This is a genomic window from Enterococcus sp. DIV0210g (genome assembly GCF_050559705.1).
In the GTDB taxonomy this organism is placed as follows: domain Bacteria; phylum Bacillota; class Bacilli; order Lactobacillales; family Enterococcaceae; genus Enterococcus_B; species Enterococcus_B faecalis_A.
In genome coordinates, this window is record NZ_CP187903.1 from 2074117 (window position 1) to 2282500 (window position 208384).

Genomic DNA, 208384 nt, shown 5'->3' on the forward strand with positions numbered 1-208384 from the left:
GAAAAATACTTATAATAAGGATTGAAGAAATGAAAGGACGTGAAAAAATGAAAGAACATACAACAAATCATTCGGAAATTTTCTGGCAAAATACAAAAAAAATCTTACCTGGTCTTGGTCTTGCTTTTGCTGTCGCAGCCGTCAGCCGCATTCTTGCATTGGCAGTTCCAAAACTTGGTGCAGCGACAATTGCCATTTTATTAGGAATTCTTTTGGGAAATACATTTTTTAAACAACCAACTCTAAGCGTTGGAACCAAATTTGCAGAAAGCAAATTGCTGGAATGCTCAGTGTTCTTACTTGGTGCTACCGTTACTGCCCAAACCATCACACAAATTGGAGGTAAAGGTATCTTATTTATTCTTATCCAAATGACTTTGACGATTTTCGGCGCTTATTTATTAGGAAAGAAATTACAATTCAGTGATGCTTCTTCTTTGATGATGGCTGGCGGAAACGCGGTCTGCGGATCTTCAGCTATTGCCTCTATTGCTCCTTCGATCCATGCCAAAGAAGAAGAAAAAGGACAGATCATTACATTGGTCAACCTTTTAGGAACTGTGATGATGCTGACATTACCATTTTTAGGCTTACAGCTTTTTGGTGATAATCTTTTGGAAAAAAGTGCGCTTTTAGGCGGAACATTGCAGTCAGTCGGACAAGTTGTCGCTGGTGCAAGTTTGCTTGACAGCTCAGTTGTGGAATTTTCGATGCTATTCAAAATCTTCCGGATTATGCTGTTAGTGGTGGTCGTTTACACCTTTGAAAAATTTATGCAGCGCAAACATCCTTCCATGAAACCAGCTGCTTTAGGTGAAAACAAGAAGAAAAAACTACCGCTTCCTTGGTACGTTCTCGGCTTCGTCCTTTTCTGTCTTGTAAATAGTGTGTTTTCTTTACCAGCGTTTATCGATGAGAGTGCTCATTTTATCAGCAACTGGTTTGAGATCACTGCTTTGGCTGCGATTGGATTGCGTTTAGACTTTGCAAAATTCTTGAAAGAAGGTCCTCGCTTCTTGCTTTACGGCTTAGCTGTTGGGGCTGGACAAACGATTTTGGCCGTTGTATTGATCCAATTGATCCATTTATAATCATTCCCGCAAAAAATGCAGAAACCATGACATGGTTTCTGCATTTTTTCTTTACTATTTTGCTTCTTATCCCCAAAGAGAGAGGCCTTCTAAGGCAAGTAATTGTTTCTTGATCTGCAATCCTTCTTCACCTTTTCCCATGTAGCCTGTCAACTTTCCATTCTTCCCAATGACACGATGACAAGGAATCACGATAGGCAAAGGATTCACACTGTTTGCTTGGCCAATCGCCCTGATAGCTTTCGGACGCTCGACAGAAACTGCGACTTCCTGGTAATTACGTGTTTCGCCATATGGTATCTTTTCTAGCGAATACCAAACACTTTGCTGAAAACTTGTACCGACTTGAATATCTAAAGGCAGCTGAAAATCTTTTCTTTTGCCTTCTAAATAATCAATCAATTGATGCTTTGCTTCATTCAAAATCTCTTGGCTGGCTTCAGGACTTTCATCAATAGGAGAAAAAGAAACACGTGTTAGACCTTTGTCGCTGGCATTGATCCATAGATCCCCGATAGTTGTTGTGATTTTCATATATTTTTTGCCTCCAGCTGAATGCTAAAGACAAATGCCCTCCTTTATATAAACTGGTGCTGCATAATAATATACGCAATCTCAGTGTTTTGGTTTTTGATTATACGATATCCAGCAAAAAATTTCAGCAATTTATTCGTTTCTGCTATACTCGGAGTGTATCATATTTAAAAGGAAATTAAAAAAGCAGATTGTTTAAAAAAAACATCTTTATTTTTTTATAAACTTCTAGTATGTTGGATACATAGACTATTGATGATAGAGGGAAAAATATGAAAATTTCAATTGTAGCGCCGTGTTTCAACGAGGAAAAAACGGTTCCTATTTTTTTTGAAGAAATGGAAAAAATAAAAGGAGCCTATACATTTGAATATGTATTTGTGAATGATGGTTCTAAAGATAACACTTTGAGCGTACTAAAAGAGTTATCTTCAAACTATCCATATGTGCACTTTATTTCTTTTTCCAGAAATTTTGGGAAAGAAGCAGCTTTATACGCCGGTCTTCAAGAATCGACGGGTGATTTGGTCACAGTTATGGACGTGGATTTGCAAGATCCCCCCGAATTGCTGCCGGAAATGATTGAACGGATCACAACTTCTGATGTAGACTGTATCGGAACAAGACGTGCAGATCGTACAGGCGAGCCGCCGATCCGCAGTTTCTTTGCGAAAACTTTTTACAAATTGATCAATAAAATCAGCTCGACAGAAATGGTCGATGGGGCTCGGGACTTTCGTCTGATGACCCGTCAAATGGTTGATTCTGTGTTGGAACTGACAGAATATAATCGTTTCTCAAAAGGCCTATTCAGTTGGGTAGGTTTCAAAACAGAATATATTTCTTTTGAAAACCGTGAACGCGTGGCTGGTGAGACTTCTTGGTCTTTCTGGAAATTATTCAGTTATTCGATCGATGGTATCGTCAATTTTTCTGACGCTCCCCTAACACTCGCTTCTCTGATTGGTGCTCTTTCATGTTTTGGTTCTGGTATTGCACTGATTTTTATTATTCTTAGAGCATTATTCTACGGAGACCCTACTGACGGCTGGCCTTCAATGGTTTCGATCATGCTGTTTATCGGTGGTATGCAGCTTTTATGTTTAGGGATCATCGGAAAATACATTGGCAAGATTTTCTTGGAAACAAAAAAACGTCCAATCTATATTGTCAAAGAACGTGATAAAAACAAACAAACAGATCAATAAAAAAGAGCGCAATGCGTCTCTTTTTTTGTTTATTGTTATTTTTTGTTCTTTTCCGAGTGATAATAGTTGTACTTTCCGCCCTCTCTTTCTATAATAAGTTATATTTTATAAAGGGGTCCTTAACATGTTAGAAATTTTTTTTAGTAAAAACGGTATTGACGAAGAACAAATCACTTATACTAAACCAGCTGATTTTTTAGCTGCACAATATTTGGAAGTACCACCTTTTGAAGACCATTACAAAGTGACTAAAGCGCTGATCGATGGTCAAGAAATCGAATTAGCGGATAAAACGATCTTAGGACTATTCAATTATCTAAATAAATAAGAAATTATTTTGCTTGTTTCCAATGGCCTCTTAAATAATGGATTTTTTGTCCATTTTTAAGAGGTCGTTTCTTTTATAGTCATCGTTCTTTTGTTATAATGAACGATCAAATCATACTTACAAGGAGCGGAATAAATTGGCAAATAAAGAGATTTTTGACCGTTTAGCAATGCAATATGATACTCCAGACCGAATCAAATTGGCCCAAACCATTACTGCTGAAATCAAGAAATATTTGGGAGATACTTCAGAAAAAACATTGATTGATTACGGCAGCGGAACTGGTTTAGTTAGCCTTCCTCTCAGTTCCAGCTTTCGCGACGTCTTTTTGATGGACGCTTCTCCTGTAATGATGGAAGCAGCAGAACAGAAAATCCAAGCAGCTGAGGTGACAAATGTCCATACGGTGACCGCTGATTTGTTAAAAGAGCAAATCGATGTCAAAGGTGATATTATCCTTGTTTCTCTCGTTCTTCTGCATATCCCAGAGACCGAAAAAATCTTGCGAGAACTTTTCCAGCACTTGAACCCTGGCGGCACGTTGATGATTGCAGATTTCGATAAGAATAAAAAAATCGATCATCCAAAAGTCCATAATGGGTTTGAGCAAGATGAATTACAAAAATTGCTTTTAAAAACTGGATTTTCTGAATCAGAAAGCCATACTTTTTATCACGGTGAAAAACTATTTATGCGTGAAGACGCTTCCTTATTCCTTTCGATTAGTATAAAATAAAGGTTACGCTAATAAAAAGGAGTGGAGTCGCATGTCATTGATGATTGAAAAAACAATTCCTATGCTGCCTGCAAAAGATTTCAAAGAGACCCTTCGATTTTATAAAAATCTGGGTTTTGTGAACGATTATGAAAATGAAAAACGTTCTGGCGGTTACGCTGTCCTTCGGTATGAAAGGTTTATTTTTCATTTATTCGCCTACAAAAAGCTTGAAATCCCTACCCCAGTGAATATGATCAGCGTCCAAGTCCAAAATTGTGATACTCTGTACGAAGCATTTCAGCAACAATTTTTAGAGAATACACAGACAAAACTCAAGCGTACCGGCTTGCCTAAAATTAGTTTGCCGCGCGATTTGAATTCAGATCGTCGATTTACCATAACTGACCCGAATGGCAATCATTTTTTCTTTTTTGAACCTTATTCTAAAAAAGAAGACCAATCAAAAAGCCGTTTAGAAAAACTTTACCGCGAAAGCAATACGCTTGCCTATTCCCACGAAAGTCCGATTGAAGCTATAAAAATGATGGAAAAAGGAATCGAAAAAAGCGATTTGACAAAAGAAGAACCTTTGACCGTCTTTCGCTCTTTCCTGCTTTTGGCCGATATGTACAATCTGCTTGACCAAACTGACTTAGCAGAAGAAAATTGGCAAAAAACAAAAGCTTGGTATGAAAAAGTTTCGCCTGACCAGCTTTCAAAGGATGATCATTTTTATTTCAATGTATTGATGACTAAATTCAGCGATTCAGCTCATTAAAAAAACTGGTACCAAAAATCAGAGAACGCTGATTTTTGGTACCAGTTTTTTATTTTTTATATTGTAGAGATTTCATTCAACGGCCAATAGCGGAAAACAACTTTTCCTTGGATCAGATCTTCGTCCACAAGACCGAAAATCCGGCTGTCTTTTGAAATCAGTCGGTTATCTCCTAAAACAAGATATTTCCCCTCTGGCACAGTATATTCAAAATCACTCGTAAATTCTGTTGAATTTTCCGCCTGTGTTTGGAATGCTGTGTTGTACGAATATTCACTCTGCAGTTTATCATCTGCAAATTTCTTTTTGAACTCATCTAAATAAGATTCGTCATATTTTTTTCCATTGATGATCAGCTGGTCGTTTTCCATTTTAACGGTATCGCCAGGCATCCCAATGATTCTTTTGACGATCATTCTTGACTCGTCTTCTGGTTCTTTGGTTGTGATGATATCAAACCGTTCGTACTTCGAGATTTTGGAAGAAATCAATCGTTGTCCATCATTCAACGTTGGGTCCATAGAATGACCATTTACAGTTACTGGTGTAAAGACGTAGACTCGTGCTAGCAAAATCGCTGCTAAGACAAGGATAAGGATTCCCCAATTTTTCAAAAAATCTTTCACTTCGTAGCCTCCAATTTTTAAACTATTATTATTTACAGATTTGAAATGTATGCTTATCCTTAATTTTACAGGTTTTAGCTCATAAAGAAAAGGAATTTAAATTTCCGTGAACGAGGAAATCTAAGAAAAAATTTCTGCTATAAAAAACTAGAGCCTTGGATTTCAAAAAACATGAAATCCAAAACTCTAGAATTTCCGCTTCACTTTTTCTAATAGTATAGCGCATCATTCTCTTAAAAGAAGCATTTATGCTCTTTTTCTTCTTTGGCTTCTGCTGTAGATTTCTGCTTCTGCCGCTGTGCTGGTTTCTCTTTTTGCTACAAATTTCAAACGATAAGGTTCGTGGTACCGAAGTCCATCTTTGACGAAATCCCCGCCCATGATGAACAATCCTACAGGTTCAAGCGGCCCTTCATTTTCTTTCAAAGTGATCACGCCGACTTCTTCTAAATCAGAATAACTACGTCCAATCTTCAAACGGTAATCTGTATCAGAGACTTTTTTCACGTAATAATACGGATATAACGTATTCCGATCAACCAAAAATCCATCCATCCGGCCTAGATTATTGACCTTGATTTGTCCTTCTTCAATCAGATAACGCATATTATCTGCTAATTTTAATTGGTAATCTTCATAATAATCGACATCGATTTCTTTCGTTGTTACTTTATCAAGACTTGCACCTGAATTGCGGTCTGCTTCTGTTTGGATGTTGAATGCTTCATCTGGAAGATATTTAACAAACAATTGTGTGACATCTGCTTTTGAATTCTTATCAAGAAAATAATAAAAGATATTCAATGCAGTAAAGTAAAGCAGAACTAGAAATACCAATCCGTACAAGAAAAATTGCAGATAATTGTGGTTTTGCCATAAGCCAAAAATGATCCTTAAAATATACAAGGTCGGAATGACACTTAAAACCGTGTATCCTCTGTTCAAATATTTAGGACTGATATCTAAATAGCCTAAAAATTTATGCACACCATTGATCAAATCTAATAAAAAGGTCATTCTGTATCACCTGCCTGCTGCTCATACTGTTGGTTATATTGCTGATTATTCGTTTGTGCATCTGCCGCGCCTTGATCCGCTTGTGAGGAAGGTTCTTGCGTACTAGATGTTGGCGAATCTTGCTGTGTATCGCCTGTTGTGTCAGCTGCATCATTTCCTGCAACAGTCGCTGCCGTACTTGTATCGGCTTCCTCTGTCGTTTCCTGTTGTGTTTCTGTATTTACTGTATATGTGTCTGAAGTGCCGGTATCTGTCGTCGGATCATACGTGTTTGATGTTACCGGGATCTCACTTGTTGTCTGTTCGGTCGTTTCCGTAATAGAGCTGGCTGGCTGTTCGCTTGTTGTTTGTTCAGTCGTTGCTTTCCCAGCATTTGGATTTCGATAACTAGAACTATTCACTACGCCAGTTGCAGTAGCAACAATTGTCGAAATCGTCAGTACAGCTATCGGTTTTAAAATTGGTGCTACTTTTCGCATGCTATCTCTTCCTTATCCTCATTTTTTGTTTCACTTAGTAACTTATATTTTTAACATAGTTTGTTTATTTTTTTCTTACATTTTTGTGAAGTTTTCTTAGCATTTTCTTTTTCCTATATTACATGCTGAATACTAACATCTTTTTTTCTTTTTGTTAAGGGGCAAAAGGATAGCGGAAATTCTATTTTTTCGCGTATACGCCAAAAAAGCATTTTTCTAAACCACTTTTTCCAAAATAAAAAAGTAATAGATCGCTAAAATTGGGGTTTGGGAACTGCAACTGTTATACTATTAGAAAGAATGTCTTACAGGAGGAGCATTTCGTGGAATTTCAATTTTTTTTCAGGCGAGCAAAGCGGCGTTTTCGGCGGTTCGTCACTAATCATTTTTCTTCTATACAAATCATTGTTTTTTATTATATATTCATGACGCTTGTTGCGTTAGGTCTTTTTTATATTCCATTTTTCAGAGTCCCAGGAAGTCATGCACCGTTTATCGATATGCTTTTTATGGCAATCAGTACCATTAGCGTGACGGGATTGACGACTTTTGATATCAACTCGATTTTCAATGACCATGGTGTCGTTTTGCTGGAGGTTTTGTTTCAGGTCGGCGGGTTAGGGATCATGATGATTTCTACTGCGTTCATCATTCTTTCAAAAAGGCGGATCACTTTGCGGCAGCGCCAATTGATTATGGCTGATATGAACCAGCCGCGCTTATCAGGTATCGTCCGGCTGATTCGTACGACTTTTGCGATTTTGATTTGGTTCCAAGTGATTTTCGGCAGCTTCTTTTCTATTTATTTTTATTATCGAGGCTATTTTGATAATTGGCGAGATTCGCTTTTTTATGGTTTTTATCAGGCTATTTCCGCCGTTACCAACTCCGGTTTTGATGTAACAGGCGAGTCGATCCAGCCTTTTGCCCATGACCATATTTTTCTTTTATCGATCATGTTTTTGATTTTTATCGGCGGGATAGGTTTTCCAGTCTTGATGGAATTTCGGGAATGGCTATTATATAAACGAAAAAAACAAAAGCTGCCTTTCCGCTTTTCTTTGTTCACAAAATTAGCGGTTTTGGCATTCGTTGTGTTATTTGTAGTTGGAACGCTCTTGATCTACTTTCTTGAAAAAGATCACCTTTTCCAATCATCGACGCCACTTGTCCAATGGATCGATTCTATGTTTTATTCGATCACGACAAGAAATGCCGGCTTGCAGATCCACGATTTGAACGAATTTCAAATCACTACTTTGATCGTTTTTTCTTTACTGATGTTTATTGGCTGCAGTCCTAGTTCCGTTGGCGGCGGTATCCGAACCACCACTGTTGCGATTATTGGGCTTTATCTGTATTCTTTTCTAAAAAGTGAAGATAATATCAACGTTTTCGGCCGTCGAATTGATCAGGATGATGTCAGAAAATCTGTAGTCGTCTTCATGCTTTCGTTAGGAATGTGCTTCTTCTGTATCGTCTTTTTAACAGCGACAGAAAATCAATCACTGATTTCGATCATCGTGGAAGTCACCTCCGCATTTGGAACGACAGGTTTGTCACTAGGAATCACAGCGGATTTATCAATAGTAGGAAAAATCACGATTGCTGCTTTGATGTTTATCGGTCGAATCGGCATGTTGTATACTTTGATGTTATTTGTACCAAAAGAAACACGAGATTTAGGTTACGAATATCCAACAGAAAAAATCATTATCGGGTAAAATACCGATTTCCTCGATTTAGAGTTTTTAGGACAAGTTTCCTTGTTCTAAAAGCTCTTTTTTTAATGCTCTTTTTTACTATTTCTTTAAAAAAGGAAAACCGATTTAACCTTTTTTTCAACATGTGGTATGATAAGTTGAATTTACTTGAGAATTTGTACGTCATTTTTGACGTTTTTGGAGGTTACATAATGGGAATACGCAGTCAATTCGCGATTGCAGTGGGTAAAACATCACAATGGGCATTAAAAACTTTTTTTAAAGGCGGATCAAGTCTGCCCGGAAAACTCGCTTTAAGAATCGATCCGCATATTTTAGACAGTTTGGCCAAAGACTATCAAGTCGTTGTCGTGACGGGAACCAATGGAAAAACATTGACGACCGCTTTAACTGTCAATATCTTGCGTCAGCAATTTGATGAAGTTTTGACGAATCCAACTGGTGCAAATATGGTGCAAGGAATCGTTTCAACTTTCTTACAAGCAAAACCTGCAAAAGGAAAGAAAAAATTTGCGGTACTTGAAATCGATGAAGCAAGTTTGAGCAAAGTAACAGAATATATCAAACCGGAGTTATTTTTGTTTACTAATATTTTCCGTGACCAAATGGATCGTTATGGCGAGATCTATACGACCTATCGAATGATTGTAGAAGGAGCAGCTAAATCTCCAGATGCACTGATCATCAGTAATGGTGATTCTCCTATTTTCAATTCTGTTGAAACAGTGAATCCCCGCAAATATTATGGGTTTGATCATCAAGAAGACGAAGAACAAATGGCACATTACAATACAGATGGTGTGTTATGTCCAAACTGTCACCATATCTTGCATTATAAAATGATCACGTATGCAAATCTTGGCAAATACTATTGTCCAAATTGCGGCTTCCATCGCCCAGAATTAGATTACCGTTTAACAGAAATCACACACATGGATAATGTTTCAGCTGATTTTGTTATTGACGGCAATGAATATGGGATTGAAGTCGGCGGAATGTACAATGTCTATAATGCATTAGCTGCTGCAGCTGTTGCTGAACACTACAACGTTCCTGCTGAAAAGATCCGCAAAGGTTTAGGATATGATGAAAAAGTCTTTGGTCGTCAAGAAGTGATTGAGATCGATGGTAAAAAATGTACGTTAGTCTTGGTAAAAAATCCAGTTGGTTTGAATCAAGTTATCGATATGATTGGTTTAGCACCTTATCCGTTCTCTCTTGTTTGCTTATTGAACGCCAATTATGCAGATGGTATCGATATCAGTTGGATCTGGGATGGTAATCACGAAGCATTTGCTGAAATGAATATCCCAGCAGTTATTGCTAGCGGTGAACGTCACGCAGATATGGCAACCCGTTTGAAAGTTGCTGGTATCCCTGAAGAAAAACTGAAAGAAACCAAAGAATTGACAGAAGTCATTGAAGATATCAAAAAACTGCCAACGGAGCATGTTTATATCCTTGCTACCTATACTGCTGTTCTGCAATTAAGAAAAGAATTAGCAAACCAAGGATACATCAAAGGAGGAATGGACCGTGGCTAATTATCAGCTGAATGTAGCGCATCTTTATGGAAATCTATTAAATACTTATGGCGATAACGGCAACCTTTTGATGCTGAAATATGTCGCAGAGAAATCAGGCATCGAGTTTCATTCCGAAATCGTCAGCATTCATGAACCTTTTGACCCTGAAAAATATGATTTAGTATTTTTCGGCGGCGGCCAGGATTTTGAACAAGTGATCGTTTCAAAAGACATCCAAAACAAAAAAGAAGCACTGACACAATATATTGAAAATGACGGCGTAATGCTGGCTATCTGCGGCGGCTTCCAATTGCTGGGCCACTATTACATGGGCGCTAATGGCGAAAAAATCCAAGGAATCAGCGCGTTGGATCATTACACACTGAGTCAAGAAAATAACCGATTTATCGGGGATATCGTGATTCACAACGAAGAATTCGGCGAAACTTACTATGGTTTTGAAAACCATAACGGCCGGACATTCTTAGGCGAAGGCGAACGACCTTTAGGAAAAGTGGTTCAAGGCGAAGGAAATAACGGAGAAGACCAATCAGAAGGCGTGATTTATAAAAATGTCTATGGCTCTTACTTCCACGGCCCTCTTCTTGCCCGCAATGAAAAATTAGCTTATCGTTTGATCCGTACCGCTTTAGAAAATCGTTACGGCAACGTTGAACTTCCAGAAGAATTTGGAACCCCTGCTTAAAACAACAGCAAAAAGAGAGCCTTTGATTAAAGGCTCTCTTTTTTATGATCAATATTCAGTTTCAAACTATCACAGAGCTGTTATCCAATTTAAACCTTACTGTCGAATAATAAATCACCTGAGATTTCGTCAATCACTTTCAGGCGCTGCGTATTTTTGATAAAGATGCTTTTATATTTTTTGGTTTGTTCTTCATCAAAAAGAAGAAGAACTCTTTTATTTTGGTTTTCAGACAGTGTTTTGACATTCAGATCATCCGCTCCATCTAAAACTTCCTTTAATTTCTGCGACTCTTCAAAACCAGATAATTGATCATCATCATTCTGAGACGTCTCTATTTTTTCTGGCTCTTTCAATGTATCCGATGTTTGTCTTTCGGAGGTCTCTTTTGAAACAACTGCTTTTGAAGAAGTATTTGTTTCAGAAAATGCAGTACTGCCCTTATCGCTCGCACTTTGTTTGCCGCAGCCAGCAAAAAGAAAACTTATAGCTATAAATGGTAAAACAACCCTTTTTTTCATAAATGGACTCAACCCCCTTGTATCTAAAGTACCATCAAGAGAAAATACAAGCAAATATAGAGGTTGTAAATGAACCGCTTAGCTCCGAGCATTAAAGAAGAATTTCGTAAAATAGCTTCTCATATTTTGCGAAATTTTGAGTTAATGTCGAAGGAGTTGGTTCATGAACACCGTGGATAGAGGTCGTGAAAAAGCTGTTAAGCTTCAAGAGCCAAATAGGTACTGTTCAACATCGAATCACTTCGTTCTCCGTGTTTCACAGCAATAAGACTCTTTTATCAGAGAAAATGGCTCTTCACATTTTTTCTGATAAAAGCTTAATGCTGAGAAACAGCTGAGGGAGAGAAGTCGCTAACTCAACGCTCTGCTTTGACCATCCAGTCCTTTCTTATCCCAACAAAAAAACACCAAGCTTCACGATGCGGAAGCTCGGTATTTTTTGTTTTTATTCTTATTTTTGGCCTGGTTCTGAAGCAATGATTGAAAGTTCTCCTTGGATCGTCCATTCTTGGATGTCATTTGGCAGAATGCAGCTTGCGCCTTTTTCCAATGGATAGGTTTTGCCATCTGCTACTAATTCGCCCGCTCCGTTGATCACTGTCATCAATGTGTAAGGTGCATGTTTCTTGAAGTCAAGTTTTCCTTTCACATCCCATTCGTAAACATTGAAGAATTCTGTCTCCAAATAAGTCACAACAGAAGAATTGCCTTTACGCATTTCTTTCACATGCAAATCTGGTGTTTTTGCCGGCACTGTTGTTACATCGATGGATTGCTGAATATGCAATTCACGCGTGTTTCCTTCTGCATCTTTGCGATCGTAATCGTAGACACGATAGGTCGTGTCTGAACTTTGTTGTGTTTCTAAAATCATGATCCCTTTGCCGATTGCATGGATCGTTCCACTTGGGACATAGAAGAAGTCGCCTTTTTTAACAGGTACTCTTTTCAATAAATCATCCCAGCGTGCATCTTTGATCATTTCAGCAAGCTCTTCACGTGTTTTTGCATGGTGCCCGTAAATGATTTCTGCGCCTGGCTCTGCATCAATAATATACCAGCATTCTGTTTTACCTAATTCGCCTTCGTGTTTCATCCCGTAAGCATCATCTGGATGGACTTGAACAGAAAGCTCATCTTCTGCATCCAAGATTTTGATCAGCAATGGAAAAACAGGCTCATCAGGGTTGCCGAAAAGCTCTTTATGCTCTGCCCATAGATCATCTAATTTTTGTCCTTTGAATTCGCCATTCTCAACGACACTAACACCGTGTGGATGTGCACTGATTGCCCAGTCTTCACCGATTTTATCATTAGGGATATCAAAACCGAATACAGTACGCAGACGATTTCCTCCCCAAATTTTTTCTTGGAAAACTGGTTTTAAAAACATAGGTTCTTGCATCTTTCATACTCCTCTCAAACATTCATTGACATTATACCACTATTTTTTTTATAACGCTTTCTCTTTCAAATAAGTCTCAATGATTTCATCGCGATTTTTAATGTATTCTTCTCTTTTATCTATTGGATGAACCCGATTTGAAAGAAAAACAAAGGCTTCTTGTTCTCGTACATCGATCAGATAAAACGTACCTGTATAACCGGTATGATAAAGGATTGGATGCTGGTCTTTTTTATCGAATTTCAAGTCCCAGCCTAACGAACGTTTGCCTTTTTTGTTCGGCGTGTGGTCCGTCAATAATGCTTCGATCGTTTTTGCGTCAAAATAAGTGCCTGATTCGATTTTCCCTTTATTCAAATACATATCGACAAACTTCAAGCTGTCTTCTAGATTAATAAATAATCCCGCGTTTCCTGCATGTTCTGCAAGTACTCTGGCTTTTGGATCATGTGTGATTCCTCGTAAAACTTCTCCCGACTCGAGTTGCTCAGTAGGAACGATCTTAATTGAAGGCTGCGGCAAAAACAAGCTGTTCATCATTCCTAAAGGCATCAGGACTTGCTCTTCGAAAAGAGTCACTGCATCTTCTTGATAGATTTCTTCCAGCATCAAGCCTAATAAAATAGTCCCAGCATCTGTATATTTGACTGTCTGGCCTAATTCTTCTCCCGGTTGCAGTTTCAAGTAGGCGCTGATTAGTTCTTGCTGGTTCAATTGGTCGCGGTTTGGGATCCATGTTTTGATATCTGATGTGTGTGTCAATAAATGACGCAGTGTGATCGTCTGATTCTCAAACTTAGGCAAATAATCATGCAACGGAGCATCTAAGTCGATTTTCCCATCTTCCCACAAACGCAAAACCAAGGTCGTTGTTGCTACGACTTTGGTCAATGAAGCCGCATCAAAAAGAAGATCTTCTGTCATCGGCTGCTGCTCTGGGACGACCTGTGCCTTGCCAGCAACTAGCTTTTCGACAGTGTTCTCTTTGACAAAAGCTGCTGCTACCCCAGGATAGATTCCCTCGTTCATTTTATCTAAAATCATTTTTTTCGTTTCCGAATACATCGTTTTCCCGCCTTTGTCTAAAAAAGATAATAAAAAGCCTGAAACATCAACCAAAATAGATAATGTTTCAGGCTTGCATTTAAATCAACAGGTTATGAGCTATTTTTTTGGATTGCTGACGAACCACCATTCTATGCCGATTTCATCATAAACAGTCAACACTGTTTTCTTCTTATCGACAAAGAAGTCTTTCTTCGCACTTTCCAAATGCTTGATCAAATCATCCATATTTTCTTGGCTGATAACAAATTTCAAAAAATCCAACCCGAGAACTTCATCTGTTGGTAATCCAATCGTCCCACCATGCGCTTCTTTCAATCCTACATGAAAATCTCCTTCATTTAATACATGAAGTCCATTTTTTTCATCTTGGATCTCCAGCCCTAAAATATCACTTAGGAAAGCATGTTCCTTTTCAAGATCATCAACATGCAGATGGATCTTTTCGAAAGATGCATCTTGGGTCAATTTCTTGAATTGCTGGGTCGATTTTTCAAGTAATGTTTCTTGATCCAACGCTTTTGGTTCTCCTGGATTTTCTTGTTTTTCACCATAATAGACTTCTAATTCGTTGCCTTCTGGATCAGTCAAAAGAATCCCGATTCTTCCTTGTTCTTCTAAAGCATCTTTGATTGGATATTGTGCTTTTCGAATACGGAATAAGATATCCGCCATCTCTCCTTCAGTCGAGATGATTAGCGAAAAACGATTTAATTTCTTGATTTCCCCAGTGTGGTCATTTGCGCGTGGACTTTCTTCCAACAGCAGCATCTCACTACTTGGTTCCTCAGTACCAAAAATAGCTAGTTCATTTTCTTCTCTTTTCAAGTCGAAGCCAACGATGTTCTTGTAAAAATCAATCATTTTATCTCTGTCTTTTACACGGATTGCTATACTTTTTAAATAAGTATCCGTCCCTAGTTTGAAATCGTTCATCTCTTGCTCTCCCCTCTATGTCAAAATACATTTTAACGATGGAAAGCACTTCTTTCAAGCAATAACTTCTTTTTATTTAAGAATTTTCATTTTTATCTTTAAATAACGAAAGTTTTTGACAATTAATGTCATTTAAAGGTCAATTATTGTTTACGCGGCATCTTCTGAGAACTGACTGTTGTACAAATCAGCATAGAATCCATTTTGTTCCATCAGTTCATCATGGGTGCCTGTTTCGACGATTGATCCTTGATTCATTACGATAATATTATCGGCGTCGCGAATCGTAGACAAACGGTGAGCAACAACGAAACTTGTTCTGTTTTCAAGCAGACGATTCATCGCTCTTTGGATCAATATTTCTGTCCGTGTATCGACACTTGATGTTGCTTCGTCAAGGATCAATACATCTGGATTAGCTAAGAATGCACGAGCAATCGTGATCAATTGGCGTTGTCCTTGAGAAATATTGCTTGCATCTTCATTTAATACCGTGTCGTATCCTTCAGGCAGTTTTCTTACAAAATCATCCACGTGAGCGGCTTTCGCAGCTGCAATGATATCTTCATTGCTTGCTTCTTCATTTCCGTACTTGATATTGTCATAAATACTTCCTGTAAACAACCAAGTATCTTGCAGTACCATTGAGAAATGTTGGCGCAATGCTTCACGTGAGATATCACGAGTGTCTTGTCCATCATAACGGATACTTCCGCCTGAAACGTCATAGAAACGTTCTAACAAATTGATCAATGTCGTTTTTCCGGCTCCAGTTGGTCCAACAATAGCGACCATCTCGCCTGGTTTGACATCTAAACTGAAATCAGTCATCAACAGTTTTTCTTCTGTATAGCCAAACTGAACATTTTCAAAGCGGACTTTGTATGGAGAATTTTCTTCTACAGGCAGTCCTGAAGTATCTTCCTTCATTTCTTCTTCATCTAACACTTCAAAAACACGTTCTGCTGAAGCAACGGTTGATTGGATCGTATTCATCAAACTAGCGATTTGGGTAATCGGTTGTGAGAATTGATTCGTATATTGCAAGAATGCTTGAACATCCCCAAGAGAGATATTCCCATTTGCTACTTTGATCCCGCCTAAAACAGCGATAAAGACATAACCCAAGTTTTTAACAAAGTTCATCAAAGGCATGATGATTGCTGAGATAAATTGGGCTTTCCAGCCAGCTGCGTAAAGATTTTGGTTTTCTTCTTCAAAAATCTCTTGATCGCTTTTTTCATGGTTGAATGTTTTGACTACTGTATGACCAGCATAGGTTTCTTCAACTTGGTTGTTTAATAATCCCAAACTTTTTTGTTGGTCTGCGAAAAAGACTTGAGATTTTGGTGCAACGATCATCACAACGATCAAACTTAACGGAATCATGATTAAAGCCACTAATGTCAATTGCCAGCTGATGGTCAGCATCATGACGATGACCCCAACAAGTGTGACTGTACTTGTCACAAATTGTGTTAAGTTTTGTTGTAATGTGCTGGCGATATTATCCATATCATTGATTGCACGTGACATGATATCGCCGTTGGTATGTGTATCATAGTAAGAAATTGGTACACGGTTCATTTTCTTTTCTAAATCATGACGCAATTCATAAACAGTACGTTGAGAAACACGTGTCATGATAAATTGTTGTAAAAAGTTGAATACTGCAGAAATCAAATACATAGCGATTACTGTAAAAATGATTTGTGCAATCTTATCAAAATCAATCGGGAAGCTAGTGATCTGCTGACCTTGCTGCATTTGAGCTGCGCCAGTCATTACGCCTTTGAAAATCTCTGTTGTTGCTTTCCCTAAAACTTTTGGTGTTTGTATTTGGAAGACGACAGCTGCGATTGCTAAAACAAAAACAGAGACGATCGCTACCATCCGTGTTGACATGTAGCCAAATAACCGACGAACAGTTTTCCAGAAATTTTTCGGCTTCTCGCCTTTTGCTCCGATGTTTCGTCCAGGGCCGCCGCCCATAGGTCCATGTCCCATGCCTTTTGCCGGTGCTTTTTTTGCTTCACTCATGCTAAGTCCTCCTCTCTCAGTTGTGAATGAACGATTTCTTGATACGTTTCATTTTCGGCTAATAATTCATCATGGGTTCCTTTACCCACTAATTTTCCTTCATCTAATACAAGGATCGTATCTGCATCCATTACCGTGCTTACTCGTTGTGCAACTAAAACAGTAATGCTGTCTTGCATATCTTTTTTCAATGCTGCGCGAAGTTTGGCATCTGTTTTGAAATCCAATGCAGAGAATGAATCATCAAACACATACACATCGGCAGGTTTCACTAAAGCACGGGCAATCGCTAAACGTTGTCTTTGTCCACCAGAGAAGTTGCTTCCGCCTTGTTCCACATGGCTGTCCAAGCCATCGTCCATTTTAGAAACAAACTCTTTTGCCTGTGCGATTTCTAAAGCTTTCCAGATTTCTTCATCTGAAGCATCTGGCGAACCGTATTTCATGTTTTCACGGATCGTACCAGAGAATAACACAGCTTTTTGCGGAACAAAACCAATCAACTCGCGTAGATCGTGTTGTGTGACTTCATCGATTCTTGTGCCGTTCAGTTTGATTGCGCCGCTTTCGATATCGTATAAACGAGGGACCAAATTGACTAGCGTTGTTTTACCTGAACCTGTTCCGCCGATGATTGCTACGATGTCACCAGATTTTGCAGAAAAATCGATATTTTCTAAGGCAAGTTTTTCAGCACCATGGTAACGGTAGTTTACATTTTCGAATGTCAATGTTGCATTTTTATTTGCACGTTTTAGCGGAACTGGGTTTTCTGGATCTTTGATTTCCACTTTTTCTGCCAATACTTCATTGATACGTTCTGCTGAAGCTTGCGCACGAGGAACCATAATAAAGATCATTGATAACATCATGAAACTGATCAGGATTTGCATAGCATATGTCATGAAAGCAATCAGATTTCCGACTTCTAAGGTCATATCTGCGATGTAATGTCCACCAAACCAAGTGATCGCTACGTTTGTCCCGCTCATGATCAATGTCATCAAAGGCATCATCAAGGCAACGATAGAGTTTACTTTGATTGCTGTGTTTGTGTAATCTTTATTCGCCATATCAAAGCGTTTTTCTTCAAAACCTGCTTTATTGAAGGCACGGATTACACGTACCCCTGTCAATCCTTCACGAAAAACAAGGTTCAAACGGTCTGTTTTTTTCTGCATGCTTTTGAATAGCGGTACGGCAAAATACATGATCCCGCCGACTAAAACAAGCATGATTGGTACAACGATCAAAAAGATCCGTGTCAATTCATGGTCTTTTTGATAAGCAAGAAAGCTGGCCCCAATCAATGTGATCGGTGCGTTAATCATCATACGTAAGAACATTTGCATCACTAATTGGATTTGAGTGACGTCATTAGTTGTACGTGTGATCAATGACGCTGTTCCATATTTATCAAAGCTGTCTTTTGACAAACTTTCTGCTTTTTTATAGACATCTGTCCGTAATTGTTTCCCTAATTTTTGGGATTCGCGCGTGGCGAAAAATGTATTTCCGATCGCAGCTGCGATACTGATCAGAGAAAATCCGATCATGATAAAACCTGTGTGCCAGATATAGTCGATATCTCCTTTTGCCACACCTTTATCGATGATATTCGATGTTAGAGTAGGCAAATACAGGTCTGCTAAAACTTGAACAACCATGAATGCAACAGCTGCAAAAGCTGAAACCAAGGAAATTCTTTTAACGATTTTCAGCATCCTTTTTCCTTCTTTCTGTTTTATTTATATGCGCCTTTTTTTAACCAAGAGAGTTTCAACTGGAATTCTTTGACTGCTTGATCAATAGAATAGTCGTTCGATGCCGCATGAGATTTATATGCGTGGGCAATTGTAGAGAAAACGATATTCATCAATACTTGGATCAGTAAATCCAATTCGTGATCATCTTTCACATCCAAGCATTCCTTGTTGATGACTTCGATCAAATCTTTGGCGTGTTTTTTATGATCGTGATGCGGCGATTGCTCGTGTTTTTCTTTTCTTGAAAGTTCAGGTGAAACTTTTTTTGAAGAACGATAATCCATATTCATAAAAAGGTTACGGTAAAACGCTGAATTTTCTCCTTCAAGTATCTCCCGTATCATCTTTGAAAAATAGACCTCAAAGCCAACAAATAAATCACCGTCAGCCTCCCTCATGATTTTCAGCATATCGCGGGAACTATCTTGCCTCAGTGTTTCAAAATAATAGAAATAAAGATCTTCTTTATCTTCAAAATATTGATAAAAACTGCCGCGCGGGATATCCGCTAACTTGACGATGTTCGCAATCGATGCTTCTTTCAATGGTACCCTAGAAAATTCTGTTTGAGCCGCTTTAAGCAAACGCCGCTGCTTTTCTTCTGGTAAATGAAAAAATGTCTGAGTGGGCATTTCAGCACTCCTTTCTTAAAAATGACACCTCGTCACATGACACCTTGTCATTATAACATCATTTATGTGTTTTGCAAGTATTTTTCACGGATGTTTTCATGAAAAGTTTTCTATCAAAATCCTAGCAGGAAATACTGTAAATAATAAAAAACCAGGACAGCTTGAAGCTGCCCTGATTTAGCAATTTATTCAAAAATATCCAGCTGTACACTGAATTTTTCTGCTGTACTTTTGATTACCACATCGATATTCCTGTAGCTGTTTGCTGTACTGTAAAGCGAAGATAAACCAAGTCCGCTATGTTTTCTTTTCGTTGAAAATCCTTTTTCTTTGATTGCGGCGATGCTTTTTTTCATTTTCGCTGGATTTTCTACTAAAACGGTATAGCCTGTTTCTTTTCTCATAAATTTACAGGTTATAATATAGGGTGTTTTTTCTGGAGGAAGCGTTTGGACTTCTTCCAATGCGTTATTCAAAATGATGGAGAGCATTCTTAAGAAATCAATCAAATTGATTTCATGAAAAAACCAATCTTTGATCGTTTTCAATTCAAAAATGACTCCTTGTTCTTTACAGCGCTGATAAAAGTCAAAAAGCAGGCCTTGCAGCGGTACACTGCTAAGTTGAGTAACGAGCAGATACATGTTCTCATCATATAGCGGTTCTGAATAATCAATGATTTGTTCCAGCATTTGTTTGGCCGCAGGAAGATCCTCTTTTCGAATATATTCCGACAACCCAATCAGCCAAGAACGATAATCATGACGAAAAGCAGAACTCCATTCATTCTTTTTCTGTTCTTCTTTGAAACTTGTCATCAAATGTGCTAATTCTTGTTCACTTTGGATACTGCGATTGTAGATGGAAATACCAATGATCAATCCCAGCATCAGTAAAATCAAATTGATATTCGTAAAAAAATAAAGAAGATAATTTGATAATCTGACTGCTTCTGCGTGAAAAAAAAGAAACAGCAGCAAAACGCTAAGACACAGCAGCGACAGCAGGCGAAACTTCTTCTTTATTCCTAATAAATTTCGGATCCATCCCTTTTTTTGTTCCCATTTTCTTAACCCATAATAACAAATCAATGTGACAGCTGCTTCGAAAAAAGCGAGCCAAATTGCTTCTCCCAGACCGAGTGTTCTTGAAGACAGTGTATGGAACCTCAGCCATCGCAGACCATCAAAAGCGACACTCCAAAAAATCATAATCGTCGTTATTTGAAAGACCAAAAGCAACGCTGGCAACAACCAAGTATGCAGCTTTTGTATCAGTACATACATTTTATAAACAAAAAACGGAAGCAAAAGGAACAACATTTCTGTCCAGCTGTTCATCTCTTGAGTAATGATTGAAAAGAGACTTAAATAGCCTAAAGAAATCAAGAACTCCTTCCGTGAGAACAACTTCAAATGAAAAAGCAATATTGAAACAGTAATCAAATAGACATCAATAATAATCACTTCTGGCAATAGTGTCATTTTTTATTATTCCTATCTTGAACAAATTTTTTTAATTTATCGATGCTTCGTTTTCCAAGTGTCAGCTGTCCTTTATTTTTAAATGTTACGATTTCTTCCGCACGATTGATTGACAAAATGTTATCTATATTTATTAGGTAGGCTTTCAAGTCTTTACAGAGACGTTCAGAACATAATGTTTCTTTGTATTTTTTGATTGTACCATTCACTAGCAGCTCTTCATCTTTTAGAACCAGCACAACCTTATTTTTGTAGCCAGGCGCACTTTCTAAATAAAGAATATCTTCATAGGAAATATAGTGATCGCTATTGCCGTAACGGACAACTGCCCAACTGTCTTTTTTGGGAGAACTGCTGACAGGGATTGCCCATTCTTTTTTTAAACGTAATAAAAAGGATTGGATTTCTTTCCTATTTTGCTCGTATGTCATTTGTTTTACAATAAATGCGTTTGGATAAACATGCTGATTGATTGCTGTGATTGCTTTGTCTGAATGAGAGGTCAGATAAACGATTTTACAGTCTTCACTTTTTTCCCGAATCTTTTCCCCTATATCAAGCCCATTGTAATGATAATTTAAATCGATATCCAAAAAAAAGAGATCATTTGATCGAATTTCGTTTGCGCGTACAAACTCCATAAATTGTGCTGGATTGAAATCATGGATGATCTCATATTCCATCGGTTTCCACAACGGTTTTGTCTCTTCTAAAATCTCACAAATCGTCTTTTCAAAAATCAAGCTGTCTTCCAAAATAAATATCCGTGTTGTCATAAAATCTCCTCCATTTTTTAGTCCAATCAAGCCTAGTGTCTGCATAAAATCTTCGAAAAAATCGAACTGCTGTTACATAAATCCTGCTAGCCAGCTCTCTTTTCATCATAGCCTTATTTGATTTCTCTCGCCTAATACATTGCTTCTTCTTATGCACACAGAAAACCGCGAGAAAATAGAAATTCTCACGGCTTTTGAGTAGTTTATAAGCGTGCGGAAAGTGTACGCAGATATGCTTTGAATGCTTCAGAAAATTCTGGATGTTTTAGACCATACTCCACATTTGCTTGCAGCATCCCTAATTTATCGCCCACATCATAACGTTTCCCTTTAAATCGATGTGCAAATACACGCTGCGTACTGTTTAATGTATTGATTGCATCTGTCAGCTGGATTTCGCCGCCGGCACCTGGTTCTTGCTTTTCTAAAATTGAAAAAATCTCTGGTGTCAGCAAATAACGTCCAATAATGGCTAAATTACTAGGTGCATCTGTTGGCGATGGCTTTTCAATAAATCCGTTGACATTGAAGAGATCTGCTTCAACTTCACTTTCTGGATCGATAATTCCGTATTTTTGGGTATCTTCTGGTAAGATTTCCATCACTGCAATCGTCGAAGCAGCTGTTTTCTGATAATTATCTATCAGCTGTTTTGTCAATGGCAATTGATCTTCCATAATGTCGTCTCCAAGCATAACGATAAACGGTTCATTTCCGATAAATGCTTTTGCTTGTAATACAGCATGCCCTAGTCCAAGCGGTCTGCTTTGACGGATAAAATGAAGATTGATATCGGTTGTTTCTTCTACTAATTTAAGCAACTCATCTTTCTGCTTTTGAATAAGATTATGTTCTAATTCAGCATTCGAGTCAAAATGATCTTCAATCGGACGTTTCCCTTTTCCTGTAACAACCAAAATATCTTCAATACCTGAAGCAATAGCTTCTTCAACAATAAACTGGATCGTTGGTTTATCGACGATTGGCAGCATCTCTTTCGCAATAGCTTTCGTAGCTGGTAAAAAACGTGTTCCTAACCCAGCTGCTGGTATGACAGCTTTTCTTACTTTTTTCATTTCTTTTCCTCATTTCTTCACGGCAATATCCCATTGTTCATATGGATCAGAGTTATTATTGCGGTAATAGATTTTGTTATATTTAACATTTTCTGTTTTATTTGCCTGGAGTTTTGCTTTATTGTCTGCACTGATTTCGTTATATACAGGTGCATAACTTTGTAATATTTCTGATACACTGTTTCCATAAACAAGCATATCGATTTTTGCAATATAATCAGCATTGGAAACTTCGTTATTTGTGATTACAGGATTTTTTACACCATTGATTTTAAACGCAATACTTTCAGAATTTATATCTGGGTGTTGCTCACCGATATTTTTGATTTTATTTTCTTCAATAACCGGAGACTCCCAATTCATGATCTTGATCGCATTATGCGTACAGTTTTCGATCAGATTAGATAAAATCTTGACATTCGTGTGAGGACTTTGCGGTGTATACATATGTGTTCCAATTGCGATACTTAAATTTTTAAAATGATTGTTTCTGATTGTAATATCGTTATTCTTCGTATTGTCTTGCGAACTATATGCTCCAGAAAATCCGCCAGTATTTGGATCAGGAACATCCAAATTGATTGCCTCTTTTCGGTCAGCTTGATAATGGGATTCCCATACATCATTAATAAATCCGCAGCCTTCGATCAATGTATTTTCAGAAGCATCAAGTTCAATAAAGTGATGCTTGACGTACATATTTTTAAAAGTAATGTTAGAAATAGCCACATTTTTTGTGTGTCCCATTTCCAGCACAACACCTGGTTTGCTTTGATTATCGATAATAACGTTGCTATTTTCTGGGGCTGTAATTGTAACATCATGAACACCTTCATAGCCATGGTATAATATTTTGTTTTTGATATCCGTATAATTTGCTAAAACAAATAGTCCAGAATTCTGACTAGTCTTTTTCATCAAAACGTTATCTTGGAACTCAATCGTTGTATTTGATGGTATATAAAGCACATTGCTGACATCATAATTACCAGATGAGATAGTGATTTTCCCGCCCCCATTTTCTTCAATCTGATCTAAGTATGAACGCAGCGTCCAATAAATACGAGTTTCTTCTGTATAAGAATATTTATTTCTGTAGGGTGTACTACTTTCTGTCAAAATAAAGTCCGTTTTCGTATCTTTAAAATAATTGATTTGATCTTTTTTATCCTCTGTATAATCAATAATAAAATAGTATTTATCAAGTGTCTTAACAGTATTGGTTTCTTTCATCTGCTGGATTTGCAAATCTGTCACCACTGGTTCTTTGATTGTTCCAGATTCGAAGGTATAAGAAGTAAGGTAAAATGCCCGAGAAACAGCATCAAACTGGTTTTTGATAATTGTACTGTTTTCTGCTCCTGACAAAACAATTGCATTTACTCCTCCCTTTGTAAAATCAACAGCGCCTGCACCGATCGATGTAAATTCAGAGTTTGAAATTACTGCATCCTTCCATACTTTCCCTTCAATAGCCGCTTTGCTTAATTTCACAAAGCGCGTTTGATCAATCAAAATATTGCTCTGCATTTCATTTTCTACAGGATTCATCGTTCGTATACCATATTGATAACCAGAAATCGTGTTGTTTTTTAACTGGATATTTTGACTGACTGTATTATCAGACTTGCTCCAAGCTGCTGGTTTAGGTGCTGTACCGGCTGCCGGATCAATCAAAATCGCTGTACTGGCTGAATTTGTTGATTGGATAGTACTATCGTTGATGTTGATATCTTTTGATCCGATTACTTTTATCCCATAAGAAGCTGTGCTATTCGCATTGATTTGCAAGTTTTCCAATTGAATATTTTGTGTGTGAGCTAAAAGAAAGAACGTACTTTTTTCCACTTCAGAATTGATTTGAACGAACCCTTCTCCAATGATCTTACTACCAGATACACCATCATAATTCCCAACAGAATCTGTTTTACTTGCACTATCACTCTCTGAAAATGAAAAAAGCACAGCAGACGGTTTGACTTCTGAATTTCCGACATCAGCAGACTGATTGATGACTGCTCCGTCTTTTAAACGTAACGTGATAGAAGATGGAATATTGATTGTATAAGGAATCGTATAGGTTCCTTTATCTAAAACCAACGTCCCTCCTCCAATAGAGTCCAAGTAATCAAGATAAGAACGAATCAAATAATAATTCTTTGTTGCATCGTTATAATATTTACTTCCTACCCAAGTGTTATTAAAAGGTAATGTATCTGGATTGATTTCTTCATAATCACTTTCATATTTTTTTACTTCAATGGATTTGCTGTTATTTCCATAAGTACTCCAAAGATATTTTGTACCAGTATAATTGCAGGCACTGACAGTATATTGATAGGTTCCTTCTGGCAATACTTCTTTATCTAACCAAGTTGTTTCTTTTGTGCTGGCGACTTTTTCCCAGTCACCTCCTTCTTTTTTTCTGTAAACCCAGTAGACAGTTGCTGTTCCTTTTGTATGCCAATCAAGCTGGACTGATCCGCCTTTGATTTGTTCCAAATGATCAATCACAGGTTCTTCTGGGGCAAAATTCGCTTGTTTAAGTGCATTATCAAAATTCACAAGAAATGCTGCATACATCTCTCTGGTACAAGGTTCATTCGGCATGAATTTTCCATCAGATCCAGAAATAACTCCTGCTTTTGCTAGTTCAGAAACAGCTGCTTTGGCATAACTGGGTATGTCCTCTTCATCACTGAATGACATAGAAGGTTTTTTTACAATTAATTCACTATTGCGATAGCGTACGTAGTTGGAAAAAAATACGGCAATCTGCGCGCGCGTCACTGTACCTTGAGGAGAAAATGTCGTATCTGATGTACCATTTGCAATCTTATTGGCTTCTGCCCATGACACATAAGGTGCGTAGCCCCAAGAATTGTAGTCAATATCTTGAAATGATGACTTTTGAAAGGCTGGATCTTTTGGATCAATTTTGGAATATCTGCCTAAGATCGTAATGAATTGCGCTCTTGTCAGCTTTCCTTTAGGAGAAAAAGTATCTGGACTTGTTCCAGAAATCCATCCATTTTCATAACTCTTTACGATACTGCTGTAAGCCCAACTTTTAGGGTCCACATCTGTAAAAGGTAATTGTTCCTTCTTTGTATCAGCAAAAATCATGAGCGGATAGAATAAAAGAATAGATACAAGAAAAAACAGAACGGTCTGTTTCAGTTGTTTTGATTTTTTCATTCGGTTCTCCTTTTTATTTATATCTATATAGTTGTTTTTTGAACTTATTTCACAAAAGCATTCTCAAGAATTCTGTTCCTTTTTCTTCTTAATATTTCAATCATAAATGCTGCTTTTCCTGAACAAATGGAAAAAACGCAGAAGTCTGTTACGGGTTCCTTTCCATTTGTTTTACAAACTCGTATTGAAGACATTACTTTTCATTACTTTCAACAGTAATACATATAAAATGACGCTTAGTGCACCATAGCTTCCTAATACAAAAAAAGGATTAGAAAAAAGAATGATTTTTTTCAATAAAAATAAAAGGATCATCACACCAAACATGGCAATTTCATTTTTAGCATACTCTTTCAATAAAAAGTTCCAAGAAATACCAACTTTGTAAATCGTGTCAAAACGATACATAATCATTATCAAAGAAAAAACAGAAGCAATCGTCGTCCCTAATAAAATCCCGATTACACCGTAAAAACGTGCAAGTATCAAGCTGACGATGATATTTGTCACACTGACGATTACACTGTTTGATAATGTTGATTTGGTATTTCCGTTTGCGTAGAAATAGCGATAGATCAAATCTCTGACAATGTTGAATTGTTGACCAAAAATCGATACCAGAATACATAAAAAGAGCAAATGCGTTTGGCTTGAACCAAATTTTCCCCCTTCAAAAATAAGTTTCAAAAATGTTTCTCCTACACAATAAAAACCTGCATAAATCAGACAGATAAATGCATGGAATAAAATCGTATAATTCCAAAAATATGTTTTTTCTTCTTTCGTTCCTAATTTAGCAACGATTTTTGGATAAGCGTACACAGTCAAATTTCCAATCAAAAGATTATTGACCATCAACAACACTTGATTAGAAAAAGATAAAATCGTCAGCATCCCGGTAGCTAAATTCGAAGCAATCAGCGAATCAACAAGTGTCTGTATTTTATAGACTCCGCTGCTGACTAGAGTAGGAAAAAAAATCACAAATAATTTTTTTACACCAGGTTCCTTGAGCGCTAAACTTGGACTATAGCGATAGCCTGTTTTCAGTGCAATCGAAAGATCAAATACCACATTGATCACTGAGCCGGCAAGCAAGATCAGCAAATAAAACTGCATGTTATGCAGATTAGTATAATAAAGTCCTAACGCCACTGCTGCATTGGCAAACAACATCGTATATTTGGGTATCAAATAACGATCAGTCACTTGGTAATAAGCATTTGTCACTCCTTGAAGCGCCAGTAATCCCTGAATCAGGAAGACGAGCAAAAGATAGTCAGCGACATGCTGCTGGAATAAGTTTTCTCTATTACTCAACAGTGCAATTAACGGAACTTTGACAGCTAAGATCGTAACTACTAAGAAGAAAACAACTGCATATATGACTGTAATAAATGTATTGATGACTTTTGCTGATTCTTTTTTGATATAAGCTGGAATAACTACTGTTGTTATCCCACTTGTTATAAATAAGAAAAGAAAGCTGGCAATATTAGTCGCAAAGTTATATGCATCCATTTGTGTGGAAGCACCAAACCGAGTGGCCGTATAACTTGATTTGTATAACGCGATGATTTGCGAGAATCCTGTCAAAAGAATCATCAGCAATAATTGGATCGCATCTTTTCGGTTCCCTTTTTTCATCATACTTCCTTTAATCTAAACTCTTTTTTCAAACGTAATTGAGTTGAACTGATATCTTTCGTATAAGGAAGAAAGACCACATCCACTCCCTGTTCATTTAATTCTTCTTTTGTTTTGATCCAGCGTGCATCCTGAGCCCAATCATCTCCTACAAAAATCGCGTCGTATGAAAATTCTTCCCATGAAGCTTTTTTATCTAAAGTCGTTGCAATCTCGGCTTGATCAACTGCTTTTATGTTTTGGACAATATTTCTGCGTTCCTCTTCATTGATAACTGGCTGTTTATTTTTATAATTTTTTACAAGTTCATCACTATTTACTGCTACAATCAAAAAATCACAGTATTCTTTCGCTTGATTGATCAAATTCAAATGTCCAATATGAAACATATCAAACACCCCTTGCGTATAACCGATTCTATATTTTTTCATGTTTCTCTCCTTTCAAAAATCCATCCAACTGATCAAATTGGTGCTGCGATTCATCAATCAGCGGGGCAAGCTGCAACTCGTATCGATTGGTTCGAACCGCTTCAAAATCTAGTGTATCCAACTGATCTGTCATCGTATATGCGCCTTGATAGCGGCTTGTTTTAATTGTATTCAACATTTTTTGATCATAGATGATAGGATAAACATTACTTTTACATAACCAACCAAGGATCATACCGTGAAAGCGCGTCGTCACAGTAAATTCTGAGCGATTAATCGTATCTATTACTGTATCCATGTTCCTACCGTCATATAACAAAACTTCACTTTCAAAATCAGGCGTACTTTTTTTGATCATCGTTTTGATTTCATTGATTGCCTGCTCATCCCCCTGTGCATTGCAAAAAGAAAGAAATTGGATACGATAGCCTTGCTCTGCTGCTTCTTTTCCGATTCTGCTGACTGCTTCAAGATAAGCTGATTTATATTGTTTTAAAGCTGGGCGATCAAATTCAATCGGGATGATCGTGACCTGCTTTTGTTTTTTCTTAGGCTTTAACGGATAACTGAACACAATATCGTTTGCTCCTCGAACTTGTTCCAAATGATTATACTTTTCCTTTGAATACTCATCTCGGAAACAGATATCGAAACATTTCGAAAAAAATTCTTCATAGGTTTGGTAAAACTTTAGGCTTTGAGATGGACCAAAGTTACTGCCTAAAACAAACAAAGGTTTTTCTTTTATCAAAAAATCCTGATAAGAAGACAGCGAATTTTCCCATTGCGGACGTTCTATAAACATCGATCCGCCGACAATAACTGATCCATCGACTTTCTTTTGAAAATAATTTTTTAACAGTTGACGTTTCAAGACGATTTGTGATAATCGGTTGATTCCTCTGTATAAAGTCCCTTCTTTGATTGGCTTTACATTTGGCAAATCTGAAAAACTATCAGCAAATCTTGGCTGCATAGGCAAGTAAAAAAGTGTCTGCGGATAACGTTTCGCTAAAATACGAACAAAAAGATCGTCTCCCAGATTTTGATAACAATATGCTTTTAGGAATACTTTTTTATTCATCATCTCACGTTCCTTTGATTGTTTTATAGAAATAAGGATGAACAGCATTTAAAATGATTCGGAATTTTCTTTTCCGCGGAAGATCTTTTGCGAACAAGGTTCGATAGGCATTTTTCCGCAAAAAAGTTTGCATTTCCTGATATTCCGGAAACTTTTCTTGCTGAAATTCGTACATCTGCTGTACTAATTTTTCTGCGATTCGTGTTTTCTTTATCCTTAATGCAGATTGGACTTGTTTCCAGTTATTTTCTTGACAAATTTTTTCTGCCGAACAAATCGCCTGCCATTCAGTAAGACGAGAAGGATTGAAAGCTGCTTCTTTTTTCATCATGGCACCTTGTTCATTCTCGTAATAAACATAAATCAATGGCGAACAAAGTCGTGCTCTGATGATGTTCGAAGCATAAGAAAACAAGAAAAGCATGTCTTCACCAATCGTTATTTTTGTGTCAAAACGGAGCTGATACTTTTGGATCAGTGTCAAATCAAACATTTTATTCCATAATGCTGTATTGACTTTTTGATAACGCAACGAGCTTTCAATGACTTCTTGGATCGTTGCTATTTTGCTAGGAAAAAATACATTTTTTTCTGTGTTTGCTTTCTTTACTTTATAACCGCCGATCGCTAAAGGATGATTTTTCATTCCTTCAAGCAGTACCTCACAATAATCGTTCGTTATCTCATCATCGCTATCGACAAAACAAACATATTTACCAGCTGCTAATGCTAATCCTTTGTTCCTTGCAGAAGAAACTCCGGCATTTTTTTGAGTAATGATACGAACTCTTGGATCTGCTACTTCTTGTAAAATCGTTCCTGTTTGGTCAGTAGAACCATCATTGATCAACAGGATCTCGATTTGTTTGTACGTTTGACCAAGAAGCTGTTCGATACACTTTCTGATATAATTCTCACCGTTATAAACTGGAACAATAATCGATACAAGTTCACTCATAATGACCCTCCGATAAAATGATAAGGCAATGTCTCACCTAAATTACGCATAATGATCAGTCGGTAAAAATAGGCTAGATATAGTAAAATCAGCACAATATAAAGAAGGAAACGCATCCGTGTGCTCTTCACTTTGCTCAATAAATAAGGCATATACAATGTTTGACCAATCGAAAACATAAAAATGATCCGAGTGCTGTTAGGGATGATCATCGTCAACGAACAAATAATGGTTGTGAAAAGCGCCAAATTATAAAAGAATGTACTGTAGATATTGATTTTCTCAGGTGAGATCCGGGTATACTTTTCAAAAGCTGCTAAATCATCTTCTGGGTAATAAGAATGAATCGCCACAGCAATCACCAAAAACGTCAAATTGAAAAAAATAAAATCCCATTGAGTGTTATTATTATCAAAAGCACTATTAAAATAATTCGTATACAAATTAAACGTGGTTGAAAGTCCGATCAGCATTTTGCGCAAAATACCAGAACCAAGATAGCTGACCACTACGATGATTGGCCCGTAGACAGGAGGAATCTTGATTTTTGGCAGAAAATACATTGGGATAAATGCAACAGCTGTCTTATGGAACAAAAAAGCAATAATCATCATACATAGATACTTCACTAATTTTCGTTCAATAATGTATTTAATAGCGAAAAGAAATACTGCTGTAGCAATGCTTTGCCGCATAATGTTCAAAGATGTATTGAACGACGCACCAAAAATAAACAAAAAAATACTGAAACGAAGGTCAAGCGAACTATTTCTAAATGCTTGCCAGATAAAAAACAGCAGGACGGCATGCGTTAAGACAAATACCCATTGGACATCCCCCATACTCATGCCGATTTTTATCAAGTACTGGTACAAATATTCGTTTTTCAATTTATAATCCACACCTCTAAGAAGCTCTGGAATCTGCAAGGTGGAATAGACCGTGTAATCTGTACCAACTTTGTAGCGAAGTGCTGCTACAAGAAATAAGGGTATGATCGCCAAAAATGTGAAAATTTGATACTGCAAACTTTTTACATGTACTTTTTTTTCTCCAATCAGTACGTTGATTTTTTCTATATTTTTTACGATGTACATTGCAATAAAAGCAAAGCATTCTGCTGCAAGAAACATAGTGATGTAAACAGCCATTTGTGTCCCCTTTTCTAATCCTCACTTATATAAAACTGTGTCAATTCATCAGCAACGTGCGTCAAAGAGAATCCTTTTTCTGCAATCTTTTCTGCGTATCGTTCTCGTGCTGATTTTTTTGCTGTTAAAACGTGGTTCAGTGCTTCTGACCATTCTGTTTCTGTACTTGTCAAATCAACAAAACGATTCATTCCATTAATCAAATCGATTTCCTGTGTGATAACAGAAGAAAAACAGCAAGGCAGGCCATTAGCTTGCGCTTCAACACCGACTACTGGCAATCCTTCATAATGAGAAGGCAGTAAAAACAAATCAGACGCACTCATCAATTGCGGAATATCTTTCCTGACACCTAAGAACCGCACATGTTCCATTATTCCTAATGCATTCACTTGTTTTTTGATTTCAGGTTCTAGCTCACCTTCTCCTACAAGAAGCAGTACAGCTTTTGGTTCTTTTTTCAAAAATCCGGCAAAGATTTTGATTAGCTGTTGATGGTTTTTTTGATGGACAAAACGTCCTACATGAAGAAGTGTTTTCTGATCTTTGGACAATTGTAATTCTGCTCTGATTTTTTGACGGTCAGAAGCATTAAAGCGAAATTTTTCAGTATCTACACCATTATTGATGATGCGATAATGAGAACTGTCAATTGTTTTTTTAGTAAACATAAATGAACCAGCTTTTCTAGCACATGCAAAATAATCAGTCGCTGTATAAGGAAAAAGCCATTTGACTAGATTGCCCATCCAGATTTTCCATTTTTTATCATTGCCTGCATTATGCGAATGGATAATGATTTTTTTTGCACCGCTTAGTTTACTGATAGCAGCTACTTGCAGATTGAAAAAAATAGAACCTGAATTACAGTGGATGATCTGATAATCTTCTTTTTTGATCAATTGATATAATTTTCTCCAAAATTCTATTTTTCGTTTCAAGAAAAAACCTTTTGTATTTAGTTCAATGATTTTGCCGCCACTGGACTCGATTTCTTGACGATACATAGCAAAAGACGATTTTCGCGGTGCCAAGAAATCAAATTGGATCACCTGATGATCGATTTCTCGATAAATATTCAGAAGCATAGAAGACACACCGCCGAATACTTGACCGATATTCAATTGAAGGACTCGCACTGGTTCTTTTTTCATCATCATTTCTCCTCTAATCCAAATTTATTTGTGCTAAGTCTAGTGCCCGTTGACAATTATTACCATCTTGGTATGCATTGACTCGATCATTGACTTCTTTTCTTCGTTCAACAAAATCATCTTTAGCCATTGAAATATCCTCAATAAAGTGATAAACATCTTCTGGTGTTTTTAGTCGTGCACCTGGACGGAACCAATCAGGATCATCAACAGCAAATCCTCTAGTATCTTGATATGATTCCATGTCGTCTTCTGTAAATCCAATCGGCCGATCTAATAATAGATAGTCATAAAAAACAGAGGAATAATCCGTCAGCAAAGCCGCAGAACCCGCAAGCCAAGTATATAAATCTAGATTTTCTGCTTTGAAACGCTCTTGATCATAGATTTTGATATGTTTGAATGATTTTTTCGTTAATTGGACAGCATCTTGCAAAGGGTGTAATTTAACCGCTAATTCTATACCCGTTTCTTCTAACTTCTGATCGAGTGCTTCCCAATCCGCTGTTTCTGAAAAAATAGGTAATGACGAACCAAGCTCGCTGTCAGAATACCCCGTAATCGATGATTGTCGGAAAGTGGGCAACCAGACAATGTAAGGCTTTTGTTCGTTTAAAACAGTTTTATCATAGAAAACATCTGTCCTCGGATGCCCGCAGATCCAAACGTTTTTTTCCGGTACAGAAAACTTTCGGCTAACAATGGGACGGAAAAACTCAGAAGAGGCAAATGTCCAAGTATAAAACTGTTTATCAAAAGAATTCGTTTTTTGTGTCGATTGGTCAAATCCTTTGAAGGAAGTACCGTGCCACATTTGGATACTGATTTGGTTCTTTGCAGGTTTGATTGGTATCCGTCCAAAACAATAGTAGATTTTCGATGCAGTAAAATAATGCAGGCCGCCTTTTAATGGACTCGTGAATCGAACATTTTTAGCAATTGCTGATTGTTTTTTCCAATCGCTTGTACTGCAGATGATTTGATATTTCTCGTTATAGCCGTTTTCAACGAGGTGCTGATACAACGATTCAATATTGTCCCGAAATCCCATATTGCTGTATAGCAGTATTTTGGTTTCTTTTTTTGGGATCCATTTGTTCAATAGCGAAAAAATGACAAATACTTTATTGATCAAAAAATTTTTGAGTTTTACGTTTCTTATCATTTATCCACCTACTAACTGATTCGCGATTTTTTTAAAATCCTGAATAAATTGCGGATTGTGGCTGGCATGATTTGCCATCATTGTTTCAGATAAACGGTCATACGTATTGATAACTTCTTCCAATTCATCCATTTCTTCGACGACTAGAATATTTTTCATTTCAGCTGCTACTTTTTTGGCAAAATCGACTTGATGATCGTTGACATGTTCGTGGAAACGATACTGTCTTGGGACAACGATTGGTATTTTGCCTTTCTCCAAAGCCATCATAAATGTTGCAGGGCCGCCATGAGTAATGATGATATCGGCTTTTTCCATATAGGCGTTCATCTCTTCAAATGAAATGATCGAACGGAACTCGCAAGCTTTCGGCTCATAGGAAGTAAAGCCAGTTTGCATAAAGACGTCTTCCTTGATTTTCCCTGAAGCTTTTAATTGATCCATTTTTTTGATCAAGCGTTCAAAGGATTGTTCATGCGTTCCCACGGTTACAAAAATCATTAGAAGATCCCTCCTAAGCAGACAGCTTTCGGGTAGACAGTTTGCATTTCTTTCCATTGGACAATAAATGTATCTGTCACAGGATAAACAAGTTTTCCAGTAACAGTTGGTTTATCTACGCGGTCGAAAACTTCGATGTAGATTGTTTTCGCACCGAATAATTTTCCTAAATAAAAGAAAGGAACAGCTACTGCTGCACCAGACGATATGATCAAGTCCGGTTTTTCTTTTAATAATACTTTCAATGCTAAGAAGGTATTTTTAATAAGATTTTTTGCATTTCTATTTGTTGGAAAATGACAATTTATTTTTCTTTCTTCTGCTAACAAATGATTGGCATCTGTTTTATCGAAAGTAACCCAAAACCGCTCTTCGTTTTGCCAAAATTCTTTTAACATATATAAATGAGACAAATGTCCGCCGCTTGAGCCAACTAGACAAACTTTCATGAATAAATTCCTCTCTGCTGTTTAATACGCACCATTTGGATGAACCATGACACCAAATGTACGAGTAATGATCAAAATATCTAATGAGATACTTCGATGTGTGATATATTGGATATCCAATTCGACCATTTCATCAAAATCCATTTCATTTCTTCCGCAAACTTGCCACAATCCTGTGCAGCCAGGACGCACTAGCAAACGTTGAAGATCATGCTCCGAATATTCAGCGACTTCTGCTGTTAATGGCGGGCGTGGGCCAACTAAACTCATATCGCCTTTCAATACATTCCATAATTGCGGCAGCTCATCTAAACTATATTTGCGGATAAATTTTCCGATTTTAGTGATACGAGGATCATTTTTGATTTTGAACATTGCCCCTTTGATTTCATTCAAATGCTGCAATTCTGCTAAACGTTCTTCGGCATCCATGTACATAGAGCGTACTTTGTAGATTTTGAATGGTTTGCCGTCTTTTCCAATTCTTTCTTGTACAAAGAAAATAGACGAACCAAATTCTTCAAATTGCATAAATAGTGCAATCATTAAGATGATTGGGGAAGAAAGGATCAATCCAGCAGCGCTGCCTAGAATATCAATCGTTCTTTTCCAAAAAAGGTAATACAGTTGCGTGAAGTAATCTGCTCTGCCTAAAGTTACTTTACTGATATGGTTTTCATTGAATAACTTTTTTTCAGAAACTTGTATTCTTGGTGGTTCATCTAGGTGAATGATTTTAGCCATATAGCTCACTCCTTATTATTTTTTCGCCAAGGATAACGTTCTTCGCGTTTTTTTGTAGTTGTTCTGTGAGGGTGTCGTCAAAATTCTCTGTGATTTTTTGATAGGCATCTTTTAAACAGATCCGGCGGTAAACTAAGTCATGGGCATCTGTAGCAATTGTATGTATCAATCCTTTTTCCAACATACTGAATGCCGCATCTTGGATATTTCCTCCATAATCACCCAGCAAACTCCCTGCGTTCATTTGTGTGATTCCGCCCCTTTGTATGAACCAATCTAATAATTGCAATTTTTTGCGGAATTTTTTGTTACGTTCTGGATGGACAATGACAGGGATATAACCTTTGTTCAATAAATAGATGAACTGTTTTTTTGCATATCTCGGTATGTGATCTGAAGGAAACTCCAAAAGAAAATATTGTTCTTTTGAATCAAGGAACAAGATATCTTTTCTTTCAAGATATGTTGGTAATTCTTTGGATATCCGTACTTCTTGTGCTGGGATCAATGTGATTGGGATTTCTTTTTTAATAAATTCTTTTTGCAGTTTTCCAACGAGTGTTTTGACCAATATTGCTGGATTTCCATACACTTCATTAAAATGCGGGCTGCAGCAAATATGAGTGATTCCTTGTTCTGCTGCTGCTTCCGCCATACGAAGACTAGTTTCAAGATCTTCTGCTCCGTCATCAATGCCGGGCAGGAGATGGCAATGCAAATCGATTATGACAGTCACCACCTTTTAGTAGTAATAGATGTTCTCTTTTTGCTGAATAGAATTGTTATATACGATTCCAACTAAATTGACGCCTCCTTGTTTCAAAAGGCGCTGTGCTTTCAATGTTCTGTCTTTGCGGCTGTTATTTTCGCTAACGACCATCACGGTGCCGTCCGTTTTGGAAGAAACAATCTGTGCATCGGCAACTGCAAAAAGAGCTGGAACATCGATCAATATAATGTCGTAAATTCTTTTCGTTTTTTCCAAGACCGAATCAAATTTCTTCGAATTCAATAGTTCTGCAGGGTTGGGCGGAAAGGTTCCCGAGACTAAAACAGAAAGATTATCGATTTCCGTTTTTTGAATCGTTTCTGCTATTTTTTTGTCTGAACTCAATAGATTGCTCAGACCGTCAACATTTAGCAGTTGAAAGGTTTTAGCCACTGTTGGTCGTCTCATATCTGCATCAATAAGCAGTACATTATAGCCAGCTTCCGCATATACCACGGCAAGATTAGCTGCTGTTGTTGATTTTCCTTCTCCTGGATCGCCAGAAACGATAGTAAGGGTTTTTAGTTCTTTATCAGAAGAGACCGCGAATTGAAGATTTGTGCGAATTTTTCGATATTGTTCTGATATAGGTGATTTTTTGTCGTACATCGTAATCAGTTCGATGTTGCTCGTATGTTTTCCCCGGCGTCTTTTTTTAAACAACTTCATATAAGATTCTTTCCTCTGCTTTTTTTTCTTGTCTTATTCCCTATTTTTGAGACTGTACCAAGCAAGGGCTGTTCAAGTTTAGACACTACAAATTCTTCATCTTTTATTTTTTGATTGAATAGTTCAATCAATAAAATTGCTAAAGAACAAACAACTCCGCCAGCTGCGCTTCCTAGCAGCGTATATTTTTTCAAACTGGGAGAAACAGGTTTTCGACTTTTTGTTGCTTTCGATAGAATCGTTATTTCATCTATCGTGTCTTTTAAACCACTTTTTGCATTTTGCTGAAACGTCTCTGCCACTGCGTTAGCAATATCTCGTGCTTTTTCAGGTGTATTAGATGTTGCACTGATTGAAAACAGCATAGAATCTTCCGTCGTTTTTACAGAGACAGCTTCTTTGATAGCCGAGTTACTAGAAAAGTTAAATTCATATTGTTCATTTAATGTTGTCCGTACTTTGTCCATGATGAAATTGCTTTTGATCATGTCGTTGTAGGTGTTGATCAGCAAAAGGTTCGTACTGATTTCATTTGCTTTCGTACTGACGGTATCAGCACTTGGCATACTGACCATCATTTCAGCAGAAGAACTGTATTTCGGCTCAATAAAAAAATGCGTACCTCCTGCCGCTAACAGCCCACCCACACCTATTGAAAGAAAGATCAGCCACAACTTTTTCTTTAAAGCTTCCAGCAAATCCAATAGATTTATAATGTCATCCATTCCTTAGTCTCCTTATAAAAACACTTATTTTCAAAAAAACGATTGATTTTTTTATGTAAGTTTTCTGAAACAAACCCGCAACAGCTATTATACGGCTCTCTTTCACCCCATCCAACTTCATTGAAACCGTTTTTAAGTTTTTTTAGCTTGTTTTTATTTATTCACAAAATAAAAAAAGACTGATTATCATTTACATAACGATAATCAGTCTTTTTTATGTTTTTTGAGATTCAAAAAATTCATTTACTATAATATATAGATTTTAAGAACGCCATTCTGCTAGTTCATGACATAATTCTGCAGTCCGTTGGTAAGCCTTTTGATAGGTTTTATAGATTTTTTTGTATTTTTTCACGTTTTCTGGATCTGGTGTGATTTCTTTATCATAACTGACAAATGTTTCTGCACAGCTTTGCACATCTTTAAATAATCCGCTCCCGATTGCTGCTAACATCGCTGCGCCCATTCCTGGTCCTTGCTCTGTCGTAAGTGTTGCGATAGTCGTGTCAAAAATATCTGCCTGCATTTGAAGCCAGTCAGGATTTTTTGCACCGCCGCCAACGGAGATGATTTTTTTAAAGGTGCGATCCGCTGTTTTTTCCATGATTACTTGAGAATCCTTCAAAGAAAAAGTGATTCCTTCCAAAACAGCTCGGCTGAAATGCTTCATTCGATGTCTGGTGTCGATGCCAATAAAACTACCGCGGATCTGACTATCCGTGTGAGGTGTTCGCTCTCCAACAATATAGGGCGTGAATAATAAACCATCCGCACCTGGCGAAACTTCGTGGACTTCTGCCAGCAATTCAGAAAAACTGCTTTCTGGCGCGAAGGTTTCTTTAAACCAGTTCAGTGAATTGCCCGCTGCTAACGTCACACCCATCGAATAATAACTATCTTTCAAGGTATGATTGAACAAATGAAGTTCCCCGGCATACTCTGCTTTTGCGGAAGGTTCAAAGGATAAGAAGACCCCGCTTGTCCCAATCGAAAGCATCCCGCTTCCTTCTTTTGTGATTCCAGCGCCTAGTGCTGCACAGGCATTGTCAGCTCCACCAGCAAATACAGGAACTTCTTTTTCAAATCCTAAAGCTTCTTGCAGCGCTGGTCGAAGTATACCTGTTTTTTCCGTTGATTCAAAAAGCGGCGGCAGCAGTTCTTCAGAAATTTGAAATTCATTGAGAATCTCCTTTGCCCATTTTTTCTGCGGTACATCTAACAAAAGAGTGCCTGCTGCATCAGAATAATCGATCGAATAATTGCCAGTCAACCAAAAAGAAAGATAATCTTTCGGCAACATCATTTTCTTTGTTTTTTTCCAATTTTCTGGTTCATTTTCCTGTACCCAGAGGATTTTGGGAAGGGTAAATCCTTCTAATGCTTTGTTTTTTGTTTGTGCTAATACTTTTTCGCCCAAAGTATCCATGATTTTTTTGCATTGTTCTGTCGTCCGAACGTCATTCCATAAGATCGCTGGACGAATGACTTCATGTTTTTCATCGAGTAAAACAAGACTGTGCATTTGTCCTGAAAAACTGATGCCGGCTAAATCTGTTTTCAAACTTGGTAATTTCTTGATTAATTCCATCAAGACAGTTTCTGCAGCTTTTAACCAATCATTTGGATCTTGTTCACTATAGCCAGCTTGAGGCGCTGCAAGTGGATAATCCGCACTAGCTTCTGCTGCCAATACGCCATTTTCTTGAAAAACCAGTCCTTTTAATGAACTCGTTCCTAAATCCATCCCTAATACATATGCCAATGATTTCACGACCTTTCTTAAATGGTGTTCAAAAGCTAGCCCCTGCGGCATTAATTCAAAATCCACTAAAATATGTAGAGCTATTTTAGTGGATTCTTCTTTAATGCTTGGGGCTGAACAGCTTTTTCACGACCTCTCTTAAACGGTATTTTCAACATTGCTTCTTCGGAATTAAGTTCAAAAAAGCGAAAAACATGAAAAGCTGTTTTTCCTTTTTTGTCCTTAATTCTTGAAGCAGAGCATGTTGCTCGCAACCTCTCTTAAACGGTGCTCAAGAACCAACTCCTTCGGCATTAACTCAAAAATACGCAAAATATGAAAAGCTATTTTACGTATTTCCTCTTTAATGCTCGGAGCTTAGCGGTTCTTTCACAACCTCTCTTCATAAACAAAATAATCAAAATCCGCCGGCTGTCGATAGCCCGAATAATCGATACTTGCCATTCCAACAAACGCTCCGGTAAAGAAACCGCCCATCGTTTGATTTACGTAATCGTCTGATAAAATCGCTGCATCTAACACAAATGGAAGCTCTTCCCATTTTTCCCCATCAAATGAATAAGCATAGGTATAGGTCGATTTTCTGACGATCGTTTTGAGATACACTTCTTCTACTTCTTCAGGAATCGGAATTGCATTTTCTTTTAAATAGCTTTTGAACTTTCCACGGTTGTTTTCAGTTACTTCAATAACACGACCATTTTCTTCGTTCCAAGTGATTTGGATCATTGACCAATGCTGCGTATTGTAGTAATTCGTCAACCCTGCCATTTGCTGGAATGTTGTTGGGCGGTGGTTTACTTTTGTCGAAGCTTCAAATTCGAATGCTTGCCAACGTCTGGCAACTAAGGAAACATCATGTTCATTCGTCAAGGAGCCTTGCCCAAATAATCGTAGATATCCTGGTTTTTCAGTCAAACTGCCCATTTTTTTAGTAAAAGGTACGCGCAGTGTCTGGAAATGCAGATTCAATTGCTCTTCTTCAAAGTCCTCTTTTATTTTTACATTGTTTTCATATCGGTGTTCTATGGTATCTTTTGGTGCCTCAACAAGTGTACTGCCCTGCTTTCCGCCGACGATATGCGGCCAGTTTTCTTTATCCCAAACGACTTTTTGAATCGCTGTTTCACGACCTAATGTACACCAGCCTCGCGGATCATGGGTCGACTCATGCGGATGGTGCCATGGACGTCCAGTTAAGTGGGCAAAATACCATTCGCCGCCAGGAGTTTCTACCAGCGAGCCGTGACCGCATTTTTGTAAAGGATTATCTGGAGAATCAAAGGCAGTTAGGAAGACATCCGGTTGTGTTTCGTAGGGTCCAAAAAGAGTATTAGAACGAGCAACGACTTCTTGATGTGCATAAGTCGTCCCTCCTTCTGCACAGAATAAATAATATTGACCAAAAAGTTTGTAGATATGCGGACCTTCTGTTAATTTGACTTCTGTTCCTTGATAGATGATCTGCGCTGTTTCTGGCAGCAAGCATTGTTTTTCCACGGAATATTCTGTCAGCTTGATTCCATTAAATGGATGGTGATATTCTCGGTGATCCCATTCCATTTGTACCAAATATTTTCGGCCATCATCATCATGGAATAGACTAGCATCAAATCCAACGCCGTTCAAACGAATCGGTTCTGACCAAGGACCTCGAATATCTTCTGCGATCGTCAAATAATTCGTACAATCTTTAAATGCACCATCCGTTACTTTCACATCCGTGTAAACCAGCCAAAATTTGCCAGCTGCGTAAGAAATGTCTGGTGCCCAGATGCCAGCTGAATCTCGATTGCCTTTCATGTCTAAAAGACTGACTCTGTCTAAAGGATGTGCAACTAGCTGCCAGTTGATCAAATCCTTTGATTCATGGATCTGCACTCCTGGAAACCATTCAAATGTCGAGGTAGCAATATAGTACGTATCTTTTGCACATATAATAGAAGGATCTGCATTAAAACCTTTTAAAACTGGGTTATTTATTTTCATCTTTTACCTCGCTTCTATGCTTATTCTGTCTCTTCAGTCATTTGCGCCTGTTTGCTTTCACCGTATTCGATTAAATCTTTTGCTTGGACATAATTTACTGGGATCGGGATCGTTGAATCGATGTCTTCTCCTTCAACAGCTTTCACAAGATTTTCGATTACTTGGACACCGATCGTATACGCATCTTGGTCTACGATTGCTGTGATTCGTCCGTCTTCGATTCCTTTTTTCCATGTATCTGTGTAATCAAAACCATAATGAAGGATCTCGCCTGCTTTGTTTTGAGATTCGATAGCCTCCATTACACCGACATTCGGGCCTTCAGAACCAAGAGAGAAAACAGTAACTAAATCGCTGTTTGCTGTGATTTGTCCTTCTAGTTGAGATTTCGAAACAGCTGCCTGGTCGTTATCTTGGATGGTTTCTAACCAAGTAAAGTTTGCTGCATCTGCGCCCATTACTTCTTCAAATCCCTCACGCAAGCCTTTTTCCCGTGCAATCATTGTTGGTTGCGATTTGTCCACACAAACGATAGATAGAGAACCGGAAGTGATTCCTTTTTCTTTCATTTCTTTTGCGGCATTTTCACCCAACTTGCGGCCAGCTTCTACATTATCTGTTCCAATATAAGCAGTACGATCTGCTTCGTTTTCTAAATCCGCGTCAAATGTAATGACCGGGATTCCTGCATCTTGTGCTTCTAAGATTGGCGGTTGAAACATATTTTGTTCGATTGGTGCGATTGCGATTCCAGCAGCATTGTTGGAAATTGCTTCTCGAATGAACCCAATATGTTTTTCATTTTTTTGCGCTTCCGCAGGTGGTGAAGTTTTCACGACTAATTCATAACCAAGTTTTTCAGCAGTTTCTTCCGCCCCTCTTCTCATTGGACTCCAATAAGCTCCGGTGTCGACGATTGGAATGAAGTAAAGTGTCTTATTTGCTCCCTCTGCGCTTCCTTCTGATGATCCGCATCCAGCCATAAAAAATAGTGCAGCAGCCATTCCCAATAAATAACGCATTTTTTTCTTCATCATTTTCTTCCTTTCTCTTATCCAATCATTTATTTTTTTCTGTTCTTCTTCTCAAATAGTCGACAATGATCGCGAAAATAATAACTGCCCCTGTTACTGCTTGCTGCATAAATGCGTTCACACCCATGATTGCCAAGCCGTTGGTGAAAATCTGTAAAGTGAAAATACCCACGATTGCGCCCCCAACTGTTCCGACACCACCGCTGAATTGTGTACCGCCCATAATCGCGGCTGCCATTGCTAAAAGATCTAATCCTTGTCCTTCGTTCGGGCCTCCGACATTCAGGTTCGACATCAACAAGATACCCGCAATTGCTGCCAGCACGCCTTCGATAATAAAAATCTTGATGACATGTTTATCTGTTTTGATACCGGATAATCTAGCTGATTCTGGATTTGAACCAATCGCATAACAGTATTTTCCTAAACGAGTGTATTTCATAATAAAAGAAAAAACGACAACTAAAACAATAAAAATCAATGTATTGCTGAAAAGCACATTCCCTAAAATTCGAGTAGTGGCGATTTTTCGAAACCAAGGCGGCGCTCCTGTTACAAAGATTCCGTTTGTGACAAACATGATGATACCGTGGATGATATAATTGGTGCCCAGCGTCAAGATAAAAGAAGGCAAATCCAATTTTTTGATCAAAAAACCATTGATTGCGCCAAATGTTCCGCCAATAAGCAGTGAAATCAAAATAACAAGAACTGGATTGACATCAAGTGCGGCAAGATAAGCTGCTGTCGTTCCCGAAAATGCTGCAATCGATGCAATCGACAGGTCAACATATCCTGTAATCAAGATCATCGTATAACCAATAGTTAAAATCCCAACTGGCGGTATTTGACGGAAGAAGTTACCGACATTTCCCTGACTCAAAAACATTGGACTAGAAAACGAAAAATACAAAAACAAGACGATTAATACGATATAGACTGAATACTTCAAAAACAGCGATTGTATATCGAAACGTCGCTTTTTACGTACGGGTTCTTCTAAAATCGTGCTTTTTTCCTCTGCCATTTTTTCTCCCCCTATTATGTTGTCACTTGCGGCGTAGCATAGGCCATGATTTTTTCTTGTGTCGCTTCTCCTGCATTTAATTCCCCAGTTATCCTTCCTTCGCTCAAAACATAGATCCGATCACAAATTCCTAGTAATTCTGGTATCTCAGAAGACACGATCAATACTGTTTTTCCATCTTTGGCTAACTGGTTGATGATTGCATAGATTTCAGATTTTGCTCCGACATCGATGCCTTTTGTCGGTTCGTCAAAAATGTAAATCTGATTTTCTGTATTCAGCCATTTTGCTAAGACGACTTTTTGCTGGTTTCCTCCTGATAAACTAGAGACAGGATTGTTGTCATCATTCGTTTTTATTCGAAGCGCTTTCACAAAACGTTGTGAGGTTTCACTCATTTTTTTATTATTGATCAATGTTTTATTCAGCGAGCTGATGTTGATGTTGTCCTTGATTGATAAAGTCAACGCTAATCCTTGATGTTTCCGGTCTTCTGTCAGCAAGCAGATTCCATTTTTGATGGCATCTACCGGTGAATTGATTTTTACTTCCTGACCATCGATCATGACTTTCCCTGAAGCAGAACGATCTGCGCCAAAAATCATTCGCATCGTCTCGGTTCGTCCGCTGCCAACTAATCCAGCAAAGCCAACGACTTCCCCTTTCCGTGCATAAAACCCAATATCTTCAAGATACGCTTTCTTATCTGAAAGTCCTTCTACTTTCAAACGGACATCACCAATGTTTACTTCTTCTTTAGGATAAAGATTATCTAATGAACGTCCGACCAGCATTTGGATGATTTCCTCACTTGTCAGCTCTTTGACTGGATTCGTACTGATATATTTACCGTCCCTCATAATGGTGATCCGGTCACAAAGTTCATATATCTCCTTCATCCGATGTGAGATATACACACTGGAGATACCTTTTTCTTTCAATGCTCGAATAACAATGAATAACACTTCTACATCTTGTTCAGATAAAGAAGTCGTTGGTTCATCGAAAATAATCACTTTTGCATTCAAACTAATTGCTTTTGCGATTTCTACCAATTGTTTATTTGCTGTTGAGAGGTATTCGACAATGTCAGTCGGTTTGAATTTTGCGCCAAGAATGTTCAAGATATTTTGGGTCTGCTGGTACAGTTCTTTGAAATCAATGATACCCAATGTTTTGTTTTTATAAGGAAGCCGATTCATGAAGACATTTTCAGCAACACTGATAGATTCTGCTAAATTTAATTCTTGATGTACAAAGCCGATACCGAGTTGTTCGGCAATCTCAGGTGTTGCTTCTTTGACTTCTTTTCCTTCAAATTCGATCGTCCCGCTGTCTTTTTTAAGAGCACCGCTTAAAATATTCATCAATGTGGATTTTCCTGCACCGTTTTCTCCCATCAGCGCATGGATCTCCCCTTTTGCCACTGTCAGCTGGACATCTTTTAGTACTTGGACTTTTCCAAAACGTTTGTTGATATTCTTCATAGAAAATAGAGTTTCCATACGATTCTCCTTGGATTGTATACTGTTCAGACAACAATAGCAGGTGACCAAATAGTGAAAATCGACCGTTGTTTTGACGAAAGAGCAAGTCTGAAAAATACAAAAACAGAAGTAATTGTTTTCGACTTTCCAGACTTGATACTTGAAGCAGTTTAACTGATCCTGCGTTCTGCTGATTTAGATTTTTCTAAGGAAGATTTTCAATTTTTTGATCAAACCAAGTAATCATTCAACAGATTTTTCACATACTCGATATGGCTGGATGTCATTGTCGGCTCATCATGGGACAAGGCATAATCTGTTAGACTTTCCAGATTTTCTTGATCTTCAACGATTTTCTTACCCACACCTTCTTCAAAAGAGGCATAACGTTCTTCTTTCAAACGATCAAAGAAGCCGTCTTCTTTTAGTTTTGCAGCGGATTTCAATCCTCTCGCAAAAGTGTCCATCCCCGCGATATGAGCAAGCAGCAAATCATCTGCTTCAAAGGAAGATCGGCGGACTTTTGAATCAAAATTGATTCCGCCAGGTGCGATCCCGCCATTTTCAAGCACTTCATACATCGCAAGAGTCACATCGAAAATATTGGTTGGAAACTCATCTGTATCCCAGCCTAGCAATACATCTCCTTGGTTTGCATCAAGTGACCCCAGTGCATCATAGCTGCGAGCCACAGCAATCTCATGTTCAAATGTATGTCCTGCTAGAGTTGCGTGGTTTGCTTCCAAGTTTAGTTTGAAATCACCTTCCAAACCATATTTTTGAATAAAGGCCATAGTAGTCGCAGCATCAAAATCATATTGATGTTTTGACGGCTCTTTTGGTTTTGGCTCAATCAAGAATTGCGGTTTGTGACCGATTTTTTCTCCATAAGCGACGGCCATTTTGAAAAGACGTGCAATATTGTCTTGCTCAAAACGCATATTTGTATTCAATAATGTTTCGTATCCTTCACGACCGCCCCAGAAAACATAGTTATGACCGCCTAGTTTCTTAGAGATATCTAGTCCTTTTTTGACTTGTGCCGCTGCAATGGCATATACTTCTGCGTTATTTGTAGAGGCAGCTCCATTGACAAAACGTGGGTTCGAAAACATATTTGCAGTATTCCAAAGCAGTTTCACGCCTGTTTGATTCATTTTTTCTTTGATCAAATCAGTGATTTCATCGATGTTCGCAAAAAATTCTGCTAATGAATCTCCTTCAGGTGCAATATCCACATCATGGAAGCAAAAATATTCAGCGCCAAGTTTTTCACAAATCTCAAAAAATGCTTCAACACGGTTTTTCGCAGTTTCCATTGGTGTTTCGCCAAACCAAGGACGTTGGTTGACTGGATTACCAAAAGGATCAGAACCGTCTTGTGTCATCGTATGCCAATAAGCGATTGCAAAACGCAAATGTTCTTTCATCGGTTTCCCTAAAACAATCTCATCCGCATCATAATGACGAAATGCGAATCGGTTCGTTGTGCTTGTACCTTCATACTCGATCTTTTCTACATTTGGAAAATAGGCCATCTTTTATCCCTCCATAATATGAATAGTGCTTGATTTAAGTTTGTTCGTATATTAAACTAACTTACATCACCTATAATAATCAACGACAGATTAGTTGTCAAGCGCTTTCAAAAAATTTATAATTAGTTTTGCAAAGAGATTGGAGTTTTTACTATGATAGTATCGAAATATACGATTAGAGAACAAAACGAGGCAATGATTTTAAATGCCATCATTCAACAAAAAGAAATATCCCGTGCTGATTTATCCAGTTTAACTGGTTTGACTAAAGCTTCTGTTTCCGCTATTACTAAAAAATTGATGGACGATTCTCTTATTATTGAGGAACGTGTCGGCAATGCTTCTACTCTTGGCGGCAGAAAACCGATCATGCTGACGTTCAACCGGCACGCTGGTTTAGTGATTTCCATGGATATTGGTTATAACTATATCGAAGCGATGCTTGCCTACATCGATGGCACGCTTATCAAGCATTTTTCTAAAAAACAAGTATTGATCAACAAAGAAAATGTGTTGGAAAATATCCAATCGATTTTTAAAGAATTTTCAAAAATAAAACCAGATGTACCGCATGATATCGTTGGGATGACGATTGCCATACATGGAATCGTTTACGAGAATCAAATCACATTCACGCCCTATTATGATTTAGATGACTACCCGCTTCATGAAGAGCTGCAAAAAATCTATCCGTTTCCTGTTACACTTTATAACGAAGCGAATCTCGCTGCTTTAGGCGAATATACCTTCTCCTCATTATCAAAAAATCTAATCAGCATCAGTATCCATAGCGGTGTCGGTGCTGGGATCGTCCATGATGGTCTATTAGAAATCGGCAAACATGGTCAAGCCGGAGAAATCGGGCATACGATCTTGTTTCCGCAAGGGAAGCTTTGCCCATGCGGAAATCGCGGCTGTTTGGAACAGTATACATCCAACAAAGTCATCTATAATGAATTTGCTGCTTTGAAAAAAATGGAGTCTGTGAATTCTAATATCTTGACTTACTATATCCAAAAAAGAGATCCAGATGCTTTGGCAATCGCGAAAAAAAATGCAGAATTGCTAAGTGCTGGTATCAATAATCTGATTATGCTTTATGACCCTGATGTGATCGTGATCAACAGTTCGTTGTATCGTTCAGTCCCAGAAATGATCGACTGGATCCAAGAACAACTGACAAGCAGCTTTTCGAAAGATGTTATTATCCGTAATACCTTTTTGCAAAATAGAGCGATTCTTTATGGGGGATTGGCAGTCAGTGCGCAGAATTTTTTGAATATCCAAGAATTGAAATTGGTGTAGAGGGGTTATGAGCAAAGTGTTTTGTCCTGAGCATTAAGACTCTTTTATCAGCAGAAATGGCTTTTCACATTTCAGCTGATAAAAGCTTAATGCCGAAGGACAGCTTTGGGAATACCGTTTATGGAGAGGTCGTGAAAGAACCGCCTAGCTCCGAGCAATAAAGAGAAAATCCGTGAAACAGCTTTTCATGTTTTGCGGATTTTTGAGTTATTGCCGAAGGAGCTGGTTCTTGAACACCGTTTACGAGAGGTCGTGAAAAAGCTGTTCAGCTCCAAGCGATAAGACTCTTTTCCCTCACAAAATAGCTTTCTATATTTTGCGAGTGAAAAGCTTATCGCCGAAGGAGCTAGCTTTTGAACACCGTTTAGATAGAGGTTATGAGCAAAGTGTTTTGTCCTGAGCATTAAGACTCTTTTATCAGCAGAAATGGCTTTTCACATTTCAGCTGATAAAAGCTTAATGCCGAAGGACAGCTTTGGGAATACCGTTTATGGAGAGGTTGTAAGCGAGCTATTCAGCCTCAAGCATTAAAGAAGAATCCGCTAAAATAGCTTCCCATGTTTTAGCGGATTTTGAATTAATGCCGCAGAGGCTAGCTCGTGAACACCGTTTATGAAGAGGTTGTGAACAACATGGTCTGCTTCAAGAATTAAGAATGACCAATTAGAAATAGCTTCTCATATTTTTAATTGGTCAGACTTAATTCCGCAGAAGCAATGTTGTGAACACCGTTTACGAGAGGTTGTTTTCTCAGCGCTCTGATCCGAGCGATAAGACCCTTTTCTACGGGAAAACAGCTTTTCATGTTTTTTCGTAGAAAAGCTTATCGCCGAGGATCAACTGAGAAAATACCGTTTAAAAGTGGTCGTAAAAGAACTGCCTAGCTTCCCTTCCCCAAACTTTTCTAATCACAAATAAAAAGAACAGCCGCGACTTCCGTCCGCAGCTGTTCTTTTTGTATTTATTTTTTCACTTCTTCTACCATTTTGGCAAAAGCTTGTTTTTGGTATTGCGCTGCTAATTCTTTCGTCAAAGCAGCTTGTTCTTCTTTACTCATTTTTGGGTTTTCAGCCATTTTTTTCATCATTTCTTGCTGAATATATGTTTTTGCTTCTTCTTCCATAGCTGGTTTGTTTTTTTCTGCTAATTTTGCCAATTCTTTGGCTTGATCTGTGCTTAAAACGACCCAGTCTTCTGGAAGTTTGAATGTATTGACTTTTTTATCATATTCATGATCATTGTCAGCTAAACCAAACCAGAATTTATACATATCATTTTTATAAACCCAATAAGTTGTCTTTGTTTCTTTTTGTGCTTTATCCGAAGTTTCTACTACTTTATTTGTTACGCTGTCTGTACCCGTAGCAGTCGGTTTCTTTTGTTCTTCTTTTGTTTTATAAAGATAGACTTTTTCAGAGCCATCTCCTAGTGGTTGATACAAAAGCATATTTGCATCTGAATCTGCACTAGAAACCAAATCCGCTGTTTTTGTTTCAGTTACTTTTTCCATCCCAAAATGATTCGAGATATTTGCTACCAGCAAACCAAGTGAAGCAACAAAAATCGCACCAAAAATAAATGAGACGAATGTTTGCCAAGTTTTTTTAGCAAAGACGTTCAGAAAGGCAAACAGCAGAACACTTAAAATCAAGACAAAAATAATCATGCGTTTACCTCCTCTTTTTCAAGAGTTTTGACTGTATTTTTTTTCTTCAAGAAGAAAGCAATCATAAATCCAACGATACTAAAGATGATCGCTACGATAAATGCAGCGTGATAACCAGATAATGTTGCATTGATTGCGCCATCTTTATAAGCAAGAGGTGTCGCATTCAAAACAGATTTTCCTGGCAAGTTGTCTTTTGTTACGTTTGTCAATACGCTGATCAAAACAGCTGTACCGATTGAACTTGCTACTTGACGGAAGGTATTATTTGCAGCTGTACCATGGCTGATCAAGTTTCCTGGTAAAGCATTCATCCCAGAAGTTGTCACTGGCATCATGACCATTGAGATACCAAACATACGCACTGCATACAAAATCACGATATATAAAACTGGTGTTGTTGCTGTCAAGAATGCAAATGGTGCTGTAGCAGCTGTCAAAATAAACATACCTGTGATAGCAAGACGTTTTGCACCATATTTATCAAAAATCGCACCTGTGACTGGCATCATTGCCCCCATGATCAATGCTCCTGGAAGCAGCATCAAACCAGAATGGAAAGCAGATTCGCCGCGAATATTTTGAATATACAATGGAACGACCATTTCAGCTCCGACCATTGCCATGTTCGTCACACCAGATAACACTGCTGCGATAGTGAACGTTGAAGATTTGAAAACACGTAATTCTAAGAATGGATGTTCCAAATGCAATTGTCTCCAAGAGAACAGAGCAATGAAAACTACACCAAGAATCAAGAAGCCAATAACTTCTGTGCTTCCCCATCCTTTGTTTCCGACACTTGAAAAGCCGTAAAGCAATCCGCCAAAACCAACTGTTGACAACAAAGCAGATAAGATATCGATACTTGGATTGGATAAATGGATCACGTTTTTCATTAAGAAAAATGCCAAAATCAAGACTAAAATGACGATTGGAATAACCATTCCAAATAGATCACGCCATTCATAGTTATCAATGATATAACCAGATAAAGTTGGGCCTAATGCTGGAGCAAGTCCAATAACGATCCCAGTCATCCCCATTGCTGAACCTCTTTTTTCAGGTGGGAAAATAGATAACATAATGTTTTGCAATAGAGGCATTGAAATACCAACACCAGCTGCTTGGATCAAACGACCAATCAATAATGTTGAAAAATTAGGCGCAAAAAAACAAGTGACTGTCCCAATCAAGAAAATAAACATTGCTGAAAGGTATAGATTTTTGGAACTAAATTTATTGATCAGCCACGCACTGATCGGGATCATGATCCCATTTACTAATAAGAAACCTGTTGTTAGCCATTGTACATCTGAAGCAGTGATATCAAATGCTTTCATCAAGGCTGGAAAAGCTGTTGTTAAAAGTGTTTGATTAAGGATCGTACAGAACGTTCCGATCAAGAGAACAACAACTAATAAGGTACGATTGTAGGGTTTTCCGTAAATATCTAATGGTTGATCTTTACTCATAACTCTCCTTCTTTCTGAAAATTTTTATGAAACTACTAAGATACTTTAATACTTTCCTACACCTTTGTCAACCTACTTGACACATTAGTTATCGAAAGTATAATTAAGGAAAGAAGTCATACATCCAAGGAGGTAAAAGTGTGATTGGCTCTTCTATGAAGCGTTTATTAGAAAATGATCAATTATTGATTGGTATCAGTGAATTAAGCGAAATCGTAGGCGTATCGCCTCGCCAATTGAGATATTGGGAACAAAAAGGATTTATCCATTCTGTGTCCAATGATGCAAATGCTCCGAGAAAATATCGTATCCCTACTGTTGCGAAAGTGGAAATGATCAAAAAATTCTTAGATGAAGGCTATACCTTAGCAAAAGCTGCTGAAAAAGCTGCTGAGCGAATCAAAATGTTCCATCATGTCCGAACAGTATTTTCAAAATGTTTGAAAGACATCGATTTGATTGAAGACCGCTATACTTCTATTTTGATTGGCGATTTTGAAGATGATCAGCAAATCTACATTATCCATGACAGTCAAACAGAGACGCTTTCCTACAAAGTCGTACCTGTCGGAGAGAAACTGGATCTTACTCAAATGAATCAAGAAGTATTATAAAGAAATATAAAAAAACATTGCCTAACTATAACAGTTAGGCAATGTTTTTTTTAATATCATATGTTCAATTTTTGAGCTAACGCTTCAGTCATTGTTTTCGAAAAATTAATGCCTTCATTTGTCGCTCTAACATTTAGCCAATGCGGAATTTTTATCGTCTTTTTATCAAGTTTGACATCTTTTAAGTAGTCATCTAGTTCCACCGACACCAACGTTACAAACTCCACCTCCGGATCATAGGAGATTTCATTCATGTTACTTGGCTCCGGTAAAGGAATATTATGCTCTACCAAATCGCCGAGCATTATACCAAGAGCATCCGAAGCGACTTCCAATCCTTCTATAATAGTTTCAGCTTGGGTCACTGCACCTTCCACGTCCGGAAAATAAATACCATACCCCACGGGATCTTTTTCAAAAATAGCTGGGTATACCTTTTTCATAAAATCTCCCTCTCTTTCTGGATAAACGCAGTGGGTTTATAAGCCCACTGCGTTTCGGACAGTATTTTCTACTCATTGAGATAACTCTTTTGAATGACTGGTAAGAATAACAGGTCGCGGAAAATTATCTTTAGTAATTTTCGATGAGAACCCTTCCCACCTTTCACTTCGACAAAACCAGCTTCTTTGAGTAATTTTTCTGCCTCTCTGATTGTCATGGGCATTGCACACTACCTCCTGACAGATATATTATAGCGCGTACGGTACGTACTGAAAAATTTTTTCTCCGACTATTTTTCCAACCAGATTGCTTCAGATATTGTTTTTTCTGCTCCAAGCCCATCTTTTCAGCTTTCATTCCTGCCGTGTTAAAATAGACAAAAAGGACGGTGTTGATGATGTGCGGCAGATATGAATATTTGACAACTAATCCTAAATTGAAAAAATTCTGGGTTTTAGTTAGTGAAAATGGAAAGGCTGCACAAGGAGAAGTCTTTCCAAGCAACGATGTCGTGACACTTGGCGCAGATAAAGACGGAACGGTCAAAGCAGGTTTGACACATTGGGGATTTGAAGGGTTCAAAAAAGGACAACTGATGATCAATGCTCGTGCAGAAACGGTGACCGAGAAAAAAACATTCAAGAAACCTTTTGAAGAACATCGCTGTGTTTTTCCTATGTCTGGTTTTTATGAATGGAATACTGAAAAAGAGAAGTTTCTATTTACTTCTGATGATATCTTGTATATAGGCGGATTTTATCGAACGCATGAATCAAAAGACGGCTGGCGGACAGAGTCGATCATTTTGACCACCCAGCCAAATGAAACTGTTGCACCGATCCATGACCGGATGCCTTTGATTATTGAAGAAAATGATATTGAAAAATGGATCAAAGATGAGGCATTTGCCAAAGATTATTTAAAAAAACAAATGGAAAAATTAAAAAAAGTCCAAGTTTAAAAGAAAAAGCAGCTGCCGCAGAAAAATCACTTGCGGCAGCTGCTTTTTTATTCTGAAAGTCAGTTAATTTATTTTTTCACTTTTTTTCTTCTCCATGCAAATCCTGCGATACCAGCAACGACTAAAATGCCGCCTGATGTCATCAGCCATTTACTTGATTCACTACCTGTTTTTGGCAGATATTTTCCAAAAGTGTCCGAATATAAGGAAGAAAGTTTTCCTTTACTGCTTTTATTGAAAGTACCAGTTCCTAGTTTTGATGATGGAGAATTGTTGCCACCATTCCCGCCGCCATTGTTTCCATATACTACTCCGCTATGGCTAGTCGTGGTATCTGTGGTTTCAGAATCACTTGTTCCTGTTCTAGGTCCAGGAGGTGTTCCTCCATCTCCAGATCCACCATCATCAGTTGTATCTGTTTCTGTGGTGCCTGTGTCTGGCGTGCTTGTATCCGTCGTACTTGTGTCCGTTGTACTTGTATCCGTTGTGCTTGTTGTATCTGTCGTACTTGTGTCTGTCGTGCTTGTATCCGTCGTGCTTGTTGTATCCGTGGTGCTTGTATCGGTCGTACTTGTATCGGTTGTGCTTGTTGTATCTGTCGTGCTTGTGTCCGTTGTACTTGTGTCGGTCGTACTTGTATCTGTTGTACTTGTTGTGTCGGTGGTACTTGTGTCTGTTGTACTTGTGTCGGTCGTACTTGTTGTGTCTGTGGTACTTGTATCAGTGGTACTTGTATCGGTGGTGCTTGTTGTATCGGTTGTGCTTGTATCGGTCGTACTTGTGTCTGTTGTACTTGTGTCGGTCGTACTTGTGTCGGTCGTACTTGTGTCGGTCGTGCTTGTATCTGTCGTGCTTGTGTCTGTTGTACTTGTATCTGTCGTGCTTGTATCTGTTGTACTTGTTGTGTCGGTCGTACTTGTGTCTGTTGTACTTGTATCCGTGGTGCTTGTTGTGTCGGTCGTACTTGTGTCTGTTGTACTTGTATCAGTGGTGCTTGTTGTATCGGTTGTGCTTGTGTCTGTTGTACTTGTGTCTGTCGTACTTGTATCTGTCGTGCTTGTTGTATCTGTGGTGCTTGTGTCTGTGGTACTTGTGTCGGTCGTACTTGTGTCTGTTGTACTTGTGTCTGTTGTACTTGTATCTGTTGTACTTGTGGTATCTGTCGTGCTTGTATCTGTGGTACTTGTATCTGTCGTGCTTGTGTCGGTCGTAATTGGCCCATCGCCAGTATAAATGTTGGTAATATTGTAACCATCTATTTCTACTCGGTAGTTCGTAGGAATCGAGTTTTCCAAAACACGATATTCATACGGCGTGCCATTTTCATCATTTTTTGGCAAGTCTGAGAATTCATATGTCCAATCGCCGTTTGCATCAGCCGTTACAGATTTAGTCTCATATGGATTTCCATTTTGTAAAAGAACAACGTTGATTGCATTTGGTCTTTCTTGTGCCGCATCATTATTATCTTCCCAAGTTTTCACGCCGGAAACAGTCACTGTTTCGTCACCCGGTGTTGGGAAAATCTCATTTGGATCCCAACGATTCGTCGCAGCATCCAAAATGATATTTGTTCCGATAATCGTTCCATCTTGGCTTTGTGTCACATGAATATCCGCATTTGGCGCTAAAATCGTCCCTTGGAAAGGTGCATTGATCGACAAGTTTGCCATATTGCTGCCAAAGTTGAAAGAAATATTCGCGTCTGAAAAATCTTCCGTTTCATGATTCGTTCGATTATTGTAGCGAATCGGCGATTGTACGGCTAAATCAGAAGAACCATTTACCACGTTAAAAACAACGATTTGATCATTTGGATTAATGATATTCAATGGTGTATTCATCGTTAGGACATCGGCATCAATATTTACCAATACAAAACCAGTATCAGAAGCGCCTGTCAAATCAATTGTCCGGTTGTTCATATCTGGAAAATCTGCCGCTGTGTAAGAAAGCGCTGGTGTCATATTCGTCAACGTATCAGCTGCCGCATTCAATTTTGCGAACTCCGCGTCAAAATCGATATATGTGCTTCCAGCTGGATCTTGATAAAAATCATCCAACGTTAAATGGTCGATTCTTGAACCATTGACAACTGGATGTCCATTTTCTTCTGAAACTGCTACAGTAGATCCAACCACAAATTTATTGATACGAGTATCTCCTGTGGGTATTCCTGAAGAATTGATAAAGGAATCTGTTGATTGAATATAATTTATTTCTTGGTTTAGTAAACCTTCATGGACATTTGTCCCAAAATCATTATTTGCATCAAGCACACGTGTGGCTACATTTCCATCCGTATGGGCATTAATCGTTGTCTTCTCTCGCGCGAAAACATGGAACTGGCCCGCTATCCCTAACAATCCATAGTCGCCTGTTAAATCATCATATATACTTCCTGGATCTTTTGGCACATATTCATCGGCAATAACCGAAGCCCCAGGAGCAAAAATATTGAATACTAAAGATAGGATAGCTACTAGTGCAATTTGGCTTTTTCTCTTCATTTTTTTGCATGCCCTCCTTTATAAGGTTTCAGTGTCAACATCAAGATATATTACATAAGTTTTTTCAGAAAATCAATGAAATCTTTTTCAGGCTTTCGTAAACCACTTTCAAAAATAAAAAGAAAGTTAAAAAGCACTCGTTATTTCTATACCCTCACTTTATACAGGCGCTTCATAATTAGCAAATTTCTTGCCTACAAGAGAAAAAAAGAGACTTTTCGCAATATTTTCTTATAAAAAGTAAGAAAATTATATAAAAAAAGAGAAATTTCTCTATATTTAGAAAAATTTTCCTTTTTCTTAAACATAAATCTTGATTGATCCAAAACGCAGCAAACAAAAATAAAAAAACGTTCTCTTCGTTATTATAAAAGGGATTCCTTGTTTTTTATCTCAAAAATAAAAAACGTTTTTTTTGGTTGCGAGACCTTTCTCTTGAAATTTGCTGACTTATCACTTGCTCAGTTTTAGAGAAAACGAGTATGATGAAAGAAACATTTTTTTACAGAAAAGGAGTTGTAACTTTGAAAAAGCATGGATCATTTTTAGTTATTTTTATGATCGCTATACTTTTTGTTTTGCCGCATATTTTCACACAGAATCTAATTATCGGGGCAGACTCGATTTTTCATTACAATCGTTTTTACGAAACAGCTGAACAAATCAAACACGGTAATTTCAATTATTTTCTTTCATTATATGGGTTTCAGCAAAGCGGACGGATTGTGAATGCTGTATATGGACCGATTTTTGCTTATTTACAGGGATTTATAGTTTTAATAGCCGGTTCGTGGTTCCATTATCAGATTTTGTCTAATTTTCTTTTGTATTTGATTTCTGGTGCCTCTATGTTGGGGCTTTTGCGTTATGCAGGAGTACGAGATCGTATCAGTTTGCCAATCTCCATTATTTTTATGGGAACATATTCGATACAATATTGGGTGATAAACCAAGGATTTACTAGCTGGGGAACGTCCATCCTGCCTCTTTGTTTGATCCCGATCGTTGATATGGTCATGAAAAAACGCTATCCAGTAATCAAAACTGCGATTTCGGTGGCAGTTATGACTCAGATACATTTGTTATCGACTGTTATGCTTGTCTTGATTTACTTACCGTTTTATCTGTACCTGTTTTTTACTGAGACCGAAAAAGGACAATTGTTAAAGCAAACAGCACTGTCTATTCTTTTAGATCTTGCTTTGTCTGCGAATATTTGGGCAGGACTTTGGGTAGCTTACAGCGGAAATGATATCCAGAAACCCTTCGTCAATCTGGAAATGAGTGAAAAAGCCATTGATTTAAATGGTTCTTACTGGCTGATCTATCCAGGGATTCTTCCATTGGTGATTTTATCTGGGATTTTGATTTTTATTTATTTTTGGAAACATTGGACCCCGTTTGTAAGACTTTTATTTGGAACAAGTATCTTTTTCTTGATTCTTTCCACTAGTCTGATTCCATGGACGTATCTCGTAAAACATGACGTTCCATTTGTACGTTTGATCCAGTTTCCTTTCCGTTTCTTTGTTCCATTTACTGTTCTTTTCTTATTCTTCTTTGCTTTTGCAGCAGATAGGATCAACGCGCGAAAATGGCTGTGTGCGGGGCTGTTCTTGTTTAGCCTTGTCAGCATCGTCCAAACTGTGGGGACTTTGTCTTATCATTTAGATCAGTGGGATTCGAAAAAATTTGTCAGCAAACATACGTATCTTTTCGAAAGTGCCGATAACACGCGCGCCACTTTCCACCAAAAAGATTTATCGGCAATGTTGACCGCTTTACAAAAAGCAACACCAGATTATCTGCCGATCTATGAACAAAACAAGAAAAATAAATATTATCGTTATACAGAAGAAGTACTTGATCATGAAAAAGAATTCGATAAAACAGTGGACCACGGGAATTTGACTATTACTTGGAATGGTGAAGAAGAAAAAGAAATCCATGTCCCTGTGATAAAGTACACGCGAACAGAATTATACGATGGAAATAAAAAGCTGGAAGATGTCGCAGTAACAGATATTGGAAATCCTATCATCCAACAAAAAATAGGAAAAAACCAATTGACATTAGATTTCCATACACCTAGTTATTTTTATATCCTGTTAGCTTTAACTTTCTTTAGTTGGTTTGGCCTGTTTATTTACTTGTTATATCGTCTCTTCTTTTGATAAACTAGAAAGAGAGAGCTGCAAAAAAATACAGTACGAACGTTATTTAAATTAACGGTCAAGGAGAACTTCATGGATATTTTAAAGTTAGAAAGAACAGATTCAACTACTAGAAAAGAAGTAAGCAGGATTTTTGTGGATAGTTTTTATCAATGGCTGAAATTTTTCTCAAAAGATAAAGAGAAACTCTCAGCAGCTTTTGAACACATCTTCAACGAACAGCTGTTTTACGTTGCCCAAATCGATGGAAAAACTGCTGGGATGGCAGCGTGCAGTTACAAAGGTGTCCAAACTGTCCAGCTGCAGAAAGAAGCATTTATCAAACACCTTGGTTTTATACGAGGCCGCTATGCTTACTCCATGCTTCACAAACAATTTGTGACCAAAGAATATCCCTTCACTGTCGCACCATCTATGGGACTGATCGAATTTGTTGCTGTTTCTTCTGATTTTAGAGGTCAAGGAGTTGCCTCTGCACTTATTGAAACAATCATGGACAGAGAGCCTTTTGCTTCTTATACACTTGAAGTAGCAGATACAAATGAACCAGCAGTTCGTTTGTATCAAAAGCTTGGTTTTAAAGAATTCAAACGTGTCAAAGAAAAACACAGAAAACTTACTGGATTGAATTATTATATCTATATGGAAAAAATCAAGAACAGAAAATCTTGATTTTTGCAAATAACAAAAAGCCGCGCAGGATAGCAAAATCCTGCGCGGCTTTTTCACGTTCTACTCGTCATCTTCTTCCAAAAGTATTTGATTGATATGACAGATATTCGTCTTACCTGCCTGAACAAAATCAGTTTCAGTATTTGTCATCTGACTATTGATAAAATCGATCACCATCGGCATATTCATCCCAGCATATAGATTGATCGGCTGTCCCATCATGATTAGTTTAGAAACCACATTGCAGGGAGTTCCACCCATCAAATCCGCAAAGACCACAAAGTCATCCAGCTCTTTTGCTGCTGCTTCAAACTTCCTCTGAAAATCTTCTGGTCCTTCTTCTGGTAAAAGTGCGACCGTATGGATCATTTCTTGCGGTCCCATGATCATTTCCGTACTTTTCTTTAGTTCTTCGCAAAAAGTACCATGACTAATCAAAATCAATTGTGTGTTCATTAATTCATCTCTTTTCTTTATTTAGAAATAACACCTAAAGCAGATAATACGACCGAAACGATCAATACGATGAAGATCGCTTTTGTTGACGTGATATTTTTCTTGCCTAGCATCCAGTAAACAGCACCAACGATCCCTGCTGGCAGCAAACGCGGCAAAATCATATCTACACTATTTTGGATATCTAATGCTACTGCACCGATATTTGGCGTCCAAGAGAACTTGACATTGATCATTGTCGCAACCAGTGCCCCTACCATGAAAACACCTAGTAATGTGGCAGCATCCGTTAATGCCGCAAGTCTGCTCTGCATCGTTGTAACTAAAGAAATTCCTTCTTTATATGCAAATTCCAGCTGTTTCCATCTGAAAACCATGATGATTACTTGAGCAAATACCCAGATAAAAATACCAGTCGGATTCCCTCCAATTGCCATATTTGCTGCTAACGCCCCAAAAATCGTTGGTATCAATGCCGCAAAAATCGAATCGCCAATTGCCGCAAAGGGACCCATCAAACCGGCTTTTAAACCAGATACTGTATCTTTTGATTGATATCCTTCTTTTTCTTCCATTGCCAAATCGATTCCCGTGATAATCGTATTGAAAAAATTAGAAGTATTAAAAAATTGCGCATGCGTATGCATCATCTCTTTTAGTTCTGCTGTCCCATCTCCATAGATTTTCCGTAGTTGCGGCAAAATCGTATAAAGATAGCCTGAACCTTGCATACGTTCGTAATTCCATCCTAGCTGAAAGTTGAACAAACTTCTTCGGTTGATTTGATTAAAATCTGCTTTCGTCAATTTATAGTTAGATTTCGTCATCTTCGATCTCCCCTTCTTCTGACATGCTGGCTTCTGGCACGGTTGATGTGTGTGTCGGATGTTGTCCATTTTTATAACTGATAGCAGCTAAAGCAAAACCAATCAAAGCAATTCCCAGCATTGGTAAAGAATTGAATGCGCCGGTAAAATCTTTGACGACTGTCGCAACACTTGTACCAAGCATTTGGATGTTGCCGAAAACAGTTGTCAGCAAAGCTGTGATTACAAAACCTAGAACCAAATAAGGGAAATGTTTCTTAACAGGAAGATAACGTAATAATATTGCAAACCCGACCGCTGGAAGTACTGCACCAGCTACAGATAATCCATCCCCTAGCCATTTAAGATCACCGTTTAGATAACCTACAACATTCTGGACAAGGTCTCCGCCAAAAGCAAGAGCTAAGAAGACAGGAACCATCCGTGAAAGAGACCATGGCAATGCGCCTAGTAAAAAGTTTCGTTCAATTGCTTTATAATTCATGTCTTCAATATTTTTGTCGATTCGATGGGCAAAAAACGTATTAGCAAATCGTCCTAAAATATCCATTTGAATCATCAAACTTGCTACAGGAACCGCAATTGCAGCAATCGCTTGTTCGGGGTCCATCCCTAACGCAATGGAAAAAGCAGTTGCAAGAATCGTTCCAGAATTGGCGTCGATCCGCGAAGCCCCGCCAAACGTCCCCACTCCTAAAATCGTCAGCTGCATACTTCCGCCTATCAAAAGTCCAGCTTGGATATCACCCATCACGATCCCAGTAAAAAGCCCAGCAAATACAGGAGAACTTAGCGAAGAATAAATCTGCAATTCATCTAAAATCTGATACCCAGCATATAAAGTCAATAATAAGATCTGCCACCATAAGATATCCATCGTTTTTCCTCCTTATTTGCTTAAAAGACTCATAAAATCTTCTGCTCTGTCACTTGGTACCATTTGCGCATATAATCGGACTTTTTTCTCATTTAGTTTTTGGAAGATATCAATATCTTCTTCCTCCACATTGATCGACTTGGTAATCGAACGTGTAGCCGCTGACTGAGACATGTTTCCTACATTGATTTCTGTGATTGGTACTCCCAACTCCATCAGTTTCAATAAGCGATCTGGACGACGAACCACGATCAAGACTTTTTGTGAATCATATTTTCCAGCCAAAATATTTGCTGCTGCTTTTTCAACTGGCAGCACACTTAGTTTCACTCCAGGCGGTGTCGCTAGTTTCAACCCGCTTTTTTCAATGGCATTCTCAGAAGCTTCATCATCCACTACCATAATTCTTGTAATACCCAATTTTGTTACCCATAAATTTGCTACTTGCCCATGAATCAAACGCCCATCAATCCGAACTGCTGCAATACTCATAAAAATTCCTCCTATTTTTGGATTTCTTTATAAACATGTTTTTCGCTTAATGCTAACATTTCTTGGTATTTTCCTTCTGTTTCGAAGACAATGATCTCATTTTCTCCTGGTGCTAAATAGCCGCTTGGTACAAAGAGTGAGAGAAGTGGTCCTTTTTCCCAAAACCGCCCAACATTGGTACCGTTTACAAAAACGACCCCTTTACCAAATCCTGACATATCCAGAAATGTATCTGCTGTTTCCTTCAAATCAAGTTGATAGGCATAAAAGCTTGGCTGTCCTGTTTCCCATTCTCCTGAAAAATCGATCTTTTCTATGTTATCTAAAGGTAAAGGATATTGCGTCCATTGGGTGATAAAATGAAGATCTGCCATCACGCCAGTACGTATTCCTTTTCTTTGTGTGTCCGCCAACAGCTTGTGTCCGTAATTTACTCGTCCCATATTTTCAATCAAGATATCGAGTTGATTTTCGGGTTTCTCCAATTGAACCAAAATATCTTCGCCTATCTCTTCCTGATACTGTGTTTTTGTATGTTCTTGGTTCACATAAAATTGCAGTCGGTCTCTTGCATCAATAACTCGGTATTTTTCCTCCGCAGCATCTTTTTCTACAGTTGTTCGATAAAGCAGATACCCAGTATTTTGTCCCAGTTCCTCCATTGTTTGCGGATATTTGCTATGTTTTGGTGTCGTCAAATGTTCAAGGGTTGAGAATAAACTGACTTTTTTCGTTAGGGAAAGTTCTTCTTTTGCCAGTGTTTTTTTAACTAGCGGTTCTGTTTGCTTGATTCCTGGATAATTTTCCTTGATCATTTTTTGGACAGCAGCATATTTTTTGGTTGGGTTTCCTTGTTCATCAAGCAGCGCATCATAATCATAAGAAGTTATTTGCGGGAGATCTTTCTGCCCTCTTGCCGAACAGCCATTCATGAATCCAAAATTCGTACCGCCGTGGAACATATACAAATTGATACTGCCAAAAGATAAAACCTCTTGAATCGCAGCGGCTGTTTCTTCTGGTTCTCTTCGAATCACTGGCTCTCCCCAGCGATTGAACCATCCATCCCAAAATTCCATACACATCAGCGGCTGTTTCTTTCCATGTTCTTCAAAAAAAGCAGTCATATCAGCAAAATTTTCTTTTGCTTTCGAGCCAAAATTCCCTGTAGTCAAAATGTCTTCTTCTATCAAACTCCCCGCTCTCAATGTTGCACGCCAAGGACCGTCAGATGTAAAAAATGGTGCTGTTATTTCTCGTTCCAGCATCAAACGATGAATTTCCTTTAAATAGTCTTTGTCTTCGCCATAAGAACCGTATTCGTTTTCGATTTGGAACATCAAAATATTACCGCCTTGTTCAAGTTGATGCGGTACGAATAAAGGCATTAACTGATCATAATAGTCTGCTACATGACGCAGATAACTTTTATCTGAAGAACGTATCCGTATGTTTTTTTCATTCAACAACCAAGCTGGTAATCCGCCAAATTCCCACTCGCCACAAATGTAAGGTGACGGGCGGACAATTGCATACAATCCCAAGTCAGCTGCTGTTTGAAGAAATTTTTGGATATCTAAAATGCCTTCAAAACAGAATGTTCCTTTTTTAGGTTCATGAAGATTCCACGGCACGTAAGTCTCTACTGTGTTGAATCCAAGCGCTTTCAAATTATAAAGTGAATGATACCAATCATTTGGATGTACTCTAAAATAATGGATCGCGCCAGACATGATTTTAAAAGGCTGTCCATCCAGCAAAAATTCTTCCTTGATTTCAAATGTTGTCATTGTATGTCCTTTCTGGTTTTTCATACAAGCAATCGTCGCAGTTGCTTACAATCGCTCTTTCCAACTGCTTGCGGTTCTTTCGACTGTCTCATTGAGCTGCTGGATATTTTCTTTTCCTTCTGTACGCAGCCATTCCCGCAATGCTGCTTCTCCTTTTTCGACAAATGGCTGAACGCCGCCTTTCCATGTCGCACGTCCGCACAATACACCATTGAACGTAGACCCGGCTTCTTTAGCAAAGGACAATGTTTCTTGAAAAAGTTGTGCGGAGACTCCTGCACTTAGAAAAATAAACGGCAGATTCACCGCGTCACTTTGCTCTTTGAAATAGTGACTTGCCTCTTCTTGGGTATAAACGACAGCATCTTTTGCGTATCCTTCAACATAATTCATATTTACTGGAACTTCGACTTTCAAGACATCCGCTTTATAGATCGGTTTTGTAAATTCTTTCATCATTTCGATTACTTTGCGCGGTTTTTCTTTGGCATATTCTTCTGATTGAGCATCGCTGTTTTGTGCATCATAGGCCAAGAGCTCCAAGTAAAAAGGCAAATCTTCCGCAGCACATTCATTTCCTAAACGTTCGACAAATACTTGTTTCCGCTGATTGATTGCAGGTGATTCATCTACATCATAGTAAAGGAGGAATTTGATGGCATCGGCGCCTTTCTCTTTCAACCGAGCAACTGACCATTCTTCGAGCAAATCAGGAAGACGGCCAGGAACAGTCGCGTCATATCCAGTTTTTTCATAGGCTAAAAGCAGCCCGCCATGCTTTCTAGCAGCCGCTGCTGGCAAACCGTATTCAGGGTCCAGCAAAATAGAAGAAGCATACGGTGTCAATTCTTCGGCAACGATTTTCTTGAATTCTTTGATTTGCTCTTCTGCCGTGTCACAACCAAAAGCATGAAACATTTTTTTCAAGGCACCTCGCTGATCAATAGCCAGTGCTTGGATTAGCCCGCCTTTTGTAGACAAACGTTCCATCGCTGCCTTTTTTCCGCTTGATAATGTCCACTTTTCTTCAACTTTCATATTCATGAATAACTACTCCTTTCACGACGCGATTCACTGTTCCTGTTGGTGATGGTGTATCGGGTCTATTTCCTATTTTTAAAGAAACAAGCAAAGCAATTGTTTGAGCAAACACAATATCTGCCAGTGCCAAGTATCCGTCAGGCAAAAGTTCTGTGTTCTTATATAAAAATGTTTCTCCTAGGTCATTTTCTTTACCTGTTTGTGTAATAGAAACAATCCCAGCAGCAATATCGTCGCTTCGAAGTTCTTCTAAAATGTCAAGATCATAACGCCGTGTGTAAGGATTGTTATTTACAAAGACAAAAATCAGTGTTTTTTCATCGACAAAAGACTTCGGTCCATGTCGGAAGCCCATCGATGAATCAAAAATCGTTGCAATTTTCCCAGCAGTCAATTCCAATACTTTTAATTGCGCTTCTCTAGTCAAACCGGCAAGACTCCCAGAACCTAGATAAACGATTCGATCAAATTCTCGGTCAATGATCGGCTGGATTTCCTGTTCTCTGTCAATCACTTCTTTTCCGAGTCCAATAACGGTCTGTACATATCGTTCTTTTTGTTCAAAAGAAGCCGTATCAAAAAGCAGTAATGCTGATAAAGCCATACATGTAAAACTGCTGGTCATTGCAAAACCCTTATCGTTCGAACGCGGCGGCATCAATAACAATAGATTTTTTTCATCATCTTTTGCAGCTTTTGCCAGAGCGCCATCTTCTGCACAAGTTACAGTAATATGGTATAGTTCTTTGACGATTTGATTCGCGATTGCGACAGCAGCCACACTTTCTGGACTGTTTCCGCTTCGAGCAAATGACACAAGAATCGTTGGTTCATTTTCAAATAAATATTCTTCTGGGGAAGCAACAATGTCGGTCGTGCCAATACTTTCAAAATGAAAAGATTGACGATCACCTGTTTTGTTTAAGTAAGGAACAATAGTATCTCCAACATACTGAGACGTGCCTGCTCCAGTAAAAACCACTCGCACTCTTATGTTAACGCTTTCTTTTATTTGTTCAAAAAAAGAAACAATCGCTGGTTGCTTCTTCTTGTACAATTCGATTGTTTCCTGCCATACTTCCGGCTGCTGGCATATTTCTTTGAATGTCGCTTCTGCTCCGGCTGTTTTTAATTCATCTATTTCTAACTGGTTCATGATAACCCTCCTTGAGTTCAATTTTCATTGATCCGAACATGGCTGATTCGATAACGAAATTGATCAGCACGGGCGACACTTAATGTGAATTCAATGATTTCATTTTCTACATTGTATGTTTTCCGAACAAGGTGTAAAACAGGTGCTCCCTCTCCGATTTCTAACGTTTCTGCATCTCTTTTTGTCGCAATACTTGCAAAAAATTCTTCATCTGCCACACGGATCGTTTCTTGATAATCTTCTTCAAACAAATCATAAAGCGGTTTGCTTTCTAACAGTGTTCTTGATAGATCCATAAACTTTTTCATTGGTAAAAAAGAACGTTCCAGCATCATCGGCTGTTCGTCGGCTAAACGAAGCCGAACCAATTCAAAAATCGGTTCTCCTAATGTAAGATTCAATTGACTTGCCAAATATTTATTTGCTTCGATTTTTTCAAAACTCAATATTTTGGTTTCCGGATGTTTCCCTAATGAGCGCATTTGTTCGGTAAAACTATAGGTTCCTGAAAGATTGGTCATATTTTTGCTTAAATCTGAAACAAAGGTCCCTTTTCCATGCTGCCGATAGATGTAGCCCATTTTTTCTAATTCCTGCAAAGCTAAACGTACAGTTGTCCGGCTCAATCCGTAATGTTCAGATAGTTCCCGTTCAGATGGAAGCATGTCATTTGCTTCCAGTTCTGTTTCGATCTTTTCTTTCAGCAAATCCACGAGCTGATCATAGAGAGGCTGCTTTTTCGGTGAATTTTTCATGGCTTCTCCTTTCTAACTGGTTACTACCACATGACCAATATAACTTTCTGCATTTAAGATGTCAACGTTTTTTTTAGATAAAAATAAAGATTGCATAAACCTTCTTAAAAAAACCTTTATACTAAGCCATTTATACACTTTATCCAATATAAAAATCTTTTTTATCATTTTGCCAAATTGTTATTATTTGTATTTTATTTTTAATACCAGTTCATACAAAAAGCGCAGAACTATACAAATAATTCTGCGTTTTGATTACTCGATTATCGGAGTAGATTATTTTGATTTTTTTGAAAGAAGAAGTTCGCTTGCCTTGTTTGCAATAGATTCTGTCAGCAGAACAGAAAAGTTGATTCCAGCACGCTTGCCTAATTTATCCGCCCATTTTGGGATCGTTAGTGTCTTTTTGATCAATTCGGTATCTTTTAAATACTTTGCAACATCTACGCGAATCAACGTCGCAAACGAGTGATTTTCGTATGTCAATTCATTTATAGGTGTAGGCTTTGGAAAGGAATCTTCATGTTCCATATAATCAGCAAGTACCATTCCAAGAACTTCCTGGGCCATTGCAATACCATACGAGATATCCTCTTCATTTATCCCAGTATAAGCTCCTTGAATATCAGGAAATTCAATGAAGTAGCCGCCACCTTCTTCCGGATGAAAAATAGCTGGATAAGTTTTAGCTAATGGTTCACTTAACATTTCCCTCAATCCTTTCTTCAAATGGATACAGGACTATTTTAATCCTGCATCCTTTAAAATTCTTTGCTCGAGCCCTCGTCCAAGATCTTGATTGCCATGAACAGGTACAGTGATTCTTACACCATTCTTATACAAATGATGATGAGAGCCTTCTTGACGCCGTTCTTGCCAACCATTTTTCTTCAACAATTTGAGCATCTCTTTTCCTGTAAGCGGCATATGCACTATACCTCCTTACACAAAACAGTTTAACACGTGCTGGCACGTATGTAAATTCTCCAGTAGTTTTTCAAGTGAATAAAACAAAAAAACCCAGAGAATCATTTTCTCTAGGTTCATTTTTTATCACAATAAGTGGTTTCTTAAAATTCTTCCATCTCAACTTCGACTCCGAAATGATCACTGATCACGGGGCCATTTTCTCCATCAAAAACGACTTGATGAGTGGTTACTTTAGCTTCTTTGGGCAACAAGATATAATCGATTCTCAACGCTTCCGTATTATCTGCCCAGCCGTCGATTTTTTTGACGACGGTGGCAGCGCCTGTTTTCTTTTCTGCCGCATAAAAGCTGTCGGCTAAACCAAGTGTTTCAAGTTCCAATAGTTGATAGCCGGGGCCAGGATCAGGATTATTGAAATCACCCATCAAAAACAGCGGACTGCTTTTTTCCAAAATCGACTGCAGGTTTCGCCATTCATAGGCAAATCCTTCTGTTTCATTTATCCACCAAGAAAAATGGCAACTTATGGCAGTTACTTTTTTCTCAACAATAATCGTTTCACCCAATAACAGTTTTCTTGTCCGATAATCAGCTGGATCATTCTTTTCGGAGACCAGAAATGCTTCTGGAGAAATCTCATGTTTTGAGAGAAGCGCATTCCCTTCTTGGTAGATATCATAACCGATATGACTCATTTCCCAGCTCCAAAAATAGCTAATTCCCGCTTTTTTCAAAAGTTGGACTAAACAATAGGCAAAGTTATCTGCATGGATCTCTGTCTGCTGGGGACAAGGACAAAAACCAGCTGGCTGCGTGATGACTTCTGACGCTGTTTTTTGGTTGACTTCTTGCAATGCGATCAGGTCATACGATTCTTGCGTGATTTTTTCTGCTAATTGCTGCAGTTTTTTCTCTGGATTTTCTTCAAGCCAGCTATGGGTATTCAATGTCAGGATCTTCATTTTCTGTTCCCTTCTTAAAATTCGATTGTTCCTATTGCCTCACGTTTTTGAACAGGTTTATAGTTTTCGATCGTTAATTTTTCAATTTTGTCGCTATTTGTGATAACTACCATGATCGTTGTTTCTTTGCCCGCTTCCTTGATTGTTTCAAGGTTCATTGAAGCGATTGTATCTCCTGCTTTTACATGCTGGCCTTCTGCGATGAAGATCTCAAACGCATCTTTTTTCATTTCAACAGTATCAATACCCATGTGGATCAGCACTTCGATACCATCTTCTGTTTTGATACCGATTGCATGTTTGCTTGGGAAGATACTTGCAATTTCTCCTGAGACTGGTGCAGTGATTTCTGATTTTTCAGGGATCAGCGCAAAGCCGTCGCCCATCATTTTTTGTGAAAAGACAGGATCAGAAACATCCGTCAAAGGAACCAATTGGCCGTCTGCAACAGCATAAAGTGTGTCTTTTTTCCCTAGAAAAGCAGTTGTTTCTGCTTTTTCTGCATGGGCAGTCGTTTCAACAATTGGCGGAATTTCTGCGCCAGAATCAAGCAAGTCTTCGATATCTGATTTCAACACATCTGCTTTTGGTCCGTATACAGCCTGCACGCCGTTATCTTTCACGATCAATCCCATTGCGCCCGCTTTTTTCCATTCCTCTTCTGAACCGACTTTTGACGGTTCTTTGACACTTACGCGAAGTCTTGTCATACAAGCATCTACGTCGCTGATGTTTTCTTTTCCGCCTAATAAATGAATGATCCGGATCACTTGCTCATCCGCAGAAACTGTTGTATTGCTTGTTTCAGTGGTACTGTCGTTATCATAATTTCCATTTCTTCCTGGTGTTGCATAATTGAATTTTTTGATTAGGAAGTTCGCAATAAAGTAAGTGGCTACACCAAATACGATGACGCATAAGACAAAATTGATCAAGTCGCCGCCAAGCCCTGCTTTGATAGCTAGCGGTGTTCGTGTCAATAATTCGATATTTCCAAATGAATGAACTCTTAAAGGCAAGATATCTGCCATTGCAAAAGCGGCTCCTTGGATCACTGCATAAACAGCATATAAAGGTACTGCAGCAAACATAAACATAAATTCCAGCGGCTCCGTAACACCTGTCAAGAAAACTGCAAGTGCTGCTGAAAGGTACATTGATTTGTATTTGTCTCGTTTATCTAAGTCAACATTTCGATACATCGCTAATGCCATACCCATCAAAATACCAGAAGAACCTATCATTTGCCCAACTTTGAAACGTGCAGGTGTCCAGTTTTGCAAAACAAAATCATATTGAGAAGCATCGCCTCTTAAGTTGACTAAGTCAGTCGCCCATGCTAGCCACAATGGATCTTGTCCAAATACTTGTGTTCCTGCTTGTGCGCCAGACAATATCTCGTAAGTTCCGCCCAATTGTGTGTAGTTGATTGGGATCGTCAGCATATGATGAAGTCCAAATGGCAGCAATAGCCGCTCTAATGTTCCGAATAAAAATGGCGCTAAAATCGGTGCACTATCTTGTGATTGTGCAATCCATAAACCAAAATTATTGATTCCTGCTTGGATATTCGGCCAAACAATAGCTAAAATAAGTGCGGTAATCGTTGACCATAAGATAACTACAAAAGGAACAAAGCGCTTTCCATTGAAGAAAGACAAAGCATCTGGCAGTTTTCTAAAGTTATAATACTTATTGTAAGCCATGGCTCCTACAAAACCTGCAATGATCCCAACAAAAACTCCCATATTTAGTGCTGGTGCTTCTAAAACACTTGTGAAAAATCCTTTGACCATGATTCTAGTACCAAACAACGTATGCGTAAATGCATCTTCATTTGCTAGCATTTCCGTTGTGACACCAAAAATCGCTCCTGTGATTCGGTTGATCAAAATAAAAGAGATACCCGCTGCAAATGCACCGCCAGCACGTTCTTTCGCCCAACTGCCCCCAATCGCTAAAGCAAACAGCAAATGGAGATTACCGATAACGGCCCAACCAATATTCTCAATAACTCCGCCTGTTGTTACCAATGGTGCAAAATCAGGATTGATCAAAGGAATCGATTTCCCGATACTGATCATCAACCCAGCAGCTGGCATAACTGCAATGACGACCATCAATGCTTTTCCGAACTTTTGCCAAAATTCAAAACTAAATAACTTCTTCATCTCTATTCTCCTTTATGCAATCGGTTTCGTTGGAATCATTATATCTCTCCTTTTCTGTTTTGTAAATGCTTTATTTTTATGTTTTTCCTCGTTGATTTCTTTTGTTCTGTTATATAAGCTGATTTTTTGTAAGCTATTTTTTATAAAAGAATCCCTTTTAAGACTGGATTGTAACAACATTTCATCAAAAAGTTCCTATTCTTGGAAATTTTTATATTGACTTACGCAATCGGTTGCGTTTATGATTGTCTTATCATTAGTCATACCACAGGAGGAAAACAATGAAACATATCAAACGTTTATTTCAAATCGATCCATGGAAAATCACGACACATACACTTGATAAACAAAATCTCCGCTTACAAGAATCTTTAACTAGTATTGGAAACGGCTACATGGGTATGCGCGGGAATTTTGAAGAATCTTACTCAGGCGACCATCACAAAGGAACTTACCTAGCTGGCGTTTGGTATCCTGACAAAACACGTGTCGGCTGGTGGAAAAATGGTTACCCTGAATATTTCGGCAAAGTGATCAATGCAGTTGATTTTATCGCAGCAGATATCTATCTTAATGGTGAAAAAATCGATTTAGCTGTGATAGAGCCAGAAGATTTTTACTTAGAATTAGATATGAAAAATGGTGTTCTTTCCAGAACATTTACGGTAAGTACTGCTGAAAGCAAAGTTCGTTTTTCTTTTGAACGTTTTTTGAGTATCACCGATAAAGAAATGGCTTATGTTCGGATTTCAGCGGAAATGATCCAAGGTAAAGGTTCTTTGAAATTTGTTTCTAAATTAGATGGTGATGTACGCAACGAAGACAGCAATTACGAAGAACATTTTTGGGAGCCTGTTGCAAACGGAACAAAGGATGAGATCGGCTTTTTAACAACAAAAACGATTCCTAATAATTTTGGGATCGATCGTTTTACAGTCACTGCTGCCATGCGTCATTTTGTGAATCAAACACTGATTACACCAGAATATACTTCAGAAAAACTTGCAGTAAATGCAACCTATTCTGCTGATTTAGAAGAAGGAGAACGTATTACTTTAGACAAGGAAATCGTTGTATTGACAAGCCGAGATGTGCCAGAAGAAGCACAAGCTGCCCAAGCGATTGATTACCTTCAAGAAAAAACACTTCCATATGACGAAGCAAAAAAACAGCAAAACGAAGCGTGGGAAAAACGCTGGCGCTTAGCGGACGTTCAGATCGACGGCGATGAAGAAGCACAACAAGGCATTCGTTTCAATCTGTTCCAGCTGTTTTCGACTTATTACGGCGAAGACGACCGTTTGAACATTGGCCCGAAAGGATTTACTGGCGAAAAATACGGCGGCGCTACTTACTGGGATACAGAAGCATATGCCGTACCGCTTTATCTTGCATTAGCAAAACCAGATGTGACGAAAAATCTTTTGAAATATCGACACAATCAACTGCCTCAAGCGCAACACAATGCGCAGCAGCAAGGGTTGAAAGGCGCGCTTTATCCAATGGTCACTTTTACTGGTGTTGAATGTCACAACGAATGGGAGATCACATTTGAAGAAATCCATCGAAATGGCGCAATCGCCTATGCTATCTATAATTACACAAATTATACAGGCGACACTGACTATTTGAAAAAAGAAGGTTTAGCTGTTCTGGCAGAGATCGCTCGTTTCTGGGCTGACCGTGTCCACTTCTCGAAACGTGCCGGCAAATACATGATCCACGGTGTCACTGGACCAAACGAATATGAGAACAACATCAATAACAATTGGTATACAAACACGATTGCTGCTTGGGTGTTAGATTACACACGTACGATGTATCAAAAATTTGCTGAAGAAGCAGCTGTTTCAATCGCTGAGGAAGAATTGGCACACTGGAAAGAAATCACAGAAAACATGTACTATCCAGTTGACGAAGAATTAGGGATTTTTGTCCAGCATGATACATTTTTAGATAAAGAATTAAAACCTGTCGCTGACCTTTTACCGGAAGAATTGCCGTTGAACCAGCATTGGTCTTGGGATAAAATTTTACGTTCATGCTTCATCAAACAAGCAGATGTTTTGCAGGGAATCTACTTCTTTGGCGATAACTTTAGTTTAGAAGAAAAACAGCGCAATTTTGATTTCTATGAGCCAATGACTGTCCACGAATCTTCCCTTTCTCCTTGCATCCACTCGATATTAGCAGCGGAACTAGGAATGGAAGAAAAAGCAGTCGAGATGTATCAGCGGACAGCTCGTCTTGATTTGGACAACTATAACAATGATACAGAAGACGGATTGCATATTACATCAATGACCGGCAGCTGGCTTGCAATCGTTCAAGGATTTGCGCAAATGAAAACAACAGATGACAAATTGCGGTTTGCACCTTTCTTGCCGAAAACTTGGAATGGCTACTCTTTCCACATCAATTATCGCGGCCGTTTGTTCTCTGTTTCTGTAGCCAACAACCAATTGACCTTTGAATTGCTTGACGGCGCTCCTCTTGAATTGACTGTTTATGGCGAAGAACAACTGCTTTCTGATACATTATCGCTTCCTTTGAGAAAGGGGAAACTCAATGTTTAAAGGTGTTTTATTTGATTTAGACGGCGTAATCACTGACACAGCGGAATTTCATTACCGCGCCTGGAAAAAACTTGGTTCAGAATTAGGGATCACGATTGACCGTGCTTTTAACGAAAGTCTAAAAGGAGTCAGCCGAGAAGACTCTTTGCGAAAGATTTTAGCTTTGAGCGAAAAGAATCCTGATCCTAAAGAATTTGCAGAATTGGCGCATCGAAAAAACAGCTACTACCTAGAAATGATCCAAGAAATCACACCAAAAGATGTATTTCCAGGTATCTTGCCGCTTCTAAAGCAGCTTCGAGAAGAAAATATCAAAATCGCTTTAGCCTCTGCCAGCAAAAATGGTCCATTTTTACTCGACAAATTAGGTCTTTCTGATTATTTCGATGCCATTGCTGATCCAGCAAAAGTCCATCAAGGCAAACCAGCGCCCGATATTTTCCTTCTGGCTGCAGAAGAAATCGGACTTCCAGCAGCGGATTGTATCGGGATCGAGGATGCAAAAGCAGGCATCCAAGCCGTCCAAGCAAGCGGTGCTTTTCCAATCGGCGTTGGACGCAAAGAAGATCTTGGCGAAGGATTTCCCATCGTGCCGGATACCACTTATCTTACCTTTGATTTTTTAAAGCAGGCAGATCGTCATGAGTAACGTTAAAGCTGCTATCGAAACAGTTGCAGATGGAAAATTAAAAAAAATCACTTTGAAGAATGACTTTTTAGAAGTCATTCTTCTTGATTATGGTGCACGTCTCCACCAGATTTTCGCTCCCGACCGCCAAGGAAAAAAAGAAAACGTCCTTCTTTCCTACGATGAGTTTTCAGATGTACTGAACGACCAAAGTTTTTTTGGTGCTACCATTGGACCAGTCGCTGGAAGAATCCGCCATGCACAATGGAAAGAACATACTCTCGAAAAAAATTGCGGCGAACATCATATCCACGGCGGTTCAAAGGGCTGGGCCCATCGTTATTGGAAAGTCAAAATCATTGAAGAAGCGGATGCTATAAGTGCCTTATTTTCTTTAACTGATGATGCTTCCGGCTATCCAGGACCTATCTATGCCGAGACTCGTTTTCGTTTAATCAGGAATCAGCTGGAAATGACGATTTCTGCCCAAAGCAGCCAGCAAACGATCGTCAATCCGACAAATCATGCCTATTTCAATCTTTCTGGTGATGGAAAACGCAATCTTTATACACATGAATTAGCCGTTGATTTAGAAGGAATCTTATCTTTAGACAAAGAACTTTTGCCTACTGGAGAAATCCTTCCCGAAAAAGACCTTCCCCTTCCTTTCAAAAAAAACACGGGATTCTCAGAGATTTTTTCTGCCTATCCACATGGGCTGGATGATGTTTTTGTCTTAGCTGAACCAAAACTGACTCATCCCAGCCTTCATCTGCAGGAAAAGGAATCCGGCAGACAGTTAGCTGTAGCAACAACAAATAAAAGTATGGTATTATTCTCTACGACAGGCTTCGAAGACACGTTTAAGATAAACGGAAAAGCAATGCATTCCAACTACGGACTCGCCATTGAACCGCAAGAATTCCCTGATCTTGCCAATTTTCCGCAATGGGGTTCTTCTGAGCTGGCGCCAGGACAAGTCAAGACTTGCAGAACAATATATACATTTACTGCATCCTAGTGAAAAAAGGAGAAAAAAGATGACGATTACAGTAAAAGACGTCGCTAAAAAAGCAGGTGTCGCAACTTCCACTGTTTCCAGAGTGATCAACGACCATCCAAGTATTTCTGAGGCAACGAAAAAAAAAGTCCGGAAAGTCATGGATGAACTTGGTTATGTTCCGAACATTACTGCCAGAAATCTTGGTAAAAGGATCTCAAGCGCGATTGGCGTTATCTTGCCTCCTTTAGATTCAAAAGAACGATTAGGCAACCCTTTCTATTTGGAAATCTTAGAAGCAATCAACGAAGAAGCGCGGCTTTACGATATGACGACAGCTGTAGCTACAGCAAAAAGCTTCGACCTGCTTCTTGAAAATGTACAGCGGATGCATTTGCAAAAACAAGTGGACGGATTTATCCTTGTTTATTCTGACAGCGATGATCCTGTTATCGATTATCTTTACCAAAATAACATTCCTTTCACTCTGATCGGTCAGCCTTACAAAAATGAAAATGATATCGTATATGTTGACAATGATAATCAGCTTTTAGGTAAGCAAGCAACAGAATTTTTGATCCAGAATGGACACAAAAACATTCTTTTCGTTACGAATACGACCCACGAAAGTTTGTATTTTGAACGTTATTTTGGTTATCAAAAAGCAATGATGCTTTCCTCTCTTCCCGCCTTTCCAAGCGTTGCGTTGGAACAACCGGAAGATTATTTAGACTTTGAAGATGTCCTTGCTTCTTCCCAAGCAACGGCATTGGTCGTCATTGATGATATTTTTGCATTGCGGACCATGCAGCTAGCTGAGATGTATGGGTATTCCGTTCCTGACACGCTTTCTGTGATCAGCTTCAACAACTCGATTTTCGCGACACTCACTCACCCTTATTTGACAAGTATCGATATCGATATCTCAGAATTAGGGCGCGCAGCGATGAAAAAATTGCGGGAACAAATCCACGAAGATTTCACAAATGGTGTCCGATTCGTCGTACCGCACAAATTGATCAAAAGAGAAACAGTTATCCCAATCCAGGAATAACAGCAAAGAGACCAGGGCTTTTTCAAGTCCTGGTCTCTTTTGTATTTACTTGTTTTATTTTCAATCAGAAAACACTACTCAATGATTTTCTTTACCTTAAATTCTTTTCCATGCTCTTTTGACGGCAATGTTTCTGGCAATTCAAAAAGCAGTTGTTCATTGTTTTCTTCATCTTCCACGATGACGAAGCGTCCTTTTTTTCCGCGTTTATCTTGTTCGATCTGGACTGTCCGCATCAATTCTTTGGTGTCTTTGCTTGAGGCAAGTGCATTTCCTAAGTTAAAAAAGACTGATTCTTCCATCATGATCCACCTCACATGCTTTTTCTTTTACCTTAACATAAATATGTGATATAAAACAAAAATAACCTTTACTACTTCTGTATTTTCGTAAAGGAATGAGCTATACTAAGAAAAACTAAACAGGTTGCTTCCTGTTTCAGTGAAACTGCATCAGAAAATATTGGAGGAATTGAAATGACAAGTCGAAGCAGCAACCGGCAGCAAAGTTCAAAAAAATCAACAGGACTTTGGGTCGGCGGAGGAATTGCCGCTCTATTGCTTCTCGGAGGCGGATATTTCGGATTTACCGCTTATCAAACAAACCAGCAGCTGGAGAAAAACAAACAAGTCGCAGAAAAGTTCACAAAAGATCTTGAAAAGCAGAAATTCGATGATTTAGATCAGCTGGTTTCCAGTAAAAAATCTGAAAACAGCGATTATGCAACACAAGATATCGCAGACAAGTATCAAACGATTTTTTCAGGGATCACAGCAGAGAATATTGATGTCAAAAATCTGAAAGTAAAAAAAGATCAAGATACATATACGTTTACTTACACCCTTTCCATGACTACTGCATTAGGAAAATTGAAAGATTTAGATTATAAAGGGACTTTGACAGAAGAAGACGGACAGCCGCGCATCAAATGGGCACCAAATTTGATCTTTCCTCAAATGAGCGGTCAAGATAAAGTATCAATCAGCGTCGATGAACCTGCACGCGGAACCATCACCGACAGAAACGGCAAAGAATTGGCCGTCAATCAAGAATTCGATCAAATCGGTGTCATTCCTAACAAATTAGGCAGCGGCGACGAAAAAACAGCGAATATCAAACAAATTGCTGAAAAATACGAATTGACTGAACAAGAAATCAATGATGCTTTGAGTCAAAGCTGGGTCCAAGATGACTACTTTGTCCCACTAAAAACATTGGAGCTGGGCGAAGCCATAACTGAACTTCCTACAGGCGTGACAACACAGACCGTGACGATGCGCTACTATCCATTAAAAGAAGCTGCCGCACAATTAGTGGGTTATGTCGGAACGATCAGTGCTGACGATATCAAAGAAAATCCTGATCTTCCAAGCAGCGGTGTTGTTGGAAAAACAGGCTTAGAAGCAAGTTTTGATGAAAAGCTTCGCGGTTCTTCTGGCGGTACCTTAGCAGTAACAGATGCAGACGGAAATGAAAAAGAAGTCTTGACTCAAGTAGAGAAAAAAGACGGCGAAGATGTGCAATTGACGATCGACAGCCAAGCGCAGCAATTGGCTTTCCAAGAACTTGATAATCAAAAAGGTTCTGCAGTCGTGACAAATCCGCAAAATGGCGATCTTTTAGCTGCGGTCAGCTCACCAAGTTATGATCCTAATTTAATGGCACACGGTATCTCACAAGAACAATATGATGCTTACAGCAATGACGAGGCACATCCATTCACAAGCCGATTTACGAATCGTTACGCTCCCGGTTCTACTTTTAAAACCATTACAGCTGCGATTGGATTAGACGCAGGAACGATTGATCCTAGTGAACAACTGCAAATCAACGGCTTGAAATGGCAAAAAGATTCTTCTTGGGGAAGTTATGAAGTCACACGTGTTTCGGATACACAAAGTGCTGTTGATTTAAAAACAGCTTTAGTTTATTCAGATAACATCTATATGGCTCAACAAACATTGAAAATGGGAGCAAAAACCTTTATTGATGGTTTAGACAAATTTATTTTTGGCGAAAAATTAGACTTGCCGATTGCTATGAATCCGGCACAAATCTCTAATGACGGAAAATTGGATAAAGAAGTCTTACTGGCTGACACTGGTTACGGACAAGGCGAGCTTTTGATCAATCCGATCCAACAAGCAACAATGTACAGCGTTTTTGCAAATAACGGTACACTAGTTTATCCAAGAATCCTTGCTTCTGAAGAAACAAAAACAAAAGCAAATGTCATTTCAGAAAATGCTGCCTCCACTGTTACGACCGATATGCAGGCAGTCGTCAGTGATCCAAATGGAACGGCGCACAACTTAGCTGCTTTAGGTATCCCATTAGCCGCTAAGACAGGTACAGCCGAAATCAAAGAAAAACAAGATGAAAAAGGAACAGAAAACAGCTTCTTGTTCGCGTTCAATCCAGAGAAAAAGAACTATCTTGTGGTCAACTTCTTAGAAGATCGCGGCGAAGGCCAAAGCGCTGCAAATCACAGCGATGCTTTACTCAACTATTTGAACACCTTGAATTGATTTCACTTATAAAAAAGAACAGCCGCACAGTAAATGTGCAGCTGTTCTTTTTCGTTTATAGAATTAGTCCACAACTCTTGCCAAGAAATATTTTTTCTTCCCTTTGCGGATAACTACGAATCGGCCATCAAATTGTTCAGATGGATCAATCATGTATTCTAAGTCTGTGACACGCTCTCCGTTGATGCGGATTGCTCCGTTTTTAACATCTTCCCGAGCTTGACGTTTTGATGGTTCGATTTTTGTTGCGACCAGCAATTCGATGATATTTTCTGGTTGGCTTGAGATTTCAACATTTGGCATTTTTTCAAAACCTTGTGCAATCTCATCTGCTGTCAATTCTTTGATGTTGCCAGAGAATAATGCTTCTGTGATTTTTTGTGCTTCTTTCAGTTCTGCTTCACTGTGGACAAATGTCGTTACTTCTTCTGCTAAACGGCGTTGTGCTTCACGTTTTTCAGGTTCTTCTGCTACTTTTTTCTCCAATTCAGCGATTTCTTCTTGTGAAAGGAACGTAAAGAATTTCAAGTATTTCACTACATCGCGATCATCTTGGTTCAACCAGAATTGATAGAATTCAAATGGTGAAGTTTTCTTTGGATCAAGCCAGATCGCGCCGCCTGCTGTTTTACCGAATTTCGTACCGTCCGCTTTCAGCATCAATGGGATCGTCAAACCAAATCCTTCTGCTTCTGGGCCTTCCAACTTACGCAAAAGATCCAATCCAGCAGTAATATTCCCCCACTGATCTGCTCCTCCGATTTGCAATTGTACATCATGGGTACGGTATAAATGAAGGAAGTCGATCGATTGTAAAATTTGGTAAGTAAATTCTGTAAAGGAGATACCTACTTCTAAACGACTTGAAACGATATCTTTAGCTAACATTGTATTGATATTGAAATGTTTTCCGTAATCTCTTAGAAATTCAAGTAATGAGATTTCTGACAACCAGTCATAGTTGTTCACAAATGTGATGTTTGCACCTTCGCCAAATAGTTTGCGCATTTGATTTGTCAGTGCATCAACATTATGCTGCACTTGTTCCATCGTTTGCAAGACACGTTCTGTTTTTCTTCCGCTTGGGTCGCCGATCGTACCTGTTCCGCCGCCGATCAAGATATATGGATGATGTCCAGCAAGCTGGAACCGTTTCATCATCATGAAAGGAATCAAGTGGCCAATGTGCATAGAATCGCCAGTAGGATCTACACCGCAATAAAGAGAAATACTTTTCTCCTCAACAAGTTCGCGAAGTCTTTCTTCATTTGTCTGCTGATTGATGGCGTCGCGCCATGTTAGTTCGTCAATGATATTCATTCTTTTCCACTCCTAGTTATTTTTTAACAAGCAATTGCTGTTTTTATTTGTAAAACTTGTACAGGACTGCAATAAAAAAATCCCTTGGCAAAAACAGCCAAGGGACGAAAAATCGCGGTACCACCCAATTTATACGTAAAAACGTATCACTCAAGCATTTAACGCTGCCGCGTGACATTTCTGTCAAAGACTCCTGGAATGTACTTCGTTTTAAAGCATGTGCTAGTTCGCAGCAGCCACTAGCTTTCTGAAACATTGGCTTTATCCCTACTTCGTTCCATTCAACATCTTGTTATCTATCCAACTAGTACAATCATAGAGGGCAATATTTTTTTTGTCAATAAAAATTGTACTATTTGCCAAAAATATAAGACAATATGCTTTGGTATTTGGTGCAGCTTCGATACAATTTAGAAGAGAGGTCGTGAAAGAACCGTTCAGCTTCAAGCAGTAACGAAGAAAAACACAAAATAGCTTCTCATATTTTTGTTTTTTTGAGTTACTGCCGAAGAAGCTGGTTCTTGAACACCGTTTATAGAGAGGTCATTTTCTCAGTGTCCTGATCCGAGCGTTAAGACTCTTTTCAGCGGGGAAACAGCTTTTCCATGTTTTTCCGTTGAAAAGCTTAACGCCGAGGAGCAACTGAGAAAATACCGTTGAAGAGAGGTCGTGAGCAGCATGTTCTGCTTCAAGAATTAAGAATGCCAAATTAGAAATAGCACTTCATATTTTTAATTTGGCCGGCTTAATTCCGAAGAAGCAATGCTGGGAACACCGTTTATGGGGAAGTCGTGAAAGAGCCATTCAGCTTCAAGCAGTAACTCAAAAAACATAAAATAGCTTCTCATATTTTTGTTTTTTGAGTTAATGCCGAAGAAGCTGGTTCTTGAACATTCTCCACAGAAAGATTCCAATTTTCCAACTTGCTTCGCCACTATTTTATCTGTAAGTCACAACTTTACAAATTTTGAATTAGGAGTTTTCACAATGAAACCAGAACAAAAAAAATTACTTGGTATGATGTCACTTATCGCAATTATTCTTTCTATCCTCAGTCTTTTGCTCATTTTCCAATTTGCTTCTCCAAAGCAGACACCGCAAGAGATTACTCAAGAAACACACGAACAAGTTCAAGAAAAGAAAACTATTTCGCAAGCAGAACAGCTGGCTCAAGGGTATAACTACGACGAAGCTCTTTCTTTACTAAAAAATGACGACAGTAAGGAAGCTTCCTCTTTGCAGAAAAAAATAACAGATGAAAAACAGCAGCTGGTCGCTTGGAAAGATCCTGATACCTTTTCTCACCTGTTTTTCCACAGTTTGATCGTCGACCCGCAAAAAGCATTCAGCACACCACAGGCAAAAGGTTATAAAGATTATATGGTCACGATCCCTGAATTCAAACAGACGATCCAAGAACTTTACCAAAACGGATATGTACTTGTAGATATCAATAAACTTGTCCAAAAAAATGATGCCGGAAACCTTGAATTTGTTGGGATTTCTTTACCTAAAGATAAAAAACCGCTGATCCTTTCTCAAGACGATGTCAGCTATTATGAATATATGCATGATTCTGGTTTTCCAGATCAGCTGGTTGCGACAGATGCCGGTGTAAAGAATACTTATCAGCAAAACGGCAAAAAAGAAACGGGTGATTTTGACATGGTTCCCTTGCTGGATTCCTTTATCAAAGAACATCCAGACTTTTCTTATCAAGGAGCAAAAGGAACCCTAGCTCTTACTGGGTACAACGGCGTCCTCGGCTATCGCACATCAAAATCTCAATATGGCGATACAAAAACGACACAATCAGAAATCGAAAAAGCAAAAAAAGTCGCACAACAGCTTAAAAATGAAGGCTGGACTTTCGCCTCTCATTCTTGGGGACACATCAATATGACCACTTCAAGTTTGGCTGAAGTTGAAGCAGATAATACACTTTGGCAGCAAGAAGTCGCACCAATCGTCGGCAAAACATCTATTTTGATCTATCCTTTCGGCGCTGATATCGGCGATTGGCATTCATACGATGAAACCAATGGCAAGTTTGCTTACTTAAAAGAACAGGGATTTGATATTTTCTGTAACGTAGACGCTACGACTAAGGCTTGGGGTCAGCTAGGCACTGATTTTTATCGAAATGCTCGAATCAATGTCGACGGCATTCGGTTTGATTCAGAGTTGTCAGGCAAAAACACTGTCCTTGATGATTTTATCTCAGTGAAAGATGTATACGACGGAAAATCTCGAGGAATGTAGCACTTATCTTGAAACTTAAATAACGGGAGGGAAATCAGAATGAACGATTTCCCTCCCGTTATTTTATTTTAAAAAAATCAATACAAACCGAAATGCTGATAAAATTCAAATAGATTGTAGATTTCTCTGGCATTAGGAAAAACAGAGATCCCAAAAATCGGGATACTGAAAGTAGTTGCTAGTGTAATGTTCGAAATGATGCAATCAAACTTTTCTTTATGGAGCATTTCTTTGGTCAGCGAAGGTGTTGTATTTGCCGCAAAGTGATACCGATTCCCTAAATGATGTTCAAGTTTCTTTATCATGTATTTCGCGTAGTTTCCATTATCATTCGTCACGACAAGCGCCTTGATCCGCCTGCTTTTTTCTATTTTCTTTAAAAGTGCTGGCCAATTCAAAATGATTTCTGAAACGCAGCTTTGGATAAAAGAGTCCGCAACTTTCATATCCGCCTGCTTCAAATGATTTTTTAAATTGACTTTCATTGCTTCAAGTTCCGGCTGTACATATTTTAAGATCGATTGATTTTTGTCATATAAAAGATAGCTCGGTATCTCTTGGCAGTTCAGACGATAAATTATTTTTTGTCTGGTTTTTGCTCGGTCTTCATTGATCAACTGATACTTTCTTTCTAATTTTCTGATAAACGAATCGATGTTTTCAACGATTTTGCTGGAAGAACTAAATGATAAGTTTGATTCTTTGCTTCCTAAAACAGGATAGATCATGGTTGGATCGAATATATAATCCAACAGTTCTTTATTCAAAAGTTTATCAGTTATGGGTAAATGCAGCTTTTTTTCCAATATTTTTTTAAATTGGAAATTTTGTTTCGCTTTCTTTTGGTTCGAAAGCATTCCTTTTTCTATTTGCAAAAGGCGACTAGCCACTAAAAAATGCAGCATCTGCTGTTCTTTTGAATCAAGTGCAGCCGCTTGTTCCTCTAGTTTATTTTCAGAAAGGAAATCTTGAACGAGTTTCTCGATCCACTGGCAAAAGTGTATCGGGAAGGCATTTTCGAAATAATGGTATTTTTCAGATAGAAATTGGATCGTCAGCTCTGTGATCAGCTGGTCATCACCAGAAAGTTTAATCAGTCCTTGGATAGTCAGATGATAGTCTTTCAGCAGTGTTCTTACTTTCGCAGCGATTCTTCTAAGGGTACTTTCTGAAACAAACAAACCTTCTGCTAATGTAAAATAATCTTCGTAATTTTTCAGTAAAATTGCTTCTAAATACCGGAACTCCAACGATTCTTCCATAATGATCCGATAAATATAATCTTCTGTGATGTGTGAGGAAATAGCTGCCGAAACGCCCGATTCCCGTTCCATCAAAATTTCGATTCCTTTAGCATAAGTATTGATTTCTGCCAAATCCGTTCGCAAGGTTTTCGAGGAGCAATCCAACATCACTTCCAAATCACCAAAACGATACTTTTTCCCTTCAAAGAGTATTTCCAGCAATCGCAATTGCCGCTGCAATTTTTTTGATAGAAGAGTCAATTGTCTACTCACCTCATTTTCTTTCCTTTTTATTCTATATAAAAAGCACTCAAACACGGTTTTCCCTTTATTTGAGTGCTTCTTACTATTTTATTTTAATGTGTTTTCCTCTTAGATTTGTAACTAGTTTTTCTTGATTGAATAAAAAGTGGTCCAAATGTATTTATCGGAAAAAACCTTGGTTATTTTACTGTCTTTTTAGCGGCTTTTCTTTTCTTCCAATAAACGATTCCGCCGACAAGAGCAAGAAGCGACAGACCTGCGACCGATAATGCTGTACTTCGTGTTGCATTTGTTTGCGGCAAGTTGCCTCTATCGATCGTATCCATATTAGATTCTTGTTCTCCTTCAGCTTGCGGCGCCGGTTCAGGTTCATTTGGCGTTGGTGCTTCTTGTCTTGGTGAATCTTCTGGGTTTGGTGCTCCTGGTCCATCGGTTTCTCCTGTTTCTTCTGATCCTCCTGCTCCTGGAAGTTCACCAGGCGGCAGCGGTTCATCTTCGCCAAATCGTCCCTGTTCTACGATTTGATAAGTGACTTCTCCAGAGGTTGTAAAGCGGCCAAACGTACGATCTGTCGTTACTGTTACATTTGCAGTTCTGTTTCCTAAACGTGTCGTATCTACTTCTGAATCAAGGGTAACGGTATATGCCCGTTCAGGAACAGGTACGCCGTTGACTGTTACATCTAGGACAAAAGCACTTGCCTCTACGACGATCGATTCTTGTTCCATGCTGACATTACTTGATTCAAATGCCAACACACCAGTCGGCTCAAAACCATAAGGCGTCACATCATAATAGGCATAATGACCACCATAAGTGTAATCCTGTGCTGTTCCTTCAAACATCAACAAGTTATTTTCACCTAGTTGAGAATGATAGATTTTTACTGTATCATCAACCGAAATTTCCAATGGCTGACCGTTATTGAAACGCGCGATTGCTTGACCAATCGTGATATTGCCTCTGACTTCATAATTGAAGCGGCTTCTGCCATTTCTTAAGACTTCGATGCGGTAATAAACATCCCGATCCGCGATTTCTGTGATTCGGTCTGTCAAGTTTGTCTCGCTTGCTCCTTGCACAGAATGAAGCATCAATCGGTCGTTTTGGTTGATCAAACTGAATGCCCCGACTGTTTCATCGTTCCCGTTTTTAACGCGTAACGCTTCGCCCCATTCAACGGTGTATGGTACTTCGACTTCTGTAGAGGTGCCGTTGTTCAAAGCAGTGATTCTGACTTTCACTGTTTTTTCGCCCACACTTGATGTATCAAATTCTTCCAATTTATCTACTCTGTAAAGTGAATTTGTCAATACTTCACCATTGAAAGTTACATTTCTTACCAAATCCGCCCCAGTAATTTCTGTGCCATCTTGTCCTAAAACAAATCTTTGAGAAATCGTGTCTGCTTGGATAGCTGAAATTGGTTCAAAACCATTGTTAGTAACTTTATACTGTGCGAAATTCGTTCCGCCAGTAAAATCTCTTGCGATGTTGTCGCGCATCAATAAATTGCCTTTGTCTGGCTCCGCATGGAAAACTCTAACAACAGAACCTTCCGAAACAGCAAGCGGACGTCCATTGTTGAATCTTGAGATTGCCTGTCTGATCGTCGTATTTCCTGTGACTTCATAACGGAAACCTTGTTCTCTGGATAACTGCGGTGTCCCTGTGAATTGTCGTGCAATCACGTCTTCTTCGGTTTCTTCCTCTCTTGGCTCTTCAACCTCGATACGGTAATAAACACCGCGGCCAAAGACATTATTAACTGGCGAGTCTAAATCTGTTTCGCTGTCTCCAGCTGTTGAATGGATAAACGCTTGGTCTCCTTGACCAACAAACGTAAATGAACCAACAATCGCATCTTCTAATCCTTTTAGAACGATGGTACTTCCCCAGTTTACTTCATAAGGTACTTCAACTTCTGCAGAAGCCAAGCCATCTTTTAAGCGCACACGCAATCGAATATTTCTTTCTCCGACTGTCGAAGTGTCGAAATCATTCAATTGCTCTACTTCATATAACTCTTGGTCGATCGTTTTGCCGTTTATCGTGACATTTTCCAACAACTGTGAAAGATCAATATTACTTGTATCTTCTGCTAAATCAAATGTTCGAGGACTTGCAGTCGCTTCCATCACTGGGAATGGATCAAAACCGAATGCTGTCACACGATAATACGCATAATCAGCGCCATAAGTGAAATCTTCCTCTTGTTCGTTGATCATCACCACTGAACGATTTCCTGTGTTGTTTGGATGGTAGATTCGGACCACATCGTTTAATTGGACGTCCACGATATTATTCGCATTCCCAAAGCTATTCCTGATTTGACGTAATGTTGCACGATTCGTGATTGCTTGATGATAAATAACACGATCGTTACGCAACACATCAAATGTATAGTAAACATCAAATGGTGCTTCACCCGATCCTACAGCGGCATCTAAAGAAGTAGCTGTCCCTGGTGTCATGATGATACCCGCTGTTGCATTCGCTGTATTTCCTAAACGTAGTGAAAATGCACCAGCCGATCCGCCATTATGCGATTTAAGGAACAAGGTATGTCCCCAGCGAACATTCACTGTTGTTTCTGCTGTTCCTTTGATCATCACATTGTTGACAGGATGTCTTGTTTGAACTGTTAGTCTTATCGTTTGAGGTCCGGCTGTTTGATGATCCGGTTCCATTGACTCTGCCGCCACAAATTGAAGTTGTGACAAATCAACTGGTTCACCAAACATCGTTACTTCTTCAATATAATCTCTGAAATTCGACGCCAACGCTGGATACGTTTGTCCAAGCGCACGATCTTCGACAGGTTTTAATTTCATATGCAACCCTGGATGAGGAATTACTTCCATTTCCACCAGGCTGGTAGCTTCTCTTCCATCTGAGGTGACGGCCCTTGCACGCCAAGTCTGTCTACCTGCTTGAAGAGTATTGGGATTATCGATCCATTCTACTCTATAGTTATCTCCACCATTTTGAATATCAAAATAGTCAGCAGCATTTGGCATGGCTGAATATTGATAAATTGAGTGTTCACCCGGTTTAGGAAGCATTTCTAAATTACGAAATTCAATAGTGATCGGCACTGATATTTCATGTACACGCTCTGTATCATCATTTACTCTAACCATCGTATTTTGTCGGCCAACTCTATTCATATCAGGCGGTGATGCCCAACTATAACGAACAGTACCTCGATGGTTATTTACAGATTCGATAAATAGTGACGGCTCAGGAACTCTGTCTCCTTGTAAAAATACATGGTCTTCTCTTCCTATCACTTGAAGACGTCCAATTGTTTGTTCAGCAGTAGGAAATCTAACTGTAAAAGGCACTATCATTCTTCGAAAACCACGTCTACTGTGAAAACCTATCATTACAGTAGGGTGGCGGAATGTCTCTTCTCTAAGTCCCCCAATTTGACGTCTGGTAAAAGTCATTCCAATCGAACTACCTGCAGCTCCTCCCGGTCCTCCACTGAGATCGCCTCCTCCTCTAAAATTAATCCCCCAATTACCTGATTGAGATGAATAGTTTAAATCATTCATCGATCCGTTCAATCCCACACGAACCCAGTTATCAGTAACAAAATCAGATGGTATATCTGGTCTGTAAAAATGTTGGTTATACACATCAAACATTCGATATATAAATGAATCAAAAACAAATCTTTCGCCTACATTGAATGAGTGATTGGAAATATTAAAGTGCTGCGCCTGAATATGATATTCAAGATACTTTATAGCTGTTTTTAATACCTCTTCGTCATATGCAGCATCATTTCTTTCTATTTTTTCTGTTGATAACGGTCCTGCCGGTGCAGAGATTTTTTCTTCTGATTCTTCTACCTGCTCAACGTCTTTTTCCTCTTCTTTTGGTTCTTCTTTGGCTTCTTTTGCTGCCTCTGCCTTCTCCTCTTCTTCCTGTCTCCTCGTCGCCCGGCTGATCCTATTTTCCCGACTTCTGCTTAACGCACTGGTTGCTTCCACCACTGTGCCGCTGCTGCTTCCTAGAATGATCCCCAGAACGAGTGCGCTGTTCAGCATTTTTTTCCAAATTTTCATAAGCCCCTCCTTTTGATTTTTCTGTTCAAGATGGTTAAAGGAGTTCTGCCATTATTCTGCGGATGTAAAAACTCAAGTGATACACATATGTAACGATTGCTGACATCCCTTCTTTCCATCTTTTTCACCCATCTTTTGTTTTTTTATAATAGCCCTAGCTGTTTTTCTATTTGCCAGTTTTTTGACTTTGCTTCTGCTATTTGCTTCTATACCGTTTTTTTATTGGACTGTTTGTTTTTTGGATCTTCCTTTCATACTGTATTTGGAAAAGTCATTAAACTTTACCCTCCTAAGTTTAAAATGAAAGATTTTTTTTCGTAACGTCAATTTTTCTCTGTTAAAATGCGGTTTTTGAAAGACCGCACAAAAAAACGAGAAACTTCTATTATTTAGTAAAAGAAGTTTCTCGTTTTTCATTTATTCAAAAAATCAGCTCAAATATTCTTTCGCGATGTCTTGGTAGCGGACGATCATATCCAAATAGTTGTCGATCTCCACATATTCATCGATTTGATGCGGTAATTTCGGCATTCCTGGACCAAAAACAACCAAGTCGAAAGAATTATCCGACTTCGTAAATTCCGCTGCATCCGTTGTGCCGGCTGCTGTGATCAAAGGCAGTGCCTCTGAAAATTGATTTTGGATGACTTTGATTAGTTTCGAATCTTTTTTTGCCTGAACAGGAACTTTATTGTAATCGATCGTCACTTCCAATGTACCGTCCAGTTCTAATGTCAATTGTTCTGCTGTTGTTTGAAGCAGTTCAATGATCTGTTCATTGTCATATTCAGGAATCGAACGGATATTGCCTTGTAAAACCGCTTCTCCAGGAATACTGTTGACTTGGTTTCCGCCTCGGATAACGGTTACATTGTGGATTGTTCGTCCCAATTCTTGATTTTCATATTTATTAGTTATTTCTGACATCTTTTCGTTGATACGCGTAATAAATTGGTTGAGTAGATTGATGGCATTGATTCCTTCTTCCGGCATAGAACTATGGGCTTCTTTACCTATAGCCTTCACTGAATAGTTCAATGAACCCATGTGCGCATACATCAAATTGTAATTAGTCGGTTCGCCAATGATCAGTCCATCCAAGTCATCTGCATAACCTAATTTCGTCAATTGTTCTGCACCAAGTTCACCTACTTCTTCCCCCACTGTCGCAAGAAGCCGTACTTTTCCTTTAAGCGGTGTATCTTTTAGTTCGATCATCGCAATCACCATCGCTGCAAGTCCGCTCTTCATGTCGGTACTGCCGCGTCCATATAACCGATTGCCGTCGATTTCTGCTTCAAAAGGAGGAAAGGTCCACGAATGTTCTTCGCCTGCATCTACGACATCCATATGTCCTGTAAAACCAAGGATCGGTCCCTCACTGCCGATTTCTGCAATCAGATTACAGCGTCCCTCAGAATAAGAAATCAGTTGTGAGTGGATTCGATGCTCTTTTAAAAGCTGCTGCAAATAACTAGCGACCTCTTCTTCGTTGCCATTGACTGATTTGATCCTTACTATATCTTGTAATACTTTGATTTTTTCTTCTTTATCCATTTTCTTAACCTCCAGACATACTTTTTTCATCATAATTTAATAATAACACACCGAATCCTGTCAGCAAAAAAATCGAATCGTTGAGGTTATACTATATAGTAACTATGCGAAATGGAGGGCTTATAATGAACCGAATCAATTTGATTTGTCTTGGCGTAGCAGATATGTCGCGAGCACTTGCTTTTTATAAAGAAATCGGCTTTAAAACCTATGAAGCTTCCGCAAATCCGCCTATTGTTTTTTTCGATAATGAAGGAACGAAATTAGAGTTGTTTCCTATAGAAGAATTGGCAAAAGACATCAATGAAGAAAATCCGCCGCAACCGCAAAAAAACGGTTTTTCCGGCATTACATTTGCTATCAATACCAAATCAGCGGAAGAAGTAGATCTGCTGATGGAAAACGTCCGCAAAGCTGGCGGAAAAATCGTCAAAAAGCCAGAAAAAAACGCACTTTGGGACGGCTATACAGGCTACTTTACAGATCTTGACGGCTATTATTGGGAAGTTGCTTATGGCAAATCTTGGGCTTTTGACGAAAATAATATGTTGGTCATTGAATAAAAAAAGCCGATGGAACAATCTCTATTGTTCCATCGGCTCTTTATTATTATGCTTTATTTGTAACTGTTCCGACTGGTTCATTTGCTTGAACTTCGCGACCAGATTCGATGGCTAATTCTTGCACTTTGTCCCCATTTGTAAAGACAACGATCATGTCTGATTTTTTACCTGAAGCTTGCAGAGAAGCAAGATCAACAAGAGCAATCAGTTGTCCGCGGCCAACTCTTTGTCCTTCTTCGATATACAATGTGAATGGTTCACCTTTTAGATCAACCGTATTGATCCCCATATGAAGCAAGACTTCGATACCAGAATCAGTTTGGATACCAACTGCATGTTTTGTTGGGAAGATATTGACGATCGTTCCTGAGATTGGAGAGAAGATCTCACCAGTTGTTGGCAATACGGCATAACCGTCACCCATCATTTTTTCAGCAAAAACATCATCAGATACTTCTGTGATCGGGATCAAACGACCATTTGCTACTGCAAAGACATCTTGTGTCAGAGGACCTTCAACCACTGTTTCTGTTCGTACAGCTGCTACACTTGGCTGTTGTGCTGCTGGTGCAGTTTGTACACCTGCGCCGCCATGTAGTTTAGACATTTCGTCCGCCACGAATTGAACTTCGGTACCAACGATAACTTGGATATTTTTATCATCGATTACTTTTACGCCTGGAACACCTGTTGATTTGATTTTGCTTTGATCAACATTGCCTGTGTCTTTTACTTGCAGACGTAGACGTGTTGTACAGTTGTCGATTGCTGTTACGTTTGCTGCTCCGCCTAAACCTGCATAGATTTGGTTAGCTAAAGCGGCAAATTTGTCGTCTCCTGTGGCGATATCTGGTGTTTCTTCGCCTGTACCTTCTTCGCGACCTGGTGTCATCAAGTTGAATTTTTGGATCGCAAAGCGGAAACCGAAGTAATAGATTACAGCAAAAACTAAACCTTGAACGATCAGCATCAATGGTTGGTTTGCTACTGGGTTTTTCAATGATAAGAAGTAATCTACAAAACCAGCACTAAACGCAAAACCTGCTGTCCAATGGAAGAATGCACTAACTGCTAATGAAAGACCCATAAATACTGCGTGAAGTACATATAGAGGCCAAGCAACGAACATGAATGAGAATTCAAGCGGTTCTGTCACCCCTGTAAAGAATGAAGCAAAAGCTGCTGCTACCATCAATGATGCTGTAACTTTTTTCTTTTCTGGACGAGCACATTGATAGATGGCAAATGCACCTGCTGGCAAACCAAACATCATAACTGGGAAGAAACCAGCTTGGTACATCCCTGTTTGACCAACGATAGCTGTTCCATTGTCTAATGCTTGCTGACCAGCTAAGAAATTACCGATATCATTGATTCCTGCCACGTCAAACCAGAATACAGAGTTCAATGCGTGGTGCAAACCAGTTGGGATCAATAGACGGTTGAAGAAGCCATACAAACCAGCTCCGACAAATCCTAGACCAGAAATCATTTTACCAAAGGAAACAAGTACATCGTATACGCTAGGCCAAATAAATAATAAAATGGCTGAAATCACTAACATACCTAGAGCAGACATGATTGGTACTAGTCGTTTCCCACTAAAGAAAGACAGAGCCATTGGTAATTTTACATTGCTGAAACGATTATACATTGCTGCCGCAGTAAGACCTGCGATGATTCCGACAAATACGTTGTTGCCCATGCTGTTGAATGCAGGGTTAACGTCTGCCAAATCTTTTAATCCTAATAAACTTTGAACAGATGTTGGATCTAAAACAGTTTGAGGGACTAAATAAGCCACCAAACCAGCTAATGCAGCTGACCCATCTTTATCTTTAGACATCCCTAATGCTAGACCTACAGCAAATAATAATGCCAAATGATTTAAAATCGCAAGTCCTGAGTTCATCAAGAATGTCGTTGCGGCGTTGCTTACGCCCATCCCAACGATCCAGTTTGCAATACCTACTAATAATGATGCAGCAGGTAATACAGCTACGGGCAGCATCAATGAGCGCCCCATACGTTGCATGTATGCTTTCATTTTTGTTCCTCCTAGTTTTTCTTGTGTTCAATTGCCCCTCGCAAGCGTTCGATATGGATGGCCAAGTAACCCAATTCTTCACTTGTGATCGACATTTGATATTGTTTGATCAGTAAAACGCGTATTTCTTTTGCAATTTTATAGCTTTCGGGATACTTCCTTTTCACCATTTGCACGATTTCTGTATCTAAAACCGCGTATTGTTGTGCATTTGTTCGTTGCAGAAGCAGCCGCAGATGGTTCGCCAGCCTTGAATAGTTCAATGCCATCGACTCTGAATGGATATCGACTGCCAGTTCTCTTTCAATGAGCTGGATCACATCTGAAACGATAGTGACTTCACGGATACTGCGATGATTACTTGTTTGACCGCTCCGTGCACTGTGGATATGGATCGCGATATACCCTGCTTCATCATAGGTGTAAGGCACATCTAACTCTTTCGTCAAATATTCCACTGCCCATTGCGCAATACTAAATTCTTCACTGTAAAGCACTTCGATCTCTCTCAGCAGTTTATTCCGAACAACGATGCCGTTTTGGATATTTTCTGCCGAGAATGCAATATGATCGGTCAATGCAATCAGCACATGTTCATTCAACTTTTCCATCAACACGGTTTCTGCATAATCAATGATATGTTCGGCTGCAAATAAAAACCGTTCATCGATCTGATTCAGCAGATTTTGCAGTTTGAGTTGTCCTTCTGGTTCCATCACGAAAATCCGCTCGATGTCTCGATCAAAAATCAAATCATTTCTCTTTTTGTCAAAACCGATCCCTTTTCCGATTGCTACTTTTTCCTGCCCGTCATCTTCCACCAATACAGCATTTTGATTCAAAATCTTTTTGATTTTCATGCGCGCATTCCTTCTCTAAAAGTTTCTGTTTCGCTGCGATTCGGTCATACTGACTTGGCCGCATAAAAAATAGGCATGAAAATCCCCTAAAAGGAAGCATATCATCTTCCGTTCAGAGACTTTCCATGCCTAGTATGATCTAGTCACATGAAACAGAGTATTGTTAACGTCATCAATTTTATATAGCGGCACCCATTTTGTCAATGCTTTTTTTATTTTTCATCATTTATTTTCGGGGAAGTGACTTTTGTATGTAAAAATAACTGCTAGTGACAGATTTTGACCGAAATCCCTAAACACTGAACAAGCGAAAGAATGTATGTTATTGTTTAGTTAACGAATGGCTATCTTTTATCAGCGAAAGGAGTCTGCTCATGGATACTGTCATGAAAAGCATCATCACAGAAAAAGACTTATTACGGCAAATCTTACTTTTAGAACAACTGTCAAATCATCCCAAAATCACAGCAAAAGAATTGGCTTCCTTGATCCATACTACAGAACGAACGATTTTTTCAGATATCCAATATATTCGTACTCAGCTGCCGCCTGATTGGTCGATCGAAGCGGACAGCAATGGTTTATCTCTGATTAAGCACAGTGCTCAGCTGACACATCAGCTTTGGGAGTCCTTTTTTCCGCTTTCGATTGGTGTATCCTTGATCAAGCAATTATTTTTCAATAAAGAAGTCCTGACACAGCTTTTTTTACAAGATAATGGGATTTCTTATGAGACATTGAGGCGCCATATCACAAAAATCAATCGTAGTTTGAAGCCCTATGACATTAGGATCCGTTTGAACAGCAAAGAGGCAATGTTATTAGGAAATGAAGTAAATATTCGGATTTTTTTCCACCGTTTGCTGCTGCCATTTACACATAACAACTATTTTTTTGAAAATTATACGATCCATGAATCCCATTACCTGCGTTTTTTGGAGAAATTGAAACGGAACGATCTGCACGTTTCTGTAGAACAGATTTTTGGTACTTGCTGGTTTTTCATCAACACGATTCGAATCAAAGCGAACTGTCGAGTTGGCGCGTTCTCTTTTGAGCCAAAAGATCCTCTCTTTCTTCAATATCAGCCATTCCTTTTTGACGTTTATCAAAAAGAAGGTGTCTATCTGGAAGAAAGTGACTGTTTCTTCTGTTTTTATTGTTTCTTGGAAAGCTGGAATTACAATAATCAATGGTCTGATAAAGTTGCCGAGACCTTAGAACATTATTTCACTGTAAAAAAATCTGTCCACCATTTTGTTGCAGATTTGGATCACGAATTGGAACTGCCGCTTTCATCAGAAACTCAATTAGCGGATAATCTGCTCCTGATGCTGCTTCGTGCAAATGAATCAGCAAATCTGTCACAACAATTTCAATTAGAATACCAAGAAATAATATCCATTCGGCATCATGAATCGTGCGAAAAAATTTTTGAGCGGCTTGCGACTTTTCTTTCTGCACCGGATGTCGTCCCAGCTGTGAAAAAGCCGGAATATCTTTTAAATACAGCTTCTCTTCTTGTTCAACAGGCAATGTCCCAAGTACATCCTGTGAAAGTACGTGCTTTTTTCTTCTTTCAAGGAGAGCCTGCATGGAAAGTTTTCTTGCAGCAAGAAATAAGCGATTATCTTGGTAAAAGAATCCAGCTGATCCCTGTTGAACCTTCAGAATTTACGGCTGTCCAAACGAAAAAAGGAGACTTTATCCTTTCCAATTATCCTTTAGATGATCCTGATCTGCCGGTATTTTATCTTTCGATGTTTCCAACAAAAAATGAGCTCAATCAATTGACTGAGCTCATCCAGAACTATTATCTTATCAACCAATGAGTTTATCTGAACTCGTTGGTTGTTTTTGTTATTTCTTTGTTCAAACGGCGGTTCATCAGCCATTTTTCAGCTTCTACGATCACGAACAGCAAGAGTGCATTGGCTGCGATACTTGCATGGTGCACAAATCCTAGAGAAGTCGTCCCGACCAGTTGTTGTGCTGCTGGTAAAAGAAGGACGCTCATTTGCAAGAGAAGCAAAAGCCCTAAAGAAATGAAGATTGCTCTATTTTTGAACATTGCTTTTCCTAGTGCCGGCTCTGTCAGCTCTCGACAATTCAGCATGTATACAGCTTGAGCTAAAACAATGTTCTGTAAAAGAATCGTCTGCTGGACTGCCATTCCTTCAAAACTCATAGCCAAAAGGTAAGCTGGAACCATGATCAGCAGCGAGACGTAAACGATGCGAAACACACTGTACATCGAAAGAATCCCCTCGTTTACCAGTCTCGGAGGTCTATCCATCACGTCTTTGCTTGCTTTTTCAAATCCTAATGCGTAAGACAACGTAATGGTCGTAACCATATTCACCCACAAAATCTGTACAGGTGTCAATGGCAAAGGACGATTCATCAAGAGAGCGACGATCACGATCAGCCCTTGTGCAAGTGCTGTAGGTAAAAAGAAGTTGATTGTCTTTTTCAGATTATCAAAAATCCGTCGTCCTTCTTTCACTGCCTTTGCGATCGTATGGAAATTATCATCTGCCAATACCATATCAGCAGCTTGTTTGCTGACTTCACTTCCCTTGATCCCCATTGCAATACCAATATCTGCTCGTTTAAGTGCAGGTGCATCATTGACGCCATCGCCTGTCATTCCTACGACTTCGCCATTGTTTTGAAGTGCTGCAACGATCCTTAATTTATGTTCTGGGGTAGTTCTAGCGAAAACATCTACATGATTGACTTCATGCGCTAATTCTTCATCAGACAATAGATCGATATCTAAACCTTCTAATACTTTCTTCGTATGCTTCAAGCCGATTTGCTCACCAATTGCTTGTGCTGTTTTTTTATGGTCGCCAGTAATCATCTTAACTTCGATCCCCGCTCGCAAACATTCTTCCACAGCTTTTACAGCACTTTCTTTGGGCGGATCGATGATGCCTGCCAAACCAACAAACTGCAGCTCATTGATTTTTTCAGGCGAAAGTGTTTGGTTTGCAGGAAGCATTTTGAAGGCAAAACCAAGGATACGCTGTCCTTTTTGCGCCAATTCTGAACCTTTTTTCTGCCAATGAGCGCGCTCTTCTTTTGAAACTGTGCTTCTGCTCAACAAGACTTCCGGAGCACCTTTGACAAAAACAATTGATTCAGTCTGGTCTTTACCAGCATGTTTTGTTGCCATGTATTTATACGCGGAACTGAAAGGGATTTTTTCCTGGATTTCTTTTATCGGCAATTCAAATTTTTCGACAAATTGCAGTAATGCTTTCTCTGTTGGATTGCCTTGCAAATCTGCCGCACGCTGGGAAATATCTCTTTTTAGCTCTTGGCAGTTTGTCATGATTTCTTGCATTTTTACGTGGGCTGCATCGTCTAATGATACAGTTTCAACAACGGTCATCTCATTTTTCGTCAATGTGCCGGTTTTATCTGAGCAGATAACTGTCATTGCGCCAAGTGTTTCAACAGAGGGCATCGTTTTGATGATTGCTTGCTGCTCTGCCATTTCTTTGACACCCATAGACAAGATCATCGTCAGTACTGCCGGTAATCCTTCTGGTATCATTGAAACGATCAATGCGATGATTGAAGAAAATAAAAGATCCATTTCCAATCCGTATCTGAAAGTAGTAAAGAAAATCAAGAAGACGATCAATGCAATGATTCCTCTGAAAATCTGTTTATTTAATTGATGTATTTTTTTGACAAGCGGTGTTTCTTGCGCAGTCATCGTTTGCAAAGAATGATTGATTTTCCCTATTTCTGTGTCATCTCCTATTGCCACTACTGCACCTGTTGCCGTACCGCTTTGAACCAGTGTCCCAGAAAATGCCATGTTTTTTTGGTCACCAATAATACTGTTTTCAGCAATAACTGCTGCTGTTTTTTTGACTGGCTCTGATTCTCCTGTCAGCATCGACTCTTCTACTACGAATGAATGTGTTTCAATCAACCGCATGTCTGCTGGAACGATATCCCCAGCTTTCAAAACAATGATGTCTCCTTTTACGACCATTTCTGCATCGATTGTTTGTCTTGCACCTTCGACAAGGACGACCGCTTCTTGTCCCATCATCTGTTTCAGTCCATCAAGTGATTCTTCTGCTTTTCGTTCTTGCCAGTAACCAACTATACCGTTGATGATCACCACGAGTAAAATAATGCCGCTTTCGACGTAATCTCCCGTCAGTGCTTTCAAACCAGCCGCGACCATCAATACGATCATCAGCAAATCAGTAAAATGTTTGGCGATTTTCTGCCAAGATTTCATTTGTTCTTTCTCAGTGATTTTATTTGTTCCATTGGCTTTCAACCGGGTTTGACGTTCGTTATGTGAAAGACCTTGTTCATTGGACTGTAAATGCTTCAATAATTGTGTTTTAGATACTTGGTACCATTTCATTGTCATTCCCCCTATCGATTTATTTGCTTCTGCTTAGTTATAAGTATAGGCAGTTTAAGAAAATATAACGGTCGATTTTTTCAGGGAGCTATGAAAAAAATAAAAGCCGCCTATGTGGATAGGCGACTTGTTGTTGATATAGGAAAGAAATTGATTTTTTTGGCATGACCTCTATCTAAACGGTGTTCAAGAACCAGCTCCTTCGGCAATAACTCAAAAATCCGCAAAACATGAAAAGCTGTTTCACGGATTTTCTCTTTATTGCTCGGAGCTAAGCGGTTCTTTCACAACCTCTATCTAAACGGTGCTTGCAACATTGCTTCTTCGGAATTAAGTTCAAAAAAGACAAAAACATGAAAAGCTGTTTTTACTTTTTCGTCCTTAATTCTTGAAGCAGAACATGTTGCTCACAACCTCTAACTTGGTGCAATCCCCTTCACCATCATCTCGGTCCACTCAGCCGTATAGGGAAGGATTTTTTCATAAATCTGCGGATTCGAGATCCCTTCTACCATTGCTTGGAAATACAAGATCAAAAATTCATCGGAATACTTAAGATCTACTTTTCCCTCTTTTCGGCCCCTATGAAATAAATCCAACATGAGATCAAAACTCTCTTTTGTATATTGCTCCATCAGCAAAGTCAGTTCGCTGTTTTCATCTTTTTGCGTATAGTAGCTCATCAAATCAAGAAAGAAACGTTTGTTGATTTTTTCAAGATAATTGATCTTATTTTGGCTCATCGCAATCAATGTTTCTTCAAATGGCAGATTCTGTGCCATGATTTTCCTCGCTGACCCGCCCATTTCATCCATAAATTCAAAGAAGACTTTATGGATCAACTGTTCTTTACTTCCAAAATATTTGAAAATAGTCGCTTTGCTGACAGAAGAACGCTCCACTACTTCATCGATCGTCAATCCCGCAACTCCTTCATCTGAATTCATCAAATCAAAAGCGGCTTTCAATACTTGTTCCTTTTTCTCTTTTGCCCGTTTTTCAAATCCATTCATTCTTCAAACGACCTTCCATTTATATGTACTAAATTTAAAAATACAGTATATATTTTTTTCTTTCTTATTATATATATGATTTAATGAACTTACAAGCGATAAACTGTTTAAATTTTTTGTTGTATTTTGATTGACAGTTCTCAGGAAAAAGAATATTATTTACTCGATAAAGGGATACTAGTTTAAAACAAAGGAAGCAAAAGTGTTTTTTAAACTAAAATAAAGTTATTATTCTATTTTATCATTCATATTAGGAGGCAATTATTATGTCAGAAATCATCAAAGTAGAACATCTGCAAAAGAATTTCGGTAAATTCACTGCACTAGAAGATGTTACATTCACTGTCCAGCCAGGAGAAGTCGTCGGTTTTATCGGCCCAAATGGTTCTGGAAAATCGACAACAATCCGAACACTGTTAGGTATTTTACGCAAAAACAGCGGTACGGCACAGATTTTTGGTCTGGATGCTTGGAAGGATAGTTTAGAAATCCATAAGCGCCTTTCTTATGTGCCTGGTGATGTCAATCTTTGGGGCAGTCTGACTGGTGGCGAGATCATCGACTTATTTATCAAACTTCATGGTAAAGGCGATCGCCGAAAAAAAGAAGAATTGATCAAACGATTTGAACTCGACCCTAAGAAAAAAGCAAAAAACTATTCAAAAGGAAATCGCCAAAAAGTTGGATTGATCGCAGCGTTATCTGTTGATTCTGATTTGTATATCTTCGACGAGCCGACTTCTGGACTTGATCCGCTGATGGAAGCTGTTTTCCAAGAAGAAGTAGAAAAAATCAAAAATGATGGAAAAGCGATCCTCCTTTCTTCCCATATCCTTAGCGAAGTGGAACGTTTAGCAGATAAAGTCGTAATCATTCGCCAAGGAAAAGTCGTAGAACAAGGAACGTTATCTGAGTTAAGACATCTGACCCGTTCAGCCGTGACCGTGGAAACAGAAAAAGATGTTCAGAGCTTAGCCTCTGTTTCAGGTGTCCATGATTTCATACAAAAAGGAAGCGAAGCAAAATTTTCTGTTGATAATGAAGCAATGAACACGGTTTTAGCAGAAGCTGTACAATTAGGTGTAAAAAAATTCGAATCTGTTCCCCCTACTTTGGAAGATTTGTTCATGCGCCATTACGAAGCTGAGTAAAAAGGAACCTAAAGAAGGAGAAAATTATGCTAAGTGAAAATTTTACACGCTGGGGAATCTTGTTTCTCCAATACTTGAAGCGTGATTGGAAAAAAATAATCTTTTGGGTCATCGGTCTAGGTTTGTTCTCAAGTGCCTATGTCCCAGCTTTTGAAGAAATTGCTCAAGGAACTGGCGCTGCTGGAATGTTTGAAACTATGAAAAATCCAGCGATGATCTCAATGGTAGGACCTACTCCCATCACAAATGGCGCTGATTACACTGTAGGTGCTATGTATGCCCATCAAATGCTGTTGTTTTGCGGAATGTTTGCTGCCATCTTGTCACTGATGCACGTAGTTAGTCATACAAGAAAAGAAGAGGATCTAGGGTTAGTCGAATTAGTTCGTTCATTCAGCGTTGGCCGTCAAGCAAATTCTTTAGCTGTTATTACAGAAACGATTTTGATCAATTTGCTGTTAGCTGCTGCTATTAGCGGAATCATGTTCAGTTTCGGGGCAGATTCTATCACGGCTGAAGGAGCCGCTCTATTTGGATTATCTGTTGGCGGTGCAGGGATTTTAGGCGGAGTAATTGGGCTGTTTTTTGCTCAATTGATGCCGAACGCTTCTGGAGCAACTGGCGCTTCGTTATCTTTTATCGGATTGCTTTACATTGCGCGAGCAGGAACAGATACAACAAATCTTGACTTTTCTTGGTGGAATCCACTAGGTCTAGTATACTTGACTTTCCCATACACAAAGAATGACTGGCTGCCGTTTATTTACCTAATGATTTTTAGTTTAGTCATGATTTTGATTGCTTTCTTTCTTGAGAGCAAGCGTGATTTAAGCGCGGGCTATTTACCAGAAAAAGAAGGTCGACGCGAAGCTAAACGGTCGTTGCTGTCTGTGCCAGGCTTATTTTTCCGCTTGAATAAAGGAATAATCATTGGCTGGTCGATTGGGTTTCTTTTGATGGGCGCCGCGTATGGCTCCATCTATGGCGATATGCAGACATTTTTGGAAAGCAGCGAACTCATGAAGCAGATGTTCATCCAAACAGGTGTCTCTCTTGAAGAATCTTTTACAGGCACGATCATGATGGTTTTGGCCAGTTTAGCTGCCATTTTGCCTATTGCTATTGTCAATAAATTATTTGCAGAAGAATCTCATGGACGCATGAGCCAGATTTTCTCTACAAAAGTAACCCGGGCAAAACTTTTTTGGACAACGATTGGTTTAGCTTTTATAACAGCTGTTACTTCTCTTTTCCTTAGTGCCGGCAGTTTAGGCGGAGCCGCTTTATCAGTGATGGATAACACAAAAATGGATTTCCTTACTTTCTTGGAATCCGGATATAATTTCTTGCCAATTGTTTTGTTCTTTATCGGCTTAGCTGCCTTTTTCTTAGGCTGGGTACCAAAAGCAGGTAAAATCGTTTATATCTATCTTGGCTATTCTTTCATGTTGAATTATTTCGGTGGTATCTTAGATTTGCCAGATTGGTTTGCAAAAACAGCGATCCAATCATGGGTACCTTTGCTTCCAATGGATGATTTTGATTTACCGACATTCTTGACGATTGCAGCAATTGGTATTGTGTTGATTCTGGTCGGGTTTATCGGCTATAAAAAACGTGATATGGTAGAGGGATCATAATAATAAGCCCCTGTAAAACAGCAAACTGTTTTACAGGGGCTTATTGGTTCAAAAAATGTAATTATTTAAAAAAAAAGAAAACACAGACTTATATTCCTCTAAAAATAAACTGTTATTTGAATTTTTTTATTCCCGCACATGTTTTAATAGTTAATGAAAGGAGGGCAGAAACAAACATAGTTCTACAAAAAATACGCACATATAAAACATAACAATGATATGTATGCTACTTATATAAATCTTATTGCTTAAAAAAACTTTGCGGAAGTTTATTGCAATAAATATTTTCTTCAATACACAAGATTGTCCAACCTTTTGTATTGAATGATACAACCCAAAAAATTCTATTTTACTATTTCATTTTTCGTTATTAGACTACTTTTATACAAAAAGTTAGAGTAAGAAACAAGTCACCCAGCTTGTGTCTTACTCTCTTTTTTTGTTTAGATTCGAGTGCAGGGATTGATGTTAAGTTCGAAAAACGAAAAATATGAGGAGTTTTTTTTCCTTTGAAAAGAATCTTAATGCTCGGAGCTGAGCGGTTCTTTCACAACCTCTATACACGGTGTTCAAACGATTGCTTCTGCGGAAATAAGTCCAAAAAGACAAAAATGCGAGAAGCTATTTCTGTCTTTTTATTCTTATTTCTTGAAGCAGAACATCGTTTTCACAACCTCTTTCTTACATCTCATCTCTATAGGTCCAAATTTCTTCCGTCAACCGTGGATACGCAGCAATCTCTTTTTTTGTTTCCTCGTCTGCTTGGATGCCCCATTTTTCAAAAAACGGTAATAGATTTTTATTGGCGACTTTTGAGGCACTTTTAATAAAATATTGCTGTTTTACTTCGCCATCCCAGTCCATATCTGCTTGTTCTTCTCGGTATAATTTATGAAGGTTTGGATAAAACTCTTCGCCAAATGCCAACTCCAATTGCCAAAACATCACTACTCGAATAAAATCTTCTTCGATCATCTCTTCTGAATTATAATCTCGATTTTCTTGTGCAAGATATCTGAATGCATCTGCATAAACATTTTCACGTTCCAAACGAGTTCGGTTTCCAGCTTCTTTTTCAGCTCTTAATGAGTAGATATTTGCTGTGACTTCTGCTAATTCTCCCCAATCTAAGGCCTCATTTTGGTATGTATGCCCCATCTCATGGTAAATCCCCCATTGATTTTGCGTGTCTGGCTGCAATACTTGAATCATCGCGTCTGCAGAACAGCCTATATGTCTATAATACGCATACATCCAAGTGTCTGTCGTTGCTGATTCTCGCAAGTGCTGAACCGAGCCAATCGACGTGCGATGCAAAGCGCTGCTGTTATCTAAACCGTGCGTACGATTATGTGTGTATGTTACTTGATCGTGTTTTTGTAAAAGCATTGTTGGATTCTTGATTAGATGCAATGAATCCGAGGAGCCAGTGATAAGCGTATTTTTTCCCACAAGTTCATAACCAGGAATCTCAGAATACTGCAATTGTTTTTCCCATTCTTGCTGAGTCGTTTCGCCTAAAACAAAACGTGGAATATTGATACCGCCTTGAATCGTTACTTTCAGTTGCTGATTTGTTTGAGTATTGGTGACATTTTGCAGGTGAATAATTCCTTCTTCGTTATTTGAGATAATATTTTGACCTTTTTTCAAATAAAATTTTACTGGGTCTCCTTGGGTATAACGCGTTAGTTTGATAGGTGTGATCGTATAAGAAGGCATTTGTTTTTGAGAAGTTCTTTCATCCACGTTGATAATGATCGTATCATTTTTTCTTTTATAAATTCCGGTAGATTGTGCATCACTGAAACCGAACCATGTTTGCAAAACATCATAGGCATAATCATCGACATCTTCTGATTGATAAAGATTTACTGTTGTTTCTTTATTTGCTGCATCATATGATTTTAAACCAATATCTTTCTTTCCTGCTGTTTCTTCTGCTTTGCCAGCTACCGGTTTGACCATCGCTGTTGTAAGTGCTACTGTACTCAAGAGGGTAATCATGATTTTTTTATTCATCGTATTGCTCTCCTTCATATAAACTTTTTTAGGTAAAGATTTGCGGTATCATTAAACTAAGCCGTTTTTTATCGTATCGAAAGTGGGATACAGCAAATCTATAACCAAAATATAACAGTGTTATCATCTCTCATCATCAAATTTTTCAATAACATCACTATTTTATTATTCTCTGCACAAAATAAATAAAATAAATAAATTAAATGAACCGATTCATTAAATTTAAATGAAGACTTCTGCTGACAAGAAAAAACCGAGAAACAGTTTTATCTGTTTCTCGGTTTTTGAATAATTGTCTGGAAATGAAAAACTTTTAGTTATTATCGTGTAGTCACTGTTAATGGTGTACTTCTTTCTGATAGATTTTCTACACGGTCGATTGCTTCGATCGTGTATGTGTATGTTGTGTTTCCTTTTGCGGTTCTATCTGTATAAGAAGTAAATCTTTCATCTAAAGTAACAAGTATCTTGCCATCACGATAAATTCTGTAGTGGAATTTACTTGCGTTATCTGTAGATGGACTCCAAGTAAGGCTCACGTTTTTTTCTTCAGCTTTAGTCGCTTTTAAATTAGTCGGAATTGTCGGTGCTTGATGCTTCAAACGTGCGTCTGTCTTTAATTTTACTGGCGTACTTGCTGGAGAAATATTTCCTGCAGCATCGAATGCCTTGACAGTATATGTGTACTCTTTTCCAACAGGCAGATCTTTTTCAACGTGTATCAGATGTGTTCGTGTCGTACGTCCAACTTCTTTGCCATCACGATAAACGATATAGCCAACAACACCGACATTGTCTTTTGAATAATTCCATTGGACACGCAATGTATTCCCTTCTAATGCAGCACTCTCAACAATTGGCGGTGCTGTTGGTGCTTCTGCATCTGCTGGTTCTTTGGTTGTTACAGATAATTCTTCACTGTTTTTTAATGGATTCGAAGATGTATCCACAGCACTGATCATATAAGTGTATGTTGTTTTAGCATCTAAATCTTTATCAATAAATGAAGTTGTTCCACTGTCTACTTTACCGATACGTTTTCCATCGCGATAGATAGAGTATTCTTTTACTTTGATTTCTGCTCTTGGTGCAGTCCAAGTCAACTCGACACTCTTTTCTCCAACTTCTTTTGTTTTTACGTTTTCTGCTCCTAATGTTCGTGATACCTTATAAGAAGATGCTTTATTTTTAAAACTCTCTAAATTATAATATCTTCCAAATGAATCGTTATTTGTGATAAAGTATTCTTCACCTTGATATTTTACCTCATCAAATAATTCGATATATCCGTAAGCAGGCACATAGATGCGTTGAATCCAATTATTAAGACTTTTACGACCAAGATCAGACTCCGAAGCAGTATATCCCCCGTATCCTACTTGTACAAATGCACTGATTATAGAACTATCTAACAAATCAGACGCGTATAAGAAAAACGATTGCTGCTGCTGTACCATTCCAGTTTCTGTATTACTTAGTTCAGACTCATTTCCCGCAGCATCAACCGCACTCACTCGAAAAAGATGTCTCGTATTGTACCCAGCTCTTTTACGTGTGTAAGAAGTCTCATTCCCATCCACTGTCGTTAAAAGTTGTTTGTTTAAATATATGTTATAAGCAACTACACCTTCGTTATCGGAAGAAGCATCCCAAGCAATATCTATTTCATTCCCTAGTTCTTTATTTTCTCTAACTCCAGTCAAACGAAGATTTTGCGGGACTGTTGGCGCTTCTTTATCTGGAGCAGCTTGCGTCGTTACAGAAACTTCATTACTTACTTCTGAGATGTTATTAGCTTCGTCGATTGCTTTTGCTGTGTATTTATAGGTTGTTTTTCCTTTTAATCCGCTATCTGTAAAAGTCAGTGTTGAGCCGTTGACTGTTTCGATTTTTTTACCGTCACGGAAAATTTGATAGCCGGTTACTCCTACATTATCAGCAGATGCTTCCCAATCTAATTTTACGCTTGTTTCAGTGATGTCAGAAGCTTTTAGATTTTTTGGCGCAGTTGGTGCTTCAGTATCTTCTACGTAAACTTTGATATTATCGAACTTTGCCCAGCCGTCACCTGTTGAAGAAAAACGAATGATATATGTATTTTCTGCATCAGGAGCAGAGAAAGAGAATTCATTTCTTTCCCATTCTTCATTAGTATGTTCTGACTCTTGCAAAGAAATAAAACCTTCACCATGATTCAATGTGCCAAACTCAACTTTTGCTGGAAAATCTTTACTTCCTGCTACATCATAAACAAATTTATACGTTTTATTTGGTTCCAAGTTTAAATATTGATGGATATTTTCACCTTGTGTTGCTTTTGCGTATTGATTATCGCCTTCTTTGACCAATTCAGGGTTATTTGTCCCTGGACTTGAAACGATCCAGTGTTCTAAACCATCATTGAAATCCCCATTTTTGATTGGGAATTCATCTAAAACTTTATCGCTTACTGTTACCAATTGCTGGGTGGATGTCGTTGCTGCTACCTCGATCACTGGCCCGCCTAAAGACACACATACCATACTCGCTGCCACAACTTTTTTCAAAATATTCTTTTTCATCTTTTCCTCCTTAAAAATAACATCTTTATGTAATCAATATAAATGAAGCATTGTAATTAAACATCAACTACAGTTGTTTTTTCATTGTATTATTTTGAGGAAAGTCGTTTTTTGAATAATTTTGACAAAAAGAAAGCCATCGCTTAAAAATGATACTTTTTTTCTTTTCTTTCATAAAAAAAGCACCCCCAATATTGGTATTAGGTTGTAAACTGCAAACAAAAAAACCATACAAAATATGGGGAAAGTATTTTGTACGGTTTTATTTGAATAGGTGAACTATTGTAGTTTGCTTCCTGCTGCTTCGTCGATGATCACGACAACATCGTCATGATTTTGCAAAGCACTAGCTGGCATATCCGTTGTTACAGGGCCTTGGATCATACCTTGGATGGCATCCGCTTTGTTTTCGCCGTAAGCCATCAAGACCATTTTTTTACCTTTTAAGATTGAGCCGATACCCATTGAAACAGCTTTTGTAGGAACATCTTCTACTTTATCGAAGAAGCGTTTGTTCGCATTGATTGTTGATTCCGTCAAATCAACGACAGAAGTTGGTCCATCTAATGGCGCGCCTGGTTCGTTGAAACCAATGTGTCCATTTTGTCCGATTCCTAAGATTTGGATGTCGATTGGGTTGTTTTCGATGATTTCATCGTAATGTTTGCATTCTGCTTGCAAATCAGCTGCTTTTCCGTTTGGTACATAAGTTTCTTTAAATGGTTTTTTGTCAAATAATTGTGTGTTCATAAAATGGCGGTAGCTTTGGTCATCAGCTTCGCCTAAGCCAACGTATTCATCTAAATTCACAGAAGTCATTCCACTGAAATCTAAATCGCTTGAAGTCATTTCTTTATACAAAGTAATTGGTGTGCTTCCTGTTGCCAAACCAAGTACTTTCGCACCGTTTTCCATGCCTTCTTTGATAATTTCAAAAGCTTTTTTTCCGCCTTCTTCAGCGTTTTTTACACGGATGATTTCCATAGTGATTGCTCCTTTGTATTTGGTATAGCCCAATTATAGCACCTTCTTTTCCTTTGCGCAAGATTAGTCTAGACCAAATTGCAAAAACAAGGAATATTCTTTATTTTTTCCGGAAAACTACGAAATAAAAGAAGTAAGCAGTCGCTTGAAAACCGAGCCCCAAAAGCGTAACACCCTGCCAGCCAAAATGCTGCCACATCATTGTACCGAAAAAGGAACCTGCTGCTCCGCCGATAAAGTACATAAACATGAACACTGTATTATTTCGATTACTCGTTTCAGCACCCAATCCTTGCACACGTGTCTGATTGGCAACTTGACCAAATTGATTACCGATATCTAATAAAATAATAGCAAGCAATAGGATGAAAAGATGACCGCCGCCCAAAAACAGCAGCACAAAGCTGATTGTCTGCATGGCTAGACCCATCAACACGATTTTTCGCTCCGCATAGGAATCAGCTAATCGTCCAACGATCGGCGCTGCGACAGCTCCAACTAGTCCAAAAATAGCTAAGATCCCTGCTTCAAATGTTCCCCAACCATAGACTGGACTGCTAATATAGAAAATCAATGTTGACCAAAAAATAGAAAAACTGCCAAACATAAAGAAACCATTGATCGAAGCATCTCTCAACAAACGCTGTGTTTTTACTAGGTAAGGCAAGCTTTTGATAGAATCAGTATAAGATAAAGGCGATTTGCTGCTTGCTACTCTAGGTAATTTGATGACAAGCATCAAGGTCAATAAAAGCACGGCACACAATGCAATGAAGTACATATAACGCCAATTGATCACACTTGCAACAATCCCAGATATCGTACGGGAAAGCAAGATACCAATCAGAAGTCCGCTCAGTAAAGTCCCCATCGTCTTCCCTCTTGCTTCTGGACCTGCTAAAACAGCGCCATAGGGAATGATGATCTGCGGCACGATGGAAAGTAAGCCAATCAAAAATGAAGCGGCGGCAAACCAAAGAAAACTAGGTGCAAAAAAGGCAGCCAGCAATGAAAGCGCCGATAAAGCAGACATCCGAATAATCAGTTTGGGACGATCAACGACATCTCCAAGAGGCACTAAAAAAAGCAGACCCAATGCATAGCCCAATTGCGTCAGCATCGTCAAGATCCCGATTGATCCAGTATCGATCGAAAAGCTTGCAGCGACTTTCGTTCCAATTGGCTGGATGTAATACATATTTGCAACGACTACGCCGCAAGTTAACGCTAAAAGCAGAATAAGCGAATTTGAAAGTGATATTTTTTCTTGTTTTTCCATCTTGTTTCCTCCATTTCTTTTATTAGTTTACCTCTTTCAAAATAGATTGGAAATAGAAAAATGACTGTTCTTTTATCGAAAGCTGCAATTCAACAAAAAAAGAACAACTATCGTAAAGACAGTTGTTCTGCTCGTTATTTGGCTCGATGTTTGCGTCGATCCATATAAATAACCACTACTAGTACACTTAGGCAAAGTACACTTGCTACCAATAAAAGCGCTCGTTTGCTGTACCCATGAAAAAGAGCTTCGCCCCCGCAAGCATATAGTAAAGAGGACGGAATGGTGCCGATTAAAACGGCAAGTAAAATATCTCTTATTTTTAAGTTGAGTGTTGTTGCTGCAAAATTGATCAATGAAGAAGGAATGAACGGGATCATATATCCAATCATCACACCGATTTTTGGATGTTTCATTTCACGAATTGCTTTTACCCAACGATTGGATTTTTTTGATTGATCGAAAAGTTTTATATGCTGCATCAAAGCGATTGATAAAATATTTCCACAGGTATTGCCCAATACATTAATCAACGTACCGAGGAACGGTCCATAACTCAATCCAACAATCACACTAATCACAGAAGTTGGGATTCCCGGAACTGCACACATTAAAGAAGTTAACAAAATCAGGATGAAAGCCGCGTAAAAACCATGGGAGCGAATAGTTGCCATCAACTCTTGGCGGCTGGCTTTTGGATCAAGAAGCAAATGGATATCTGGCTGATATTCCAAAAAAAGATGATAACCGATAAAAAGAATGAATAGAACTCCTATAGAAATCAACGTGATCCTTGCCTTCTTCGTTTTCATACGCCCTCCTGCTTTCTTCTCATTCTAATTTCAGTTTAGCATAACTTATCTATGGAAGAAAAAATTGCGATTAACGAAAGTATTTTGAGGAATAAAAAAAAGCCCTCGGATCTTTGAAAACAAAGATTCGAGGACAAGTATAATCAAATAGATTATTTAACAGTTACAGATGCGCCAACTTCTTCAAGTTTAGCTTTCAATTCTTCAGCTTCTTCTTTAGATACGCCTTCTTTAACTGGTGCAGGAGCTCCGTCAACTACTGCTTTAGCTTCTTTCAAGCCTAAGCCAGTTGCTTCACGAACTGCTTTGATAACTTTAACTTTTTGGTCTCCAGCTGCAGTCAATTCTACAGTGAATTCTGTTTGTTCTTCAGCAGCGCCGCCAGCAGCAGCTCCACCAGCTACAGCTACAGGAGCAGCAGCAGATACGCCAAATTCTTCTTCAATAGCTTTAACTAGGTCGTTAAGTTCTAGGATAGTTGCTTCTTTTAACTCAGCAACGATGTTTTCAATGTTCAATGCCATTTTTGTTTCCTCCGTTTAAATGTTTTGTAATTTTTATTTATGCTATGCGGCAATTAAGCTGCATCTCCATCTTCTTTTTCTGCGACTGCTTTGACAGCGTAAGCCACGTTGCGGACTGGCGCTTGCAGTACAGATAGTAACATAGAAAGAAGTCCTTCGCGGTTTGGCAATTTTGCCAATGCTGTGATTTCTTCCAATGAAGACACGCTGCCTTCGATGATACCGCCTTTGATTTCTAATGCTTTTGCTTCATTAGCAAATTCATCCATGATTTTAGCTGGTGCAACTACATCTTCGTTACTGAATGCAACGGCTGTAGGTCCAGTAAATACTTCGTCCAAGCCTTCTAGTCCAGCTTGTTTTGCAGCACGTGAAAGGATTGAGTTTTTGATAACTTTCATTTCTACGTTTGCATCACGAAGTTGTTTACGTAAACGAGTTACTTCATCAACAGTTAGTCCGCGGTAGTCTACGATTACTACAGATGCTGCTTCTTTGAATTTTTCGGTTACTTCATCGACGATTGCTGCTTTTTTAGCGATTATTGCTTCACTCATTTTGAGTTTCACCTCCTGAATTTTGATGGAAGAGTTCTTGGTTGAATCAACCAGAATCGCTCATCATCTAATCACGTTGTTCTTATTGATTTTACTCTTCTAATCACTTCGTTTTTAGTGATTCACAATAAAAAAACTCCATGCCACCGTAGACATAGAGGGACAATTGAATGTTCTCAATAGATGTCCTCGGTAGGAAATTAAGGCTATCGCCACCTACTGTCTTCGGTACAGTTAATTATTAACCTCAATCAGCTTAGCACGCTAAGCTGATTGAGTCAAGAATTATTTTTCAGTTGGATCAGCTGACTGACTAACCTAAAAGATTAGAAAGAAGCTTGGTCTACATGGATACCAGGTCCAAATGTTGTTGTAACGCTGATATTTTTCATGTATTGACCTTTTGCTGCAGATGGTTTAGCTTTTACTAAAACATCATGGATTGTGTTGAAGTTTTCGATAAGTTTGTCTGTATCAAATGATACTTTACCGATTGGCACATGTACGTTACCAGCTTTGTCGACACGGTAAGTTACTTTACCAGCTTTAACTTCGTTGACAGCTTTTGTTACGTCCATAGTAACTGTTCCTGTTTTAGGGTTTGGCATCAAGCCTTTAGGACCTAAGACACGACCAAGTTTACCAACTTCAGCCATCATGTCTGGAGTTGCTACGACTACGTCAAAATCGAACCAGCCGCCTTGGATTTTTTGAACCATGTCAGCATCGCCAACGTAATCAGCACCAGCAGCTTCTGCTTCTTTTGCTTTTTCGCCTTTAGCAAATACTAAAACAGTTTGTGTTTTACCTGTTCCGTTTGGTAATACAACAGCACCACGGATTTGTTGGTCTGCTTTTTTAGGGTCTACGTTCAAACGGTATGCAACTTCAACTGTTGCGTCGAATTTTGCAATACTTGTTTCTTTTGCTAAAGCAACTGCTTCCGCAACTGGGTAAACTTTATTTGAATCAACTTTTTTCAATGCTTCTTGCATTTTTTTGCTCTTTTTAGCCATTATGTTTCCTCCTTGATTGTGGTTATAACGGTTGAACCTCCCACGTGTTCTATATCTTTCAATATAGAGCCAACTGAGAAGCTACTTCCTCGGGATGCAGAGATTATTCTACAGTGATTCCCATGCTTCTTGCAGTTCCTTCAACCATGCGCATTGCTGCTTCAACGTTAGCTGCGTTTAGGTCTTCCATTTTTAATTCAGCGATTTCTTTTACTTGATCGCTAGAAACTTTAGCAACTTTAGTTTTGTTTGGTTCGCCTGAACCTTTTTCGATTTTAGCTGCTTTTTTCAATAATACTGCAGCTGGCGGTGTTTTTGTAACGAATGTGAATGAACGGTCTTCGTATACAGAGATTACTACTGGAATAATCAAACCAGCTTGATCAGCAGTACGAGCATTGAATTCTTTTGTGAATCCCATGATGTTGATACCCGCTTGACCTAGTGCTGGACCTACTGGCGGAGCTGGAGTTGCTTTACCTGCAGGAATTTGCAATTTAACGATTTTTTCTACTTTCTTTGCCACGAGACATACCTCCTTAAGTCCGTGATGTGGTTAATTGGAGATGCATATTTCTCCTCCCACGTTTTATCTGCCGAAACTTTCGACAAATTGGTGCAGTTCGGATGCACACTGATACATTATAGCAAATATAAACTATTTTTCAATGTTTTTTCACAGAATATTTTCTCTCGCTCAAAAACAAATAAAATTATCCTTAAAAACTTGAACTGCCGCCTCCCATCTCGCTCTTTTGTGCTACACTTAGACTGCAAAAACGGCAATCTATCTTTACTTGCGAGGTGGGGAAAATGGAAGAATTAAGATATAGAAGTGTTTTTGATATTATTGGCCCTGTAATGATTGGACCAAGCAGTTCTCATACGGCTGGGGCTGCCCGAATCGGAAAGATCGTACGCAGTATTTTTGGTGAACAGCCTGACTCTGTAGACATCTATTTGTATGAGTCTTTTGCCAAAACATACCGAGGCCACGGTACAGATATTGCCTTAGTAGGCGGTCTGCTTGGGATGGAGCCTGATGATGAGCGTTTGGCTGATTCTCTAGAACTTGCGTATAACGCAGGTATGGAGGTTTTATTCGTCCCTAAAAATGAAAAAGCAGAACATCCAAATTCTGTGCGTATGCTTTTGACAAAAGGAAACCGTAAATTATCCGTTACAGGAATCTCTATCGGAGGCGGAAATATCCAGATATCCGAATTGAATGGATTCAAGATTTCTTTAAGTATGGGAACGCCGACTTTTATTATCGTCCATCAAGATGTTCCAGGCATCATTGCAAAAGTAACAAATATCTTGTCCGCAGCAGGAACCAATATTGGTACGATGACTGTTACGAGGGAATCAAAAGGCGACAATTCCATCATGATCATTGAAGTTGATGATCCTCAAGGCAATGAGACAGTTGCAAAATTGATGGAACTGCCCCATATCGATAGTGTAAATTATTTTGACTAAAAGGAGTCTTAGCAATGTTTTTATCAATCAAAGAACTTGTTGAACAAGCAGAAGCCTATCCTTCTGTCGCTGAACTGATGATTGCCGAAGAAGAAAATATGACTGGCCGTTCGCGGGAACAGATCATTGCGCTGATGGAAAAAAATCTTTCGGTCATGTCACACTCTATTAATGAAGGAACACAGGGCGTGACTTCAGTTACAGGAATCACAGGCGGAGATGCTAAAAGACTAGATACCTATTTGGCGGAAGGAAACTTTTTGAGCGGCGAAACGATCTTGAAAGCAGTGAAAAACGCCATCGCCGTCAATGAAGTGAATGCCAAAATGGGCTTGATCTGTGCTACACCAACCGCTGGAAGTGCCGGCGTCGTCCCTGGTGTATTGATGGCTGTCAAAGATCGGTTAAATTTAGATCATCAGCAGCAGCTTGAATTTCTTTTCACTGCAGGTGCTTTTGGATTAGTGATTGCAAATAATGCTTCAATCAGCGGCGCGGAAGGCGGCTGTCAAGCAGAAGTTGGTTCTGCCAGCGCGATGGCTGCTGCAGCTCTTGTTTGTGCAAATGGCGGAACCGCGCATCAAGCAGCCCAAGCAGTCGCAATCACTTTAAAAAATATGATGGGCTTGATTTGCGATCCAGTCGCCGGTTTAGTGGAAGTTCCTTGCGTCAAACGCAATGCGTTAGGATCTTCTCAAGCTTTCATTTCTGCAGATATGGCATTAGCTGGAATCGAAAGTGTGATCCCACCTGACGAAGTTGTTGCAGCTATGTACCAAGTAGGCAGACAAATGCCTTCTATTTTCAAAGAAACAGCAGAAGGCGGATTAGCCGCAACGCCAACCGCAAAACGTTTAACAGAAGAATTGTTGAATAAACAAGCATAAAAAAAAAGAGTACAAAACCATTGATCAATGGTTTTGTACTCTTTTTTTATTCTGTTCGAGTTAATCCAAAAGTTTAGTATTTTTTACTTCATCGATCGTTTTTGTTCCAGCAAGCTGCATAGTGATAGCTAATTCTTTATTCAAATGTTCGAACACGGAAGTAACGCCTGCTGCTCCGCCAAGGTTTAAGCCATAAATCACTGGACGGCCGATTGCTACTAGGTCTGCCCCGCTTGCTAATGCTTTGAAGACATGTTCGCCGCGGCGGACACCTGAGTCAAAGATAACGGGCACACGTTTGCTTACTACTTCTGCGATTTTCGGCAGTACTTCAAAGGAAGCTGGCCCACCGTCTAATTGGCGGCCGCCATGATTTGATACCCAGATTCCGTCAGCACCAGCAGAAATGGCTACTTCTGCGTCTTCTGGGGATTGGATTCCTTTTACAAGTACTGGCAGATTTGTCAGCTCTTTGATTTTTCTGATATCTGCTGGCGTCAATTCTTGTTTTGCAGCCGCATAGATTTCTGCGATCCCTTTTCCAGCACCATTTCCGCTTACGCTTTGTTCGCTGTAAGCAGCCAAATTAGGCATTGGTAATGGGAATTGGAAATTGTTGATGATATCTTCTTCACGATAGCCGCCTAAAGTTGAATCAGCTGTCAAAATCACTGCTTTAGCGCCGGCCTCCACTGCTTTATTTAAAATGAATTCATTGAAACCATCATCTTTGCTCATATATAGTTGAAAAAATTGGGGTGCATCTGGTGCCGCAGCTGCTGCGTCTTTGATTGTTGTGTTTGCATACGTACTAATGGAGAAAATAGAACCTGCATCAGCCACTCCTTTTGCTGTAGCTGCTTCTCCTTTTTCGTGAGCCAATCCTTGAGCAGCAGATGGCGCTTGGATAATTGGTGTATCTAAATCAATGCCGAAAACAGATGTACGAAGATCTGCAGACTCGATTCCTCGCAAAACGCGGGGCATGATTTTTTTTGTATTAAAAGAAGAAGTATTTTCCCGCATCGTCCATTCGTCTTCAGAGCCTCCGCGAATATATCCGAAAGCGCCTGCTTCCATTCGCTCTTTTACTCTGCCTTCTAGTGAAGCGATATTGACGATGTTGATTGGATGTTCTTCATTACTTGCTTGATAAGCCATAATAAATCCTTCTTTCATGTTCTTGATTACAAAAACATGATATAACACTTACAAAAAGTAAGCAAATATTTATACTTGGATTTTTTACTTTCGAGAGCAAAGTATTCTTATCTATCCCAAATAAAACGGCTCACCAATTGATCCACTTCTTTGCTTTCGTGCAGTTGACTATGCGCAGCACCTTTAATGATCTGTTCCTCCACAGAATTTCCGTTTTGTTTCAGCAATGGCGCAACGGCGAATGCGCTACTCAATGGAACGGTACCATCACTTAAATCTGTTTCAGATACTTGTCCGCCAACAAGCAAAATCGAAACAGAGCTTGGCAGATTTTGGATGTTTTGCTGATAATCCTGATAGCGGCTGGAAATTACAGATGGACCATTTGCTAAAACCTCTTCTGCTGTCTGTTCATTATTCTCTTCTACAAAATCATTGAAGGGAGCGCCAAGTGCCGCGAATTTTTCTACTTTTGGAAGCGAAGTGTCCTGACCATATGTGACGAGATAACGAAGTGCACTGACCCCACCCATCGAATGGCCAACGATATTTACTTTGCTGATACCATATGTTTCTTTTAAATAAACTAAACTGTTTTTGATCCATTCGGTCTGGTTCCATTCATTGTTTTGATTATCTGAAAAAACGACTTGGACCATTGGATCATCTGCTTTTCCGCTCAATTCGCCTTGTGCTTGGACACTCCCATCTGCCGCAACCGTTAAAAGGAGTTCATTTTCCCCTGCTTTTTCTTGCTCCAACCGCTGAAGCATCCCTTTGAAGGAATTGATGGTTCCGCTGTATCCATGGAAAAAGAGCGTTGGCACGGCTGTTTGTTCTTGCTGCTCTGAACTTGCTGTTGTTTTTACTGTTTCTGCTGTTTTTGAAGAGCTGGTTTGTTCTGCTTGCATCCCTTTGTCTTGGCACCCGCTTAAAAAAAGAAGGCTCAGGACAAACAATGCACTGATACTTAAAACATTTTTCACGTTTTTTTCTCCTTTCATTCAAACAAAAAAGCAGCAGCCTTCAGCCTTTTGACTGGTGGTCCGCCGCTTTATTCAATCTTTCAAAATTTGTGATGATTGATTTAATCGATTTTGTCTACTTGTTCGAAATCAAGTTCTGTACTTGTTTCGCGTCCAAACATATCGATATTTACTTTTAGTTTTTCTTTTTCTTCGTCGATTTCGCTGACTTGTCCTTCTAATCCAGCAAAGGCACCTTCAATGATTTTCACTGTTTCGCCGACTTGGACTTCCAAATCATTTTGACGAACGCTCATACCGATTGAACGCAAGATATGGTTTACTTCTTCTTGAAGCAATGGAGCTGGTTTACTGCCGGCGCCGTGTGAACCAACGAATCCTGTTACGCCCGGTGTATTACGAACAACATACCATGATGAATCTGTCATTGTCATTTCTACTAATACATAACCAGGGAATGTTTTATGAACGATTTCTTTTTCTTTTCCGTTTTTTACTTCCGTTTCTGTTTCTTCAGGAACTACAACGCGGAAAATATAATCACCCATCCCCATACTTTGTGCACGAGACTCGATATTTGCTTTTACTTTATTTTCATAACCAGAATAAGTATGCAGTACATACCAATTTTTTTCAAAAGATTCCATTTTGCCGGCTCCTCATTTCATTGTAAAATAAAAAAACCTCAGTATACCCGAAGTTTTTCTTCAAAACGATTATAGCACGTTCTGCTTTGTTTTACTAGCGTCCTAGCTAAGAATCCAGCTGAACAAGTGTTGGATAGCTGTATCCATCACGTAAAACATGACACCAAAAATGATTGATGTCTCGATAACGATCAATGTGTCGCGGCGCAATTGTTTCTTTGAAGACCAAGACACTTTTTTCATTTCTTCTTTTACGCTTTTAAGAAATTTCATTCTGCTTCCTCCTTATTTGGTTTCTTTATGTAATGTATATTGATTACAATATTTACAGAATTTGTTGATTTCTAAACGTTCTCCGCTTTTACCTTCGCTAATAGACTTTGTATAGTTTCTAGACCCGCATACGGAACACGCTAAAGCAGCTTTTTTCTTCGCCATTTTGTCCCTACCTCCTTACTGAAACTCACAAATATACAGAATAACAGTATCATGGAAAAGGTTCTTTGTCAATTTCTCCTAAAACCTTCTATTCATTCCTAGCTTCTTTATGATATGATTAAAGAAATTAAGAATTAGATTAAAATGTACGAAACGGAGGTACTTGTTATGCTGCTGAAAACAATGGTCTACAAGAAAAAAGATTTAACAACAGTGAACGAGACAAATACATTAGAACAAGCATTAGAGATTTTAGAAACATCTGGTTATCGTTGTGTACCGATCCTTGATGAATCCGGACAGATTTTTCGTGGAAATATTTACAAAATGCACATCTACCGCCACAAAGCAAACGGCGGAGACATGACACTTCCTGTCACTTACTTATTGAAAAACGCCACAAAATTCATCTATGTGAATACATCATTCTTCAAAGTATTCTTTACCATCAAAGAATTGCCGTATATCGCAGTTTTAGATGAAAATAACCATTTTTACGGGATCTTGACGCACAGTTCTTTACTGAATATGCTTTCTCAATCATGGAGCATCGAGCAAGGAAGCTACGTATTAACGGTTGCTTCTACTGGAAAACAAGGCGACTTGGCCTCTATGACAAAAATTATTTCTAAGTACACAAGTATTGCCAGCTGCATCACTTTGGATATTGGTAAAGACGAATTTATCCGCCGTACGCTGATTACTCTTCCAGCGCAAACGACAAAAGAAACATGCGATACGATTGTGAGCCATTTAGAAAAGAAAAATTTCAAAGTAGTAGAAATCGAAGATCTGCAGCATGCAGAATAAAGAGCAGAAAATCTTTTTGCTCAAATAAAAAACGGGCAATCTGAAAATCTGTCAATGATTTTCGGATCGCCCATTTTTTTAGATTCTTTTTTCAAAATGGATTGTTTTATTCAAGTAATACATCAATGGTGCTGAAATGACCATGATGATGAATTCGCTAAGTGCCAATGTGCCGTAAGTTACCCAAAAAGCATGACCGCCTGTCGGAACAAGCATATACGCGATCAAAATCATACTTACTGTAAAAAAGAGCGTATTTAAAGCTAAACGGATCTTGACATCTTTTACTTTGTTTTGCAGCAATGCTGTCAAACCAAGTGATAAGAACGTCTGTGTCCCGCCAAAAATCACGTCCATGATCCCAAAACCAAAGAACGCATTATAAACGATGACTCCGCCTAAAACACCCCATAAAAGTTTCCGATTGAAAACTACCAGATGATTCAAGCTTTCTGATATTCGAAATTGGATCGGCCCTGAAGAGACAGGTGCGACTAAAATCGTTAATGCTAAATAAAGTGCCATGATGATCCCATTTACCGCAATGACCATCAATGATTTGCTGCTTTTTGATGCTTGCATAATTTCTCCTCATTTCTCCTAGTTTTTTTGCGCGGGATGGTTGATGAACCGCGGACCTAGTCGTTTTTTTACAAAACGAACTAGAATCGAAAAAATTTCTTGGCTTCAGTTTTCACTGAAATATCCCGAAATCTTGACCACAATCATTCATTATAACAGAAGGCTTTTTCTTTTCAACAACTAGCTGTTATTTCCTGGAAAAGTAATGTTAAATCCCAGAAGTAAACGTTTGCAAAAAGAAGCAAAACATGGTATAAAATAGGTGTAAGGGGTCATAAGAATTCCCAGTAGCGCAGACGAAGCAGGTTCTGCTGAACAGAATTGTTGTGAAACTGAAACGAAGATGTAAAGGATGTGGGAATTTGAGCAACCTCTTACTTATCGTACAGGGTCTAACAGATTGCTGAAGAACTAAGTGGACACATGAACCTTAGATTTCTTCTCCGGAAAAGTACCGGATCGAGCATCTGTTAGATCTTTTTTATTTATTTTTTCTTTTCCTCTGCTATAATGTGTGGGAAACGATTTTGAATAAACAGTTTAAGAAATAGATTTCGCAAACAGTGAGCCTTGGCTGTACGGAGTCCTCGACAAAAACCAAGACAATGCTCTTGGCTTTTTCTTATGGAAGAATAAAACCGTTCTTTCAACTTAAGCTGCAGGAGGAAAAAATGGATATCCACTATCATTTATTGATCAACCAAGCGGCCGGCAGCGGAAATGGCAAAAAGACCGCAGAAAAAATCATCAAATTGCTGGAAGAAAAAAAGCTGGTATTTACTGCTCACTATAGCGAGTACGCTGGACACGATGCTGAAATCGCTGAACAACTGGTCCCCTCTTTGCTTCCTTGGCCTGAAGATAAAGAAGAATTGACAGAACAGAACGAATTTCCTTTAGTCGTTGTGATTGGCGGGGATGGTACCCTTCATCAAGTACTCAATGCTTTCCATTATTTGGGAAAAGAATTTCCAATCGGCTATATCCCAGCTGGTTCAGGAAACGATTTTGCCCGAGGGATCGGTTTGCCTCGCACAGCAGAACTGGCGTTAGATCGCCTTTTAGCAACCACTGAACCGAAAATGATCAATTTGCTGACTTTTGAAGAAAAAATAAACGAAATAAGCGGGATCTTAGTTAATAATTTTGGGATCGGCTTAGATGCAGCTGTCGTTCATGCAACTAATCATTCTGCTTCTAAAGAACGATTGAACAAGTATAATCTGGGCTCTTTTGCTTATATTTTTTCGATTGCACGGGTGTTGTTCACACAAAAAGGATTTCCGCTTTTGGCAGATGTCGGCGGCAAGCAGCTCGCTTTTTCAAAAGCATTTCTGTGTACTGTGACAAATCATCCTTATTTTGGCGGCGGGGTTGCGATTGCGCCAACAGCTGAAATCGCAAAACCGAATATGGATTTTATCCTGATTGAACGAATCAATTTTTTCAAGATTTTGTGGATCATTGGTCTGCTTCTTCGAAAAAAACATTTGAAATCAAAACATGTCCATCACTTTACAACAAGTAAACTTCGCTTGACCACAACGCTTCCTCAGTATGGACAAGCAGATGGTGAAGATTTGGATTCTCAATCCTTCGATTTGCAATTTGGGACTAAAAAACAGCCCTTTTGGTTTCTTTAAAAGAGTCAGAAACAGACTTTTAAATACAGTAAAAACCGCAAAACGATTTTACGTTTTGCGGTTTTTGATTGTTAGAAACAAGTATTTTTTACAACCACTAGTCAAACGGTGTTCGCTAAGCTGACTTTCAGCATTAAGCCTGACAAATTAAAAATATGAGAAGCTATTTCTAATTTATCATTCTTAATTCTTGAAGCAGACCATACTGCTCACAACCTCTACACAAAAGGCGTAATTTCCCCCATCCCAATCATTGGATCGATTTTCTCTTCTTTGATCAGTTGAGTGGTCAGAATATAATTTTGGGGCGCTTCTTCCACGATTGGTTCTGATGTTTTTTCAGGCGCAAAAAGACTGATTTCTTCTGTTTGTTCATCCGGCTCATCTGCGATTGTTTCTTTTTTTGTTTTCACGACAGCTGGTTGGCGTTTCGGTTCTTCTGGTGTTGTGTAGACACCATCTTCAAATGGGTCATCCCCTGCCAGAGAATCTTCGTAAGCAGTCAATTTCGTGCGGATCGTCAATGACATTTGTTCATTGTGGATGATCCGTTCTTTTAAAGTCGTCAATCTTACTGCAGACTCATTTTTCACACAGGTTTCGTAGGCATTTTCTTCCCCTAGTAAAATCAACAGGTCTTTACTCCGCGTAACAGCCGTATATAAAAGATTTCGCTGCAGCATTCGCTGATACTGGTGTACCATTGGCAAGATCACCATCTTGAATTCACTACCTTGGGACTTGTGGATCGAACAGCAATACGACAAAGTGATTTTGTTCCATTCATTTCGCTTATATGTTACTTCATTCGCGTCAAATTGAATGACCAGTTCATCGACTTTGTCTTCGGAATCTTTGGCTAAAATAATCCCAGTGATCACGCCCATATCTCCGTTAAAAACATTCACTTCCGGTGTATTGACGAGTTGGAGCACCTTATCCCCGATTCGATAAACCGTATCATTCCAACTGACTTCTTTTTTCCGTCCGTCAGAAGGATTGAAAATCTCCTGCATCATTTTATTCAATGCGTCGATTCCTGCTGCACCGCGATACATCGGCGCCAACACTTGGATATCTTGGGCAGTAAAACCTTTCTTTTTCGCTTTTGCGACGATTTGTGAAATCAGTGGTTCGATTTGGTACGCATCGCTTTTGAAGAACGAACGGTCTTTCTGGTTTTTCGTAAAATCGGGCGGTAATTTTCCTTCTTTGATCTCATGGGCTAAAGGAATGATACTCGACCCGTCTCCTTGACGATAGATTTCCGTCAATTCTACTTTTGGAATCTCATTGATTTCCATTAAATCATGCAAGACTTGTCCTGGTCCAACCGATGGAAGCTGATCTTTGTCTCCGACTAAAATTACTTGCATATTTGTTGGAATTGCTTTGAACAAGGTATTTGCCAGCCATGTATCGACCATTGACATCTCATCGACTATCAATAATCCGCCTTCTAATTCTTTTGTGCTCATCGTTGGTGTTTTTTCTCGCCCATTCAATCCTAATAGCCGGTGGATCGTACTTGCGGGGAGACCCGTTGTTTCATTCATTCGTTTCGCCGCTCTTCCTGTCGGTGCAGCGAGCAAAATCGGAAAAATCTCTTGCGTATATTTATTGGGATCTAATTCCAATCCGTTCAATTCAGCAAAAAGATGGACGATTCCGTTGATTACCGTCGTTTTCCCTGTACCTGGTCCCCCTGTCAGAATGAATAACGGTGATTTGATTGCTTCAGTAATGGCTTTTTCCTGTGAATCGCCATATTGGATACCTAGTGTTTTTTCCGTCAAACGAATCGTTTTCTGGATTTCTTTTTCGGGATAACGGATCTCTTTCTTCCGATGAAGCAGCCGTTGGATCGAACTGCCAATACCCCATTCAGAAAAATACAAACTATTTTCATACAAATTGGTTTCTTCTTGCTGTATTTTACCTTCTTCGACCAGTTGGATAATGACCGAAGCTGCCTGATCAGGTGTTATTTCAATAGGTCGGCTGGTTTCTAGCAAACGAATCGTCTGCTGCAGCAAGTCTTCAGCTGGAACATAGGTATTCCCCGTCTGGATGGCCTGCTGAAAAATCTGATGTAAAACAGCCGCGCGGATACGGCGAGGAGAATCAGCAGCGATCCCGATTTGTTCAGCCAAATTATCTGCACGTTTGAACCCGATTCCCTCGATATCTTCCACGAGCTGGTACGGATTTTCTTGAATAATATCCAGCGCTTCATTTTTATACGCTTGATAGATACTAAAGGCAAGCTGGCTCCCAAATCCATAACGATTCAATCCCATGATGACTTGATCCATACCATGATTCAAGCGAATCGTTTCAGCAATCAGTTCACGTTTTTCTTTGGTTAATCCCGTTATTTTTTTGAGTTCTGACGGATCAGAAATAATTCGTTCAATGGCATCTTCACCAAGTAATGCGACGATTTTTTCTGCCGTTTTTTTCCCAATACCAGGAAATTTATCACTCGACAAATACGCAATGATCCCATTTGCTGTCGTTGGTTTTTCCTGTTCGTACCGCTCCACTTTTAATTGTCTTCCATACTTTGGATGATCGACTAATTCACCAAAAAAACGGTATGTTTCATTTTCTTGTATTTCTCCAAAACTGCCAGTTGCAACAATTTCTTTTTCTCGAAAATCCGCATCTGTTTCACTGACATGGATAAGAAGAACTTTGTAGAAGTTGCTTGGGTTTTGAAAAAAGACCGCTGCTACCGTGCCGACAAAATAAGGCATTTTTTCTGGCTGCATAAGAGGAGCTCCTTTCAATCTATAATAATGGTTCTGGTTTCGTATCCGAACCTAAAAAATCAATATTGTTCCACGTTTTTAATTTGTAAGGCGGCTCAGGTGATCCTTCCGTCTCCAAAATCGTCAAACTGCTGTTATATAAACCGCCCATCTCGCGCAATTGGCTGATTTCTTTCCCCAGCATCCATTGAATTGCCGCAGTCATCGATGCGCCATGACCAACAAATAAGACTGGACCTGTATGTTTGGCTGCCGCTTCGGTCACAACCGCTTCGATTCGTGAAATTGCCTCTTGGATCGGTTCCCCATTAAAAGGTGTGGGATCATATTTGTCCAAATGATGACGCAGATTAGGCAAGTTTTCAGGATATTTTCCATACATCTCATCAATCGAGCGTCCTTCTAATTCACCCAGTCCAAGCTCCTTCAATTGATCGGTGTAAATAATCTCTGTCGGATGAACCAGCTCTTGGTTGATGCCTTGCGCTGTATCTTGTGCGCGCTTGGCTGTACTCGAATAAATCACTTCAAAAGGAATCTGCTGGATATGCTGACCAAACAGTTTGATTTCTTCATAACTATGAGGCAATAGTGGAGAATCGCCGTTGCTGCCTTGAAAACGGCGCTCCAGGTTCCATTGTGTTTTTCCATGTCGTGTAAAATATAGTTCCATTGCGGCGAACTCCTTTTAAGTTTGATAGTTCTATTTTAACGTAAAAAACAACGATTAATCCAGCTTGTCGTTTTCATAGTGATGTGTCAAATCAAGATCAGGGAATCCTTGTTGTCTCAATGCTTCATAAACGATCATCGCAGCAGTATTTGAGAGGTTCAATGAACGGACATGTTCATCATTCATTGGGATACGCAAACATTTTTCTTCATTTTCCCGCATAAAGTCTTCTGGTAAACCCGTTGTTTCTTTCCCAAATAAAAAGAAGTGCTCTTCTCCATCTGCAAAATTTTCATCACTGTAGACTTTGTTTGCAAATTTAGAGATCAAGTGCAGTTTTCGTCCATTCAAATATTCTAAAAACGAAGGAAGATCTTTGTGATACGTGATATTCACATCATTCCAATAATCTAATCCGGCTCTTTTTAAATATTTGTCGTCTGTTGAAAAGCCCAGTGGTTCGATCAAATGCAGCGGTGTATTAGTAGCTGCGCAAGTTCTAGCGATATTTCCTGTGTTTGCAGGAATCAATGGTTCAAATAAAACGATGTGATTCATATCTATCAACCTCTCATCTTTATGTTTGCTCTTTTCAGCATGTTTTTTTGAAAAACGGCATAAAAAAAAACGTATCAACTCGGTGTCAGTCACTGCGAGTCGTTACGTTAGTGAAGCTCTTTTCACTAACTTTTATCAGAACAGGAACCTGATAAAAACCAATGAAAAAACAACTTGTTGCTAATATACCACCAACTTTTGCGTTTTGCAATAGTTCCTCTGAAAAAAATCAGAAAAAACGCGTACTCTTAGTTCCTTTTAATAATTCTATGTCAATTGTAATTTTCCTTAACGGATTTTCTTGTAATTTTTCTTTTATTGACGCTTCTACTTGCCATTCAAGCGGCGACATGGCTAATAGATCTAACTGATTTTCTTCCGGTATTGAAAATTCATAGGTTACACGACGGCGTTTCACCAGCTGCATTGATTCTTCAAATTTTGCAGCTACCCGTTCATTAGAATAATTTTGTTTTTCGGGCTGATCCGGGTAAAACGCTTGGCGCAGCTCTTTTAAATAGCCGCTTTGCGGAACGATTTTCAGCACTTCGCCTTCATCTGCCAGCACGCGCTGAAACTCTTGATAATGGGAAGGTGAAAAAATATTCAGGATCGTTTCGAATTGTTTGTTTTCAAATGGCAGATTTGTCAAATCTGCTACACACCAAAATGCGTCCATTGGCTGTTCTGTCGCTGCATAAACGCCTTCTTTTGAAATATCGAAACCAACTGCTTTTTTTATAGCTGTCAATTGAGATAATTCTTGTAAGAAGCTCCCTTCTCCACAACCTACATCCAAGACCTTACTATTTTTCGGCATTTCTTCTGCCAGCATTTCTAAAACCGGGGTATACATACCCGCTTGGATCATTCGTCTTCGCGGCGTGAACATCCCTTGGTCGTATTCTGTTTTAACTGCATGTGTCAAAAAATACAGTGTTCCTTTTTTTGACAAATCATAACGGTGGTTTTGTGTACACACCAGGCCATTTGGTGTTTCAGACACGGGATTTTGACAAAGCGGACAGCGGAACATCGAATGATTTTCTTTCAAAAACTGTCGGGCGCGGTCAATTTTTTTCAACATAACTTTTCCCCTCATTTCTTTTTTATCTTACCTTTCCCACCAGACTTTAGCAAGCCCGAAAAGTATGTTACAATGCACAGGAAACAGGGTTGCTGAAAGCGAAAATAAGCAAATTTCCACAAATAGAGGGCTGCTATTTTTTATTTATTCAAACCCTCTCTTCTCGCTGATAAAAGCTGCAGCTGCCAAAAAAAGGAGGCAAAAAAATGATCAAAGAATTTTGCGCAGAAAATTATACATTGATTCCTCATGCCATCGCTAAAGGTGCCGGCCGCATCGAATTATGCGACAATCTAGCTGTGGGCGGCACTACGCCAAGTACAGGAGTAATCGAGGAAGCCTTAAGCTATGCTGGTGAAAAAAACGTTCCGATCATGACCATGATCCGTCCGCGCGGCGGCGACTTCGTTTACAACGACATCGAATTAAAAATCATGCACACCGACCTGATCGAAGCAAAAAAATTAGGAACAGACGGCGTTGTATTCGGCTGTCTGACGCCCTCTGGCTGGTTGGACGAAGAAGCCTTGGAATTACTGACAGAAACAGCTGAAGGGCTTCAAATCACCTTCCACATGGCTTTTGACGCTATTCCTGAAGACAAACAGCTAGAAGCAATCGATTGGCTTGTTGACCACGGTGTCCACCGCATTTTAACGCATGGCGGAGCTGCTGGTACACCGATTGAAGAAAATCTCTCTCATTTGAAAAAATTGATCGACTACGCCAATGAGCGCTTGATTATTTTACCTGGTGCAGGTATTTCTTATCAAAATGCAGAAGCAGTTGCTGAAGCATTGGGTGTCAGCGAAGTCCACGGTACGAAAATCGTGGATCTAGGGTAATTATTTTTTCCAAAAAAATAATATGCAAAAAACATACAAAAAAGGCCGCGAAACATGAAAAATGTTCCGCAGCCTTTTCTTTTTTACATAAAATAAGACATAAACAATGAAGCAATATTGAAATAAATCAGCACACTTGTCAAATCACTCAGCGTCGTGATAAACGGACCGCTGGCTACTGCCGGGTCAAACCCGAGTTTATCCATCAGCATCGGGATCAAACTTCCTGCCAAATTAGCAACAGTGATCGCAAACAACATCGCCATCCCGATCACAAATCCTAAGATGAAATTATGCTTCCAGAAACCGACGATCAAGAAAATCGTCAGTCCTGTGACCAAACCAGTAACTACCCCAGTCAGAACTTCTGCTAAGACGAGCTGGAAAAATCCGTGTTCTTTATCATCAGAAATCGCTAAACGACGAACAGCTACCGCCAAAGATTGGGTCCCCGCGTTTCCAGCGGTCCCTGTGATCAAAGAGATGAAAACCGCTAAAATACTCGCCTCGCTCACTAAGTCTTCATAATGACTGATCAGTGAAGCTGTCGACATCCCCAAAAAGAGCAGTGTAATCAGCCACGGCAAACGTCTTGAAGCTGCTTTGACTGGATTTTCATTGATTTCTTCAACGTTGACCCCCGCCAAACCAGAGTAGTCGCTGGCTGCTTCGTCATCGATTACGTCAATGATATCATCAACTGTAACGATCCCCAGCAGATGGTCATCATAATCAGTAACAGGAAGTGCTAGAAAGTCATAGTCACGGAATGTTTGGGCAACATCTTCTTGATCATCTCCCACTGATACAGAGATGATCCGCTCACTCATCACATCAGCAATCATGGTATCGTCCTCATTCACAATCAAATCTCGAAGTGAAATAACACCTACCAGCTGATTTTCTTGGTTTACGACATAAATATAATAAATCGTTTCAGCAACATCAGCTGCATTTTTCAATACATACATTGCCGAACGTACGGTTTGATTCGCTACGATTGAAACAAATTCCGTGGTCATGATCGCACCAGCAGTATCATCTTCATAGTGCAAGAGTTCTTTGATTTCGCTGGCATTTTCAGCTGGCATCAAACTCAAATATTTGGCCATTTGCTTCTTATCTAAGGTATTCAGCAAATCGACCGCATTATCGGTATACATTTCCGCGAGCATATCAGCTGCATAGCTAGGCCGCATTTCCGCAAGATAGTCTTTCATATATTCATTGTCTTCTTCGATGGTGTCGAACATATCGGCAAGTTCTTTAGGAGACAGATACGCATAGATCATCTGGCGTTCTTCTTCTGAGAGTGATTGGTAGAACTGACCCTGCTCATAAATGTGCATCTCCAAGAAATCATTTCTAAATTCCTGGATGTTGTTTTTTCTCAAATCTTCTGTCAACTGGGCAAATCGTTCCTCTAATTCTTGATTTTCGTCCAAACCAATCTCACCTCACCTTAAATTCTCAACTGTTCAACGACTTTCGCCATATCTGCCGCTAACGGCTGTTCAAACACTAGCAGCTCTTCTGTAAAAGGATGGAAAAACCGTAAATCATAACAATGCAGCGCCTGTCTCTGGATACCCAGATCCATTCTGCCGCCATACATCTCATCACCTAAAAGCGGACAGCCGATGGAAGAAAAATGGACTCTGATTTGATGGGTCCTTCCGGTATGGAGCTGGATATCTGCCAGCGCAGCTTCTTTAAGCTGCTTTTCCAGCCAGTATTCTGTTTCTGCATACTGACCGTCTGTACAGACTTTCCGCTTCAATAAAGAAGTCAAATCTCGGCCTATCGGTGCTTGGATCATCCCATGTTCTTCCAAATGATCAATTGCTCCGCTAACAAGTGCTTGATATTTTTTTACAAATTTCTTTTCCCGCAGCTGGATATCTAGTTTCGCATGTGCAAAACCGTGTTTCGCAAAAAGCATCAATCCTGACGTGTCTCTATCTAAACGAGTAACGACATGAATCACCTGGTTTTCATACCCTTGCTTTTTATAATACGCTTTTACCCGATTGGCCATGGTACCGTTTGGATGATATTGTGCTGGGATCGAAGAAATGCCTGCTGGTTTATTTACCACTAGGACATGTTCATCTTCAAAGACGATATCGATCGGCGTCTCATCTAACAGGACAGTTTCATGTTCGCCTTCTGCAGGAATCACAATGGTTACCTTATCATTCTCTGAAAGAGAAAACAAGACATTTTCCGTCTGTTCGTTGACTTTGATTTCTCCGCCTTGAAATTTTATTTTCGCTAATAAACCTTTAGAGATGCCCTTCTCTTTTAGGAAAAATTTCAATTTTTGTGTCTGTTCTTTTTCATAGATCCATGTAAATTCCATTTTAGTCCTCACCAATAAATGCGTCTTTTACACGATGCCAAAAATGCATGTGCCGATAAGAAGAAAAATGGATCCGTTCTTCTGCTATACGATAATAAATAGAATGGATGTCTTCTTTTGCCACTTCCAAATGATCAATTGTCACTTGGTAATCCTCAGTATTCTCAAGTTTGATTTCCAGCCATTCATTATGGGCAATGACGATTGGCGAACCGAGTGTCCGAAACACACGGTTATTCAAAGAAGCAATCTCTGCTAATTGAAACGCGTTGATACTTGGATGGATCACTGCGCCGCCTACACTTTTATTATAGGCTGTCGATCCTGTAGGGGTAGAGATCGCTAAGCCATCCCCGCGAAAACGTTCAAATAATTCATTTTTGATATATACATCTGCGACCATGGTTCGGTTTGCTCGTTTGATTGTTGACTCGTTCAACGCCAAAAGATGCTTGTCTGGTTTATCATTTCGGTATTGGACACGCACATCTAATAACGGATAACTGACTGTTTGCCCTCTGGTGGAACACAAGCTGTCGACCATCTCCGGCAGTTCATAGTCGCGCCAATCTGTGTAGAAACCCAAATGCCCAGTGTGGACGCCTAAAAAACTCACTTCATTCAAACGATGGCTGAAACGATGGAAAGCAGACAGCAGCGTCCCATCGCCCCCTATCGATATCACTAATTCCGGGTGTTGCATGTCGACTTGGATGCCTGCTTTTGCTAAAAGAGTTTCCAGATTCTTGGTAACCGCTAATGATTTTTCTTGATTATTATGAACGATCGCTACCTTCATCTGTCTCCTCCTCGTTTGTGTTGATCAATTTGCGGTAATAGATATCGTTTGGCGTCCCCCTGCCATGAGAAAACAGACGTTGCGCTTCTTGGATCTCTTCACGAATACTGGACATCTCTTCATCTAAACGATAAGCGGCTTCTGCTGCTCTTTGCAGTCGTTCGCTCATTTCTTCAGGAAAAACGCCTTGATATTTGTAGTTCAGCGAATGTTCGATCGTCGCCCAAAAATTCATTGCCAGGGTCCGGATCTGGATTTCTGCTAAAATCTTTTTCTCACCGCTGATCAGCTGGACCGGATATTCGATGACCAAATGATACGACCGATAGCCGCTTGCTTTTTTATTGGTGATGTAATCTCGTTCTTGGATAACATTCATGTCTTTTCTATTGCGAATGATCTCCACCACATGATGGATATCCTCCACGAATTGGCACATGATCCTCAATCCTGCGATATCAGACATTTCTTCTTCTAAACGGCTCATAGGGATATGCCGCAGCTGCGATTTCGTAATAATGCTGTCGACAGGTTTCACCCGCCCCGTCACAAATTCGATGGGAACATGTCGATTCTGTTCTCTGAATTGTTTGCGGATCCCCCGCAGTTTCACTTTTAATTCCGACACTGTTTGTTCATAAGGTGCTAAAAAAGCTTCCCAATCTCGTTCCATAGTTGATACCTCTACTTTGCACTAACATTCAGTTTTTATTTTACCATAGAAAAAAGAGTTTCAGTAATCCACCTACTTAGGATTGACCAAAAATAAAATTTCAAGCACAATAAATGATAAAAGGAGCTGTGATTATGGCACAAAACTTAGAAATAGAATATAAAACAATGTTGGATAAATCAACTTACCAGCGCTTGCTTCCTCATTATCAGCTGAAAGCAGAAGATTTCCACACACAGACCAATTATTATTTTGATACAAAAGAAGACAGCTTGAAGAAAAAAAATTGCGGCTTGCGAATTCGTTTGATGGATAACAAAGCAGAATATACGTTAAAAACGCCCGATCAAAACGGTCGTTTAGAAACAACCGACTTTTTTTCTTACGAAGAAGGAGAAACCTTTATCCAAACAAGTACTCTGCCAAAAAGCGGCGCTGTTTTCAACAAACTTGCTGAAATCGGTGTTTCTGCCGATGAATTGTCCTCTATCGGCTATTTGACCACCAAACGAGCAGAATTCAGCATCAGCGAAGGGCTCTTAGCACTAGACGAAAGTATCGCAGAAAATCTCCATGATTACGAATTGGAATTGGAAGTTTCACATGCGGAAAAAGGAGAAAAAGATTTTCAACATCTATTGAATACATTGGGAATACCTTTTCAGCCGGCAAAAAATAAAATCCAGCGAATGATTGAATCAAAAAATTAGAATCCTTTCATTTTCACAAGGGTCTTAGTTTCATTTTTTTCAGTTTTTCTGTTAAGTTAATATTTGTACTAAAACAATATATTTATTGATTAGAATCTATTTTGGGGGAGATTCAGTATGATTGAGATTTATTTATTCGTCAATCCATTGGGGAAACACTGTTACGATATCGAACAGCAGATTTTGGAATTTATCGAAGAAGACTATGGGAAAAAAGAGTTTCATTTCCGCTTTTTGCCTTTAGTAAATTTGCAGACAATTGGGGATGTCATGCAAAATCAAGGAATTTCAAAAAACGATATTCAAAAAAGAAATCAATTGTTCTCAGAAACCTATTCAGCAGCCTTAGATTGTAAAGCTGCCCAGTTTCAAGGAAAGAAAAAAGGACGTCAATTTTTGATCCAGCTGCAAAAAACAGTTGGTTGCGAAGGCACGCCTTATTCACCAGCTTTAGCTGAAAAGATTTTCAAAGAAATTGGCGGCGATTTAGCCATGTTCAAAGAAGATCGGCAGTCTGAATTTGTCAAAGAAGCATTTTTTGCAGATCAAAAAATCGCACGGGAAATGGGCATTGTCCAACATCCTTCAGCAGTCATTTATAATTACGCAAGTGAAAGAGATTTTGGTGTCCTTGTTGAAGGCACTAACAGTATAAAAAGTATCAAAGAACTTTGTAAAACCGGCAAAGATGCCTACCAGCTATTTACAAACGGGAAACCTTTACATATGGGGAAAGATACAAATTACACTGCAACGCCAAATCACTTATTTTTACTATCTAACTGATCGACGTGCGTTTATTTCACCATCTGTTTATAAACTATAGAAAAAAGGAGAAACTGTTCTTGTCAATTCGACAATACAGTCTCTCCTATTTTTTATGGCAAAAATCTATCAGAAGAAAAGTATATAGTTATTATGCTTTTTCCAATTCTTCAATCAATTGTTCTAGTTCATTCAAACGTGCTTCAAAGACAGCCATCGCATCTTCGATATAGTCAGGTTTCGTCATGTCGACACCTGCTTTTTTCATCACTTCTACTGGATAGTCGCTGCTTCCAGATTTCAAGTAATCTAAATAATGTTCCAATGCCCCTGGTTCTTTGTTCCAGATTTTTTCAGCCAATGCTGAAGCAGCTGAAAAGCCTGTTGAATATTGGAAAACATAATAATTGTAATAAAAATGAGGGATTCTTGACCACTCGAATTTGATTTCAGGATCTTTTTCTACAGCTGGTCCGTAGTATCTTGCGTTCAATTCGCCATAGCTTTCATTTAAGTATTCGCTAGTCAACGGTGTGCCTTTAGCATCTTCTGTATGCATGAAATGCTCAAATTCAGCAAATTGTGTTTGACGGAAGACTGTTCCTTTGAATCCATCTAAATAATGATTCAGCACATACGCGCGGACGCGAGGGTCTTTTTCTGTTTCTAATAAATATTCCGTCAAAATATTTTCATTTGTTGTTGAAGCGATCTCTGCTAAGAAAATCGAATAGTCGCCGTATACATAAGGCTGATTTGCGCGGGTAAAGTAACTGTGCACACTGTGGCCCATTTCGTGGACAAGCGTGAACAACTGATCTAGCGTATCGTGCCAGTTCATCAAAATATATGGTTTTGTATCGTAGCTTCCAGATGAATATGCACCGCTGCGTTTTCCTTTGTTCTCTACGACATCGATCCAGCGATCAGAAAAAGCTTCTTTTACCACGGCAAGATATTCTTCGCCCATTGGATGCAACGCTTCTACGGCTTTGTTTTTTGCGTCTTCGTAACTGAATTTCACTGGTGCCTCACCCAAAACTGGTGTATAAAGATCATACATATGCAAGGTATCCACACCAAGCAGACGTTTTCTCAATTCCATGTAACGATGCAGCAGCGGCAGATTTTTGTTTACGACATCTACTAATGTATCGTATACACTTTCTGGAATGTGGTTCGCGCTCAAAGAAGCTTCCCGCGCAGAAGAATAATTTCTGATTTTCGCTTTGAAGTTGTGCCCTTTGACGTGTGTTCCTAAAGTCGAAGCAAATGTATTATTGAATTGTTCATAGACGCTGTAAAGCCCTTTAAACGCTGCTTCGCGTACAGAACGGTCTGTGCTTTCAAGCAATTGTCCATAAACACCATGAGACAATTGGATTTTTTCTCCGTTTTCACCTTCAATCGTCGGGAAAACAAGATCTGCATTGTTCAAAATAGAAAATGTATCTTTTGACGCCCCAAAAATCTCACTTGAACCAGCGAGCAAAGCTTCTTGCTCTTCGGATAAAACATGTGCGCGGTTATCTACTGTTTGTTTGATAAAATGGCGATACATCTCAAGTTTCGGTTCTTCGTCAAAATAAGCCCAGATCTGTTCATCTGATAATTGCAGCAATTCTGGCTCAAACCAGGAAATTGCTTCGCTGACTTTGGCAAAAAGACTGCCTGCGCGTGCATAGATTGCTTGGTAAGTAGTGTTTGCTGTGTCTTGGTCATTTTTCAAATGTGCATACACATAGATTTTTTCTGTCTCTCGATAAACTTCAAGCAGATAGTCGACAGCAGATAAAAATGAATGGGCGCCGCCCGCCAATGTCCCTTTATAACTGTCTGCTTGTTTCAGCTGCTCTTCTACTTGGCTGTATGCTTCGTCAAATGCTTGATCATTAGGGAATATTTTTGTCAGATCCCACGTCAAATGCTCTGGCAGTTCTTCGCGTTTCGGTAATTGCTTCGCTTCACTCATATAATCCACTCCTTTATAGTATTCTTTAATCTTACCATAATTCGTCCATCAAACCAGCGAATGAGTGTGAAGAATTTTTGAACTTTCTGATTTTTCAAACAAACGGATACATTCTTCAAAAAATCCCTTTCTGATCTGTTTTTCATCTACCAGCGGAAACAGCCAAGGTTCCTTCTGTCTGTTTATTTCTTTTTCCCAACATTCATAGTGCCGCTTTCTGTCTAGACTTGCGGTTTCTTCAAACAGCAAACGGTGATAAAAAAGACGCTCTTGATAAAAGAAAAAGTAGCGGCTTTTGCTGTAAAGCCATTTCGGCAGATGCAAAAGATGTTTTTGCCGTAAGTAACACTTCTCTTGCAGTGATAAAATCCGTTTTTGTTTGCGTCGAAGCTGCTGCTTAAGCCACCGATGGTAATCTGTGCCTCCCTCTGTTGAAGATGATTTTTCTTTTTCTTGGCAGCAAATAATTTGTTGATTTCTAAGCTGCAGCAAATCTGTTTCGTAAAAATCCCACGTGCTTTCATGATAACGCATCTTCAAAACAGGCATCTCGCTGATGTGATGGAACAAATGTAGTTTCCCATTCGCTAAGTCCGCTTTCCAACTATGGATCCCCCGCTGTTTTGTGTACATACAGCAGCTTTTTTCCAATTGAGTGAATGCATGATTTTGCATGAATCTGTTTCCTAAGATCCACCAGCAGTCATATCCTTGATCTCTATAAGTACATGTACGTTCAATTAGTTTTTCGATACTTAATACAGAACACTGAATCTCAATTGCTAGTTTTTCCTCTTGTTGCAAAATATCCGGACGCTGTTTCAGCTGAGGCAGATAAGCTTCCAAAACAGCTGCATTTCCAAGCCACTTCTTAAAATGTTTCTTCAATCTAAGATGTTCTGCTGTTTCGGCTTCGCTGAATAATTGGCAATCCGCTGCCTTTTTATGCGCAAAATGAGCTTCTTTTTGAAGACCTTTCTTCAAGATCACAGGTTGTCCGCACCCGCCGCAATGGTAGTTCCTGCCTTTGGAAGCCTCTTGCGCTAAAATATCGTCGCCTTGTTTTGTCTTTGCAATCAGCATTTTCTCACCCCTTATAAAACTTACGCAGCTTTGCTCGAAAAATTTTTGCCTAGCAAAAAAACGCCTCTTCAAAAACAGCTGTCTGTTTCTGAGGAGGCGTCTGATCGACATGGAGCCAAGCACCATTTTATTTAAAATAATAGTTTGTCAGTTCAAGCGCATTTCGTTCCATCAAGCACTTGCCGTATTCATCCAAACGCGCGGAAGTGATGTCACTTTTATTTGCAAATTCCAAGATTTTCGCGATTTGGTTGTCTACGTCTGCTTTGTTCAACTCTTCTAACCAAAAATGTACATCTAAATAATAGTGATCTTCAAATATATATAAATTGGTCCAAGCTGATTCCAATTCTACGTCTTTTGCTAATTGCACCATTTGCTCGAAGTCATCAAAAATAAATACAGCTTCTTTCTCTGGCGCTTCAGGAACTTTCGCTTTTTCTTCTGTTTCTTCGCTATCCATCAACTGACGGCGCAAAAACTCGCTTACTTCTTCTGGGTCTCCTGCGAAATCACCAGATTGTGCCAGCTCTTCGTCAGGCAGATTCTTGCTGATGAACAACTCCAAGCCGTCTCCTTTTGGCAAAACTTGGAAAGTCACAGCTTCGCTTCCTCGGAACTCTTCTTCGATATCCACTTCTTCTAAAATACTATAAAAGAAGGTTTCGATTTCTTTATGATTGCCTAACAAGTCCAAGAAAGAAATACCTCTTTCTGCCAAGTCCTCATTACCGATCACTACTCGAATCGTATTTTCATTGATATGTTCCATTTCCATTTTGCTACACCTCACTTTGCCAATCTGGTCAGTATAGGTACATTGTATCGGAAAGCGGATAAATGTAAAGAAAAAACTCGTATGACCATTGGAAATTTAAGACTTCTTGCACTTTGCCGGAAGTTCTTACATTGATATTTAAAATTCTAGATTCCTTAAACAAAAAAGATCAGGAACAGTGTCTGTTCCTGATCTCCAGTGATTTTCTTATAAACCAGCCATCATTTGCGCTTGTCTCAATTCAAGCTGACGTACATCTCTTGGCAAGAAACGACGGATTTCATCTTCATTGAACCCTACTTGCAGACGTTTGTCGTCGATCATGATCGGACGACGCAGCAAACCTGGATTGTCTTGAACCAATTCTAGTAGGTCTTGCAACGGAAGGTCATCTAGATCCATGTTCAATTTTTGGAATACTTTTGAACGTGTAGAAATGATTTCTTCTGTTCCATCTTCAGTCATTTGCAAGATTGCTTTTAGTTCTGAACTATTCAATGGTTCAGAAAAAATATTGCGTTCTACAAATGGTATTTGATGCTCTTGCAGCCATGCGCGAGCCTTTCTGCAGGAAGTACAGCTTGGGGAAGTATATAGTGTTAACAACGTGCACCACTCCTTTTCGTGAAATTCATCACACTTTTATAACAGAAGTTTATTTATTACTTCTATCTGTGTCTATTATAACTAATCATATATTAAATTGCTACCTTTTTTTAGAAAAAAATTAAAAAAATTAACGTTATCTAAGTTTTATTTTCTTTAATAATAAGGTTTCAAGCTTTTTTACCAATATTAAAAATGAGAAAATTCCCATCAAAACCCAATCTAAAACATAAATGTAACAACTCAAAAAACTGTCATAGTATTATGGATATTTTCAATTAGTTTACACTTTTTTCTGCGTTGATTATGTTTTTTATTCTTTGTATTTTTCAATAACTGCCCCTGCGAACGTCCATCATTTTAAAAATAGCGCTTACACACCCGCTTGTTTCATTTCTTCTTGCTTCAACAGCTAAGTACTGAATGAGAAACATTACAATGTACCTGTAAAATACCGTTATTTTATTTTCATGTAAACTTTTTATAACTGTATCAAAAAACATCAGTTATTTACTCCATGTATCCAAAGCAGCTTTTCATAAAAATAACAAATGATCTTTAATCATAATTTTAGTGAAAAAAATTGAAACTTACAAATATTGATTTTACGCGCTTGGTGAAATATAGTAATAAAAACCTTTATTTATAAGGCTTTTTACTCTTTTTTTTCTATTTTTTTTCGGCTACAATAAATGAGGATTTGTGAAAATACAAATGAAAATCGAAAGGCGTGTGACAATTGATCAAAGCAGTTGTGTTTGATGTGGATGATACGATTTACGATCAGCAGCAACCCTTCAAGAATGCGGTGAAGAAGGTCGTTCCTCTTGTATCCGATGAAGACATGCACCCACTATATATCCGTTTTCGCCATCACAGCGACGAAAACTTCCCCAAAGTAATGGCCGGCGACTGGACGCTTGAATACATGAGAGCGCACCGTATCAGCCAATCCTTGAAAGATTTAGACTACCCTGCGATCACCGAGGCAGATGGACTGACATTTCAAAAAATCTATGAAGATGAGCTGGATAATATCTGCATGCATGAAGAAGTACAAAAAACATTGGACTTCTTGAAAGAAAAACAAGTACCAATGGGCATTATCACTAACGGACCAACCGACCATCAATCAAAAAAATTGAAACAATTGAAATTAGAAAATTGGGTTTTAAAAGAGCACATGCTTATTTCCCAAGCAACAGGCTTCCAAAAACCAGAAAAAGAAATCTTTCAATTAGCAGAACAGCAATTTGGATTGGTTCCCGAAGAAACACTTTACGTTGGCGATAATTATGAGAATGATGTCTTAGGCGCAAACAATGCTGGCTGGAAAACACTGTGGTTCAATCACCGTGGACGTACTGCGGACAGCAGCCCTGTACAAGATATCGAGATTCTTTCTTTCGATCAATTGCTTGAAACATTCCATGCGATTTTTAATGGCGAATAAATTGATTAAACCAAAGAAGAACCAGCACTTGTTCAAGTGCTGGTTCTTCTTTGGTTAGAGGATCATTCAAGTTCCCCGATACTTAAAATCAAACGAATATCTTCTTCTGTCAGTTTATTCATCTGTTCTTCATTTCCTTGGATGACTTTTTGGAAAAGTTCTCTTTTCTCGTGCTGCAGCGTATCCATTCGTTCTTCAATCGTGCCTTCAGCAATCATCCGCCACACTTCAACGACGTTCTTTTGCCCGATACGATGCGCTCTGCCTGCTGCTTGCTCTTCAATGGCTGGATTCCACCACAAGTCGTAAAGGATCACTGTGTCCGCACCAGTCAAGTTCAAACCGGTTCCCCCAGCTTTCAAAGAAATCAAGAAAACATCTCTTTCCCCTGCATTAAATGCATCCACCATCGCGATACGATCTTTTGGTTTCGTGCTTCCTCGCAAATAAAAGGTCGACATACCAAGTTCAGCTAGCTCTTCTTCTAAAATAGAAAGCATCCCAGTAAATTGAGAAAACAACAACACTCTACGGTTGTTCTCTTTTGCTGCTGTCAACATATCTTTCACTTGTTCGAGTTTACCAGAACCGCCTTTATAATCCTCGATAAACAAACGCGGATCACAACAGATCTGCCGCAGACGTGTTAAACCTGCCAAGATACTGATGCGATTTTTCTTGAAGTCTGCTGTATCCATCAAAGAAACTTCTTCCCGCATTTGACGCAGATAAGCAAGATAAACCGTTTTTTGTTCTTCCGTCAATGCAGAATAAAGATTGGTCTCTGTTTTTTCCGGAAGATCTTTCAATACGCTCTTCTTGTTTCTTCTCAAGACAAACGGACGAATCATTTGAGCGATTTCTTCCGCTGACATATCTTTGAATCGTGCTCGGCTTGGGAAAAATCCTGGCATGATCGTGGCAAACAATGACCAAAGTTCTTCCAAGTTGTTCTCGATTGGTGTCCCGCTCAAAGCAAAACGTTGCGGAATCGATAATTCTCGTAAAGACTGCGCTGTTTTGGTCCCGCTGTTTTTGACCATTTGCGCTTCATCTAAAATCAGATAATCCAATTGCATTTGCTGATATTCTGCAACATCTTGGCGCAAACTTGCATAAGAAGTGATCCAGATATCTGCCTGTTGCGCGAGGAGTTTTTCTCGTTCATTTTTGTTTCCGTTGACTACTTGGGCATTTAAGGTTGGTGCAAATTTCCGCACTTCCGCTTGCCAATTGTAGATCAAACTTGCTGGAGCTACGATCAATGCAGATAATTTTTGTTTTTCTTCTTTTTCAGAAAGAAGAAAGGCAATCGTCTGCAATGTTTTCCCCAGACCCATCTCATCCGCTAAGATTCCGCCAAATTGATAATGACTTAGCATTTTCAGCCATTTGAATCCTTGGACTTGATAAGAACGCAAATCTGCTTGGAGGTCTTTCGGCAATTCCGCTGTGTATTCTTCAGGATGAGTCAGGTTCTGCACCATTTCCTTAAAAGAATCACTGAAATTCGTTTGACCGCCCTTCAGCTTTTCTTGCAAGATCAATCCTTGATTTTTCGGCATATGGATCACGCCGCCTTCATCTCGGATCGATTCGCGCAATTGCTGCAGAACTTCACTTGTTTTTTGGAATTCTTCTGAATCAAAAGACAGGACTTGTCCATTTTCCAATGTATAAAATGCGTCATTTCGCAATAAACTTCTTAACACTTGATCGATCTCATTTTCATTGATGCCTGTTACATCAAAACGGATGTCCAGCCATGAACTGGTTTCTGTTACATCGATTTTCGGCTGATGGCGCTGCGCATCCAAGTAAAGTTCCCGCAGTTTTTTTCCAATACGGACTTCGCCAAATTGACGAAAAACAGCTAGTTCTGTGCGGAAAAAGGCGTATAGTCCTTCACCCGCAGGCAATTCTTTTTCATAGCCGGTCTCATTTTTTTGATAAAGATACATCTTGAACAGATCACGGACACGTTTTTCTTGCGCATGATCTCTCAATACTTCTTTTGAATCTTCTGGCAGGATCTCATGTTTAGGATCGGTTGAATAGATTACATCGCCATATATAAAATCGATTCTGCCTTGGATCTTGCCTTTGACTTTGCGGAAGAAAAAGACAAACGACACAGGTGTATCCGTGATTTTTTCTTTTACTTCTTCGCTGACTTCGACTTCGCCGATTTCTCCTAATAATGGCAGGACCTCTTTGAAAAGCGAGGAAAGTTCCTCTTTCTTGAATACGATCTGCGGCTCTTCAAAACGTTTCATCAGCTGCTGGAATGTCAGATAGATTTTTTGCTGTTTTTTATTTACTGTATAAAAAACGCCATCTCGTGCCCCTATTTGATAATGGGCAAAAAACAAATCAAAATCAGTTTCTGCTTTCAGCTGATAGTGTTCTTCTTCTTTTGTCACAAGAAAACGCAGTGGTTTGTTCTGGTAAGAAAATTGGATGCCCGGATAATTTTGTTCACCGATCTCTGCCTGCAGATGGGTCGTTTGATTCATTTGTTCCAGCAGCGGCTGCAGCTGTTCCACTGGCAGCAATAAATATCGTTTCTCCAATTTGCCTTTCACTTGCAGACCAGAAGCGCCCAGAAGCTGCTGAGTTTGAGCGATTTTACTCAAGTTTTCCAATATTTGCTGGTCTTCTTTTTGGAAAGCACGATGCGCCAAAGAAAATGTATGCTGTTTGTTGACAGTAAAAGTTCCTTGATCTGTATAATTTTGAAGAAACTCATAGATATTTTTGACGATATAGCTTTTTCGCGAGGATGCAAGGTAACCGATCCGTAACGAAACAGCCAAGACAGAAAATTCTGGATGGTATTGATTTGTTTCTACTGCTTCTAAGTGATATTCCAAAATAAATGGTTCGATTTTTGCCGGACGTTCAGCATGAAGCCGGGAAAAACCTTTGATGATCATTTCTCCTTCGCTGACTTTGCTGGCAGTCTCGGGTAATTGCTGATTCTTTTTCAAGATACGGGAAATATTTTTTTCTCTCAAATATAATTCTGCTGCGACCGTATGCTTGCAATAATGATGTTCTCCCCAATAAGGACATTGGCAAAGATCCTCTTCTTTTGCTGTTCCGTCCAAATCGACCATGTACAGTTCGCTGCCTAGGACTTCCGCATGCCACACATTCTCTTTTGGATCTGGAACGACCGACAACACTCTTCCTTTGCGTAAATATTCTCGTCCGCGTTCAATTACTTTTTCTGGTATGCTCCATTTCATCGTTGCGTTCCCTCCTATCCGAGATGATAGCGGATCTTGCTTTGTCCGCTGCCTTCTGTATCGATTCTGATTTGTTGCGGAATACGTTCTTTCAATTCTCTCACGTGACTAATGATTCCAATCATCCTTCCTTGGCTTTCGATAGTCTCAAGCGCTTCGATCGCCATTTCCAATGCTTCTTCATCCAAGGAGCCGAAGCCTTCGTCAATGAACAAAGCTTCGATCGATACGCCGCCTGCTTGGGACTGGATCACTTCTGCTAGAGCAAGTGCAAGGGACAAAGCTGCGATAAAACTTTCGCCGCCGGATAGCGTATGGGCGCTTCTTGTCATCCCAGCTTCATCGTCATAGACATTGATCTCAAGCCCAGTGTTTCCTCGGTAGCTGCCGATCTCGCCTGCTAATTCGAACTGGTAACGATTTTTTGTCAGCTGCTGCAGATGTTCATTTGCTGTTTGAAGCACCTCTGTCAAATATACTTGCAGGACATAACGTTCTAAACTGATTTTTTTGCTGTTTTCGCCGTTGATTACTTGTGAAAGCTGCTGCAATTCGCTTAGCTGTGCTAATTGTTCTTGGCTTTTTTCATAACTTTGGAGAAACGCATCTAAAACTTGCTGATTTGCTGCTTGGCGTTCTTGCTTTTTGACGATTGCTTCTTGGGATTCTTCGATCTGTTGAGCAATCTGTTCTTTTTCTGTTTCAAGAGAAGCAAGATCGACTTGCTCGCCCGCAGCCCCGATTTCTTCTAATTGTGCCAAACGAGAAGCAATCACTAAACGTTCTTTTTGATAATCCTGGATCAGTTCTTGTTTTTCTTGTTGAATCTCTTCTTGTTCAGCAAACCTCATCATCTCCGAAAAATCGTTGAAATAGGTTTGTTCTGCCAAAGCAGCTGATATTTTTGTTTCAAGCTGATTTATTTTTTGTTGCAAATCAGCTAGCTGTTTTGCCAAGTTTTCTTGGTTATTTTGATGCAATTGAACATTTTGACGAAGTTTCTCGCCTTCTTTGGTCAATGTCTCATATTCTTTTTCTGCTGCTGTTATGCCTGTTTCAAGCTGACTTGTCTGACTTTCCAAAGTTTCAGCCTCTACACCATCAAGCTGCTGGGTCAGCGTGTCTAGTTTTCCTAAAATCCGCTGCTGCTGTTCAGTGATTTTTACTGCTCGTTGCGCTGTTTTGGTTATTTCTTTGTCCAAATCAGCTGATTCATCAGCTAGTTCTTTTTTGCGTTTTTGTGCATCTTCCAGCTGTTGCTTTCTTTCTTCTAAAGAGCGTTCGATTTGTTCAAATGCTGGCAGGATCTCTGCTGTTTCAACAGCAAAAGCAGTTTGGATCTGCTTTTGCAAGTTCTGCTGCAATTCATCAAAAGCAGACTGACGCTCATTAAAGATTTTCTGCTGTTCGTCTGCTTCTTGCTGCATCTTTTGCAGGTAAGCAGTACTTTCGCCGACCGCTTGGATCAATTGCTCCATTTCCGATTCTGCTGCCGCAAGTTCTTCTTCCAGTAAACGAATGTCTGCTTCTTCCACCGGCTCATGGACCGTTTTGGGATGTTCCAACGCACCACAGACAGGACAAGGTTCGCCTGGAATAAGCAGAAGCTGTAATTTTGCGATTTGCTGTTTGGCCCATTCGCTTTTAAGGTGTTTGACTTTTTCTGTCTGCAAGGAAAGTTTTTCCTGCTTTTCGGCTGCAGCTTCTTGATGTTTCTGGATATTCTGCTGCGCCGTTTCGATGGCCGTTTCTTCATTTTCCAGCCATTGGTATTCTTTTTCCCACTCTGTTTTCTGGTATTTTAATTGTTCATACAACAGTTGATCTGCTTGCAAAGCTTCAGCTTGAGCTAATTGCTCGCTATTTTCTGCCTGTTCTTTTTGGATCAAGAGTTGTTGTTCTTTTTGCTGTAACCTCTCTTGCTCTGCGTGTTTTTGCTGCGTGTCGATTGCTGCTGATTCTTGTTGCAATGCTTGTTTTTCTTTGACTAAAGGCAGCAGACTTTGTAAATGCTGTAATTTTCTTGTCTGTTCAGCAAGTGTCTTTCGCATCATTTCCCGTTCAAGCGCTGCTTGCTGCCATTTTTCTAAGGCTTGTCTGTTTTTTTCGGATAAAGATTCCTGTTCTTGTTGGCTTTGCTGCAGATTTTCATATTCTTGACGGCTTGTTTGCCAGTACTTTATATCTGCGGCCCATTTTTGTGCAAATGTATAGTTTTCCAACCATTGTTCCGCTTCTGCTGCTGCTTCTTTCTGCAAGTCTAGTTTTTCTTGTCTTGCTAAAAGTTCTTGTTTTTCTTCTAGCTGAGCATTTAGTGTTTTTCCTTGATAATAGAGAGCTTCGATTTGTTTTTGCTGTTTCTGCAACTTCACCGTTTGTTCTTTTACCTGTGTTATTTCTGTACGCAAGATTTCTTGTTCTTGCTGCCAAAAAAGAAGAGTCGCTTCCACTCCTGCAGTCTCCGCAGCTCGTTCGTTTGCTACAGTAAACTGTTTTTGCAAAAGTGCAAGTTCTTGTTCCAAGTGGTTCAATTCTTTTTGTTTTTGTTTTGCCTGTTCTTTCAGGCGTTCATTGAATTGCTGGAAAATCTGGGTCCCGAAAAGATTTCGCAAAACGATTTCTTTTTCTTTACTTGGGGAAATCAAAAAATTCCTGAATTCTCCTTGCGGCAGCAAAACGATTTGTGAAAACTGTTTTGCATCTAAATGAAGCAGCTCTGTGACTAGCTGATCGACTTCATTTCTTTTAGTAAATTGCCGTTTTTCTTTCCCATTTTGGTCAAAGACGGTCAAACTGATTTTTGCTGGTTGTTTTTTTGTCCCTGTTCCTTTTCGTTTTGCTAGTTCTTGTTCTGGTTTTCGAGTGATTTCATAAACGAACTGCTGGTGTTTGAATGAAAAAGTAACACTTGTTTCTTCTTCAGGCGTAGCAAACAATGACCGCATTTCTTTTCCAGAACGGAGACGACCTGAAGTCTCGCCAAATAACGCATAAGTCATCCCATCAAAAATCGTTGTTTTGCCGGCGCCTGTTTTTCCGCTGATCAAAAAAAGCGGTGTTTCAGTCAAATCAGAAAAATCAACTGTCTCATCAATAAAGGGACCAAAATTTTTCAATCGTAATCGTTGAGGTTGCATGGGTCATCATTCCGTTTCCATTATTTCTTGCAGTGTATCATTTATTTGCTGTTTTTGAGCAGATGTCAACTCTTCTTCCGTTATTTCTTGGAAAAAACGTTCGGCCATGATATGTGGCTCTTCAATGCGCAGATTTTCTCTTTTTTTGGTTAACTGCTGTCTGCCGCTTGTTCGTTCCACGCCTAAAATCCTTGGGTAGATCGCGCGCAGCTGATTCATCATATTCGGGATGATCGTTCGATCCGTCAAATTGATTTGGATATAACTTTCCCGATCGATTTTTTGGTAAAAATCAGGATCTAACAACTGGCGAAATTCCGCTGTCAGTTCAATCATGTCATACAGCGGCGCTAATTCCCGAAAATCCAAGGTAAGTTCTTCTGTCGTATCCACGATCCAAACACCTTTTTTCTGGTCGATCTCAGATAATGAAAATTTCAAAGGCGAACCGCTGTATCTTGCATTTTCTTGCTGCAGCGCTTTTGGATTATGCAGATGACCAAGTGCAGTATACGTAAACGGCGCTAAAACCTCACTTGGGACAGCATCTAATCCGCCAATCTCTATTTTTGTCTCTGAGTCTGTTTTCGGGCTGCCAGCCACAAAAAAATGACTGACAAGTACTTGTTTCTTTTCTTTATCAAACGCTTCTTGCATTTTTTCAACGACACGCGGCATTGCCTGTTGGATCGTACGGATCGTTTCGTCTTCAAAGTAGATTCGAGCAGCGATTGGTTCAAAATAAGGTAGTAAGAAAAACTGGGTATCTTCAAATTCGATTGGCGTAAATGCTTGCGAAAGCTGTGTATGCAAATGGTATTTCGTATAGGCAAACCAAGGAGCCCCCGCAGACAAGCGGATACTGCTGTCATGATTCCCTGAAATCGCCAAAATCGGAAACTTTTCTTCCAAATTCCAATGGATCATCTGTTGATTGAAAAGTTCTACTGCATCCACAGAAGGCACACTGCGATCATAAAGATCACCCGCAATCACGATTGCGTCTGCTTGTTCTTCTTTGGCAATTGCTAAAATATCTGAAATCACCTTTTTTTGATCTTCTAAAATATCATAACCTTGTATCTTTTTTCCAATGTGCCAATCGGCTGTATGTAAAAAACGCATGCGCTCACCTCAAAAAATATCCTTCTGATTATTATAACACTTTGCAGAAAATTCCGCTCAGACATTCGACAAAAAAGCCCGACAGCCAAAAACCAGGAATGATTTCTGCTATCAAGCTTTTCAAAGATTTCTTTTTATTTCTTTTTTATTTCGTATTTGAAATTTGGATCGACTTCTTTGTCTAATTTTTCAAAAGCAGATTGCGTTCTTCTTTCGACTTCTGCTAATCCTTCTTTGTCCATTTTTTTGATGTCAGACAGATCGATCGGTTCGCCAAATCTTACCGTTACCCGTTTTCGTTTGAACAAATCACCCAGTGTCAATGGTCCTTGATAAACAGCAGGAACGATTTTTGCTTTGGATAATTTGGCGATCAATGCCATCCCGCCTTTTAATTCGGTTGCGTGTCTTGTCCCGCTAGGAAACATGATCAAACCCAAGTCTGTGCTTTTCAAGATTTTTACTGGTGTCTTAACGGCACTTGGTCCAGGTTTGTCTCTTTTTACTGGAAATGCATTCGCGTGTGTCAAGATATAACGCAAGATCGGATTTTTGAACAATTCTTCTTTTGCCATAAAGCTGAACTTTTTAGGAGCTGCAGCAACAGCCAGATATAAGGGATCCCACCATGTCCGATGTGGGGCAACGAGTATATAATTTTCATCTTTAGGCAGCACTTCTTTATTCTCATAATGGGCATTACCGTTCACAAGTGCTAAAACCACCCGCACGAGCCCTCGCATAAATCGATAAAACATAGTCTCTTCCTTTCTCTTTATGGGATTAGTATGCCTAAAAATGTACCTTTTTGCAATAGGCTTTCGCCTCTTTTAAGCTTTAAAGAAACATTTCACTCGTCAATTTCGGGAAAACAAAAAAAGGCAGCAAATTCTTGCCGCCTTTTTATATTTGATTGAGCAAACTATTTACAGCATACATCGCAATAGAAAGAGCAAATATGATTGAAAAGCCTTTTTTGTCTTTCCCTAATAAATAAAAGAGCAAGCTGTTCAGTAAAAGAACGGCAGCCGGCACAGTGAATAGAATCATCGGATGTGTTATGTCAACGAACATCGATCCCATTAGAAAAATACTCCCAACTAAACACATCGACAGAACAACTGCGGGAAAAACTTTTGTCCGCTGATTCTTAGATACATGGAAAAAACGCAGAAACAATATATATATCCCTGATTGAGAATATAAAAGAATCAACCCTAAAAGGAAAACAACAACAATACCGATCACTACCAGTTCTAAAATGGATAAGCCTGTCTCATGGGTGACGAATTGCCGAACTGGTTCGACTTTTGGCTGAGAAAACCATTCAAGCAGCATCAACACTAATACACTGGCATAAGAAACCGACAGTCCGATTTTTATTAAAAGATCATTTTTCCTCATTTAGCGTACCTCCCTTCTTCATTTTTCAATTTTTTCTTAGCATAGATTTTCCCTGAATATGATTTTTCAGCTTATTTATTCCCCAGCAGCTGATGAGGATCCCTGGAAAAAATTGGATTGGGAAAAGCAATAATAGCAATGCAGCACTTACGTAGGGTTGTCCAAGAATGATCGTGACACTAGAACCTACGATGACGCCTACAGTCAATCCTGGTGTATAGGGAAACAATTGGACGAATGCAAATCCTATCGCTGCACTGGAAAAAATGGCTGGAAAAATCTTCCCGCCGCGCCAGCCAAAAGAGAAACAAAAATTCGTCAAGAAAGCTTTACCGATTCCTAACACTAATAAGCTGACTAAAGAAAGTTGGAGCGCCTCTTTTGAAAATGGCAGGAGTTGACGCTCGCCAGAAAAGATAAAATAAGGCGACCACCAGGCAAATATACCTATGGACAAACCTGCAAGCAATGCTTTGATAACTGGGTGATTTATTTTTTTAGACAAAGCATTGGTGATTTTCTCAATCTGCAAGAAAAGAAACCCGAAAACACCGCCAAACAACCAGCCTAAAGGAGATAACAGTACTGCTTGCCAGCTCCAAACGATATCTTTAGAAAAATGCAAGGCAAAAACACTTTCCTCATGAACAAGTTTTTTAACGAATAAAAAACCAACAAATCCAAACAATGTACTAAGAACATATAAAACAATCCTTCTAATTCTCGTCTTTGTTTTCAGGGGTTCTTTTTTCTCTTCCTCAAAAGCATCACCAAGCCCAACAAGCGGCGCGCGAAAAACAGCAGATAACATCGCACTTAGACTCATTTTCAAAAATTCTTCTTTATTCTCTAAAGTTACTTTCAAATGATCGCCCATCCAAGTGACTAAACCGCCCACGATACCAGCCAAAGCAGCTTCTGGTCCTAAACTTGCACCAAACATCAATACAATAACAGCAGATAAAGCAATTCTACTTAATTGACGCTTGTACTCAACTCTGCCTATTTTCTTGAATTCACCTACTGTTTCTTCAATCGTCGTCGGATAATTTCCTATTTTCGTCTGGATCAGCCCAACTAAGATTCCTCCAATTAAGCCGACAATTATGGGATAGCCAGGAATAGAAATCATTTCTGGGATACTTACCCATACAAAGTCAGTCAAAGCATTCGTGGCAATCAAAAAAACAGCCGCCACCACACCAACAAGCAAACCTAATGTACAACTGTATAGTAAAAATAACACAGAAAACTGCATACGCTTCCCTCTTTTCTTCAATTATCCGTACGCCGGTTCAAACAGATTTTAGTTTTCTTCCAAATTTTCGATCTCTTTTCGAATATCAAGCATCTCATTTTCCAGCCGGTCGATTTCAGCAGAAATGGTTTGCAGTTTTTTAGAAAGTTCAGGATTTTCTAAATTATTTTTATATCGTAAACTATGTTCTAAGCTAGCCCAAAAATCCATTGCGATCGTTCGAAATTGGATTTCGACCTTCATTTTTTTCGTTTCCTCAAGAAAATAAACAGGAACTTCAATTACGACATGGACACTGCGATAGCCGCTTGATTTTGGGGTTTCCAAATAGTTCTTTATTCGTAAAATCTCTACATCCGGGTGTCTTCTTAATGAATCGATCAGCGTATAGATGTCATCGCTGTAAGAACAAATGACCCGCAAACCAGCAAAATCTTGAACATTATTGAGAATAGCTTCTTTTGAGTAATTCAGGTGTTTTCGGTTTAACTTATAGACCACACTTTTAAATCGTTTGATTCGCTTTTGAATTTGATGGATACTGTTTTTTCTGCCTCTATGACTGTTACTGCTGAGTTCTCGGTCGATATTGAACAGTTTTGTCTCTACTTCCTCCAGCGCAGAACGATAATACACTTCAAGCTCTTGGTAGATTTCAATCGCTTCGACCCCAGTAATATGATTTGCTGCTTTTGATTCTTTGTTCAAAATATCGATTAATTGTGCAATCGGAAATTCAGGCATCTCAATACATTCCTTTCTCTAAAAATATGACGTTATATTTGTATCCGCAATTATTTTTTTGAAAAACAGAACACTTGTTATTTACTTTAACGTTAACAAATATCCATGCAAAATGGAATTAATACGAATGCCCTTTCAGCAGAGAAAAATAGATTAGAAATTTTACTGCGGTATTTAGTAGACAAGGATGTGATGCATTAATAACAAAAGAAACACAGGGATTTTCAATATACATAAAAAACCCCTATGTTTCTCATTGTTTCCAATTATTTTTCTATACTGTTTTTATCTTAGTAGTAAGTAAAAAACTCATAAACCACATCCACTTGGTCATTTTGGAAATATTTTGCTGGGAAATTCGGTCCCCAAATAACTAAAGCGTCTTTTATAGGTACTGTCCACCATCTAACAGTACCATTATCTTCTAAACGATTTTGGTTATCACGTAATAAAATTGCATCTGGTTGAATAACCCCTCCTTCACGAACAGACCAAATGTTTCTTAAAATGAGTAATGTATTCATTGGAATAGGTTGCTCTAAAAGATACCCCGCTATGCTTCCATCCGAATTTTTTTCTCTCTGGGCCATCCCACCCGTAAATGTGAATACTTTTTGAAAAGAAGCTAATCCTTCCAGAATCAGTCTGTTTTCTTTAAACTGTACATCTGAAGCGCTCCCTAGAGGAAACACATCAAAATTTGCTGGATGAGTATCTAAATCAAAACGATTGCCGTTGATCAATAACCGCTTAACTAACCCAGCGTCTGTGTTGGGGCGCCAAGCAATCGCTGCTGGACGATTTTCAACCATTTTTTGATTAACTATTTCATTGCCCAAAATCGCTAATTCTTCCATACTTCCATTGATACCAATAAACTTAACATTCACATCTTGCGAAATATTTCCAATCACTTCAAATTTCATTGCCTTTACAGGATCATTTACAAATCCTTTGCCTGCTCCCAACACGAGTGCTTCATCTGCTAGATTATAAAATGTATTTTCAGTTATGCTGCCTGCTTGAAGCTGCAAAGCATAAATCGCATTATCGCCTAATTTTTCAAAGTAATTCTGATGTACTTGAAAATGGTATAATTTTTTTGTAGAGATAACGACACCTTGACAAACAGATTGGAAGGAATTTCTTCGGATATATATATTTTCTGAATAAGAATTATTGAAATCTTTTTCTTGAATCGTGATACAGCGATTCAATTCTGCATCTGCGTTTGTACCTTTATTGTTTTCAAATTCATTATCTTCAATCCAGACATTTTGGCATCCTACCAAAACAATGTTGCTATCAGTTTTTTCATGACCAACTGAAGGATCATATCCGCCAAATTTACAATATTGAATACGGATGTTATTTCCAGAAACAAACTTTAGTCCGCCGCGTCCGATCTCAGCTAAATTAAAATATATTCCCTTCATCGTGACATTTTCAATATTCTCCTTAAAGCTGATCATGTACTTAGCTGATTGCTTCCCAGAGTCTTTGTAAAGCATCTTAATTTCTGACAAAGGGTTGTTTTGTTCATCCAGCTGGCCAATCAAGTTGATATTTAGATCTGTCGGCAAGGACTCAGCACCTTGACCTCCTAAGGTATATACGACTTCCGATGCTGGTTTTAAATAAACTGTTTCTTCTCCAGCAGTAACCGCATCTTTAATAATCTCTGCCAAATCAATTTGAACAAGTTGTGATGTTTTTTTCACAGAATCAGCTTTTTGTATTGGAATCACTATAGGACCATCTATTATTTCAGAACTTGATGAATACCCAGTTAGTGTAATGGTATCTGTGACGCTCGTAACCCAATTTGCATTGATATAATAAGAAAACACCCCATTTTCAAACGTACCGCCCCAAGAAATTTTTAACGGATCATTGTTCACCTGTAATCTAGCTTTTGTTATCTCTCCAGAATAATTGCCAGAAATAGACGTAGTCCCTAAAACATAAGAGTTGGGTGTCAACTTTCCTTTACGAATCTTCACAGGTTGAGCTACAGACAATGGTTTTCCATTATTGTTATAAGGAATCATCGTAACGGGTTCTTTCGTTAAATCTAATCCTGCAGCGTAGAATCGGAATGTACCGTCTGTATTAAATGTTCCTCCACTTCTAACAGGTTGACTACTTCCTGTGGTATAAAGATAAGCGCCTCTGACGGGCCCGGTGTATCTTCCTGTGATATTTATATCTTCTGGATAATAGGGGTCAATCACCATAGTTGCTTTCTCTATTACTACCGGAAATGGATCATCTAGCGCTTGATCTTTTTCATTATGAGGGGTTAACCAAAGAGTATCGTCTTCTTTCAATAAAGAAGCATTAACCCAAAACGAGAAGCGGTGCGGGGTTTCATTTGGGAAAAGTGTACCACCCCATCCCACTACTGTTTGCGTACCATCAATTGTTTCTTTTACCAGTTTCAATTTCTGAACTGTTCCTTCATATGTTCCTTCAATTGTTGAACGTCCAAAACCATAATGAGCAGTTAGTATATGTCCTACATAACAATACACTGATTTTGTTTCAAGCAGACGTCCATTGACATCATAAAACGAAAGTGTGACTGTATCATTTAGTTGAATCAAACCACTCGCTACATCTATAGAAAATTGTCCATTTTTAAACGTACCACCTATTGCTTTCTCAACTCCGTTTATGATGAGTCGTGCTTTGCTAGGATTAGTATTTTCATATTGTCCCGTAATTTTAGTATCCAGTTCTATTGCAAACGGTTGGATATCAAATGAACCAAGTTTGAGTAACGGGATATGAACGATAGCTTGAACTTGTTTGCTTGTATCTAAACAAACGAGCAAAGCCTGGTCTCCTTCATACAAACTTAACGAAGGTACGTAATAACGCAGTTGTCCATTTTTAAATTCACCCCCGACAGAACGTTTGATGCCATTTACGTATAGTTGAGCCTGACTTAGTTCTCCTGTATATATTCCTGTAATCCATTCATTGGGCTCCAGATAAAAAGGATCTACCTCCAACATAGCTGTTTGATCTGTGTCAGCATCTGTTTCTACTTCTTGGAAAGTTACCCATGAAAGACCTGACTGGAGATCAAGAGTCTCAGCTAACAAAAAAAGATAACTATTCAAACTTTTAGCAGTAAAAGTAATACTTCCAATCTCTTGAGTTGTAGAAGAAATCGTTGTTTTATGTTGATTTTCAGTGATTACATCTATGCCCTTCTCATCCCCAGTAACACGTGTAACTGCAACAGGTGCAGAAATTGCCTCGTCTGTCCCTAATACACGTTCTCTTTCTAGTTTATATCTTATGGTATAGCTTTCTCCTATGACTGTCTTCAACGAGATACGTAATCCATGTTGAATAGAAAGTTTTCGAACATACAATTTTAACATCCCATTACTGCTATGATGGAATGCATATGTTGGCATTTCATCCGGTTCTTGTTGAGGCAAACGGAACATTGTATATTCTGATTGTTCAATTTTACTATCTTGCGGCATTACTTCAAAACTTCCATCATTAGTCGAAACAACTAATTCTCCAAGTGCATAATGATGATTCTCAGGATTCATACCTAATGTTAATTTCTGCATAACTTTCAAAATCCCTCCTCTTCCCGTCTAAAAAACAAACGTACGTTCGCTTTTGTAAAAAGAATACCCTTACATTTGATTCTTGTCAACTATAAAAAAACAGCATTTTATTTTAAACTTGCTGCGATTTGATTATAAACGCTGTTAGATAGGTTTTTCTATCCACATAATAAATCAAAAAAATAAAACGAGAATCCTAGTCTTAAAGTAGACTATTGATTCTCGTTTTATTTTTATTCCCCAACCAATTGCTTATTTCTGCTAAAAATGAAATGCCCTGCTAGCCCAACAATCAATCCAACAATTGCTGGAACGATCCAACCTAAGCCCATTGAAGCAAATGGAATCGCATGGCTGTACCAGCTGGATAATGACAAAGTGAAATGACTTTGGATCGGTAATGCTTTGATTCCATCCATCAAAGCAGGCAGTACAACAAAAATCGTTGTTATTTGGTAAACGATGCGATCATTTTTGAAGAAAGAAGAAAACAGCGCTGGAATGATCAAAGCCATCGCTAATGGGTATAAAATCATTAAGAACGGCATCGTCCAAGCAATGATCGTATCTAACCCAAAGTTAGCTGTAATGAATGAAAGAATCGTCGTGATACGCAACCAGCCTTTGTAACTGAAAAATGTAAAACGTACAGAAAAATCTTGAGCAAATGAAGCCAACAAACCCATAGCCGAAGTGAAAACTGCAAGGAACGTCATGATACTCATGAAAATCAAACCTGGTTTGCCAAAATAGGCCTGAACGATCTGGGTTAATGCAATACCGCCATTATCAGCTAAAGAAAAACGGTTTAAAGACATTGCACCTAAAGCGATGATTCCTAGATAAACCCCACCTGATAGAATCATAGCTAACGCACCCGATTTGATCGTATTTTTAGAAATCTCCGTTTGGTCGCGAATGCCCATTGACTGCAGCGTACGGATAATCGTGATCCCAAATGCTAAGGCAGCCAAAGCATCCATCGTGTTGTAGCCTTCTAGGAATCCATTGATAGTCGCAGCATGGTTATAAAGAGCATTTGTCGGCGCATGATCCAACGGTCCAAAAGGTAAAATAAGTGCAATGATAAAAACAGCGAACAACAATAATAAAAATAAAGGATTCAGCCATTTACCGATGATTTTCAATAAATTTGTTTCTTTTACTGACAGATAATACGCAAGTCCAAAGAAGATAGCGGAGAAAATCAGTAAACTGATTGTTGTGTATTTTTCAGGAATGAACATCCCGAAGCTAAATTGGTAGCCTAATGCTGCTGTTCTTGGTGTAGCAAACAATGGTCCAAGCGCCATGTGGTTCATAATCAAGAAGATAACGCCGTACCAAGCAGATACAGGTTTTGCAAAATCATAAAGCCCAGTTGAACGCGTTTTGCTCAAGGCAATCAATGCCGCAAGCGGAAGCAATGTTGAAGATAATAAAAATCCGCCTCCAGCAGCTAACCAGTTACCGCCTGCCAGCTGTCCTAACATTGCCGGAAAAATCAGGTTGCCTGCTCCGAAAAACATGCCGAAAATAAGTGAAGCTAATAATAGTAATTTTTTAGTTGATAAACTTTTCATAAATGATCCCCATCTCTTTTAATTGTTTAGTTTGTCTGATATGGATTGGGGCTGACTCGATGATAAAAGGTTTCTTTCATAAACTATTTCTCCTCTCTGTAAAAAAGAAGTACACAAAAAAAGCCCGTTGGAAAATTATTCCAACGGGCGAAAGTGTCATTCGCGGTACCACCGTTTTTTACTCGTGAACAATGATTTGAGTAATCTCTGTAGCGTCTCAACTATGATATGAAACGCGCAACCCTGTAACGTGGGTCTCCGTCGCAAACTTCACTCTGTCGCCTGCGCATCTCCGGAACTACTTTCAGTATAAATGGACATTGCGCTCTTTCACCAAACGACCGCTCTCTTAGAAATGCCAAAAAACTTACTCTTTCCATCAACGAATTTATTACATCATAAACAGTAGCCAAACAAAAGTCAACATTTTTTTGCAATTCGTTATTTTTTTATAGAGAAAAACGAAAAGAAAGCCCGACAGACCAAATAACTGACAAATTTTTTTATTTTATGATTTTTGACACAGAAATATTTACTCTAGTTCTTTAATCAGTTCTTTCATTTTATCGATTTCTTCTTCTTGTGCTTGGATGATTTTTTCTGCTAATTCTTTTACTTCCGGATCTTCTAAGTTGGCACGTCTGCTTGTTAAGATCGCAATTGAGTGATGAGGGATCATCGCCTTCATCCAAGCTGTATCATCAACAGTCGCTTGGCTTCGAACCATAAATAATGAACCGCAAAATACAAGGATACTTGCCGTTAAAATAAGCACATTCATTTTTTTGTTCTCATACATTTTCCACATGAAAAGCAGCATGATAACAGCCATGACCGCGCCCATCATCAATGCCATGAACACCCGAGTACGGCTAAAGAAAATATGATCCAGTTCATAAACGTTCAAATACATCATACCGAACATAACAACTGTAGATACCGCGATCATCAACAAAAACTTCCCATATTTTTTCATTTGAAATACGCTCCTTATTATATAGTCATACTTCTATCATCACATGTGCAAGAAAAACAGGCAATCAATGTGCATGACGAAAACTAAATCAAGTTTCCAGCTTATGCAAACAAAAAAAGGAACCAACTTTCGCTGGTCCCTTTTTTAGTTCATCATTTCTGCTGTATTTAAATCAAAACGTGCAGAAATTTTTAGATTTTTTGTTTGTGCTGCCCATGCTTCTACAGAAAGCAGAAATATACTTGCTGATAATAAATCTGCACTTCCTCCTGGAGAAATATGTTTTTTCTGGCAAAAATCGGCAAGCACCAAAAAGTTGGGATTTGGCCACTTTTTCTGACTGGCTTTTTTCGCTAATTCCTGCATCTCGATCAATGTTTGCCGGTCACTTCGATGCAAGACACAGGTATCTTCCACGGTACTCATCAGTGTAAGGAGCATATGCAGTTGCTTTTGTTTATTTGAAGCACCGGGAAAAGCTTTATGAGCTTCCAAGGCCAGAGAAAGATGCGGATACCCCAATACCGCTTCTTCGTAAGCTCCGTTGACGCCGTATTTTTGTTTGACGACATGACCATGGGAAGCTTTTTTCGGCTGATATCTTGAATCTGGAAAGGCGGCTAATCGGCTCACTTCTGAAAAAACAGCCGCAAAACGAAGAGATTTTTCTTTGCTTATTCTCTGTGAAATTACGCTGATAAGCAAACCCATGACCCAAATAGCGCCTTTATGTGTGTTGATCCCATTTGTCGCAGCCATCATTTCTTTTTCTGCTGCGCGACCGATCTCAGCGATGTTTTCTCTTAATTCCTGGTCGATTGGATGATTCCAAGAGACACGTGCCATCTCTTCAAAAAATGGTGACAATGTCTTGGCAGATTTCAGAAATAAAGCAAGATCCATATCTCCATGCGCACCTGTGTCTAATGCGTCGACTAATCCTGGCTTAGGACTTAAACTCACTTCTTCGATCAAGGCTTTTTCAACGAGATGGGCAAGTGTTTTGACCACTGCTTTCTTTCTGTTCTCTTCTACCATGACAAAAACTCCTTTAGTTTATTTTACAAATACTTTTTTGACAGCTGACCAAATCAAATGTAAAATCCAGCTCAATGCAAACGCACAGCTCGCTGTCGCTACATAAGCAAGAAGGATCATGATTCCAGAAGGCAACTGAAGTAATGTGTCTTTAAACAATAATAGTACTACTTGGAAAACAAAGACATTGGCTAAGTATGTGCGGTACGCATAAACAGATAACCATTTGAAAATCGGCAATTTTGGTGAATCATTTTTTATCATGGTTGAAGCTGCCATAAATACAGCCATAATGATCAATAAACTGTATATACTTTGGATCGTGTTCAAGTAAGGCGTATTCGCAAAACTCAATTCTCCTGGATGTGACAATAATGCTTTTGTTGAAAATAACGCAACTGCCACACTCACTGGCAAGAATAAGTAGCGGACAGGTTTCAATACAGCAAAAATCTTTTCGTGATAAACGAATGCTGCTGCACCATAGATTCCATAAATAATAAAACTTGCGACAAAACGATCAAACAGATACCAGCTGTCATGATGCGGTCCTGTCAAAATCTGTGTATCATAGAATACATACCATGCGACATATAAGATTGTTGAACCGATCAATACTGGCCACACATTCTTTTTATTTGCAAAAACTTTATAACCAAGCCACATGAAAAACGGCATCAATAATTGGATCTGAAGCATCATCACGGTATACCATAGATGAGGCGCGCCATCACCTGTAATATATTTCAATAAAAAACTGCCAGCATCTGTGTAAGGTGTTTGCTGCTGAACAGCTGGGAACCACCATAAATATACGGTCGTCCACAAAACATAAGGAATGACTAACTCAAAGAATTTTTCTTTTAAAAATTCCCAATAAGTTAAATGCTGGCTTTTTTTCACCATATTATAAACAATTGCAAAAATAAATGCAGGGGCCGTATATTTAACAAACACATAGAACGTTCCAATGAATGCAGCAGTCGTTTCACTGTGTGCATTCGCTAGGGCAAAACTCAATATCGTCTGCATCATCACGGCTGTTACGGCTGCTACTTTTAGAAAGTCGCTTACATTGATTCTGATTTTTGTATTCTCAAACATCTCTTTCTCTCACTTTTAGTTTATTACCAAATCTCTTTGGTTAGTTTAGGTCCTGTTGTTGTTTTCAACAGGATTTTTTTCTCTGGCGTCCGCAAATATTCTTTTAGCGAAAATCCGCCTTTGGATGTAATGACTTGTGTGTCGAATTGTTCAAAAAAATCAGAATGAGACTGGATTGCCTGCAAAGGCAATCCAGCTGGAGAATCAGCATACAGCAGCAAATCAAAATCACTGGTTTCTTTCACTGCTTGGATTCCAGAAGCCAATTCAAATCCCAAGCTGCCGCCAACGCCCCATTTGTATCCTGATAAAATGTCTCTAGCCGCATGAAATTGCTGATAAGCAGGAAATGAGGCGATTTCTTTTTCTCGAAAAGATTCCTGGTCAATGATTGCCCATGGATGGATCACCTTTTGGATAGAATCACTCAAAATTTCGAGAGCAAAGCGTTGGTTTCGGGCCGACCCGCGCAGACCAATCGGCAAAAATGCCGGATCAGAAGGTTCAGAACGGCGAACCACACCATAAACTTGTTGAGAAAGCTTCAACCACTCTGGCAGCTCTTCCTTGATTTCCTTTTTATCAAAAAGAACAATATCATGTGCTGTGATCATTTTTTAAACATCCCATTCCTCAGCCATTTTGGCACGTACTTTATTTGTTTCGACACGTCCCATTTTTACAGCTGTTTCATTTGTATAACGGCTTGTCAGCATTGTATCGTTGGTTGCACGAACATCTTTGATTGCTTCGTTGACAGCTTCAACGACTTTGCTTACATTTTCTTCCGAAGCTTTTTGATCGGTGATATCGCTCAAGAAGCAATGGATAGCGCCCAATTTTGTATAGTTGTTGATGTCATAGGCAATCGCAGGTACTTTTTCTGCTGCAGCTTCGATTTCAGCGATTGAACGTTTTGTGACACGAGCGGCACTTGCTTTTGACATCGCTTGGACAGTGATTTCTTTACTATTCAAAGCAATTAAACGGCTTGATTGAAGACCGTGTGCTAAGAATGCACCAGAAATCGCGTTACCAGCAATCACACCAATGACTGGATGTCCCGCTTGGCGCAATTTTGCATACGCAGCTGCACTATTTGCTAATGCTACGTGGATACCAACCAATTCTTCGTTGTATCCATATGCTTGACTTGTTACGTCAATGACAACGATGATTGGTCGTTTCACTTCTTTGTTTTTGTCTTCTTCGTAGACATGGTTCAAGATTTGCCCCATACGGAAACCTTCTACTAAACCAGTTTCGCCATTACGTACACGGTACATTGGGTTTTTAGGATCTGGAACGATCGATGTAACAACCGCTTCTTCTGAAAATTTATTGGAATTTCCATAATAAACCGTGCTGATTGTTGATGTTGGATGTTTCATTTCTGTCAATGCTTCAAACCATTCATAACCGACACTGTCAGCAGCAGCTTCTGTTCCTTCAGATACAACAGGTAATTCAACCGGTTTTGCTTGATGTTTCGCAAGTACTTGGTTGTATTCTTCGATAGCCATTGGTTTTGAAAGATCCAATGTTTCTAATAATGACAAATAGAATGCTGAACTTTCACTGCGGTGGCTGTCTTTTCGTTCATTCATTGCTGCAATAACTGCTTCTTTGATTGTTTCTACACTATCAGTTACTAATTCATCAATGAGATTTGATGCTACACGTTGGCGGGCACCTAATGTATTCCAAATCAAGTTTTTGTCGCTTGAATCAAACTCGCGAACACCAGCTTCTTGTTCAATAACTTCTGGTCCGTTTAGTCCAACTCTGGCTTTTTTTGTTGCGATCAAATAACTCATCAAAGCAGAAGTGATCGACATTCCGCCAAATGAACCAACGCGGCCTGGGACCAAACCAATCACTGGCACATATTGTTTCAAAGCAACGATAAGATTTCCAAATTCTGAAATCGAAAGCAATCCATAATTGGCTTCTTGCAGACGAACACCGCCCGTATCCAACACGATGATCGGGAATGTTTCATTTCCTTTTTTGTTTTCTTCTAAAACATGTTCAAGTGCTGAAATAATTTTTGCTCCGGATACTTCACCGATACCGCCGCCTTGGAATTTTCCTTCCATGGCGATGACTACAACATTTTTTCCATCGATCATTCCGCGGCTGACAACGATGCCGTCATCACTTTCTGGAACGATTCCTTGAGCAACCAAGTTAGGTGCGATGATTTGATCAAATGGACCAATCAATTCACGTCCGCTGTCTAATAGGGCATTGACCCGTTCTCTTGCATTTAATTCTACAAAACTATTTTTCATCAGAAAGTTCCTCCATTGCTTGCGTCAATCGCAGATATACAACGCCTGGAGTAGCTCCAAAGTCATTGATGACGATATCTGCTGAAATTGGATAACGATCAAAGAATCTGGTTAATACGTTGTTCCAAACTTCGCCAAAACCATCACTTCCTGTACAGATTTTGACTGTGGATTCTGATTGTTCAGTTGGGAACATCAAAATCTCTAAATCGCCGGAACCAACGACACCCACATGGATTCTTTTATTGATTGGCTGTTTTGTTTTATAGTTATAAGTTAATTGTTCCATGGATTTTCTCCCCTTTTTATGACCAAGTTCTGAATTTCATTGGTGGTTCATAAAGTCCGTCTGACCATTCGATCAAATCATCGACTGTTTGTGCTGCCAGCAATGAGCGTTTTGCCTCACTTCGTTTGATTCCTAGATCTTCTGGCAATTTCACGATTCCTGCTTCGCGCAGTTTATCCAAAGCTTCTTTTGAACTTGTCATACCTAGTGGCGTCACACCGCCGATTGCAGCAATTGCAGCTTGGCGTTCTTCTTTGTTTTTTGTTTTGTAAAGATAAGCGATACCTTCTTCCGTAACGATATGTGTTGTGTCTTCGCTGTAGATCATTACGGGTGCATTTGCAAGTCCTGCTTGTTTTTGAACAGCAAGAGCATCAAGTTCTTCAACAAAAACAGGTTTTTTGTTTGAGCCGAATGTTTCCACCATTTGTACAACTAATTTTTGACCTTTGCTCAATGGATTTTCATTGTCGCGAAGAGATTGCCAAGCAGGTGTTGAGTGGCGACGTCCGCCCGGATTGTGTCCCATATTTGGTGCACCGCCGAAACCTGAAAGGCGTCCTTTGGTAACTGTTGAAGAATTTCCTTCATAGTCTAATTGCAATGTAGAACCGATAAACATATCGATTGCATATTGCCCTGCAGCTTGTGAAAGTGTACGATTACTGCGCATTGTGCCGTCTTTTCCGACAAAGAATACATCTGGACGAGCAGCGATATATTTTTCCATACCAACTTCGCCGCCGAAACTGTGGATACTTTCGACCCAGCCTGATTCGATAGCAGGAATCATTGTTGGATGTGGGTTCAAGACCCAGTTTTTAGCGATTTTTCCTTTAAGACCTAATGATTCGCCGTATGTTGGCAACAGTAATTCGATAGCAGCTGTATTAAAACCAATACCATGATTCAAAGATTGTACGCCATGTTCTGCATAGATTCCTTTGATTGCCATCATTGCCATCAAGATTTGGATTTCTGTAATGTTTTGAGGATCACGGGTGAATAACGCTTCTAATTGATACGGTTGATCTGCTTTTACGACAACATCTACCCAGTCTCCTGGAATATCGACGCGAGGAAGTTTATCAACGACTTCATTGACTTGAACAATAACGATACCGTCTTTGAAAGCAGCGGCTTCAACGATTGTTGGCGTTTCTTCTGTATTGAAACCAGTATATAGATTGCCTTCTTTATCCGCTTTGTCTGCCGCAACTAATACGACATTTGGGATCAAGTCGATGAACAAGCGTCCATAAAGTTCAAGATAGGTGTGGATATCTCCAAGTTTCATCGTGCCATCTTCAATCATTTGAGCGACACGCAGACTTTGCGCACCTGCGTAAGAGAAATCGATTTTGCTTGCGATTCCTTTTTCAAAAACATTCAAGTGTTCTGGTCTTGAGATACTTGACATGATCAAATGTACATCGTTGACTTTTTCGACAGCGACTTTCTCCAAGCTTTCTGAAAGAAAACTTGCTTGTTTTTGGTTGTCGCCTTCTAAAACGACTTTATCGCCTGGTGCGATCAATTCTTCTAGTACTTCTACGATTTTTTCAGTGTCGATATATTTACCGTTCATCAAATGGCTGATTTTAGCCAATCGCTGCGCTTTTTTTTCACGCTTAGAAGCCCAATTGTGTTTTGGTTTTTCCATAAATGTTCATCTCCATTTTTGATATAGAAACGTCGCGTCATCAACGCCGTGCTGGTCTAGATTGATAGTACGGATACCATTATCTGCGCCAAATCTTGCATGAATCAGCTTTGTTAAAGTATTGCCGGGCGGAAATTCAATCGTCAGGTCCATTCCTAGTTCTTTTGCCAAACCCATCATCTGGTTCCATTGCACAGGATAGGCAATATTTTCCAATAGATCTTTGCGGATTTCTTCGGCGTCTTGCGTTGCTCGGCCATCTGTATTTTTTAGATAAAGACTGCGTGCATCCGTTAAGCGAACGGTATTGATATAAGGTTTGAACTTTTCTACCGTTTCCGTCATCAGTACGCAATGGGAAGGCACAGGTACCTTCAACAGTTTCGCCGTCTGTGCTTGCCGTTTTTTTGCTTCAGCCAGTGTTTTTTCCAGTCCAGAAATACTGCCAGATAATGTATGCTGCATCGGGCAATTTTCGTTTGAAAGATAAACAGGTTCATCAGCTGTAAAAGTCTCTTTTACAAGTTTTTCTGCTTCGCTGCGTGTCAATCCAACAACAACGCCCATCGCGTAATCTTTCGGATAAGCTTCTTTCATCAAGACCGCACGATGATAAACAAGTTCTGCGGCATTTTCGAAAGTCAGCGAACCACAGGCGACTGCGGCACAAAATGCTCCGATCGAATGTCCTGCTGCGATGTCAGGCAGAATGTCATTTTTTTCCATTTCATCTAGGTAAAAGACTGCTTTAGTCAATAACGCTAGTTGGATAAACACGGTATCTTGGTAGTTTTCCTCAACATCTGTTAAGCGATAGCCAGTAACATTTTCTACCCGATCAATATAAGAAATCGGCACATCTGCCAGCATCCCTGGTTTTTGGCTTCCCTGTCCAGGAAATAAGAAACCTGTACTCATGGATCTCTCCTCCTTCAGCACTTACTTTTTCCAATGTTATCTTAGTAAAGTTCTGCTATAATGAAAAATGCCAAAAAAAGAAAAAACTATTACAAAAAGGTATGGATTGGATGCGAAACGATGAAATTACTTCATTTGCAATACTTCAAAAAAGTTTTTGAAACACAAAATATTACACAAGCCGCAAAAGAATTATTCATTTCTCAACCAGCTTTGAGCCGTGCGATCAAACATTTGGAAAGCGAGCTTGGGGTGCCTTTGTTTTACCACAGCGGTCGAAATATCGAAGCTACGATTTACGCAGAAGAATTTTATCCTTATGCGACAAAAACATTGGAAACATTGGAAGAAGGAATCAAGAAATTGACTTCTGTAAATGAAAAAATAGTGACTTCTGTTATTTTGTACCTGGAAGTGGCTTCCGTTTCGATACCTAATCTTGTACGGATTTTTCTTGAAAAACACCCGAATATCCAATTAACGATCATGCAGCATCAATTGCCAGAAGATGTGACGGATCCTGTACTCTACATCACATCTGAGGAAAAACCAGGGATGACAAATGTTCCTATTATGAAAGAACCAGTTTATGTAGCCATCCCTAAAAATCACCCCTTAGCAAAAAAAGAAGAGCTGTGCTTAGATGATATCCAGCACACGCCTGTTTTGATGCTTTCAAAAAATAACGCCTTTCGTCACACTTTAGATGCAGCGCTCGAAGCGAAAAACATCGAATTGATGATTAGTTCGACAACAGATGATCCAGCGACATTACGCTCGATCCTCAAACAAGGTCTGGCAATCAGCTTTTTCCCAAAAATATCTTGGTCTTATGACAAAAATGATTCTTTTGTACTTAGAGAGATCACTGATCTGCCTTTGACACGGACGATTTATTTGTCATCGACCTTTACCGAAGATCATCCGCTTATCAAAACGATTTCCAAGACATTGAAAGAATTTTATTTGAAATAGAAATCACTGGTTTATTTCTTCTAAACAAAAGGTGTTCTTTCACAACTTTTGGAAACGTAGTATAATACAGACGATCCTATTCAGTTTGGAGGAAAAACATGCTGCAAGAAGACGAACGAATTGACCAGCTGTATGCTGCAGATATCAAAATCATTCAAAGCCGAGAAGTGTTCTCTTTTTCCTTGGATGCAGTACTTTTAGCAGCTTTTGCTCGAGTACCGAAACGTGGGAAAATCGTTGATCTGTGTGCAGGAAATGGTGCAGTAGGTCTTTTTATGAGTAAAAAAACGAATGCAGCAATCGATTTGATCGAATTGCAGCCTCGTTTGGCAGATATGGCGCGCAGAAGCGTAGCACTTAATCACTTAGACGAGCAGATGACCGTTCACACACTTGATTTAAAAAACAGTTTGACTGTAATAAAACCAGATTCTTGTGATGTGGTCACTTGCAATCCGCCTTATTTCAAAGGGCTGCCAACCAATAAAAAAAATCCGAATCCCTATTTAGCCGTCGCACGCCATGAGATTGAAACGACGCTTGATGAAGTCATTACAGTTTCAGGAAAGTTATTAAAAACAAATGGTCGTTTGGTAATGGTCCATCGTCCTGAACGTTTTTTGGAAATATTAACATTGATGCAGGCACATCGGATCATTCCAAAAAGAGCCCGTTTTGTTTATCCGCGTCCAGGAAAAGAAGCGAATATCTTGTTGATCGAAGGTATCAAGGATGGAAAATCAGAAGGTTTCAAAGTAGAGGCACCTTTATTCACTTATGATGAACAAGGCGAATATATGCCCGAAGTCCATGAGATGTTGTATGGCCGATAATCATTATTTTTATGTCCTGCTTTGTAAAGACCAAAGCTTCTACGGCGGTTACACAACGGATTTAGCAAGGCGGCTCAAAGAACACAATAGCGGAAAAGGTGCCAAATATACGCACCCTGAAAAGCGGCGTCCTGCACAAATGATCCACGCCGAAGTCTTTACTACCCGCAGTGAAGCGACTAAAGCAGAAGCAGCGTTCAAGAAACTTTCGCGGAAAAAGAAAGAAGACTATCTTTCAACGTCTCCTTCTGCGGCACTCCCCTTAAATCAAAGCGGCGAGTGAATTAAAAAAGCACCTGGAATGATTTCTCATTCCAGGTGCTTTTTTGTCTGTTTTATTTGTTTTTATCTGCCAACATTGCTTGAGTGACTAAATGGATATAATGGGTCATTCCTTCTGGGTTTGGATGGACTTGATCATCATAGAACCAGCTCGTCTGCCCTTTACTGTAAGAATACCAGTCGATCAAAGTGATATTGTCATATTTTTCTGCCATTCGTTCCAACATAGCGTTCACGTCATTTTGCCAACGCTTCGTCGGTACTTGGACATTGACCCAATAGACTTTGCGATCACCGATTTCGGACATCAAACTGTCAAATTGCGCTTCAGTAAATGCTCCGTTTGTTCCTAAGCCAATCAATAGCGTATCTTTCAAAAGGCCTTGTTTTTTCAGTTCTTTGATATAAGGTCCGCTATTATACAATTGTCGGCCGACATCACCGTCAACTACGACATTTGGGAAAAGTTCTTTCAAATCTGTCGCTGCATCCAGCATAACTGAATCACCAAATGCTGTCAGTTCCAGATTCTGTGCTTTTTTCCCTTCTGCAGCAGTCAAATCATATTTTTCCAAAAGTTCTTTATCCACAGAAGAAGTAGTTTCGTTATCGGCATTTTCTCTGCTTTTTTCATCCAACTTCTTACTTTCTGCAATTTGCTGCTGTAATTGTTTTTGATCTGCCGTGATTGCATCTTTTGGCGCAATCACAAACCCGACTAAAGCAACAGCTGTCACCAGAAGTCCTGGGATCAGCCAAGGTTTTTGTTTACTGATAACCGGTTTTTGGAACCAGCCTTTTACTACATTCATCGTTTGACTATAATCAAAACGAGCAAGCGGTTGTTCGATATAGCGATAAGACAACTCACTGATTCCAAGGATCAATGTCAATTCGATCAATGTGTGCATCCATACATTGTCCCCAAGATTGCTTACTTTTGCTTCATAGAAAATCATGACTGGGAACTGGTAAAGATAGATCCCATAGCTTCGTTTCCCAATCCATGAAAAGACCGGATTTGTCAGCCATTTGTTCAAACTTGCGCCAGGATGTGCGGTAACAGCCACAAGCAGTACGCAAAGCAAGCTGACTAACACCATTCCGCCATAATAAATGAAATTGAAATGGTCATCTAAAAAGAAGAAACATAACAGTAACAGAAGAAATGATCCTGCGCCTACTGTATTCAGCAATTGTTTCGCTTGCTTAGGAATCGTGTGTTTTAATCGTGTACTTGGCCAAATAAATGCCAATGCACTTCCCATCCAGATGGAAAACAGACGTGTATCTGTTCCATAGTAGACACGCGTTGGATCTGCTCCTGGCGAATACATGACCATCATCAAGATCGCTGAAAGAGCGGCCGTGCCCAACACACTGTAGAAAATCCATTTTTTCTTTTTGACTAACTTCATCAAAAGTACGAATAACACCGGCCAAATCAGATAGTTTTGACCTTCCACCGCCAAGGACCAAATATGGGTAAACGGCGATTCATTTGCAAAACGATCAAAATACGATAAACCATTATTGATCTGCCACCAGTTATTCACATAGAGCAAACTGCTGACAACTACTCCCCGCAGATTATTCAGCAGCGATCGCTGGAATAACGTAATATATGCAGAAGATGCGACGAGCAGAAAGACTAAACCTGGATACAGGCGCTTCATCCGCCTTACATAAAACTTCCAGATATCGATTTTTCCATTTTGTTCCCATTCTTGCCTTAATAAATCCGTGATCAGATAGCCGGAAACAACAAAAAATACCGGCACTCCCAGATAGCCGCCTTTCATACTTGTGGGCAGCAAATGATATAAAATAACGCCGACTACAGCTAGTGAACGGATTCCGTCAAAACCCGTGATATAGCGGCTGTTTTTTAATCTTTTTTGTTTTTTCATCCAAAATTCCAACTTTTCATATTCTTTTTTCACTCGCACGATGCGCACATGAAAAGAAGCGAAGTCTCCTATCTCTTTGCCCTTTTCATCAAGCCGCATGCAAAAAAATGGCGGCGGATACTAGGAGTTTGTGTTACTGCGGCTCCTATCTCCGCGTGTCCAAGAAAAAAACGCCCCGCTAATAAGCGGGCTCGAGCAACGATAGTTTCCTACATCATGCTCGAGCCGGTTTTGTCAAAGACGCTGCTTCTTTTACACTCTTGTTTTCTATACTCTCATATCTTGATGATAATGAGCAATCATTTTTTCGATACTTTAAGAAAATTTCAAAATAAGTTCCCTTTTTGTAACATACATTTATAAATTTAAAGCGAATCTTCGTAAAAACGCCCTAAAATCTGTACATTCTCCGCGATGCTGACAAAAGCTTGCGGGTCAGCAGTTTTCATCGCTTCTCTCAACAAAGGTAATTCATAACGGGTAACGATCGTCATTAAGACAGTTTGTTTGTCGTGCTTGTAGGCACCTTCTGCTTCGTTGATGATCGTGATGCCTCGTCTCATACATTTTTGGATCTCGTCCACGACTCTTTCTGGATGTTTCGTTACGATCATGACTTGCATTTTCTTTTGTTTCGTATAAAAGACATCTGTCACTTTTCCGCTGACAAAAATAGATAATGCACTATAAAACATGTACTGCCAGCCAAAAAGAAGACCTGCAACGAAAACGATCAATGCATTGAAATAGATCGAGATCGAACCAATCGATTTTCCTGTTTTTTTGCGGATCGTAATACTTACGATATCTAAACCGCCTGAAGAAAGTCCATTTCTTAAAGCGAGGCCGATACCTGAACCCATGACTGCTCCACCAAACAACGCACAAATGATTGGATCCGTCGATAAGACCGTTTCCGGTACGATGTGAATAAACACCGATGTCAATGTCACAGTGATAAAGGTAAAAATCGTAAATTTCTTGCCGATTTTGAACCATGCTAAAAAGAATAACGGAATATTCAGTAAGTAAAGCGTTGTAGAAACCGGGACTTCAAAACCTACTAGTGATTTTGATAAAGTCGTCAGTATCTGCGCCAAACCAGTAATACCGCTTGAATAGATATGTCCTGGCTGGTAAAAAAAGTTCATCGCTACTGATGCAATCAGTGCATAGACGATTGAAACAGAAAGTTTGGTCGTGTAATCATGATAGGCCCAACTTTCAAAAGTTTTTTTCATGAAAAAAGCCTCGCTTTACAAGATTATGGCTCTATTATAAGGTTTTTTCCTAGTAAAAAAAAGGGCTAAGACCTTAAAGTTAAGAAGTTTTTAGAGAGGTCGTGAACAAAGCGTTTTGTCCTGAGCATTAAGACTCTGTTATCAGAGAAAATGGCTGTTCACATTTTTTCTGATAACAGCTTAATGCCGAAGGACAGCTTTGTGAACGCCGTGGATAGAGGTTGTGAAAGAACCGCACAGCTCTGAGCATTAAAGAAGAATTTCGTAAAATAGCTTCTCATATTTTGCGGAATTTTGAATTAATGCCGAAAGAGCTGGTTCTTGAACACCGTTTGTAGAGGTCATTTTCTCAGCGTTCTGTTCCGAGTGTTAAGACTCTTTTCAACGGGGAAACAGCTTCTCATGTTTTTCCGTTGAAAAGCTTAACGCCGAGGAACAGCTGAGAAAATACCGTTTATAGAGAGGTTGTGAACAACATGCCCTGCTTCAAGAATTAAGAATGACAAATTAGAAATAGCTTCTCATATTTTTAATTTGTTAGGCTTAATTCCGTAGAAGCAATGTTGTGAACACCGTGGATAGAGGTTGTGAAAGAACCGTTCAGCTCTGAGCATAAAAAAAGAAAAACAAAAAAGACAAAGCAGCGTTATCTGCTTTGTCTTTTTCTATTCTTTGTCTTGTCTAAATAACCCTTTTAAACAGCATGTTCAAGTTTCTTATTCTTCAATCGCTGTAACATCGATATTCAATTCGAACAGCTGCATTGGAGAAACAATACTTGGTGCTGAAGACATCACATCTGCTGCTTTTCCGTTTTTAGGGAAAGCAATCACTTCACGGATATTATCTTCGCCAGCTAAAAGCATAACTAGTCGGTCTAGTCCTAGAGCGATTCCTCCATGCGGCGGGAATCCATAGTCTAAAGCTGTTAGCAAGAAACCAAATTGTTCTTCCATTGATTCTTTTGTAAATCCTAGTGTTTCCAGAACTTTTTCTTGCACTTCACGTTGATGGATACGCAATGATCCGCCACCAAGCTCATAACCATTCAATACGATATCATATGCTTGTGCGTAAACTTTTGAAGGCTCAGTTGCCAACAATTCGATATCTTCTTCATTTGGCAAAGTAAACGGATGATGCGCAGATACATAACGTCCTGCTTCTTCATCATATTCAAATTGAGGCCAGTCAACGACCCACAAGAAATTGAACTTGCTTTCATCGATCAATCCCAATTCTTTTCCTAGACGAGAACGGATCGCACCTAATGAAGCTGCTACAACTTCTTTTCTGTCTGCGCCGAACATCAGCAAATCGCCCACTTCTGCATTTGTTGCCTCAACGATTGCTTCTGTTGCTTCACCCATAAATTTAGCGATAGGGCCTTTAAGTCCGTCTTCTTCTACTTTCAACCAAGCAAGTCCTTTTGCACCGAATTGGCTGACATATTGACCTAATTGATCCATATCTTTACGTGAGTATTTATCTGCTGCGCCTTTTGCATTCAAGGCTTTGACTACGCCGCCGTTTTCTAAAGCCATTTGGAAGACTTTGAAATCGACATCTTTGACTGTTTCGCTCAAATCGATCAATTCCATGTCAAAACGTGTATCAGGTTTGTCGCTTCCGTAACGGTTCATTGCTTCATCGTAAGTCATACGCGGGAATGGTAATGTTACTTCGATTCCGCGCACATCTTTCATCACTTTTGCAATCAATCCTTCTGTGTATGTCTGGATCTCTTCTGCAGTTAAGAATGTTGTCTCGATATCTACTTGTGTAAATTCTGGTTGACGGTCGCCGCGCAAGTCTTCATCACGGAAACAACGAACGATTTGATAATAACGGTCGAATCCAGAAGTCATCAACAATTGTTTGAAGATTTGCGGTGATTGCGGCAATGCGTAAAAATGCCCTGCATGGACACGTGAAGGAACAAGATAGTCACGCGCGCCTTCTGGTGTTGATTTCGCTAAGTAAGGTGTTTCGATATCCATAAAGTCGTTTTCATCTAAATACGTACGGATAGAACGAGTTACTGCACTGCGCATTTTCAAGTTATTTGTCATTTTTGGACGGCGTAAATCTAAATAGCGGTAAGCTAAGCGGATTTCGTCATTGATTGTTTGGTCATCTTCAATCAAAAATGGCGGTGTTTTTGCTTTGTTCAGAATCGTGATCTCGCTGGCAAAGACTTCAAATTGTCCCGTAACCATTTTAGGGTTCACAGCTGATTCTTCACGTTTTCTCACAACACCAGTGATTTCGATAACATATTCACTGCGGCATTTATCAGCGATTTCCCACGCTTCTCTTGAAACTTCTGGGTTGAATACTACTTGGACAATTCCTTCTCTATCACGTAAATCAATAAAGATAACGCCGCCTAGATCTCGTCGTTTTTGGACCCATCCTTTTAATGTTACTGTTTGATCGAGTTGTGTCTCAGAGACTAACCCGCAATAAGTTGTTCTTTTAGTCATTCTTTTTTCTCCTTTAATCAAATGCTATTGTCAACATTTCGTCGTATATCTCGTCAAAATGGTCATAAATCTCTTCTAATGGATATTTCTTCTCGTTACGGTTTGCCATTGCTTTGACCGTGATCGTTTGTTCCGCTAACTCATCTTCTCCGATCGTCAATACAAGTTTTGCGCCGGCTTTATCCGCTGTTTTGAATTGTGCTTTTGCTTTACGTCCCATAAAATCCCGGTCAGCAGAAAAGCCAAAGTTTCTGATTGCTTGAACGACTTTCAAACTTTCAATATTCGCAGCATCTCCTAAAGAAACTACATAAGCATCCAGTTCAGACAATGCAGGAAGTACAACTTCTTCTGCTTCTAATGTCAGCAGTAATCGTTCGATCCCCATAGCAAACCCAAAACCTGGTGTTGCTGGTCCGCCTAATTCTTCTACAAGTTCATCATAGCGTCCCCCTGCACAAATCGTTGCTTGGGCACCCATTTTCGGCGCATCACTCATGATTTCAAAAATCGTATGTGTATAGTAATCCAATCCTCGAACCATATTGCTGTCGATTTCATAAGGGATTTCTAACGCATCCAACATAGCAGTGACTGTTTCAAAATGTGTTTTCGCTGATTCGCTTAAATAATCAAGGATCGATGGTGCTTCTGCCACAAATTTCTGGTCACGTTTATCTTTGCTGTCAAGAACACGAAGCGGATTTTGGTGCAAACGTCTTTGCGAATCTTCACTTAATTCACTTTCATGCGGCAGCAGATAATCGATCAATGCTTGACGATAATTTTTTCTTGTTTCTTTATCCCCAAGAGAATTGATCACCAAACGAATCTGGCTGATCCCTAATTGTTTGAAAAAGTCTAAAGCCATCGCCATGCTTTCAACATCTGTCGCTGGGTTTTCTGAACCGAATGCTTCTACCCCTATTTGATGGAATTGACGAAGACGACCTTTTTGAGGACGCTCGTAGCGGAACATTGGACCAACATAGAACGCTTTGTATGGTTTGGCATATTCGGGACCAAACAATTTATGTTCAACAAAAGAACGGACGATTGGCGCTGTTCCTTCCGGGCGAAGGGTTACGTGACGCTCCCCTTTGTCATAAAAATCATACATTTCTTTTGACACGATATCTGTAGTATCACCGACACTTCGAGCAATGACTTCGTAATGTTCAAAAATCGGCGTCCGGATTTCATCATATCGATAATCTCTAAATAACAAACGTGCTGTTTCTTCAATAAATTGCCATTTTTCTGATTCGCCTGGCAAAATGTCATTTGTTCCTTTTGGTCGCTGGAAACTCATAATCCTCTCTCCTTTTCATACGCTATGTACATAAAAAAATTCGCCCTTGTCCAACTGAACAAGGGCGAATGAAATTCATACACGGTACCACCTAATTTTGAAAGATCTCTCTTTCCTTTAAACGAGTAACGCTCGTGCGCGGGGCGGCTTTGCACTCGCCCATCTCCAGAGTGTCTTTCATCTGCTAGTTCTTGGGTCGCTTTCAGCCTCGACGCCCCTCTCTAAAAATAAACTAGAAGGTTACTTTCTCCTTCAAAGATATTCATCAATATTACTTATAACCTACTAAAAAAAACGGTCAAAGTCAAGATAAACCTTCCTTTTCTCATCATTTCTGAAAAAAAAGTGCACATTGGTTCAGCTTTTCATTTTTTTGTTTTAGACTTTAGAAAAAGGGGGATTTTTCATGACAGAAACAAGAATCGGATACTCTCAAGTATACGCAGAACAATTAGGTTTGGGCACAAATGCCGTTGGCGGACACAATCTGTTTTCAAACCTTGACGATGAAACAGGAAAACAAGTTGTGCGCACTGCTTTAGACAACGGAATCACTTTGTTGGACACTGCTTATGCTTACGGCAATGGCCGCTCAGAAGAATTGATCGGCGAAGTATTGAAAGAAGGCTATGACCGTTCTCGCGTGATTATTGCGACGAAAGCATCACATGATCCGGCAAAAAACGGAAAACACAATAACTCACCGGAATTTTTGAAACAATCTGTTGAAGATGCATTAAAAAGACTTCAAACAGATTACATTGATATTTTTTACATCCATTTCCCTGACGAAGAAACGCCAAAAAATGAAGCAGCAGCTGCTCTTCATGAACTAAAACTTCATGGTAAGATCCGTGCAGTCGGCGTTTCGAATTTTTCATTGGAACAACTAAAAGAAGCCAACCAAGACGGCTTTGTGGATATCGTACAAGATAAATATAATTTATTGCATCGCGAAGCAGAAAAAGAACTATTTCCTTACATGGAACAAAACGGGATCAGCTTTGTCCCTTATTTCCCTCTTGCTTCAGGACTGCTTACAGGAAAATATCAAGAAGACATGACCTTCAAAGACGGCGACAGCCGACAAAAAAAGGAAGACTTCCAAGGTGACCGCTTTAAAACGATTGTCAAAACTGTGAATCAGCTTGCCCCAATCGCGAGACAGCATCAGGCAACTATTTCGCAAATCGTACTTGCTTGGTACATGAAAAATCCAGCAATTTCAGTAGTGATCCCCGGTGCAAAGAAACCTGAACAAGTAAAAACGAATGCCGAAGCAATGGATGTCCGTTTGACGAATGAGGAGTATCAGGAAATCGATCAATTATTTAGATAGAGGTTGTGAGCAAAGCGTTATGACTTGAGTATTAAAGAAGAAATCCGCGAAACAGCTTTTCATGTTTTGCGGATTTTTGAGTTAATACCGAAAGTCAGCTTTGCGAACACCGTTTAAGTAGAAGTCGTGAACTCAGCGCTCTGCTTTGAGCAGTAAGGAAAAATTTTCGAAAATCGCTTCCCAGACTTTTGCAAAAATTTGACTTAATGCCAAAAATCAAACCATTTTTCATCGTCATATAAACAATAAAACTCACAAAACAATCAAAGCTGTTTTGTGAGTTATTTTTAAGACCAATTATCAACTTCAAAAGGATTTCGATCAGAATAAACAAATGTACCAGCAATCCCACGCATCAAATCACCCAACTGAGAAGCTTCTGTAGCGCCTCCTCCTGGTGCTGGGCTTCCTTGTGAAGGAGAAGTAGCCTGTTTTTTTGGTTCTGGCTTGTATTCTTCTTTGCGCTGTCTTTTCCTCGCTGATGATTCCTTATTATTTTCGACAGATTTGTCGCGGTCAATCCCCGCAGCTTGATCTATTATATTTTTTTCTTGAATTTTTTGAGGCTGCTTATTGTCGGTCTTTTTGGAGTTCATGACTGTTGGTCTATTTGATTTACTTTCTTTGTTTACAGAAAGTTTTGACTCCTCTGGCTTGGTTGTCGATAAGCTTTCTTTATCCGAAGATTCTTCTGTTTTCACTGGGGTTGTTTTTGTTGATTCACTTGTTTCATTTTTGTTTTGTACTGCTTCATTTTTTTGTTCGCTTTTCGGCAGTACCACCAGTTTAGAAGAGGTATGGATATCTTGCAGTGAAAATTGATCATGATAACTATAAGAAATTGTATAAGTTCCCGCTTGTTCCGGTGTATATTCTGTGAAGGATTTACCATCAAGGCTTGTTGTCACAAGCTCTTCATCGATAAAATAACCTTCTGTATCCCGGGCTTCTTTTATCAGCTGTTCTTTCTCCACATTGCTTGCTACATCTACAACCAAGTTATTTATAGAAAAATGACTCTTATCTTGTGTATAGGCATAAGTAACTACTATTTCATTAGGAACATTTTTATCTACTTGTACTTCTGTCTGCAAATGTTGCACGACATCTTTCCAATAAACGTTATTTCCTAGACCATTTTGACGAATATAGTCATAGACATTGATACGTCTATTATTGCGTTCAAAAGTAGAATATTCCGTGTTAGGAACCATTCCTTGAATGTTAACAGGAGTTGGGATCTCAGGTATTCCCTCTGAAATATCTACGGTTTTTGTTACTGATGGTGAAAGTTCTTTATTCGTTTCAGCATCCACAAAACGAGTCACTACTGTTGTATGTGGCGTTGAAGTAACTGTTGGGATGATTGTTACAGTTACTTGTGTTTCTATTGTTTTGGCTGTTAATGGATCTGTATATCTTAAAGTCAAAGGATATGTACCAGCTTGATTTGTATCAACATTTCCGATGATTTTGACATCAGCAGGGTCACCTGGCGTACCATCGCTGTTTACAACTTGGTCAATGACAGTGTTCTTGTCAAATTTGCTTCCAGCTGCTAACTTGATATTTTTACCTTTGATCAATGATTTATCTGCTTCGACATTTAAAAAAGCAGTTGTTTTCATAACTTTTGTATGTTCCTGATCATAATACGATAATGTCACAGGAAAAAGTCCTGCTTTTTCCGTAGTAATCGTAGAAGGATTTTCAGCAACAACTTGGTTAAGATCTCCTTCACTTCCATCAACGTTTTTCAAGTTTTCCACTAATTCTGGAATTGTTACTTTTGCGCCAATAGGAACGGACAATGTTTTCCCTTCAAAAACCGACAAATCTTTTTCATATCTAAAAGTAAAATCTGCTTGACCAATATCTGTAGTATTTTTGATATTTTCATTCAAAAGGTCGATGACTTGTATTAAAGGATCACCTTTTTCCGGATCTGCAAATCCTAAAAAAGAAGAGAGTGATATCTCATCCGTGTAGGCTGTCTTCCAAACGGATTTTTTCGGAACGAGCCAATAACCGGGAATGGTCGGCGGATACGTGATTTGGTTCTCAACAATTTGCTCAGGAAGAAGTGTATTCCCGTCCAAGTCTTTAAATTGTTCTGTTATCGTAATCTGGGCTTTTTCATCATTTGTATAGGAAACAACAGGCTGAGCCGCTGTTTGTGCTGCTGCTGGAAGCGGACTCAGAATCGATAAACCAATCAGCACGGTCCCCATAACTATCTTTATATAAGGTTTTGTTGAAAAACTCGGATCATTTGAAACTTGTTTCTTTGATTCCGCAGATTTTTCTGCTCTGTTTGGTTCTAAGCACATTTTTTTCCCTCCTTGAGGTTGCGGTATAGTATTCCACTTTTTTGCTCAAGTTTTCTTCACTACTTTTTAAGCAAATGATGATGGAAAAAACAAGTAGTTCTTTGGAAAAAAGCTTTACTTTTTAATTTGCTGACCCGCAATTTATTCTTCTTTTTTTCAATACCCGAGATATTATAACATTCATTATTTTATTTTTTACCTAAACAAACGTATACATTCTTGTTATTTTTGTTCTAGAGGTAAATTTACAAGAACTTTTTCAGATATCAGAGAATACACCCTCGCTATTTCTGTGTGCTTTTCAATTTGATCACAGCATTCCCGAAGTTTTCCCAATCATCTGGTGTCGGCGGTTCTTTCCAGATAATTTGTTTTTTTCCAAAATTTTCCAGTAAACAGTCAGACAAATAAATATGTGTTTTTGAAGTCACTTTGCTTTCAATAACGATATTGTAATTCTTAAATCCATTCACTTGCGAAACGATGTAATTCGTATAGGACTTTCCTTGTGAAAAATCGATACATACATGGATTGGCGGTTCAAAATAAGAAACAGGACAAACATCGATCAGCAAAAATAAATAATCGTAGAACAGTCGAACAGCAAGTTCTTCGTTGCCGTTGAATTCCTCAATATATTTATCAACGATTTCTTTTACTGCACTGCTGAAAATAGGATACGTTTCAAAGAAAAACTGCATTTGCTTTTTCGAGATAAAACTGGACATTCTAAAATCAAATATCTGATGTGTCCGATTGATCCGTTCGAATCCCAGTGTTAACCTTTCTTGTGCTTTCAGCCGTTCTTCCTCAGGTACTTTTTCTGAAAAAGGGAGTAAATGAAACAAGTGGCTAGATAATACCTGGGTGATTTTATCTATTTCCTGGAAATTGTCTTCTTCATTCACGAATTGACGGCCATGTGCAAACTCTTCTTCACCAATCAAAAACAGTAATATATAAGAGACTTCATTCAGGATTTGTTCCTTAGATAGGTTTTTAAACGAGATTCGAGAGATATCTTGGATAATCTCTGTTCCTTCAATCGTTTCAAAGTATTTTGGGTGAAAGTAACACTCCGTCAAAATATCCCCGTTATAGGCTCGCAACAATACGAGCGCGACCAAAAGATTTAATTTGATTTTTTTGGTGGAAGAAAGTTTTAGATGCAGCAGGTATTCAAAATATTGAACGATATTTTTTGTTTCATTTAGGATTTTTTCGTCAAAAGGCAGCTTGTACCCGTTGTAGATCCCAAAATAAACACTGAATAGCATGCTGCGGATCGCAGTTTCTTTCCCCACCAATGTATTTTTCTTCAACTTTATTCCTTGATGCTCAAGAAAAACAGTTAATTCTTTTCTTTTTACATAGGCTCTGGATGTACTGAGAAATTGTTCTTCTGCAAATTTGTCGATTGTGACTTTCGAAGTAACTGTATCTGTAAGCAACTGAGCAATTTTAGATTTAGCAAAGTAAACCCTTCTTAAATTTTTTATATCGATCATATTTAGATTTTTTACTTCAATTTCGCCATCTTCAGAAACAATGATTTCAGGATGGGAATCAAAAGCAGCGAATTCTTTATTCAATTCAATGATATAATTTCTAGTTTTGAATTTTGACAGGCCTAAAACCTCATATAATCTGGGCAGCACTAAATAATTGTTTTTCTCAAACTCAAGATATCTGACTATCAAAAGCTTTTCTCTATCTTCTTCTTCCAAAAGATAATCAATCTTCATTTTTCACACCTCGCACACCTCGATAAAGCATAATATTTTTTATTTAAACATTTGTTGGTAATCTTCTGGAACAGATTGCGGACCTCTAAAAGTCATGGATTCTTGCCATATTTTCTGTTCCATTAGCTGGTTCATATTTATTTGGATCAATTTTTCCTGAATTGTTTTATATTCATTTTCTTTTGCAACGATTCCCGCAAAATGAAAATCTTTTTTTGTTTTATCTAAAGACAAAATAGTCATTTGATTTAAATATGCACGGGACAATGTGTCTTTCACTTGCGTTCCAGCATTCAGATTTAGATAGACATCATTTTCCTCAAATAGCTGAACATACATCTCATCGTTGACTGCTTCCAACAAGCGGAGATTTGGATAGGTTGAAAGTTTTTTCAATTTATCACTCATTTTCGTTGGTGCCGCAACCGTTATTTTGAATCCAGGAAAATCATTTAAAATAGTTTCTAAATAAAAGATCTCGTCTGTTTTTGTCATAATCAGTGCATTCAATGAATAACGATGTTCTCTGTAATAATCAAAAAGTGGTGATAAATAACTGCAGCTGACATGCGTCTCTGGATATTTATTTTGAACGAATGCTTGTTGTTCTTTATCTTCAAAAATAATTCTTTCTACGCTTCGTTTATTCTCTAATTGGCTGATCATATTTCCTGGTACGCTGTTCGTCATCGTTTCTTGCCAGAATAATGTGGTTTGATAATTGCCTAAATCTGATACAAATAGCGGTGTTGATAGGGAATTGATGATCATTTTTTTGCTTGTTTCAATGACGTTATTTTTTTTAAGTTCATCGATAAAATAAATAATGAATCTCGTTACGCTCTCAAAGACTAGATTTTTCTCTGGTAAAATAACGATTTTATTTGCCTTATCCCAACTCACTTTTACTTGGTCTTTTTCATCAATATAATAAATTGTTTCCTTTTTATTAGGACCCTGAAAAACAGAGTATGCATATTTTACACCTTGATCGGAATAATGATCGCGTCGGTAGACCGTTCCTTTTTCATCTGTCCAATCTACAGTTTGGACCATGCGGAAAGTTTCAGGAAAATAATGGATCTTCCCTCTTTCTTTGTCCCCGTCTAAAATAACAGCATGATTTGGACTGCTGTTTCGGATCTCCCAATATTCCGGAACATCAATTTCATTAAAAAACAACGCTCTATTTTTCTTGGATGTTTTGTTTTTGGCAAAATATACGAATGGATTATAAAATACTTTGCCGTAAGAATTGCCTTCGTAGTTGATCAAAACGTTGATTCCATTGATATTCGCCCTATCTAGACTGTTGATTAAAGTAAGGCTTTGTTTATTTAAATAATCAAATAATCGTATCATTTTATGTCCTTTCCTTGGTGGTGGAAGTTTGGCATATATTCAAGAACTGCTTCTTTTAGATATCTATATTGCATATCGTTTATCTGTTCCCAAGCAGCCAAGCTCCTCTTCTCGGTATGGTTCTTTAATCTCTGAGAATCTCCTCCCAAGAATTTTTGATTTTATCTGCAGTGTATGCTTTTGAACGTTCATAAGAAACTTTCATACCTGATTCAATATCAAAGTGATTCTCTTTTTTTGTACCATCAGGCTCTATACCATAAAGAGATAAAATCGCATTTTTTAAAACTTCACTTTGTAAATGACCTTTTTCATAAGGAATCTTGATTGCATTCTTCCCATCAATCATAAATTCTGCATTTCCGTAATCAACGTCATATCCTACAAAAACTAAACCATTGCTAAGCGCTTCAAGTAAACTCAAGCCAAATCCTTCTGACAAAGAAGCAGATACATAAACACCGTGATTTCTGTAGATTTCTGTTAATTCGTGATGCCCCATTAGTTTAATATAGTCACTTGCATTGTTTTCTTTGATTAACTGAAGTAATGGATTACGGTGTTTTCCTTCTCCATAAATAGAAAAGGAAAGTTCAGGAATCAGTGGTTTTGCTTTGATGACCGCCTTGACTAAATCATCGACATGCTTCTCATCTGCAATGATTCGGACGTTGATTCACTATCAGATTCACTTAGAGATTCAGATGTTGATTCACTGTCTGACTCACTCAATGATTCGCTGGTTGATTCTGAATCAGATTCACTTAATGACTCAGATGTCGATTCGCTGTCGGATTCGCTTAAGGACTCTGATATTGATTCACTATCGGATTCGCTCAATGACTCTGATGTTGATTCACTGTCAGATTCACTCAATGATTCGCTGTCGGATTCACTTAGTGATTCGGACGTTGACTCGCTATCAGATTCACTTAAGGATTCGGATGTTGACTCACTATCGGATTCGCTCAATGATTCGCTGGTTGATTCTGAATCGGACTCACTTAATGACTCTGATGTCGATTCTGAATCGGATTCACTTAATGATTCGGACGTTGATTCGCTGTCTGACTCACTTAATGATTCTGATGTGGACTCGCTATCGGATTCGCTTAGAGATTCTGACGTTGATTCACTGTCGGATTCACTTAGAGATTCGGATGTCGATTCGCTATCGGATTCACTTAGAGATTCTGATGTGGATTCACTATCGGATTCACTCAATGATTCGCTGGTTGATTCTGAATCAGATTCACTTAATGACTCTGATGTTGACTCGCTATCGGATTCGCTTAGGGATTCGGATGTCGATTCGCTATCAGATTCACTCAATGATTCGCTGGTTGATTCTGAATCGGATTCACTTAGAGATTCGGATGTTGATTCGCTATCGGATTCGCTCAATGATTCAGATGTTGATTCTGAATCGGACTCGCTCAATGATTCGCTGGTTGATTCTGAATCGGACTCACTTAGAGATTCGGATGTTGATTCGCTATCGGATTCGCTCAATGATTCAGATGTTGATTCTGAATCGGACTCGCTCAATGATTCGCTGGTTGATTCTGAATCGGATTCACTTAGAGATTCGGATGTTGACTCGCTGTCGGACTCGCTTAAGGATTCGGATGTTGATTCACTATCTGATTCACACAATGATTCGCTGGTTGATTCTGAATCGGATTCACTTAGAGATTCGGATGTTGATTCGCTATCGGATTCGCTTAAGGACTCTGATATTGATTCACTATCGGATTCACTTAGAGATTCGGATGTGGATTCTGAATCGGATTCACTCAATGACTCTGATGTTGATTCACTATCGGACTCGCTTAATGATTCGGACGTTGATTCACTGTCGGATTCACTCAATGATTCGCTGGTTGATTCTGAATCGGATTCGCTTAATGATTCTGATGTTGATTCACTGTCTGATTCGCTTAGGGATTCAGATGTTGACTCACTATCAGATTCGCTCAATGATTCGCTTGTTGATTCACTATCAGATTCACTTAGAGATTCAGATGTTGATTCACTGTCTGATTCGCTTAGGGATTCAGATGTTGACTCACTATCAGATTCGCTCAATGATTCGCTTGTTGATTCACTATCAGATTCACTTAGAGATTCAGATGTTGATTCACTGTCTGACTCACTCAATGATTCGCTGGTTGATTCTGAATCAGATTCACTTAATGACTCAGATGTCGATTCGCTGTCGGATTCGCTTAAGGACTCTGATATTGATTCACTATCGGATTCGCTCAATGACTCTGATGTTGATTCACTGTCGGATTCACTCAATGATTCTGATGTGGATTCGCTGTCGGACTCACTCAATGACTCTGATGTTGATTCACTATCAGATTCACTTAGAGATTCGGATGTTGACTCGCTATCGGACTCGCTCAATGACTCTGATGTTGATTCGCTATCGGATTCACTTAATGATTCAGATGTTGATTCGCTGTCGGACTCACTTAATGATTCAGATGTTGATTCTGAATCTGATTCACTTAATGACTCTGATGTCGATTCTGAATCGGATTCACTTAATGATTCGGACGTTGATTCGCTATCGGACTCGCTCAATGATTCGGATGTGGATTCGCTATCGGATTCACTCAATGATTCTGATGTGGATTCTGAATCGGACTCGCTCAATGACTCTGATGTTGATTCACTGTCAGATTCACTCAATGATTCGCTGGTTGATTCTGAGTCAGACTCGCTCAATGATTCTGACGTTGATTCGCTATCAGACTCACTTAGAGATTCGGATGTTGACTCGCTATCGGATTCACTTAGAGATTCGGACGTTGATTCTGAATCAGATTCGCTCAATGACTCTGATGTTGACTCACTGTCTGACTCGCTTAGGGATTCTGACATTGATTCTGAATCGGATTCACTATCTGATTCACTCAATGATTCGCTAGTTGATTCGCTATCGGATTCACTCAATGACTCTGATGTGGATTCGCTATCGGATTCACTTAGAGATTCGGATGTTGATTCGCTATCGGATTCACTCAATGACTCAGATGTGGATTCGCTATCAGATTCACTTAGAGATTCGGATGTCGATTCGCTATCGGATTCACTTAATGACTCTGATGTCGATTCACTATCGGATTCGCTCAATGACTCTGATGTGGATTCACTGTCGGATTCGCTCAATGACTCGGATGTGGATTCGCTATCAGATTCACTTAGAGATTCGGATGTTGACTCGCTATCGGACTCACTCAATGATTCGGACGTTGATTCACTATCAGATTCACTTAAAGATTCAGATGTTGATTCGCTATCGGACTCACTTAGAGATTCTGATGTTGATTCTGAATCAGATTCGCTCAATGATTCAGATGTTGATTCTGAATCGGACTCACTTAATGATTCAGATGTTGATTCTGAATCTGATTCACTTAATGACTCTGATGTTGACTCGCTGTCGGACTCGCTTAAGGATTCGGATGTTGATTCACTCAATGATTCGCTGGTTGATTCTGAATCTGATTCACTTAAGGACTCTGATGTGGACTCGCTATCAGATTCACTTAAGGATTCTGATGTTGATTCACTATCGGATTCACTTAACGACTCAGATGTTGATTCTGAATCGGACTCGCTCAATGACTCTGATGTGGATTCGCTATCAGATTCACTTAGAGATTCGGATGTCGATTCGCTATCGGATTCACTTAAGGATTCTGATGTCGATTCACTATCGGATTCGCTCAATGACTCTGATGTGGATTCACTGTCGGATTCGCTTAATGACTCTGATGTGGATTCACTATCAGATTCACTTAGAGATTCGGATGTTGACTCGCTATCGGACTCGCTCAATGACTCTGATATTGATTCGCTATCGGATTCACTTAAGGATTCAGATGTTGATTCGCTGTCGGACTCACTTAATGATTCAGATGTTGATTCTGAATCTGATTCACTTAATGACTCTGATGTCGATTCTGAATCGGATTCACTTAATGATTCAGATGTTGATTCGCTGTCGGACTCACTTAATGATTCAGATGTTGATTCTGAATCTGATTCACTTAATGACTCTGATGTCGATTCTGAATCGGACTCGCTCAATGACTCAGATGTTGATTCACTGTCAGATTCACTCAATGATTCGCTGGTTGATTCTGAGTCAGACTCGCTCAATGATTCTGACGTTGATTCGCTATCAGACTCACTTAGAGATTCGGATGTTGACTCGCTATCGGATTCACTTAGAGATTCGGACGTTGATTCTGAATCAGATTCGCTCAATGACTCTGATGTTGACTCACTGTCTGACTCGCTTAGGGATTCTGACGTTGATTCTGAATCGGATTCACTATCTGATTCACTCAATGATTCGCTAGTTGATTCGCTATCGGATTCACTCAATGACTCTGATGTGGATTCGCTATCGGATTCACTTAACGACTCAGATGTTGATTCTGAATCGGACTCGCTCATTGACTCAGAATCGGATTCTGAATCTTCATGGCTATCTGATTCACTTGTAGATTCCGAATCAGATTCTGAATGTTCTTCATCCATTTGGTAGTGGACAACGAAATTTTGGCTGCTTTTATCAGAAGAACTGCCTGTATTGTCTGTATTGTCATATACAGGATTTGCTTCCATCGCTTCTGCTAGAGAATTGTATTCTTTTCCATCTGGCGCAGTGACAGTATAGTCATATCCGTCTCTTTGAAGATCCTCGTCGGTAACTGGTGCTGTTATTTGTTCACCAGTATTTCCTTCTGTTTCCCAGCTTTGATCGCCTGTTGGATCATTTTCAGTAGTAACAGACACTTCTTGATGGGTTGGATCATAGGCCACAGTTAGTTCTACGATGTCTTCAACTATTTTACCCGTAATTGGATCTGTATATGAAAGTGTTACTTCATATGTTCCAGGTGTATTGAAATCTACTTTAGAAAGATCGTATTGAACATTTGCAGCATCGCCAGCTGATCCATCTGAATTTACAAGTTGAGCTAGTAAAGAACTATTGTCAAATTGTTCACCAATATAAAAATTGCCATCTTGACCAACCAAAATCGGATCCAGTGCTTCAATCGTCAATGTGCTAGTAGCTGTGCGATCTTTCCCTGTTACTGGATCAGGATACGTATAAGTAATCGTATAAGTGCCAGGTTTATCTGTTGAAAATTGTTCTAATGGTGTGCCGTCGATCGAAATAGAAACTTTGCTCTTATCGCCAGTAGTTCCGTCACCGTTTACCACTTCATTGATAAGCTGATCTTCCATCAAAGCATCTTTTGCTTTGATTGTTAAATCATTGCCAGAAAGTTTGCCTTGGTCAGTTGCGTAGATATAGGTAACTACGAAATGCCCAGGTTCCACCATCTCTACTATGTGCTGTTCATTTAATTTTGTTACAAACTCAGCCAGATTAGTTATCCCAGCGTTATTCATAAGCTCTAAGAAAGTAACATTCTCATTTTTCTCAACTTGGTTATACGTTGAATCGCTTAAACTAATGTATTTACCAGGAATATCGATTGGTGCTGCAAAATCAAAGGTACCGTCTGCATCATCCGTAGTAAGCTCTTTTATCACTTCAGGTGAAAGTTCGTTCCCTGTTTCTTTATCGATAAATCTTGTAGTCACTGTCCAGATATCTTTTTCTTGAACTGTTACCACCACATCCGCAGAGATTTGCTGATTTGTCTTAGGATCTGTATAAGTAACTTTGATTGGATAGTCTCCAGCAACGCTTGTATCGACATTGCCTTCTACTTGAAGATTATTAAAATCTCCGGCTGAACCATCTGAATTCGTAATACTTTCAACGACTGAACCCTTATCGAAAACATCTCCAACTTCAAGTATGACATCTTTGGTCTTCATATCTAAAAGATTTTCACCAACGATGACTGTGGCTGTCGTTATTAAAACTTTTGCAAAAGTTTCATCATAATAAGACAATTCTGCTGTATAAGTTCCGGCTACACTTGTATCGATTTCAGCTAGATTATCCACAGTAACTTTTGACAAATCACCATCTGAACCATCAACAGTTTTCAGCGTTTTTACCAAAGATGGGATGTCAATCGCGCCATTTTCATCAATGTTTACTGTGTTCCCTTCGAATTGGGATAAATCTTCTTGGTAGACAAAGTTAAAAGTTGCAGATCCAGTTTCATTAGGATCTATAAACTCTCTAAATCCATCAACAATTTGATTGATAGGTGATTCATCTAACTCTGGATGTACCATCCATGAAAAGTCCGTTAAATACACTGGATCATTGTTTGTAATTATCCAAGCTGATTTACTTGGAACAATCGCATATCCTTCGATTTCTGGTGGGTAAGGAATTCCATTAGTCGTTGTCACAGGCGCAGAAAGTGGATTTCCTGAAGTATCTGCAAATGTTTCAGTAACTACTATTCCAGCAGCCGCAGCTTTCGTCGTATCGGTATTTTCTTTCGATGCGCTTGCAGTGTCTGTTGTAGCGGTTGCAGTATTTTCGGTCGTTGTTGTCGTTTGGGTCTCATCATCTGCTTGCGCTTCTGTGTCCCCTTTGTTTTGGACTACTGTTTGCTGCTCTGCTTGTACGGGGATCGTTTCAAGTAATCCTGTACTCAAAGATGCACCGATCAGAAGTGTACCGATTACATTACCAAGTACAACCCATTGCTTTTTCACTTTATGCATTCTGTATTTTTTTACAGGGTCTGCATGATAAAATCGTTTGTTCTTTTTATCAAATCTCATGGATCTTTCTTTCCTCCTCAATTTACGCATTGAGAGAAATATACTTTATTATAGAGAGGGAAATTGCACTGAAACCACTTTTTTTTCTTTTAATTTTTCTTTTTGTGAGAATTTTCGAGAATTTTACATAAAATAAAAAAAATCTTTTTTTTGATTAATCAAAAATACACAAAAAAACCATTACATTCTTTTAGTATCGCATATTCTTATAGCGATTAGTTTTTGTGAAAATAACAAAAATTGTTCTATTTTTATTCACAAAAAAACACAAGATACGCTCAGATTTGCGTATCTTGTGTTCGTTAAAATCTATTTATTTTTAGAATCGATAATGATTGTTACCGGGCCGTCATTTACAAGTGAAACAGCCATATCCGCGCCAAATTTTCCAGTTGCTACAGGAATTCCTTTGCTTTTCAGCGCTTCATTAAATGCTTCGTACAAAGGGATCGCTGTTTCAGGACGAGCGGCTTCAATAAAGCTTGGCCGATTGCCTTTTTTTGTATCAGCAAACAGAGTAAATTGGGAAACGCTAAGGATTTGCCCGCCAATATCTGAAATACTTAAGTTCATTTTTTCTTGTTCATCTTCAAAAATACGCATCAGCGCGATTTTTCGGACTAAATAATCAATATCTTCTTTGGTATCTGTTTCGTGGATTCCCAGCAGTACTAAAAGTCCTTGCCCGATTTTGCCGACTACTTGGTCGTTGATCGAGACACTTGCACTGCTGACACGCTGGATCACTGCTCGCATCGTTTTCCCTCCTTAGCCGTTCATTCGGCGAACGCTGTAAACATCTGGTACTGATTTGATTTTATCGACAATAGTTTTCAGATGACTTAGATTTTGGATACCGACAGTCAAATGGATCGTTGCCATTTTTTCTTTATTGGTTTTTGCTTCTACACTGTTCAGATTTTTAGTCATCGAATTAACAGTTTGCAAGACATCGTTCAATAGACCAGAACGATTATAACCGTAGATTTCCAAATCTGCATCGTATTCTTTTTTCGTGTTAGATGTATCTTCCCACTCTACTTCAATCAGCCGTTCTGCCACATTTGGTTTGTCTGGCTGAACATTTGGACAGTCTCTTCGGTGGATCGAGATTCCGCGTCCTTTTGTGATATACCCAATAATATCATCGCCTGGGACAGGATTACAGCATCTGCTGATTCGAATCAGCAGATTTTCTACACCTTGGATCACGACGCCGCCATCATGACGAATCTTCATTTTTTCTGGTTCTTTTTTCGGCTGGTTCATGATTTCTTCGGCTTCTTGTTTCTGCTGCTCGATTTTTTGCTCACGCCGTTCTTTTTCAGTCAGGCGGTTCGCCATCGTCCAAGGGCTGATTTCACCATAACCGATTGCTGCATACAAGTCTTCTTCACTTTGGAAGTTGAATCGCTCTACAGTTTCTTGGATTTTCTCTTTCGTCAAAATTTCTTTTGGCTGGAAGCCTAATTCTGTCAGACATTTTGTTACAGCATCTTGCCCTTTATCGACATTTTCTTCTCTGTCTTGTGCTTTGAAGAAACGTTTGATTTTGTTTTTCGCTCTGCTTGTCGCAACGATTTTCAACCAGTCTCTGCTTGGCCCGAATGAATTAGGCGAAGTCAAGATTTCGATAATATCGCCGTTTTTTAATTTGTAATCTAACTGAACCATTTTTCCGTTGATCTTAGCTCCAGTTGTCTTGTTCCCAATATCAGTGTGGATACTGTACGCAAAATCCAATGGTCCAGATCCTTTAGGTAACTCTGTGACATCGCCTTTTGGAGTAAAGACATAGACCTTATCGCTGAAAATATCCCCTTTGACACCTTCCATAAATTCAGAAGCATCATAACTCTCATCTTGGAGTTCTAAGATTTCATGGAACCAGCCAAGTTGTTTCGTGATACCGTCTGGCTCTACTTTGTCGCTTTTTCCTTCTTTATACGCCCAGTGTGCCGCTACCCCGAACTCAGCGATTTCGTGCATTTCCTGCGTTCTGATTTGAATTTCGACCGGATTTCCTTTGGGCCCGATAACTGTTGTATGCAAAGATTGATACATGTTGGCTTTCGGCATCGCGATATAATCTTTGAAACGGCCAGGCATTGGCTTCCATTTTGTGTGGATTGCTCCTAGTACTGCATAACAGTCTTTGATTGAGTCCACGATGACACGAATCGCCAATAAATCATAAATCTCATTGAATTGTTTTTTCTGGTCTTTCATTTTTCGATAAATCGAATAGATATGTTTTGGCCGTCCGTAGATTTCTGCATAGATTTCCAATTCTTCGGTTGCAGCACGGATTTCTTCAACCGTTGTATGGACATATTCTTCGCGTTCTTCGCGTTTTGTCTGCATCAAATGAACGATCCGATAATATTGCTTAGGATTTAGATAACGTAAAGCTGTATCTTCAAGTTCCCATTTGATACGGCTGATCCCCAAACGATGTGCAAGCGGTGCATAGATTTCTAATGTTTCTTGGGCAATTCTTCGTTGTTTGTCTTCACGTAAATGTTTCAGCGTACGCATGTTATGTAAGCGGTCGGCTAATTTAACCATGATTACTCGCAAATCTTGCGCCATTGCTAACAGCATTTTTCGGTGGTTTTCAGCTAACTGTTCTTCGTGAGATTTGTATTTGATTTTTCCTAGTTTTGTTACACCATCGACAAGCATTGCTACGTCAGGCCCAAACTCTTCTTTTAGTTCATCCAGAGTGACTTCCGTGTCTTCTACCACGTCATGCAGGAAACCTGTTGCTACTGTGTGCGGGTCCATTCTCAAGTCTGCTAAGATTCCAGCTACTTGGATCGGATGGATGATATACGGTTCTCCTGATTTTCTAAATTGGCCTTCATGTGCCTTGGTTGCATACTCACATGCTTTTTTTACAAAAGCAACATGTTCAGGGCTCATATACTGACTGACAAGGCTGATGACGCCTGGTCCTGTCAAGATTTCTTCTTTCGACATAGCAGCAGCCCTCCTCTCGTTATAAATAAAACAAGAAGCTGTGACAATGCTCGAACATTCTGCTGCACAGCTTCTTAAAATAGGTAAACAGTGTTCTTAAAAAGATCTTGATTTGAAAACAATGTTTCTGCAGAACATGTTGTTCACGACCTCTTTTAAACGGTGCTCTCAACATTGCTTCGGCGGAATTAAGCCTAGAAAACCCAAAATATGAAAAGCTATTTTTGATTTTCTTTTCTTAATTCTTGAAGCAGAACATGTTGTTCACGACCTCTTTTCATTAATTGTTCTTATTATACAAATTGTTCTTTGATTTTTCAATTCTCTTATTTACTTGTTTGTTCCAAGTGATCTATTGCCTCAAGGTTCGCGATTCCTACTTGTGCTGCCCCTTTTTGAAATAGTTCCTCCAGCTGCTCTGATGTGCATTCTTCCACATTTATGGTCAGCTGTAATTGTTGTTCTGTTTCTGTATCATATCTGAATAAAGCCAGGGTATGCAAGGCTTTTTCGAAAGCAAGACTGCTCCCTAGAGAAAGCTTCTGCCATCCGAATGTCCGAATTACTTGTTCCATTTCAATCAGCGTCAACTCTTTGTAGTGCGCTGTATCTAAAGCAAAAATGATTTCTCCTCTGCCGACAGCTAGTGGTCTCAACAGCTGCTCCAGCTCTGCTAAATGTTCTTGGCGGGTCAAAATATCTGAACTATTTATACTTACTTCTAAAAAATCCGCGCCTTCTTGGAAAAGCTGTGCTGCTTCAAATACTTTCTTTTCCAAGGTACCTGTACCTAATGGAAAATCAACCACACTTCCCACAAGAATCTGCTTATTGTTTCCTAACAAATTTTTTGTTCGCGTAACAGCAGAAGGCAAAACAAGGATTTTTTTAATAGTGGATTCTTTCAATTTTTCAATGCTTTTTTTCAACTGAGCATCCTCAAATGCCGGTTCAAGCAAACGAACTTGGATGTCTTCGCTTCTCTTCATTTTTTCACCCCATCAGTTCCCATTGATAACTTGCAGCGCTCAACAAATATAATGGCGCTGTTTCGGTTCTTAAAATGCGCGGCCCTAATCCGCAAAGTGTACCGCCAGCTTCTGTCAGCTTAGTGATTTCTTCTGGTGCAAGTCCGCCTTCTGGTCCAAAAACAGCTAGGATTCTGGAACCAGGTAAACTTTTTTGCAGACTTTGAGCCAGAGCTGCTGTTTCTCCTTGCTTCGCTGATTCTTCGTAAGCAATCAGTACTAGGTCATACTCTTTTAGTTTATGATAAAAAGAAGAAATGTTGTCCAGCAATTCTACTTGGGGCGCAAGTTGACGATGCGCTTGTTCCGCTGCTTCTTGCGCGATTTTATTTAACCGCTGTTCTCTTTTAGCTCGTTTTTTTGCATCCCATTTGACGACAGAAGTCTTAGCAGGAAACCCAATAAATCCATATGCACCTAGTTCTGTTCCTTTTTGCACGATCCAGTCCAATTTGTCGCCTTTTGGATAACCGCTTGCTATCGTGATTTTGCTAGGTAATTCTTTTTCGGACTGTTCTTTCTCGATTTCTTTCAAATGAACTTCTTGATCTGTGATCTCAGTGATTTCCGCAATGATTGCTTGCTGATCGCTGAAAGCAAGATACACCCGCTGTTCTGGTTCCATCCGCATCACGCGGACGATATGGTGATAGTTTTCGCCAGAAAGAACGAATTGTTCCTTTGGTTGATATTCTTCGGTTAAAAAATAACGCTGCATTTATTCCACCTCAGGCTTTTTCAACATGATGGCATACCAGTCTTTTTTCTGGAAGATTTGATCCACGACAAATCCTTGTTCTTCCATCGCATCAATGACCATTTGTTTTTTGTCTTCGATAATACCGGAAACGATCAATGTTCCTGTTTGTTTCAGCAAACGCCAAGCATCAGGGATCATCAACAAGATAATATCGGCCAAAATATTTGCCACAATGATATCTGCTTCGATTTCTACACCATTCAATAAATCATTTGCGGAAACATGCACATCTGAAGCCACTTCATTCATGTTCATGTTTTCTTTAGCTGAACGTACCGCTACTTCATCTAAATCGTAGGCGTGTACTTCTTTTGCGCCAAGATGTTTAGATGCAATACTTAACACACCTGAACCAGTTCCTACATCCAAGACTGTTTCTCCGCCGCGCAAAACAGTTTCTAACGCTTGGAGTGTCAAGGAAGTCGTTGGATGGGTTCCTGTCCCGAAAGCCATCCCTGGATCTAAGGTAATGATTTTTTCCATTGGATCTTCTGTTTCATATTTTTCCCAGCTTGGTACAACTGTCAGCATTCTGGTGATTCTTACAGGATGATAATATTTTTTCCATGCTGTTGCCCAGTTGCTTTCTTCTACTTCGCTGACTGTGACTTCATTTTTCCCAATAGCCAAGCCAAATTCAGGCAATTGTGTGATCCGTGCTTTCAATGTCGGCAAAATCTCCGGCAGAAAAATCGTTTCGGGAAAATAAGCTGTGACATAAGCTCCTTCTGTCAAAAAAGTAAAATCTTCTTTGTCTAATAATTCGCCGTACGCATCGCCTTTATAATTCTCGATGTCTAACGCATCTTCAATGGCTACACCGCTTGCACCAGCTTCCATCAAAATGTTGGCCACTGCTTCTACTGCTTCACTCGTCGTCTCGACTTTTACTTCATTCCACTTCATTTCATTCACTCCTAATAAGCTGGATATGGCAAATATTCAGTTGCTTGCTGTTGGTATTTTTCAGTCAATTGTTCCAACTTTTGCGCATCCCAATGTAATTCAAAAACAGCTTCTTCATTTGTTTCATCTAAAAAGTCCAAAAGATCACTTTGTCCTTCATCCAAAACTTCTTGCAAATAATCCACGATGCCGTTGATTTTTGCTTTTGGCAGACCTTTTTTCCCTTCATAAGAAATTACGGCTAAATATTCTTCTGCATCAATCACAGATTTTTTTGGGTCATAAAGCAAGATACCATCTTCAAATTCGATGATTTCTTCTTCAGAAATAATTCCTTCTGCATCATCGATTTCTAAATTTGCGTTATTTTCGGCAAATAAACGGACAATGATCTCAATCGTGTGATTTTTAGTATCCCAATCCAGTGCAATGTCGTAATTATTGATTTTCTTTTCGATTTGTTCATCTAAATAAGCTAATAGATTCATCTTTTTCATTTGTCATTCCTCCAGCCCCAATCTTCTTTGTCGATCAGGCGTTGTTTTTGTAATGAGATATAGGGATTTCCTGCAACCACGAAACGAAGCGGTTTTTCTGTCCAGATTCCTTTATTTGGAATACCGATCCTTGGCAAAGCTTCGATTTTTTTTGGATATTTACGTTTTTCAAACACAAAATGCAATTTGCTGTCTAAATATGATTCTCCATATAGTTCTGAAGTGACTCCTAGCGCAGCGACTAACTTTCCTGGTCCATTACTGATGTCCGGTCCGATTTTTCCGCCGCGATTTTGACTCATCAATTCGATATTTTCAGCAGGTTCCAAGCCGCGAAGCATCACCGCCTGCGGAATACCTTTTTCTTGTGTAACGACATTCAAGATCCAGTGTGTGTGCATCGTATATAAATAGATTGTCCCAGCTGGCTCATACATCGCGCGTACACGAGGCGTCTGCCTTAACCCATAACTGTGAGCTGCTTCATCTTCTGGTCCTAAATAAGCTTCTGCATCCACGATATAACCAGAAAGTTTTCCCATCGGTGTTTCGTGCTCCAGATACATGCCCAGCAGATCGCGGGCGATTTCTGGCGTTGTTTTATTAAAGAAAAATTCTTCAAAGAGTTCTTTCATTTTCCTCACCCACTTTATCATACACAATAATGCTTTGATATGCTATGAAAACTAAGCAGAGCAACGCGTCTCTTTCATTGTGCTGTTAGTGATATGGTATAATAAAGGGATAAAAAACAAAAGGAGGCGCTCTTATGCAGCAACCTTTAGCTTATCGTATGCGGCCTCGCACAATCGATGAAGTCGTAGGGCAAACACATTTAGTAGGAGAAGGAAAAATCATCCGTCGAATGGTTGATGCCCGCATGCTTTCGTCAATGATCTTATATGGTCCGCCTGGCACTGGAAAAACGAGTATCGCCAGCGCAATTGCCGGTTCGACAAAATATGCTTTCCGTATGCTGAATGCCGCTACAGACACGAAAAAAGATTTGCAGATCGTTGCAGAAGAAGCCAAGATGAGTGGTACGGTAATCCTTCTATTAGATGAAGTCCATCGATTAGATAAAACAAAACAAGATTTCCTGCTGCCCCATCTGGAAAGCGGAAAAATCATCATGATTGGTGCCACCACCGAAAATCCTTATATTACGATCAATCCTGCGATACGCAGCCGAACACAGATTTTTGAAGTGAAACCTCTTGATGAAGAAGATATCAAAAAAGCAGTTCAAACAGCTTTGACAGATAAAGAACGTGGACTAGGCGACATGCCGATCCTTTTAGACGATAACGCATTGCTGCATCTTTCTCGTGCAACAAACGGCGACTTGCGCAGCGCATTGAATGGATTGGAACTAGCCGCACGTTCGACAAAAGAAGACAAAGAAGGAAAAATCCATCTTACTCTCTCGATCATTGAAGAATGTATCCAGAAAAAAGCACTGACCCATGATAAAAACGGCGATGCACATTACGATGTTATTTCTGCTTTTCAAAAATCGATCCGCGGCAGTGACGTTGATGCTGCTCTCCATTATTTAGGCCGTTTAGTCGAAGCAGGGGATTTAGCCAGTATCTGCCGACGACTGATGGTGATCGGTTATGAAGATATTGGACTTGCGAATCCTGCTGCTGCCGCGCGCACAGTCAATGCTGTTTTAGCCGCTGAACGCTTAGGACTTCCTGAAGCGCGTATCCCGCTAGCTGATACAGTGGTCGATTTATGTCTCTCCCCCAAATCAAATTCTGCTTACAGCGCGTTAGACGAAGCAATTGCAGATATTCGCGAAGGAAAAAGCGGAGATGTCCCAGATCACTTAAAAGACAGCCATTACCAAGGAGCAAAATCGCTCAATCGCGGCATCGGCTATCAATATCCGCATAATTTCGAACAAGCGTGGGTCAATCAGCAATATTTACCTGAAAAATTGAAAAATGCCCATTATTATCAGCCAAAACAGACTGGGAAATATGAACAAGCGCTAGCTCAGCAATACCAGCGCATCCAAGAATGGAAAAAAGAATCAAATAAAAAGTCATAGAATTTTTAATCTAGCCGCCCGCTATATACTGATAATCTTTTCGGGAACGCCACTTTCGGATTCGCTTTATAATTTGTGAGCGCACTCGTTGCTCTTTTTAGATGGGTATGCTACTATAAAGGTGGTAAATCTGTGATGTGCGAGTTGTCCTCTTTGTGTGTTGACCGAACATTTTTATTGATATATTGGGACCCGTCTTGTGTCAATGCTGGTAACATGCCTTTTCTTTTGGTAGTTCGAAGCTCCGACCGTGGGACCCACCTGCTTGAATTTGCGGGATCAATACTACAGGACGAGTAACGGCATTAACGGATCTTACCATTTTTTTGATAACTTGCAGGGTGTGGGGGTTCTCCTCCACACCCTGCTTATGTATTATTTGCTATTATAAAAACAGAATGATTTTTAAGGAGTTTGTTATGATACGTTTATTGATGCTTTTGGCAGCAGTCTTACTGCTGTTCGTTGGTTTTTATTTATTGAAAAAACAAGAAATCTTTTTCGTTTTGATCGGAAAAACAGAGAAAAACCAAAAGTTCCTTCAATTTTACGGCGTTGCCTATGCTTTATTTGGTCTATTAGGCTTTGCAGCCGCATTTTTCAATCAGCAAATGCTGGCACTTCTTTATCTATTATTGGTCATCATCGTCTCTTCCGCTTTCAGCATTACTTTTGCGAAAAAAATGTCCACTTCAAAACAGTAAAATAATTCTCTTTTTTTAAGAAGTGTTTTACAATAGAAGTAGAAACAAGCGGATGCTTGAGAGGAGCGAATGCAAATGTTACAACAATACAAGAAAATCATGGTCGCTGTCGATGGATCAGACGAAGCAGAATTAGCGTTCAAAAAAGCAGTAAACGTTGCAAAACGTAATAACGCAGAACTTTTATTAGCTCATGTCATTGATACACGTTCATTCCAAACCGTTTCTTCATTTGATGGTATGTTGGCAGAGCAAGCAACTGAGATGGCGAAAAAAACACTTGATGAATATGAAAAAACAGCAAAAGAAGCTGGACTTGAAAAAGTCTCAGTTATCATCGAATACGGATCTCCTAAACCGATTATCGGCAAACAGATCCCAGAAGAAAACGAAGTCGATCTAGTAATGCTAGGCGCAACAGGATTGAATGCTGTCGAACGTCTCTTCATCGGTTCTGTTTCTGAATATGTTATCCGTCACGCAAGCTGCGATGTACTTATCGTCCGTACTGACTTGGAAAACCATATTCCTGAAGAAAAAGAATAAACAGACAAAAATGTCTTTTCTAAAAAGATAGAAAAAAGCCGAAAAGCTTTCTTCTATCTTTTTTTACATTCCCGACTCCCGATTCTAAAAAACCATCCCAACCGTCGCTTTCGACGGCTGGGATGGTTGAATATAAATTAGTTATTTTCAGATACAGGGATACGTAATTCCACCACTGCGTCCATTGGATTTCCATTTAACAAAGCCTCTACCACGAAGCTGTCTTCTTTATATAGTCCTGGGTTTGCAGGCAAGATCTCTCCAAAGAATTTGCTGATCAATTGGTCAAACAGTGCTCTGCTTGGTCCCCCTTCTCCTTTTAGCACGACATAATCGCCTTCAGGTAATGTACGTGTTTCTGTATCTTCAAAATTTTCTATTGTGTTGGCTCCGGCAAAATATTCTAAAAAGTCAGCAGTTGCTGTGCTGATTGCATAACCGATTTTATCTTGGCTGACTTTCATCAGCATTGGGAATTTTCCGCTTTTAGCGACAGAAGCAAAGTGATTGCTTTTTGCTTTTGAAACTTCTTCGATATTTTCCATTGTTGGCAATGGTAATTGCGCTGGGTAACCTTGGATCGTCATTTCATCAAAGTGTTGGATAGTGTAATTTTTTTCAGTCATTTTTATTCCTTCTTTCTTTGCTTATGGGTATACTATACTAAAAAATACCTGACAATAAGCTGTCATGTATTAATGAAAAGGTGAAAAAATGCGTATTGCTCGATTAATCAACATTATTCTTTATTTATTGCAAAAAGAACTTGTCACTATTCCTCGTCTAGCAGAAATGTTCGAAGTCTCTGAACGGACGATTCATCGAGATATCGAATCTTTGACGCTGGCTGGTATCCCTATCTATACAGTTCAAGGAAGAAATGGCGGTATCGGACTTCTGCCTAACTATAAAATAGACAAAAAATTTTTAACAGAGCAAGATGTTCAACATTTGTTCCTTGCATTAACAAGTATACAAAATATCATCGATAGCCCTGAAATCAGTGAAACTGTCCAAAAACTCCATGCCATGTACGCTTTTCAAGATAGAGTAGAGCAATTTTCCATTCAAGAAGCCAATTGGGAAGGTGCCGCTGAATTGAAAAAATTAGCCCAGAGATTTCATCAAGCAATCAAAAATCAAACACTCGTTAGTTTTCAATACAGCGACCGCAACGGACAATTGACACAGCGGATCATTGAGCCTTATCGCCTCGCCTATAAAGGAGAACGCTGGTATCTGCAAGCATACAGTTTAGAAAGAAAAGACTTTCGAACGTTTCGATTATCTAGAATGGAACAAGTCGATTTTAAAAACGAAACTTTTGACTCTCGGAAATTACCCAATGCTTCATTTACAAATACGTTTGATTTTTTACCAGAGATGCAGGAAATCACCATAAAAGCAGACAATACAGTGCGCGACCTGATTATTGAACGTTTCGGAAACAAACAGCTAAAACAGTTGGAAAACCATGAATTTGAAGCACAGCTCCGTTTACCTCAAACTGAAAATGCGTATCGCTTTATTTTATCCCTTGGAGACAAAGTAAAAATCATTGAGGGTCAAGAATTCTTGGAAGGATTTCAAGACTACCTGGAATCGATTCGCTCACTTTATTATTCAACGAAACTTTAACCCTCAGCCACTAGTTTTAGGAAATGACACAGGAATCAGTACTTTACACTTGCTGGATCTCGTTTTCTATACAAAAAGACTGGATAAACGAAAATTATCCAGTCTTTTTAATTAATGATGTTATGAAAGTTTTATGTCTCTTATCCGCGCAAACGTTCTACGTCTCTTGCGATCATCAACTCTTCATCTGTTGGGATAACAAATACTTTTACTTTTGAATCCTCAGTTGAAATAGCTAATTCTTGACCACGCTGTTTGTTTTTCTCTGGATCGATCGCACAACCAAACCATGTCATTCCTTTGATGATTTCGCTGCGGACATGTCCGTCATTTTCACCGATTCCAGCAGTAAATACAATCGCATCAACGCCGTTCATTGTTGTTACATAACCGCCGATATATTTGCGGATACGGTCAACAAAGATGTCATAGGCAAGCTTGATTTCGTCTTTATCGTAATTTGCTTCTAAGTCACGCATATCACTAGAAAGATGTGTCAAACCTAGAAGACCTGATTTTTTGTTCAAAATCGTAATCATTTCATCGATATCAATGTTTAGTTTTTCCATTAAGTATGGCAAAACTGCTGGATCGATATCTCCTGAACGAGTACCCATCGTCACACCTGCTAAAGGCGTAAAGCCCATAGAAGTATCAACAGATTTTCCGCCGTCAACTGCTGTGATCGACACGCCGTTTCCTAAATGACAAGTAATGATTTTCAGCTCTTCGATCGGTTTGCCCATCAAATCTGCGGCACGTTCTGAAACGTAACGGTGACTTGTTCCATGGAATCCATATTTTCTGACTTTCAAGTCTTCGTAGTATTCCATTGGCAAGCTGTATAGATAGCTGTGTTTAGGCATAGTTGAGTGGAAAGATGTATCAAATACTGCAACACTGATGATGTTAGGCAAGATTTTTTTAAATGCTTTGATTCCCATCAAGTTTGCTGGATTGTGCAATGGTGCAAATTCTGCTAATTCTTGGATTCGTTCCATTACTTCTTCATCAACGACTACAGAATCACCATATGTTTCTCCACCATGAACAACACGATGGCCTACACCAGTGATTTCGTCATAAGAACTTAAAATGTTTAGTTCGATCAATTGATCTAACAGCATTTTTACAGCTACTTCATGATCGTCGATATCTAAGACTTGCTCAAATTTTTGATCTTCGCCGTATTTGATCGTAAAGATAGAATCTTTCAATCCGATTCGTTCTACGATCCCTTTTGCGATAACTGTTTCTTCTGGCATTTGATATAATTGCCATTTCAAACTTGAACTTCCAGCGTTGATTGCGATTGTTTTAGACATATTACTCTCCTTCATCCTTAATTTATTATAGAGCTGATGACTTCCATGCTTCAAATTCTTTAAAGAATTCTGTCACCTTCTCTGGATCTTTTAACGAAGCTAATTTCACCAGCAAGACTTCTTTTGCTTGTTGGGCTTGCGGGCCTTTTTTCTGCAAAATCAAAATACTTTTTTGTGATTGTTTGTTACGGAAAAGTTCTTCCGGAAGCTGGACCATCCCTTGCAGATAGCCTTCTTCACCAAACCATTTCTTGATTGCATCACTTTGCGGTGTCTCTAAAAAATTACTTGGCATCAAGAACAAACCAAAGCCGTCTGGTTTTACATATTTCATTGCTTGTTCCAGTAAAAGATGATGCGCATAACTATGCTCGTCTTCTACTCCCGTCAGAAATTCTTTTGCTTTCTCGTCATTTGGATAATAGCCGATTGGCAAATCACTGATTGCAACATCTACTGGATCAATCAGCAGTTCTTGCAGTCCATCTTGATGGAAATACTGGATTGGCGCTTGTGCAAGCTCACTTGTTGAAGCTGCGACTGCCAGCAGCGTATCATCGATATCAACACCAAAACCTTCTGCTTCATACCCAGCAATTTTAAGATTCAATAACACTGTCAATAATAGATTACCCATTCCTGACGCAATATCCAAGACTTTCAGCGGTTCTTTTTTATCTGTGAACAACTGCTCAACCAAAAAGACAAAGAGATAGCCGATACTATCTGGTGTCAGCTGATGGTTTGCTTGTAACGGTTCAGTCTGTCCGCCTTTCAATAATAAAAGTTGAGACAGGCGACGCCACTCTTCAGGTTCAAAAGATAATTTTTTTAACTCACCATAAAGTTCGTTCAATCGTTTCGAGGTCTCTTCTGATGGTACGCCGTCTATTACTCGAACTTGGTAATTGTCGATCAAATTTTCAGCATTCTCGACATAGGCTTCTAGAAAAGAAGAACCCAATGCATTTTGTAAAAGCTGAACAGCTTCCAGGTTTTGATTAAACCCTTGCTCCATTTTTTCTGGTAACATGGCACACCTCATTTTAGATATTATAACAATTTTTATACCTGTTTAATTCTAACGAACAATTGCTGAAATTTCAATCGTTTTCACCGTATTTTTTTTGTGAAAAACCAAACATACAAACTTCACAAATAAGATAATACCGCAAAAGAGTCCGTTTTCATTAATTCTCACGAACCTGCTCTTCCTTCTTCCTTTTTTCTCGCTTCCACATTCTCAAAAAAGGTATATTCAAAGGGAGAAACTGAAATCACTAATTTCAATTCTCCGTCCCTTTTATGGTACACGATCTGACCTGTTGTATAACGCTGTTTTCCTTCTATCGGTTGTTCACCTTTTGATGAATAATCTGCTAAAAACATTTCTTTCATTGTTTTGGCAATATAAAAATTTTTTGTTCTCAATCCTATATCACTGGTCAAACGATAACTTTCCAGAACTGAAAGCATCAAAAAACTGCCCAATAAAAATAACAAAATCGTCGAAAATAAAATACTCCCCTCAAAAGGAGCTGTCTCTCGGTCTGGTCCATTTCCCATACTCTTGTTCTCCATTTTCAAATTCTGCGGCAAAAGCAATAAACAATGATTCTTCGATAAATTCAAACCGCGCTATATCCATCAGCATCGGTTGATGTCCGCCTGCATCTCTTCTTCTGCGAATCATATTTCGATGCTGTTCAATGATATAACTGCGTTCATTTTTTTCATAAATCAGCCGATTGTTCTCTATTTTGACAGAAGTTGCGGCTTCTAATTCATTTTCTAATTGGATCAAAAAGACAAGCCAATCCTGATAATCTTTTCTTTGCAAAGTCTCATCTAACTTCCCTGCCTGTCGTATCAATAAATCCGCAGTAAGCAAAACGCCGCTTAAAACAAGCAGCGCAACCATACATTCTAACAGAGTAAAGCCTTTAAGCAGACGGTATCTTTTCAATTCTGATCACTTCGCTTTCTCCTAGGATCACAGCTTTTTCAATTCCATTTTCTGCTGTGAGCTCCACGACACTGGCAAAAGGAAGCTGCCGATAACGCCGTTGCTCTCCTTCATGTATTTGATATGCTTTTACTTCTTCATAAAGGATACGAGCTAATCGGACAACATGCTTAGTTTCCTGCTGTCGTTCAAGCAAAAAGAGCTGCGTACGGCTGAAAAAGTGCACACTGACTGTCACGATACTCAAAGCAACCAGCGATTCCAAAAGAATAAATCCTGATTTATTCGACTCTTTTGACATATCTTCCGCCTCCCATTTGGAATTGATAGGTGATTCTTTGGTTTTTTCTTGGCCAATAAAACTGATATGCTCTCAATGAACTTTCATTTCCTGTATTGGCAGCGAACACGATTCTTTCTGCTCGCTGCACAACTAGATCAGAAGGAATTTGCAAAGAGTTCCAATGATGAGCAAAATATACCGGCACATCGAAGAAAATCTGCGTTTGCTCGTTGATTGCTTCAAAGCTTGTTTGCTGCTGATTAACGATTGCTGTTTTTTGAGCAGCAGCAATTCGTTTTTCAAAACTGGCAAAAAATTGATGAACGATCATCTGCTGCTGTACATTTTCTATTGCGGATAAAGAAAGTGATGCAGCAAAGATTGCTATTGTCAAAATCAGCAGACTTTCAATCAACGTGTATCCTCGTTTATTTTCCATTTTAATCTTGGTTATAGATATCCGCATGTTCTCTTGTGATGTATCCTTCCCTCAGCAATTCTTCGACGGTAGGTCTTCTGCCGTTGTTTTGTAAAGAAAATAGTTCTTTTTGTGTTGCTACTAGTTGGAGCACTGCCTCTCTGCTTTCTTGGTTGACATGCTCTCTGTATCTTGAAAGATTAGGTACAAATAACAAAATCAGGACACTGATGACGAGCAGTACTAATAACATTTCGATTAAAGTAAAAGCGGAAAAAGAAGCTTCTCTCAGCAAAAATTTTTTTGGTTTTCTCTCTAGTATTTTTATCATAGTACCTCCCCCATGTTTTCATAAAGCGGCAGCAAGATCGCAGCATAAATCAGCAAGATAAACAATGCTACAGCTAAAAATAAAATCGGCTGTAGCCATTGGAGCCAACGATCGATTTTTTGAAAAAAGCGATCTCTCGCTACTTCGCTGTAAAATAATAGTTCTTTCCCAAGATTTCCTTTCGCCTCTCCCTGCTGAATGATTCGGCTGAATTCAGCAGTCAGAAATGCACAGTCTTCAAATTGCTGCGCCAAAGGTTCCCCAGTTTCTAATTTCACAGCTGTTCTTTCAGCAAACAGCTGTGCCAAACTGCCTTTTTTGGCTTCTTTAAGACAGAAAATCACTTGTTTCAATTCCAAGCCTTTTTGGAATAACTTTCCAATCTCTAGGGAAAGATAAGCAGATTGATAAAGTTTGAATATAGAACCAATAAAAAACAACTGTCCATAAAAATCAGCTCGAGCTATCACATCTCTGCGCCGTGCCAGCAACCGCCACGCACCTGCTGAAAAAAGAAAAAGTGAGATACCCCCTAATAGATAAAGATGAACATATTGGATCAGCTTAAACCCCCAATGCGCAGAATCGATCATGTCAGATAATACGAGTTGAGGCAACAGAATCTGGCGCATGCTAAATAAAATACCAAACAGAAAAAAGAACAGCAAAATGGGATAACTCAGCAGTTTTTTTAAATCTTTACGAAATTTCTCTAAAAGTGTCAGCTGTTGCGCGATTCCTTGGAGCGTAGCGATCAAATCACCATGGATCTCTGCTAATTCGACTTGGAGCAGCTGTTCTTCCTTCAATCCAATGCAGCGGAGTATTTCCTGAAACGTCCTTCCTGTTTCTAAAGAATGTTGAAGTTCTTCTAAAACTGATTCAGGGAATAGACTGATCTTTTGCAATAAGGATAACGCTTCTTGCAAACTGAACCCATTCGATAATAAATCTGCCAGCAGTGTCATAAAACGGCATTGCTGATTTGTGCTTAACGTTTTTTGAGGCATGTTGTCTTCCAGTCTCCTTTCTTAGCTTCTTTATAAGCTGTTTCCCATGTCCGTTCTACTAGTCCCTGTTTTTCAAAAAATCGGTAGCTCCACAATAATGCAGGCTGCTGCTGGTCATTTGGCAGTAATTCTTGGTAAACGATCCCTCTCAAACACTCGGTCAATTCGCTTCTTCGGCTTGTCAGCTCATTGATCCTAGTAAACGTTCCTGACAAATCTCGTGCGTGGACAGTAGCAAATACACGATGCCCCGTCAAAGCTGCTCTCACAGCCGCTGAAGCTGTTTTTTCGTCTCTTATCTCGCCAATGATGAGCAAGTCTGGGCGATGGCGTAATGCCAATTTCAATAACTGTTCATAATCCTGTCCAATCTTCCAATTGACTTGAAGCTGCAAAAATTCCGGCACTTCGATTTCAACCGGATCTTCTACCGTCAATACTTGCAGTTTCTGTTCTTGCGCCAGCCGATACATCAATGTCGTTTTTCCAGAGCCAACCGGACCGCTAAACAGATAAAGGCCTCTAGCAGCTGCCTTTTCTGCCAATAAAGAAAAGCTTTCTGTGCAAAAATAACGTAATTCTGATTCAGAAATCCCATACAGCAAGCGAATAACCAAGCTTTCCCGTTGAAGATAATCGCCCACAGAAGAAAGCCGGAGCCGAATTTTTTGTTTGTCCAGCGAATATGTGAATGATCCAGCTTGCGGTTTGCGCTTCTCCCCAATATCCATTTGCCCTAAATATTTGAAACGAGTAATCAGCTGCTGTCCTTCAAGTGGTGAAAAAGAACGTTTCAGTATGCGAATCTGACCACAGCGAAAGAAAAGCTGAAAGCCTTCTTCATAGGGCAAAAGATAGATGTCTTCTGCTCTTTCACGAAAGCCTTCGTCGATAATCTGATCGGATAATCGGATAATGTCCATTTTCTCTCCCCCTTCACCGATAAGATACGCACCGAAATTTTTTTATTTTTTCAAAACAAAAAAATATCCAGACAGAAGTTCGCCCTCATGAGGTTCCTTCTTATCTGGATAGTTCTATTTTTTTATGATTTATTAAGCTTTTTTTGTTTTGTCGGGAAATTTAGCTTCCACACGATAGATTCTTTGTCCTCTTGAAGAAAATTTTTCTTCATATTCCGTCATGATATTTCCTTCAAAATCGCTTTTATGAAGGTCTAGCCATACACGCTGCAAAATCATACCGTACTGAGAAAAACTGCTTAGCGAATATTCAAACAACCCTTGATTATCTGTTTTAAAATGGATCTCGCCTTCTGGACGTAAAATCTGTTCATCTACTGCCAAAAAACTTTTGAAGGTCAGACGTCTTTTTTCATGACGTTTTTTAGGCCATGGATCAGAAAAATTCAAGTAGATTTGGTCGATTTCACTGTCAGCAAAATAATTCGTCAAGGCCGAGCCATCGACATGCAGCAGCTTCAAGTTAGGTAATGGTTCTTCAAGAAGTTTGTCCAAAGCAAGAGAAATCACACTTACTTGCATCTCGACACCGATATAATTGATTTCTGGATGAGCTTTTGCCATCCCAGTGATAAACTGGCCTTTTCCCATACCGATCTCAATATGTATGGGTTGATCATTACCAAAAAGTTCAGACCACTTTCCTTTCCATTTTTCTGGATCGCTGATGACAAATTCAGGATGTGCTGCCAGCAATTCTGCAGCTCCTGGACGATTTCGAACGCGCATTTCTTTTCTTCCTTTCATTAAAAAAGAGGAGGTTGCAGCTCCATTTATCCAAACTCAGGATAGTCAGGGTGCCGCATCCTCTTGATACTCTAGTTATTTCTTATTCATTAAATAAAATCAATTTATAATTGCTTTGCAGATTTTAAAGAAAGAACAAACAACAAATCAGCCGCTAAAAATCCGTTTCAGCTGCAAGATCTCTTCATTCATTCGTTTGAACTCTCCTCTTTTGCAATAGCGTACAACTTCTTGCAAAAGATTCATTACTGCGTACCAATGGACTTTTTCTAATACCTCATCATTTGGTCGAATACCATAGCTCACCAGCCATTGATTCCAGTTTGACAATGGGACATAATTGCCCAAGATCGTGCCGATATCAACTGCCGGATCTGCAAAAGTAATCGAATCCCAATCTACTAAGTATAAATAGTTTTGACAAACAAGCCAGTTCCGATGATTGACATCTCCATGGACGACAGTAAAATTTTGAACAGAAGTTTCAGGAAGCTGACTTCTGAGAAATTCATGGACAAGTTGTAAAAACCGGTTTTCCTGCAGCATCTCTGGCAGTTCATTTTCATAGTCCAGCAGCATCCGCTCTGGCGTGATGACTTGTCCGCCAATTCGATTCAGCATCGTTTTTAAAGAAGAGGAGTGATGAAGATGGTAAAGCACATCAATGACATCATTGCGCTGTCCGATTTCATCAGGCGTTAATATCCGTCCTTCAAGCCATTCTTGGGCCGTCAACGTATCGCCATTTCCCATCCGCTTCGTCCAAACGAGTTTCGGGGTAATCCCTTCTCTAGACAATGCAGCAAGCATTGGTGTTGTATTCCGTTTAATAAAGACCTTTTCTTGATCTCGCATACCAATATACGTTTTTCCGGTATCCCCTTTGATAGGCCGTAAACGCCAGTCTTGGTCCAGCTGAAACTCCATCATGCTTTCTCCCGTCTCTCACTCTTTGTTTGCAGTACTTATTATTCTAGTCGCCGAGCCTCTGAACGTCAAGCGTATATACGTTTTTTTCGGCATTTTATTTTCAAAAAAGCTGCGTTTCCTAAAATAGTTGCAAATCTTCAGTGTTTAGGGTGATTATTCGCCCATTTTTGCCAACCGCCGCGGTGTATAAAATAGAATAAAAAGCAGAACGACCAGCAAATACACAATGATAGGTACTGTTTTTTCAATCAATGTTCCAGGTAAAGCAAATGCAGAACACAGACCAAAAATCACTGCCGCAACAGTCAATACGATACTTAACAGCATTTTGATTGCTTTCGCTTTCTGGGATGCTGGAACTGGGTAGATTCGCGTCATGGTCATGTATTGAAACTGGTTGTATAAAGGAAGCAGCTGGAAACCAATCAAATATAAGAATAGACTGCCTATGATCAAGCTAAGATAAAATTCTGTGATTACTGCACTTAATAAAGCACCAATAATCAAAAGTCTGAAATACAATCCGCTGAATTCTGAACCGCGAAGGAAACGGCGCGCATATAAGTAAAGATAAGTATTTTGGCTTGTCGTTTTGATACGACCCAATAAAAAGTCGAAATATTTCTTCCGTTTGACCCGTGCCGTCACTTCTGGCACATCAGTGAACAAGTTGATAAAGCGATAGATTTGATAAAGACGGCTTTCTTCCTGCTTCACCATTTTTTCCCAATCCAAACTTGCTGTGTTCTTTTTTTGCAAGAACCAATAGAAAACTATCGCTTGGATCAACGCTGATGCAACGCCGACCCACACAGAGAAATAAAGTGCTGCTAATAACACAGCTAACGATGTTCCCATCCAAAGTCCGCGCCACATTTTCAAGCTCTTCTCTGGCATTCGAGTCAAAGCTGCCCACCGAACTTGGAATTCACTGATTTTCAAGCAAAACAGCAGCACCAAGTAGATAAAATACATAGAAAAAGGATTGCCCGTGCTCACAACGACAAGCGGCATAGCAAACCCGCCCGTCAAAACCAGAATAACAGCTGGCAAAATCATCGAATAACGCAGTCCGCGTTTCAAATAACTTTTCATTTCTTTTTCTTTCGGCAGCAAAAAGACCAAATCAGCTGGTTCTGCCAACGTTGCAAACTTTCCGGCAAATAGACAGAAAAACCAAAAAACAGCAACAATCAAGCCGCCTAAAGAAAAATGACTCGGCAATGTTTTTATCCAATTAGAATAATACAACCCTGTACCGCCCAGCAAAAACAAACAAACCAGAACAAAATGATCATTGAACACATATCTCAGGTATTTCATCATTTTTTTCTGGTGTTTTGCTAAACGCTGCTGAAAAAATTTATCCATTTCCCTGCTCCTTTGTCAAAGATACATAGATTTCATCCAAAGAAGAACCTGGCAGATCAAACTCTTGTTGAAGCTCTGCTAATGTACCCTGAGCACGTACTTTTCCTTCATGGAGAACGACAAAACGATCACAGTATTTTTCTGCGGTAGCTAAGATATGCGTTGACATCAAGATAGCTGCACCTTCATTTTTCATTTCTACCATTAATTCTAGTAAAGCATTGATAGCTAATGGATCTAATCCTAGAAATGGTTCATCAATGATGTAAAGAGAAGGTTCAATTAAAAAAGCACACAATATCATGACTTTTTGTTTCATTCCTTTAGAAAAGTTTGCTGGAAACCATTCTAACCGTTTATCTAATCGAAAAGTCTGGAGCAGTTTTTCTGCCCGCAAAAAAGCTGTTTCGACTGGGATATCATACGCCATCGCAGTGATTTCGATATGCTCTTTAAGAGTAAGTTCTTCATATAAAGCAGGTGTTTCTGGAATATAGCCGATTTTTTTGCGGTATTCTTCCGGCTCTTTTTTCAAGCTTAACCCATCGATTTCGATTTTTCCTTTTGTTGGTTCTAACAAGCCGATGATGTTCTTGATCGTCGTACTTTTTCCAGCACCATTCAGTCCAATCAAACCAATCATTTCACCAGAGTCCACAGTGAAGTCTATATCTTTCAAAACCAGGATATGGCCATAGCCTCCCGTGACGTTCTCAATCTTTAAAACCATTCTTTTTCCTCCAAATTTCTGCTGTTTTTATTATACCATGAAGAAAATCTCATCATTGGATTTTTTTCCTCCCAATTCTTTTCAGTTATGGTAAAGTTAGGATAAGAAGCTATTTTCAGTATGAAAGGATGTCTAATGAATGGAAAATTGTATTTTTTGTAAAATCATCAACCAGGAAATCCCTAGTTACAAAGTATATGAAGATGAGAAAGTGTATGCTTTTTTAGATATCTCGCAAACAACGAAAGGTCATACTTTACTGGTTCCAAAAAAACATGTATCTGATATTTTTGAATACGATCCAGAATTAGCGGGAGAAGTTTTTTCAAGAGTTCCTCTGATTGCTAAATCTTTGGAAAAAGCACTTCCTGAAATGCAAGGATTGAATGTTTTAAATAACAATCGTGAGTTGGCTTATCAATCGGTTTTCCACTCACATATCCATTTGGTTCCCCGCTACAGTGAGAAAGATGACTTCTCGATCCATTTTGGTCATCATCAAGATGCGTACACAGCAGAAGAACTAACAGAACTTGCAGCCTCTATCAAACGCGAAGCAGGTGAACAGCATGCTTAAAAACTTTGTAAAAGGTCTCGTTTTCGGTGCAGCAGCAGGAACTGTCGGCGGGTTGCTGTTTGCTCCTCGAAGCGGAAATGAAACACGTAAGAAATTGATTGAAGAACTTGATGAAGCTGCTGAATTAACAGAAGAATTGAACTACAGTCTTAAACATTTCAAAACTTCGTTAGCTGAAACACAAGAAACAGCAAGCACGCTGATTCCTGCTTTTAAAGCAGGAATCAACAAAGATATTGAAGATTTCAAATTCCAAGCACTTCCTAGAGTCGAACAAATCAAAGAACAATCAGATAAGATTTTGGCTTCATTACCTGAAATGGAAGAAAAATAAACGAACGTTCGTTATCTTATTTATGATAAAAGTTTGAATTTTGTTTGAAAGTATTCAATTGAGGGTTTTTTTTAGGAATTGGGGTATGGTATAGTTATATGTGTGATGGAAAATACTAAACCCAATTAGGAGTGCTACTATTAATGAAAAAGAAGAAATTTATTCTAGCAGCTGCAAGCGCTTTAGCTGTTTTTACTCTCGCAGCTTGTTCAAGCGGTAACAATGAAGAAATCGCAACAATGAAGGGCGGCAAGATCACTGTTGCTGATTTTTATGAAGAAGCAAAGAAAGAATCTGCAAACCAAACATTAGTCCAAAATATGATTATCTATAAAGTATTCGATAACAAATATGGCGATGAAGTTTCAAAAGAAGATGTAGACAAACGTTATGAAGAACAAGCAGAACAATACGGCGATACTTTCGAATCTCAATTAGAAGCAGCTGGATTTACAGTTGACTCTTTCAAAGAATCGATTCGACAAAACTTAGTCGTTGAAGCTGGAATCAAAGATCATATCGATTTGACAGATGAAGACATGAAATCTGCGTGGGAATCTTTCCATCCAGAAGTAGAAGCACAAATCATCCGTCTAGATAGTGAAGATGATGCCAAAGATGTGAAGAAACAAGCAGACGACGGCAAAGACTTTGCAGAATTAGCAAAAGACAAATCAACAGATGATGCTACCAAAGAAGACGGCGGAACAATCAAATTTGATTCACGCTCAACGGAAGTGCCTGATGAAGTCAAAGAAGCAGCCTTCAAGTTGAAAAACGATGAGATCTCAGATGTTATTACTACAACAAACATGACGACATATGCACAAGAATTCTATGTTGTTAAAATGGTGAAAACGCAAGCTAAAGGCAACGACATGGATAAATTCAAGGATGAAGTCACTGAAGTTGCTACCGAAGCAAAACGTAATGATCAAGCCTTTGTAACAGAAGTTATTGGTAAAGAATTGAAAGATGCAAATGTGAAAATCAAAGATGATGCTTTTGAAAATGTTTTAAGCAACTTCATGACATCAACTTCAAGCACAACTGCAACAACGGATACAAACGCAACAACTGACACAACAGAAGAAACAGATTCTTCAAATTAAAAAATAAAAAGCTGATATCCGCGCGATTGCGGATATCAGCTTTTTTTCTAGTTAAATGATCCATTAATTTTCTTTAGGCACATAAAAACTGCGATTATCCATCCCAAAAATACGATCTGTGTATTTTCCTGGTTCTGTTTGTCTGATAGAGGTCAGCATCATCTGCATCGAAGCATCAATGTTATCGATTTGATGTAAGATCTCTGCTTCCATGATCCGCGGTCTTACAGGTGATCCATATTCCAATAACCCATGATGGGAAAGAACCATATGTCTTAACACTAGAACATCTTCATTTGAATCATCGATTTTCAATGCAAGACACGCCTTGACGATTTCTTCATCGATCAAGACCAAATGCCCTACTAGATTTCCAGATAAAGTATATTCTGTAGACATCGGACCTGATAGTTCGATCACTTTTCCTAAGTCATGTAAAATGATCCCTGCATACAATAACGCGCGATTCAATTCTGGGTACTCATCAGCAATCGACTTCCCTAAATGCAGCATAGTCAGCGTATGATACGCTAATCCGCTGGCAAACGCATGATGGTTTCTTTTGGCTGCTGGATAATCAAAAAACTCTTTTTGATATTTATTCAGCAAATAACGGACGATTCGATTCCAATGTGCATTCGTGATTTCGAATAACAATTGGTTGATTTCTTCTTCCATCGCCTCTTTTTTTATTGGTGCACGTTCCATATATAAGTTAGGCTCTTTTGGTTCATCTGTTTTCGCTTCCCGCATATGAAGGATCTTGACTTGCGGGTTGCCTTGATAAACTTCTCTTTTACCATTCAGGAACACAACAGTTCCTGCAGTAAATTTTTTGATTTCCTCTTCAGAAGCATCCCAATATTTCCCGTCGATCGTACCTGACGTATCTTGAAAAGTAAAGGCAATGAATTTCTTGCCGTTTTTTGCTATCCTGACATCTGCGTTTTTGATCAGGACAAACATTTCAAATTGGTCGTCTACTGCTAATTCACGAATTTTTTTCATGCTATGCTCCTTCTATTTTTCTTACCGCTTGCTGCAGCTTCTGATAATAGCTTACCATTTCTTGATCGGAAGAAAAACAAATTACTTGATACTTTTTCCCAAATTCTGCCAGTAGTTCTGCCAATTGCAGTTTTCTTTGAGAATCATAGTGCAGCCAACCATCGTCAATAATGATTGGACAGATGCCTTTACCAGCTTCTAGTTCTAGATAAGCAAAGCGGATCGCCATGATCAGCTGATCTTTTGTGCCCGTAGAAAGTTCATAAATAGGAAATTCCGTCAATCCATTCGTCAATGTCAGCACATTCTCTTTCAATAAAATCTGCTGGTATTGTCTTTGTGTCAATAAACTTAAATAACGACCAGCGATCTGTAAAAGCTGCGGAAGCTGACGCTCACTCATTTCAGTCGATAAATCACCTAAAAATGTTCCAGCGATTTCCAAAGCTCCCCATTGCTGCAACAAGCTTTGGATCTCTGATTTTTTCAAACTTTCTTGCTGATAAAGTTCATCTAATGTACCGTCTTTTTGTAATTCTTCTGTTTGGAGAAGGATACGCTGGCGGCTTTCTCTTTGTTCGTCTAATTGTAAGCTGAGAGTACTTCTTTCTTGTATTCCGCGTTGCAAATCGTCTTGAAGTTTTGTTCTCGTGACAGGTTTCGCAAATAATGGCGTTAAGATTTCTGTCAGTTCCTCCAATCGTTTTGCCTGTTGCTCTGTTTGTGCAGCTTTTTGTAAGTAAAGAGGAACTTCAGACGGATAGGCTAATCCAGCTGCTTCCAGCGAGTTTTTGTGCTTCTGAAGCCAGCTTTTTTGTTTGCTTTTCAATTGATTGATTTCTTGTCGCAACAATGTATTTTGCTGGTAGCTTCTGGCAAATTTCATTTGTTCCATTTCTTGGATAAATGCAGACAAATGCGAGAATTTATCCAACAACGTTTTAGCTTGCAGCGGCAGCCATTCTTCAGTCACGGCAAATTTGCTGTCTAATTCTTGGAAATAAGTATCGATTTCTTGATACCTTATCCTCTTCTCAGCGAGCATTGAAGAAAGATTATGATAATCTGTTACTTCCTGACCATACCGCTGCATCTCTTCTAGCTGATCCATTGCTCCTAAATTGTATGACTGAGCAAAAAGCGCTAATTGCTGTATGGATTCTGTAAGGAATAGCTGACTTTCTTTTTCGCTTCTTTCGACTTCTGCCAATTGTTCTGCAGCAGCATCCAGCTGACCTAATTTTTCTTGCCAAATCCCTTTGATTTCTTGAGATTCCTGCTGCGGCTCCTGCATTTTTTTGTACCCGGCAAAAATGACGCCAGCGACTGTTAAAAGAATGAACATGAACCGCCATGGTGTTGGCAAGAAAATACTAATAAGAATTCCAACTGCCAGCGCTATACCATATTTCTTGAAATCATAAGCTGGTTTAGGTGACTGTTTTTGTAATAAAAACGGGTATTTTTGTTCCAGTTCATTGATTTCTTGGTCGATTACCTGCTGCTGTTCATTGAGTACTTCACTGCGGATTTGTGCTTGATTGAGTTTTTCTTGAGCTTTTTGACGTTTTTCCAAAAAATCATTCCAAGCTTCTTGATACAAGAACTCTTTCGGCGGATTTTTTCGATCCCATTGCCAACGCATTTCTAGGATTTTCATTTCTGATTCGGTTTCTTTGATTTCAAGAGCCAATCTTCTCTGTTCAGATGCGAGGTGTTCGACATGCAGCTGTTCTTTTTGAAGATTTTTCAATTCTTCTTCTTTTTCTAAATAGAAATAATATCTAGCTGACTGCTGATCCATTCCGCTATGTTTTTCGAGTGATGCTTCCAGTTCCTCTAAACGTTCCGCCATATTTTGGTATTTTTTATAAAAATCAGACAATGTATTCTGTAATTGCTGATCAGGTAATTCTTCCAATGTATTTTCTTTAAGATTTTGCCATTCTTCATATAAAGAAAAGTTCAGCTCTTGTTGACGATAAAGTGTTATCTTTTGATCAATTTTTCCTAGCTTTTTTTGTAATTCTTCTATTTCAGCTTCTAAACGCCGATTTTCATTGACCAGATGGCTGTATGCTGATTCCTGATTCTGTTTTTCTTTGATTTTCCCTTGAAGTATTTTCCATTCATTCAACTGCTGGTTCAGTAAAAGCTTCTGGCCTTTTTTCTTGAACAGTTGCTGCGCTTTTTGATAATATTCTTGCCGTTTTTGGAAAACTTGAGAACTTCCAGTGATTCCTAAAGAAATCAAGGCATCATGAAGTTCTTTTTCTCTTAGTCC

177 protein-coding genes, 1 other RNA gene, 1 pseudogene, 1 riboswitch and 3 other annotated features (1 of these 183 cut by a window edge) are annotated in these 208384 nt (G+C 39.1%); of the genes and pseudogenes, 43 read left to right on the plus strand and 136 right to left on the minus strand.

Annotated features, from left to right (window positions below; genetic code table 11):
* Nucleotides 1–47 precede the first annotated feature (47 nt).
* Entirely contained in the window at nucleotides 48–1091 is a 1044-nt protein-coding gene (locus tag IGI64_RS10075; RefSeq protein WP_429940365.1) for a YeiH family protein, read from the plus strand.
* A 66-nt stretch (nucleotides 1092–1157) separates the two neighbouring features.
* On the opposite strand, the gene IGI64_RS10080 is transcribed toward IGI64_RS10075, so the two are convergent.
* Complete coding sequence (locus IGI64_RS10080; protein ID WP_016624962.1) at nucleotides 1158–1625, minus strand: methylated-DNA--[protein]-cysteine S-methyltransferase; 468 nt, start codon at nucleotides 1623–1625, stop codon at nucleotides 1158–1160.
* A 272-nt stretch (nucleotides 1626–1897) separates the two neighbouring features.
* Between IGI64_RS10080 and IGI64_RS10085 the strand changes: the two genes are divergently transcribed.
* The 4 genes from IGI64_RS10085 (at nucleotide 1898) to IGI64_RS10100 (ending at nucleotide 4657) form a co-directional block, all read left to right on the plus strand.
* On the plus strand, nucleotides 1898–2833 hold the full coding sequence (locus IGI64_RS10085; RefSeq protein WP_429940366.1) for a glycosyltransferase family 2 protein: 936 nt from the start codon (nucleotides 1898–1900) through the stop codon (nucleotides 2831–2833).
* A gap of 124 nt (nucleotides 2834–2957) precedes the next feature.
* Nucleotides 2958–3161 carry a hypothetical protein gene (locus tag IGI64_RS10090; protein WP_016624964.1) on the plus strand — a complete coding sequence of 68 codons (204 nt, stop codon included), beginning with the start codon at nucleotides 2958–2960 and terminating at the stop codon, nucleotides 3159–3161.
* Nucleotides 3162–3297: 136 nt separating this feature from the next.
* Nucleotides 3298–3897: a class I SAM-dependent methyltransferase gene (locus IGI64_RS10095; protein WP_429940367.1), complete on the plus strand. Its 600-nt coding sequence runs from the start codon at nucleotides 3298–3300 to the stop codon at nucleotides 3895–3897.
* Between the two features lie 31 nt (nucleotides 3898–3928).
* A complete protein-coding gene (locus IGI64_RS10100) occupies nucleotides 3929–4657 on the plus strand; it encodes a hypothetical protein (protein ID WP_429940368.1) in 729 nt (242 codons plus the stop codon).
* Nucleotides 4658–4713: 56 nt separating this feature from the next.
* On the opposite strand, the gene lepB is transcribed toward IGI64_RS10100, so the two are convergent.
* The 3 genes from lepB to IGI64_RS10115 form a co-directional block, all read right to left on the minus strand.
* A complete protein-coding gene (lepB, locus tag IGI64_RS10105; protein ID WP_016624967.1) occupies nucleotides 4714–5283 on the minus strand; it encodes a signal peptidase I in 570 nt (189 codons plus the stop codon).
* A gap of 246 nt (nucleotides 5284–5529) precedes the next feature.
* The gene (locus IGI64_RS10110; protein ID WP_429940369.1) at nucleotides 5530–6300 is read right to left on the minus strand and encodes a DUF6681 family protein; all 771 of its coding nucleotides are present in this window, start codon (nucleotides 6298–6300) and stop codon (nucleotides 5530–5532) included.
* On the minus strand, nucleotides 6297–6779 hold the full coding sequence (locus tag IGI64_RS10115) for an A-agglutinin attachment subunit precursor (RefSeq protein WP_429940370.1): 483 nt from the start codon (nucleotides 6777–6779) through the stop codon (nucleotides 6297–6299). Before IGI64_RS10115 ends, IGI64_RS10110 begins: the two co-directional genes overlap by 4 nt.
* A 395-nt stretch (nucleotides 6780–7174) precedes the next feature.
* Here IGI64_RS10115 and IGI64_RS10120 point away from each other — a divergent pair, with 395 nt between their 5' ends.
* The 3 genes from IGI64_RS10120 to IGI64_RS10130 all read left to right on the plus strand — a co-directional run bounded on the left by IGI64_RS10120 (nucleotide 7175) and on the right by IGI64_RS10130 (nucleotide 10735).
* On the plus strand, nucleotides 7175–8503 hold the full coding sequence (locus IGI64_RS10120; protein WP_429940773.1) for a TrkH family potassium uptake protein: 1329 nt from the start codon (nucleotides 7175–7177) through the stop codon (nucleotides 8501–8503).
* Between the two features lie 191 nt (nucleotides 8504–8694).
* The gene (locus IGI64_RS10125) at nucleotides 8695–10047 is read left to right on the plus strand and encodes a MurT ligase domain-containing protein (RefSeq protein ID WP_429940371.1); all 1353 of its coding nucleotides are present in this window, start codon (nucleotides 8695–8697) and stop codon (nucleotides 10045–10047) included.
* Nucleotides 10040–10735, plus strand: a complete 696-nt coding sequence (locus tag IGI64_RS10130; protein ID WP_016624972.1) for a type 1 glutamine amidotransferase — start codon at nucleotides 10040–10042, stop codon at nucleotides 10733–10735. The genes IGI64_RS10125 and IGI64_RS10130 overlap by 8 nt, the downstream gene beginning before the upstream one ends.
* 89 nt (nucleotides 10736–10824) lie before the next feature.
* Here the strand turns inward: IGI64_RS10130 and IGI64_RS10135 are convergent, their stop codons facing one another.
* The 30 genes from IGI64_RS10135 to xylA form a co-directional block, all read right to left on the minus strand.
* Nucleotides 10825–11256 (minus strand): hypothetical protein, encoded by a 432-nt coding sequence (locus IGI64_RS10135; RefSeq protein WP_429940372.1) that lies wholly within the window; start codon nucleotides 11254–11256, stop codon nucleotides 10825–10827.
* A 451-nt stretch (nucleotides 11257–11707) separates the two neighbouring features.
* Entirely contained in the window at nucleotides 11708–12661 is a 954-nt protein-coding gene (gene manA, locus IGI64_RS10140; RefSeq protein ID WP_016624974.1) for a mannose-6-phosphate isomerase, class I, read from the minus strand.
* Between the two features lie 48 nt (nucleotides 12662–12709).
* Nucleotides 12710–13726: a serine hydrolase domain-containing protein gene (locus IGI64_RS10145; RefSeq protein WP_429940373.1), complete on the minus strand. Its 1017-nt coding sequence runs from the start codon at nucleotides 13724–13726 to the stop codon at nucleotides 12710–12712.
* A 99-nt stretch (nucleotides 13727–13825) separates the two neighbouring features.
* A complete protein-coding gene (locus tag IGI64_RS10150; protein WP_429940374.1) occupies nucleotides 13826–14662 on the minus strand; it encodes a VOC family protein in 837 nt (278 codons plus the stop codon).
* A gap of 150 nt (nucleotides 14663–14812) precedes the next feature.
* Nucleotides 14813–16702, minus strand: coding sequence for an ABC transporter ATP-binding protein (locus IGI64_RS10155; RefSeq protein WP_016624977.1), 1890 nt, complete (start codon nucleotides 16700–16702; stop codon nucleotides 14813–14815).
* Nucleotides 16699–18426 carry an ABC transporter ATP-binding protein gene (locus tag IGI64_RS10160; RefSeq protein WP_429940375.1) on the minus strand — a complete coding sequence of 576 codons (1728 nt, stop codon included), beginning with the start codon at nucleotides 18424–18426 and terminating at the stop codon, nucleotides 16699–16701. Before IGI64_RS10160 ends, IGI64_RS10155 begins: the two co-directional genes overlap by 4 nt.
* A gap of 20 nt (nucleotides 18427–18446) precedes the next feature.
* Nucleotides 18447–19100, minus strand: a complete 654-nt coding sequence (locus IGI64_RS10165) for a TetR/AcrR family transcriptional regulator (RefSeq protein ID WP_016624979.1) — start codon at nucleotides 19098–19100, stop codon at nucleotides 18447–18449.
* A gap of 185 nt (nucleotides 19101–19285) precedes the next feature.
* A complete protein-coding gene (locus IGI64_RS10170; protein WP_429940376.1) occupies nucleotides 19286–20584 on the minus strand; it encodes a GHKL domain-containing protein in 1299 nt (432 codons plus the stop codon).
* A complete protein-coding gene (locus tag IGI64_RS10175; protein ID WP_034862777.1) occupies nucleotides 20581–21360 on the minus strand; it encodes a LytR/AlgR family response regulator transcription factor in 780 nt (259 codons plus the stop codon). The genes IGI64_RS10170 and IGI64_RS10175 overlap by 4 nt, the downstream gene beginning before the upstream one ends.
* Before the next feature lie 203 nt (nucleotides 21361–21563).
* Entirely contained in the window at nucleotides 21564–22436 is an 873-nt protein-coding gene (galU, locus tag IGI64_RS10180) for a UTP--glucose-1-phosphate uridylyltransferase GalU (RefSeq protein WP_429940377.1), read from the minus strand.
* A gap of 9 nt (nucleotides 22437–22445) precedes the next feature.
* Nucleotides 22446–25634, minus strand: a complete 3189-nt coding sequence (locus IGI64_RS10185; RefSeq protein WP_429940378.1) for an S-layer homology domain-containing protein — start codon at nucleotides 25632–25634, stop codon at nucleotides 22446–22448.
* 171 nt (nucleotides 25635–25805) lie between these two features.
* Nucleotides 25806–27281: a lipid II flippase MurJ gene (locus IGI64_RS10190; protein WP_195742410.1), complete on the minus strand. Its 1476-nt coding sequence runs from the start codon at nucleotides 27279–27281 to the stop codon at nucleotides 25806–25808.
* Nucleotides 27281–27712 (minus strand): adenylyltransferase/cytidyltransferase family protein, encoded by a 432-nt coding sequence (locus tag IGI64_RS10195; protein WP_016624986.1) that lies wholly within the window; start codon nucleotides 27710–27712, stop codon nucleotides 27281–27283. Before IGI64_RS10195 ends, IGI64_RS10190 begins: the two co-directional genes overlap by 1 nt.
* Nucleotides 27699–28796: a polysaccharide pyruvyl transferase family protein gene (locus tag IGI64_RS10200; protein WP_429940379.1), complete on the minus strand. Its 1098-nt coding sequence runs from the start codon at nucleotides 28794–28796 to the stop codon at nucleotides 27699–27701. The genes IGI64_RS10195 and IGI64_RS10200 overlap by 14 nt, the downstream gene beginning before the upstream one ends.
* Nucleotides 28797–28800: 4 nt before the next feature.
* On the minus strand, nucleotides 28801–29754 hold the full coding sequence (locus IGI64_RS10205; RefSeq protein ID WP_429940380.1) for a glycosyltransferase family 2 protein: 954 nt from the start codon (nucleotides 29752–29754) through the stop codon (nucleotides 28801–28803).
* The gene (locus IGI64_RS10210) at nucleotides 29751–30905 is read right to left on the minus strand and encodes an EpsG family protein (protein ID WP_429940382.1); all 1155 of its coding nucleotides are present in this window, start codon (nucleotides 30903–30905) and stop codon (nucleotides 29751–29753) included. The genes IGI64_RS10205 and IGI64_RS10210 overlap by 4 nt, the downstream gene beginning before the upstream one ends.
* Before the next feature lie 14 nt (nucleotides 30906–30919).
* A complete protein-coding gene (locus IGI64_RS10215) occupies nucleotides 30920–32059 on the minus strand; it encodes a glycosyltransferase (protein ID WP_429940383.1) in 1140 nt (379 codons plus the stop codon).
* Nucleotides 32060–32072: 13 nt separating this feature from the next.
* The gene (locus IGI64_RS10220; RefSeq protein WP_429940384.1) at nucleotides 32073–33224 is read right to left on the minus strand and encodes a CDP-glycerol glycerophosphotransferase family protein; all 1152 of its coding nucleotides are present in this window, start codon (nucleotides 33222–33224) and stop codon (nucleotides 32073–32075) included.
* A complete protein-coding gene (pssE, locus tag IGI64_RS10225; RefSeq protein ID WP_429940385.1) occupies nucleotides 33225–33725 on the minus strand; it encodes a PssE/Cps14G family polysaccharide biosynthesis glycosyltransferase in 501 nt (166 codons plus the stop codon).
* Nucleotides 33725–34174 carry a PssD/Cps14F family polysaccharide biosynthesis glycosyltransferase gene (pssD, locus tag IGI64_RS10230; RefSeq protein WP_429940387.1) on the minus strand — a complete coding sequence of 150 codons (450 nt, stop codon included), beginning with the start codon at nucleotides 34172–34174 and terminating at the stop codon, nucleotides 33725–33727. The genes pssE and pssD overlap by 1 nt, the downstream gene beginning before the upstream one ends.
* Before the next feature lie 21 nt (nucleotides 34175–34195).
* Complete coding sequence (locus IGI64_RS10235; protein ID WP_016624994.1) at nucleotides 34196–34918, minus strand: sugar transferase; 723 nt, start codon at nucleotides 34916–34918, stop codon at nucleotides 34196–34198.
* Complete coding sequence (locus tag IGI64_RS10240) at nucleotides 34911–35654, minus strand: tyrosine-protein phosphatase (protein ID WP_429940388.1); 744 nt, start codon at nucleotides 35652–35654, stop codon at nucleotides 34911–34913. The genes IGI64_RS10235 and IGI64_RS10240 overlap by 8 nt, the downstream gene beginning before the upstream one ends.
* 6 nt (nucleotides 35655–35660) lie before the next feature.
* Entirely contained in the window at nucleotides 35661–36356 is a 696-nt protein-coding gene (locus IGI64_RS10245; protein ID WP_016624996.1) for a CpsD/CapB family tyrosine-protein kinase, read from the minus strand.
* Nucleotides 36353–37081 carry a YveK family protein gene (locus IGI64_RS10250; protein WP_430596459.1) on the minus strand — a complete coding sequence of 243 codons (729 nt, stop codon included), beginning with the start codon at nucleotides 37079–37081 and terminating at the stop codon, nucleotides 36353–36355. Before IGI64_RS10250 ends, IGI64_RS10245 begins: the two co-directional genes overlap by 4 nt.
* A 262-nt stretch (nucleotides 37082–37343) precedes the next feature.
* Nucleotides 37344–38843 (minus strand): xylulokinase, encoded by a 1500-nt coding sequence (xylB, locus tag IGI64_RS10255; RefSeq protein ID WP_429940390.1) that lies wholly within the window; start codon nucleotides 38841–38843, stop codon nucleotides 37344–37346.
* A 369-nt stretch (nucleotides 38844–39212) separates the two neighbouring features.
* Nucleotides 39213–40832: a glycoside hydrolase family 43 protein gene (locus IGI64_RS10260; protein ID WP_429940391.1), complete on the minus strand. Its 1620-nt coding sequence runs from the start codon at nucleotides 40830–40832 to the stop codon at nucleotides 39213–39215.
* Between the two features lie 20 nt (nucleotides 40833–40852).
* Nucleotides 40853–41869, minus strand: a complete 1017-nt coding sequence (locus IGI64_RS10265) for a sugar ABC transporter substrate-binding protein (RefSeq protein WP_016625001.1) — start codon at nucleotides 41867–41869, stop codon at nucleotides 40853–40855.
* Between the two features lie 22 nt (nucleotides 41870–41891).
* Entirely contained in the window at nucleotides 41892–42893 is a 1002-nt protein-coding gene (locus IGI64_RS10270) for an ABC transporter permease (protein ID WP_429940392.1), read from the minus strand.
* A 14-nt stretch (nucleotides 42894–42907) separates the two neighbouring features.
* On the minus strand, nucleotides 42908–44398 hold the full coding sequence (locus IGI64_RS10275; RefSeq protein WP_429940393.1) for a sugar ABC transporter ATP-binding protein: 1491 nt from the start codon (nucleotides 44396–44398) through the stop codon (nucleotides 42908–42910).
* Between the two features lie 212 nt (nucleotides 44399–44610).
* Nucleotides 44611–45918: a xylose isomerase gene (xylA, locus tag IGI64_RS10280; protein WP_429940394.1), complete on the minus strand. Its 1308-nt coding sequence runs from the start codon at nucleotides 45916–45918 to the stop codon at nucleotides 44611–44613.
* Between the two features lie 153 nt (nucleotides 45919–46071).
* Between xylA and IGI64_RS10285 the strand changes: the two genes are divergently transcribed.
* Nucleotides 46072–47223, plus strand: coding sequence for an ROK family transcriptional regulator (locus IGI64_RS10285; RefSeq protein WP_016625006.1), 1152 nt, complete (start codon nucleotides 46072–46074; stop codon nucleotides 47221–47223).
* Between the two features lie 961 nt (nucleotides 47224–48184).
* On the opposite strand, the gene IGI64_RS10290 is transcribed toward IGI64_RS10285, so the two are convergent.
* Together IGI64_RS10290 and IGI64_RS10295 are read right to left on the minus strand one after the other, a co-directional pair.
* Entirely contained in the window at nucleotides 48185–48889 is a 705-nt protein-coding gene (locus IGI64_RS10290) for a DUF4811 domain-containing protein (RefSeq protein ID WP_429940395.1), read from the minus strand.
* Entirely contained in the window at nucleotides 48886–50364 is a 1479-nt protein-coding gene (locus tag IGI64_RS10295) for an MDR family MFS transporter (protein WP_429940396.1), read from the minus strand. Before IGI64_RS10295 ends, IGI64_RS10290 begins: the two co-directional genes overlap by 4 nt.
* A 140-nt stretch (nucleotides 50365–50504) precedes the next feature.
* Between IGI64_RS10295 and IGI64_RS10300 the strand changes: the two genes are divergently transcribed.
* A complete protein-coding gene (locus IGI64_RS10300) occupies nucleotides 50505–50978 on the plus strand; it encodes a MerR family transcriptional regulator (RefSeq protein ID WP_429940398.1) in 474 nt (157 codons plus the stop codon).
* A gap of 56 nt (nucleotides 50979–51034) precedes the next feature.
* Here IGI64_RS10300 and IGI64_RS10305 read toward each other — a convergent pair whose 3' ends face one another.
* Together IGI64_RS10305 and IGI64_RS10310 are read right to left on the minus strand one after the other, a co-directional pair.
* On the minus strand, nucleotides 51035–51421 hold the full coding sequence (locus IGI64_RS10305) for a type II toxin-antitoxin system HicB family antitoxin (protein ID WP_429940399.1): 387 nt from the start codon (nucleotides 51419–51421) through the stop codon (nucleotides 51035–51037).
* 68 nt (nucleotides 51422–51489) lie between these two features.
* Nucleotides 51490–51645: a type II toxin-antitoxin system HicA family toxin gene (locus IGI64_RS10310; RefSeq protein ID WP_429940400.1), complete on the minus strand. Its 156-nt coding sequence runs from the start codon at nucleotides 51643–51645 to the stop codon at nucleotides 51490–51492.
* 174 nt (nucleotides 51646–51819) lie between these two features.
* Between IGI64_RS10310 and IGI64_RS10315 the strand changes: the two genes are divergently transcribed.
* On the plus strand, nucleotides 51820–52383 hold the full coding sequence (locus tag IGI64_RS10315) for an SOS response-associated peptidase (protein ID WP_429940774.1): 564 nt from the start codon (nucleotides 51820–51822) through the stop codon (nucleotides 52381–52383).
* Nucleotides 52384–52451: 68 nt separating this feature from the next.
* Here IGI64_RS10315 and IGI64_RS10320 read toward each other — a convergent pair whose 3' ends face one another.
* Nucleotides 52452–54893 carry a Cna B-type domain-containing protein gene (locus IGI64_RS10320; protein WP_429940401.1) on the minus strand — a complete coding sequence of 814 codons (2442 nt, stop codon included), beginning with the start codon at nucleotides 54891–54893 and terminating at the stop codon, nucleotides 52452–52454.
* A gap of 482 nt (nucleotides 54894–55375) precedes the next feature.
* Between IGI64_RS10320 and IGI64_RS10325 the strand changes: the two genes are divergently transcribed.
* Both IGI64_RS10325 and IGI64_RS10330 read left to right on the plus strand, forming a co-directional pair.
* Nucleotides 55376–57067 carry a hypothetical protein gene (locus IGI64_RS10325; protein ID WP_429940402.1) on the plus strand — a complete coding sequence of 564 codons (1692 nt, stop codon included), beginning with the start codon at nucleotides 55376–55378 and terminating at the stop codon, nucleotides 57065–57067.
* A gap of 72 nt (nucleotides 57068–57139) precedes the next feature.
* Nucleotides 57140–57739, plus strand: coding sequence for a GNAT family N-acetyltransferase (locus tag IGI64_RS10330; RefSeq protein WP_429940403.1), 600 nt, complete (start codon nucleotides 57140–57142; stop codon nucleotides 57737–57739).
* Nucleotides 57740–57799: 60 nt separating this feature from the next.
* Here the strand turns inward: IGI64_RS10330 and IGI64_RS10335 are convergent, their stop codons facing one another.
* The 12 genes from IGI64_RS10335 to IGI64_RS10390 all read right to left on the minus strand — a co-directional run bounded on the left by IGI64_RS10335 (nucleotide 57800) and on the right by IGI64_RS10390 (nucleotide 69196).
* Complete coding sequence (locus IGI64_RS10335) at nucleotides 57800–58195, minus strand: PTS sugar transporter subunit IIA (RefSeq protein WP_429940404.1); 396 nt, start codon at nucleotides 58193–58195, stop codon at nucleotides 57800–57802.
* A 17-nt stretch (nucleotides 58196–58212) separates the two neighbouring features.
* Nucleotides 58213–59022, minus strand: coding sequence for a PTS system mannose/fructose/sorbose family transporter subunit IID (locus tag IGI64_RS10340; protein ID WP_016625045.1), 810 nt, complete (start codon nucleotides 59020–59022; stop codon nucleotides 58213–58215).
* Entirely contained in the window at nucleotides 59009–59899 is an 891-nt protein-coding gene (locus IGI64_RS10345; RefSeq protein ID WP_016625044.1) for a PTS mannose/fructose/sorbose/N-acetylgalactosamine transporter subunit IIC, read from the minus strand. Before IGI64_RS10345 ends, IGI64_RS10340 begins: the two co-directional genes overlap by 14 nt.
* A 12-nt stretch (nucleotides 59900–59911) precedes the next feature.
* Nucleotides 59912–60391, minus strand: coding sequence for a PTS system mannose/fructose/N-acetylgalactosamine-transporter subunit IIB (locus IGI64_RS10350; RefSeq protein ID WP_429940405.1), 480 nt, complete (start codon nucleotides 60389–60391; stop codon nucleotides 59912–59914).
* Nucleotides 60392–60402: 11 nt separating this feature from the next.
* Nucleotides 60403–62181, minus strand: coding sequence for a glycoside hydrolase family 35 protein (locus tag IGI64_RS10355; RefSeq protein WP_429940406.1), 1779 nt, complete (start codon nucleotides 62179–62181; stop codon nucleotides 60403–60405).
* 45 nt (nucleotides 62182–62226) lie between these two features.
* Complete coding sequence (gene lacD, locus IGI64_RS10360) at nucleotides 62227–63225, minus strand: tagatose-bisphosphate aldolase (RefSeq protein ID WP_429940407.1); 999 nt, start codon at nucleotides 63223–63225, stop codon at nucleotides 62227–62229.
* The gene (locus IGI64_RS10365; protein ID WP_429940408.1) at nucleotides 63209–64378 is read right to left on the minus strand and encodes an SIS domain-containing protein; all 1170 of its coding nucleotides are present in this window, start codon (nucleotides 64376–64378) and stop codon (nucleotides 63209–63211) included. Before IGI64_RS10365 ends, lacD begins: the two co-directional genes overlap by 17 nt.
* A gap of 17 nt (nucleotides 64379–64395) precedes the next feature.
* A complete protein-coding gene (locus IGI64_RS10370; protein WP_016625039.1) occupies nucleotides 64396–65133 on the minus strand; it encodes a GntR family transcriptional regulator in 738 nt (245 codons plus the stop codon).
* Between the two features lie 276 nt (nucleotides 65134–65409).
* Nucleotides 65410–65841, minus strand: a complete 432-nt coding sequence (locus IGI64_RS10375; protein WP_429940409.1) for a type II toxin-antitoxin system HicB family antitoxin — start codon at nucleotides 65839–65841, stop codon at nucleotides 65410–65412.
* A gap of 33 nt (nucleotides 65842–65874) precedes the next feature.
* Nucleotides 65875–66060, minus strand: coding sequence for a type II toxin-antitoxin system HicA family toxin (locus IGI64_RS10380; protein ID WP_429940410.1), 186 nt, complete (start codon nucleotides 66058–66060; stop codon nucleotides 65875–65877).
* A gap of 143 nt (nucleotides 66061–66203) precedes the next feature.
* A complete protein-coding gene (locus IGI64_RS10385) occupies nucleotides 66204–67025 on the minus strand; it encodes an endonuclease/exonuclease/phosphatase family protein (RefSeq protein WP_429940411.1) in 822 nt (273 codons plus the stop codon).
* Between the two features lie 14 nt (nucleotides 67026–67039).
* On the minus strand, nucleotides 67040–69196 hold the full coding sequence (locus tag IGI64_RS10390) for a PTS transporter subunit IIBC (protein ID WP_429940412.1): 2157 nt from the start codon (nucleotides 69194–69196) through the stop codon (nucleotides 67040–67042).
* Nucleotides 69197–69477: 281 nt separating this feature from the next.
* Between IGI64_RS10390 and IGI64_RS10395 the strand changes: the two genes are divergently transcribed.
* Genes IGI64_RS10395 through IGI64_RS10410 form a run of 4 tightly spaced genes read left to right on the plus strand, consistent with a single transcriptional unit; the run spans nucleotide 69478 to nucleotide 74454 of the window.
* Nucleotides 69478–71772: a glycoside hydrolase family 65 protein gene (locus IGI64_RS10395; protein WP_429940413.1), complete on the plus strand. Its 2295-nt coding sequence runs from the start codon at nucleotides 69478–69480 to the stop codon at nucleotides 71770–71772.
* Nucleotides 71765–72421: a beta-phosphoglucomutase gene (gene pgmB / locus IGI64_RS10400; RefSeq protein ID WP_429940414.1), complete on the plus strand. Its 657-nt coding sequence runs from the start codon at nucleotides 71765–71767 to the stop codon at nucleotides 72419–72421. Before IGI64_RS10395 ends, pgmB begins: the two co-directional genes overlap by 8 nt.
* The gene (locus IGI64_RS10405) at nucleotides 72414–73421 is read left to right on the plus strand and encodes an aldose epimerase family protein (protein ID WP_429940415.1); all 1008 of its coding nucleotides are present in this window, start codon (nucleotides 72414–72416) and stop codon (nucleotides 73419–73421) included. The genes pgmB and IGI64_RS10405 overlap by 8 nt, the downstream gene beginning before the upstream one ends.
* Nucleotides 73411–74454: a LacI family DNA-binding transcriptional regulator gene (locus tag IGI64_RS10410; protein ID WP_429940775.1), complete on the plus strand. Its 1044-nt coding sequence runs from the start codon at nucleotides 73411–73413 to the stop codon at nucleotides 74452–74454. Before IGI64_RS10405 ends, IGI64_RS10410 begins: the two co-directional genes overlap by 11 nt.
* A 74-nt stretch (nucleotides 74455–74528) precedes the next feature.
* Here the strand turns inward: IGI64_RS10410 and IGI64_RS10415 are convergent, their stop codons facing one another.
* Complete coding sequence (locus tag IGI64_RS10415) at nucleotides 74529–74756, minus strand: hypothetical protein (RefSeq protein ID WP_034862801.1); 228 nt, start codon at nucleotides 74754–74756, stop codon at nucleotides 74529–74531.
* A 174-nt stretch (nucleotides 74757–74930) separates the two neighbouring features.
* Between IGI64_RS10415 and IGI64_RS10420 the strand changes: the two genes are divergently transcribed.
* A complete protein-coding gene (locus tag IGI64_RS10420; protein ID WP_429940416.1) occupies nucleotides 74931–76982 on the plus strand; it encodes a penicillin-binding transpeptidase domain-containing protein in 2052 nt (683 codons plus the stop codon).
* 63 nt (nucleotides 76983–77045) lie between these two features.
* Here IGI64_RS10420 and tyrS read toward each other — a convergent pair whose 3' ends face one another.
* Nucleotides 77046–78302: a tyrosine--tRNA ligase gene (gene tyrS / locus IGI64_RS10425; protein ID WP_016625029.1), complete on the minus strand. Its 1257-nt coding sequence runs from the start codon at nucleotides 78300–78302 to the stop codon at nucleotides 77046–77048.
* Nucleotides 78303–78399: 97 nt separating this feature from the next.
* Nucleotides 78400–78596 (minus strand) — a binding site (T-box leader).
* A 693-nt stretch (nucleotides 78597–79289) separates the two neighbouring features.
* Between tyrS and IGI64_RS10430 the strand changes: the two genes are divergently transcribed.
* Nucleotides 79290–80564 (plus strand): polysaccharide deacetylase family protein, encoded by a 1275-nt coding sequence (locus IGI64_RS10430; RefSeq protein WP_429940417.1) that lies wholly within the window; start codon nucleotides 79290–79292, stop codon nucleotides 80562–80564.
* 77 nt (nucleotides 80565–80641) lie between these two features.
* Here IGI64_RS10430 and IGI64_RS10435 read toward each other — a convergent pair whose 3' ends face one another.
* The 3 genes from IGI64_RS10435 to IGI64_RS10445 form a co-directional block, all read right to left on the minus strand.
* Nucleotides 80642–82081 (minus strand): helix-turn-helix domain-containing protein, encoded by a 1440-nt coding sequence (locus IGI64_RS10435; protein WP_429940418.1) that lies wholly within the window; start codon nucleotides 82079–82081, stop codon nucleotides 80642–80644.
* Nucleotides 82082–82251: 170 nt separating this feature from the next.
* A complete protein-coding gene (locus IGI64_RS10440) occupies nucleotides 82252–86148 on the minus strand; it encodes an LPXTG cell wall anchor domain-containing protein (protein WP_429940419.1) in 3897 nt (1298 codons plus the stop codon).
* Nucleotides 86149–86577: 429 nt separating this feature from the next.
* Nucleotides 86578–87705 (minus strand): ArgE/DapE family deacylase, encoded by a 1128-nt coding sequence (locus IGI64_RS10445; RefSeq protein ID WP_429940420.1) that lies wholly within the window; start codon nucleotides 87703–87705, stop codon nucleotides 86578–86580.
* Nucleotides 87706–87830: 125 nt separating this feature from the next.
* On the opposite strand from IGI64_RS10445, the gene IGI64_RS10450 reads away from it, so the two are divergent.
* Nucleotides 87831–88268: a VOC family protein gene (locus IGI64_RS10450; protein ID WP_429940421.1), complete on the plus strand. Its 438-nt coding sequence runs from the start codon at nucleotides 87831–87833 to the stop codon at nucleotides 88266–88268.
* Between the two features lie 46 nt (nucleotides 88269–88314).
* Here the strand turns inward: IGI64_RS10450 and nagE are convergent, their stop codons facing one another.
* Together nagE and IGI64_RS10460 are read right to left on the minus strand one after the other, a co-directional pair.
* The gene (gene nagE, locus IGI64_RS10455; RefSeq protein ID WP_429940422.1) at nucleotides 88315–90315 is read right to left on the minus strand and encodes an N-acetylglucosamine-specific PTS transporter subunit IIBC; all 2001 of its coding nucleotides are present in this window, start codon (nucleotides 90313–90315) and stop codon (nucleotides 88315–88317) included.
* A gap of 11 nt (nucleotides 90316–90326) precedes the next feature.
* Complete coding sequence (locus IGI64_RS10460) at nucleotides 90327–91175, minus strand: PRD domain-containing protein (RefSeq protein WP_016625019.1); 849 nt, start codon at nucleotides 91173–91175, stop codon at nucleotides 90327–90329.
* 374 nt (nucleotides 91176–91549) lie between these two features.
* On the opposite strand from IGI64_RS10460, the gene IGI64_RS10465 reads away from it, so the two are divergent.
* Nucleotides 91550–93007: a helix-turn-helix domain-containing protein gene (locus IGI64_RS10465; protein ID WP_429940423.1), complete on the plus strand. Its 1458-nt coding sequence runs from the start codon at nucleotides 91550–91552 to the stop codon at nucleotides 93005–93007.
* 2 nt (nucleotides 93008–93009) lie between these two features.
* On the opposite strand, the gene IGI64_RS10470 is transcribed toward IGI64_RS10465, so the two are convergent.
* Both IGI64_RS10470 and IGI64_RS10475 read right to left on the minus strand, forming a co-directional pair.
* A complete protein-coding gene (locus IGI64_RS10470; protein ID WP_429940424.1) occupies nucleotides 93010–95577 on the minus strand; it encodes an HAD-IC family P-type ATPase in 2568 nt (855 codons plus the stop codon).
* Between the two features lie 416 nt (nucleotides 95578–95993).
* A complete protein-coding gene (locus IGI64_RS10475) occupies nucleotides 95994–96590 on the minus strand; it encodes a TetR/AcrR family transcriptional regulator (RefSeq protein WP_016625009.1) in 597 nt (198 codons plus the stop codon).
* 266 nt (nucleotides 96591–96856) lie between these two features.
* Between IGI64_RS10475 and IGI64_RS10480 the strand changes: the two genes are divergently transcribed.
* On the plus strand, nucleotides 96857–97741 hold the full coding sequence (locus IGI64_RS10480) for an ATP-binding cassette domain-containing protein (protein ID WP_429940425.1): 885 nt from the start codon (nucleotides 96857–96859) through the stop codon (nucleotides 97739–97741).
* A 26-nt stretch (nucleotides 97742–97767) separates the two neighbouring features.
* On the plus strand, nucleotides 97768–99381 hold the full coding sequence (locus IGI64_RS10485; protein WP_429940426.1) for an ABC transporter permease: 1614 nt from the start codon (nucleotides 97768–97770) through the stop codon (nucleotides 99379–99381).
* 681 nt (nucleotides 99382–100062) lie between these two features.
* Here IGI64_RS10485 and IGI64_RS10490 read toward each other — a convergent pair.
* The 9 genes from IGI64_RS10490 to rplK all read right to left on the minus strand — a co-directional run bounded on the left by IGI64_RS10490 (nucleotide 100063) and on the right by rplK (nucleotide 109662).
* Nucleotides 100063–101403 (minus strand): M60 family metallopeptidase, encoded by a 1341-nt coding sequence (locus IGI64_RS10490; RefSeq protein WP_429940427.1) that lies wholly within the window; start codon nucleotides 101401–101403, stop codon nucleotides 100063–100065.
* Between the two features lie 320 nt (nucleotides 101404–101723).
* Nucleotides 101724–103964 carry a fibronectin type III domain-containing protein gene (locus IGI64_RS10495; RefSeq protein WP_429940428.1) on the minus strand — a complete coding sequence of 747 codons (2241 nt, stop codon included), beginning with the start codon at nucleotides 103962–103964 and terminating at the stop codon, nucleotides 101724–101726.
* A gap of 279 nt (nucleotides 103965–104243) precedes the next feature.
* A complete protein-coding gene (gene nagB, locus IGI64_RS10500; RefSeq protein WP_016624587.1) occupies nucleotides 104244–104948 on the minus strand; it encodes a glucosamine-6-phosphate deaminase in 705 nt (234 codons plus the stop codon).
* Nucleotides 104949–105048: 100 nt separating this feature from the next.
* The gene (locus tag IGI64_RS10505; protein ID WP_429940429.1) at nucleotides 105049–106227 is read right to left on the minus strand and encodes an MFS transporter; all 1179 of its coding nucleotides are present in this window, start codon (nucleotides 106225–106227) and stop codon (nucleotides 105049–105051) included.
* A 134-nt stretch (nucleotides 106228–106361) separates the two neighbouring features.
* Entirely contained in the window at nucleotides 106362–107039 is a 678-nt protein-coding gene (locus IGI64_RS10510) for a TVP38/TMEM64 family protein (RefSeq protein WP_429940430.1), read from the minus strand.
* A 152-nt stretch (nucleotides 107040–107191) separates the two neighbouring features.
* Complete coding sequence (rplL, locus tag IGI64_RS10515) at nucleotides 107192–107563, minus strand: 50S ribosomal protein L7/L12 (RefSeq protein WP_016624594.1); 372 nt, start codon at nucleotides 107561–107563, stop codon at nucleotides 107192–107194.
* A gap of 53 nt (nucleotides 107564–107616) precedes the next feature.
* Nucleotides 107617–108120 carry a 50S ribosomal protein L10 gene (rplJ, locus tag IGI64_RS10520; RefSeq protein ID WP_016624595.1) on the minus strand — a complete coding sequence of 168 codons (504 nt, stop codon included), beginning with the start codon at nucleotides 108118–108120 and terminating at the stop codon, nucleotides 107617–107619.
* 120 nt (nucleotides 108121–108240) lie between these two features.
* Nucleotides 108241–108367 (minus strand) — a sequence feature (ribosomal protein L10 leader region).
* Between the two features lie 79 nt (nucleotides 108368–108446).
* On the minus strand, nucleotides 108447–109136 hold the full coding sequence (rplA, locus tag IGI64_RS10525) for a 50S ribosomal protein L1 (protein ID WP_016624596.1): 690 nt from the start codon (nucleotides 109134–109136) through the stop codon (nucleotides 108447–108449).
* Nucleotides 109137–109239: 103 nt separating this feature from the next.
* Nucleotides 109240–109662, minus strand: coding sequence for a 50S ribosomal protein L11 (gene rplK, locus IGI64_RS10530; RefSeq protein ID WP_016624597.1), 423 nt, complete (start codon nucleotides 109660–109662; stop codon nucleotides 109240–109242).
* Nucleotides 109663–109949: 287 nt separating this feature from the next.
* Between rplK and sdaAB the strand changes: the two genes are divergently transcribed.
* Complete coding sequence (sdaAB, locus tag IGI64_RS10535; RefSeq protein WP_016624598.1) at nucleotides 109950–110618, plus strand: L-serine ammonia-lyase, iron-sulfur-dependent subunit beta; 669 nt, start codon at nucleotides 109950–109952, stop codon at nucleotides 110616–110618.
* Between the two features lie 14 nt (nucleotides 110619–110632).
* On the plus strand, nucleotides 110633–111505 hold the full coding sequence (gene sdaAA / locus IGI64_RS10540; protein ID WP_016624599.1) for an L-serine ammonia-lyase, iron-sulfur-dependent, subunit alpha: 873 nt from the start codon (nucleotides 110633–110635) through the stop codon (nucleotides 111503–111505).
* Nucleotides 111506–111565: 60 nt separating this feature from the next.
* On the opposite strand, the gene IGI64_RS10545 is transcribed toward sdaAA, so the two are convergent.
* The 5 genes from IGI64_RS10545 to rpmG form a co-directional block, all read right to left on the minus strand.
* Entirely contained in the window at nucleotides 111566–112666 is a 1101-nt protein-coding gene (locus tag IGI64_RS10545) for a lactate oxidase (protein WP_429940500.1), read from the minus strand.
* Nucleotides 112667–112773: 107 nt separating this feature from the next.
* A complete protein-coding gene (locus tag IGI64_RS10550; RefSeq protein ID WP_429940501.1) occupies nucleotides 112774–113670 on the minus strand; it encodes an alpha/beta fold hydrolase in 897 nt (298 codons plus the stop codon).
* Nucleotides 113671–113753: 83 nt separating this feature from the next.
* The gene (gene nusG / locus IGI64_RS10555; protein WP_016624602.1) at nucleotides 113754–114299 is read right to left on the minus strand and encodes a transcription termination/antitermination protein NusG; all 546 of its coding nucleotides are present in this window, start codon (nucleotides 114297–114299) and stop codon (nucleotides 113754–113756) included.
* A 102-nt stretch (nucleotides 114300–114401) separates the two neighbouring features.
* Nucleotides 114402–114572, minus strand: a complete 171-nt coding sequence (gene secE, locus IGI64_RS10560) for a preprotein translocase subunit SecE (RefSeq protein WP_016624603.1) — start codon at nucleotides 114570–114572, stop codon at nucleotides 114402–114404.
* Nucleotides 114573–114584: 12 nt separating this feature from the next.
* Nucleotides 114585–114737, minus strand: a complete 153-nt coding sequence (gene rpmG, locus IGI64_RS10565) for a 50S ribosomal protein L33 (RefSeq protein ID WP_005878997.1) — start codon at nucleotides 114735–114737, stop codon at nucleotides 114585–114587.
* A gap of 168 nt (nucleotides 114738–114905) precedes the next feature.
* On the opposite strand from rpmG, the gene cbpA reads away from it, so the two are divergent.
* A complete protein-coding gene (cbpA, locus tag IGI64_RS10570) occupies nucleotides 114906–115547 on the plus strand; it encodes a cyclic di-AMP binding protein CbpA (RefSeq protein ID WP_034862477.1) in 642 nt (213 codons plus the stop codon).
* Between the two features lie 78 nt (nucleotides 115548–115625).
* On the opposite strand, the gene IGI64_RS10575 is transcribed toward cbpA, so the two are convergent.
* On the minus strand, nucleotides 115626–116129 hold the full coding sequence (locus IGI64_RS10575; protein ID WP_016624605.1) for a QueT transporter family protein: 504 nt from the start codon (nucleotides 116127–116129) through the stop codon (nucleotides 115626–115628).
* 12 nt (nucleotides 116130–116141) lie between these two features.
* Nucleotides 116142–116187, minus strand: a riboswitch (PreQ1 riboswitch).
* Between the two features lie 613 nt (nucleotides 116188–116800).
* Here IGI64_RS10575 and IGI64_RS10580 point away from each other — a divergent pair.
* Nucleotides 116801–117772, plus strand: coding sequence for a diacylglycerol/lipid kinase family protein (locus IGI64_RS10580; protein WP_429940502.1), 972 nt, complete (start codon nucleotides 116801–116803; stop codon nucleotides 117770–117772).
* 218 nt (nucleotides 117773–117990) lie between these two features.
* Here the strand turns inward: IGI64_RS10580 and recD2 are convergent, their stop codons facing one another.
* From recD2 to IGI64_RS10600, 4 genes are all read right to left on the minus strand, one after another.
* Entirely contained in the window at nucleotides 117991–120546 is a 2556-nt protein-coding gene (gene recD2, locus IGI64_RS10585; protein WP_429940503.1) for an SF1B family DNA helicase RecD2, read from the minus strand.
* A 19-nt stretch (nucleotides 120547–120565) separates the two neighbouring features.
* A complete protein-coding gene (locus tag IGI64_RS10590) occupies nucleotides 120566–121219 on the minus strand; it encodes a histidine phosphatase family protein (protein ID WP_429940504.1) in 654 nt (217 codons plus the stop codon).
* Between the two features lie 54 nt (nucleotides 121220–121273).
* The gene (trmL, locus tag IGI64_RS10595) at nucleotides 121274–121777 is read right to left on the minus strand and encodes a tRNA (uridine(34)/cytosine(34)/5-carboxymethylaminomethyluridine(34)-2'-O)-methyltransferase TrmL (protein ID WP_429940505.1); all 504 of its coding nucleotides are present in this window, start codon (nucleotides 121775–121777) and stop codon (nucleotides 121274–121276) included.
* A gap of 229 nt (nucleotides 121778–122006) precedes the next feature.
* Nucleotides 122007–122864 carry a methyltransferase domain-containing protein gene (locus tag IGI64_RS10600; RefSeq protein ID WP_429940506.1) on the minus strand — a complete coding sequence of 286 codons (858 nt, stop codon included), beginning with the start codon at nucleotides 122862–122864 and terminating at the stop codon, nucleotides 122007–122009.
* A gap of 206 nt (nucleotides 122865–123070) precedes the next feature.
* Between IGI64_RS10600 and IGI64_RS10605 the strand changes: the two genes are divergently transcribed.
* Nucleotides 123071–123709 (plus strand): copper homeostasis protein CutC, encoded by a 639-nt coding sequence (locus IGI64_RS10605; RefSeq protein ID WP_429940507.1) that lies wholly within the window; start codon nucleotides 123071–123073, stop codon nucleotides 123707–123709.
* 83 nt (nucleotides 123710–123792) lie between these two features.
* Here the strand turns inward: IGI64_RS10605 and mgtE are convergent, their stop codons facing one another.
* From mgtE to IGI64_RS10625, 4 genes are read right to left on the minus strand one after another with little or no spacing between them, the layout of a single operon-like run.
* Entirely contained in the window at nucleotides 123793–125154 is a 1362-nt protein-coding gene (gene mgtE / locus IGI64_RS10610) for a magnesium transporter (protein ID WP_429940508.1), read from the minus strand.
* Nucleotides 125155–125171: 17 nt separating this feature from the next.
* Nucleotides 125172–126071 (minus strand): RluA family pseudouridine synthase, encoded by a 900-nt coding sequence (locus IGI64_RS10615; RefSeq protein WP_429940509.1) that lies wholly within the window; start codon nucleotides 126069–126071, stop codon nucleotides 125172–125174.
* 1 nt (nucleotide 126072) lies between these two features.
* Nucleotides 126073–126870, minus strand: coding sequence for an NAD kinase (locus IGI64_RS10620; protein ID WP_429940510.1), 798 nt, complete (start codon nucleotides 126868–126870; stop codon nucleotides 126073–126075).
* Nucleotides 126848–127543, minus strand: a complete 696-nt coding sequence (locus IGI64_RS10625; protein ID WP_016624616.1) for a GTP pyrophosphokinase — start codon at nucleotides 127541–127543, stop codon at nucleotides 126848–126850. The genes IGI64_RS10620 and IGI64_RS10625 overlap by 23 nt, the downstream gene beginning before the upstream one ends.
* Nucleotides 127544–127677: 134 nt before the next feature.
* Here IGI64_RS10625 and IGI64_RS10630 point away from each other — a divergent pair, with 134 nt between their 5' ends.
* Together IGI64_RS10630 and IGI64_RS10635 are read left to right on the plus strand one after the other, a co-directional pair.
* Nucleotides 127678–128253 carry a CYTH domain-containing protein gene (locus tag IGI64_RS10630; protein WP_429940511.1) on the plus strand — a complete coding sequence of 192 codons (576 nt, stop codon included), beginning with the start codon at nucleotides 127678–127680 and terminating at the stop codon, nucleotides 128251–128253.
* A gap of 117 nt (nucleotides 128254–128370) precedes the next feature.
* Complete coding sequence (locus tag IGI64_RS10635) at nucleotides 128371–129039, plus strand: ClpXP adapter SpxH family protein (protein WP_429940512.1); 669 nt, start codon at nucleotides 128371–128373, stop codon at nucleotides 129037–129039.
* 130 nt (nucleotides 129040–129169) lie between these two features.
* Here the strand turns inward: IGI64_RS10635 and pepF are convergent, their stop codons facing one another.
* The 4 genes from pepF to spxA all read right to left on the minus strand — a co-directional run bounded on the left by pepF (nucleotide 129170) and on the right by spxA (nucleotide 133457).
* Nucleotides 129170–130990 carry an oligoendopeptidase F gene (pepF, locus tag IGI64_RS10640; RefSeq protein ID WP_429940513.1) on the minus strand — a complete coding sequence of 607 codons (1821 nt, stop codon included), beginning with the start codon at nucleotides 130988–130990 and terminating at the stop codon, nucleotides 129170–129172.
* A 48-nt stretch (nucleotides 130991–131038) separates the two neighbouring features.
* Nucleotides 131039–132073, minus strand: a complete 1035-nt coding sequence (locus tag IGI64_RS10645; RefSeq protein ID WP_429940514.1) for a competence protein CoiA — start codon at nucleotides 132071–132073, stop codon at nucleotides 131039–131041.
* A gap of 127 nt (nucleotides 132074–132200) precedes the next feature.
* Nucleotides 132201–132851, minus strand: a complete 651-nt coding sequence (locus IGI64_RS10650) for an adaptor protein MecA (protein ID WP_429940515.1) — start codon at nucleotides 132849–132851, stop codon at nucleotides 132201–132203.
* Between the two features lie 207 nt (nucleotides 132852–133058).
* Nucleotides 133059–133457, minus strand: a complete 399-nt coding sequence (gene spxA / locus IGI64_RS10655) for a transcriptional regulator SpxA (RefSeq protein ID WP_034862489.1) — start codon at nucleotides 133455–133457, stop codon at nucleotides 133059–133061.
* 739 nt (nucleotides 133458–134196) lie between these two features.
* Between spxA and IGI64_RS10660 the strand changes: the two genes are divergently transcribed.
* Complete coding sequence (locus IGI64_RS10660) at nucleotides 134197–134910, plus strand: HAD family hydrolase (RefSeq protein WP_429940516.1); 714 nt, start codon at nucleotides 134197–134199, stop codon at nucleotides 134908–134910.
* Between the two features lie 62 nt (nucleotides 134911–134972).
* Here IGI64_RS10660 and IGI64_RS10665 read toward each other — a convergent pair whose 3' ends face one another.
* The 17 genes from IGI64_RS10665 to IGI64_RS10745 all read right to left on the minus strand — a co-directional run bounded on the left by IGI64_RS10665 (nucleotide 134973) and on the right by IGI64_RS10745 (nucleotide 159290).
* Nucleotides 134973–138161, minus strand: a complete 3189-nt coding sequence (locus IGI64_RS10665; protein ID WP_429940517.1) for an SNF2 helicase associated domain-containing protein — start codon at nucleotides 138159–138161, stop codon at nucleotides 134973–134975.
* Between the two features lie 14 nt (nucleotides 138162–138175).
* Nucleotides 138176–141298, minus strand: coding sequence for an AAA family ATPase (locus IGI64_RS10670; protein ID WP_429940518.1), 3123 nt, complete (start codon nucleotides 141296–141298; stop codon nucleotides 138176–138178).
* Between the two features lie 6 nt (nucleotides 141299–141304).
* Nucleotides 141305–142423 carry an exonuclease SbcCD subunit D gene (locus tag IGI64_RS10675; RefSeq protein WP_429940519.1) on the minus strand — a complete coding sequence of 373 codons (1119 nt, stop codon included), beginning with the start codon at nucleotides 142421–142423 and terminating at the stop codon, nucleotides 141305–141307.
* Nucleotides 142424–142557: 134 nt separating this feature from the next.
* Complete coding sequence (locus IGI64_RS10680; protein WP_429940520.1) at nucleotides 142558–143181, minus strand: lysophospholipid acyltransferase family protein; 624 nt, start codon at nucleotides 143179–143181, stop codon at nucleotides 142558–142560.
* 145 nt (nucleotides 143182–143326) lie between these two features.
* Nucleotides 143327–143827 carry a hypothetical protein gene (locus tag IGI64_RS10685; protein WP_429940521.1) on the minus strand — a complete coding sequence of 167 codons (501 nt, stop codon included), beginning with the start codon at nucleotides 143825–143827 and terminating at the stop codon, nucleotides 143327–143329.
* Nucleotides 143828–143852: 25 nt separating this feature from the next.
* Entirely contained in the window at nucleotides 143853–145085 is a 1233-nt protein-coding gene (locus tag IGI64_RS10690) for a chloride channel protein (protein WP_429940522.1), read from the minus strand.
* A 48-nt stretch (nucleotides 145086–145133) separates the two neighbouring features.
* Nucleotides 145134–145829, minus strand: coding sequence for a GTP pyrophosphokinase (locus IGI64_RS10695; protein WP_429940523.1), 696 nt, complete (start codon nucleotides 145827–145829; stop codon nucleotides 145134–145136).
* A gap of 290 nt (nucleotides 145830–146119) precedes the next feature.
* The gene (locus tag IGI64_RS10700; RefSeq protein WP_429940524.1) at nucleotides 146120–149425 is read right to left on the minus strand and encodes an immunoglobulin-like domain-containing protein; all 3306 of its coding nucleotides are present in this window, start codon (nucleotides 149423–149425) and stop codon (nucleotides 146120–146122) included.
* A 233-nt stretch (nucleotides 149426–149658) separates the two neighbouring features.
* Nucleotides 149659–151008 (minus strand): branched-chain amino acid transport system II carrier protein, encoded by a 1350-nt coding sequence (gene brnQ / locus IGI64_RS10705; protein WP_429940525.1) that lies wholly within the window; start codon nucleotides 151006–151008, stop codon nucleotides 149659–149661.
* Between the two features lie 140 nt (nucleotides 151009–151148).
* Nucleotides 151149–151400 (minus strand) — a binding site (T-box leader).
* Between the two features lie 140 nt (nucleotides 151401–151540).
* Complete coding sequence (locus IGI64_RS10710; RefSeq protein ID WP_016624635.1) at nucleotides 151541–151984, minus strand: DUF305 domain-containing protein; 444 nt, start codon at nucleotides 151982–151984, stop codon at nucleotides 151541–151543.
* A 144-nt stretch (nucleotides 151985–152128) separates the two neighbouring features.
* Nucleotides 152129–153022: a triphosphoribosyl-dephospho-CoA synthase MdcB gene (locus IGI64_RS10715; protein ID WP_429940526.1), complete on the minus strand. Its 894-nt coding sequence runs from the start codon at nucleotides 153020–153022 to the stop codon at nucleotides 152129–152131.
* Between the two features lie 18 nt (nucleotides 153023–153040).
* Nucleotides 153041–154126 carry an acyltransferase gene (locus tag IGI64_RS10720; protein ID WP_429940527.1) on the minus strand — a complete coding sequence of 362 codons (1086 nt, stop codon included), beginning with the start codon at nucleotides 154124–154126 and terminating at the stop codon, nucleotides 153041–153043.
* Nucleotides 154127–154149: 23 nt separating this feature from the next.
* A complete protein-coding gene (locus IGI64_RS10725) occupies nucleotides 154150–154740 on the minus strand; it encodes a malonate decarboxylase holo-ACP synthase (protein ID WP_429940528.1) in 591 nt (196 codons plus the stop codon).
* Nucleotides 154741–154743: 3 nt separating this feature from the next.
* Nucleotides 154744–156420 (minus strand): biotin-independent malonate decarboxylase subunit beta, encoded by a 1677-nt coding sequence (mdcD, locus tag IGI64_RS10730; RefSeq protein ID WP_429940529.1) that lies wholly within the window; start codon nucleotides 156418–156420, stop codon nucleotides 154744–154746.
* On the minus strand, nucleotides 156410–156709 hold the full coding sequence (locus IGI64_RS10735; RefSeq protein WP_016624640.1) for a malonate decarboxylase subunit delta: 300 nt from the start codon (nucleotides 156707–156709) through the stop codon (nucleotides 156410–156412). The genes mdcD and IGI64_RS10735 overlap by 11 nt, the downstream gene beginning before the upstream one ends.
* A 16-nt stretch (nucleotides 156710–156725) precedes the next feature.
* Entirely contained in the window at nucleotides 156726–158372 is a 1647-nt protein-coding gene (gene mdcA / locus IGI64_RS10740) for a malonate decarboxylase subunit alpha (protein ID WP_429940530.1), read from the minus strand.
* Nucleotides 158373–158378: 6 nt separating this feature from the next.
* The gene (locus IGI64_RS10745) at nucleotides 158379–159290 is read right to left on the minus strand and encodes an ACP S-malonyltransferase (RefSeq protein ID WP_429940531.1); all 912 of its coding nucleotides are present in this window, start codon (nucleotides 159288–159290) and stop codon (nucleotides 158379–158381) included.
* 120 nt (nucleotides 159291–159410) lie between these two features.
* Between IGI64_RS10745 and IGI64_RS10750 the strand changes: the two genes are divergently transcribed.
* The 3 genes from IGI64_RS10750 to IGI64_RS10760 all read left to right on the plus strand — a co-directional run bounded on the left by IGI64_RS10750 (nucleotide 159411) and on the right by IGI64_RS10760 (nucleotide 161381).
* The gene (locus IGI64_RS10750) at nucleotides 159411–160265 is read left to right on the plus strand and encodes a LysR family transcriptional regulator (protein WP_034862507.1); all 855 of its coding nucleotides are present in this window, start codon (nucleotides 159411–159413) and stop codon (nucleotides 160263–160265) included.
* A 98-nt stretch (nucleotides 160266–160363) separates the two neighbouring features.
* Entirely contained in the window at nucleotides 160364–161098 is a 735-nt protein-coding gene (locus IGI64_RS10755; protein ID WP_016624644.1) for a tRNA1(Val) (adenine(37)-N6)-methyltransferase, read from the plus strand.
* On the plus strand, nucleotides 161088–161381 hold the full coding sequence (locus IGI64_RS10760) for a GIY-YIG nuclease family protein (RefSeq protein WP_429940532.1): 294 nt from the start codon (nucleotides 161088–161090) through the stop codon (nucleotides 161379–161381). The genes IGI64_RS10755 and IGI64_RS10760 overlap by 11 nt, the downstream gene beginning before the upstream one ends.
* 52 nt (nucleotides 161382–161433) lie before the next feature.
* Here IGI64_RS10760 and IGI64_RS10765 read toward each other — a convergent pair whose 3' ends face one another.
* The 4 genes from IGI64_RS10765 to hisS form a co-directional block, all read right to left on the minus strand.
* Entirely contained in the window at nucleotides 161434–163290 is a 1857-nt protein-coding gene (locus tag IGI64_RS10765; RefSeq protein WP_429940533.1) for an acyltransferase family protein, read from the minus strand.
* 365 nt (nucleotides 163291–163655) lie between these two features.
* Nucleotides 163656–164531: a YitT family protein gene (locus tag IGI64_RS10770; RefSeq protein ID WP_016624647.1), complete on the minus strand. Its 876-nt coding sequence runs from the start codon at nucleotides 164529–164531 to the stop codon at nucleotides 163656–163658.
* Nucleotides 164532–165247: 716 nt separating this feature from the next.
* A complete protein-coding gene (gene aspS / locus IGI64_RS10775) occupies nucleotides 165248–167017 on the minus strand; it encodes an aspartate--tRNA ligase (protein ID WP_034862496.1) in 1770 nt (589 codons plus the stop codon).
* A 13-nt stretch (nucleotides 167018–167030) separates the two neighbouring features.
* Nucleotides 167031–168329 (minus strand): histidine--tRNA ligase, encoded by a 1299-nt coding sequence (gene hisS, locus IGI64_RS10780; protein ID WP_016624649.1) that lies wholly within the window; start codon nucleotides 168327–168329, stop codon nucleotides 167031–167033.
* A gap of 406 nt (nucleotides 168330–168735) precedes the next feature.
* Between hisS and IGI64_RS10785 the strand changes: the two genes are divergently transcribed.
* Nucleotides 168736–169668 (plus strand): aldo/keto reductase, encoded by a 933-nt coding sequence (locus IGI64_RS10785; RefSeq protein ID WP_429940534.1) that lies wholly within the window; start codon nucleotides 168736–168738, stop codon nucleotides 169666–169668.
* A gap of 287 nt (nucleotides 169669–169955) precedes the next feature.
* On the opposite strand, the gene IGI64_RS10790 is transcribed toward IGI64_RS10785, so the two are convergent.
* The 12 genes and pseudogenes from IGI64_RS10790 to IGI64_RS10845 form a co-directional block, all read right to left on the minus strand.
* On the minus strand, nucleotides 169956–171998 hold the full coding sequence (locus IGI64_RS10790) for a bacterial Ig-like domain-containing protein (RefSeq protein WP_429940535.1): 2043 nt from the start codon (nucleotides 171996–171998) through the stop codon (nucleotides 169956–169958).
* Between the two features lie 284 nt (nucleotides 171999–172282).
* Nucleotides 172283–173743 (minus strand): helix-turn-helix domain-containing protein, encoded by a 1461-nt coding sequence (locus IGI64_RS10795; RefSeq protein ID WP_429940536.1) that lies wholly within the window; start codon nucleotides 173741–173743, stop codon nucleotides 172283–172285.
* Between the two features lie 39 nt (nucleotides 173744–173782).
* Complete coding sequence (locus IGI64_RS10800; protein ID WP_429940537.1) at nucleotides 173783–175105, minus strand: hypothetical protein; 1323 nt, start codon at nucleotides 175103–175105, stop codon at nucleotides 173783–173785.
* 124 nt (nucleotides 175106–175229) lie between these two features.
* Complete coding sequence (locus tag IGI64_RS10805) at nucleotides 175230–175781, minus strand: glycosyltransferase (RefSeq protein WP_429940779.1); 552 nt, start codon at nucleotides 175779–175781, stop codon at nucleotides 175230–175232.
* Complete coding sequence (locus tag IGI64_RS10810) at nucleotides 175736–181855, minus strand: KxYKxGKxW signal peptide domain-containing protein (RefSeq protein WP_429940538.1); 6120 nt, start codon at nucleotides 181853–181855, stop codon at nucleotides 175736–175738. Before IGI64_RS10810 ends, IGI64_RS10805 begins: the two co-directional genes overlap by 46 nt.
* A gap of 309 nt (nucleotides 181856–182164) precedes the next feature.
* Nucleotides 182165–182611, minus strand: a complete 447-nt coding sequence (dtd, locus tag IGI64_RS10815; RefSeq protein ID WP_016625894.1) for a D-aminoacyl-tRNA deacylase — start codon at nucleotides 182609–182611, stop codon at nucleotides 182165–182167.
* A gap of 12 nt (nucleotides 182612–182623) precedes the next feature.
* A complete protein-coding gene (locus IGI64_RS10820) occupies nucleotides 182624–184837 on the minus strand; it encodes a RelA/SpoT family protein (RefSeq protein WP_429940539.1) in 2214 nt (737 codons plus the stop codon).
* A gap of 326 nt (nucleotides 184838–185163) precedes the next feature.
* On the minus strand, nucleotides 185164–185826 hold the full coding sequence (locus IGI64_RS10825) for a deoxyribose-phosphate aldolase (RefSeq protein WP_429940540.1): 663 nt from the start codon (nucleotides 185824–185826) through the stop codon (nucleotides 185164–185166).
* A 4-nt stretch (nucleotides 185827–185830) separates the two neighbouring features.
* Nucleotides 185831–186583, minus strand: a complete 753-nt coding sequence (locus IGI64_RS10830; RefSeq protein ID WP_429940541.1) for a 16S rRNA (uracil(1498)-N(3))-methyltransferase — start codon at nucleotides 186581–186583, stop codon at nucleotides 185831–185833.
* Nucleotides 186584–187531 (minus strand): 50S ribosomal protein L11 methyltransferase, encoded by a 948-nt coding sequence (gene prmA, locus IGI64_RS10835; protein WP_429940542.1) that lies wholly within the window; start codon nucleotides 187529–187531, stop codon nucleotides 186584–186586.
* 11 nt (nucleotides 187532–187542) lie between these two features.
* A complete protein-coding gene (locus IGI64_RS10840; protein WP_429940543.1) occupies nucleotides 187543–188028 on the minus strand; it encodes a DUF3013 family protein in 486 nt (161 codons plus the stop codon).
* Nucleotides 187994–188663: pseudogene (locus IGI64_RS10845) on the minus strand (DNA-3-methyladenine glycosylase). The gene IGI64_RS10840 and the pseudogene IGI64_RS10845 overlap by 35 nt, the downstream one beginning before the upstream one ends.
* 134 nt (nucleotides 188664–188797) lie before the next feature.
* On the opposite strand from IGI64_RS10845, the gene IGI64_RS10850 reads away from it, so the two are divergent.
* From IGI64_RS10850 to IGI64_RS10865, 4 genes are all read left to right on the plus strand, one after another.
* The gene (locus IGI64_RS10850; RefSeq protein WP_429940544.1) at nucleotides 188798–190087 is read left to right on the plus strand and encodes a replication-associated recombination protein A; all 1290 of its coding nucleotides are present in this window, start codon (nucleotides 188798–188800) and stop codon (nucleotides 190085–190087) included.
* A gap of 124 nt (nucleotides 190088–190211) precedes the next feature.
* Nucleotides 190212–190406, plus strand: a non-coding RNA gene (ssrS, locus tag IGI64_RS10855) — 6S RNA.
* A 100-nt stretch (nucleotides 190407–190506) separates the two neighbouring features.
* Nucleotides 190507–190791 carry a hypothetical protein gene (locus IGI64_RS10860; RefSeq protein ID WP_034860984.1) on the plus strand — a complete coding sequence of 95 codons (285 nt, stop codon included), beginning with the start codon at nucleotides 190507–190509 and terminating at the stop codon, nucleotides 190789–190791.
* A gap of 75 nt (nucleotides 190792–190866) precedes the next feature.
* Complete coding sequence (locus IGI64_RS10865; protein ID WP_034860981.1) at nucleotides 190867–191337, plus strand: universal stress protein; 471 nt, start codon at nucleotides 190867–190869, stop codon at nucleotides 191335–191337.
* Between the two features lie 137 nt (nucleotides 191338–191474).
* Here the strand turns inward: IGI64_RS10865 and IGI64_RS10870 are convergent, their stop codons facing one another.
* Nucleotides 191475–191963, minus strand: a complete 489-nt coding sequence (locus IGI64_RS10870) for a GyrI-like domain-containing protein (RefSeq protein ID WP_429940545.1) — start codon at nucleotides 191961–191963, stop codon at nucleotides 191475–191477.
* 88 nt (nucleotides 191964–192051) lie between these two features.
* On the opposite strand from IGI64_RS10870, the gene IGI64_RS10875 reads away from it, so the two are divergent.
* On the plus strand, nucleotides 192052–192975 hold the full coding sequence (locus tag IGI64_RS10875) for a helix-turn-helix transcriptional regulator (protein WP_429940546.1): 924 nt from the start codon (nucleotides 192052–192054) through the stop codon (nucleotides 192973–192975).
* 140 nt (nucleotides 192976–193115) lie between these two features.
* Here the strand turns inward: IGI64_RS10875 and IGI64_RS10880 are convergent, their stop codons facing one another.
* The 13 genes from IGI64_RS10880 to IGI64_RS10940 all read right to left on the minus strand — a co-directional run bounded on the left by IGI64_RS10880 (nucleotide 193116) and on the right by IGI64_RS10940 (nucleotide 203069).
* Nucleotides 193116–194300, minus strand: a complete 1185-nt coding sequence (locus IGI64_RS10880; protein ID WP_034860979.1) for an acetate kinase — start codon at nucleotides 194298–194300, stop codon at nucleotides 193116–193118.
* Nucleotides 194301–194325: 25 nt separating this feature from the next.
* Nucleotides 194326–195333, minus strand: a complete 1008-nt coding sequence (locus tag IGI64_RS10885; RefSeq protein WP_034860977.1) for a class I SAM-dependent methyltransferase — start codon at nucleotides 195331–195333, stop codon at nucleotides 194326–194328.
* A gap of 164 nt (nucleotides 195334–195497) precedes the next feature.
* Nucleotides 195498–195866, minus strand: coding sequence for a competence type IV pilus minor pilin ComGG (comGG, locus tag IGI64_RS10890; RefSeq protein ID WP_429940547.1), 369 nt, complete (start codon nucleotides 195864–195866; stop codon nucleotides 195498–195500).
* Nucleotides 195829–196266, minus strand: a complete 438-nt coding sequence (gene comGF, locus IGI64_RS10895) for a competence type IV pilus minor pilin ComGF (RefSeq protein ID WP_429940548.1) — start codon at nucleotides 196264–196266, stop codon at nucleotides 195829–195831. Before comGF ends, comGG begins: the two co-directional genes overlap by 38 nt.
* A complete protein-coding gene (locus IGI64_RS10900) occupies nucleotides 196244–196567 on the minus strand; it encodes a hypothetical protein (protein WP_429940549.1) in 324 nt (107 codons plus the stop codon). Before IGI64_RS10900 ends, comGF begins: the two co-directional genes overlap by 23 nt.
* A complete protein-coding gene (gene comGD, locus IGI64_RS10905) occupies nucleotides 196548–196988 on the minus strand; it encodes a competence type IV pilus minor pilin ComGD (RefSeq protein ID WP_429940550.1) in 441 nt (146 codons plus the stop codon). The genes IGI64_RS10900 and comGD overlap by 20 nt, the downstream gene beginning before the upstream one ends.
* A 1-nt stretch (nucleotide 196989) precedes the next feature.
* Nucleotides 196990–197298 carry a competence type IV pilus major pilin ComGC gene (comGC, locus tag IGI64_RS10910; protein ID WP_429940551.1) on the minus strand — a complete coding sequence of 103 codons (309 nt, stop codon included), beginning with the start codon at nucleotides 197296–197298 and terminating at the stop codon, nucleotides 196990–196992.
* Nucleotides 197295–198308 carry a competence type IV pilus assembly protein ComGB gene (gene comGB, locus IGI64_RS10915; protein ID WP_429940552.1) on the minus strand — a complete coding sequence of 338 codons (1014 nt, stop codon included), beginning with the start codon at nucleotides 198306–198308 and terminating at the stop codon, nucleotides 197295–197297. The genes comGC and comGB overlap by 4 nt, the downstream gene beginning before the upstream one ends.
* Nucleotides 198290–199231, minus strand: coding sequence for a competence type IV pilus ATPase ComGA (comGA, locus tag IGI64_RS10920; protein WP_429940553.1), 942 nt, complete (start codon nucleotides 199229–199231; stop codon nucleotides 198290–198292). The genes comGB and comGA overlap by 19 nt, the downstream gene beginning before the upstream one ends.
* A 132-nt stretch (nucleotides 199232–199363) precedes the next feature.
* Nucleotides 199364–200020, minus strand: coding sequence for a tRNA (guanosine(46)-N7)-methyltransferase TrmB (trmB, locus tag IGI64_RS10925; protein WP_429940554.1), 657 nt, complete (start codon nucleotides 200018–200020; stop codon nucleotides 199364–199366).
* A gap of 165 nt (nucleotides 200021–200185) precedes the next feature.
* A complete protein-coding gene (locus IGI64_RS10930; protein ID WP_429940555.1) occupies nucleotides 200186–200968 on the minus strand; it encodes a phosphotransferase family protein in 783 nt (260 codons plus the stop codon).
* A gap of 153 nt (nucleotides 200969–201121) precedes the next feature.
* The gene (locus IGI64_RS10935) at nucleotides 201122–202339 is read right to left on the minus strand and encodes an ABC transporter permease (RefSeq protein ID WP_429940556.1); all 1218 of its coding nucleotides are present in this window, start codon (nucleotides 202337–202339) and stop codon (nucleotides 201122–201124) included.
* Nucleotides 202332–203069, minus strand: coding sequence for an ABC transporter ATP-binding protein (locus IGI64_RS10940; protein WP_429940557.1), 738 nt, complete (start codon nucleotides 203067–203069; stop codon nucleotides 202332–202334). Before IGI64_RS10940 ends, IGI64_RS10935 begins: the two co-directional genes overlap by 8 nt.
* A gap of 139 nt (nucleotides 203070–203208) precedes the next feature.
* Between IGI64_RS10940 and IGI64_RS10945 the strand changes: the two genes are divergently transcribed.
* The 3 genes from IGI64_RS10945 (at nucleotide 203209) to IGI64_RS10955 (ending at nucleotide 205092) form a co-directional block, all read left to right on the plus strand.
* Nucleotides 203209–203646: an HIT family protein gene (locus tag IGI64_RS10945; RefSeq protein WP_429940558.1), complete on the plus strand. Its 438-nt coding sequence runs from the start codon at nucleotides 203209–203211 to the stop codon at nucleotides 203644–203646.
* On the plus strand, nucleotides 203639–203980 hold the full coding sequence (locus IGI64_RS10950) for a YtxH domain-containing protein (RefSeq protein WP_016622983.1): 342 nt from the start codon (nucleotides 203639–203641) through the stop codon (nucleotides 203978–203980). The genes IGI64_RS10945 and IGI64_RS10950 overlap by 8 nt, the downstream gene beginning before the upstream one ends.
* 143 nt (nucleotides 203981–204123) lie before the next feature.
* The gene (locus tag IGI64_RS10955) at nucleotides 204124–205092 is read left to right on the plus strand and encodes a peptidylprolyl isomerase (RefSeq protein ID WP_016622982.1); all 969 of its coding nucleotides are present in this window, start codon (nucleotides 204124–204126) and stop codon (nucleotides 205090–205092) included.
* Between the two features lie 63 nt (nucleotides 205093–205155).
* Here IGI64_RS10955 and IGI64_RS10960 read toward each other — a convergent pair whose 3' ends face one another.
* Together IGI64_RS10960 and IGI64_RS10965 are read right to left on the minus strand one after the other, a co-directional pair.
* A complete protein-coding gene (locus IGI64_RS10960; protein WP_016622981.1) occupies nucleotides 205156–206100 on the minus strand; it encodes a 3'-5' exoribonuclease YhaM family protein in 945 nt (314 codons plus the stop codon).
* A gap of 1 nt (nucleotide 206101) precedes the next feature.
* Nucleotides 206102–208384: the 3' portion of an AAA family ATPase gene (locus tag IGI64_RS10965; protein WP_429940559.1), read on the minus strand. It continues 408 nt past the right edge of the window; 2283 of the gene's 2691 nt are visible here — the last part of the coding sequence; the start codon falls outside the window, past its right edge; it ends in the stop codon at nucleotides 206102–206104.

What these genes read in the sequence shown, in the direction of transcription:
- IGI64_RS10075 (WP_429940365.1), top strand. Translation starts at nt 48, where the DNA reads ATGAAAGAACATACAACAAATCATTCGGAAATTTTCTGGCAAAATACA.
- IGI64_RS10080 (WP_016624962.1), bottom strand. Translation starts at nt 1,625, where the DNA reads ATGAAAATCACAACAACTATCGGGGATCTATGGATCAATGCCAGCGAC.
- IGI64_RS10085 (WP_429940366.1), top strand. Translation starts at nt 1,898, where the DNA reads ATGAAAATTTCAATTGTAGCGCCGTGTTTCAACGAGGAAAAAACGGTT.
- IGI64_RS10090 (WP_016624964.1), top strand. Translation starts at nt 2,958, where the DNA reads ATGTTAGAAATTTTTTTTAGTAAAAACGGTATTGACGAAGAACAAATC.
- IGI64_RS10100 (WP_429940368.1), top strand. Translation starts at nt 3,929, where the DNA reads ATGTCATTGATGATTGAAAAAACAATTCCTATGCTGCCTGCAAAAGAT.
- IGI64_RS10110 (WP_429940369.1), bottom strand. Translation starts at nt 6,300, where the DNA reads ATGACCTTTTTATTAGATTTGATCAATGGTGTGCATAAATTTTTAGGC.
- IGI64_RS10115 (WP_429940370.1), bottom strand. Translation starts at nt 6,779, where the DNA reads ATGCGAAAAGTAGCACCAATTTTAAAACCGATAGCTGTACTGACGATT.
- IGI64_RS10125 (WP_429940371.1), top strand. Translation starts at nt 8,695, where the DNA reads ATGGGAATACGCAGTCAATTCGCGATTGCAGTGGGTAAAACATCACAA.
- IGI64_RS10135 (WP_429940372.1), bottom strand. Translation starts at nt 11,256, where the DNA reads ATGAAAAAAAGGGTTGTTTTACCATTTATAGCTATAAGTTTTCTTTTT.
- manA (WP_016624974.1), bottom strand. Translation starts at nt 12,661, where the DNA reads ATGCAAGAACCTATGTTTTTAAAACCAGTTTTCCAAGAAAAAATTTGG.
- IGI64_RS10145 (WP_429940373.1), bottom strand. Translation starts at nt 13,726, where the DNA reads ATGTATTCGGAAACGAAAAAAATGATTTTAGATAAAATGAACGAGGGA.
- IGI64_RS10150 (WP_429940374.1), bottom strand. Translation starts at nt 14,662, where the DNA reads ATGAACGATTTCAAACTAGGGACGGATACTTATTTAAAAAGTATAGCA.
- IGI64_RS10155 (WP_016624977.1), bottom strand. Translation starts at nt 16,702, where the DNA reads ATGAGTGAAGCAAAAAAAGCACCGGCAAAAGGCATGGGACATGGACCT.
- IGI64_RS10160 (WP_429940375.1), bottom strand. Translation starts at nt 18,426, where the DNA reads ATGCTGAAAATCGTTAAAAGAATTTCCTTGGTTTCAGCTTTTGCAGCT.
- IGI64_RS10165 (WP_016624979.1), bottom strand. Translation starts at nt 19,100, where the DNA reads ATGCCCACTCAGACATTTTTTCATTTACCAGAAGAAAAGCAGCGGCGT.
- IGI64_RS10170 (WP_429940376.1), bottom strand. Translation starts at nt 20,584, where the DNA reads ATGACACTATTGCCAGAAGTGATTATTATTGATGTCTATTTGATTACT.
- IGI64_RS10175 (WP_034862777.1), bottom strand. Translation starts at nt 21,360, where the DNA reads ATGACAACACGGATATTTATTTTGGAAGACAGCTTGATTTTTGAAAAG.
- galU (WP_429940377.1), bottom strand. Translation starts at nt 22,436, where the DNA reads ATGAAAAAAGTAAGAAAAGCTGTCATACCAGCAGCTGGGTTAGGAACA.
- IGI64_RS10185 (WP_429940378.1), bottom strand. Translation starts at nt 25,634, where the DNA reads ATGAAAAAATCAAAACAACTGAAACAGACCGTTCTGTTTTTTCTTGTA.
- IGI64_RS10190 (WP_195742410.1), bottom strand. Translation starts at nt 27,281, where the DNA reads ATGAAAAAAGGGAACCGAAAAGATGCGATCCAATTATTGCTGATGATT.
- IGI64_RS10195 (WP_016624986.1), bottom strand. Translation starts at nt 27,712, where the DNA reads ATGAAAAAATATAGAATCGGTTATACGCAAGGGGTGTTTGATATGTTT.
- IGI64_RS10200 (WP_429940379.1), bottom strand. Translation starts at nt 28,796, where the DNA reads ATGAATAAAAAAGTATTCCTAAAAGCATATTGTTATCAAAATCTGGGA.
- IGI64_RS10205 (WP_429940380.1), bottom strand. Translation starts at nt 29,754, where the DNA reads ATGAGTGAACTTGTATCGATTATTGTTCCAGTTTATAACGGTGAGAAT.
- IGI64_RS10210 (WP_429940382.1), bottom strand. Translation starts at nt 30,905, where the DNA reads ATGGCTGTTTACATCACTATGTTTCTTGCAGCAGAATGCTTTGCTTTT.
- IGI64_RS10215 (WP_429940383.1), bottom strand. Translation starts at nt 32,059, where the DNA reads ATGAAAAAAGAACCAGTGCGAGTCCTTCAATTGAATATCGGTCAAGTA.
- IGI64_RS10220 (WP_429940384.1), bottom strand. Translation starts at nt 33,224, where the DNA reads ATGATAAGAAACGTAAAACTCAAAAATTTTTTGATCAATAAAGTATTT.
- pssE (WP_429940385.1), bottom strand. Translation starts at nt 33,725, where the DNA reads ATGATTTTTGTAACCGTGGGAACGCATGAACAATCCTTTGAACGCTTG.
- pssD (WP_429940387.1), bottom strand. Translation starts at nt 34,174, where the DNA reads ATGAAAGTTTGTCTAGTTGGCTCAAGCGGCGGACATTTGTCTCATTTA.
- IGI64_RS10235 (WP_016624994.1), bottom strand. Translation starts at nt 34,918, where the DNA reads ATGGCTAAAATCATTCACCTAGATGAACCACCAAGAATACAAGTTTCT.
- IGI64_RS10245 (WP_016624996.1), bottom strand. Translation starts at nt 36,356, where the DNA reads ATGAAGTTGTTTAAAAAAAGACGCCGGGGAAAACATACGAGCAACATC.
- IGI64_RS10250 (WP_430596459.1), bottom strand. Translation starts at nt 37,081, where the DNA reads ATGGATGACATTATAAATCTATTGGATTTGCTGGAAGCTTTAAAGAAA.
- IGI64_RS10260 (WP_429940391.1), bottom strand. Translation starts at nt 40,832, where the DNA reads ATGAAAATAAATAACCCAGTTTTAAAAGGTTTTAATGCAGATCCTTCT.
- IGI64_RS10265 (WP_016625001.1), bottom strand. Translation starts at nt 41,869, where the DNA reads ATGATGAAGAAAAAAATGCGTTATTTATTGGGAATGGCTGCTGCACTA.
- IGI64_RS10270 (WP_429940392.1), bottom strand. Translation starts at nt 42,893, where the DNA reads ATGGCAGAGGAAAAAAGCACGATTTTAGAAGAACCCGTACGTAAAAAG.
- IGI64_RS10275 (WP_429940393.1), bottom strand. Translation starts at nt 44,398, where the DNA reads ATGGAAACTCTATTTTCTATGAAGAATATCAACAAACGTTTTGGAAAA.
- xylA (WP_429940394.1), bottom strand. Translation starts at nt 45,918, where the DNA reads ATGGCCTATTTTCCAAATGTAGAAAAGATCGAGTATGAAGGTACAAGC.
- IGI64_RS10285 (WP_016625006.1), top strand. Translation starts at nt 46,072, where the DNA reads ATGATAGTATCGAAATATACGATTAGAGAACAAAACGAGGCAATGATT.
- IGI64_RS10290 (WP_429940395.1), bottom strand. Translation starts at nt 48,889, where the DNA reads ATGATTATTTTTGTCTTGATTTTAAGTGTTCTGCTGTTTGCCTTTCTG.
- IGI64_RS10295 (WP_429940396.1), bottom strand. Translation starts at nt 50,364, where the DNA reads ATGAGTAAAGATCAACCATTAGATATTTACGGAAAACCCTACAATCGT.
- IGI64_RS10305 (WP_429940399.1), bottom strand. Translation starts at nt 51,421, where the DNA reads ATGAAAAAGGTATACCCAGCTATTTTTGAAAAAGATCCCGTGGGGTAT.
- IGI64_RS10310 (WP_429940400.1), bottom strand. Translation starts at nt 51,645, where the DNA reads ATGCCCATGACAATCAGAGAGGCAGAAAAATTACTCAAAGAAGCTGGT.
- IGI64_RS10315 (WP_429940774.1), top strand. Translation starts at nt 51,820, where the DNA reads ATGTGCGGCAGATATGAATATTTGACAACTAATCCTAAATTGAAAAAA.
- IGI64_RS10320 (WP_429940401.1), bottom strand. Translation starts at nt 54,893, where the DNA reads ATGAAGAGAAAAAGCCAAATTGCACTAGTAGCTATCCTATCTTTAGTA.
- IGI64_RS10325 (WP_429940402.1), top strand. Translation starts at nt 55,376, where the DNA reads ATGATGAAAGAAACATTTTTTTACAGAAAAGGAGTTGTAACTTTGAAA.
- IGI64_RS10330 (WP_429940403.1), top strand. Translation starts at nt 57,140, where the DNA reads ATGGATATTTTAAAGTTAGAAAGAACAGATTCAACTACTAGAAAAGAA.
- IGI64_RS10335 (WP_429940404.1), bottom strand. Translation starts at nt 58,195, where the DNA reads ATGAACACACAATTGATTTTGATTAGTCATGGTACTTTTTGCGAAGAA.
- IGI64_RS10340 (WP_016625045.1), bottom strand. Translation starts at nt 59,022, where the DNA reads ATGACGAAATCTAACTATAAATTGACGAAAGCAGATTTTAATCAAATC.
- IGI64_RS10345 (WP_016625044.1), bottom strand. Translation starts at nt 59,899, where the DNA reads ATGGATATCTTATGGTGGCAGATCTTATTATTGACTTTATATGCTGGG.
- IGI64_RS10350 (WP_429940405.1), bottom strand. Translation starts at nt 60,391, where the DNA reads ATGAGTATTGCAGCAGTTCGGATTGATGGGCGTTTGATTCATGGGCAA.
- IGI64_RS10355 (WP_429940406.1), bottom strand. Translation starts at nt 62,181, where the DNA reads ATGACAACATTTGAAATCAAGGAAGAATTTTTGCTGGATGGACAGCCT.
- lacD (WP_429940407.1), bottom strand. Translation starts at nt 63,225, where the DNA reads ATGAATATGAAAGTTGAAGAAAAGTGGACATTATCAAGCGGAAAAAAG.
- IGI64_RS10365 (WP_429940408.1), bottom strand. Translation starts at nt 64,378, where the DNA reads ATGAACCAGTTAGAAATAGATGAATTAAAAACAGCCGGAGCAGAAGCG.
- IGI64_RS10370 (WP_016625039.1), bottom strand. Translation starts at nt 65,133, where the DNA reads ATGAAAAATTCACCGAAAAAGCAGCCTCTCTATGATCAGCTCGTGGAT.
- IGI64_RS10375 (WP_429940409.1), bottom strand. Translation starts at nt 65,841, where the DNA reads ATGTTAAGTGAACCATTAGCTAAAACTTATCCAGCTATTTTTCATCCG.
- IGI64_RS10380 (WP_429940410.1), bottom strand. Translation starts at nt 66,060, where the DNA reads ATGCCGCTTACAGGAAAAGAGATGCTCAAATTGTTGAAGAAAAATGGT.
- IGI64_RS10385 (WP_429940411.1), bottom strand. Translation starts at nt 67,025, where the DNA reads ATGAAGATCCTGACATTGAATACCCATAGCTGGCTTGAAGAAAATCCA.
- IGI64_RS10390 (WP_429940412.1), bottom strand. Translation starts at nt 69,196, where the DNA reads ATGAAGAAGTTATTTAGTTTTGAATTTTGGCAAAAGTTCGGAAAAGCA.
- IGI64_RS10395 (WP_429940413.1), top strand. Translation starts at nt 69,478, where the DNA reads ATGAAACATATCAAACGTTTATTTCAAATCGATCCATGGAAAATCACG.
- pgmB (WP_429940414.1), top strand. Translation starts at nt 71,765, where the DNA reads ATGTTTAAAGGTGTTTTATTTGATTTAGACGGCGTAATCACTGACACA.
- IGI64_RS10405 (WP_429940415.1), top strand. Translation starts at nt 72,414, where the DNA reads ATGAGTAACGTTAAAGCTGCTATCGAAACAGTTGCAGATGGAAAATTA.
- IGI64_RS10415 (WP_034862801.1), bottom strand. Translation starts at nt 74,756, where the DNA reads ATGGAAGAATCAGTCTTTTTTAACTTAGGAAATGCACTTGCCTCAAGC.
- IGI64_RS10420 (WP_429940416.1), top strand. Translation starts at nt 74,931, where the DNA reads ATGACAAGTCGAAGCAGCAACCGGCAGCAAAGTTCAAAAAAATCAACA.
- tyrS (WP_016625029.1), bottom strand. Translation starts at nt 78,302, where the DNA reads ATGAATATCATTGACGAACTAACATGGCGCGACGCCATCAATCAGCAG.
- IGI64_RS10430 (WP_429940417.1), top strand. Translation starts at nt 79,290, where the DNA reads ATGAAACCAGAACAAAAAAAATTACTTGGTATGATGTCACTTATCGCA.
- IGI64_RS10440 (WP_429940419.1), bottom strand. Translation starts at nt 86,148, where the DNA reads ATGAAAATTTGGAAAAAAATGCTGAACAGCGCACTCGTTCTGGGGATC.
- IGI64_RS10445 (WP_429940420.1), bottom strand. Translation starts at nt 87,705, where the DNA reads ATGGATAAAGAAGAAAAAATCAAAGTATTACAAGATATAGTAAGGATC.
- IGI64_RS10450 (WP_429940421.1), top strand. Translation starts at nt 87,831, where the DNA reads ATGAACCGAATCAATTTGATTTGTCTTGGCGTAGCAGATATGTCGCGA.
- nagE (WP_429940422.1), bottom strand. Translation starts at nt 90,315, where the DNA reads ATGAAAGCATACATGCAACGTATGGGGCGCTCATTGATGCTGCCCGTA.
- IGI64_RS10460 (WP_016625019.1), bottom strand. Translation starts at nt 91,175, where the DNA reads ATGAAAATCAAAAAGATTTTGAATCAAAATGCTGTATTGGTGGAAGAT.
- IGI64_RS10465 (WP_429940423.1), top strand. Translation starts at nt 91,550, where the DNA reads ATGGATACTGTCATGAAAAGCATCATCACAGAAAAAGACTTATTACGG.
- IGI64_RS10470 (WP_429940424.1), bottom strand. Translation starts at nt 95,577, where the DNA reads ATGAAATGGTACCAAGTATCTAAAACACAATTATTGAAGCATTTACAG.
- IGI64_RS10475 (WP_016625009.1), bottom strand. Translation starts at nt 96,590, where the DNA reads ATGAATGGATTTGAAAAACGGGCAAAAGAGAAAAAGGAACAAGTATTG.
- IGI64_RS10480 (WP_429940425.1), top strand. Translation starts at nt 96,857, where the DNA reads ATGTCAGAAATCATCAAAGTAGAACATCTGCAAAAGAATTTCGGTAAA.
- IGI64_RS10485 (WP_429940426.1), top strand. Translation starts at nt 97,768, where the DNA reads ATGCTAAGTGAAAATTTTACACGCTGGGGAATCTTGTTTCTCCAATAC.
- IGI64_RS10490 (WP_429940427.1), bottom strand. Translation starts at nt 101,403, where the DNA reads ATGAATAAAAAAATCATGATTACCCTCTTGAGTACAGTAGCACTTACA.
- IGI64_RS10495 (WP_429940428.1), bottom strand. Translation starts at nt 103,964, where the DNA reads ATGAAAAAGAATATTTTGAAAAAAGTTGTGGCAGCGAGTATGGTATGT.
- nagB (WP_016624587.1), bottom strand. Translation starts at nt 104,948, where the DNA reads ATGGAAATCATCCGTGTAAAAAACGCTGAAGAAGGCGGAAAAAAAGCT.
- IGI64_RS10505 (WP_429940429.1), bottom strand. Translation starts at nt 106,227, where the DNA reads ATGGAAAAACAAGAAAAAATATCACTTTCAAATTCGCTTATTCTGCTT.
- IGI64_RS10510 (WP_429940430.1), bottom strand. Translation starts at nt 107,039, where the DNA reads ATGAAAACGAAGAAGGCAAGGATCACGTTGATTTCTATAGGAGTTCTA.
- rplL (WP_016624594.1), bottom strand. Translation starts at nt 107,563, where the DNA reads ATGGCATTGAACATTGAAAACATCGTTGCTGAGTTAAAAGAAGCAACT.
- rplJ (WP_016624595.1), bottom strand. Translation starts at nt 108,120, where the DNA reads ATGAGTGAAGCAATAATCGCTAAAAAAGCAGCAATCGTCGATGAAGTA.
- rplA (WP_016624596.1), bottom strand. Translation starts at nt 109,136, where the DNA reads ATGGCTAAAAAGAGCAAAAAAATGCAAGAAGCATTGAAAAAAGTTGAT.
- sdaAB (WP_016624598.1), top strand. Translation starts at nt 109,950, where the DNA reads ATGGAAGAATTAAGATATAGAAGTGTTTTTGATATTATTGGCCCTGTA.
- sdaAA (WP_016624599.1), top strand. Translation starts at nt 110,633, where the DNA reads ATGTTTTTATCAATCAAAGAACTTGTTGAACAAGCAGAAGCCTATCCT.
- IGI64_RS10545 (WP_429940500.1), bottom strand. Translation starts at nt 112,666, where the DNA reads ATGGCTTATCAAGCAAGTAATGAAGAACATCCAATCAACATCGTCAAT.
- IGI64_RS10550 (WP_429940501.1), bottom strand. Translation starts at nt 113,670, where the DNA reads ATGAAAGGAGAAAAAAACGTGAAAAATGTTTTAAGTATCAGTGCATTG.
- nusG (WP_016624602.1), bottom strand. Translation starts at nt 114,299, where the DNA reads ATGGAATCTTTTGAAAAAAATTGGTATGTACTGCATACTTATTCTGGT.
- secE (WP_016624603.1), bottom strand. Translation starts at nt 114,572, where the DNA reads ATGAAATTTCTTAAAAGCGTAAAAGAAGAAATGAAAAAAGTGTCTTGG.
- rpmG (WP_005878997.1), bottom strand. Translation starts at nt 114,737, where the DNA reads ATGGCGAAGAAAAAAGCTGCTTTAGCGTGTTCCGTATGCGGGTCTAGA.
- cbpA (WP_034862477.1), top strand. Translation starts at nt 114,906, where the DNA reads ATGCTGCTGAAAACAATGGTCTACAAGAAAAAAGATTTAACAACAGTG.
- IGI64_RS10575 (WP_016624605.1), bottom strand. Translation starts at nt 116,129, where the DNA reads ATGCAAGCATCAAAAAGCAGCAAATCATTGATGGTCATTGCGGTAAAT.
- IGI64_RS10580 (WP_429940502.1), top strand. Translation starts at nt 116,801, where the DNA reads ATGGATATCCACTATCATTTATTGATCAACCAAGCGGCCGGCAGCGGA.
- recD2 (WP_429940503.1), bottom strand. Translation starts at nt 120,546, where the DNA reads ATGCAGCCAGAAAAAATGCCTTATTTTGTCGGCACGGTAGCAGCGGTC.
- IGI64_RS10590 (WP_429940504.1), bottom strand. Translation starts at nt 121,219, where the DNA reads ATGGAACTATATTTTACACGACATGGAAAAACACAATGGAACCTGGAG.
- trmL (WP_429940505.1), bottom strand. Translation starts at nt 121,777, where the DNA reads ATGAATCACATCGTTTTATTTGAACCATTGATTCCTGCAAACACAGGA.
- IGI64_RS10600 (WP_429940506.1), bottom strand. Translation starts at nt 122,864, where the DNA reads ATGTTGAAAAAAATTGACCGCGCCCGACAGTTTTTGAAAGAAAATCAT.
- IGI64_RS10605 (WP_429940507.1), top strand. Translation starts at nt 123,071, where the DNA reads ATGATCAAAGAATTTTGCGCAGAAAATTATACATTGATTCCTCATGCC.
- IGI64_RS10615 (WP_429940509.1), bottom strand. Translation starts at nt 126,071, where the DNA reads ATGGAATTTACATGGATCTATGAAAAAGAACAGACACAAAAATTGAAA.
- IGI64_RS10620 (WP_429940510.1), bottom strand. Translation starts at nt 126,870, where the DNA reads ATGAAGGTAGCGATCGTTCATAATAATCAAGAAAAATCATTAGCGGTT.
- IGI64_RS10625 (WP_016624616.1), bottom strand. Translation starts at nt 127,543, where the DNA reads ATGGAACGAGATTGGGAAGCTTTTTTAGCACCTTATGAACAAACAGTG.
- IGI64_RS10630 (WP_429940511.1), top strand. Translation starts at nt 127,678, where the DNA reads ATGGCACAAAACTTAGAAATAGAATATAAAACAATGTTGGATAAATCA.
- IGI64_RS10635 (WP_429940512.1), top strand. Translation starts at nt 128,371, where the DNA reads ATGATTGAGATTTATTTATTCGTCAATCCATTGGGGAAACACTGTTAC.
- pepF (WP_429940513.1), bottom strand. Translation starts at nt 130,990, where the DNA reads ATGAGTGAAGCGAAGCAATTACCGAAACGCGAAGAACTGCCAGAGCAT.
- IGI64_RS10645 (WP_429940514.1), bottom strand. Translation starts at nt 132,073, where the DNA reads ATGCTGATTGCAAAGACAAAACAAGGCGACGATATTTTAGCGCAAGAG.
- IGI64_RS10650 (WP_429940515.1), bottom strand. Translation starts at nt 132,851, where the DNA reads ATGGAAATGGAACATATCAATGAAAATACGATTCGAGTAGTGATCGGT.
- IGI64_RS10665 (WP_429940517.1), bottom strand. Translation starts at nt 138,161, where the DNA reads ATGAAATGGAGCATACCAGAAAAAGTAATTGAACGCGGACGAGAATAT.
- IGI64_RS10670 (WP_429940518.1), bottom strand. Translation starts at nt 141,298, where the DNA reads ATGCAACCTCAACGATTACGATTGAAAAATTTTGGTCCCTTTATTGAT.
- IGI64_RS10675 (WP_429940519.1), bottom strand. Translation starts at nt 142,423, where the DNA reads ATGCGTTTTTTACATACAGCCGATTGGCACATTGGAAAAAAGATACAA.
- IGI64_RS10680 (WP_429940520.1), bottom strand. Translation starts at nt 143,181, where the DNA reads ATGTTTTATCGATTTATGCGAGGGCTCGTGCGGGTGGTTTTAGCACTT.
- IGI64_RS10685 (WP_429940521.1), bottom strand. Translation starts at nt 143,827, where the DNA reads ATGAGGAAAAATGATCTTTTAATAAAAATCGGACTGTCGGTTTCTTAT.
- IGI64_RS10690 (WP_429940522.1), bottom strand. Translation starts at nt 145,085, where the DNA reads ATGCAGTTTTCTGTGTTATTTTTACTATACAGTTGTACATTAGGTTTG.
- IGI64_RS10695 (WP_429940523.1), bottom strand. Translation starts at nt 145,829, where the DNA reads ATGCCTGAATTTCCGATTGCACAATTAATCGATATTTTGAACAAAGAA.
- IGI64_RS10700 (WP_429940524.1), bottom strand. Translation starts at nt 149,425, where the DNA reads ATGCAGAAATTAACATTAGGTATGAATCCTGAGAATCATCATTATGCA.
- brnQ (WP_429940525.1), bottom strand. Translation starts at nt 151,008, where the DNA reads ATGAAAAGTTTATCAACTAAAAAATTACTATTATTAGCTTCACTTATT.
- IGI64_RS10710 (WP_016624635.1), bottom strand. Translation starts at nt 151,984, where the DNA reads ATGAAAAAATATGGGAAGTTTTTGTTGATGATCGCGGTATCTACAGTT.
- IGI64_RS10715 (WP_429940526.1), bottom strand. Translation starts at nt 153,022, where the DNA reads ATGGTAGAAGAGAACAGAAAGAAAGCAGTGGTCAAAACACTTGCCCAT.
- IGI64_RS10720 (WP_429940527.1), bottom strand. Translation starts at nt 154,126, where the DNA reads ATGTTTGAGAATACAAAAATCAGAATCAATGTAAGCGACTTTCTAAAA.
- IGI64_RS10725 (WP_429940528.1), bottom strand. Translation starts at nt 154,740, where the DNA reads ATGATCACAGCACATGATATTGTTCTTTTTGATAAAAAGGAAATCAAG.
- mdcD (WP_429940529.1), bottom strand. Translation starts at nt 156,420, where the DNA reads ATGAAAAATAGTTTTGTAGAATTAAATGCAAGAGAACGGGTCAATGCC.
- IGI64_RS10735 (WP_016624640.1), bottom strand. Translation starts at nt 156,709, where the DNA reads ATGGAACAATTAACTTATAACTATAAAACAAAACAGCCAATCAATAAA.
- mdcA (WP_429940530.1), bottom strand. Translation starts at nt 158,372, where the DNA reads ATGGAAAAACCAAAACACAATTGGGCTTCTAAGCGTGAAAAAAAAGCG.
- IGI64_RS10745 (WP_429940531.1), bottom strand. Translation starts at nt 159,290, where the DNA reads ATGAGTACAGGTTTCTTATTTCCTGGACAGGGAAGCCAAAAACCAGGG.
- IGI64_RS10750 (WP_034862507.1), top strand. Translation starts at nt 159,411, where the DNA reads ATGAAATTACTTCATTTGCAATACTTCAAAAAAGTTTTTGAAACACAA.
- IGI64_RS10755 (WP_016624644.1), top strand. Translation starts at nt 160,364, where the DNA reads ATGCTGCAAGAAGACGAACGAATTGACCAGCTGTATGCTGCAGATATC.
- IGI64_RS10760 (WP_429940532.1), top strand. Translation starts at nt 161,088, where the DNA reads ATGGCCGATAATCATTATTTTTATGTCCTGCTTTGTAAAGACCAAAGC.
- IGI64_RS10765 (WP_429940533.1), bottom strand. Translation starts at nt 163,290, where the DNA reads ATGAAAAAACAAAAAAGATTAAAAAACAGCCGCTATATCACGGGTTTT.
- IGI64_RS10770 (WP_016624647.1), bottom strand. Translation starts at nt 164,531, where the DNA reads ATGAAAAAAACTTTTGAAAGTTGGGCCTATCATGATTACACGACCAAA.
- aspS (WP_034862496.1), bottom strand. Translation starts at nt 167,017, where the DNA reads ATGACTAAAAGAACAACTTATTGCGGGTTAGTCTCTGAGACACAACTC.
- hisS (WP_016624649.1), bottom strand. Translation starts at nt 168,329, where the DNA reads ATGAGTTTCCAGCGACCAAAAGGAACAAATGACATTTTGCCAGGCGAA.
- IGI64_RS10785 (WP_429940534.1), top strand. Translation starts at nt 168,736, where the DNA reads ATGACAGAAACAAGAATCGGATACTCTCAAGTATACGCAGAACAATTA.
- IGI64_RS10790 (WP_429940535.1), bottom strand. Translation starts at nt 171,998, where the DNA reads ATGTGCTTAGAACCAAACAGAGCAGAAAAATCTGCGGAATCAAAGAAA.
- IGI64_RS10795 (WP_429940536.1), bottom strand. Translation starts at nt 173,743, where the DNA reads ATGAAGATTGATTATCTTTTGGAAGAAGAAGATAGAGAAAAGCTTTTG.
- IGI64_RS10800 (WP_429940537.1), bottom strand. Translation starts at nt 175,105, where the DNA reads ATGATACGATTATTTGATTATTTAAATAAACAAAGCCTTACTTTAATC.
- IGI64_RS10810 (WP_429940538.1), bottom strand. Translation starts at nt 181,855, where the DNA reads ATGAGATTTGATAAAAAGAACAAACGATTTTATCATGCAGACCCTGTA.
- dtd (WP_016625894.1), bottom strand. Translation starts at nt 182,611, where the DNA reads ATGCGAGCAGTGATCCAGCGTGTCAGCAGTGCAAGTGTCTCGATCAAC.
- IGI64_RS10820 (WP_429940539.1), bottom strand. Translation starts at nt 184,837, where the DNA reads ATGTCGAAAGAAGAAATCTTGACAGGACCAGGCGTCATCAGCCTTGTC.
- IGI64_RS10825 (WP_429940540.1), bottom strand. Translation starts at nt 185,826, where the DNA reads ATGAAGAGAAGCGAAGACATCCAAGTTCGTTTGCTTGAACCGGCATTT.
- IGI64_RS10830 (WP_429940541.1), bottom strand. Translation starts at nt 186,583, where the DNA reads ATGCAGCGTTATTTTTTAACCGAAGAATATCAACCAAAGGAACAATTC.
- prmA (WP_429940542.1), bottom strand. Translation starts at nt 187,531, where the DNA reads ATGAAGTGGAATGAAGTAAAAGTCGAGACGACGAGTGAAGCAGTAGAA.
- IGI64_RS10840 (WP_429940543.1), bottom strand. Translation starts at nt 188,028, where the DNA reads ATGAAAAAGATGAATCTATTAGCTTATTTAGATGAACAAATCGAAAAG.
- IGI64_RS10850 (WP_429940544.1), top strand. Translation starts at nt 188,798, where the DNA reads ATGCAGCAACCTTTAGCTTATCGTATGCGGCCTCGCACAATCGATGAA.
- IGI64_RS10860 (WP_034860984.1), top strand. Translation starts at nt 190,507, where the DNA reads ATGATACGTTTATTGATGCTTTTGGCAGCAGTCTTACTGCTGTTCGTT.
- IGI64_RS10865 (WP_034860981.1), top strand. Translation starts at nt 190,867, where the DNA reads ATGTTACAACAATACAAGAAAATCATGGTCGCTGTCGATGGATCAGAC.
- IGI64_RS10870 (WP_429940545.1), bottom strand. Translation starts at nt 191,963, where the DNA reads ATGACTGAAAAAAATTACACTATCCAACACTTTGATGAAATGACGATC.
- IGI64_RS10875 (WP_429940546.1), top strand. Translation starts at nt 192,052, where the DNA reads ATGCGTATTGCTCGATTAATCAACATTATTCTTTATTTATTGCAAAAA.
- IGI64_RS10880 (WP_034860979.1), bottom strand. Translation starts at nt 194,300, where the DNA reads ATGTCTAAAACAATCGCAATCAACGCTGGAAGTTCAAGTTTGAAATGG.
- IGI64_RS10885 (WP_034860977.1), bottom strand. Translation starts at nt 195,333, where the DNA reads ATGTTACCAGAAAAAATGGAGCAAGGGTTTAATCAAAACCTGGAAGCT.
- comGG (WP_429940547.1), bottom strand. Translation starts at nt 195,866, where the DNA reads ATGGGAAATGGACCAGACCGAGAGACAGCTCCTTTTGAGGGGAGTATT.
- IGI64_RS10900 (WP_429940549.1), bottom strand. Translation starts at nt 196,567, where the DNA reads ATGTCAAAAGAGTCGAATAAATCAGGATTTATTCTTTTGGAATCGCTG.
- comGD (WP_429940550.1), bottom strand. Translation starts at nt 196,988, where the DNA reads ATGGAAAATAAACGAGGATACACGTTGATTGAAAGTCTGCTGATTTTG.
- comGC (WP_429940551.1), bottom strand. Translation starts at nt 197,298, where the DNA reads ATGATAAAAATACTAGAGAGAAAACCAAAAAAATTTTTGCTGAGAGAA.
- comGB (WP_429940552.1), bottom strand. Translation starts at nt 198,308, where the DNA reads ATGCCTCAAAAAACGTTAAGCACAAATCAGCAATGCCGTTTTATGACA.
- comGA (WP_429940553.1), bottom strand. Translation starts at nt 199,231, where the DNA reads ATGGACATTATCCGATTATCCGATCAGATTATCGACGAAGGCTTTCGT.
- trmB (WP_429940554.1), bottom strand. Translation starts at nt 200,020, where the DNA reads ATGCGCGTTCGAAATCGTCCAGGAGCTGCAGAATTGCTGGCAGCACAT.
- IGI64_RS10930 (WP_429940555.1), bottom strand. Translation starts at nt 200,968, where the DNA reads ATGATGGAGTTTCAGCTGGACCAAGACTGGCGTTTACGGCCTATCAAA.
- IGI64_RS10935 (WP_429940556.1), bottom strand. Translation starts at nt 202,339, where the DNA reads ATGGATAAATTTTTTCAGCAGCGTTTAGCAAAACACCAGAAAAAAATG.
- IGI64_RS10940 (WP_429940557.1), bottom strand. Translation starts at nt 203,069, where the DNA reads ATGGTTTTAAAGATTGAGAACGTCACGGGAGGCTATGGCCATATCCTG.
- IGI64_RS10945 (WP_429940558.1), top strand. Translation starts at nt 203,209, where the DNA reads ATGGAAAATTGTATTTTTTGTAAAATCATCAACCAGGAAATCCCTAGT.
- IGI64_RS10950 (WP_016622983.1), top strand. Translation starts at nt 203,639, where the DNA reads ATGCTTAAAAACTTTGTAAAAGGTCTCGTTTTCGGTGCAGCAGCAGGA.
- IGI64_RS10955 (WP_016622982.1), top strand. Translation starts at nt 204,124, where the DNA reads ATGAAAAAGAAGAAATTTATTCTAGCAGCTGCAAGCGCTTTAGCTGTT.
- IGI64_RS10960 (WP_016622981.1), bottom strand. Translation starts at nt 206,100, where the DNA reads ATGAAAAAAATTCGTGAATTAGCAGTAGACGACCAATTTGAAATGTTT.